The organism is Pedobacter sp. HDW13 (assembly GCF_011303555.1).
Lineage (GTDB): Bacteria > Bacteroidota > Bacteroidia > Sphingobacteriales > Sphingobacteriaceae > Pedobacter.
On the sequence record NZ_CP049868.1, the window covers coordinates 3,171,933 to 3,402,618 of the forward strand.

At 40.9% G+C, this 230,686-nt stretch carries 168 protein-coding genes and 2 tRNA genes (2 of these 170 only partly in view); 116 read left to right on the forward strand and 54 right to left on the reverse strand.

Annotation, left to right across the window (positions count from 1 at the left end):
• The 3 genes in view from G7074_RS13605 to G7074_RS13615 are tightly spaced (at most 9 nt apart) and all read left to right on the forward strand, a layout consistent with a single transcriptional unit that may run on beyond the window.
• Positions 1–1,653: the end of a family 16 glycoside hydrolase gene (locus tag G7074_RS13605; protein ID WP_166208836.1), read on the forward strand. The gene continues 1,761 nt to the left of window position 1, outside the view; 1,653 of the gene's 3,414 nt are visible here — the last part of the coding sequence; the start codon falls outside the window, past its left edge; the stop codon is at positions 1,651–1,653.
• 5 nt (positions 1,654–1,658) lie between these two features.
• Positions 1,659–3,113 (forward strand): Gfo/Idh/MocA family protein, encoded by a 1,455-nt coding sequence (locus G7074_RS13610; protein WP_124558275.1) that lies wholly within the window; start codon positions 1,659–1,661, stop codon positions 3,111–3,113.
• Positions 3,114–3,122: 9 nt separating this feature from the next.
• Positions 3,123–4,202 carry a Gfo/Idh/MocA family protein gene (locus G7074_RS13615; RefSeq protein WP_166208839.1) on the forward strand — a complete coding sequence of 360 codons (1,080 nt, stop codon included), beginning with the start codon at positions 3,123–3,125 and terminating at the stop codon, positions 4,200–4,202.
• Positions 4,203–4,318: 116 nt separating this feature from the next.
• On the opposite strand, the gene G7074_RS13620 is transcribed toward G7074_RS13615, so the two are convergent.
• From G7074_RS13620 to G7074_RS13660, 9 genes are all read right to left on the reverse strand, one after another.
• Positions 4,319–4,768 (reverse strand): SRPBCC family protein, encoded by a 450-nt coding sequence (locus G7074_RS13620; protein WP_166208842.1) that lies wholly within the window; start codon positions 4,766–4,768, stop codon positions 4,319–4,321.
• Between the two features lie 465 nt (positions 4,769–5,233).
• A complete protein-coding gene (locus G7074_RS13625) occupies positions 5,234–7,525 on the reverse strand; it encodes a GH92 family glycosyl hydrolase (RefSeq protein ID WP_240916536.1) in 2,292 nt (763 codons plus the stop codon).
• A 15-nt stretch (positions 7,526–7,540) separates the two neighbouring features.
• Entirely contained in the window at positions 7,541–9,058 is a 1,518-nt protein-coding gene (locus G7074_RS13630) for a glycoside hydrolase family 28 protein (RefSeq protein WP_166208845.1), read from the reverse strand.
• A 15-nt stretch (positions 9,059–9,073) separates the two neighbouring features.
• Complete coding sequence (locus G7074_RS13635; protein WP_166208848.1) at positions 9,074–11,281, reverse strand: alpha-N-acetylglucosaminidase; 2,208 nt, start codon at positions 11,279–11,281, stop codon at positions 9,074–9,076.
• Between the two features lies 1 nt (position 11,282).
• Positions 11,283–12,515: an acyltransferase family protein gene (locus G7074_RS13640; RefSeq protein ID WP_124558280.1), complete on the reverse strand. Its 1,233-nt coding sequence runs from the start codon at positions 12,513–12,515 to the stop codon at positions 11,283–11,285.
• A gap of 28 nt (positions 12,516–12,543) precedes the next feature.
• Positions 12,544–13,524 carry a tartrate-resistant acid phosphatase type 5 family protein gene (locus tag G7074_RS13645; RefSeq protein ID WP_166208851.1) on the reverse strand — a complete coding sequence of 327 codons (981 nt, stop codon included), beginning with the start codon at positions 13,522–13,524 and terminating at the stop codon, positions 12,544–12,546.
• Between the two features lie 117 nt (positions 13,525–13,641).
• Positions 13,642–15,315, reverse strand: coding sequence for a RagB/SusD family nutrient uptake outer membrane protein (locus G7074_RS13650; protein ID WP_124558282.1), 1,674 nt, complete (start codon positions 15,313–15,315; stop codon positions 13,642–13,644).
• 18 nt (positions 15,316–15,333) lie between these two features.
• On the reverse strand, positions 15,334–18,372 hold the full coding sequence (locus G7074_RS13655; protein WP_124558283.1) for a SusC/RagA family TonB-linked outer membrane protein: 3,039 nt from the start codon (positions 18,370–18,372) through the stop codon (positions 15,334–15,336).
• A 62-nt stretch (positions 18,373–18,434) separates the two neighbouring features.
• On the reverse strand, positions 18,435–19,322 hold the full coding sequence (locus G7074_RS13660) for an inositol oxygenase family protein (protein ID WP_124558284.1): 888 nt from the start codon (positions 19,320–19,322) through the stop codon (positions 18,435–18,437).
• 483 nt (positions 19,323–19,805) lie between these two features.
• On the opposite strand from G7074_RS13660, the gene G7074_RS13665 reads away from it, so the two are divergent.
• From G7074_RS13665 to G7074_RS13720, 13 genes are all read left to right on the forward strand, one after another.
• A complete protein-coding gene (locus tag G7074_RS13665) occupies positions 19,806–20,813 on the forward strand; it encodes a LacI family DNA-binding transcriptional regulator (protein ID WP_124558285.1) in 1,008 nt (335 codons plus the stop codon).
• 122 nt (positions 20,814–20,935) lie between these two features.
• On the forward strand, positions 20,936–22,564 hold the full coding sequence (locus tag G7074_RS13670) for a sodium/sugar symporter (protein ID WP_124558286.1): 1,629 nt from the start codon (positions 20,936–20,938) through the stop codon (positions 22,562–22,564).
• 56 nt (positions 22,565–22,620) lie between these two features.
• Positions 22,621–23,514: a glycoside hydrolase family 28 protein gene (locus G7074_RS26610; RefSeq protein WP_205944046.1), complete on the forward strand. Its 894-nt coding sequence runs from the start codon at positions 22,621–22,623 to the stop codon at positions 23,512–23,514.
• Complete coding sequence (locus G7074_RS26615; protein ID WP_205944047.1) at positions 23,511–24,035, forward strand: hypothetical protein; 525 nt, start codon at positions 23,511–23,513, stop codon at positions 24,033–24,035. The genes G7074_RS26610 and G7074_RS26615 overlap by 4 nt, the downstream gene beginning before the upstream one ends.
• Before the next feature lie 194 nt (positions 24,036–24,229).
• The gene (locus tag G7074_RS13680) at positions 24,230–24,568 is read left to right on the forward strand and encodes a hypothetical protein (RefSeq protein ID WP_124558288.1); all 339 of its coding nucleotides are present in this window, start codon (positions 24,230–24,232) and stop codon (positions 24,566–24,568) included.
• 40 nt (positions 24,569–24,608) lie between these two features.
• Positions 24,609–25,784 carry a mannonate dehydratase gene (uxuA, locus tag G7074_RS13685; RefSeq protein ID WP_124558289.1) on the forward strand — a complete coding sequence of 392 codons (1,176 nt, stop codon included), beginning with the start codon at positions 24,609–24,611 and terminating at the stop codon, positions 25,782–25,784.
• A 24-nt stretch (positions 25,785–25,808) separates the two neighbouring features.
• Positions 25,809–26,837 (forward strand): LacI family DNA-binding transcriptional regulator, encoded by a 1,029-nt coding sequence (locus tag G7074_RS13690; RefSeq protein ID WP_124558290.1) that lies wholly within the window; start codon positions 25,809–25,811, stop codon positions 26,835–26,837.
• 323 nt (positions 26,838–27,160) lie between these two features.
• Complete coding sequence (locus G7074_RS13695) at positions 27,161–29,884, forward strand: GH116 family glycosyl hydrolase (protein WP_166208854.1); 2,724 nt, start codon at positions 27,161–27,163, stop codon at positions 29,882–29,884.
• 8 nt (positions 29,885–29,892) lie between these two features.
• On the forward strand, positions 29,893–30,474 hold the full coding sequence (locus tag G7074_RS13700; protein ID WP_166208857.1) for a hypothetical protein: 582 nt from the start codon (positions 29,893–29,895) through the stop codon (positions 30,472–30,474).
• 253 nt (positions 30,475–30,727) lie between these two features.
• Positions 30,728–31,246: a contractile injection system tape measure protein gene (locus G7074_RS13705; protein WP_166208860.1), complete on the forward strand. Its 519-nt coding sequence runs from the start codon at positions 30,728–30,730 to the stop codon at positions 31,244–31,246.
• Positions 31,247–31,315: 69 nt separating this feature from the next.
• Positions 31,316–31,828, forward strand: a complete 513-nt coding sequence (locus G7074_RS13710) for a hypothetical protein (RefSeq protein ID WP_166208863.1) — start codon at positions 31,316–31,318, stop codon at positions 31,826–31,828.
• A 309-nt stretch (positions 31,829–32,137) separates the two neighbouring features.
• Positions 32,138–33,586 carry a sulfatase-like hydrolase/transferase gene (locus tag G7074_RS13715; RefSeq protein ID WP_124558295.1) on the forward strand — a complete coding sequence of 483 codons (1,449 nt, stop codon included), beginning with the start codon at positions 32,138–32,140 and terminating at the stop codon, positions 33,584–33,586.
• 9 nt (positions 33,587–33,595) lie between these two features.
• Entirely contained in the window at positions 33,596–35,869 is a 2,274-nt protein-coding gene (locus G7074_RS13720; RefSeq protein ID WP_166208866.1) for a glycoside hydrolase family 95-like protein, read from the forward strand.
• Here the strand turns inward: G7074_RS13720 and G7074_RS13725 are convergent.
• From G7074_RS13725 to G7074_RS13735, 3 genes are read right to left on the reverse strand one after another with little or no spacing between them, the layout of a single operon-like run.
• Positions 35,840–37,003: a chromate transporter gene (locus G7074_RS13725; protein WP_124558297.1), complete on the reverse strand. Its 1,164-nt coding sequence runs from the start codon at positions 37,001–37,003 to the stop codon at positions 35,840–35,842. The two genes, G7074_RS13720 and G7074_RS13725, sit on opposite strands and share 30 nt — an antisense overlap.
• A gap of 2 nt (positions 37,004–37,005) precedes the next feature.
• Positions 37,006–37,515, reverse strand: coding sequence for a hypothetical protein (locus G7074_RS13730; RefSeq protein ID WP_124558298.1), 510 nt, complete (start codon positions 37,513–37,515; stop codon positions 37,006–37,008).
• Positions 37,516–37,562: 47 nt separating this feature from the next.
• Entirely contained in the window at positions 37,563–38,420 is an 858-nt protein-coding gene (locus G7074_RS13735) for a chromate resistance protein ChrB domain-containing protein (RefSeq protein WP_166208868.1), read from the reverse strand.
• Between the two features lie 203 nt (positions 38,421–38,623).
• Between G7074_RS13735 and G7074_RS13740 the strand changes: the two genes are divergently transcribed.
• Complete coding sequence (locus G7074_RS13740; RefSeq protein ID WP_166208871.1) at positions 38,624–39,112, forward strand: hypothetical protein; 489 nt, start codon at positions 38,624–38,626, stop codon at positions 39,110–39,112.
• 357 nt (positions 39,113–39,469) lie between these two features.
• Positions 39,470–40,315, forward strand: coding sequence for an AraC family transcriptional regulator (locus tag G7074_RS13745; protein ID WP_166208874.1), 846 nt, complete (start codon positions 39,470–39,472; stop codon positions 40,313–40,315).
• 518 nt (positions 40,316–40,833) lie between these two features.
• Here G7074_RS13745 and G7074_RS13750 read toward each other — a convergent pair.
• Together G7074_RS13750 and G7074_RS13755 are read right to left on the reverse strand one after the other, a co-directional pair.
• Positions 40,834–41,211, reverse strand: a complete 378-nt coding sequence (locus G7074_RS13750; RefSeq protein WP_166208877.1) for a hypothetical protein — start codon at positions 41,209–41,211, stop codon at positions 40,834–40,836.
• Positions 41,212–41,485: 274 nt separating this feature from the next.
• A tRNA-Met gene (locus G7074_RS13755) sits at positions 41,486–41,559 on the reverse strand.
• 462 nt (positions 41,560–42,021) lie between these two features.
• Here G7074_RS13755 and G7074_RS13760 point away from each other — a divergent pair.
• The 3 genes from G7074_RS13760 (at position 42,022) to G7074_RS13770 (ending at position 45,207) form a co-directional block, all read left to right on the forward strand.
• The gene (locus G7074_RS13760; protein ID WP_124558313.1) at positions 42,022–42,402 is read left to right on the forward strand and encodes an START-like domain-containing protein; all 381 of its coding nucleotides are present in this window, start codon (positions 42,022–42,024) and stop codon (positions 42,400–42,402) included.
• 96 nt (positions 42,403–42,498) lie between these two features.
• The gene (locus G7074_RS13765) at positions 42,499–43,857 is read left to right on the forward strand and encodes an LptF/LptG family permease (RefSeq protein ID WP_370526492.1); all 1,359 of its coding nucleotides are present in this window, start codon (positions 42,499–42,501) and stop codon (positions 43,855–43,857) included.
• Between the two features lie 138 nt (positions 43,858–43,995).
• Positions 43,996–45,207 carry a bifunctional 3,4-dihydroxy-2-butanone-4-phosphate synthase/GTP cyclohydrolase II gene (locus tag G7074_RS13770; RefSeq protein ID WP_124558315.1) on the forward strand — a complete coding sequence of 404 codons (1,212 nt, stop codon included), beginning with the start codon at positions 43,996–43,998 and terminating at the stop codon, positions 45,205–45,207.
• 362 nt (positions 45,208–45,569) lie between these two features.
• On the opposite strand, the gene G7074_RS27215 is transcribed toward G7074_RS13770, so the two are convergent.
• Both G7074_RS27215 and G7074_RS13775 read right to left on the reverse strand, forming a co-directional pair.
• Positions 45,570–46,208 carry a translocation/assembly module TamB domain-containing protein gene (locus G7074_RS27215; protein WP_240916301.1) on the reverse strand — a complete coding sequence of 213 codons (639 nt, stop codon included), beginning with the start codon at positions 46,206–46,208 and terminating at the stop codon, positions 45,570–45,572.
• Positions 46,175–50,002, reverse strand: coding sequence for a translocation/assembly module TamB domain-containing protein (locus G7074_RS13775; protein WP_240916302.1), 3,828 nt, complete (start codon positions 50,000–50,002; stop codon positions 46,175–46,177). Before G7074_RS13775 ends, G7074_RS27215 begins: the two co-directional genes overlap by 34 nt.
• Positions 50,003–50,076: 74 nt before the next feature.
• On the opposite strand from G7074_RS13775, the gene tsaD reads away from it, so the two are divergent.
• Positions 50,077–51,078: a tRNA (adenosine(37)-N6)-threonylcarbamoyltransferase complex transferase subunit TsaD gene (tsaD, locus tag G7074_RS13780; protein ID WP_166208880.1), complete on the forward strand. Its 1,002-nt coding sequence runs from the start codon at positions 50,077–50,079 to the stop codon at positions 51,076–51,078.
• 239 nt (positions 51,079–51,317) lie between these two features.
• Positions 51,318–51,515 carry a hypothetical protein gene (locus tag G7074_RS13785; protein ID WP_124558318.1) on the forward strand — a complete coding sequence of 66 codons (198 nt, stop codon included), beginning with the start codon at positions 51,318–51,320 and terminating at the stop codon, positions 51,513–51,515.
• 97 nt (positions 51,516–51,612) lie between these two features.
• On the opposite strand, the gene recA is transcribed toward G7074_RS13785, so the two are convergent.
• From recA to G7074_RS13800, 3 genes are all read right to left on the reverse strand, one after another.
• Positions 51,613–52,626 (reverse strand): recombinase RecA, encoded by a 1,014-nt coding sequence (recA, locus tag G7074_RS13790; RefSeq protein WP_124558456.1) that lies wholly within the window; start codon positions 52,624–52,626, stop codon positions 51,613–51,615.
• Between the two features lie 133 nt (positions 52,627–52,759).
• The gene (gene nth / locus G7074_RS13795) at positions 52,760–53,425 is read right to left on the reverse strand and encodes an endonuclease III (RefSeq protein WP_124558319.1); all 666 of its coding nucleotides are present in this window, start codon (positions 53,423–53,425) and stop codon (positions 52,760–52,762) included.
• Between the two features lie 134 nt (positions 53,426–53,559).
• The gene (locus tag G7074_RS13800; protein ID WP_124558320.1) at positions 53,560–54,519 is read right to left on the reverse strand and encodes a hypothetical protein; all 960 of its coding nucleotides are present in this window, start codon (positions 54,517–54,519) and stop codon (positions 53,560–53,562) included.
• A 208-nt stretch (positions 54,520–54,727) separates the two neighbouring features.
• Here G7074_RS13800 and G7074_RS13805 point away from each other — a divergent pair, with 208 nt between their 5' ends.
• From G7074_RS13805 to G7074_RS13820, 4 genes are read left to right on the forward strand one after another with little or no spacing between them, the layout of a single operon-like run.
• A complete protein-coding gene (locus G7074_RS13805) occupies positions 54,728–55,366 on the forward strand; it encodes a hypothetical protein (RefSeq protein ID WP_124558321.1) in 639 nt (212 codons plus the stop codon).
• Positions 55,367–55,374: 8 nt separating this feature from the next.
• Complete coding sequence (locus G7074_RS13810) at positions 55,375–56,472, forward strand: acyl-CoA desaturase (protein ID WP_166208883.1); 1,098 nt, start codon at positions 55,375–55,377, stop codon at positions 56,470–56,472.
• Positions 56,462–57,520, forward strand: a complete 1,059-nt coding sequence (locus G7074_RS13815; protein WP_166208886.1) for a fatty acid desaturase — start codon at positions 56,462–56,464, stop codon at positions 57,518–57,520. Before G7074_RS13810 ends, G7074_RS13815 begins: the two co-directional genes overlap by 11 nt.
• Positions 57,521–57,548: 28 nt before the next feature.
• Positions 57,549–58,130 (forward strand): hypothetical protein, encoded by a 582-nt coding sequence (locus tag G7074_RS13820; RefSeq protein WP_166208889.1) that lies wholly within the window; start codon positions 57,549–57,551, stop codon positions 58,128–58,130.
• Here the strand turns inward: G7074_RS13820 and G7074_RS13825 are convergent.
• The 3 genes from G7074_RS13825 to G7074_RS13835 all read right to left on the reverse strand — a co-directional run bounded on the left by G7074_RS13825 (position 58,127) and on the right by G7074_RS13835 (position 60,432).
• Entirely contained in the window at positions 58,127–59,338 is a 1,212-nt protein-coding gene (locus tag G7074_RS13825) for an MFS transporter (RefSeq protein ID WP_124558325.1), read from the reverse strand. The genes G7074_RS13820 and G7074_RS13825 overlap by 4 nt on opposite strands.
• Positions 59,339–59,567: 229 nt before the next feature.
• The gene (locus G7074_RS13830; RefSeq protein ID WP_124558326.1) at positions 59,568–59,762 is read right to left on the reverse strand and encodes a hypothetical protein; all 195 of its coding nucleotides are present in this window, start codon (positions 59,760–59,762) and stop codon (positions 59,568–59,570) included.
• An 85-nt stretch (positions 59,763–59,847) separates the two neighbouring features.
• Positions 59,848–60,432 carry an RNA polymerase sigma factor gene (locus tag G7074_RS13835; protein ID WP_124558327.1) on the reverse strand — a complete coding sequence of 195 codons (585 nt, stop codon included), beginning with the start codon at positions 60,430–60,432 and terminating at the stop codon, positions 59,848–59,850.
• 261 nt (positions 60,433–60,693) lie between these two features.
• Here G7074_RS13835 and uvrA point away from each other — a divergent pair, with 261 nt between their 5' ends.
• From uvrA to G7074_RS13860, 5 genes are all read left to right on the forward strand, one after another.
• Positions 60,694–63,507, forward strand: coding sequence for an excinuclease ABC subunit UvrA (gene uvrA, locus G7074_RS13840; RefSeq protein ID WP_124558328.1), 2,814 nt, complete (start codon positions 60,694–60,696; stop codon positions 63,505–63,507).
• Between the two features lie 50 nt (positions 63,508–63,557).
• Entirely contained in the window at positions 63,558–64,169 is a 612-nt protein-coding gene (locus G7074_RS13845; protein ID WP_233603781.1) for a LysE family transporter, read from the forward strand.
• A 420-nt stretch (positions 64,170–64,589) separates the two neighbouring features.
• Positions 64,590–65,432: a metallophosphoesterase gene (locus G7074_RS13850; RefSeq protein ID WP_124558330.1), complete on the forward strand. Its 843-nt coding sequence runs from the start codon at positions 64,590–64,592 to the stop codon at positions 65,430–65,432.
• 17 nt (positions 65,433–65,449) lie between these two features.
• On the forward strand, positions 65,450–66,289 hold the full coding sequence (locus G7074_RS13855; RefSeq protein ID WP_166208892.1) for a hypothetical protein: 840 nt from the start codon (positions 65,450–65,452) through the stop codon (positions 66,287–66,289).
• An 18-nt stretch (positions 66,290–66,307) separates the two neighbouring features.
• Entirely contained in the window at positions 66,308–68,749 is a 2,442-nt protein-coding gene (locus G7074_RS13860) for a bifunctional YncE family protein/alkaline phosphatase family protein (RefSeq protein ID WP_166208895.1), read from the forward strand.
• Positions 68,750–68,830: 81 nt separating this feature from the next.
• Here G7074_RS13860 and msrA read toward each other — a convergent pair whose 3' ends face one another.
• The 3 genes from msrA to G7074_RS13875 form a co-directional block, all read right to left on the reverse strand.
• Complete coding sequence (gene msrA, locus G7074_RS13865) at positions 68,831–69,319, reverse strand: peptide-methionine (S)-S-oxide reductase MsrA (RefSeq protein ID WP_124558333.1); 489 nt, start codon at positions 69,317–69,319, stop codon at positions 68,831–68,833.
• 270 nt (positions 69,320–69,589) lie between these two features.
• Positions 69,590–70,465: a hypothetical protein gene (locus tag G7074_RS13870; protein WP_166208898.1), complete on the reverse strand. Its 876-nt coding sequence runs from the start codon at positions 70,463–70,465 to the stop codon at positions 69,590–69,592.
• 4 nt (positions 70,466–70,469) lie between these two features.
• On the reverse strand, positions 70,470–71,717 hold the full coding sequence (locus G7074_RS13875; protein ID WP_205944048.1) for a YdcF family protein: 1,248 nt from the start codon (positions 71,715–71,717) through the stop codon (positions 70,470–70,472).
• Positions 71,718–72,038: 321 nt separating this feature from the next.
• Between G7074_RS13875 and G7074_RS27220 the strand changes: the two genes are divergently transcribed.
• From G7074_RS27220 to G7074_RS13885, 3 genes are read left to right on the forward strand one after another with little or no spacing between them, the layout of a single operon-like run.
• Positions 72,039–73,163 carry a carboxypeptidase-like regulatory domain-containing protein gene (locus G7074_RS27220; protein ID WP_240916303.1) on the forward strand — a complete coding sequence of 375 codons (1,125 nt, stop codon included), beginning with the start codon at positions 72,039–72,041 and terminating at the stop codon, positions 73,161–73,163.
• A 38-nt stretch (positions 73,164–73,201) separates the two neighbouring features.
• The gene (locus G7074_RS27225; RefSeq protein ID WP_240916557.1) at positions 73,202–75,310 is read left to right on the forward strand and encodes a SusC/RagA family TonB-linked outer membrane protein; all 2,109 of its coding nucleotides are present in this window, start codon (positions 73,202–73,204) and stop codon (positions 75,308–75,310) included.
• Between the two features lie 10 nt (positions 75,311–75,320).
• Positions 75,321–76,850, forward strand: coding sequence for a RagB/SusD family nutrient uptake outer membrane protein (locus G7074_RS13885; RefSeq protein ID WP_124558336.1), 1,530 nt, complete (start codon positions 75,321–75,323; stop codon positions 76,848–76,850).
• A gap of 884 nt (positions 76,851–77,734) precedes the next feature.
• On the opposite strand, the gene G7074_RS13890 is transcribed toward G7074_RS13885, so the two are convergent.
• Positions 77,735–81,781 carry a two-component regulator propeller domain-containing protein gene (locus G7074_RS13890; RefSeq protein ID WP_166208901.1) on the reverse strand — a complete coding sequence of 1,349 codons (4,047 nt, stop codon included), beginning with the start codon at positions 81,779–81,781 and terminating at the stop codon, positions 77,735–77,737.
• Positions 81,782–82,140: 359 nt separating this feature from the next.
• Between G7074_RS13890 and G7074_RS13895 the strand changes: the two genes are divergently transcribed.
• The 8 genes from G7074_RS13895 to G7074_RS13930 all read left to right on the forward strand — a co-directional run bounded on the left by G7074_RS13895 (position 82,141) and on the right by G7074_RS13930 (position 93,898).
• Positions 82,141–82,308, forward strand: a complete 168-nt coding sequence (locus tag G7074_RS13895; protein ID WP_166208904.1) for a hypothetical protein — start codon at positions 82,141–82,143, stop codon at positions 82,306–82,308.
• Positions 82,308–85,457, forward strand: a complete 3,150-nt coding sequence (locus G7074_RS13900; RefSeq protein ID WP_166208907.1) for a TonB-dependent receptor — start codon at positions 82,308–82,310, stop codon at positions 85,455–85,457. The genes G7074_RS13895 and G7074_RS13900 overlap by 1 nt, the downstream gene beginning before the upstream one ends.
• A gap of 10 nt (positions 85,458–85,467) precedes the next feature.
• Positions 85,468–87,228 (forward strand): RagB/SusD family nutrient uptake outer membrane protein, encoded by a 1,761-nt coding sequence (locus G7074_RS13905; protein WP_124558339.1) that lies wholly within the window; start codon positions 85,468–85,470, stop codon positions 87,226–87,228.
• A 271-nt stretch (positions 87,229–87,499) separates the two neighbouring features.
• Positions 87,500–89,608, forward strand: a complete 2,109-nt coding sequence (locus G7074_RS13910) for a polysaccharide lyase family 8 super-sandwich domain-containing protein (RefSeq protein ID WP_166208910.1) — start codon at positions 87,500–87,502, stop codon at positions 89,606–89,608.
• 88 nt (positions 89,609–89,696) lie between these two features.
• Positions 89,697–90,881 (forward strand): glycoside hydrolase family 88 protein, encoded by a 1,185-nt coding sequence (locus tag G7074_RS13915; RefSeq protein WP_166208912.1) that lies wholly within the window; start codon positions 89,697–89,699, stop codon positions 90,879–90,881.
• A gap of 17 nt (positions 90,882–90,898) precedes the next feature.
• The gene (locus tag G7074_RS13920) at positions 90,899–92,128 is read left to right on the forward strand and encodes a DUF2264 domain-containing protein (RefSeq protein WP_166208915.1); all 1,230 of its coding nucleotides are present in this window, start codon (positions 90,899–90,901) and stop codon (positions 92,126–92,128) included.
• Between the two features lie 85 nt (positions 92,129–92,213).
• Complete coding sequence (gene kduI / locus G7074_RS13925; protein ID WP_124558343.1) at positions 92,214–93,053, forward strand: 5-dehydro-4-deoxy-D-glucuronate isomerase; 840 nt, start codon at positions 92,214–92,216, stop codon at positions 93,051–93,053.
• 80 nt (positions 93,054–93,133) lie between these two features.
• The gene (locus tag G7074_RS13930) at positions 93,134–93,898 is read left to right on the forward strand and encodes an SDR family NAD(P)-dependent oxidoreductase (protein ID WP_166208918.1); all 765 of its coding nucleotides are present in this window, start codon (positions 93,134–93,136) and stop codon (positions 93,896–93,898) included.
• Between the two features lie 100 nt (positions 93,899–93,998).
• Here G7074_RS13930 and G7074_RS13935 read toward each other — a convergent pair whose 3' ends face one another.
• The 3 genes from G7074_RS13935 to G7074_RS13945 form a co-directional block, all read right to left on the reverse strand.
• The gene (locus G7074_RS13935; RefSeq protein WP_124558345.1) at positions 93,999–94,625 is read right to left on the reverse strand and encodes a carbonic anhydrase; all 627 of its coding nucleotides are present in this window, start codon (positions 94,623–94,625) and stop codon (positions 93,999–94,001) included.
• Positions 94,626–94,911: 286 nt separating this feature from the next.
• Positions 94,912–95,523, reverse strand: a complete 612-nt coding sequence (locus tag G7074_RS13940) for a hypothetical protein (protein WP_124558346.1) — start codon at positions 95,521–95,523, stop codon at positions 94,912–94,914.
• Positions 95,524–95,788: 265 nt separating this feature from the next.
• On the reverse strand, positions 95,789–96,430 hold the full coding sequence (locus G7074_RS13945) for a Crp/Fnr family transcriptional regulator (RefSeq protein ID WP_166208921.1): 642 nt from the start codon (positions 96,428–96,430) through the stop codon (positions 95,789–95,791).
• 78 nt (positions 96,431–96,508) lie between these two features.
• Between G7074_RS13945 and G7074_RS13950 the strand changes: the two genes are divergently transcribed.
• The 5 genes from G7074_RS13950 to G7074_RS13970 all read left to right on the forward strand — a co-directional run bounded on the left by G7074_RS13950 (position 96,509) and on the right by G7074_RS13970 (position 99,609).
• Positions 96,509–97,204: an HAD family hydrolase gene (locus tag G7074_RS13950; protein ID WP_166208924.1), complete on the forward strand. Its 696-nt coding sequence runs from the start codon at positions 96,509–96,511 to the stop codon at positions 97,202–97,204.
• Positions 97,201–97,836, forward strand: coding sequence for a chloramphenicol acetyltransferase (locus G7074_RS13955; protein WP_166208926.1), 636 nt, complete (start codon positions 97,201–97,203; stop codon positions 97,834–97,836). Before G7074_RS13950 ends, G7074_RS13955 begins: the two co-directional genes overlap by 4 nt.
• A 175-nt stretch (positions 97,837–98,011) precedes the next feature.
• Positions 98,012–98,085: transfer RNA gene (locus G7074_RS13960), tRNA-Ala, on the forward strand.
• A gap of 41 nt (positions 98,086–98,126) precedes the next feature.
• Positions 98,127–98,462: a hypothetical protein gene (locus G7074_RS13965; RefSeq protein ID WP_166208929.1), complete on the forward strand. Its 336-nt coding sequence runs from the start codon at positions 98,127–98,129 to the stop codon at positions 98,460–98,462.
• 439 nt (positions 98,463–98,901) lie between these two features.
• The gene (locus tag G7074_RS13970) at positions 98,902–99,609 is read left to right on the forward strand and encodes a LytTR family DNA-binding domain-containing protein (RefSeq protein WP_166208932.1); all 708 of its coding nucleotides are present in this window, start codon (positions 98,902–98,904) and stop codon (positions 99,607–99,609) included.
• 79 nt (positions 99,610–99,688) lie between these two features.
• On the opposite strand, the gene G7074_RS13975 is transcribed toward G7074_RS13970, so the two are convergent.
• Positions 99,689–100,402: a LytTR family DNA-binding domain-containing protein gene (locus tag G7074_RS13975; RefSeq protein WP_166208935.1), complete on the reverse strand. Its 714-nt coding sequence runs from the start codon at positions 100,400–100,402 to the stop codon at positions 99,689–99,691.
• Positions 100,403–100,630: 228 nt separating this feature from the next.
• Here G7074_RS13975 and G7074_RS13980 point away from each other — a divergent pair, with 228 nt between their 5' ends.
• The 7 genes from G7074_RS13980 (at position 100,631) to G7074_RS14015 (ending at position 110,816) form a co-directional block, all read left to right on the forward strand.
• Entirely contained in the window at positions 100,631–102,226 is a 1,596-nt protein-coding gene (locus tag G7074_RS13980) for a cysteine peptidase family C39 domain-containing protein (RefSeq protein WP_166208938.1), read from the forward strand.
• Between the two features lie 224 nt (positions 102,227–102,450).
• A complete protein-coding gene (locus tag G7074_RS13985; RefSeq protein ID WP_166208941.1) occupies positions 102,451–102,693 on the forward strand; it encodes a hypothetical protein in 243 nt (80 codons plus the stop codon).
• 63 nt (positions 102,694–102,756) lie between these two features.
• Positions 102,757–104,199 (forward strand): TlpA disulfide reductase family protein, encoded by a 1,443-nt coding sequence (locus G7074_RS13990; RefSeq protein ID WP_166208944.1) that lies wholly within the window; start codon positions 102,757–102,759, stop codon positions 104,197–104,199.
• 54 nt (positions 104,200–104,253) lie between these two features.
• On the forward strand, positions 104,254–105,582 hold the full coding sequence (locus tag G7074_RS26620; protein ID WP_205944049.1) for a hypothetical protein: 1,329 nt from the start codon (positions 104,254–104,256) through the stop codon (positions 105,580–105,582).
• 264 nt (positions 105,583–105,846) lie between these two features.
• Positions 105,847–107,217 (forward strand): glycosyltransferase, encoded by a 1,371-nt coding sequence (locus G7074_RS14005; RefSeq protein ID WP_166208947.1) that lies wholly within the window; start codon positions 105,847–105,849, stop codon positions 107,215–107,217.
• 11 nt (positions 107,218–107,228) lie between these two features.
• A complete protein-coding gene (locus G7074_RS14010; protein WP_166208949.1) occupies positions 107,229–109,418 on the forward strand; it encodes a peptidase domain-containing ABC transporter in 2,190 nt (729 codons plus the stop codon).
• A gap of 60 nt (positions 109,419–109,478) precedes the next feature.
• Positions 109,479–110,816: an HlyD family secretion protein gene (locus G7074_RS14015; RefSeq protein ID WP_166208952.1), complete on the forward strand. Its 1,338-nt coding sequence runs from the start codon at positions 109,479–109,481 to the stop codon at positions 110,814–110,816.
• Positions 110,817–111,215: 399 nt separating this feature from the next.
• Here G7074_RS14015 and G7074_RS14020 read toward each other — a convergent pair whose 3' ends face one another.
• The 3 genes from G7074_RS14020 to G7074_RS14030 all read right to left on the reverse strand — a co-directional run bounded on the left by G7074_RS14020 (position 111,216) and on the right by G7074_RS14030 (position 112,983).
• On the reverse strand, positions 111,216–111,626 hold the full coding sequence (locus G7074_RS14020) for a hypothetical protein (RefSeq protein ID WP_166208955.1): 411 nt from the start codon (positions 111,624–111,626) through the stop codon (positions 111,216–111,218).
• Position 111,627: 1 nt separating this feature from the next.
• Positions 111,628–111,945, reverse strand: coding sequence for a peptidyl-tRNA hydrolase (locus G7074_RS14025; RefSeq protein ID WP_166208958.1), 318 nt, complete (start codon positions 111,943–111,945; stop codon positions 111,628–111,630).
• A gap of 138 nt (positions 111,946–112,083) precedes the next feature.
• Complete coding sequence (locus G7074_RS14030; protein ID WP_166208961.1) at positions 112,084–112,983, reverse strand: AraC family transcriptional regulator; 900 nt, start codon at positions 112,981–112,983, stop codon at positions 112,084–112,086.
• A 183-nt stretch (positions 112,984–113,166) separates the two neighbouring features.
• Here G7074_RS14030 and G7074_RS14035 point away from each other — a divergent pair, with 183 nt between their 5' ends.
• From G7074_RS14035 to G7074_RS14080, 10 genes are all read left to right on the forward strand, one after another.
• Positions 113,167–114,051: a sugar phosphate isomerase/epimerase gene (locus G7074_RS14035; RefSeq protein WP_124558353.1), complete on the forward strand. Its 885-nt coding sequence runs from the start codon at positions 113,167–113,169 to the stop codon at positions 114,049–114,051.
• A 118-nt stretch (positions 114,052–114,169) separates the two neighbouring features.
• Positions 114,170–115,336, forward strand: a complete 1,167-nt coding sequence (locus G7074_RS14040) for a mandelate racemase/muconate lactonizing enzyme family protein (RefSeq protein ID WP_124558354.1) — start codon at positions 114,170–114,172, stop codon at positions 115,334–115,336.
• A gap of 11 nt (positions 115,337–115,347) precedes the next feature.
• Positions 115,348–115,836, forward strand: a complete 489-nt coding sequence (locus G7074_RS14045) for a VOC family protein (protein ID WP_124558355.1) — start codon at positions 115,348–115,350, stop codon at positions 115,834–115,836.
• On the forward strand, positions 115,836–116,771 hold the full coding sequence (locus G7074_RS14050; protein WP_166208964.1) for a 2-hydroxyacid dehydrogenase: 936 nt from the start codon (positions 115,836–115,838) through the stop codon (positions 116,769–116,771). The genes G7074_RS14045 and G7074_RS14050 overlap by 1 nt, the downstream gene beginning before the upstream one ends.
• 21 nt (positions 116,772–116,792) lie before the next feature.
• Positions 116,793–117,650 (forward strand): ThuA domain-containing protein, encoded by an 858-nt coding sequence (locus G7074_RS14055; protein WP_124558357.1) that lies wholly within the window; start codon positions 116,793–116,795, stop codon positions 117,648–117,650.
• Positions 117,651–117,662: 12 nt separating this feature from the next.
• Positions 117,663–120,884, forward strand: coding sequence for a PVC-type heme-binding CxxCH protein (locus G7074_RS14060; RefSeq protein WP_166208967.1), 3,222 nt, complete (start codon positions 117,663–117,665; stop codon positions 120,882–120,884).
• 399 nt (positions 120,885–121,283) lie between these two features.
• Entirely contained in the window at positions 121,284–121,742 is a 459-nt protein-coding gene (locus G7074_RS14065) for a hypothetical protein (protein WP_166208970.1), read from the forward strand.
• Complete coding sequence (locus G7074_RS14070; protein ID WP_166208973.1) at positions 121,724–122,119, forward strand: hypothetical protein; 396 nt, start codon at positions 121,724–121,726, stop codon at positions 122,117–122,119. Before G7074_RS14065 ends, G7074_RS14070 begins: the two co-directional genes overlap by 19 nt.
• 84 nt (positions 122,120–122,203) lie before the next feature.
• Positions 122,204–125,074, forward strand: a complete 2,871-nt coding sequence (locus G7074_RS14075; RefSeq protein WP_240916304.1) for an outer membrane beta-barrel protein — start codon at positions 122,204–122,206, stop codon at positions 125,072–125,074.
• 267 nt (positions 125,075–125,341) lie between these two features.
• Positions 125,342–125,854, forward strand: coding sequence for a hypothetical protein (locus G7074_RS14080; RefSeq protein WP_166208976.1), 513 nt, complete (start codon positions 125,342–125,344; stop codon positions 125,852–125,854).
• A gap of 72 nt (positions 125,855–125,926) precedes the next feature.
• Here G7074_RS14080 and G7074_RS14085 read toward each other — a convergent pair whose 3' ends face one another.
• Together G7074_RS14085 and G7074_RS14090 are read right to left on the reverse strand one after the other, a co-directional pair.
• The gene (locus tag G7074_RS14085) at positions 125,927–126,130 is read right to left on the reverse strand and encodes a helix-turn-helix transcriptional regulator (RefSeq protein WP_166208979.1); all 204 of its coding nucleotides are present in this window, start codon (positions 126,128–126,130) and stop codon (positions 125,927–125,929) included.
• Positions 126,118–126,846 (reverse strand): AraC family ligand binding domain-containing protein, encoded by a 729-nt coding sequence (locus G7074_RS14090; RefSeq protein ID WP_166208982.1) that lies wholly within the window; start codon positions 126,844–126,846, stop codon positions 126,118–126,120. Before G7074_RS14090 ends, G7074_RS14085 begins: the two co-directional genes overlap by 13 nt.
• A 119-nt stretch (positions 126,847–126,965) precedes the next feature.
• Here G7074_RS14090 and G7074_RS14095 point away from each other — a divergent pair, with 119 nt between their 5' ends.
• From G7074_RS14095 to G7074_RS14130, 8 genes are all read left to right on the forward strand, one after another.
• Complete coding sequence (locus tag G7074_RS14095) at positions 126,966–128,306, forward strand: sugar porter family MFS transporter (RefSeq protein WP_124558362.1); 1,341 nt, start codon at positions 126,966–126,968, stop codon at positions 128,304–128,306.
• Positions 128,307–128,362: 56 nt separating this feature from the next.
• On the forward strand, positions 128,363–131,728 hold the full coding sequence (locus G7074_RS14100) for a DUF5107 domain-containing protein (RefSeq protein ID WP_240916305.1): 3,366 nt from the start codon (positions 128,363–128,365) through the stop codon (positions 131,726–131,728).
• Positions 131,729–131,741: 13 nt separating this feature from the next.
• Positions 131,742–134,990 (forward strand): sugar-binding domain-containing protein, encoded by a 3,249-nt coding sequence (locus G7074_RS14105; protein ID WP_166208984.1) that lies wholly within the window; start codon positions 131,742–131,744, stop codon positions 134,988–134,990.
• 41 nt (positions 134,991–135,031) lie between these two features.
• Entirely contained in the window at positions 135,032–137,818 is a 2,787-nt protein-coding gene (locus G7074_RS14110) for a glycoside hydrolase family 2 protein (RefSeq protein ID WP_166208987.1), read from the forward strand.
• Between the two features lie 352 nt (positions 137,819–138,170).
• Positions 138,171–138,725 carry a hypothetical protein gene (locus G7074_RS14115; RefSeq protein ID WP_124558365.1) on the forward strand — a complete coding sequence of 185 codons (555 nt, stop codon included), beginning with the start codon at positions 138,171–138,173 and terminating at the stop codon, positions 138,723–138,725.
• Between the two features lie 219 nt (positions 138,726–138,944).
• Positions 138,945–140,000 (forward strand): sensor histidine kinase, encoded by a 1,056-nt coding sequence (locus G7074_RS14120; RefSeq protein ID WP_124558366.1) that lies wholly within the window; start codon positions 138,945–138,947, stop codon positions 139,998–140,000.
• Positions 139,997–140,689 carry a LytTR family DNA-binding domain-containing protein gene (locus tag G7074_RS14125; protein ID WP_124558367.1) on the forward strand — a complete coding sequence of 231 codons (693 nt, stop codon included), beginning with the start codon at positions 139,997–139,999 and terminating at the stop codon, positions 140,687–140,689. Before G7074_RS14120 ends, G7074_RS14125 begins: the two co-directional genes overlap by 4 nt.
• A 23-nt stretch (positions 140,690–140,712) precedes the next feature.
• On the forward strand, positions 140,713–142,455 hold the full coding sequence (locus tag G7074_RS14130) for a CocE/NonD family hydrolase (RefSeq protein ID WP_205944050.1): 1,743 nt from the start codon (positions 140,713–140,715) through the stop codon (positions 142,453–142,455).
• A gap of 73 nt (positions 142,456–142,528) precedes the next feature.
• On the opposite strand, the gene G7074_RS14135 is transcribed toward G7074_RS14130, so the two are convergent.
• Positions 142,529–143,176, reverse strand: a complete 648-nt coding sequence (locus G7074_RS14135; RefSeq protein ID WP_166208989.1) for a hypothetical protein — start codon at positions 143,174–143,176, stop codon at positions 142,529–142,531.
• 349 nt (positions 143,177–143,525) lie between these two features.
• Positions 143,526–145,589, reverse strand: coding sequence for a BNR-repeat neuraminidase N-terminal domain-containing protein (locus tag G7074_RS14140; protein WP_166208992.1), 2,064 nt, complete (start codon positions 145,587–145,589; stop codon positions 143,526–143,528).
• Between the two features lie 254 nt (positions 145,590–145,843).
• Between G7074_RS14140 and G7074_RS14145 the strand changes: the two genes are divergently transcribed.
• The gene (locus G7074_RS14145; protein ID WP_124558370.1) at positions 145,844–146,680 is read left to right on the forward strand and encodes a GyrI-like domain-containing protein; all 837 of its coding nucleotides are present in this window, start codon (positions 145,844–145,846) and stop codon (positions 146,678–146,680) included.
• A gap of 95 nt (positions 146,681–146,775) precedes the next feature.
• Positions 146,776–147,873, forward strand: coding sequence for an agmatine/peptidylarginine deiminase (locus G7074_RS14150; protein WP_240916306.1), 1,098 nt, complete (start codon positions 146,776–146,778; stop codon positions 147,871–147,873).
• Positions 147,874–148,052: 179 nt separating this feature from the next.
• Here the strand turns inward: G7074_RS14150 and G7074_RS14155 are convergent, their stop codons facing one another.
• Together G7074_RS14155 and G7074_RS14160 are read right to left on the reverse strand one after the other, a co-directional pair.
• Positions 148,053–150,398, reverse strand: coding sequence for a right-handed parallel beta-helix repeat-containing protein (locus G7074_RS14155; RefSeq protein ID WP_166208995.1), 2,346 nt, complete (start codon positions 150,396–150,398; stop codon positions 148,053–148,055).
• Between the two features lie 274 nt (positions 150,399–150,672).
• Positions 150,673–151,413, reverse strand: coding sequence for an SDR family oxidoreductase (locus G7074_RS14160; RefSeq protein WP_124558373.1), 741 nt, complete (start codon positions 151,411–151,413; stop codon positions 150,673–150,675).
• A gap of 78 nt (positions 151,414–151,491) precedes the next feature.
• On the opposite strand from G7074_RS14160, the gene G7074_RS14165 reads away from it, so the two are divergent.
• Positions 151,492–151,872 (forward strand): helix-turn-helix domain-containing protein, encoded by a 381-nt coding sequence (locus tag G7074_RS14165; protein ID WP_124558374.1) that lies wholly within the window; start codon positions 151,492–151,494, stop codon positions 151,870–151,872.
• Between the two features lie 85 nt (positions 151,873–151,957).
• Here G7074_RS14165 and G7074_RS14170 read toward each other — a convergent pair whose 3' ends face one another.
• Positions 151,958–152,362, reverse strand: a complete 405-nt coding sequence (locus tag G7074_RS14170) for a DoxX family protein (protein ID WP_124558375.1) — start codon at positions 152,360–152,362, stop codon at positions 151,958–151,960.
• Between the two features lie 721 nt (positions 152,363–153,083).
• Here G7074_RS14170 and G7074_RS14175 point away from each other — a divergent pair.
• The 19 genes from G7074_RS14175 to G7074_RS14260 all read left to right on the forward strand — a co-directional run bounded on the left by G7074_RS14175 (position 153,084) and on the right by G7074_RS14260 (position 183,289).
• Entirely contained in the window at positions 153,084–156,284 is a 3,201-nt protein-coding gene (locus G7074_RS14175) for a TonB-dependent receptor (protein ID WP_124558376.1), read from the forward strand.
• Between the two features lie 26 nt (positions 156,285–156,310).
• Positions 156,311–156,811, forward strand: a complete 501-nt coding sequence (locus tag G7074_RS26625; protein ID WP_205944051.1) for a RagB/SusD family nutrient uptake outer membrane protein — start codon at positions 156,311–156,313, stop codon at positions 156,809–156,811.
• Positions 156,793–157,866 (forward strand): RagB/SusD family nutrient uptake outer membrane protein, encoded by a 1,074-nt coding sequence (locus G7074_RS14180; protein WP_205944052.1) that lies wholly within the window; start codon positions 156,793–156,795, stop codon positions 157,864–157,866. Before G7074_RS26625 ends, G7074_RS14180 begins: the two co-directional genes overlap by 19 nt.
• 365 nt (positions 157,867–158,231) lie before the next feature.
• Positions 158,232–161,369, forward strand: coding sequence for a SusC/RagA family TonB-linked outer membrane protein (locus tag G7074_RS14185; protein ID WP_166208998.1), 3,138 nt, complete (start codon positions 158,232–158,234; stop codon positions 161,367–161,369).
• Positions 161,370–161,380: 11 nt separating this feature from the next.
• Entirely contained in the window at positions 161,381–163,261 is a 1,881-nt protein-coding gene (locus G7074_RS14190) for a RagB/SusD family nutrient uptake outer membrane protein (RefSeq protein WP_124558379.1), read from the forward strand.
• Positions 163,262–163,460: 199 nt separating this feature from the next.
• Positions 163,461–164,483, forward strand: a complete 1,023-nt coding sequence (locus G7074_RS14195; RefSeq protein WP_124558380.1) for a LacI family DNA-binding transcriptional regulator — start codon at positions 163,461–163,463, stop codon at positions 164,481–164,483.
• A gap of 274 nt (positions 164,484–164,757) precedes the next feature.
• The gene (locus G7074_RS14200) at positions 164,758–165,618 is read left to right on the forward strand and encodes a polysaccharide lyase (protein ID WP_240916307.1); all 861 of its coding nucleotides are present in this window, start codon (positions 164,758–164,760) and stop codon (positions 165,616–165,618) included.
• 258 nt (positions 165,619–165,876) lie between these two features.
• The gene (locus G7074_RS14205; protein WP_039475589.1) at positions 165,877–166,374 is read left to right on the forward strand and encodes a phosphoheptose isomerase; all 498 of its coding nucleotides are present in this window, start codon (positions 165,877–165,879) and stop codon (positions 166,372–166,374) included.
• 128 nt (positions 166,375–166,502) lie between these two features.
• A complete protein-coding gene (locus tag G7074_RS14210) occupies positions 166,503–167,234 on the forward strand; it encodes an acyl-CoA desaturase (RefSeq protein WP_124558382.1) in 732 nt (243 codons plus the stop codon).
• A 167-nt stretch (positions 167,235–167,401) separates the two neighbouring features.
• The gene (locus G7074_RS14215) at positions 167,402–167,737 is read left to right on the forward strand and encodes a DUF1475 family protein (RefSeq protein WP_124558383.1); all 336 of its coding nucleotides are present in this window, start codon (positions 167,402–167,404) and stop codon (positions 167,735–167,737) included.
• A gap of 81 nt (positions 167,738–167,818) precedes the next feature.
• Positions 167,819–168,619 carry a DUF1295 domain-containing protein gene (locus tag G7074_RS14220; protein ID WP_124558384.1) on the forward strand — a complete coding sequence of 267 codons (801 nt, stop codon included), beginning with the start codon at positions 167,819–167,821 and terminating at the stop codon, positions 168,617–168,619.
• A 116-nt stretch (positions 168,620–168,735) separates the two neighbouring features.
• Complete coding sequence (locus G7074_RS14225) at positions 168,736–169,767, forward strand: cyclopropane-fatty-acyl-phospholipid synthase family protein (RefSeq protein ID WP_124558385.1); 1,032 nt, start codon at positions 168,736–168,738, stop codon at positions 169,765–169,767.
• Positions 169,768–169,890: 123 nt separating this feature from the next.
• Positions 169,891–171,138 (forward strand): NAD(P)/FAD-dependent oxidoreductase, encoded by a 1,248-nt coding sequence (locus G7074_RS14230; protein ID WP_124558386.1) that lies wholly within the window; start codon positions 169,891–169,893, stop codon positions 171,136–171,138.
• A 348-nt stretch (positions 171,139–171,486) separates the two neighbouring features.
• Positions 171,487–172,290, forward strand: coding sequence for a DUF1365 domain-containing protein (locus tag G7074_RS14235; RefSeq protein ID WP_124558387.1), 804 nt, complete (start codon positions 171,487–171,489; stop codon positions 172,288–172,290).
• A 25-nt stretch (positions 172,291–172,315) separates the two neighbouring features.
• Entirely contained in the window at positions 172,316–173,554 is a 1,239-nt protein-coding gene (locus G7074_RS14240; protein WP_124558388.1) for a cyclopropane-fatty-acyl-phospholipid synthase family protein, read from the forward strand.
• Between the two features lie 234 nt (positions 173,555–173,788).
• Positions 173,789–176,224: an outer membrane beta-barrel family protein gene (locus G7074_RS14245; RefSeq protein WP_124558389.1), complete on the forward strand. Its 2,436-nt coding sequence runs from the start codon at positions 173,789–173,791 to the stop codon at positions 176,222–176,224.
• A gap of 319 nt (positions 176,225–176,543) precedes the next feature.
• Entirely contained in the window at positions 176,544–179,678 is a 3,135-nt protein-coding gene (locus tag G7074_RS14250) for a SusC/RagA family TonB-linked outer membrane protein (protein WP_166209004.1), read from the forward strand.
• 11 nt (positions 179,679–179,689) lie between these two features.
• Positions 179,690–181,120, forward strand: coding sequence for a SusD/RagB family nutrient-binding outer membrane lipoprotein (locus tag G7074_RS14255; RefSeq protein WP_124558390.1), 1,431 nt, complete (start codon positions 179,690–179,692; stop codon positions 181,118–181,120).
• Between the two features lie 84 nt (positions 181,121–181,204).
• Positions 181,205–183,289 carry a prolyl oligopeptidase family serine peptidase gene (locus tag G7074_RS14260; RefSeq protein WP_166209007.1) on the forward strand — a complete coding sequence of 695 codons (2,085 nt, stop codon included), beginning with the start codon at positions 181,205–181,207 and terminating at the stop codon, positions 183,287–183,289.
• A 6-nt stretch (positions 183,290–183,295) separates the two neighbouring features.
• On the opposite strand, the gene G7074_RS14265 is transcribed toward G7074_RS14260, so the two are convergent.
• The gene (locus G7074_RS14265; protein WP_124558392.1) at positions 183,296–184,930 is read right to left on the reverse strand and encodes an ABC transporter substrate-binding protein; all 1,635 of its coding nucleotides are present in this window, start codon (positions 184,928–184,930) and stop codon (positions 183,296–183,298) included.
• Between the two features lie 45 nt (positions 184,931–184,975).
• Here G7074_RS14265 and G7074_RS14270 point away from each other — a divergent pair, with 45 nt between their 5' ends.
• Positions 184,976–185,428: a hypothetical protein gene (locus tag G7074_RS14270; protein ID WP_166209010.1), complete on the forward strand. Its 453-nt coding sequence runs from the start codon at positions 184,976–184,978 to the stop codon at positions 185,426–185,428.
• A gap of 214 nt (positions 185,429–185,642) precedes the next feature.
• On the opposite strand, the gene G7074_RS14275 is transcribed toward G7074_RS14270, so the two are convergent.
• Positions 185,643–186,980: a sigma-54 dependent transcriptional regulator gene (locus G7074_RS14275; protein ID WP_166209013.1), complete on the reverse strand. Its 1,338-nt coding sequence runs from the start codon at positions 186,978–186,980 to the stop codon at positions 185,643–185,645.
• Between the two features lie 285 nt (positions 186,981–187,265).
• Here G7074_RS14275 and G7074_RS14280 point away from each other — a divergent pair, with 285 nt between their 5' ends.
• The 9 genes from G7074_RS14280 (at position 187,266) to G7074_RS14315 (ending at position 197,641) form a co-directional block, all read left to right on the forward strand.
• Complete coding sequence (locus G7074_RS14280) at positions 187,266–187,877, forward strand: N-acetyltransferase (protein ID WP_124558395.1); 612 nt, start codon at positions 187,266–187,268, stop codon at positions 187,875–187,877.
• A 7-nt stretch (positions 187,878–187,884) separates the two neighbouring features.
• Positions 187,885–188,988, forward strand: a complete 1,104-nt coding sequence (locus tag G7074_RS14285; RefSeq protein WP_166209016.1) for a M20/M25/M40 family metallo-hydrolase — start codon at positions 187,885–187,887, stop codon at positions 188,986–188,988.
• A 93-nt stretch (positions 188,989–189,081) separates the two neighbouring features.
• A complete protein-coding gene (locus tag G7074_RS14290; RefSeq protein ID WP_124558397.1) occupies positions 189,082–191,550 on the forward strand; it encodes a PIG-L family deacetylase in 2,469 nt (822 codons plus the stop codon).
• A 100-nt stretch (positions 191,551–191,650) separates the two neighbouring features.
• Positions 191,651–192,169 (forward strand): hypothetical protein, encoded by a 519-nt coding sequence (locus G7074_RS27230; RefSeq protein WP_240916308.1) that lies wholly within the window; start codon positions 191,651–191,653, stop codon positions 192,167–192,169.
• A gap of 41 nt (positions 192,170–192,210) precedes the next feature.
• Positions 192,211–193,344, forward strand: a complete 1,134-nt coding sequence (locus G7074_RS14295; protein ID WP_240916309.1) for a hypothetical protein — start codon at positions 192,211–192,213, stop codon at positions 193,342–193,344.
• A 423-nt stretch (positions 193,345–193,767) separates the two neighbouring features.
• Positions 193,768–194,391 (forward strand): bifunctional 2-polyprenyl-6-hydroxyphenol methylase/3-demethylubiquinol 3-O-methyltransferase UbiG, encoded by a 624-nt coding sequence (locus tag G7074_RS14300; protein WP_124558399.1) that lies wholly within the window; start codon positions 193,768–193,770, stop codon positions 194,389–194,391.
• A gap of 208 nt (positions 194,392–194,599) precedes the next feature.
• Complete coding sequence (locus tag G7074_RS14305) at positions 194,600–195,118, forward strand: DUF2911 domain-containing protein (RefSeq protein ID WP_124558400.1); 519 nt, start codon at positions 194,600–194,602, stop codon at positions 195,116–195,118.
• Positions 195,119–195,294: 176 nt separating this feature from the next.
• Positions 195,295–197,379, forward strand: a complete 2,085-nt coding sequence (locus tag G7074_RS14310; RefSeq protein WP_166209019.1) for a glycoside hydrolase domain-containing protein — start codon at positions 195,295–195,297, stop codon at positions 197,377–197,379.
• A gap of 70 nt (positions 197,380–197,449) precedes the next feature.
• The gene (locus G7074_RS14315; RefSeq protein ID WP_124558402.1) at positions 197,450–197,641 is read left to right on the forward strand and encodes a hypothetical protein; all 192 of its coding nucleotides are present in this window, start codon (positions 197,450–197,452) and stop codon (positions 197,639–197,641) included.
• A gap of 115 nt (positions 197,642–197,756) precedes the next feature.
• Here G7074_RS14315 and G7074_RS14320 read toward each other — a convergent pair whose 3' ends face one another.
• Positions 197,757–198,860, reverse strand: a complete 1,104-nt coding sequence (locus tag G7074_RS14320; protein WP_166209022.1) for a DNA alkylation repair protein — start codon at positions 198,858–198,860, stop codon at positions 197,757–197,759.
• 132 nt (positions 198,861–198,992) lie between these two features.
• On the opposite strand from G7074_RS14320, the gene G7074_RS14325 reads away from it, so the two are divergent.
• Positions 198,993–199,850, forward strand: coding sequence for an NAD(P)-dependent oxidoreductase (locus G7074_RS14325; RefSeq protein WP_124558404.1), 858 nt, complete (start codon positions 198,993–198,995; stop codon positions 199,848–199,850).
• Between the two features lie 120 nt (positions 199,851–199,970).
• On the opposite strand, the gene G7074_RS14330 is transcribed toward G7074_RS14325, so the two are convergent.
• The 3 genes from G7074_RS14330 to G7074_RS14340 are packed head-to-tail and all read right to left on the reverse strand — an operon-like array spanning position 199,971 to position 201,893.
• On the reverse strand, positions 199,971–200,372 hold the full coding sequence (locus G7074_RS14330) for a DUF1634 domain-containing protein (protein WP_124558405.1): 402 nt from the start codon (positions 200,370–200,372) through the stop codon (positions 199,971–199,973).
• Positions 200,373–200,380: 8 nt separating this feature from the next.
• The gene (locus G7074_RS14335) at positions 200,381–201,214 is read right to left on the reverse strand and encodes a sulfite exporter TauE/SafE family protein (protein WP_124558406.1); all 834 of its coding nucleotides are present in this window, start codon (positions 201,212–201,214) and stop codon (positions 200,381–200,383) included.
• A gap of 4 nt (positions 201,215–201,218) precedes the next feature.
• On the reverse strand, positions 201,219–201,893 hold the full coding sequence (locus G7074_RS14340) for a FadR/GntR family transcriptional regulator (protein WP_233603790.1): 675 nt from the start codon (positions 201,891–201,893) through the stop codon (positions 201,219–201,221).
• A gap of 203 nt (positions 201,894–202,096) precedes the next feature.
• Here G7074_RS14340 and G7074_RS14345 point away from each other — a divergent pair, with 203 nt between their 5' ends.
• Genes G7074_RS14345 through G7074_RS14360 form a run of 4 tightly spaced genes read left to right on the forward strand, consistent with a single transcriptional unit; the run spans position 202,097 to position 206,882 of the window.
• A complete protein-coding gene (locus tag G7074_RS14345; RefSeq protein WP_124558407.1) occupies positions 202,097–202,486 on the forward strand; it encodes a BlaI/MecI/CopY family transcriptional regulator in 390 nt (129 codons plus the stop codon).
• A 25-nt stretch (positions 202,487–202,511) separates the two neighbouring features.
• Positions 202,512–204,413: a M56 family metallopeptidase gene (locus G7074_RS14350; protein ID WP_158673981.1), complete on the forward strand. Its 1,902-nt coding sequence runs from the start codon at positions 202,512–202,514 to the stop codon at positions 204,411–204,413.
• A 22-nt stretch (positions 204,414–204,435) separates the two neighbouring features.
• Positions 204,436–205,047 (forward strand): carboxypeptidase regulatory-like domain-containing protein, encoded by a 612-nt coding sequence (locus tag G7074_RS14355; RefSeq protein ID WP_166209025.1) that lies wholly within the window; start codon positions 204,436–204,438, stop codon positions 205,045–205,047.
• A complete protein-coding gene (locus tag G7074_RS14360; protein ID WP_166209028.1) occupies positions 205,029–206,882 on the forward strand; it encodes an outer membrane beta-barrel family protein in 1,854 nt (617 codons plus the stop codon). Before G7074_RS14355 ends, G7074_RS14360 begins: the two co-directional genes overlap by 19 nt.
• Positions 206,883–206,999: 117 nt before the next feature.
• Here G7074_RS14360 and G7074_RS14365 read toward each other — a convergent pair whose 3' ends face one another.
• The 4 genes from G7074_RS14365 to G7074_RS14380 all read right to left on the reverse strand — a co-directional run bounded on the left by G7074_RS14365 (position 207,000) and on the right by G7074_RS14380 (position 211,931).
• On the reverse strand, positions 207,000–208,289 hold the full coding sequence (locus G7074_RS14365) for a gluconate:H+ symporter (RefSeq protein ID WP_166209031.1): 1,290 nt from the start codon (positions 208,287–208,289) through the stop codon (positions 207,000–207,002).
• 81 nt (positions 208,290–208,370) lie between these two features.
• Positions 208,371–208,553, reverse strand: a complete 183-nt coding sequence (locus G7074_RS14370; protein ID WP_124558411.1) for a hypothetical protein — start codon at positions 208,551–208,553, stop codon at positions 208,371–208,373.
• A 161-nt stretch (positions 208,554–208,714) separates the two neighbouring features.
• The gene (locus G7074_RS14375; protein ID WP_240916310.1) at positions 208,715–211,264 is read right to left on the reverse strand and encodes an ABC transporter permease; all 2,550 of its coding nucleotides are present in this window, start codon (positions 211,262–211,264) and stop codon (positions 208,715–208,717) included.
• On the reverse strand, positions 211,242–211,931 hold the full coding sequence (locus tag G7074_RS14380; RefSeq protein WP_124558412.1) for an ABC transporter ATP-binding protein: 690 nt from the start codon (positions 211,929–211,931) through the stop codon (positions 211,242–211,244). The genes G7074_RS14375 and G7074_RS14380 overlap by 23 nt, the downstream gene beginning before the upstream one ends.
• 99 nt (positions 211,932–212,030) lie before the next feature.
• On the opposite strand from G7074_RS14380, the gene G7074_RS14385 reads away from it, so the two are divergent.
• A complete protein-coding gene (locus G7074_RS14385; RefSeq protein ID WP_124558413.1) occupies positions 212,031–212,714 on the forward strand; it encodes an arylesterase in 684 nt (227 codons plus the stop codon).
• Positions 212,715–212,834: 120 nt separating this feature from the next.
• Here the strand turns inward: G7074_RS14385 and G7074_RS14390 are convergent, their stop codons facing one another.
• Together G7074_RS14390 and G7074_RS14395 are read right to left on the reverse strand one after the other, a co-directional pair.
• Positions 212,835–214,628, reverse strand: a complete 1,794-nt coding sequence (locus tag G7074_RS14390; protein WP_166209034.1) for a cytochrome-c peroxidase — start codon at positions 214,626–214,628, stop codon at positions 212,835–212,837.
• Positions 214,629–214,703: 75 nt separating this feature from the next.
• Positions 214,704–216,191: a hypothetical protein gene (locus G7074_RS14395; RefSeq protein ID WP_205944053.1), complete on the reverse strand. Its 1,488-nt coding sequence runs from the start codon at positions 216,189–216,191 to the stop codon at positions 214,704–214,706.
• A 266-nt stretch (positions 216,192–216,457) separates the two neighbouring features.
• Between G7074_RS14395 and G7074_RS14400 the strand changes: the two genes are divergently transcribed.
• Positions 216,458–217,927, forward strand: a complete 1,470-nt coding sequence (locus G7074_RS14400; RefSeq protein ID WP_166209037.1) for a S41 family peptidase — start codon at positions 216,458–216,460, stop codon at positions 217,925–217,927.
• A 525-nt stretch (positions 217,928–218,452) separates the two neighbouring features.
• Here G7074_RS14400 and G7074_RS14405 read toward each other — a convergent pair.
• The gene (locus tag G7074_RS14405; RefSeq protein ID WP_166209040.1) at positions 218,453–220,051 is read right to left on the reverse strand and encodes a sulfatase; all 1,599 of its coding nucleotides are present in this window, start codon (positions 220,049–220,051) and stop codon (positions 218,453–218,455) included.
• Positions 220,052–220,446: 395 nt separating this feature from the next.
• On the opposite strand from G7074_RS14405, the gene G7074_RS14410 reads away from it, so the two are divergent.
• Positions 220,447–224,373, forward strand: coding sequence for a Dyp-type peroxidase (locus G7074_RS14410; protein WP_166209042.1), 3,927 nt, complete (start codon positions 220,447–220,449; stop codon positions 224,371–224,373).
• A 124-nt stretch (positions 224,374–224,497) separates the two neighbouring features.
• Here the strand turns inward: G7074_RS14410 and phnA are convergent, their stop codons facing one another.
• The gene (gene phnA, locus G7074_RS14415) at positions 224,498–225,739 is read right to left on the reverse strand and encodes a phosphonoacetate hydrolase (RefSeq protein ID WP_205944054.1); all 1,242 of its coding nucleotides are present in this window, start codon (positions 225,737–225,739) and stop codon (positions 224,498–224,500) included.
• A gap of 240 nt (positions 225,740–225,979) precedes the next feature.
• Here phnA and G7074_RS14420 point away from each other — a divergent pair, with 240 nt between their 5' ends.
• The 3 genes from G7074_RS14420 to G7074_RS14430 form a co-directional block, all read left to right on the forward strand.
• On the forward strand, positions 225,980–226,573 hold the full coding sequence (locus G7074_RS14420) for an RNA polymerase sigma factor (protein ID WP_166209045.1): 594 nt from the start codon (positions 225,980–225,982) through the stop codon (positions 226,571–226,573).
• 105 nt (positions 226,574–226,678) lie between these two features.
• The gene (locus G7074_RS14425) at positions 226,679–227,851 is read left to right on the forward strand and encodes a FecR family protein (RefSeq protein ID WP_166209047.1); all 1,173 of its coding nucleotides are present in this window, start codon (positions 226,679–226,681) and stop codon (positions 227,849–227,851) included.
• A 135-nt stretch (positions 227,852–227,986) separates the two neighbouring features.
• Positions 227,987–230,686, forward strand: partial view of a SusC/RagA family TonB-linked outer membrane protein gene (locus G7074_RS14430; RefSeq protein WP_166209050.1) — the 5' portion only. The gene runs 894 nt beyond the window's last position; only the first 2,700 of its 3,594 coding nucleotides appear in the window; its start codon is at positions 227,987–227,989; its stop codon lies beyond the right edge, outside the window.

Genomic DNA, 230,686 nt, shown 5'->3' on the forward strand with positions numbered 1-230,686 from the left:
ATTAAAATAGCACGTACCACTACCAATGCAGAATACCTTAACCAGGCTTTAAAAGGATATTTAAGATTGATTAATACTTCGGGCGCTGCTCCTGAGCAAAAACTGTTGATGTTGCGCAATGCGATGGCGGTAGCTAAAACCACAGCGCAGCAGCAGGAGATTTTAAAATCTGCTGATCAGGCCAAAGCCTTCAATACTTTAATTTTTGCGGGTAAATATCTTGACGATGCAGGGCTGCAACAAGCCGCTGCCACCACGGTGATGAATGTAGTAATGGCCGGAAAATACAATGGCATCATTGTAAAAGATTTGATCAATAAAACCATCCAGGTACTAAAAGGTGCCGATGCCGAATACCAGAAAGAAGGCTTACGCAAATACCTTGCAGAAATGAAAGAAGGCGAAGGTTTTGTTTCGATGTTTAACGGAACCGACTTAACAGGCTGGAAAGGTTTAGTAGCCGATCCGATAAAAAGGGCCAAAATGGATGCCGCTACCCTGGCTACTGAACAAGCTAAAGCCGATGCCGAGATGAAAGAAAGCTGGAAAGTGGTAAACGGCGAGCTGCAGTTTCAAAGCCACGGCAATAACCTGGCTACCTTAAAAAAGTACGGCGATTTTGAAATGCTGGTAGACTGGAAAATTATCGACGATAAAAAAGGAGAAGGCGATGCGGGTATTTACCTGCGCGGCACGCCACAGGTGCAGATCTGGGATAATGCCCGTGTAAAAGTAGGTGCCCAGGTCGGTTCGGGCGGTTTGTACAACAACCGTGTAAATCCGAGCAAGCCATTGGTAGTGGCCGATAACAAACTCGATGAGTGGAATACTTTCAGGATCTTAATGCATGGCGATAGGGTTACCGTGTACCTGAACGGACAATTGGTAACTGATAACGTAGTGCTCGAAAATTACTGGGATAAAAACCTGCCTATTTTTGCCGAAGAGCAAATCGAATTACAGGCACACGGATCGCCGGTAGCTTACCGCGATATTTTTATCAGGGAAATACCAAGACCAAAACCTTTTGAGTTAAGTGCCCAGGAGAAAAAAGAAGGTTATAAAGTATTGTTCGATGGTACCAATATGCACAGCTGGACCGGAAATACAACCGATTATATTATCGAAGACGGAAATATTGCCATCAGGCCGAAACCAGGTAAAGGATCGGGAGGTAATTTATTTACCAAAGATGAGTATAGCGATTTCGTATACCGTTTTGAGTTTAAATTAACTCCGGGTGCCAACAACGGTTTAGGAATCAGAGCTCCTTTTGAAGGCGATGCGGCTTATGAGGGGATGGAGTTACAGATTTTAGATAACGAGGCCCCTATTTATAAAGATTTGCATGTGTACCAGTACCATGGGTCTATTTATGGCACTATTCCGGCTAAAAGAGGATTTCTAAAACCGGTTGGCGAATGGAATTATGAAGAGGTAGTGGTAAATGGTCCGAAAATAAAAGTAGTTTTAAACGGAACTGTAATTCTGGATGCCGATATTACCGACGCGAGAAAGAATGGTGCTGCCGATCATAAACCACACCCTGGATTACTGCGCGATAGCGGGCACATTGGTTTCCTTGGCCACGGTTCACCGGTAGAATTCAGAAACATCAGGATTAAAGAGCTAAACAATAAAGTAACCAAATAAGATTTATGACTGAAGAAATAAAAGATTCAGCTGCCGATAATTCAAGAAGAAATTTTATTAAAACCACTGCCCTTGCGGCAGCTGGTTTTATGATTGTACCACGCCATGTATTGGGAAAAGGTTACCTGGCACCGAGCGATAGGCTGCAGGTTGCGGGTATTGGAGTAGGCGGTAAAGGTGAAAGCGATTTAACAGGCGTATTTAAAGGGGGCAGATCCGATATCGCTTTTTTATGCGATGTGGACGACAGACGTGCCGCCAATTCGGTAAAACGTTTCCCTAAAGCCAAATATTACAAAGATTATCGCCAGATGCTGGATAAAGAATCCAAAAATATTGATGGCGTAGTCATTTCAACACCCGATCATAACCATGCCATGCAAGCCATGGCGGCCATGCAGTTGGGTAAGCACGTATATGTACAAAAACCATTAACCCACGATATTTACGAAGCCAGAATGCTTACAGAAGCAGCTAAGAAATACCAGGTGGTAACACAAATGGGTAATCAGGGTGCCTCAGGAGAGGGTGTACGTAAACTCAAAGACTGGTTGGATGCCGGCTTGATTGGTAAAGTACATACGGTATATTGCTGGACCGACCGTCCGGTTTGGCCGCAGGGTATTTCGTGGCCAGCTACAGGAGGCAACATCCCTGCCGAACTGGATTGGGATTTGTGGTTGGGCAGTGCCCCATTTAAACCTTATGTAGAAAAACTGGTTCCATTTAACTGGCGTGGCTGGTGGGATTACGGTACAGGTGCCATAGGCGATATGGGCTGCCATTTGGTAGAACCACCTTTTAGGATACTCGAACTCGATACCCCAACCAGTGTAGAATGTAGCGTTGGCAGTGTATATGTAGATGAGTTTAAACGCGGGTATTTCCCCGAAAGCTGTCCGCCTTCGAGCCATGTGATTATGACTTTTGATAAGACCAAAAAAACAAAAGGTAATTTGCAGATGCACTGGATGGATGGCGGTATTAAACCCGAACGTCCGGAAGAGATGCTGCCGAACGAATCATTTGGCGATAATGGCACTTTATTTATTGGTACAAGGGGTAAAATGATTTGCGATACTTATGGCGCTAACCCAAGATTATTGCCATTAACGAAAAATGCAAGCGACCGTACCAAACCTAAAGCTACCCGTGTACCGGGTGATGTGGATGGGCACTATACACAGTGGGCCGAAGCTGCTATTGCCGGTTATGGTAAAATAGAGCTTAGCTCGCCTTTCGAAATAGCGGGCCCGCTTACCGAAACCCTTTTAATTGCCAATCTGGCCATTAGAGGCATAGATGTAAAGCGCCCTAAAGCCGATGGTAAGGGCTTTACCTTTCCCGGCAGGGATATTAAAATGCTTTGGGATAAACAGAACATGAAAGTAACCAACTTTGATGAAGTAAACCAGTTTGTAAAACGCGAATACCGAAAAGGCTGGAGCCTTGGGGTATAACCTGAACCAATGTTAAAAAAGAAAAATTTAAGCGTATTAGTGGTAGGCTGTGGCAATATGGGAGCATCCCATGCCATGGCTTATCACATTTTAGATGGCTTCGAAATCTGCGGATTAGTTTCTATAGGCAACAGTAAAAACGTATTGAATGAAAAACTGGGCGGAGGCTATCCGCTGTTCAGCGATTTTTACGAAGCTTTATCTGCTACCCGCCCTGATGCAGTATGCATTTCAACTTATCCTGATACACACGAAGCATATGCCGTAAAATCGTTTGAAAGCGGTTGCCATGTATTTATCGAAAAACCACTTGCCGATACGGTTGAAGGTGCGCAGCGCGTGGCCGAAGCCGCTAAAAAGGCAGGTAAGAAATTACTGGTGGGGTATATTTTACGCTACCATCCTTCCTGGGAGAAATTTATCGAACTATCGCAGGATATGGGTAAACCACTGGTAATGCGCATGAATTTAAACCAGCAAAGCCAGGGGCCAAAATGGACGGTGCACCGTAACCTGATGAAGAGCCTGAGCCCGATTGTAGACTGCGCCGTGCATTATATCGATGTAATGTGCCAGATGACGGGATCGAAGCCTGTGCAGGTGAGCGCCATTGGCGCAAGGTTAACCGATGAAATTCCGGAATGGAACTACAATTATGGCCAGCTACAAATCCGTTTCGAAGATGGCTCTATTGGTTGGTACGAAGCGGGTTGGGGACCAATGGTAAGTGATAATGCCTTTTTTATTAAAGATGTTTTTGGCCCGAAAGGTTCGGTATCTATTGTGGCAAAAGCTGCAGCTGCTGCGGGCAATTCTGATAACATTGATGCCCATACTAAAACCGAATCGATAAAGGTGCATCATGCCGACTTAAATGAGGCAGATGAATTTGCAAAAGCAGATGAATGGATCGATCTCAGCGATGAACCCAACCACCAGGAATTGTGCAACCGCGAACAGCGTTTCTTTTTAAAAGCCATACAGGAAAACATAGACCTGACCCGGCCAACCGAAGATGCTGTTAACAGTTTAAAAATCGCATTTGCCTGCGATGAATCGGTTAAAACTGGTGAGATGGTGCGGTTGTAAGCTAATCGTCATCTCGAGCGGAGTGCAACGTAGCCGAGAAATCTATTAAGATTTCTCCATTCCGCCACCGGTGAAAAACCGGCCGCCTCCAGTCGAAATGACGATCATCGCAAAGATTAAGCATCCGGAATATTAGGCTCTACCAGTTTAATTAATTTCTCAAGAGATTCCTGCCAGCCCAGGTAACACATTTCGGCAGGGATTACCTCCGGAATACCTTCCTGCAAAACCTTAAGGTCGGTACCTACCATTGTTTTTTCCAGCCAGATAGAAGTTGTCATTACACCCGGCAAATTCGGATCATCGAATTTATCGGTGTATTTTAAAAACTCGTTGGGTTTAACCTCCAGGTATTCGCCGCCAAAAGAGTGGCCATTACCAGTGGTGAAATTATGGAACGACATTTTAAAAGTACCGCCTACCTTTACATCCATGTTGTGTACTGTGCAAAGAAAACCGTAAGGTGGTAACCACGATGCAATGGCTAAGGCTTCGGTAAAGGCCCTGTAAATCTTTTCAGGTGATGCTTTGATTACCCTGTGCAATGAAACTTTATTGGTTGACATAACATTATTTTTTGTCTTCTCTACTCATATGGCTTTTCGGTTCGCCCGTTTTTTTATGGTTGCTGCTCCACTGCCCTTGTTGCTAAAGGACTTAACAAAGGTGGCACGAAAAACCGGTTTTAAGTGTGGTAGTATGCGACAATTTTATGGGTAATTTAAGACTGTTTTGTTCATTTTCCCAATTGCATAAGCCTGATCTAAATTTACTACTGCCGGGCGTTACAACCTTAAGCTTACAGCCTGTTACTACCAAGTTGCAGACGGCGTGGGGATAGTAAGGTTTAGCGCTTACCCAAAATGTGGCTTTACGCTACTTTTTAGGTAACCAAATGGTAAAGAAAAATCGGCATATTTTGGCCGATTTGCTGGAAAATTGCCCCTTTTATTGAAAAGGTAAATGTACTAAACAGCAAAAGCCTATCGGTTAACAGGCTTTTGCTATTTTTTTATTAAGGCGGGCTAACGTTACTCACTCATGTAAAAAATCAGCTGGCCACCTTTTGTTAGCTGCTGATGTGTAATCTGGTTCTTATTTAAAGTTTTTCCATTTAGGGTAATGCGGGCAATGTAGTTTGCCTTGCTGGTTTTTTTAATGGTTTTAATCAGCAGTGTTTTACCGGTTTTAAAAGTAATGCCCGTTTGCTTAAACGCCGGGCTGGTAATTTGATAAACACCTGAAACGGGATCGACCGGGTAAAAACCGAGGGAAGCAAATATATACCAGGCCGACATCTGCCCTGCATCATCATTGCCACTCAGGCCACCCGGTCCATCACCATATTCCTCTTCGAGTATGCGGGTAACCTGTTTTTGTGTTTTGCGTGGGGCTGCGGTATAATTGTATAAAAACGGGATCTGATGGCCGGGCTCGTTCCCATGCCAGTATTCCTTTTTATCAAAAAGCGAATCAAGTTCGTTTTCCAGTTGCTTTTCTCCACCCATTAGCTTAATAAGGCCGGGCATATCATGCGGTACATAAAAAGTGTATTGCCTTGGTGTGCCTTCGGTAATATAAGGTTCGCGATGATCGGCATGGAAGGGGCTGTACCAGCTGCCGTTTTCAAATCTTCCTCTTGCCATTCCTACCTGTGTATCGAACACATTTTTATAATTCGAAGCCCTTTCCATTAGTTTTTTATAATCATCTTTTTTCCCCAGGTCTTTTGCTATCGTTGCCAAAGCATAATCATCGTAAGCATACTCGAGGGTTCTGCTTACCTGTTCTTTTTTATGAAAAGCATTGGGGATACTATCTTCCATTGGGATATAGCCATATTTCAGGTAACTGTTAATGCCACGGCGGCCTTTGCCATTAAGGTAATCGGCCGAATCGGGCATTCGGAATGCGTTTTGCCGCATTAAGCGGTAGGCTTCATTTACATCATAGCCGCGAATGCCTTTGTTATAGGCCGAGGCTAAAAAAGCAGTGCTATGATCGCCAATCATGGCTGCGGTATAACTGTTCCAGCAGGGAAATATGGGTAACCAACCACCTTGCTGCCCTTTTAGAACTAAAGCATTTGCAAAATCGTTGGCCAGGTCTGGCTGTAAAAGTTCTGTTAGGGGCAATTGGGCGCGGTAAATATCCCACATCGAAAAGTCATCGTAATAGTTGCCTTTTGCGATTACTTTACGAACATAATTGCCTGCAAATTGAGGGTATCCTCCATCCACATCGTTAAACAACCGTGGGTGTTGCTGGGCATGGTAAAGTGCGGTGTAGAAAATCCTTTTCTTTTTTTCGTTGGTATCGTTAATTTTAATCTGGCCAAGCGATTGTTTCCATGCCCGGCTTGTTTTGGCCACAACGGTTTCAAAACTGGCGATATTAATTTCTGTTTCGAGGTTAAGCTTTGCGGCCTCAATGCTGGTAAAAGAGGTTCCTGAGTAAATGGTAATCGTTTCGCCTTTTTGCAGTTTAAAGCCCAGATAGGCACCCAGGTCTTTTTGGTTTTCGATAGATTGGTTTGCCGATCTGCTTTCAGCGCTAAATACGCCACTTGTTTTAAACGTTTTTTTAATGCGGATAAAAAAATAACCGTTAAAACCAGCAGGCTCGCCCCAGCCCTGATAAATGCGGTGAACCGGGTTATAGCCCGATATTTCGCCTTTTTGCTGGTCAATTTTGATGTAACCTTTTCCCTGATCGCTGTTTGGCGTAATTAACAGGTAAACGCTATCGGTTTTTTGTGCCGTAACTTTGATAACACCGCATCGCAATGTGGCAGTAAGCTCAGTTAACAAATTATAGCCAGGTAAAATGGCCTTATAATAAGCTGGTGTAGCTACTTCGCCTGCATGCGTATAATCGGTAGCGTAAGCATTGGGGTTGGTTTTAAGTTTGCCCGAAATGGGCATGATGGTAAAACTGCCATAATCTTGCGTACACGAACCGCTTATCCAATGACTAGCCCTGATACCGTAAAATTTCTTGTTGTTGTAATAATAGGGGGCAAGGCATTTTTTTTCCGAAAGCTGGGTTTGTGGGGTCCACTGTGTCATGCTAAAAGGTGGTGCAACAGCAGGTATGGTGTTGGCCAGTCTTTCGGTTTTATCTTCTATATGTTGGCTGGCCAGTGTTGTACTGGCCGATGTACCCGAAAATGGTTGTACATATTTAATTAAAGGCTGTTGCTGCGCAAAGGCATTGGTGCAAGCGAGTACGAGAAGCAATGAAATGCCGGTAAAAAAAGTAACCGGTTTTTTTCGGGTAGGGGTGTTGTGGCTCAACAGAATAAATGGCATTGCAATTTTCATATGGGTAAAGGTAAATCAGGGGAGTGTTTTTATCGCCTCTTTCTGGTCGGCAGGCAGTTTAATATTTTTAATCGATACCTGCCCCGTTTTTTTCAAAATGATAACGTTGGGGTTTTCTGTTTTTTCAATTTCCAGGTCAGCTAAATTGATGCTACTCACATCATCAAAAATAATGGATGGCCTAAAATCTGTATCCTTATAATTCAATTTGATGTTTTTAAAGGAAATGCCTTTTGCGTGGCGTACATAAAAACCCCAGGATGGCAATTCGCCAAACATACTAAATTCGGGATAACCAGTTTCATTTTCGGTTACCTGATCCAATTGATCAATAGGAATATAGGCAATGGCTTTGGCGGCACCGCCACCGTAGGTAATGTCAATATTTTCGAGACTTACATTTTCGATATGATGCCCTGGTATACCCACAATAACTGCGGGCAATAAATTATGAAGCGGTGTTTTAGGCAGTGGCCCTTCAATGGGGTATCCGGCATCTGGTTTGGCATTTGGAATATCAGCTTTCAAATCTGCAATACGGATATTTTTTACCGAGCTATACTGCGCATCTTTATTTCTGTGGCCAAGGCGGATAAAGATGGCATTTCCGGTGTATTTTGCTACCACGCCCGCTATGTCTACCCCATCTATAAATCCACCATCTACTGCTTCGAGCGCTATTGCAGAGCGATAGGTATTGTAAACGGTTATATTTCTAACTTTTATGTTTCTGAAACCTCCATAAGAGCCTGTACCAATCTTAAAACCACTTGCGCTTGAGCGGATGGTGCAATTGGCTACATAAATGTTCTCGCAGGTTCCGGGGCGGCCTTCCGATTTAAGGCAAATGCCATCATCGGCAGCATCAATATTGCAATTGGTAATGCTTACGTTTTTGCTGTTTACAATATCGATCCCATCATTGTTCCAGTATTCGGTACTTTCTACGATTACACTGTCTATCGTTACTTTATTGCAGCTGGCAAAGTCTTGCACCCAACCGGCGCTGTTTTTAATCTTAACGTTTTTTACGGTAATATCTTCACAATTGCTAAAGGCAATTAACCTGGGCCTGTTGTATTCAGAAGGTCGTTTAACTACCCAGGTTTCGTCGTTCAGGGTGCCATTGTGCAAGAGCTGCAATAAACTTTTAACCACTTCGCGGCCCCTGCCATTAATGGTGCCTTTTCCGTTTATGGTAATGGAGTGTTGGTTGCTGGATGAAATAAGTGCTTGTGCCGCTTCTTTGCCATAATCGAGCCGGTTGGTACTGCCCAGTAATTCGGCACCCTTGTTGAGGTAAAGTTCAACCGTCGATTTTAGCTGGATAGGACCGGTAACAAACTGCCCCTGTGGCACTATTACCCGGCCACCCGATTTGCCGGCAGCATCAATAGCACTTTGTATGGCTTTGGTATTTAGCTTTTCAAGCCCTGGTTTCGCGCCAAAATCAACAATGTTATAGGTTTTGGTTTGTGCATTAACCAGGGTGCTATACAGCAAACAAACGACGGAGAAAGTAAGGGCTCTCATAAAATCTAAATTAAATTACGGGTGTACTATGCCCATGGTTTTGCGGTATTTCTGATACATTTGGAGTGCTACAGTAACAGGATTGCCAATGGTTTGGGTTGGGTAGTCTTTTCTCTGGTTTACCCATTTCCATTCCCAGTTGCTTACTTCTTCTTTAAACAGGTTGGTATTAAAATCAGTTTGCTGGTTTAGCGACTGCGCTGCGCGAGTAAAGAAAAGCTGCCACCTGGGTTTATAAAAATCACTTAACAAGCCGCTCCATTGCCTGCAGGCATATTCGTTTAAGGGGTTTTTGGCATCGCCCCAAAGGGTAATCAGGTCTTTGGCGTTCATTTCATATAATGCTTTTTCAGCGGGTGTTTGCCCCCATTGCCTTGCAGTACTTACCCAGGGGCCAAGCATAAAATCTTTTCTGGTGGCCAAAAGCCGGTCCATATCATCAATAAGCGCTATAAAATGCTGGCTTTCTGTTTTAAATTTACCGAGGTCTTTTTGGCGATAGGCAGCAGCGATTTTTCTCTGTATAGGCAAAGCATAGTTGGCCATTACCTGTCTGGTAACATCAACCAGGTCGTATTGAAAGCCATCGCTGGTTTTGCAAAGTGGTGCGGCTTTTACAAACTCATCCCAGGCCAGAAGCAGATCGTGCTCCCGGTAGTTTAAGGTGGTTTTTGCCCAGCGGGTTAACGAATCGAAAGTAGGGCGGGCCTGAATAATCGATTCGGCACCATCTCTAATGTATTTATCGGCCGGAACGTTGTACACGGTTTTCCGTAATATTTCCCATCCTTTTAGCGCATTTACATTGCTTTTTCCATAGCGGTTACGTACAAATTTGGGTAACCAGCTGTTCAGTTCAATGGGCTTGGTTTGCCAAACATTATCCATCATTAGTTCGTAAAGCACGGGGTTTTGTTCTATGCCTTCCATACTCAGGCCAATGCCTTTCATTTTGCCACTTTGCGGGTTGTTAAGCGCTTCGGCCGGAGCAGTTGCCACTACATCCATCCTGCCAAACAAGTTGGTGTTTCCGCCAAAATTATGCAGCATGTTCCAGATCCAGGGTTTGCCATAAAAACCTTTGGTGCGTTTCCAAACTGGTTCTATTTCGGTAGCCAGATCGAGCAAAATCATCTTATCGTTCGGCACTGCATTTAAAAGCGCTTCGGTTTGTGCTTCTTTCCAAAACTTCCGGTCGCTGTAAAAAAGCCATCCCTGCATTACCCAAATGGCTTTTGGATCGGCAGCCGACATGCCGTCGTAAATTCGGGCACTGAGGTTACCTAAATATGCGGGGTCGGCAGATGGTGGCTCATTCTCATTAAATGTATCGGCCGAGTAAAGGTGATCGGTGCCCAGCAATTCAGTTTGTTTCTGAAGAAACTTTTTGCCAATCTGCGCAAACATAGGATCTTCTGAATCGAGAATATAGGTATCGGCAAATCCATTGGTCCAGTTGGTGGCCTTAAGCTTTGCCTGGGGGAATTTATTTTTGAAGGCAGCAGGTACGTGTCCTGTAAAGGCAGGCAATACAGGTTTCATCCCAAGCGACCGTTGCCTGGCCAGAATTTTCTTTTGCAGCTCGAAGTGGCTTTTCATCCATGCTACCGGGAGCGGGCCACCCCAGCCATCTATATTGCCCATCCAAAACCACGAAAAATAAGCCGGGCCTGTAAAAAATCCTTTGAGTTCTTCATTTGTAAAGCCCATCTCTTTATATAACAGGTACCAGGTGTACTCTTCGCCGGTTATGGCAAGCGGCATGTTAATTCCGTGTAGTGCCATCCAATCTATCTCTTTCTCCCAGCGTGGCCAGTCCCACCAGCTCATGCTGTAATTAAAGGTGCAATAGTTTAAATAATAACGGTAATCGTAGGGCGTTTCTTTCTTTATTTTTCCTCTTACAGTGGGTAGGGTAGCAGGTAATTTTAAATTGGTGCCATTCCATGTAATCTGGCAATGTGCATATTCGGTGAGGTAATGGTAAAACGCAGAGGCAAGGGCAACACCACTGCTTCCTCTTAAAACAATTTGATTGTTTTTGCTTTCAATTTCAAAAATATCCCTGCCATTTAGGCTAGGCATACTTTCAGTAACAAAAGACTGATACCGTTTGGGTAAAATCCGTTTAATAAGTTGATTAGACGAAGCAAGATAAGCCTGCGACCATAGATTGCCGGCAAACAGCACAAGCAGTGCCGAGAGTAATATTTTTAATTTCATATCAAATTTTCAGGAACCACTTTTTATCGAAGAGGAACTTTAAGCCAAACAATTGTACAACTAACACACCTGTCCAAACTCCTGCTTGCTGCCATGCGGTTGGTATGGTATTAATTATCCCGCCAAATAGGAAGCTTGAAGTAGATTCGAAATTGAATAAGCCGTGGGCGCAAACATAAATTAATATCGAGTTGGTACCCATCCAAACCATGGGCATGCTCCATTTTTGCCAGGCCAGCACGTCGATGAGGAAATAGAAAACTGCAAACAGCAAAATACTCCAGCCTCCTGCAAAGAGTACGAAAGTACTGGTCCACATGGTTTTGTTAATGGGGAAAAAGAAACTGCCGGCTAGTGCAATAACCAGGAGTGCAGTACCAGAAGCAATTAAATATAATACTTTTTTAGCTGGATTTGGAGCTACCGCCTTATGCTGCATAAATGTTCCTGTAAATATGCCCAGCATGGCCGAGCAAATAGCAGGAATGGTGCTGAGCAAACCTTCGGGATCGTAAACAATACGGTGAAGTTTGCCCGGTAGGAACAAGCGATCGAGGTAGGCCGCAAGGTTACCTTCGCGGCTGAGTACGCCACTGCCGAAACCAGGAACAGGTATAAATCGCATAATGAGGTAATAGCCAATAAGGATGGACACAAACCAGATTACCTGTTTTTTTAGTGAAGTGTTGAGGTAAATTAAGGCAGCAAAACAGGTAGCCAAACCAATGCGGCCAAGCACACTGGCGAAACGGATATTTTCGTAACCTTTCCACTGCAGCATGCCGTTAACCACTGCACCCAGTAAAATTAAAATCAGCGTTCTTTTAATCAGTGCAAAATAAATACTACCCGAAGCAGCACTTCCATTCTTTTTATCGTTAAAATATTTCTGGTACGAAAAGGGAATAGATACGCCAGAAATGAAGATGAATAGTGGGAAAATAAGATCGTAAAAGGTAAAGCCATTCCAGGGCGAATGGTGCAGCTGGTTACTGATGCCAACCAGTATACGCTCAAACACCGAAAGGTTTGGGTTGGTGGCTATGGTCCAGTCATCATGATTTTGTACCAGTGCATGGTTTTCTTTGATCCCGTTGGCCAGTCCATGGAAAATTCCTTCGCCACTCACTATCCAGAACATATCAAAACCCCTTAAGGCATCGAGCGAAAGGAGCCGTTTGGGTTTGGCTGCAGGTTGCGCTGTTACAGGTGTGGTACTGGTATTATGATCCATTGTGCAGCTGATTGATTGGTTGGTTTTTTTATTTTTTAATCAAGGTGTTATAAATAATCTCTCCCTGGTCGTTAATGGCCTGTACACGCAACTGGCTGCTGGTAACCGAAAACAACATGAATCCATAATCGGAGGCTACCATTTCGGCATCTGTAATGAGTTTTACAGGCGTTTTTTCGGAAGCGGCACCAGAAATGAAATAATGAGTTTTTCCAGCTGGTTTAATGTACTGCAGGCTGTGTTCGTGACCTGTAAGATACACATCTACACCATATTTTTCAAAGGTTGGTTTTAACGAATTCCTAACGGCTTTGGTATCGTAAGCATCGGTACGGCTGCCCCCGGTGTAAATGGGGTGGTGGCCCACTACAATTTTCCATTTAATTGCTGGGTCGCTATCGGCCAGTGTTTTGACCAGCCAGCGTTTTTGGGCTGTTGTATCCTGTCCCTTTACATTGGGGCCATATTCGGCATTGCTGTAAAATTCGGGTATGAGTGGGTTGGTATCAATAAAAGCAATGAGCACCTGGTTATTGAGGTCGCCATTGATGGGCAGTTTTTTAGCATAGTAACGTGCGGGCATTTTCCACCTGCGGCTAATTTTTGAATAGTCTACCTGTGCATCAGGGTTCGATTTATAATCGTGGTTACCCAGCACCGGATACCAGTCCCATTGTAACGAAAAATCGGTATAAATATCTTCAAAAGAATATTTGAAAGAGGGATCCTGAGCACTGATTACACCACTTGGATAAAAATTATCGCCTGTAGAAATGATGAAATTAGCTTTTACTTCGCTTGCGGTAATGCCCATTTGTTTGGCAACCTGTTTTTGATGGTCGGCCCCATTCCGGCCCCAATCACCCATGGCGATAAAGTTTAAGGCAGCGGTTTCTTTGGTTAAATTTTTGTTTAACAGAGCAGTTTCAGATGGCGATTTAACCAAAACCTGTGCCTGCAATATTCCACAGGTAAATAGGGAAAGGAATAGTAGTAAATTTTTAGCCATGAAAATAAGTTTAGGAAATGAAAAACGGTAGGCCATTGGCTTAAATGAAAAGAAGAAAAATGGGAATTTCTCAAGGCTAAAAGCCAGAGAAATTCCCAATCATGTTTAAACCGCCAGTTAGTTATATCCGGGATTTTGTACCAGGGTATTGTTGGTAGCAATAGCTGTACTTGGAATCGGGAATATACGGCGATAAGTATCGGTATTGGTTTTCGATAAACCGTAGGTGTTCTCGAATTTTCCAAATCTGATCATATCGTTGCGGTGCCAGGTTTCCCAGGTAAACTCTTTTGAACGCTCGTTATACAAGATATCTAAAGTTAAGGCGCCAAGCGGTGCAGATGTGGTACGGTTGCTCCTTACACTGTTTACCAAACCCAATGCCGTGGCACCTAATGTTGGCGTGCCGCCTCTGAAAATGGCTTCAGCTTTCATTAATATAATATCTGAGTAACGGAACAAAGGCATGTCGTTGTTTTGGTTACGGTTAGTTGGGTTGGTGTAATCGGGTAAAAATTTAATGTTCCTGTAACCGGTATTCCATGCAATTTCATCCTTGCCCAAATCGTAAGAACCTGCGCCTAAACGCGAACTACTTAACGGAGTTAAATTTAATGCATAAGTTAACGTTCCGGCTGGTGTACCTCCGGTGTAAAACTGATCGTAACCTAAATTCGTGGTGCTCACCATAATCGGGCTTCCATCTGGCCAGTATTGCGGACCGGTAAGCCATTGTTTATTTCTGATATCGTTCGCATCATTAAAATTGGCATAAAACTCGGTTGTGGTCATTCTTGGTCCACTTGGTTTGTTGTTAGCCAGCCCATTACCACTGCTTTGGTTCATAACCGGGTTGGTAAATGAGCCAGCTGTAGAGCCTGAGTACGCATAGCGGATGCCCAGGTTCCGGTTTAAATCGTAACGGGCCAAAAACATGTTACCCGAGCTGGTTGCCGCATCAAACGGAATGGCAAAAATAAACTCCTTTTGCGTTGGCCCGTTAGTGGGATAAAACATTTGCAAATAGGTAGACATGGGTTCTATAGCATATAAACCCGAGCTGATCATTTGGTCGCAGGCAGCTATACAGTCATCGTAACGCGCTGTGCCGGTATATACAGCTGCATTCAGGTACATTTTTGCCAATATAGAATAAGCCAGGTATTTGGTTGGTAAACCATATGTTGCCATACCAGAAGTGGATTTTAAATAAGGGATAGCCGCTTTAAGCTCACTTTCAATATAGCTGAAAACCTGTGCCCTGGGCGAATTTGTTTTCAATGCTGTAGCACCATATAGCGTATCTAAGGGAACATTACCATATAAATCCATCATCATAAAGTACGACAGGGCGCGCATGGTTTTTAATTCTGCAATGTTGGTGCTTTTTGCTGCACCCGCTGGCGCTGATTGGCTAATAATTGAAATGGTTTGATTGGCGGTACCAATAATGTTGGTTAGGTACGACCAGCCTGCTGCAACCCAGGCATTATCTTTTGTCCAGGTGTGGCGATGTAATTCGAGGTACTTATTCCCGTCAATCCAATCGGAAGCAAAGATGGGCAGCACCGATTCGTCTGTTGAGCAGCTTTGTAAAAAGAAATAGGTGGTGGCATAATCGCTCCTTAAATTGATATATACCGCCCCCGATGCCGATGTTAACTGTGCTGCTGTTTGGGGATAGGTTTCTGGTGTAAGTTCTGAAGTAACAGGTACCTCAATTTTTTGGCAGGAGGTGAATATTAATGCCCCGGTAAGTGCAAATAATATTCCAAATAATATCTTTTTCATGTCCTTAAAATTTGTATTTTAAAATGATGCGTTAAGACCGAGTAAAAACGTACGGGTTTTCGGGTAGAAGTTGTTATAATCTATACCCGGGGCAGCACCGCCTTGATTAATCTCAGGATCAATTCCCTTGTACCCTGTAATGGTAAATAAGTTATTGGTTGATAAATAAACCCTAACATTATTTACATACTTAACCGGGTTTTTAAAATTGTAGCCTAAAGTTGCATTATCCAAACGCACATAAGAACCATTTTCGATATAACGATCTGAGTAGAACGAGTTTCTGGTATCCGTTACTTTATCATCGGCAGCGCTGTTTAGTATGTTATTCACTGCTGCACCTGCGGTGTAAGATAAATCTGCTTTGGTGGCGTTAAATATTTTATTGCCAAAGGTTCCCCTTAAAAAGATGTTCAGCTCTAATTCTTTATACTTGAAGGTGTTGCTCCAGCCCATTAACACTTTTGGCTGTGCATTGCCCAGGTAAAAATAATCGGTTCCAATGCCCGGAGTGGTTGTTGTAGAACCATCGCGCTTATAAAACAATGAATTACCACTGGCATCTTTACCTGCATATTTTAGCGTGAAAAACTGGCCAAGCGGGTAACCCACTTTTAGGATTTGTAAAGTTGCATTGGTTTGTCCCGGTCCTTCAGGATCTGAGTAACGAATAGAATCGGCATTGGAGATTGGGCCTTGTAAGCTGGTAATTTTGTTTTTGTTGTAAGCCATGTTAATGGTGCTTAACCAAGAGAAACTTTTGGTAGTAACCGGCGATACATTTAAGCTTACTTCGATACCTTTATTGTTGATGCTACCACCGTTTGCATACAATTGGCCACCGGGAACAAGTGCAGGTGGTACACCGTATTTGAAAAGCATGCCATTTGTGTTTTTATCATACACATCTACACTACCTGTAATTTTGTTGTTTAAGAATCCAAAATCAACACCAAGGTTTTTGGTTGATGTTCTTTCCCACTTCAAATCGGGGTTTGAACCTTGTATTGGTGCATAGGCTGCTGCCTGAACGCCATTATTGTAGTAAGTACCACTAATGCCATAAATTAACTGTCCATAATAGGCACCTATACCCGATGAGTTCCCGGTAACGCCATAACTGGCACGGATTTTTAAATCACTAACGAAAGATTGTCCTTTCATAAAACCTTCTTCGCTTACTCTCCAGGCTAAACCAACGGATGGGAAATAGCCCCATTGGTTATTTTTACCAAAGGCTGAGCTTCCGTCACGTCTGATTGAACCTTGTAAAAGATATCTACCCTTGTAGTTATAGTTTAACCTGAAAAAATCGGAGATTGACAAAATTCTTGCATAGGTTAGGTCGTTTCCTAAATTAATGCGGTAAGACGGAATGGCATAGGGATTACCCAAAGTAAGGTTTTGGAAGCCAACAAAATCAGTTGGGAAATTTGTACTTGAAGTTTGAAAACCATCACCAACAATATTATCCTGATAGCTATAGCCCAGAACAGCATTTAAGGTGTGATCGCCAATTTTCTTATCCCAGGTTAAGAAGGTTTCTAATATTTTATTGGTGTTTTCGAAGGTGCTTCTTAAAGCCGATCCGTTGGTGCCAAATACACCACCAATAAGGGTGTGTGCAATGCCAATACCTGGATCGGGATTGTTATAAAAGTTCGATGTTGGGTATTTCCCAAAATAACTGCTGTAGAACTCGCCATGGTTAGCAGTTGTTTTTTGATAAGAAAGGTTAATGTTGTAGGTAAAACCGAAAGGCAGTTTAACTTCCGTATTAAAGCCGCCAATTAAAACGTTGTATTTTGTTTCGTCCTGTGCATTATCGGCAATAGCCAAAGGATTAAAGTAACCTGTGTTATTCAGGTTTTCGAAGTAAGTTCCATCTGCATTGAAAATTGGAGAAACAGGTAAGCGTTTTGCGGCCTGTAGCAATACAATGTTTTGTAATGGTTCGTTAATAGATTTGCTACTTGAGTTAGACAGGTTTAAACTGAATTTTACTTTATCGTTAAAGGCATACTGATCGATGTTTAACCGGCCAATAATACGGTTTAATGAACTTTTAGATAAAATACCCTCTTTATTAAAATAGTTTAAGCTGGCGCTGTAGTTGCTGTGATCGGTACCTCCGCTAAAGGAAAGGTTGTGGTTTTGCGAATAAGCAGTAGAACGCTCAATGGCTTTCATCCAGTTTACATTTTCGCCTTTATCATCATTTGGCGAAAATGCTACCTTGTTGGCAGTAAGGTAAGTTCTTAATTGATCGGCATCCATTAAATCGAGCTGATTACTTACTTTTTCAGCAGCTACATAGCCACTGTAGTTTAACTGTGGCTTGCCTGATTTACCACGTTTAGTGGTTACTATGATTACACCACTAGCCGCACGGTTACCATAAATAGCAGTTGCTGCAGCATCTTTTAACACATCGATTGATGCAATATCGGCAGGCGCTATCGCTGCAATATCGGCTCCGGGGATACCATCAATTACGTAAAAGGGTGCTCCCGGACTGTTAATGGTAGATGCACCACGTAAAATTACTGCCGCAGGTTTGTTTGGGTCGCCACTGGCGCTAATGTTCAGACCCGGAACTTTACCTTGTAGCAACTGGCCAACATCTGCAATTGCGCCTTTATTTAATTCTTCGGGTTTTACCGAAGTAATGGCACTCGATAGGCCCTTGCGCGAACCTTTTCCGTAGCCTACCACAACAACATCTGTAAGTGAGGTATTGGCTTCGCTAATGGTTACTTTGTAGTTAGAACCCGTACCTATGGTAAGTTCTTTTGGCTCGTAACCCATAAAGGTAAAAACAAGTTTGTCGCCCGTTTTTGCGGTAATACTAAATGCGCCATTGTCGCCGGTAACGGTAACCTTATTGGTTCCTTTAACCGAAACGGAGGCCCCTATTATAGGCATATTGGCATTATCCAATAAGTTTCCTGTAATTTTTCGTTCAGTTTGCGCAAAGGCAACGTTGAACGATTGGCTGATAAGCAGAAAGAGCAAAATAATGCAGCCATAATTTAAGCTTTTGAATTTTGATTTCATGATTCTTGTAGCATTAGGTTCATAATTTGGTTTGTTAGTTTGGTATATTAATATTTGGTTTTTTAAAACTTAATGCTGGTAGGAAGATATTTAGCCACAAGAGCTTCGTAATAAGGTTTTAGTTCTGCCCAGCTTTTTTGGTTGGGGTTTTTCGAGTAGAGGTCGTATGGATTAAAAAGTCTTACCCATTTAAACAGCTCGTGGTCTTTTTCGCTCATCAAATGATCGTAAGCGTTTTCGCGGTGCTGGGCATAAAAAGAGTGGTACCTGAGCATGTACAAACCCGCCTCTGGAATGTAGGGTTTCATCATGTGGTACACATATTCATCGTGCCCCCACGACATGTGTACGTTATCCAAACCGCAGTTTTGGGTATATACGCCCAATTTGGTTTGATATTCTGGATTATTAATATCAGGATTAAGCTTAAAGAATTCGGGATATACGATTTTATCTGAATAGGCACAGCCAACCGGAAAGGTATCGCCTACTACTGCCCATTGTGGTTCTCCGTAAAGGCAGAGCACTTTTCCCATGTCGTGTATCAGGCCAACCAGTACCATCCAATCGGGGTGGCCATCATTGCGGATCGCTTCCGATGTTTGTAAAAGATGTTGCATCTGGTCCAGATCGGTATCAGGGTCAGAATCATCAACCAGTTTATTCAGGAAATCAAAAGCACTCCAAACGGGCATTTCTTCTTTATCGAATTTCAAGTATTCAGCTTTTTTCTGCTGAACAAAATCGTAGGTTTGGTAGGTATGGTTTAATTTGTAAAATTCCTTTACGCCATCTTTCTCTGTTTCTTCGTAATTTCTGAACTGTTCTTCTTTTTTATCCGCATTAATACTTGTCGGATCCGGGTAGCGGATTAAGATATCCTCTTCCCATTGGTCAAGATTTTTCAATGGATTCTGATTGTCCTTCGAAAGTGTGTTTTCGTTGCTCATAAGACTAGAAATGATTTGGTTAAATAATATGCTTTGGTTGTATAAAGTTGAGTTTTTGAAAACTTAAACTTTTACGTTTGGCCAATTTTATTTACTTAAACGATTACGTAATTTTTTTTTTTTGGTTTGTTATTTGTTGATATACAGTTGTTTAATTTAATTTCGGGTAGCTGCTCGGTTATTGCAGCTTTTAGCGAAATAGATGTGTTAAATAACCGTTGTTGTTACGATTATTTTGTATTTTCGTATAAGCGGATTGGATTTGTTACATGTAACCTTTCATCCGTAATTGATAACCAGATAGTTTACCCTTTATAAGAAATGCATCAAGTTTAACCTGGTGCATTTAGGCTTTTCCTTTTTTATCCAGATCGCTAAACCTAACATCAGGAATGGAATGACGGATGGTATAAAAGACAGGAGGATTGGCTGTGTGGTTGTCGATAAATCAAACAAAAACTAACAATACTTAAGGATTTAAAGATGTCGGGAGAGGTTAATATCAAAAGGCTTGCGCAGGAGTTGAATATCTCTATTGCCACGGTTTCGAAGGCGCTGAATGATAGCTATGAGATTAGCTTAAAAACAAAGAACAGGGTGTGGACACTTGCAAAAGAACTGAACTATACACCAAACCCTGCGGCAAGTAACCTCAGGAGTAACAAAACCAAAACCATTGCAGTTATTATTCCCTGTGTAGCCAATAACTTTTTCTCTCTGGCCATTAAAGGGATTGAAGAAATAGCCAGGCAATATGGCTACCATGTGCTCATTTACCAAACCCACGAAGACACCGAAATGGAAATGTCGTTTACCAACAGCCTGCTTAACGGCAGGGTAGACGGGATTTTAACATCGGTATCGAGCAATGAATACAACAATGAGTATTATAAAAACCTGGTAAATAAGATACCAATGGTGTTTTTCGACCGCGTTTACGAAGAACTCGATACTTTTAAGGTAACTACCGATGATTACCAGATCTCGTACACGGCTACCGAACACCTGATTGAACGCGGCTGTTCGAAAATCGCTTACTTGTACGGGCTCGAAAAACTTCCGGCAGGCAGGGCCAGGTTTTCAGGCTATTGCGATGCCTTGCAGGCACATGGTTTAATGGTAAGTGAGGAATTGGTGGTGCATTATAGCGAAGATGAAGAAACCAACCTGCAAAACATCAGCACATTGTTTAAGCAACATGCACCGGATGGTCTTTTCTCTTCAATAGAAGAATTTATTATACCGGCCTATTCGGCTTGCGTGGACTTGCAGTTGCAAATTCCTCAGGATGTTAAAATACTGAGCTTTTGCAATATGAGCTCGGCTAAACTGCTTAATCCTTCGTTAACCACCATTACACAACCTGCATTCGAAATCGGAAATGAGGCTGCAAAATGCCTGTTTAAGGTTTTAAATAAAAGGGGTATTGGCGATGATAAAGATATTGTGCTTAAATCTGTACTGATTAAACGGGCATCAACAGAAGGTTAATGATTACCTGTTTTTGGGCGGTATATCCGAAAACGTTTACGTAATTAAATAAAAGCTTTAAGGCTTTAACCTTGGGGATTTTTTCTGAATTTTAAAAAAAACCAAATATAATCATCCCTTTTATGAACCACCTTTCTGTGCTCGATTGCATCGTATTTTTTATCTACTTTATTATCGTATCTGCTTATGGCTATTGGGTTTATCGTAGTAAAAAAAAGAAACAAACCGATACCAAAGATTACTTTTTGGCCGAAGGTTCGCTAACCTGGTGGGCCATTGGGGCATCCATTATCGCTTCTAATATTTCTGCAGAGCACTTTATTGGCATGTCGGGTTCGGGTTTTGCCATGGGGCTGGCCATTGCCAGTTACGAGTGGATGGCTGCTGCTACGCTGATTATTGTAGCGGTGTATTTTCTGCCCATTTATTTGAAGAACAAGATTTACACCATGCCGCAGTTTCTCTCCAGGCGTTATAACAATACCGTAAGTACTTTAATGGCTGTTTTTTGGTTGCTGGTGTATGTGTTTGTAAACTTAACTTCTATTTTCTTTCTGGGTGCTATTGCTATTGAAACCATTACCGGCATCTCGTTTAATACCTGTATTGTATTTCTGGCTATTTTTTCGGCCATTATTACCCTGGGCGGCATGAAAGTGATTGGTTATACCGATGTAATCCAGGTGTTTGTGCTGGTTATTGGCGGATTGATTACCTGTTACATGGCTTTGAAACTGGTTGCAGAGAAGCTCGATACGCATACCGTACTGGGCGCGCTTCCACTTTTAAAAAGCGAAGCATCAGACCATTTCCACATGATTTTTTCGAAAGGTGATAAGTTTTATAACGAGCTGCCTGGCATTGCCGTGCTGATTGGTGGTCTTTGGATCAATAACCTGAACTATTGGGGTTGTAACCAATACATTGTACAGCGTGCCTTGGGTGCCGATTTAAAAACAGGCAGGAACGGATTAATCTTTGCAGCCTTTCTAAAATTACTGATACCGGTAATTGTGGTTATTCCGGGTATTGCAGCCTTTGTACTGTATCAACGAGGCTATTTTCAAGCCGAAATGCTCGATGCTGCGGGGGTAGTGAAGCCCGATCATGCCTATCCGGTATTGATGAATTTGTTGCCTGCAGGCATAAAAGGTCTGGCCTTTGCGGCCTTAACGGCGGCTATTGTGGCTTCCCTGGCCGGAAAATCGAATAGTATTGCCACCATTTTTACACTCGATATTTATAAAAAATACATCAAACCCGAAGCGTCAGAACGCAGGTTGGTTGCCGTAGGTCGCTGGTCTGTGGTATTGGCCTCGCTTATTGCCATTGTGGTGGCGCCAGCTTTAAGAAGTTTCGATCAGGTTTATCAGTTTATACAAGAGTATGTTGGTTTTATTTCGCCGGGAATATTTGCCATTTTCCTATTGGGCTTTTTCTGGAAAAGAACAACCTCGCGCGCTGCGCTTGCCGCCGCTATGGTAACCATCCCCTTGTCTATTTTCTTTAAGTTTCTACCTACAATTAGCAATGGATTAATCGGTAACATACCTTTCCTTAACCGGATGTCGTGGGTTTTCGTTATCGTTATTTTACTGATGGTTGTGGTAACACTCACCGATCCAAAAAGCAAAGACAATGAACAAGGGCTGGAAATAGACCGCACTATGTTTAAGGTTAGCCCTGCATTTGCAGTATGCTCGGTAATTATCTGTGGTATTCTGGCCGCGCTGTACATTGTATTCTGGTAAACAGATACAATACCAATCGGCGGTAGTTTTATTAAGTAAGAATCAATTCAACAATAATGAAAATTAAAGTATTCATTGCGCTTGCCCTGCTGTTTTCGATTAGGGTAGTTGCACAACAAACCTATAACATTAAAAAGTTTGGAGCTGTTGGCGATGGAAAAACAAATGATGCCATTGCCATTCAAAAGGCAATTAATACCTGTAATGCTGCAGGTGGCGGGCAGGTAGTTGTACCCGCAGGCCATGTGTTTTTAAGTGGCCCGTTCGATTTAAAATCCTTTGTTGAGCTACGGGTAGAAGGCGGCGCGAAAATTTTAGCAAGCCCCGATGAAAGCCTGTACACCAAAAGTGCTTTCCGCGAAAATAAAGGCGAAGGAACCATTTGGATAGGTGGTGAAAAACTGGAGCAGGTAAGCATTACCGGCAGTGGTGTAATTGATGGCAACGGAATTTCTTTTATGGGCGAAGAGCTAAGCGATTCTTATGTATTGAAACCTTTTAACGTTGTAGATCCGCGCCCGCACCTGCTCACTTTAATCGACTGTAAAAAACTGAATATTGATGGGGTTACTTTTCAAAATTCGGCCTATTGGACAGTGCATCTGGTAGGTTGCAACGATGTTTCCATTTCGAATATTACCCTGCTAAACAGCATTAAAATAAGAAACAGTGATGGCATTGATTTAGACCACAGTAAAAATGTGAGGATCAACAACTGTTATATCGAATCGGGCGATGATTGCATTTGCCTTAAAAACCGCCGCGAATATGAAGAATATGGCGCCTGCGAAAATATTGTGATTAGCAATTGCACCATGACTTCGAGTTCTTGTGCCATTAAAATAGGCTCTGAAAATATGGACCGCATTAGCCATGTACTCATTAATAACTGCAATATCCGCAACAGCAACAGGGGCTGGGTATCCAAAACCGCGATGAAGGAACCGTGAGTGATGTGGTTTTCTCGAATATCCTGGTCGAATCGAGGCTTTTTACTGATGTTTGGTGGGGTAAAGCAGAGCCGATTTACATTACTGCCTACCCGCGTGCTACCGCCAATAACAAAGATGCCGGCTGGCGTTTACCAAAGGGGCAAACCAAAGGCAAGGTAGGGGCTGTTACCAATATTTATTTCAGCAATATCCGTTGTACTGGCGAAAGTGGCGTGTACATTAGCGGCGAAAGCAGGAATAAGATTTCGAATATTTATTTCGATCAGGTAAGTGTGCTCCTGAATAAAACCACTAAAGAAACTGGCGGGGTGTACGATCGCCGGCCGAGCAATGTAGAGGGGCTGGTAAAAAGTTCAATTGCTGGCTTTTACTTCGAAAACACCGGGTATGTAAGTTTAATGAACAGTGCGGTAATCTGGGGTGCAAATAAACCTGCTTATGCGGGTAAAGCTATCGAACAGAAAAATACAGCAGACATCCGGGTGGTGAATTTCCATGAAAATAAAAATGCACAGTAATTGCTTTCGTAAAGAAAAAGTGACAAATGAGGCGCAGATTTACTTAAACGCTTTAGTAAGTATTTAATCGAATAACTTAAACGTTTACGCAAATAAATAGGAGTATATTGGATTTAACAACCCGATTTTTTTAACAACTTAGCCTAACAGTAGTGCTGTTTTAACCGTTTCTATTGTGTATTTATTGGTTTGAGATGAAAAAAAGTATAAACGTGTTGGTCGATTTATTTGGGCAGTCGATTATTGAGTTGCCTGTTACCTACACCATTAGCACAGATGAAGCCAGACCCACCGAAGCGATGGTGAGCTGCAAAATTACGCTGGCTGATGATGATATTCCGGGCTGGCTTTATTCCAGGAATTTCAGTTTCTTTTTCTCCCAAACCAATAACGCCAATGCCGCTATACTCTCTATTTGCCGTGCTGCCGGAAAACAAAATGTTTATTACGAACAGATGCTCAACGTGGTTTCCGATTATATCTGGTTAAAGGAACTTTATCCCGAAAAGCAGAAGAGCAAGGTAACGTACTAAAGCAGACTGCAGAGTGGGGTAACCCAACATCGAAATTGATATGACAACCAAATATAAAAAATTAGAACAAACCTGGCGCTGGTATGGGCCCAACGATCCGGTAAGCTTACAAGATGTAAAACAGGCTGGCGCTACAGGTATAGTTACGGCATTGCACCATGTGCCGCATGGCGAAGTATGGACTGTTGCTGATATTATGGAACGCAAATCGATTATCGACGCTGCAGGCCTAACCTGGTCGGTGGTAGAGAGCGTTCCGGTACACGAAGCCATTAAAACCCGTAGGGAAGATGCTGGTAAGTATATCGAAAACTATAAAATTTCACTTCAGAACCTGGCAGCTTGTGGCTTAAAAACAATATGCTACAACTTTATGCCTGTGTTAGACTGGACCCGTACGCAACTCGACCTCGAAATGACCGATGGTTCGAAAGCGTTGTATTTTAACTGGATAGACCTGGCTATTTTTGACCTGTATATACTCAAAAGACCAAATGCTGAAGCCGATTACCCGGCATCGGTTTTAACACGGGCAGCAGAACGTTTCAGCACACTCGATCAGCAAGCCCTGGATGCGCTGCGGGTTAACGTGCTGATGGGGATCCCGAACGAAAAGGAGATCGAACTCGAAACCCTTCAAAATAGTATTCAGGAGTATCAGGCCATAGGCTTTGATGGCTTAAGAGCAAATCTGGTGTATTTCCTTTCGGCTATTGCCGGGGTTTGCGAAAAGGAAGGTATTAAAATGACTATCCATCCCGATGATCCTCCATATCCCATTTTGGGCCTGCCCCGAATTGCCAGCACAGCCAATGATTTCGAATTTATATTAAAAAGTGTAGACCAGCCTTTTAACGGCGTGTGCTTTTGTACTGGTTCGCTGGGAGCGGGCGTAGACAATAATGTGCTCGAAATTTTTAACGTGGTAAAATCGCGTACTTACTTTGCACATCTTCGTAATGTAACCAAAGATAGCGATGGAAGTTTTTACGAGGCCGATCATTTGGGTGGCGATGTAAATATGTACGAGATTATGAAAGCATTATCAGCAGAAAATGCTTTAAGAGATATTGCCATTCCTTTCAGGCCCGACCACGGTCACCAGATGCTCGATGATTTGGGCAAACAAAGTAATCCGGGTTATTCTGCCATTGGCAGATTAAGAGGGCTTGCTGAGCTTCGCGGCCTCGAGGTGGGTGTAACCGGAAACTATTAAGGAGCTAATTATTATTTATCATCCATGCAGCAAAAGATATCAATAAAAGACATTGCAAACCATGTTGGAACATCTATTACAGCGGTATCTTTTGTAATCAATGGCAAAGCCAAAGAAAAACACATCAGCGATAAATTAGCTGCAAAAATACAGAAGGCGATAGATGAGCTGGGTTACCAACCTAATTTACTCGCCCGGAGTTTAAGAACCGGAAAGTCGAACATTATCGGCTTTCTGGTTGATGATATTTCTAAACCCTTTTTCTCGGGCCTGGCCAGGGCCATAGATGAAAAGGCGGCCGTTCATGGCTATAAAATTATCTTCAGCAGTACAGGGAACGACAGGGAAAGAACAAACGAAATCCTGAATATTTACCAGGAAAGGCGTGTTGATGCTTATGTTGCAGCCCTTGCCGAAGGGTTGGAGACCGAAATTGGCAGGCTTATTGGCGGCGAAACGCCCATTGTCCTTTTCGATCGTTACCTGCCCGGACTTGATGCCGATTACGTATTAACCGATAATTTTTGGTCGACAGCTGCCGCAACGCAACACCTGCTCGATAATGGTTTCGAAAAAATTGGCTTTATTACCATCGATACCCAACAGCAACAAATGCTCGATCGCTTGCGCGGATACAGCGAAGTACTGGATCGTGCCGGGAAAGCCCAGGAGGTTTTAAAAATCAAATATCTGGATTCGGAGCGTACTACCCAGCTAATTAAAACCTTTTTACAAAACAATCCACATTTAGATGCCGTAATTTTTGCCGCTAACTACCTCACTATGGATGGACTCAAATTATCGCGCACCGGCGATGAAGCACTGCTTCAAACCAAAGGGGTAATCTCTTTTGATGATTTCGAATTGCTTGAGTTTATCAGGCCATCCATTACTGCGGTAGAACAACCCATTGAAGCTATTGCCGAAAATATTATCCAGCTCCTGCTTAAAAAACTAGCGGGTGGAGTCGGCAGTAAAGCAGCCAAACCTGTGGTGATTAACCTGCAGGCCAAACTAAATATACGGCAATCGAGTAAGCCCCTAAATGCTTAATTCTATTCTTCATTAATCAGCGATCCTGCTTCCTTAAAAAGTTAGCCCCCTTTCAGTTAATTGCCTGTTGCCTGTGCATTAAAGGATTTTGCTATACTATTAAGCTAATTTGTCAAAAAAAAGATTTCTCCGCAGAGATCATTACCTTTAATTGTGAGGTAATCAAATGTGCTGTTTATTACCATCATCCCGAATAAAATTTTAACCAAATAGAAAGATTTAGCATCCGCATTTAACCATAGCCTGTTTAGGTTTTAATGTTGAGTTGCCGGATATAGGGGAGCGTTTTGTGTGTCTCCGGCTTTGCAAAGCAAGATAATTAAATGAAAGAACAATCATCAGGACGCCGTGCGTTCATTAAAAAGGCTGGTATACTGGGAATAGGGGTCATGGCTGCCAGATTTCCGGTATGGGGCAATAGCATATTCGCCGCCGGCTATCCAAAGCATAATATTCCTGAAGAAAAAAATATTGATCCCAAATGGCTTGCTTCATTGTACAAAAGAGGCACAGCCACCACGTATAAAAAAAGCAGGAATGAGCTGCGCTATATTGGCATGCCAGTGGGCGGCCTGCACGCCGGAACGGTATATGTTGGCGGCGACGGACGTTTATGGCTGTGGCAGATATACAACGAAACTTTTGAAGGTGCACAAGAAGGGATAGAACCCAAAATTGTAAACTGGAACGATGGTACTACCGTACGTAAAATAAGGCCCAGAGATGGTTCAGCTTACATAGAACCAGCCATTGCCGATAATAAACGAATCCTCGATCAGGGTTTCGCACTGAAAACGGTTGTTGCGGGCAAAACTATTATTAAAGAATTGAATGCCGACCATTGGGATGAAGTGGTGTTTTCGGGTTCTTATCCGGTTGCCGATATTGTGTATACCAGCAAAGATTTTCCTTTAGAGGTGAGGTTGAAAGTTTATTCTCCTTTTATTCCGCTTGATGCGGAAAAATCTGCACTTCCCGCAACCATATTGCGTGTTGAAGTGCTGAATAAAGGAGCTAAAACATTTCCGGTTGATTTGATTGGCTGGATGGAAAATGGCGTAAATAAAGTTAGTGGCAAGCCAGGCTCGGGGAGTAAAACCAATACTGTAAATGTTGGGACTGAATCGGTTGATATTGTTTCGGCGTTTATAACTACCGATGCCAATCAAATCAATGCCAGTGATCACGGCAGCATGTGTTTTACCTATCATGGCGACTATGGCAAAGCCAATCCTGCACTGGAACCATGGCCTGTTGGTACCGCAGATTTTAATCCGTTGAAAGTAGTTACGGCAAAAGTTGATGGAGATGAAAAGCTCGTAGGAGGGATTAGCCTATCGCTGGAACTATTGCCTGGAAAAACCATGCAGGCAGATTATTCGATAAGCTGGCACTTTAACAATGTTAATCCGAAGCTTAAAAAATTGGTGAAGGATGCAGAACAAGGCTATTATTACGCCAGTCGCTTTAAGGATGCGAAAAGCGTTTCCGATTTTATCAAAACCAATTTTAACCAGCTTACTGCCGGTACTGAACTTTGGAGCAATACCTGGAAAACATCAACATTGCCACACTGGTTTTTGGAGCGAACTTTTCTAAATATCGGAACACTAGCAACAGCCAATACCTACCGTTTTGCCAGCGGCCGTTTCTGGAGTTGGGAAGGGGTGGGCGCCTGTGCCGGTACCTGTACACACGTGTGGCAATATGCGCAGGCTATGGCCAGAATTTTTCCGTCGCTCGAACGCGATTTGCGCGAAAGGGTAGATTTGGGGGTAGGGTTTGTAAAAGATACCGGTGCCATTATTTTTCGCGCAGAGAACGAATCGCGTCCTGCAATTGACGGGCAGGCTGGTACTATTTTGCGTTTCTACCGCGAGCACCAGATGAGCCAAAATGATGCCTTCTTAAAAGCTAACTGGACAAAAATAAAGCTGGCTGTACAGTTTATGCTGGCACAGGATAAAAACGGCGATGGCATGACCGATACCCCAATGGAAAATACACTGGATGCGGTATGGGAAGGAGAAATTGCCTGGATAGTTGGTTTATGTATTGCTGCGGCCAGTGCCGCACAGGCCATGGCTACTGAAGCTGGTGATACGGCCTTTGCTGCAATATGTAAGAACTATGTAGAAAAGGGTAAGCAGAACATGGAGCGTGAGCTGTTTAACGGCGAATATTTTATCCATAGGCCTGATGCCGTACAGGGAAGGAAAAAACTGGGTTCTTATAATACCTGCCATATCGATCAGGTATATGGGCAGAGCTGGGCCTTTCAGGTCGGGCTTCCGCGGGTGCTAGATGAAAAGAAAACCCTTAGCGCTCTTAGGTCGCTATGGAAGTACAATTTTACCATGGACGTTGGCCCCTACATTAAAACCCACGTTGGTGGCCGTCCGTATGCGCTGAGCGGAGAGGGTGGTATGGTTATGAATACCAATCCGCACAATGAAGAAGCGCCCTTCGGCGAAGATGTGAGCTGGCAGCTGGGCTACTTTCACGAGTGTATGAGCGGGTTCGAACATCAGGTGGCCGCCCATATGATGGCTGAAGGTATGCATGCAGAGAGCCTTATCCTTACCAACAGGATACATGACCGTCATCATGCCGCCAAACGTAACCCCTTTAACGAGATTGAGTGTAGCGACCATTATGCCCGTGCCATGGCCAGCTATGGTACCTATCTCAGCGCCTGCGGTTTTAGCTACCACGGCCCGAAAGGAATAATTGGTTTTGGACCCAAGTGGAATAAAGAAAATTTCGTTGCAGCATTTACGGCTGCCGAAGGCTGGGGAGTTTATAGTCAGAAATTGCAGGGGGTAACCCAGGTGCATCAGTTTCAGTTGAAATATGGTACGTTAAGGTTAAATGAAATCAGGCTGGAAAAGATTACGAAGCCGGAGGCAAAGCACGTTAAAGTTAGCCTCCTGGGTAAGAACATTAATGCCGTTATGGCTGGTACAGCGGGGCTGCTGAATATCAGGTTGACGCAGGAAGTGACCGTTCAAAAAGATCAAATACTCGAAATTTCAATATTTAGTTAGGGGATGATATGAATAAGCTTAAAAAAATAAAACAGTTGGGTTTAGTGGGCTTGATTGGCTGTGCCATCTGGCTGGCGGCATGCACTGGCAAATCGGAAACGAATAAAAACGAACTAGCTGCAGACTGGAGAACTGAGTTTAAAAAGAAACTCCCGCTGCTTGGGCACCGAAACTGGATCCTGGTTGTTGACAAGGCTTTTCCCCTGCAACAATCGGCTGGTATGGAATATATCTACGCTCCTGAAGGCATGGAGGTTGTATTGCGTGAGGTAATTTCAGGGATCAAAGCTTCCGATCATGTAGCGCCCATTGTTTACCGGGATAGTGAGCTCGAATATATTAAACCATTGGTAGGTGCAAAGGCCGATCAATTAATTAAAGCAACTCAGGTTATATTAAAGGGAACGGCTGTGAACACCATGCTGCACGACTCTGTTTTTAAGCAGCTCGATCGAGAGGCCGGACTTTTTAAGGTTCTGGTAATTAAAACCAACGAAACAGTACCTTATAGCTCTACCTTTATCAGATTAGATTGTGGCTACTGGGATGCAGCCAAAGAAGCAGAGTTGCGTAAGCAAATGGCTAAATAAAGACAGGTCTACTAACCTTGATTTTTCATCCTATTAACGCCATAACATTTACGGAATTCGAACGGAGTTTGATCGCTTAATTGCAACTGAAATTCGAATAAACTCCGAAGAAAGGATAAACAAAGCCAATTTTAGTGCGAGCTCTGGTATTAAAATAAACCTTCGCAAAAAGGAGCGTTCCAACTTGATAAATTAGTCAGATCTTTCCTTATTTTTAATGCAGATCAATCAGGTCTGTAATTTAGCTCCGCAGATGTCATTAACGCCCGAAACCCTAGCTGTAAAAAATGCAGGATTAGTCTTGTTGAACAATTATTTGCCCATGCTTTTTGAAAGGCTTGGCTTGCTAATCGAAAACAAGGTTTTTACCGGTCTTGCGAGCCAGTGTAAGGCAGTGCAATACGCTGAATTTGCTGTTACGGGCTTATCTGCTACTTCCGAAACCATACTTCAGCTCAATAAAGTGCTTTGTGGTTTGCCACTGGCACAACCCGTGCCCGAAGAAATTGATATCTCCGAAGATCAGATACTGTTGATTAACGGGCTGCTCCAGGCAATGATTGGTTATTGGCCGGCTACAGGTAGCAGTTCAGTTGAAGGTTTCAGGGGCAACTGGCTGGTGCGCGAGGGGTTATTAAGAGAGCTGGAAGCATATTGGGAACTGGTTGTTGAAAAGCGGGCATACGATTTATTACTGAATCAATCGCCATTTACATTTTCAGTGATTAAGTATCCATGGATGCCTAAGCCCCTTCACGTAACCTGGCTTTAGGACTATAGCAGAGCATTATGACAAAAGTATATACCATCATTTTTAAATAAAGTATTAATTTAGAAAGCGATGAGGAAGAAAAAAGCGGCAAAATTAAAGGAAGAAGAGTTTTGGACTAATTTCTTTTATTTCAATATTCCAAGCCATATTAACGAAGTACCGGCTCGCCTTGAGCGGGCCAATTTTAGGCGCTACCATGTAGATGATGAAGAAATAGGGTGGATGATTGAATATGTGCGTAGCATTTACCAGCTTGATTTGGATGGTACCGAAATTACCAACGCCGGAATTGCCTTGTTGAGCACCCTGGATGCGGTTAACGAACTCAGGCTGAAAAACTGCCTTAATATTGATGCAGGCTGTTTGGAAGATTTGCAGCAGATTAAAGACCTTGAGCTGTTGCACATCGGCGGAACCAGCATTGGTGTGGACGATTTGATTGCGGCTCCTCTTAAATTTAAAAGCTTAAAATTCCTATTACTGGATGACGATGAACTCAATGAAGACAAATTGCAGCTGCTTTATGTTTCATTACCTGGCGGCTGCGAACTTAATGTTAACCATCGGGTTTATCCGTTTTAAACTCCTTATTACCTATTTTTTGCCATATAAGACACATAAGGACATTTAAGGCGTGTTGGCTATATGTACTTAAATGACTTATATGGTTCATTATAATTTTTTTACCATTTAAGACACATAAGGACATTTATGAACTGTTACGCTTATATGTAACTTACATGCCTTATATGGTACATAAGTGCTTTTTTGTTATCATTTAAGGGCTGTTAAGCGTTAAAATGGCGCAATTGTTTGCTTAAATGATTGAATATTAAGAACGGAAACACCGGTATATTTACAATTGACCAAGTATAGTAAGCCTCCCTAAAAATGAAAGCTTTAATTGTTAAACTGTTTTTTGCCTGCCTGCTGCTCGCATCGCTGGCTGTTAGTGCACAGCAGCGAAAACCCCACAATGTTCTTTTCATTTTAACGGATGATCAGCGTTTTAATACCATTAAAGCACTTAATAATAGCGAAATACAAACTCCCAATATCGATAAGCTGGTAAAAAGCGGAATGGCCTTTACCCAGGCACATATTATGGGATCGCTCGGCGGTGCCGTTTGCGCACCCAGCAGGGCCATGTTACTTACCGGAAGATCGGTATTTAAAGTGCATCAGGATGGAAGTTACATCCCCAATAGCGAGAAAACATTTCCCGAAGTATTTAGGGAGAATGGTTACCGTACCTTTTCAACCGGTAAGTGGCACAGTGATTATTTATCTTTTAACCGTTCCTTTTCAACTGGTGACCATATATTTTTTGGTGGCATGCATACCGAAAAGGAAGGTGGGCACTGGAACCCTAAAATAAATCATTACGATCCGTCAGGGCAATATAAAAATAGCTTTCACGCCAATAAATTCTCTTCGGAATGTTATGCAGATGCTGCGGTTAATTTTCTGGAGCAACCGCAAAATACACCTTTCCTGATGTATGTTGCTTTTACAGCCCCGCACGATCCGAGAACCCCGCCTGCAGCATACCTCTCGTTGTATGATAAGAAAGAAATTGCCCTACCCGGTAATTTTATGCCCGAACACCCTTTTGATAATGGAGAGCTAAAAGTGCGTGATGAGCAGTTATTGGCAACTCCCCGAAATGCCGATAGTGTGAAAGCTGAAATAGCGAAGTATTATGCCATGATTACAGAAGTAGACCATGAAATTGGGAGAATTTTAGATGCGCTCCGTAAAAGCGGCCAATATGAAAATACCATTATTGTGCTTGCCGGAGATAATGGCCTGGCTGTAGGGCAGCATGGCCTATTGGGCAAACAAAATCTTTACGATCACTCTATGCGGGTACCGCTTATTTTTAGTGGTCCGGGTATTCCGGCCAATAAACAAACAGATGCTTACTGCTACTTAACCGATGTTTTTGCTACACTTTGTAAAATGAATAACCTGCCAGTTCCAGGTACCGTAAGTGGCCGTTCATTAAATGAAGCGTTTACCCAAAAGAAATTCAGGGGCCGCGACCATTTGTTTACTACCTACGCTAACCTTCAGCGTGCTGTAGTAAAAGATAATATGAAACTCATCCTGTATAACGTTAACGGAAATCACTCCATACAGCTTTTTGATCTGGCAAAAGATCCTTTGGAAAAAAATAACCTTGCCAATAAGCGGGATAAGCAGGCTATAGTAAAATCGTTAAGGAATTTGCTTTACGATGATATGCGGTTGTACGGCGATTTTTGCGACCTCACAAAAGAAAACTGGGGCTACGGTGGGCGTTTAGAATTTAAAGATGCGTTACGCATCAATCCTTAAAAATAATCAATGAAAACATTAAAGCATTCCGCTCTGTTCATATTCTTCGTGCTCCTGTTTCAGACTGGTTTTGCACAATCTGACACCGCTGTAAACTGGCAAAAATTTCTTTCCCGAAACGATATGGTTTACGATAAACTGAGCACCAAATGGGAAGAAGGCATTTTTACCGGCAATGGTTTGCTGGGCACCATGCTGTACCTGAAAGATAGCAATACTTTGCGCCTAGACCTTGGTCGTACCGATGTAAGGGATGATAGGGCAGGATCGCCGTTATTTGAAAAAGCACGCCTGCCTATCGGGTATTTTGAGCTAAAACCTGTTGGAAACATCGTAAAGAATACCGCACGGATCGATTTGTGGAACGCCGAAGCCAATGGTACCATTGTAACTGATAAAGGAACCATTCAGTGGCGTACCCTTACACTTTCGCAAACAAATGTAATTGTTTTTGAAACCAGGGTGAGTGCCGGAGAAGAGCAGTTTAAGTGGCAGTTCAACCCCGAAGTTTCCATTAGCAGCCGCACAAAATACAGGGGAATTCCAACAGGATATGGTGCTAATCCACCTGCTGTTTTTGCAAATGCAGGCGCTGTTGCATATAGTAAACAACCCATGCTTTCGGGTGGCGATTACACTACGGCGTGGGTGGCAAAAAATAAAGCCGGCAGCCGAACCTATTTCCTGTCGGTAGCCATTGACAGAAAACAATCTGCTGTTAACGAAGCGGTACAAACGGTTAGCAAGGCTGCAAAAGATAACTTGCAACAGTTGCTGAATGTACACCGCCAGTGGTGGCACCATTATTATCCACAGAGCTTTATATCGCTGCCTGATGCCAGAATGGAAAGCTTTTATTGGATACAACAATACAAACTGGCCAGTGGTACAAGGACAGGCAAGCCTGTGTTAGATTTAATGGGTCCCTGGTTTCGCGATACCCCATGGCCGGCCTACTGGTTTAACCTCAATATCCAGTTAACCTATTCGCCATTGTACGCCGCCAACCGAGTTGATTTGGCCAATGGGCTTGTAAAAATGATTGATGAAGGTAAAGCAAACCTAAGCAAAAATGTACCTGCTGCCTATCAATACAACGCAATGGCCCTGGGTAGGGTAGCTACAAGTGATTTATACAGTCCCATTAAAGTGATTAGCGCCAAAGATTCGACCTTATCAGATATAGACCTCGAAATGGGAAACCTTACCTGGTGCCTATACTATTATTGGTTGCAGTACCGCTATACTATGGATCAAAGCCTTAAAGCACGGCTTTTTCCATTGTTAAAAGGAAGCATCAATTACTATATGGATGTGATGGCTAAAGAAGACGACGGTAAATGGCATTTGCCACGAACATCTTCGCCCGAATACCCGGGAGGAATTACCCGCGATTGCAATTACGATTTGTCGTTGCTGCGTTGGGGCTGCCAAACTTTATTGACCATCAATCCAAAGGATGAGCTAGCCGTTAAATGGAAAGATGTTTTAACCAATCTAACCCCTTATCCTAGCGATGCAAATGGTTTGCGTATAGGTCGCGATGTACCTTTTAACCAGTCGCACCGTCATTATTCGCACTTGTTAATGATTTATCCACTGTATACGCTGAATTGGGACCAACCGGAAAGCCGGCCTTTAATAACACAATCGCTAAGCCATTGGCATAGTTTTAAAGGCGCCTTACAGGGCTATTCGTTTACAGGTGGCGCTTCTATGTACGCCATGATGGGGAACGGCGATAAGGCGTTAACTTACCTCAACCAGTTATTTGATCAGTTTATTAAGCCCAATACCTTGTATTTAGAGTCGGGGCCGGTAATAGAAACCCCGCTTGCTGCGGCCACCTCTATACAAGAATTGTTATTGCAAAGCTGGGGCGATAAGATCAGGGTATTTCCTGCTGTTCCAACTGCCTGGAAAGAGCTGTCGTTTAAAAACTTAAGAACAGAAGGTGCATTTTTAATTAGTGCGGTGCTAAAAAATGGCGAAACGAAATGGGTAAAGATAAAAAGTCTGGCGGGCGAACCCTGTGTTATACACCCGGGTATAAACGGAAAAGTACAGGTAAAAGGTAAGGTGGAGTTAAAAGATTTGGGCGAGGGCAATTATTCTTTTCAACTGAAGAAAAACGAAGAGATTGTTTTATATCAAAAAGAGAGTGACTTATTGTTAAAGGCCGAAGCTGTAAAGCAGGATGGAAAAAGCCATTATTGGGGAGTAAAAACTAAGCAGCCCTGGTGCAGCTTTAGTTTAAATGCTCTTAATTATAATGCCCAGTAAGGCCGCTGCAATAATGATATGTGGTTCCTGTAGTTTCTTTATATAAACGAGGGCAATACCGCTGGCTACAGCAATCAGTGCGGTAGGCAAATCGATAATAGAACGGGTGGCAATTACCACAACCGAACCCACCAATGCGCCTATTACTGCTGCGGTAATACCTTCAACAAAAGCCTTGATGCTGGTGTTTTTGGCAATCTTTTTAAAATAAGGAGCCAACACCACTGTAAAAAGGAAGCAAGGTAAAAATGTAGCCGCCGCCGCTACAGCTGCTCCCGGAAAGCCGTTTACCAGATAACCAATAAAACCAACAGTAATTACCACTGGCCCAGGGGTAATCATGGCCACTGCCACAGCATCTACAAACTGCGATTCGCTTAGCCATTTGTATTCGCTTACTACGCCACTATGTAGAAAAGGCACAATGGCCAGTCCGCTACCAAATACAAATGTGCCTGCTTTTAAAAAGAACAAGCCTATTTCTATAAGCGTAGCTTTAGAGTAGTTCCAAAAGCCCATACCGCTAAGTAATACTATAGGCAGGGCTTTGGGCCTTTTTATCCAGTGGGGAGGTGCTTTAACAGCCATGTAAAGTAGCCCGCAGCCAATAAACAATAAAATTTGTTCTTGTTGGGTAACAATGGTTGTAATAATGGCTATTAAATAAAATACCCACAGCAGCCAGTTCGTTTTTATAGCCGCAAAGTTTAGCTTACCTACCGATTTGACTGTAAGTTTATAGGCGCTCAAGGCAATGATACCAATTACGGCCGCGCCAACGCCATAAAATACCTCACTCATCCAGCTCAGACCGGCGTATGACTGATAAACCATGCCAAGCAAAACCACCATAATAAATGAGGGGAGTACAAATGCCAGGCCGGTAAGTGTGGCACCCAGCAGGCCATAATGTACAAAACCAATGTAAATGCCCAGTTGTGCAGCCAGCGGGCCTGGTGCCAGCTGAGCCAGAGCCAACCCTTCTTTATATTCTTCTTCCGTTAACCAGGCTTTTTGCTCTACCAAATCGCGGTGCATATAACCCACAAGTGCTACGGGGCCCCCAAAGCCCCAGGTACCCAATCGCAAAAAGTAAAGGGTAATATCTTTCCGTGTATATTTTTGGTTAGCCATATTTAAAATGCAATGCCAAATTGAAAGCCGAGGGTAAACGATGCCGGTTTATCGTTGCCAAAACGCAGCGGTAACGGAAGTGCTGCAAAGTAGTTACAGTTTTTACTTTTAATTACGGTTTTGTTTAAAACAGGCGTAACACCGTAACGGCCAGACGTTTCGAAAGCCAGGCGCCCGGCAAAGGTAAAGCCGCTGCCCAGGGCAAGCAATATACCGGGATGAAAGGTGAAATTGCTCATCTTGCTGCTGCCGTTTTCTGCCCGCAGTGTCGGAACAAACTCCGCAGAAAAACCAACTTTCTGGCTTTTCCAGATATTGATACCCACCGGCATACCCACTACGTAATGGCCGTCGAAATTGGTATCGGTGCCTGCACTGCTAAATGTAACAATGGGATGCATTATACCAACATAAGCGGCAATTTTAGGATAACTGACCACCGCGCTGTTTTGGCCAAAAGCAGGTGCCGACAAAAATGTTATCACGATAGTTAAATAGCGGAATAAGTTCATGCCACAATATTAGCCTGAACTTAAAACCCAAAATAGAACGTGTTTTACTATTTTGTATCCTTTTTACCTAAACGCAAACTTTTTTTATAATCGAGCGGGTTTTTGCCGGTGTGTTTTTTAAAAATGCGGTTAAAATGGCTCTGATCGGAAAAGCCAGTAAGGTAAGCAATCTCTGTAAGCGAGTAATTTTCGTGACTCATGAATTGAATGGCTTTCTCTACCCGGAGTTTGCGCATGTAATCGCCAAATGTAAGGTTGTCGAAATATTTAGAAAACTCGCGAGAGAGGTAGGCCGGGTTAATTTCCAGCTCTTCTGATGCCTGCTGCAAACTCAGGGTCATGTTGGTGTCGAGCTGGTCTTGTATCATTTCTTTGAGCGTTTGCGCCCAAACCGGTGCTTTCTTGTCTTTTTCCTGTTTAAGGTATTGGTTGTAAACCTGTAACAGCAGTTGTTCTACAGGGCCACTCTGCGTATGTTTCAATTGATATAAATGGGTGGCCCAGGCATAAAGACCATCGTAAATGGTTAGGCCAAGCTGCAAAAGCTCCTGGTCGTTTTTAATTTGGTAGGCCAGCCCCGAAAAAACAGCCTCCAGGCCTGCCGCCTGCGGTGCAAAATCGTGCCGGTCGGTATCCGCTCCGCGTACTATGGCTGCAACACGTGCCAGCGCATCATCCTTTAAGCTGTGTTTTTTAATAAAATAATCAAAAGTACACTGGTCGTCATAATGGCTGTATTCTACCCCCGGCATATCGAAAGGTATAGCACCTGTTTCTGCAGTTTTTTCGAGTACCTCGTTGTAAGGCACATACAAAATCTCAGCATCTGCATCAATAAAGCGGAGAATAAGCCAGGGACAGGCAATACGGTCAATCTTAGGGCGTTCTCGGGTAATCCATTTCATGCTACCAAAATACAGCAGAATTCTGTTTAATTTAAGTTATGGCTAAAAATTACTGGTAAAATTAGCAATAACAAGCTCAGGCAGCAACGATACACCTGCTGCGTTTGAACCAGATTGCCAATCAATTGAACCAATAAACAAAGCCCCTTATCCTTACTATAGCCACTTTTGTAACCAACAATTGCACATTAAACAAAAACACTATGGGACTAACAGGTTTAGGAATTTTTCATACCATTATTGGTATTGTTGCCATTGCAGCGGCAATCATTTCATTTGTACGCTTTGGCAAGATCGATTTAACGCAGCTGAGCGGTAAAATATACTTTTATACCACCACTGTTACGGCTTTAACCGCACTGGGCATCTCTAAGCATGGTGGCTTTAATGCCGGGCATGTTTTTTCGGTATTCATTTTTATTTTAGTGGTAGTGGCATTTTGGCTTTCGGTGAAACGAAGCGCCAGTAATAAGGCCCGCTATGCAGAGAATTTTTTACTCTCTTTCAGTTTCTTTCTGTCGCTTATCCCTACCGTGAACGAAACTTTTACCCGCGTGCCGCTGGGGCATCCGCTGGCCAAGGGCCCTACCGATCCGGTAATTGCCCAAACATTAGGGGGGCTCTTAATCGCTTTTATTGCCGGTGCTGTTTATCAGTATATTAAACAACGCAAGGCGGTTAAGATGCGCTAAGCCAAATAGAAGCCACAATATTACCAACTTTAATTTGCTTAACTATTTAATGGTTTAAGATTCGTTTGCAGGCTGTTTCTTTTATTTATCATTAAAGGATTAAGGACATAAAGAGGGAGAGGTTTAATCCTTGTTTATTATTGTGGTTTTTCCAAACATTGCTGGTACTCTTAATCGCTTTTACCAACCCTTAACTTACTTCACTGCTTAATGGTTTAAGAGTCATTTGCAGGCTGTTTATTGATTACATTCATCATTAAGTGATTAAGGACATTAAGAGGGGGAGGTTTAAGGCTTGGGTGAAAAGCCAAACCTTACATTAGTTTTTCTATTTTTATAGCTGAAGGTTTTTTAAACATGATTATCGATCATAAAAAGTATGACTTGTTTGGCAAATCCATGGTGCAGAGCATCAGGATAAAGGCACCCTTTACCTTCGATTTCCCAATTACCGATAATGCCTGCTTTTTGTACATGCTACAGGGTGAAATGCAATACCATCGTGATGAAGACCTGGTGAACATACCGCATAAGCATGCGTTGTTTTTAAATTGCATCCAGGCCAGCAAAACCATCAGCAACCTGAATACGGAGGGTGGCGTTAACGAAATTATGGTAGTTAATTTTCACCCCGATATTTTAAAACGGATTTACGACCGCGAAATGCCGGTGATACTGCAGGCACCGGAACGCGTGGTTTCGAACAAGAGTATTGAGGTTTTAAACAACAATTTTTTAATTGAAAAATATATAGAAGGCCTGCTGTTTTATTTTCAGCACCCGGCACTGGTTAACGAAGATATACTGGTTTTAAAACTGAAAGAAATTATCCTGCTACTGGCACAAACGCCTAATGCCCGGGCCATACAAACTATATTTGCCCAGCTGTTTTCGCCCACTACCTACACTTTTAAGCAAATTATTGAGGCCAACCTGTTTACCCAACTCAGTATCGATGCCCTTGCCCAGTTGAATAATTTGAGCATTTCTTCTTTTAAACGCGAATTTGCCAGGCATTATAACGATACGCCTGCCAATTATATTAAAACCAAAAAACTCGAAAAGGCTGCGGAGCTACTGCTTATTTCAACCGAAAGGATTAAAGACATTGCTTTTAATTGTGGCTTTAACGATCTGGCTAATTTTACCAAAAGCTTTCGGGAGAAGTATCAATGTACGCCGAGTGCGTTTCGTTTGGGGTAGGTTTTGTAGTTAATGAAATTTTGTTTGATAGCGCTGTTTTTACGCAAGGCTTTGCGCACGAAAGCGAGTCTGTTGCTGATCTGTTAACCGGATAGAAAAGCGCAGCTTCTTTACTATTGCGACGCTCACTAAAGTTGGATTTAAGATTACCTTCACCTGCACAAGCGCTGGCTTGTAGTATTATTTGCGAAATCACACTCAATAACCTCTTAAACAAAAAAAGCCCATCTTTCGATGAGCTTTTAATCAAGTAGCCTTGGGAAATAGATTCACGAATGAATTTATTGAAGATTTGCGCCGTTTAGCTAGATTAAACAAACTTAAAGATTAATTCGTATTTGTTTCGCACTTGGATTTGGGACATCGAACTGCCTGGATAAAAGTTCTTCAATAGCTTTTTTAGGTAGATTGAAAATACCTGTAAAAAGGCATCGAACGGTTTGCAAGGAGCATCGCCAAAAGTGTGTATCAGGCCCGATGCACACTTTTCAGTCGTTCAAAATCCTGATAAAACTATTCTACTGACCTGAGTCGCGATACCTTTTCCATATATCTGCATAATATTGTTCATACTCTGCATATGCAACTGACAACTTCTTGGGCATTATTTGGACTATTGGAACCATTTTTTTTGCATTTTTGCCTAATAGTAATGCTTCGCAGTACGAAACATTCAAGGCGTTATCTAAAGAGTCACTCATAAGATCAATCCTCGATTCAAGGAAGTTAAAACATTTAATTATTTCCGGGATATTATTTTCCACTATTAGATTATTAGTGTACCCCGCAAACACTTCCATACGCGTATGAACCATATAGATATCTTCCTCCTCAATATCTGTTTTTAGAATTGGAAATGATTTCACCAAATCCTCAAAAAAATCTTCGTCGCTCATTGCTGATTATTAAAGAGGCAAATTAATGATTAATATGAATATCTCGGCAAAATTTGTTCTCTTCCGGCGTCACTAGAATAGATTGCTAGGTATACGAAACCTATTAAAATACCTGTCGAAAATCCCAAAATGCTATACAAATCTTATTGCCCCTTGCATGCGCACCGCGTGTGCACGTTTTCGATAGTTTTATTTTGCAATAACAGAAAATTTAGGTTAATTAAAGGCTCTTGTAAACCAAAAAAAGCCCATCTTTCGATGAGCTTTTAATCAGTAGCGGGGAGCAGGATCGAACTGCCGACCTCAGGGTTATGAATCCTGCGCTCTAACCATCTGAGCTACCCCGCCGGACTTATATTTACTGAATAACGTAAATACAGATGTGGTTATTTTTAAGAGCTGCAAATATAGGATAAATATACATTCTAATAAAAATAAATGTGAAAAAACATTTAAAGTACTATAGCACAGTTAATTTAAATGAATTGGGCCAGTTTTAATCCGGCTTTGGTTGAATGATTTGGGCTTGTTTTTGTTTGCAGGGGTGAGTGAAACCGTGTTGCGCAGTTAACTATATGCAGTTTGCAATAGATAGTTTGCATTTACCAATGAATAGCTTGGGGCATGGAGTTTGGAGGCAGTTAACCGGTTTAAACAATTAACGGGTTGATCCAATAACCAACTATTAAATCCGTTGAATTGGGTAAGTAATCAAAAAAATGATAAGAGTTGCAGATGTAGAATAAAATACCTTTCTTTAGAAAAATAACATTTAAAATAATCCGGAAATTATTCTGGTAGTGTACTAACATGGCAGAAAAGAAAAAATTTACACTAGAGTACGAAGTTAGATCGTCACCAAGAATATTATACAGCTTTATAAGCGAGCCCAACGGTTTGTCGCAATGGTTTGCCGACGATGTGGTTTTCCGCGATCAGGTATATACTTTTACCTGGGACGATGAGCAGCTGAAAGCGAAAATGGTTTCGGTTAAAGAAAATAAGCTGGTAAAGTTTAAATGGCTTGATGATGAGCCTCAATGTTATTTTGAGATGGAAATTGTGCAGGATGAACTAACCAACGATGTTGCCCTCTCGATTACCGATTTTACTACCGACGAGCTTCTGGCCGAGAAGAAATTAATCTGGGATAACCAGATCGATTACCTGATTAGTGTTTTGGGTGCATAATATTATCTGCGCATTGTTTACCTTTGTAGGGTGAAAAAACTACATCTTCTATTAATAAAAGCATTCGTAAGACCATTCATTGCAACATTTTTTGTAATGATGTTCATCTTGCTAATGTTTTTTCTGTTTAAATGGATTGATGATCTCATTGGCAAAGGCTTCGAATGGTATACCATTCTGGAGCTGATGTATTATGCCTCGGCAGCAAACGTTTCGATGGCCTTGCCGTTATCAGTTCTGCTTTCTTCTATCATGACTTTCGGTTCGCTGGGCGAAAATTACGAGCTGGTGGCCATTAAATCGGCTGGTATTTCGTTGCAGAAAGCCATGCGCCCGCTTTTCGTGGTGATTTTAATCCTTACCGTATCGTCGTTTTTCTTTGCGAACTACATGTTGCCCAAAGCCAATTTAAAGTTTGGTTCGCTGTTGTACGATATCCGCAACAAAAAACTTTCCTTCCTGATAAAACCAGGTGTGTTTAATAATGCCATACCGGGTTATGCCATCCGTGTCGATTCGAAAGAGGACGACGGTACCCTGCATAACATTATGATTTACGATCATAAAGAAAATAATGGCATTCCGAAGGTAATTTTGGCCAAAGAAGGCAAGATGGAAAAAACTGCCGATGGTAAGTTTCTGGTGCTGAGCCTTAAAAACGGCGTACAGTATGAGGAGCAGGCCAGTAGCAACGGGATGTATAACCCCAGGCAGGTTTTCTCGCGCAGGAGATTTAAAGAAACTGCGCCACGTTTCGATATGTCGTCGTTTGATGGCAACACAACCGACCCTAACGCATTTGGCAATAGTACCCCGATGTTAAACCTGAAAGGGATTGTGCGCAAACGCGATTCGCTTACCAAACAGCTCGACACGATACATATGCGTACTATCGAGAATTTGACCAGTAACTTTAAGCAGTTTAACGTAACCAAAGGTTATACCAAAATAAAGGCTGCACCTGCTAAAATTGATGATGTGGTGCTGAAGAGTATTCCAAACGGATCGCGCAAGCAGGCCCTTGATAATGCCACCAATGTGGTAGCCAATATTATGCAGCATGTACCCAACTGGGCACCACGTCAAACCGATTTAACGGGCGAAATTATCTTCACTACGGTAGAGTACCAGCGTAAGTTTACCCTGGCGGCATCGTGTATCCTGCTGTTCTTTATCGGGGCACCATTAGGCGCCATTATCAGAAAAGGAGGGATGGGCTTACCCGTTGTAGTAGCCATTTCGTTCTTCCTGGTGTATCACATTATTACCACTGTTGCCGAGAAATCGGCAAGGGAGGGTAACCTAAACCCAATAGTGGGTATGTGGATGGCCATGATTGTGCTATCGCCACTGGCTGCTTTTTTAACTTATAAGGCTACAGTTGATTCGGCTCTTTTTGATGTAAATTATTACAAGCAGATGCTGCTTAAAGTGTTTAAAAAGAAGGAAAAGTAACCTCATTTCCTTTACTTACAAATGATATTTTAATCCAAAAATTGCTTAATAAGGTTGTACATTTGTACAAGTTAACGCTGCAGTATAAATACTTGTTAAAAGCTAATGAGCCGCGTTTTCTCCATAATGCTATATAAAATGCAAACGAAATTAAACACAATAGAAGAAGCTGTCGCAGATATAAAAGCTGGTAAAGTGATTATTGTTGTCGACGATGAGAATAGAGAGAATGAAGGTGATTTCTTAACGGCTGCCGAAAATGCAACACCAGAAGTAATCAATTTTATGGCTACTTATGGTCGTGGTTTAATCTGCGCCCCTTTAACCGAAGAGCGTTGTAAAGAGCTTAACCTCGATTTGATGGTGGGTAAAAATACAGCCGCTTACGAAACCAATTTTACTGTTTCGGTAGATTTGGTTGGTCATGGTTGTACTACAGGTATTTCGGCCAGCGACCGTTCTAAAACCATGCTGGCTTTGGTCGATCCTAAAACCGATCCGGCAGAATTGGGCAGACCAGGACATATTTTCCCTTTAATTGCCAAAGATGGGGGGGTAATCCGCAGGGCCGGTCATACCGAAGCTGCGGTAGATTTAGCCCGTTTGGCTGGTATGAAACCTGCTGGTTTATTGGTCGAAATTTTAAAAGAAGATGGCGAAATGGCCCGTCTTCCTGATTTATTTAAAATTGCAGAGCAACACCAGTTAAAAATTATATCAATCGAAGATCTGATTGCTTACCGTTTAAATTTAGATAGCCTGATTAAGCAGGAAGTGAGCATTGCTTTGCCTACTGCCTGGGGTGATTTTAAAATGACGGCTTATACACAATTGGACAATAATGCTACGCATTTAGCCATTTCAAAAGGCGAGTGGACTGCTGATGAGCCTATTTTAGCGCGTGTACACAGTTCTTGTGTAACCGGCGATATTTTTGGTTCGTGCCGTTGTGATTGCGGTCCGCAATTGCATAAGGCCTTAGAGATGATCGAAAAAGAAGGTAAAGGCATTGTAGTTTATATGAATCAGGAGGGTAGAGGTATTGGGCTGATTAATAAACTGCGTTCGTATAACTTACAGGATGCAGGTTTTGATACTGTTGAAGCCAACATTAAACTTGGTTTTAAAGGTGATGAACGTGATTATGGTGTAGGTGCACAGATATTAAGATCGGAAGGCGTAACCAAAATGCGCCTGATGAGTAACAACCCAACTAAAAGGGCTGGTTTAATTGGCTATGGTTTGGAGGTGATAGAAAACATTCCGATCGAAATTGCCAGTAACGTACACAATGAACGTTATTTAACTACTAAAAGAGATAAAATGGGCCATTCTATCATGAAAGGATAGTTTGGTTGGCTTTGACTATTTTCAGTTTTGATTATTGGAAAATGATTGAGGTTAATTATAAATTATTGAAAAGGCCGGCATCATATTGCCGGCCTTTTTTTTGAATATGTTCAGGCTTGTTTCTTAACGAGTGTGTGATTGGCTTAGCGTTTTTAACACTTCTTAGTACGATACAATCGTATTGCTATTTCTGCACGCGTTAGAAACGCGCGCAAGCTGAAACAGGTGGTCTAGAATTAAGAGATGCTTCACTGCGTTCAGCATTACAGTTTTGTTTTTATATGTGATGGATCGATAGCTTTGTTATTCGGTCTTATTTTAGCTGGTTATAAACCATCAGACTATAGGCCATTGACTAAAATCTACCTCCTTTGGTTTCCCTTCGTTTGATTAATAATCACATCTTTATTGAGCGATTTATTGGTTTTAACCGGCGCTTCGCTTTGTTTCCTTTTTAAGTTACGGCGATACGAGCCTGAAATTTTCTGGATAAACTCTTTAAACGTATCAAACTGCTGGGTGTACACCAAACCAAACGACGTTACATTGGCCGTTGGACTAATACCGCTGTTTAAGAAAATACTTTGTTGTGTAGGTGGTTTATTGGCTGCTTTAATGGTTAAACTTCCATCTTTCTTGATCAGGAATACAGCTTCAACTTCTCTACCTACATTGTCTTTACCAAAATCGATGATGGTAAAATCGTTTACGCTGTTACGATCTACAATACCCGCATTAATAATCAGACGGTCATTAAAGAATTTAAATGATGCATTGGCCTCGCTTAACGAGCGAACGTTCAGATCGACAAAGTTTAAGTTTAAAGAAGAAAGTACGTTGTTGAACTGGTTAAATACCAGTTCAGTTGCTGTACTCGTAGCGGTTGAGCTCAATTGGTTTCCGATTGACTGGCCACCGTTTCCAGGTGCAAAACTTCTTCTGATAATTAAACTGAAGGCCTGCAAATTCAGGTTGTTCTGATCACTGAAATAAGTTTGCAACTCCTCTTTAATAGAAGGCTGCGCGGGAAATTGATATCAAGTTTAATCTCCGGTTTTAATAAAAGACCAGTTAAACCCATTTCTACCTCGGTATTTACCCTTTGGTTGGCATTGCTGCTCGCATCGCGGTTGGCCGCTTTATACAAATCGTTTAAACTTGCCCTAAGCGCATAAACTGCTTTGAGGTTAATTTGCGCGGCAGTAGGGTTACCTGTCCAACGGATGGTACCGCCTTGTCTGATCTCAAATTTCTTATTAATTACTTCCTGGGCTGTAAAATCGAAACTTCCGGTTTCAATAATATAATCGCCCGACATTTCGAAATCTCCAAAACTGTTGATGTTCAGGTTCAGTTCTGCATTACCCTTTCCACTCAAATTACCTAGTGTGGTAAAAATATTGGCTGTGGTATTGGGGTCGATGGTTAATTTAAAAGTTAACGTTAAGCCATCAAAATTGGTTGTTTTCTTAACTGCAACTGTTGAATCGCGGCTTACAAAATTGATGAAATCTTTATCCGATATCGTTTCCGAGCTGTTTAAAGGTAAATTGAAAACTGTTCCTTTCTCTGTTTTCGCCTTAATATCGATTTTCATTTTATTGGTAGGCCCAGTAAACTTAAATACCCCTGTGCCGTACGCACGACCATAATAAACCGAGTTATCTTTTGCTGTAGTATTTAAGGCCATTAAGCTGTTGGCGGTTACCTTAACATCCAGGGTAGGGTAGTTAATGTTGTTCAGGTCTACAGTGCCTTCTGCGGTAGCTTCATGGCCTTCTAAATCGGCCAGTTTAAATTCTTCTCCCAAATCAATCACACTATTGCTTACCTGTACCTCATCGGTAATTACATAAGTGGTTTTGAGGTAATTTACCATCAATTGTCCTTTATCGAGGGCTACAGTACCGTTAATTTGCGGTTTATCAAATTTGCCCTTAACCGTTAAATCGGCAGAAATATTTCCTCTTAAATTAGATACCAGTTGTTTTACAAAAGGCTCTAAAATAGTGAGTTTACTTTCGTTCATTTTTATAGATAGGTCAATTTCTTTCTCTTTCAGGTTGAGGTTTCCGGTCAGTTTAAAAGTTTCAGAATCTTCGGCCACGATGCGTGTAAACACATCAATTTTATTGGTGGCGTTGTTGTACGATGAGGTATCGGTAAGGGTACCAATATAAATATCGTTAAAGTTCAGTGAATCTATTTTTAGGTCGTCGTTTACGCGTGGTGCTTTGAGGATGCCGTACAAATTGGTTTTTCCATTGGCATTACCGCCCAGTTTAATACCGGCGCCTTTGGTAAAAGGGTTCAGCGTTTTAAGGTTAAAATCTTTAAATCCTACGGTAATTAAATCTTTAGGATCTTCTGAAATCAATCCGTCGATAGTTAACTGCTGTTTTCCGTTGGTTAGGTCAAAATTGGTGATCTCGGTTTTGCCATTGTTGAGCACAATACGCACCTTCTCCTGTATGCGCCATTCTTCGTTGTTGATTTTTAAAATAGAAGGAAGCACGCTCAGGCGGGCTGTGGTGTCCTGATTTTTGGTGAATTCGACCAAACCGTTTAAATCGAGCTGGTTGTCTTCATCGGCGTTCGACATTTTAACGTTGAAAGCCAGGCTGTCGTTGCGCAGGATATTCGAAACGTTTACATCTTTAATAAACAAACTGTCGTTTAGCTGTACCCGATCGGAGGTAACAATAAGCTGGAGTTGCTGAGGAGTGGTATTTTCATCGAGGATAATGTTGTTTACCACAATGCCGTTATACTTCAGTTTTTTAACAAAACCATTGAGTGCAGCGGTATTGTTTCGCGAGTCGAAATCTCCGTTAAACGTTGCGCCTTCCTCCAGTTCTAGGCCCGGAATAAATATCTGCGCAATAGGCTCGAACTTTTTAATCAGCAGTTTAAATTTAAAAATCTGGTTTTTGTATTTAAAAATATCGGCCTTTAACGAGGGGATATAGGTTTTGGCAATCGCCTTATAATAAGAAACAATAGAGTTTAGGTCGTATTCGCCCTGAATGCCCGCATCCAGAATGTCTGAACGGATATCGAGTACACGGTTAGCGCCAGTGCCATTGGCGGTTAACTGCACCGAATCGACACTGTAAATACCCTTAGGGTTTTGGAGCCTAACCTCTTCAATTAATAATTTACCCGAAATGTTGTTTAGGTTGGTGCCCGAAAAATTGGTTTTAAATTTCGCATCTACCATCAGCGAATCTTTTAGCAGCTTTAAGGCTTTCAAACGAGCTTTAGAAATGGTAGCGTTGAAATTAAATACCGGTAACTTGGGGTTGAGGTTAACACCGCCATCAAAAACCAGTTTCACGTTTCGGTCGTTTATACTCAGCTTACCGTCGAAATATTTTTTATCAAAGGTTCCGTCGATTTTTACATTGTGGTAGCGATAATTGTTAAAATCGATATAATCTACATCGCCGTTTATTTTCTCAGTGAGGTTTTTGAGTTCAGTACCACGACCTTTTACGTATAACGAAGAGCTGATACGGCCCAGGCTTTTTTCTTCAACCAGGTTGCCGAGGTTAAAATCATAACTCTTTACGTTTCCGGTGTAGGTAGGAATATCATTTTTATCGATCTTCATGTTTACATCCGAAACAATACGGCCTAGTTTAGTTTTAAACTCGCCATAGGCAATAAAATCGTTCTGGAAACCAGTGAAACTTCCGTTAAAGTTAATGTTACCAAATTTATTTACAATTGCCGGAACAATTTGTTTCTTGCTGTTTGTAATGCCAGCCAATACTTCATCCAGATCGGTCCTATTGGTGGCGGCCATTTCAATGTTCAGGTCCATAAAGGTTTCTTTCCACTTGGGTAATCCCTTTAATATAAAATCGCCTTTAATGTAAGTGGCTTTTCCTGTTTTTATCGAAAGCTTTTTAGCCCGAAGGTTATTTACCAGACCTGTTATCTGCCCGTCAACATCTAGATCGAGTTTCATAGTGCTGAGCTCGGGTGCAAAAAAAGCAACGTCTCTAGAGGTAAGGTGGCTGTCTTTAAAGATAGCCTTCATGCGCACATTATCTACATAGTGGTTAAAATCCTTGTAGCTTTTAAACCGCATCTGGTAGTAATTGGTTAGGCGGCTCTGGCTAGTTTCGAGTAACAGGTTTTTCAACTCAATTGCATTACTATCGATGGTGGTTTGTGCGGTAAGGTTTTTAAGGTAAAAGCCGCTTCTTTCTTTCAGTGTTAAATTTTTGATATTCGTTTTAACCAGGTGGTTTTTAGTGTCGAGCCCCTCAAAAATACCACTAAGTTCTTTAACATCTACGTTTTCGAAATTTACACTTTTGCCCAGGGTGGTATCTTTGGCAGCGAAATTTTTATACCTGAAAGCAAACTTGTTTAAGATAATACGGCCCAGCTTAATATCGTAAGGCTTGCTTTTCTTTTTCTTTACAGTAGGTTTACCAGAATCGAAATAGTTTATAATGAAATCGAGGTTAGAAGACTTATCTTTGAAATCCTTTAGGAAAAAGCGGCCGTTGTTGATCTGAACCGTACTGATATCAATAATGCGTTTATCAATAGATAAGCGGTTAATATCGACCATAAATTGAGGTGTGCTCAGTAAAGTGTCTTTTTGAAGATCGAGTACTAATAAATCTTCGAGTACGATAGATTTAAAAGGCTTGATGTACAGACTCTTGATTGATATGGTGGTTTTAAGCTCTTTTGATAAGTATGCAGCAGTTTTCTGCGCAAAATAAGTTTGAACAGGCTTAAATTGTAGTGAAAAAATAAGAAGCGCGAGCAGCAAAATTATTGATGCAATTACCCAAAGGAGTATTTTAAATAGTTTTTTAATAATTTTGCAGCTTAAATATTAATAATTTGTCTGTTATACTTGCTATCGAGTCCTCTTGCGATGATACTTCAGTTGCTATCTGTAACAACGGCAAAATTACTGCCAATGTTATTGCAAACCAAACAATTCATCAAAATTATGGTGGTGTAATCCCTGAATTGGCTTCGAGGGTACATCAACAAAATATTGTGCCCGCTGTGCAGCAGGCTTTAATTAATGCCAAAGTTACAAAACAGGACATTAATGCCGTTGCTTTTACACAAGGGCCGGGTTTGCTGGGTTCACTTTTGGTTGGCGTTTCTTTTGCAAAATCATTTGCACTAGCCTTAAATATACCTTTAATTTCTGTGAATCACATGCATGCGCACATATTGGCGCATTTTATCGATGATCCTAAACCGAGTTTCCCTTTCTTATGTTTAACCGTTTCGGGTGGGCATACACAGATTGTACTGGTGAAAGATTACTTCGATATGGAAATTGTTGGCGAAACGCTTGATGATGCCGCCGGAGAAGCTTTTGATAAAACGGCTAAATTGCTGGCCTTACCTTATCCGGGTGGCCCCTTAATTGATAAACATGCTAAACTGGGAAATCCGCTGGCGTTTAAATTTGCTGAACCACAAATACCTGAGCTGAATTTTAGCTTCAGCGGTTTTAAAACTTCTATCTTGTATTTTATCAGGAAACAGGAAAAGGAAAACCCTAATTTTATCGCTGATCATTTAGATGATATCTGTGCATCGGTGCAGCATAGTATTGTGCAAATTTTATTAAATAAGTTAAAAAAAGCAGCAAAACAGTTTGGTATTAATGAAATTGCCATTGCTGGCGGTGTTTCGGCAAACTCAGGCCTACGCGATGGTTTACAGCAAACCGCTGATGAGCTGGGTTGGAAAGTTTATGTGCCGGCGTTTCAGTATTGTACAGATAATGCAGGTATGATTGGCATTGCAGGCTACCACAAGTTTTTGGCAAAAGATTTTGTAGGGCAGGAAGTATCGCCAATGGCAAGGATGGAATTTTAAAGGTTTATTGGTTGGTTAACTGGTTAATTGTATAAATCGGTTAACTGGCTCGTAACTCCAAACTGTTCATCGGTAATTGCAAACTATTCATTGATGATTTGTTTATTGTTAACTGTAAACTGCCAACTGAGTTTGTACCTTTGTTGTAAAAAAGAATAGAAATAATTAATAACTGGCAATTTAAACGGCCAATTAAATCTTCCGACTTCGGACCTCTGACTTCGGACTAATAAAATTATATGAGTGGAGCATCGTTAATATTTTGGATTGTTTGTGCGGTACCTTTAATTGGTCTGTTGTATTGGCTAATCAGGAAGGATAAAAACAAACTTAAAGGGAGCTGGGGTGTAATTATACTTGGTGTTTTGGTTGTAGCAGCATTGCTGGTTATTGTTTATGTAACCAAAGATTTCAATGCTATTTTTAGTCAGAACTAAGCAAAGCATTTCTTAATATCAATCTGTTTAAAAGAAAATGGCCTCCCGAATATGATTCAGGAGGCCATTTTTATGTTTTATTGAAGCGCCGGAAGGCTTATTCTTCTACCAGCTTATCGCCGGTTACTTCGGCTTTAATTTTAGCTTCCAGTTCTTCGGCTAACTCAGGGTTATCACTCAACAGTTGTTTTACTGCGTCCCTGCCTTGTCCTAATTTGGTATCGCCATAAGAGAACCATGAACCTGCTTTTTTGATGATGCCGAAGTCAACACCTAAATCGATGATCTCACCGTTTTTAGAGATGCCTTCACCAAACATCACATCAAATTCTGCAATACGGAAAGGAGGAGCTACTTTATTTTTAACAATCTTAACTTTAACGCGGTTACCTGAAACTTCGTCAGAATCTTTGATCTGAGAAATACGGCGGATATCTAAACGTACTGATGCGTAGAATTTTAAAGCGTTACCGCCGGTTGTAGTTTCGGGGTTGCCGAACATTACACCAATTTTATCGCGCAACTGGTTGATGAAGATACAGCAACATCCTGTTTTTGAAATTGTTCCGGTTAATTTACGTAAGGCCTGACTCATTAAACGGGCATGTAAACCCATTTTACTATCACCCATTTCACCTTCAATCTCGCTTTTAGGAACTAGAGCAGCTACAGAGTCAATTACAATTACATCAATAGCCCCTGAACGGATCAGGTTATCGGCAATTTCTAGTGCCTGCTCACCGTTATCTGGTTGAGAGATTAAAAGATTATCGGTATCTACACCTAATTTTTTTGCATAAAACTGATCGAAAGCATGCTCTGCATCAATAAAAGCAGCAATGCCACCTTTTTTCTGCGCTTCGGCAATAATGTGGGTTGCTAAAGTGGTTTTACCAGAAGATTCCGGGCCATAAATTTCTATTACACGCCCTTTTGGAATACCGCCAATACCTAAAGCGATATCTAAACTTATTGATCCTGTGGAAATATATTCTATGGCTTCAACAGCGGTATCGCCAAGTTTCATGATAGTGCCTTTACCATACGATTTTTCGAGCTTGTCTAAAGTAAGCTGAAGGGCTTTTAATTTATCTGGATTTGCGTTGCTCATTTCTTTTTTCATTACGGCGTAAATATAATCGATTATCGGCTAATATACTTGAATGTTGATATTTAAAATACTAATATATTTAGCTAAGGTAAATGTTTTTTAGCTAATGTCAATAGTAATGTGAAAATAATTTTTAAGCTTTTAACTTGTCTCTTTCATTTTGGGCGGTTAGTCGTTCAAAATACCTGCACATGTAGGTGATTTCGCAAACATCGCATTTGGGGCTCCTGGCCACACAAACGTAGCGCCCGTGCAAAATAAGCCAGTGGTGGGCAATGTGGATATCGTGCTCTGGCAGGTTTTTAACCAGGTCTTTTTCTACTGCTAAAGGCGTTTTGCCGTTGGTTAAACCTAAGCGGTTGGCCACGCGGAAAACGTGTGTATCTACTGCCATAGCTGGTGCATTATAAATTACCGATGCAATTACATTGGCTGTTTTACGACCAACACCTGGCATCTTTTGCAAGTCATCAATGCCCGAAGGTACAACATCGTTAAATTCGTTAAGCAGAATATTGGCCATACCCACCAGGTGTTTAGCCTTATTATTAGGATAACTGATACTTCTGATGTAATCGAAAACAATATCGGGTGTAACCTCTGCAAGTGCTTTGGCATTAGGGAAACGTTGAAAAAGGGCAGGGGTAACCATGTTTACCCTTTTATCGGTGCATTGTGCAGAGAGGATTACTGCAACTAAAAGCTGGTACGGATTGTTGTAATGCAATTCGGTTTCGGCATCTGGCTGCTTGGCCGAAAAATGTTCTACAAAAAGTTTATAACGTTCTTTTTTAAGCATGGGCAAATATAAGAGATAAACTTGTTCGATGGTTCATTAGTTGGTTAACTGGTTAATTGTTTAAATCGGTTAACTGCCTCCAAACTCTATGCCCCAAGCTCCAAACTGTTCATCGGTAACTGCAAACTGGCCAACTACCCTTGGCTTATCTCCCGCAGTAATTTATCGCACTCGGCAAAGGCATTGTACAAATATTTATTGCGGTGCTTTTCTCCCTGACCGCTAAAGGAAACTGATTTCATGATCAACCCCTGCATCCATTTTTTAGTCTGGAGGCAATATGACTGATCTTCGGTACGCAAATAATTAAAGGTATTGAAGCGGTTGTAGCAAGCCATGCGGTCTTTGAAATCGACCAGGTAAGCAATGCTGCCCAGCACATCGCAGTTGTACCAGTTAAAGGTATGGCTCGGGTCGATCGTTTTTTTACTGCCTATGGCATACATGTTCATGTCGGTTAGGCAATATTTTACCTGTTCTACAATCTTAACGGCCAGTTCGGGATCGCTCAAGTGGCCCGCTTCAAAGGCATATCTAATCTGTTCTAAGGTGCCGGTTATGGTATCTTTCGACCATATTTCGGTACTGGGTATTTCGAGATAAGTGGCATGCAGTGCTTTAGAAATTTCAATAATTTCATCAGAGAGAAAGTTTGAACTGAACGGTACTTCTACATTGTTGGCGCTGTTTGCCCAGAAAAATAGTTTAAAACTGGTTAACTCGGGGTATTTAAAAAAGTGGAATACGGGAATATCATCAGTAGTGATGGTAATGTGTTTTTGTTTGCTGTTTTTAATGGTTTTGAGATTGTCGAGTAAATCTTTAAGGTAGTTAACCATGTTCAGGTCTTCGTTTACGCTTAGATAGCTAAAAGTAACCGATAAAGATTGCCTGGGACTATATATAAAAGGTACGCTAAAACAATCAGACAGTTTAATAATCTGTTGTAATGTGAGGTTACTGTCGCCCCTTATTTTTTTATAAGCCTCATTGGTGCTGATGCCGAGTTCTTCGGCTATGCTTTGCGCCATATTCTGGTATTCGGGCAATGCCGATTTAATGGCTTCAAAAAAAAAATCCTGCTGATTATTCATGAAAGATTAATTTATAAGTTGAATATAAGGATTTTTCATAATTAGTTGAATGATTATCATGCTGTAAATTAATTTGTTTAATGCTTTATAACTTTTAATGAGATGTTTTGTGCTTGATAGATTGTTTTTGACTTATGATGTAATCTTTAAGGATTATTTGAGCGAGTGGAGTGTTTTAGCTTTGGTAGAACAATTTAAACGCATCAAAATGAATAGACAAATCTCAACCTCAACGAAGCCCAATGCTGATGGCAAAGGATTTAATCGAAAAACAACCATCGCTATTTTTACCGTCGTGCTATGTTTTTTGTTTTCTGGGTGTGCTTCCTTTTCTGATCAAATGATTAATCATCACAAAATTGATTTATTGCAGAAGAACTTATCGGAGCTTTCTGGTACCTACCAGCTGAAACCAGATTGGGAATATAATAAAGAAGGCGAAGCCAAAATGGCCCAAGGCGAATATTTAATTGAAAATGTTCACAGATACATTAGTGGAAGGAGAATCAACTTTGATACTTTGACCGGTTTACTGCTAACGGTTAAGGTTTTGGATAGTAGTAATATCACTTTTCTTTTTAAAAAAGACGAAGCGGTTCTTGATAGTGTAACGCTTTCAGTAGAACTAGGACCTGCCGGCCTGTTGTATTTAGGTAATCATTATGTAGAAACTACAGGTATCCCATATCTATGCGGAAGCACAATGAGTGAGAAGACCAGGATTGGATTGGCGAATGATGGCGGGCTCATTCTAAATCACATCTTTAATAGCTCAGGCGGATTTTTGTTGATCTTTTCTGGTAGTTATTCTTCCCAATCAGCCTATCATTTAAAAAGAATTAAATAAATATCGCCATGAACAAATTAAGATTTATAAAAGATGAAGGCTCGGCATTCTACAAGGAACTGAATGAGCAGATAGAACAGTATTTTACTGAAAATGGATTGCAGAAAACAGGGAATGCAAAGATGTTTTTCAAAATATTTCTCTACTTAGGATTGGATATCCTGTTCTATGTTTTAATGATTACCAGTCACTCGGTATTGGCATTTTATGTTTTTTATCTGCTGATGGGGCTTTCTTTTCTTTTAACGGCATTTAATGTTTCGCATGATGCTGTACATGGAGTAGCTGTAAAAAGTAAATTCTGGAACCGATTGCTGTTTTCGCTCAGTTTTAATCTGCTGGGCAACAATGCTTACGTTTGGGGCAAAAACCATAACGAATCGCATCATTTGTATACCAATGTAGAAGGTAGCGACATAGATGTACTAAATAATCCTTTGTTCAGGATGACTGAATCGCAACCCTTAAAGTGGTATCATCGGTATCAGTTTTTGTATGCTCCATTTCTATATCTTTTTTATTCGCTAAACTGGTTCTTTTTAAGGGAAACGCTGATGCTGTTTAATTTATCGAGCCGCACCATTAAAATTAAAATCCCAAAAAGTGAAGTCATAAAGTTGGTGCTGTATAAGCTCTTATATATCGGCTATATGATTGTTTTACCAGTTTCCCTGTTGCCTTTTGGCTGGCCGACAGTTTTGCTGGCCTTTCTGTTAAACCACTTTATTGTTTCGATATTATTGGTAGCTGTATTGGGTGTTGCGCATTTATCCGATTATGCATCACACCCTGTGCCTAATGCGCAAAACAAACTGAGTATGAGCTGGCCCAAGCTGCAATTGCTTACTTCTGTAGATTATCATGCGGAAAGTAAGTTCTTAAACTGGACACTGGGTGGTTTTAATGCACATGCAGTGCACCATTTGCTGCCGAATGTTTGTCATGTGTATTACCCTAAAATCATCCCGATTTTTAAGGCATTGGTCAAAAAACATAAGCTTACCTATATGGAAATGTCGTACGGCGAATCATTGGCCTCACACTTCAGGTTTTTAAAAGTAATGGGGAAAAACGAGCATTTAATCCCGACGCAATATGAAAGATAAATACATTCAGGTAGCAGCTGATAGTCAGTTGCTTAAAGCAATATATGAGCGTGTAGATGAAGAGTTAATCGTCGATAAAGAAGTTTTTATGTGGCACATTATATTTAAGTTCCTTGTGTACTTTTCACTCACCGCACTGCTTTACCTGGCCTTGTATAAAATTACCAGCCCGTTTGGCTTTATGGGCTGTTTTGTATGCTATGGATTTGTATCCTTGCTTTTTGCGTTCAACTTTTCGCACGATTTTTCGCACAATACCATTTTTAAAAGTAAACGCCTTAATCACATTTGTTTCGTAGCCATTTATACCGTAGTGGGTGCACATGCCGAAGCTTGGAAATTACGACATGTTAATTCGCACCATTATGCGCCCAATGTGGTAGATTATGATTCGGATTTAAAAATATCTAAACTAATCCGGGTGGTCCCTAATAGCAAATATTACTGGTTTCACCGTTTTCAACATCTGTACGCGCCGCTGGCCTATACCACGTATTCCTTGTTTTGGATTTTTGTAAAAGACTTTGTCATCTTATTCAGCAAAGATGATTACGCTGGTAAAAAGACTTTTAAATATTATTGCTCTTTTGTCGTGCAGAAAATGAGCTACATCACCTTGTTGCTGGTGTTGCCAATGTGTTTTTCCGCTCAATCCTGGCAAATAGTACTATTGGGTTTTCTGCTAATGCATTTAACGCAATCACTGTTTTTGCTCTTTACATTTTTTATGACACACCATGTGGAGGCGACGCAATATCCGGTAACCAATAAAGATGGATATATTAATACATCATGGCTGATGAACCAGATTAAAAGTTCTAACGACATGCATCCCTTTAGCAGAACAGCGAATTTTATTCTCGGCGGCTTTAACAACCATATTGCGCACCATTTATTTCCGCATTACCACCATGCTTTTTATCCGGAAATCAGCCAGATTTTATACCGGATACTGCAGGAACACGGTATTAAGCCAAACGCTACCAGCTATTGGGGTGGAATCCAATCGCACCTGAGGCTGCTGAAGAAAATGGGAACTGTTGCCTAAAGCTATCCATTCATCTAAATTTAATGTTATGAAATATTTAATGCTTTGTTGTTTAGTGTTTCTGTTCTCACCTGGTTTCGCCCAACAAGATACCCTGCATCAAAAGAAAAAATTTTATTATGGTTTGGGTATTGGTTTTGGACCAGGAAGCGAAAGCGGTGGTTATGCCGATGTGTATTTATATCTGCAGCGTAAAACCAATTATCTGGCGCTTAAGTCGTCTGTAATGTCTGAATTTCAAATATACAGCTATGAACCTGCACCAGGTGTTTCAGATTTGGCCTTGATTTTAGGTAAAAGCTACACCTTTAATCAATACGTCAACGTGCAATTTGGGCTTGGCCCGGCCTACACGGAGCGCATCTACCGTGGAGCGTTTTTATACAATACCTGCAACTCTTTCTTTTGTTTGTTCGGTCGCGATGTATATGAAATTGCGAAGCAGCGCGCCCTTGGCTTATCAGCAGAAACCAAGTTTAATTTTATGGTGAGCAGCAGATGGGCACTCACTTTAGGCCTTAATGCAAACCTTAATCAAGCTAAAAGCTTTTGTGGTGCCTGTGTAGGACTTCGATATGGGAGGCTTCGTGATCGTATTGCAAAAAATTAATGCATCACTACGTAGTTTTCTTCGGCTTCTTTCTCTTCAGCTTCTAAAGTTACGGTTGCTGGTTTACTACTGTTGCTTTTAATTAACCAGAAAGCGAAGAACGCACCTATCAGGGCCATGGCAGCGCCAACATATGCAGGAGAAGTATAATCGAAACCATATACCAACGGAAGGCCACCAAAAAAGGCGCCGAGTGCATTACCAATGTTAAAACTTGCCTGACTTGCGGATGCAGCTAGCATTTCGGAACCTTTGGCACTTTGGATCATGAGCATTTGGATAGGAGCAGCCAGTGAAAAAGCGACCGCGCCGGTAACAAAAGTCATGATTAAAGCCAGCGGTTGACTCGCTGATACGAAATGCACAATGGTTAAGGTGATTACCATAGTAAGCAATAAAGCAGCAGAAGCTTTTGCCGGCGAGAACTTATCGGCTAATCGACCGCCGATATAATTGCCGAACATCATACCCATACCGGCCAGCATTAATATATAAGTTACCGCATTTGAAGAAAAACCTGCAACTTCGGTCATTAAAGGAGCTATGTAGCTATACCAAGTGAATAGCCCGCCGGTACCGATCGAAATCATGAAAATAATGATCCAGGCATCTCTTTTTTTGAAGAAACTCAGTTCGGCTTTTAAATCGCGGTTTTTGGTGGCTTCTAAAGCAGGTAGCCAAAGTTTTAAGCTCAATAAAGTAACCAGGCCAACAAATACCACTACGGCAAAAGATATACGCCACGAGAAATTATGACCAATAAAAGTACCTAAAGGTACGCCAACGATATTGGCAATGGTTAAACCCATAAACATTAGTGAAACAGCTTGTGCGGCTTTTCCTTTTTCGGCAATCCTGCTGGCTACTACAGAACCAACGCCGAAAAATGCACCATGAGGTAGTCCCGAAAGCAGGCGGGCTATAAATAAAGTATCGAAAGTAGGTGCAAACGCCGAAAATGCATTAAAAACCGTGAACATCACCATTAGCGCAATTAATATCTTTTTTGGTGGATATTTACCTGCAATCATGATCAGTAAAGGCGCACCGATTACTACACCCAATGCATAGGCAGAAATTAAATGGCCAGCTTCCGGGATGCTCACCCGTAAATCGGTTGCAATATCGGGTAGTAAACCCATCATTACGAATTCTGTTATGCCGATGCCTAAACCGCCTAAAGTGAGTGGGAGTAAGTTCTTGTTCATATGCGCTTAGTGTTAAAATTACACTATGTAAAGGTAGCGCTTTTTATATTAAGGGATTGTAAAAATTAAGCCATTTGTGGGAGAGGTAAAATGGAAGAGGTAAGGGGGATAGCTGATGGTCAATGGTTGATGGCGGATTTGCTAATTACCCATCATCCATAAAAATCCATCTTCCATAAAAAAAGGTTGCCCCACCCTGTGGAACAACCTTTTCTGACTAGTGTAAATTTTATAATGACCTGCTATAAGCTAAAATCTTGTTGATGGTTTCATCTTGGGGATTTTTAGCCAGTCTATCTAACTTACTTTTGATCTGATCATAAAATAAGTCGATTTCTGCGTCAGATTCCATATCCATTTTAGGCTGAAACATGTTCGGGGTTGGTAAATTTACATTGTTTTTTGATGTAGAGGTTTTTGTCATAAGCGAATCGCGATAAGTTTTATAAACTTAACGATAGTTCAGATGCTTTATTTCGACCCCTAAAATATTTTATGTAACAATTACATTACCCTTTATAGCTCACCTCCTTTGTTTTAAGCATTTTGCGCAGATTGCTCAATGCATAACGCATACGGCCAAGGGCAGTATTGATGCTAACATCGGTTAAATCGGCAATTTCTTTAAAGCTTAAATCGGCGTAATGACGCATTAATAGCACTTCTTTCTGCTCATCAGGCAATAAATGGATCAGCGCCTTTAAATCTTTATGAGTTTGATCGCGGAGCATTCTGTCTTCTGCACTCTCATCATAAAAGTGTAGCATATTGAATACATCCATTCCATCAGAACTGGTGATGATTGGTGTTCTTTTTTCTTTCCTGAAATAATCGATAACCAGGTTGTGCGCAATACGCATTACCCATGGTAAAAACTTACCTTCCTCGTTATATCTCCCCGATCGCAGGGTGTTAATCACTTTTATAAAAGCATCCTGAAAAATATCTTCCGCCAGATATTGGTCTTTAACCAATAAGTAGATAGAAGTATAAATTTTACTTTTATGCCTTTTTAAAAGTTCCTGCAATCCATTCTCGTTCCCGGCAATATATACCTTTACCAGGTCCTGATCATTATATGATTGTAAATTCATAGGTTTACCTACACTAAATCCCGTACTGTTTGCTAAAAATTAATTTGTAGATGTATAATTTCTATAGCTTCTCTCCTATGTTTTTTGAAATGTGTTAGTTTGGTTCTGAGGTTGTTAATGTTCAAAGAAAGTTATTTTTTTATCAAAAAGCAAAAAATAAAATGTTAAAAAATAAATTAACCATCTCAGTACCCTATTTTTGTATCTTCTTAAAACCCAAATTACTTTGTTGGGTTTATACCTTTATATCCTTTACAATACATGAGCAAAAAAGAGGCCGAAAAAGATCCGCATAGAAATATTATTATAAAAGGTGCCCGTGTGCACAATCTTAAAAACATCGATGTGGCCATTCCAAAAAATAAACTGGTAGTGGTAACGGGTATGTCGGGCTCGGGTAAATCTTCGCTCGCATTCGATACTTTGTATGCTGAGGGGCAACGCCGGTATGTAGAGAGTTTATCGTCGTACGCACGCCAGTTTATGGGCAGGATGAATAAACCCGATGTAGATTATATTAAAGGTATAGCACCAGCCATTGCCATTGAACAGAAGGTAATTACTTCAAACCCGCGTTCAACAGTAGGTACCTCTACCGAGATTTACGATTACCTGAAGCTGCTTTTTTCGCGGATTGGTAAAACCATTTCTCCGGTTTCGGGCAAAGAGGTAAAAAAAGATTCGGTAAGTACCGTGGTAGATTATGTAAATGCCATGCCCGAAGATACTACCGTAACCATTTTCTGCCCGCTTTATCCGCATAATAACCGCACCATTAAAGAAGAACTGGCCATTTTATTGCAAAAAGGCTTTTTAAGGGTACGTATTAACGATAAAATTGAAAAGATAGAAGGTGTTTTAGATGATACCGGTTTTAAGGATGTTGAACTAACAGACGATAAAACGGTTCAGATTCTGATTGACCGGATTGTAACCAACCAGGAAGAAGAAACTTTAAGCCGCCTGGCCGATTCGGCGCAAACCGCTTTTTTTGAAGGTAAGGGCGATTGTTATGTAGAAGCAGAAGGCGAAACCAAACATTTTAGCGATCGTTTTGAGCTTGATGGTATCCGTTTTGAAGAACCTACACCAAATTTTTTCTCTTTCAACAATCCATATGGTGCCTGTAAACGTTGCGAAGGTTATGGAAATGTAATTGGGATTGATGAAGATCTGGTTATTCCGGATAAGAGCAAAAGTATTTATGATAATGCCATTGCTCCATGGCGCGGCGAAAAAATGGGTGTTTGGTTACAGAACTTTGTAAAAGCAGCTCCTAAATTCGATTTTCCGATACACAGATCTTACAGCGCTTTAACCGAAAAGGAGCAACAGGTATTGTGGACAGGGAATAAATATTTTGAAGGATTGGATGCTTTTTTCAAAGAACTGGAAGAGCAGACCTATAAAATACAGTATCGGGTAATGCTATCGCGCTACCGCGGAAAAACTACCTGCCCTGATTGTAAAGGCTCGCGCCTGCGCAAAGACGCATCGTATGTTAAGATTGCAGAAAAATCGATTATTGATGTGGTTTTAATGCCGCTTTCGAAAGCCCTGGTTTTCTTTAATGAATTAAAATTAAGTGTAAACGATGCCAAAATTGCCAAACGTTTGCTGGCCGAAATTGATAACCGTTTTCTATATCTAAACAATGTTGGTTTGGGTTACCTAACCTTAAACCGTTTGTCGAATACCTTATCGGGCGGAGAATCGCAAAGGATAAACCTGGCAACATCATTAGGCAGTAGCCTGGTAGGCTCTGTTTATGTTTTAGATGAGCCGAGTATTGGTTTGCACCCGCGCGATACCAATAAACTGATTGAGGTTTTACTTTCTTTGCGGAATGTTGGCAATACCGTTTTGGTAGTTGAGCACGAAGAAGAAATGATGCGTGCAGCCGATCATATTATCGATATTGGCCCGGAGGCAGGTACTCATGGTGGTAATCTGGTATTTAGCGGCGATTACGAGGCGATTTTAAAAGATAAAAATAGTTTAACAGGTCGCTATCTGGCCGGTTTGGAGAAAATAGCCATTCCTACACAGCGCCGCAAATGGAAAGACCACATCCTGATTAAGGGAGCAAGGGAAAACAACTTGCAAAATATCGACGTTAAATTCCCACTTGGGGTGTTTACCGCAGTGAGTGGTGTTTCTGGCTCTGGAAAAACCAGTTTGGTTAAAAAGATTTTGTATCCCGCATTGCAAAAAGCCATCGGGAATTATGCAGGCGAACAAACAGGTGCTTACGATGGTATTTTTGGTAACTATGATTTAGTAAGTGGCGTAGAACTGGTTGATCAGAATCCGATTGGGCGCTCGAGTCGTTCTAATCCGGTTACTTATGTGAAGGCCTGGGACGATATCCGCGCGTTGTTTTCGGGATTGGCTGCTGCAAAAGCTGCCGGACTGAAGCCTGCTGCTTTCTCGTTTAACGTAGAAGGTGGCCGTTGCGATGTTTGCCAGGGTGAGGGCGAGGTGAAGATTGAAATGCAGTTTATGGCCGATATTTATCTACCTTGCGAAGCTTGTAACGGCAAACGCTTTAAACAACAGGTGTTAGATGTAACTTACAAAGAAAAAAATGTTTCGGAAATTTTAGACATGACCATTGATGAAGCGGTCGATTTCTTTAAAGACGAACAAAAGATCCTGAATAAGTTAAATCCGCTGGTTGATGTTGGCTTGGGCTACGTGCATTTGGGGCAATCGTCAAACACTTTATCGGGTGGTGAGGCGCAGCGTATTAAACTGGCTTCGTTCCTGATTAAAGGGAATAATGCCAATAAAACGGTATTTATTTTTGACGAGCCAACCACTGGTTTGCATTTCCATGATATTAAAAAACTCTTAAAAGCATTAAATACACTTATTGAACAAGGTAACACCATTTTGGTTATTGAACACAATATGGATATGATTAAATGTGCCGATTGGGTGATCGATATTGGCCCCGAAGGTGGTGATGGCGGCGGAAGTGTGGTATTTGAAGGGGTACCCGAAGACCTGGTTAAAGTAGAAAATTCGTACACCGGAAAATATTTGGCTACGCATTTAAATTTAAATCCATAATTTCGGCAATGCTTTTTCTAACGTTTTTCATAGGCATTATCCTTAACGCTATGGGGTATATCCCTCCGGGCAACATCAATCTCACTGTTGCACAGCTGGCCATTAACAAGGGCATGCGACAGGTTTGGTATTTTATTTTGTCTTTCTCTTGTGTAGAGGTGTTTTTTACTTTTGGTATGATGCGCTTTGCCAGATGGGCCATGAGCGATATTAACCCGAATGAGGCAGTTAGCGAAGTACGCCTGAGTACTTTGGTAGATTGCTTTATGATTGTGATGTTTTTAGTAATGGGTACAATTACCTGGAAAAACCGGAAGAAAGTACCTAAAACCAGCAATAAAAAAGAAGATAAACGGAGTGGCAGTGTGCTTTACGGATTAATTTTAGGGATACTTAATCCTGTTCAGATTCCATTCTGGTTGTTTTTTGGCAACTACGTTATTCTACACCAATGGATTCAAACGGATTACCTTTCACTGGTAATTTTCAGTTTAGGCTCGGGTGTGGGCTCTACACTTGCACTTTATTTGTATGCACACTTTGCTACCTACATTCAGGAAAAATTTGCGCTAAGCAGCTTAATCATTAATAAATCTATCGCCATATTTTTATTTGCACTGGCGGGGTACTTAATGGTGAAGCAAGCGATTGTTATTTTTTAAGATAAATGGGTCTGCATTTCGCAGACTTTTTTTATGTTTTAGAACTTAGCCACGGTATACACGGATTATTATTCATAGCCTGCAAAACTCATCAGCGAAATTTGCGTAATCAGTGGGAAACCTGTGTAATTGTCCCGCAGATTTAAGGAGATAGACGCAGATTTTTATTTTCTTTAATTATATAACAAGCCACGGATGCACGGAAATACCCGGATTGTTTTCATAGCGATGGTGTGCATAGTTGGGAATATTCATCAGCGGAATCTATGTAATCAGTAAGAAACTGTCTTAGCCATAGCCTTTGTTATAAAATTGATACAGTAATACGCTGCGCTTAACCCAAACATAACATTAAATTTATGTTTAAGAAGTCCTGCCAAGCTAATATTGGACTTTATTACAAAACATATTTTCATCCTTATGTCTAACAGACGGTTTTTTCTAAAAAGTGGTCTGGCTGCTGCAGTAGTTGCCGGTTTATCGCCAGTTCTCCCTTCATTCGCTGAAGAAAACAATATTCCAGCCAGATCGGGTAAAGCACCAAAACTTCGTTTCGCAATCGCATCCGATGGTCACTACGGACAACCGGGAACTGAGTTTAAGCTGCATCACGAAAATATTGTAAAATGGCTTAACCAATCGCACGAGCAAAATCCGCTGGATTTAGTAATTATAAATGGCGATTTGGTACATGATAGACCCGAATTGTTGAAAGAAGTTAAAAAGGATTATTACGATCGTTTAAAAGTTCCTTTTTATGCGGTGCCGGGTAACCACGATCATGCCGATACTCAGCTCTGGAAATCGGTTTTTGGTTACGAGGATAACTTTTCTTTCGAAAAAAACGGCGTAGGTTTTGTTTTGGCCAATACCTCTGATACTAAGGGAGCCTATCTCTGCCCGAACAACGATTTTTTAAAGCAGGAATTAGAAAAGTTTAAGGATTTAAAAACGGTTTTTGTGGTATTGCACATTCCACCACATTTCTGGGTACCCGAAAGCCCCTTTGTAGAATGTCCGGATACCATTAAACTTTTGCACAGCTATGCTAATGTAAAAGCTGTATTTCATGGCCACGACCATAGTTTAGATGCTGTTTTTTATACCAATAAGCTACCACATTTTTTCGATGCGCACATAGGTGGCAATTGGGGTACCGCTTATAAAGGTTACCGGATTGTAGAGGTTGATGAAAATGATAAGATTAAAACTTTTCAGGTAAATGCAAGTGGAACGCCTTTATTAAATGAAACCAAATTATAAAGCTTCGGCATCTTAAAATGAAAAAAATATTCTTTGCAGCTATTCTTGCTGCATTTGCACTTCAGGGCTCTGCTCAGAACCAAACAACCGTTAACCCCGCATTAAAAACAGGTAACGAAGCTGCACAACCCTTTCTGTTTACCGTAAATACCCTTACCGCCGAAAACCCACGCTGGAATATTCATTATTCGGGTAGTTATGGCGAGCGTACAAACGGGCAATTCGGTTACGATGGTTTAGGGCAACAATTTGGTGTTAAGGGTTATTTAGGTAGCCGTTTAACGCTTTATGCTACGGCAGCACTGGGCTTTGCCAATGGTGGGGGCGTTGCTTCTGCAGAGCAGGCTGAGGTAATCAGAGATTTAATTGGTGGCAAGGGTATTTCGGGCTTTAGGCTGGGTGCAGGTTTGGGCTTAAGCCGCGACTGGTCTAATACCGGATCGGCCATAAGCCGGATTACAGCTGCATTCGATCGGACCAACTGGCGGATGGCTGGTAATTTGCGATTTGAAAAAGCTTTTGATAAAACCCGGGATAAGCTTGATTTTATTACCAGCATTGGTTTTCAGCACCGTGTTTCACATGCTTTATATTTAGGTTTCGAAGCCCTTGGGCAGGATTTGGAAGGTTTCTGGGAGAAAGATGAAGCAGAAGGAGGGGCAAAACTGTTAATCGGCCCATCCATTAATCTTGAGCCCAACCACAGTAAACTTTCGTTTTCTATTTCGGGAGGTCCGGTATTTTACGGTACTCGCAGCCAGGTTACCTCGCCTGCAGCTATACGCGAAATTGGGAACGTAGCATCAGGCAATGGCTATAGCATCAGGGCTTTGGTTAACTTTAATCTCCACCGGTAATTTTTTACAATCAAAACAATGAAAAAATCATATATCCTTATTCTTTTTAGTTTGTTGCTGGTACAACAAGGCTTTGCACAATGGCCCGGTAAAAACGAAACCACCCAACAAATTTTATTGCCTAATGGCTGGAAATTAAGTCCGGCCGGCCATTCTGTGCAACTGGGCGATTTACCTTTAAACATGCAGCTTAGTGCTTCGGGTAAATACCTGGCCATTACCAACAACGGTCAGAGTACACAATCGCTACAGCTTATAGATCCTAAAACCGAGCAAATTATAGATGAAAAGGTCCTGGCCAAATCGTGGTACGGAATTGCCTTTAGTAAAGATGAAAAACACCTGTATGCTTCAGGCGGTAACGACAACTGGATTCTGGATTTTAACATAGAAAACAATAAGCTTGGCAAGAGTGATACAATTGTTCTGGGCGAAGTTTGGCCAAAGGGAAAAATATGCCCTGCCGGAATTGTGGTAAACAAGAATAACAGCAAACTATTCACTGTTACCAAAGAAGACAGCGCACTATATATTATCGATCCGGCGGCAAAAAAGATACTAAAGCGGGTTCAGCTCCCGGCCATTGCCTACAGCTGCGCATTGGCTGCCGATGAACAGAAGTTGTATGTTTCACTTTGGGGCGGAAAAGCAGTAGCTATTGTCGATTTGTTAACTGAAAGCATTACCCAGAGCATCCCGGTTGGCGACCATCCTAATGAGCTTTTGCTCAACAAAAAGGGAAATATCCTGTATGTTGCCAATGCAAACGACAATACAGTCTCGGTAGTTAATACGCTTACCAATAAAGTAACCGAAACCATTTCTACTACACTTTATGCCACACAGTTAACTGGTTCAACCACTAACGGTCTGGCCCTGAGTAATAATGAAAAAACCTTATACATTGCCAATGCCGATAACAATTGTTTGGCAGTTTTTGATGTAAGTAAACCGGGGGTGAGCCAAAGCCAGGGTTTTATACCTGTAGGCTGGTACCCAACCAGTGTTAAAGTTTTAGGTACAAAAGTTTTGGTAACCAATGGTAAAGGTAATACATCTATGGCTAACCCGAAAGGGCCGCAACCGGTTTCGAAAGTAGATAACAGCGATTATCATATGGGTAGTACCGCCAATAGCCGGTTGCAGTACATTGCCGGACTGTTTAAAGGTACTTTATCTTTTATCGATGCACCAAAACCCGAGCAGTTAAAAATATATACCAAACAGGTTTATGCCAATACACCTTTCAGCGATAAAAGAACAATAACTGCCGATGGTGAAGCTGGAAACCCAATTCCCAGAAAACAAGGTGAAAAATCGCCCATAAAACACGTTTTCTACATTATAAAAGAAAACAGGACTTATGATCAGGTACTGGGCGACATTAAAAAAGGTAATGGCGATTCTACGTTAACGCTTTTCGGCCGAAAAGTAACCCCCAACCAGCATGCTTTAGCCGAGAATTACGTATTGCTCGATAATTTTTATGTAGATGCGGAGGTTAGTGCCGATGGACACAACTGGAGTATGGCAGCCTATGCAACCGATGTGGTAGAAAAAACCTGGCCCACCAGTTATGGTGCACGTGGAGGCAGTACCACTTTCGAGGGTGGCAGGCCTGTTACCTACCCAAAAGGAGGCTTTATCTGGGATTATTGCCAAAGAGCTGGAATAAGTTACCGCAGTTATGGCGAATTTGGTTCGTACGGTAAAGCCAATATTAAATCGTTGCAAGGGCACATGTGTCCTGCTTCTCCGGGCTTTGATATGGATATTAAAGATCAGGTACGGGTAGATGCCTGGGAGCACGATTTCGATTCGTTACTTGTTGCCGGAGCAGTACCACAATTTAGTACTTTACGCATTTCAAACGATCATACCAGCGGACAAAAGAAAGGTAAATATTCACCTCAGGCCGCGGTTGCCGATAACGATTTAGCTGTTGGCCGTATTTTGGAGCACCTTTCGCATAGTAAAGTGTGGAACGAATCGGTTGTATTTATTTTAGAAGATGATGCGCAAAACGGACCAGACCACGTAGATGCACACCGCTCGCCGGCTTATGTAATTGGACCATATGTAAAAAGAAATGCGGTAGTGCATACCATGTATTCTACCTCGGGCTTTTTGCGTACCATGGAGCTGATTTTAGGCTTGCCACCCATGAGCCAGTACGATGCAGGGGCAATGCCTTTGTACGAATGTTTTACTGCCAAGCCCGATTTTACTCCTTATAATGTATTGCAACCTTTTATTAATTTAGATACCCGGAATGTAGCTGTTAACGAAAGCAGCAGACGATCAGAATTCTTCAATTTTGCAAAAGAAGATGCTGCACCCGATTTAGATTTAAACGAAGTGGTGTGGAAATCGGTTAAGGGAGAGCAATCGGTAATGCCTGCACCAAAACGGAGTGCTTTTGTTATCCTCGAAAAGAAGAAAAAAGACGGCGATGATTAACATACACAAAAAGGCAATTTTCAGATCGAAAATTGCCTTTTTGTGTATGTTTTTGAATTCAACTCTACACTCCAAACTAATCTACAGCTTCCAATCAGGTCTTTCGAAATGGCAGGTATAACCATAAGGGTTTTTCTGTAAATAATCCTGATGATCTTCTTCTGCATTCCAGAAATCAGTTTCAGGCACTACTTCAGTTACTACTTTTCCAGGCCATATGCCCGAGGCATCCATTTCGGCAATTAGTGTTTTAGCAGTTTCTTCCTGTGCAGCATTGGCAAAAAATATGGCCGAGCGGTAAGAAGTACCCAAATCATTTCCTTGTCTGTTACGTGTTGTAGGATCGTGGATCTGGAAAAAATATTCTAGTAATTTACGGTATGATAAAATTGTTGGATCAAAAGTAATCTCAATGCCTTCAGCATGTGTTCCGTGGTTCCGGTAAGTAGCGTTTGGCACATCCCCTCCGGTATATCCAACTACAGTCGAAATTACACCTGGGTAATGGCGAAACAATTCTTCTACTCCCCAAAAACAACCGCCAGCAAGAATGGCTTTTTCAGTATTCATATATCTTTCCTTTTTGTGTAGAATAAAGATACGGTGAAGATGTGTAAAAGGAAAGTAAAGATGAAGTGAGCCGGGCTTATCGGTTCTTCGGCGGTTGGTGAGGGCACCGACCGCTGGCGTAAAGTTTTGCCCGTTTTTTTTGTGACATTTTTTTAGGCACAATAAATATTGTCACTAAAGTTCTGAGTGGTTAAAATAAAATATGGTAAGTATCCTATCGGTTGGTGTCTTCACCAACCGAAATAGAGGAGTATCGTTTTGCAGAGAGCGCTACTTGTCCCAGCTAAAATCCATAAAACTTACATTGTTTTTGCGCGAAGAACTTACCGCAATGCCCTTTTCGGCCCTATCAGTAAAAGTAAAACCTTCCAGTTCATCTGGCTTATCGGTATCTATTACACTTAAAACAGCCTCGTGCCCGGTGGCAATTGATTTTTCCAGATCGAGGAACGTTAACCGCCATTTCCGCCCCTCAACCTGGTTTTGAATCAATACCAATATGCCTTTACTTTCTATCCAGTGCAGGTTTTGCACCCAGGGCGAGCAGGTAAATTTTTGAACTACCACACCGCTTTCGCTGGTTTTAGTGGCTTTGGCCAATGCTTGCGGGTTTAACAAGCGAACCTCGTTGGCTTTGTTGCCGTAATCGGCTGTGGCAACAAACCATTTGCCCTTATATTTAACATATTCGGGCCGTGCTCCCTGTATGCAGGCATCATCGTCGATAGTTTTAAGCAAATTGCCGTCTAATGTTCCGGTTTTTAAAAACCCATCCCAGTTAATGCAATTAATTACGGCTTTCCACAACGTTCCTGCCTCATTTTGCCTTACCGAGTTACCCACAAAAGTGGGCAATCCCTTGTGGTGCGCTATCCCTGTAGGGTGTTTAATCATATTTTCGCCTTTTATGGTAAAGCGGTATTCTTTATGCTGATAGCTTAACGAATCTTTTTGAAGTTTAAACTCGCGCATTACGCCAACCTCACGGTCGCCGTACAGGAAATAGCTTCCGTTCTGGTAGGTAATACCCTGGCAGGCACCTAGCGAATCTACCGTGATGTTTTTGGCGATTTTGCCATCAGTTTTACCAGTTCTGGCTACAAAAAACATTACCAGCAGCAGCAATATCGGATTTAAAGTTTTCATTGGCTTAAGGATCTAAAGGTTCGTCAAAATCAATTTGCAGCGATGTTGTATTTGGGTAGAATTCCGATTCGGTATCACTTAAGCGTTTGCCGTTTTTGTATGGGTAGTAACCAAGTTCTTTTTTACACCTTTCTGGCAGTATAGTGGTAATGTAAAAGCTCTGCGATTTTACGGTACTAACCATGGCTGTTTTATCAACAGGTATGCCGTACCTAAACATTAGCCTTACGCAGTTGCGCATGTTGGTAGTGGTATGGCGGGCATGGGGTTCCATAATAATGGCACTTTCTGGTATAAGTAGGGTTTCCATCAAAAATTTTTTCATTTCAAAAGCCTCGCTGTATTTGGTTTTATAAGGGTGAACGCGCCCGCCCGATACCACAATAAATGGTGCCTGGCCTTTCTGGTATTGTATAGCAGCTAAACGGCAGCGAATCATCCCACCGGCACTTAAAGCAGTTTCTTTATCTTCGGGGCCGGCACCCGGCACCAGAATTACGCTGTAAGGATATTTCTTCCAATCGGTTTTTTTAATCTGGTTAATGGCTGGCTGGTTTACCCCGCTAACCATCGGTTCATAATCGGCCGCATCATTTCTTTCGTTCAACTCTAAAGCTACCATTGCAAAATTTAATGTAGGTTCAAAAAAGAGCTCGTTTTCGGGTTGTAAGGCCAACAAAGCATTTGCGACTGTAAGCTCTGCATACTCTTTATCTTTTAAGCTAAAACTAATCGAATCTATTTTGGGGTAATTGGGCTTGTTGCCCTCCACATATACCCCAATGGCATAATTTAACGCATTGGCATCTTGCTCCCATGCTTTAACCAATAAGTTTTTGGGTGTTTGTTCGGCATACAGCGCATAACAGCCCGAAGGGATGAGGTGATTGCTTACTACCTTGCCGAGTGCATTGTTTTCGTTGTAGCTGTTGCTTAACTCCTGGCCAATAGCTGTAATTTCTTCGGCACTAAACTTTAGCGCATTGGCGTAACAGCTAATATCGGTTTTGCAGGTTTGTAAAGCTTCGGTTGCCTGGGTTCTTTTGGTATCGGCAATTTTTTTAAGCAGGCTGTTTTCTTTCAACATTTTGTTAAGCCCGGGCAATTGTTTAAAAAGCGTAAGCAAATAGTAGTTTTTGTACTGTACTGCATTATTGCTCTTTATTAACTGGTAGGCTTGAACGGGTTTATCCTGCGCCTGTAAGCCCTGCCACAGCAGGCAGGCTATAAAAAAGGGATAGAAGACTTTCATTAAAAATTTTAATGCAAAATAAAGCCCTGGCTATTAAAAAAACATTAAGCAGATGTTACCCTTTACAAATTAATAAAACGGTTTAGGAGTGCGTATAGAAGATTTAATGTAAACTTAAAATAGCTGCAAAGATCTTTGCACAGAGTTAACATAGTGGATACATAGTGTTAAAAGCACACACCTACTTTTGTCGCCGTAGAACGCTCATAAAATTAGTTGTTAACCTTTAAGGATAAGCCTATGTAAATGCATTGATCTACATATCTGCCAAAAAATACAAACTCCAGTACTATTTAAAAATCTATTACTAAGCACAAAAAGATGACACCATTTTTTTTTACCGCAAGCATAAAAAGTGCCTGCAGGAAATTGCTTTTGCCTGTTGGTATGTTAGCTGCATGCAGCCCAGCCGCTATGGCAGTAAGCAATGCCAAATTAGTTCGGGCTACTGAGCTTAACAAACGTTTTGTTGCCATTAGCGGAACCGTAACCGACGAGAAGGGGCAACCGCTGCCGGGCGTTAGCGTTTACGATAAACAGACTAAAAAAACAACAACTACAGATACCAACGGAAAATATACTATTGAAGCCACCAATGGGGCTACGCTGGTTTTCTCGTACATTGGTTTCGATACACAGGAAGTTTCGGTATCGGGCAATAGCACAATCAATATCAGGCTTAAAGAAAGCAGCAACACTTTAAATGAAGTAGTGGCAATTGGTTACCAAAAGATCAGAAAATCGGATGTTACCGGTGCTATTAGCAGTGTTAAAGCCAGCGAATTAAACTTAACCTCGCCTACAGTGGGCCAGGCATTGGTAGGTAAAGTTGCAGGTGTACAGGTATCGCAAACCAGTGGTGCACCTTATTCGGGTACAAAAATAAGGGTAAGGGGTATTGGTTCTATTAATGCCAGTTCCGATCCTTTATACGTAATAGATGGTTATCCGGCTGGCAACAACGTAGCCATTAATCCTGAGGATATCGAAACCATCGACATTTTAAAAGATGCAGCTTCGGCAGCCATTTATGGTTCAAGGGCATCGGGTGGGGTAGTGTTAATTACCACCAAAAGAGGTAATGATGGTAAGGGCCGTTTCGAATACGATGTTCAGGGCGGTATTTCCCAACTGGCTAAAAAAGTGAAATTGCTCGATGCCAATCAGTTTATTCAGCTATTGATAGATGGCCGTAACAATGCCTATAAAGATTTATGGGTAAATGCCGGTAAAACCTGGAACGATGCCATGTATGGCGATAACAATGCTACGCGTATTGCCAATGTAGGTAACGGGAGCAGTGTAAGCATACCTGCCGATCTTTATAATTTTAGCACACAACAGGCCATCCCTGCTGCTTACAACACCGATTGGCAGGATGAGTTGTACCGCAATGCAGCCTTTCAGCGCCATAACCTTTCTTTCTCTGGGGCACTAAAGATGTAAAATACTTTTTAAGCGGCGGTTACCAGAACAATGATGGTATTGTAACCAACACCAACCAGAAGGTGACCAACTTTAGGGGTAATATTGATGGTAAGGTGAGCGAACGCTTGCATGTTGGTGCAAACATTGCTTATACTCAAAATAATAACAGAGAGGTACAGGAAGGTCGTTATAACCTAAGTCCGATGATGTCGGCCCTGATTTATTTACCTTTCCTGCCAGCCAAAGATGCCAATGGTAATCCAATCCAGTTCGGAATGGGTTCATTAGCCTCTCAATACGGTATTCAAAATCCTGAAAACCCTTTGGCTACTGTAGCGCAAATGAAAATAACGAGAAAGGGCACCAGGAGTAGCTACAATGCCAATGCCACCTATAATATTTTAGCAGGATTGGATTTTAAAGCAAACTTAGGTACACAAACTTACAACGAGAAATACGATTATTATTTGCCAACCAGTTTAAGTAGTGGCAATACCGCACCTTATTCTCCTGAATCGATTAGGGCTGCCAATGCTATTGCGCAAACGCTTAGCCAGGTAGATCAATTGGCCGAATTTACCTTAAACTATAATAAAACTTTTGGTAAGCACAACCTAAATGTTTTAGGTGGTTATTCTGCTCAAAAGGCATCAAGCGATTTAATTCGTGTGGCAGCTAACGGTTTCCAGAACGATTATATTGGCGAAATTACTGATAAAGGCGCTGATGCAGGTTTCTTTACCCTCGATAAAAGAACTGGCAAGGTAGTAACTACCCTGGTTTCTTATTTTGGTCGTTTCAGTTATAACTATGCTGGTAAATATTTTTTAACGGGTTCTTTCCGTCGCGATGCATCTTCGAGATTTGGCCCGCAAAATAAGTATGGTAATTTCCCTTCAGTAGCTGCTGGATGGAATTTATCTGACGAAAGTTTTTACAATAATTTTTTGGGCGAACAATCGCGTGTTAAACTAAGGGCAAGCTGGGGTTTGGTTGGTAATAACAGTATTCCTGATTACCGTACTTCTCAAGAGCTGAGTGCCCCGGGTGGCGTAGTTTTTGGAAATGCAATTTCGACTGCAATTTGGCCTGGTGCGATACAAGATTTGGGTTTGGGTTGGGAATCAACTTCTCAGTTTAACTTTGGTACAGACATTAGTTTGTTTAAAAACCGCGTATCTGTTATCGCAAATTATTATTTAAGTAATTCGTTCAATTTGCTGTTTAATCAACCACTATCGGCAATTTCAGGAACGTCATCTATTTTAACAAACCTTACTGATAGCAGGGTACGTAACCAGGGTTTTGATGTACAGGTAGATGGTAAAATTATTCAGAACGACGACTTTACATTTGGGTTAAGCGGTAATATTGCCGTTAACCGCAATAAAGTTTTAGATATGGGCGGTGCCAGCACAATATACACTGCAGGCGCAGAGCGTTCGTATATAACACATGTTACCCAGGAGGGCCAACCAATAGGTATGTTTTATGGGTTTAAAGTATTGGGTAGAATTACTGCCGATAACTTAGGTAAAGTTGCACCATCGGCTGCATCAACCAATCCGGCAAAAATTGGCGATTTGTATTTTCAGGATACCGATGGAAACGGCATTGTTAACGATGCAGATAAAACTGTAATTGGCACACCTTACGCTAAATTTACCTATGGTTTTGCCTTAAACACTTCTTACAAAACTTTCGATTTAAGGGCCTCTTTCAACGGTTCGTACGGTAACCAGGTGTTAGATGGGCAGGATTATTACCTATATAACTTTGAAGGTTCGGGTAACCAGTATGCAGATGTTGCTAATCGTTACCGCAATGAAGCTAATCCGGGCAGTGGCTTAAACTACCGTCCATCACGTGCAGGTACACAAAGTAACTCTACCCGTTTATCCTCATTTTACATTCAGGATGGTTCTTATTTCAGGTGTACAAACATTACGTTGGGTTATTCTTTTCCTAAATCGCTTGCCAACGCCATTAAAGTAAGTAATGTTCGTATTTATGGCAGTATTGATAATGCCTTTACCATAACCGATTATAAAGGATATAACCCGGAGGTAGATTATAGTGCCGGAAACAACCTCGCGCCTGGGGTAGATTATGGAAACTATCCATTGGCCCGCACATATAACCTTGGTATAAAATTGACTTTTTAGAATTTAAGAAATGAAAAAACATATTTATAAAGTATTGGCCCTAAGTGCTGTTTTAAGTTTGGGAGCCTGTAAAAAAGACTTTCTAAACCAAAAGAATCCCAATGCAATCGCTGTAGAAAATTATTTTAACACGGAAAACGACGTATTGTTAGCCGTTAATGGTGTATACCAATCGCTTCGGAGTAGTAATACGGTAGGCGAAAACAGTGGCTTGTTTACCGATGAGCGCTCGGATGATGCCGGAAGAAACGATAACCAAAGTAATGCCGGCGAGCCTTTTCAGTTTAACGATTTTTCGCTTTTGCCAAGCAACTCTTATTTAAAGAGCCATTGGTTAGCACTTTACGAAGCAATTGGAAGAACCAATACTGTGCTTGCCAACATTGATAAAGTTGCTTTTGCTAACCCGGCAACGAAAGAGAATTATAAAGCCGAGGCTAAGTTTATCAGAGCGTTAATGTATTTCGAACTGGTTCGGAAATGGGGAGCTGTACCGGTAGTAACCAAGCCGCTTACTACAAAAGAAGAGGTTAAAGAAAGTACTTTCCGTGTCGCCGAAGCAGATGTATATAACCAGATTGTAGCCGATTTAAAAGATGGTTTGGGTAGTACCTTGCCAAATTTCCAAACAGGTGCCAATATTGGCAGAACTTCTAAAGCCGCATTGAATGCATATTTGGGTAAGGTTTATTTAACCATGGCAGCAACGTTGCCAAATAATAAAGCCGAAAACCTAACTAATGCAAACACTTACCTGTTGGCTGCTTACAATATGAAAGCATTCGGTAATTTATCAGAAATACCATACACTGATGTTTTTGATGTAACGAAGAAAACAACCTGTAAAGAACTGATTTTTCAGATTTCTTATAAGCAAGGCGATATTAGCTTTAGCTCGAGTATCGCAGCAAATAACCAGGCAAAAGGCGAAACCATTAATTCGTTAAAACCATCTACCGGTATTGGTGGTAATGTAAAGTTAGATTTGGTTAATGAGTACGAAACAAGCGATTTGAGGAAAGATTTTTCGGTTAAGTTTGCCAACGATAATACCGTTAAAGATTGGTTTGTTACCAAATTTCGCGATGCAAGCCAATTGGCAACAAATGCTGGTTACGGCGGTAACGATTGCATTTTAATGCGCTATGCCGATGTAATTTTAATGCTGGCCGAGGTAAATATGTTGCAGGGTAACGATGCCGTTGCCATTCAATACCTGGATATGGTAAGGGCAAGGGCTGCAATGCCGCTTTATGCCGTAGCCAAAACCGATGCCACTTACGCCGCTAAATTTCCAACCTTAAAGCTGGCTATTTTGCACGAGCGTAGGGTAGAAATGGCTTTCGAGCACCAAAGATGGTTCGATTTAATTAGAAACTTTACCGCTGCTGAGTTAGTTACTTATTTAAAGGCCAAGCCGCAAGCATCATACGGTATTGCAAAGCTGGCCAACGTAACCACAAAAGATCGTTATTACCCAATACCTTTTGATGAGGTAAAACTCGATCCGGTTAAAATGTACCAAAACCCAGGTTATTAGAAAAGTTTAAGTTTCTGTAAAATATTAAATGGGCGGTGGAGACACCGCCCATTTGCGCTTGCATGAGTTGGGTGTTCTCACCCACCTGATAGACCGGTGAATTTTTTAGTCATTTTATACAGTTTCTTAAACTGGTTAAATAAATAGATAAGCGGGCCGATTATTTGGTGTGCCCCAAAAGTTGGACAGATTCAAAATTAAGTTTTGCGCACAAAGTTATACCTATGATGCTACAGTAATTACTTCAAGATTATCTTCCAATACATGGACTTTTACTGCCATTCACGACCCCTTGAACGGGACACATCCTGTCAGCGGACACAGAGACTTTGGATACATCAGCAATCCGGATGGATTGTATAATTTCTATACCAGTGGAGTCGACCGACTTAGAACTAATTTTACACAACAAGCAAAAACCAAATCATTATTCTTAAAATTTAGATCCTGAAAAGAACTGAGGCTCAGTCGAAATTATAATAAATTACCTGTAGAGTACCTCTACTAAGACTGCTACAGGGTTGTCTAATACCGAATAGGCCACTCCCGTGCGCCATACACGCTGCGATATATCCGCAAAATAGCTACCAAAGTTTCAGGAACTTCTACGGCAAGTGTTTTACTGATAATGGTTTTATCTTTATCCCATATGGAGAGCATTGCGTCATTTGCAATCTGATCAGAAGGTCATCACTAATGTATATTGCAGTCACAATCGTTCGAAGTATGGAGCGCTGCAATCAGTATGGTGGCGCTAAATTGGTTAAACGAGGTATGGTTTCTGATATTTTTTCCGTAACTATTAGGTGATTGCGTGTAGTTTCTGTATTGGGAAGTAACCAATCAACGGTAAATTTAACAACGCGGGCTTTGCGACTGGTTAATTAATTTTCGTTAATAAACTCGCTCGGTGTTTTGCCAAAATGTTTTTTAAACTCTGAGCTAAAGTATTTTCTATCATTAAAACCTACTGAATAAGCAATTTCTGAAATATTACCTGCACCTTGTTTAAGTAATTGTGCAGCCCGCTTAATGCGAATCGATTTAATAAAGTCGTTTACCGAAAGATCAGTGAGTGCCCTTATTTTTTTATACAATACCGGCTGGCTCATACCAATTTCTGATGATAGGGTAGGTACATCAAAATCCGGATCGGCAATTCTATCTTCTATAACCTGGATAATTTTACTTAAGAAATTTTGTTCAGTAGTATTAATAACCATGTTTTTAGGCTCGAGTGTAATTACCTGTGCAAATTTTTGCTTTATGGTTTCTCGTGCACTGAGCAGATTTTGGATATTTAATTCCAGTATTTTGAGGTTAAAGGGCTTCATGATATAGGCATCGGCACCATTTTCTAAACCATTTACCTGATGTACATATGCAGATCTGGCGGTTAATAAAACCACCGGAATATGGCTTGTACTCTCGTCGGTTTTAAGCTTACGGCAAAGCTCCAGGCCATCCATAACCGGCATCATTACATCACTTATAATTAAATCGGGGATGAGATCTAACGCGCATGCCAGACCAGTAGCTCCATTTTCACATTCGTAAATATTATAGCTTTGGTTTAAGGCCTGTTTAATAAATGTTCTTACATCTTCATTATCTTCTACCAGTAAAATGCTATATTTTTTTGGCGTTGCGGGCAGCGGTTGCTGCAGGTTTTGCCCGGCCAGGGTTTGCGTATCTGGTATTACTTCAATATTGTAGTTTAGTGCATTATCGTAATAAACATAATCGGGTATAAAATCATCCTGATTAAAATGTGCTTTGCCTTTCTTTAAACTTACTGTAAATGTAGTAGCTCCAAAAGCATTGTCATTTTTAGGACTGCTTTGGAAAGTAATCTGGCCATGGTGTAGTTCTACAATGCTTTTTGATAAGGATAAGCCTAAACCAGTGCCAATGGTGGTGGTGGCATTGGCCTGATAAAAATTGGTAAATAAACCGGCCTGATTTTCTAAAGGGATTCCTTTGCCATTATCGCTCACCTGAATTTGGATAAGCTGATTTTCCTGACTTATTTTTAAACCGATTTTTCCGTTTGTGGGGGTAAATTTAAAGGCGTTTGAAAGCAGGTTAAACAAAACCTTTTCCATTTGTACCTTATCAAAGTACAGCTCTATTTCTGTTTGACTGGTTTCGAAACCATACTCGATATTTTTAGAAATAGCCATGTTTTGAAAGGCCAAAAATATTTCCCTGCAAAATTTTACCACATTGCCCGGGCTTACATGTAAAGTCATTTTTCCGCTTTCTGCCTTTCTAAAATCTAGCAACTCGGTAACCAGGTTCATTAAGCGGTGTGCATTGTTTTTAATCGGTTGCAAATCCCTGTTCAGCGCAGGGTCGTCTTTTGCATTTTCGATTAGTTTATCTAAGGGGCCAACAATGAGTGTTAATGGCGTACGTATTTCGTGCGATATGTTGGTGAAAAATTCGAGTTTATGTTCGTTAACCTCTTTTTCTTTTTTAAGTACAGCTTTAATTAATAAATAACGTACAAATACAAAAGATATAGCTGCAAAAGCGCAGAAATAAAACAGGTAAGCCCACCAGGTGCGGTAAAAGGGGGGTAAAATTTTAATCTGTAAGGTACTGGCATCTTTTGTCCAAAGGCCGTCGTTATTACTCCCTTTAACGGTAAGTGTATAATTGCCTGGCGAAAGGTTGGTATAGCTTGCTGATGGAATATCTACATAATTCCAGTTTTTTTCGAAACCTTCAAGCTTATAGGCATAATGGTTTTTGTTCGATTTGATGAAGTTAAGCAGTGTAAAATCAATCGAAAATACATTTTGATCGGATTCGAAGGTGATCGATTTTAAGGTACTGATGTTTTGTTTAAGCAAGCCATCGCGGCCGTTTAACGAAACAGGTTTGTTAAAGAGCTTTAATCCGGTAAAAATAATGGGTGGCGTGGTTTTGTTTACTTTAATCTGGTCGGGGTAGAAACTAATCATTCCGCTCAATCCGCCAAAGAAAAACTGCCCTTTGCTATCTTTTAAAAACGATTTGTAATTAAACTCGTTTCCGGGTAATCCATCTTTAGTATTATAAACTTTAAAGGTATGAAGTGCTGGGTTATATTTACATAAGCCTTTGTCGGTAGTAATCCACAGGTTCTGAAAATCATCTTCCAAAATGCCTCTAATGGCATTGCTGGGTAGGCCATCCAGAGCGGTTATCCGCTTATACTGGTGCTTTTCGGGATGGAGTTTAAACAGCCCGTTTCTAATGGTGCCAATTAGCAGATAACCGGTCTTATTTTCGGTTATACAGCTAATTTCATTGTATTTTAAAATTTCAGGGCTGGCAGCCACACGGTGTGCAAATTTATTAGCGCCATTTTTTAATTGGTAAAGACCTGCGTTTGTTGCCACCCATAGGGTTCTTTTGCTGTCTTCGAAAATGTAAAACACCGCATCGGCACGGCCGTTAACCCTGTTGCGTATAAATTTACCTGTTTGCGTGTCGAAACTGTTTAGCCCTCCATTGGTACCTACCCAAAACCTGCCGAAACTATCTTCAAAAACAACGGTAATTTCATCGTTGCTTAAAGAGGAAGTATCGTTTGTACGACTGGTATAACGAACAAAACTTTTAGTTTCGGGCTTAAAAAGATTTAATCCGCCGTAATGCGTGCCGATCCAAACTTTATTGTTTTTATCGCGGATAACCGATTTAACCAAATTGGCGCTTAAACTTGCAGGGTTATTGGGGTTATTTTTATAACGGGTAAAAATATTTTTCTTACGGTCGTAGTAATTTATGCCTTCACCTTCGGTTGCAATCCACAGGTTTTGGTACTGATCTTCCATAATTGAACTCACTACATTGCTGCTCAGTCCGTTTGGTGTGGTGCTACTCTGGTAAACCTTAAATGGTGTGTAGTTGGGGTACACCATGTTAACGGCGCCATAATAAGTGCCCACCCAAATAATACCCTGGCGGTCCTGATAAATATCGTAAACCGAATTTTGGCTTAAGCTTGAAGGATTTTCAGGCTCGTTTTGTAAGGTGCTGAAACTTCTGCTTGCCGGATTGTATATATTAATGCCGTGAAGGGTTCCAATCCACAGTTTACCTTCCTGATCGAGCATAATTTTGCGCACGTTATTACTGCTTATACCCTGCGGGTTAAGGCTGGAATATGTATAGTTGGTAATTTCTTCGGTGTTGAGGTTAAGTTTGCTTACACCGGTTTGTTTGGTGCCGATCCAAAGGTTGTTTTCGCGGTCTTCTACAATAGTGGTTACATGGTTATCAACGGCTTTGTTAAGCTTATCGCTATAGGCCTTAAAGTATTTGAAGGTAACTTTACTTCCGTTAATACGCATGTTCATTAGGCCGCTACTGGTGCTTAACCACAAAGTACCAGTATGGTCTTCGGTAATGGTGTAAACTTTTTGGCTTTGTTTTTTATTATATAAAAAGTGTTTAAAGCGGTATTTTGCGGTGTCGGTTAATAAATTTAATCCGCTTGCTGTACCAACCCAAACCCTGTTTTTTTTATCCTGGTAAATACAATATATCCCAGAATTGCTTAAACTGGCGGGGTCTTTGTCATCGTGCTGGTAACGGTCAAAATTGTCATCTTTTTCGTTATACTTACTCAGGCCATCCTGTGTGCCAATTAGCAACGATCCGTTTTTGAGTGATAAAATAGAAGAAAGGTAAGATGACGCACTTAGGCTTTTTTTGTTGCCCTTTTCATTGTTATAGATTTTAAAAGTTTGAGAATCGTATTTGTTTAGCCCAAAGCGGGTTCCAAACCAGATAAATCCCCTGGCATCCTGGGCGATTGATAGCACCGAACTTTCCGAAAGCCCGTTCTCAACATTGAGGTGTTTAAAAGCATATTGGTTTTGCGCACTACCTGCTATAGTAAAAAATGCAAGTATTAAGGTGAACAAGGCTTTCATGTGAAAAGAAAAATAGAAGGGTTAGCTTAACGGGATTAAATGTACAATTCTATTTTTATTATTAAAATCAAATCAGACTACCACCAGCAATTTTAACACTTTATCTGCGTATGGCCTCTTTTTCATGCCAAATTTCGATGGTTTTTAGAATTTTGCACCTATTTGTTAAGGATTTTACCCCCTTCATTCGCTCCCAAAGCAACAATTTTGAATAACCAAATATTAGAGCAAAACCAAACCATTTAAGCCGATACCTTTTTTTCTTATAGCCGGAACTGATGTTCCAGCTGTTAGCAGCTGCAGGTTATGCCCATAATTTTTTGCGATTAGAAGAAAAATGTTAGTCAACTAAACAAACAATGGAAAAACTTTACAAACATCTCAAAATTGGAGAAGCAAAACGGAGCAGTTTTAACTTACCAATAAAACTATTCTCATTAATTATGCTTTTGAGTTTTACGGTATTTACTGCCTTTGCTCAAACCATAAAAATTACAGGAACAGTAAAAGATACTCAGGGGGAGTAATGCCTGGAGTAAGCGTTACTGTAAAAGGTACTTCAACAACAGTGGTAACTGGAAGTGATGGTAAATACACTATCGCGATGCCAGAAGCCCAAAACACATTAGTATTTAGCTACATTGGTTACGATACTAAAGAAGTATTGGCTGGTAAGGCTACAACATTAAATGTTACACTGCAAGAGCAAAACAATAGCTTAAATGATGTAGTTGTAGTAGCTTACGGTGTGCAGAAAAAAGTTAATGTAATTGGTTCTGTATCTAGCATTAGTGCTAAATCCATTGAAAACAGACCGGTTACCAACTTATCATCATCTCTTGGTGGTTTAAGCTCGGGTGTATTTGTTCGTCAATCGTCTGGCAAGCCAGGTTCAGATGGTGCCACCCTCAGAATTCGTGGTACCGGAACAATAAATAACAATAATCCATTAGTGGTAGTTGATGGGGTTATCGGAAGTATAGATGCCGTTAATCCCAACGACGTTGAAAGTGTTTCGGTTTTAAAAGATGCGGCCGCTTCATCAATCTATGGTTCACTTGCTGCAAATGGGGTTATCTTAATTACCACAAAAAGAGGAAATAGCGGGAAAACAGTAGTAAGTTATGCGGGATTGGCATCAATTGCAAAACCTGCAAATCTGCCAACTTTTATAACCGATTATATTACTCACATGAATTTGGTTAATGAAGGTTACCGTAATTTAGGGCAAAATCCTATTTATACAGATGCTACCATTGCACAGTGGGCGGCTGCAAACGCCAATCCTGACGGATTAACCCCACAAGGTGTACCCAATTATATTGCTTATCCAAATACAGATTGGGGCAGTGCTATATTTGAAAATAATGTTGTGCAACAACATAATATTTCCTTAAATGGTGGATCTGAAAATACAAAATTCTTATTATCTGCATTGTATCTTAATAATCCGGGTACAATGGCAAATACAGGTTCTGATAAATACAGTTTGCGTATAAACTTAGAATCGAAAGTGGCTAAATTTTTAACCGTAGGTACGCAAACCTTTGCTTCTTATCAAACCTATGGTTTAGCCAATACCGATAATGCATTTAACTTTTTGCGTCAAACCACACCGGGCGTATATCCGGTTTGGAATGGTAAATACGGTTTTCCGGCTGCTGCTGAAGAATCTTCAACTGCAAATAACATTGTTCAATATCTGTATGGTACTGGTGGTGCTGATAATGAGACCCGTATTAACACAACAGTTTTTGCACGATTTGATATTTTAAAAGGTTTAGATTTCGAAACTCGTTTTAACTATCAAACCCGACAAGAAGAATTTAATAACCATGCCGTTACTTTCGAAAAATGGAATTTTGCAACCAATACATTAAAATCTCCTAAAACTACAGCCGACCAGTTAACCACAAGTTATGGTTTTAATAAAAATTATGGGATAACAATAGATAATATTTTAAAATATAACACCACTATAGCCAAACACCATGATATTAGTTTGTTGGCTGGTTACAATCAATACTACTATAATTATTATAACATTGGTGCTACCGGAAAAGGCTTGTACGATGAAGCAGTTACAACACTTGGATCTGCTACCGCTATCACATCGGGAACAGGTGGCGAGTATGATTATGCCATGCGTTCGGCTTATGGTCGTTTAAATTATGCTTACAAAAGCAAATACCTTTTTGAAGGTGTGTTCAGGTATGATGGATCTTCAAAATTCGCGGAAGATTATCGCTGGGGATTTTTCCCTGCTTTCTCAGCAGGATGGCGTATTTCTCAGGAACCATTTATGAGTAAATTGAACGATTACATTGGGAATCTAAAACTTCGTGCCTCGTGGGGTAAAACAGGTAACAATGTAATGAATACGGTATCGGCTCTGGGTAACTACGATTATCAGGCACTTTACAGTGGTACGAACTATTCATTTAACGGTGCACAAGCCAGTGGGTTAATATCAACCAAATTTGCCAACCCATTTTTGGTTTGGGAAGCTACTACAACAACCAACCTTGGTTTAGATGGTAATTTATTCCATGGTAAAATGAATTTTGAAATTGACTTGTATAATAAATTCACATCTAAAATTTTATTTACACCAACTATTCCTATAACATCGGGAACAGCTACTGCAGCAACTCAAAATATTGCAGAAATGTCTAACAAAGGTTTAGAGCTTACTTTAGGTTATAATAGTAATATCGGCGATTTTAAATATGGTGTTTCAGGTAATTTTGCATATAATTTTAACCGCGTAACCAAGTACAAAGGTACTTATCAGGCTGGCTATACAACAGATGCATTAGGAAACAAGGTTTATACTTCAAACCTGGGTAGTGTTTCCAGCGGTGGCGCTAACCGTATTTTAGCTGATCACGAATTCAATGAATATTACATGCAAACCGTTTACAAAGGCGATGGAAATTATTTTACAAACGGGAATGTAAATGTTAATGGCGGGCCTAAAGATGGTATGATCCGTACACCAGCTGATATGGATTGGTTAAATGCAATGATTGCAGCAGGATATTCTTTCCAGCCAGCCGGAGGTGTTGGTAAAACCAAAATTTATTATGGTGATTTAATTTATGCAGATAACAATGGTGATGGACTTTATGGTAATAGCTTTGATGCACAGTTCTTAAATAAATCTTCTACACCAAGGTTTAACTACGGCTTTAGCATGAATTTATCGTATAAAAATATAGATCTTTCTATGCTATGGTCAGGCAGTGCAGGTATGTGGTATTACTGGAATGCTACAGGCTATAACAACTCTGTTGTATCTCTTGGTAATGCAGTAAGTACCTTAATAGCAAACGATCATTATTATTACAACGATGCAAATCCTAACGATCCGGCTAATAATATTAATGCAAAATATCCAAGACTTAAAAATACTACCGATGTTCAAAACGCAGCAGTAACAAGTGATTTTTACTTATATAATGCTTCATATCTAAAGTTGAAAAACTTACAGATTGGTTATACGCTGCCAGAAAAAATTTCTAAAAAAGCGGCCATGAGCAGAGCAAGAATTTTCCTTTCAGGAGAAAACCTGTTTACCATTACCAATTATCCGGGCTTAGATCCTGAAATAGGAGCAGGAGTATCTTATCCAACTATGCGCCAGTATTCTTTAGGCTTAAATGTTACTTTTTAACGGAAACAAAATGAAAAAGATTTTAACCATACTATTTACAATTGCAGTATTTACGGGTTGTAAAAAAGACTTATTAACAACTACACCTCCTTCACAAGTTGCATCAGAAATGATGTGGACTACAGATAACCTAACCGATCAGGGAATGACCGGTGTTTATGCCACTTTAAGATACGGCATGGCATCAGGTGGTGCCTCAGGTTTAGAATTGTACCAAATGGATTGTTTGGGTTTTACCGGCCAAACCTCGGGTGCAGAATCCTTACTTGCAGGAACAATAACGCCAAGTAATGGCTATTTCGGTGGGCATTGGCAAAACCTTTATGAAGGTATTCAGCGTGCAAATGATGCTTTAAAAAACATTGCGATAAAATCTCCTTCTTCACCTGAGAAAAAAGCCAGGTATATTGCTGAAGCAAAATTTTTAAGGGCTTATTTTTATTTAAGATTAAATCAGTTGTATAAAGGTGTACCGATTTATTTAGAGCCTTATCTTCCTGAAGAAGCAATTAAACCTCGTTCTACAGAAGCGGAAGTTTGGGCTCAGGTAATCAGTGATTTAACTGCCGTGGTTGCAGAACCAAACCTACCTGATAGATATACCAGTGGTAATGCAAATTATGGTCATGTTACTAAAGGTGCTGCTTATGCTTTACGTGGCAAAGCCTATATGTACACACAAAAGTGGGATTTAGCCGCTGCAGATTTTCAAAAAGTTAAAGATGCCGGTTATGGTTTGTTTGCAAATTATAGCGCATTGTTTAAAACCGCTAATGAACAATCTAATGAAATGATTTTCTCTATTCAAAATATTGGAGTTACTGGTTTTGGTTCCACTACACAATTTTATTGCGGTACCCGTTCTTCTTTCGGCTCATGCTGGAATACCTATCATGTTTCTCCAAACCTGGTAGATTTATACGAAAATGCTGATGGCTCTAAATTTAACTGGGATGCCGTTATTCCTGGATATTCAGCTCTTTCTGTAGCAGAGAGAGAGGTGTACTTTTTAAGAAACAACCTAACAGCGGCCGAAATTACAGCAGCCACTACAAGAGGCGCAAAAATGAGTTTGTATTTGCCAACAGGAAACGAAGCACGTATTATTCAGGCTTATGCTAACCGTGATCCTCGATTGGCTGCAAATGTAATTACACCCTACTCAACTTATTTGGGGGTATTTGGCGGTGCTAATGCTCTTGTAACTTCAAGATGGCCTTATCGCGCTGAAGCGGCTACGAATGGCGATTTGCGTACAGATACACAAAGCCTGTTCTATTATTTATACCGTAAATATGTTTACGAAGGCGCAACAGAAACACCAGCCAGAGATTACGGGCCTACAGATTTTGTTTTAATCAGATATGCTGATGTACTTTTAATGTGGGCAGAAGCTCTTAATGAACAAGGTTTAACTGCTGAAGCCATTGCTAAAGTAAACGAAGTAAGAACCAGAGCTGGTGTTGCACTACTTCAAAATACAAATGCTGCTTTACCAACATTTGTAACAAGCCAGACAGATTTGAGAGAAAGAATTCGCAACGAAAGAAGAGTAGAGTTCCCGAACGAGGGGATTAATTTCTTCGATGAAATGAGATGGAAAAGCTGGAAGGACAAAGTTTTTTATGCTGGTAATGGTGTAAAGCAAGCGTGGGGTAAAGTTGTATATGCTTACTCTTTTAAAGGTGATTATTTGTATAACTGGGCAATTCCGGCTGTAGAGATAGAGCGGAATCCAAACCTGACTCAGAATCCAGGTTGGATAAATTAGATTGTTAAGACATGCTTTTAGGCCGCCACCGTCATGGCGGCCTTTTTAACATAACACTATAACCTTTTTCGAAGCATACATACCTTGCTCAATTGAACACATGGGTGAAAATTGACAATATTATATATGAAAAATCATAATTGAAATAAAAAAAACGATAAGTGGAGAAATGATGCAACTGGTTTCTGCTAGTTTTGAAGAAAAACGGGCACCCGCTTTTCCTTACGGTAAATATCAAAACTGGTTTTGGGGCTTCAATAAAAAATAACAGATGTTGGCAGGCAAGAAAATAATAAATTTTAAAATATTGGCTTTTAAGGTACTCAGCGTCGGTGCTTTATGTGTATTGTTGTTCGTTAATCAGGCAAAAGCACAAAATGAGCCCTACAATACCATTTTGCAACGCATTAATACAGATTTGCAAACATTTGTTAAAGATAAAAACCTGGCTACTGAAATAGGGGTAAACCTGAAAAACCTAAACACAGATGGCAGCTGGGCTGATGTTAATTATACTGATGTGCAGTATGCTCCGCTAAAAAGAATTAAGGATATGGCCACAGCTTATATCCGGTCATCAAACAAATGGTATAGCGATGCGCAATTGCATACATCGATTGTAAAAGGATTACAGAATTGGCTCGATAAAAACCCAAAGAATAAAAACTGGTGGTACAACGATATTTTTTATCCGCAGGCCATTGGGCAAACACTCATTTTAATGCGAAGTGCTAAAGTGCAGCTTCCTGCAAGTCTCGAACAGGCATTGATTCAACGGATGGTGATTCGCCGTTTTAGAACTGGCGATGGAGCCAATACCTCAGATGAAGCGCTGCATTATCTCTACCGTGCCTGTTTAACCCGCAATAAAGCAACACTCGATTCAGCTGCAAAATATCTTTTCGAACCCATTGCCATCAGCGATGGGAAAGAAGGTGTTCAGGTTGATGGAAGCTATTACCAGCATGGTAAACAACAAGCTATTGCCAGTTATGGGCGCGTTTTTGCAGGTAACTCTGTAAATGCCGCTTTTTATTTAAGAGAAACCGATTATACCTTGCCTAAAGATCAGCTTGCTATTTTAGTTAACTATCTTAAAAACACTTTCCTTCAAACCATACGTGGCTCGTTTTACGATTTCAATGTACGCGGTCGTGGCATTAGCCGTAAAGATTCGCTAAGTAGCGGAATGGGCGGAATGATTGAAAAAATTAAATTTTTCGACTCCGAAAATACCAGCTATTGGAACGCTTCGGCATTAAGAACAGCAGGTAAGAAACCAGCTAATTACAACATTACCCCTTCGCATAGCCAATATTGGAAAAGCAATTACACCTTGCATGTAAGACCGGCTTATACTTTTAGTGTGCAGGCTTCATCTAACCGGACTTTAAGAACGGAGCGGGGAAATAATGAAAATATATTGGGTAAGTTTTTACCCGATGGGGCAACCAATATCCAGCGCAGCGGTTCTGAATATGCTAACTTGGTGCCGGTTTGGGAGTGGGATAAAATACCTGGCACTACCAGCAGGGATTATCCTGACGATGAGGGTGCAACCATCCGTAAAGACTGGGGGATACCCGGTACTACCAAATTTTCGGGCGGGGTAAGTGATGGCGTGTACGGCGTATCCTGCTACGATTTAAATTACGATAGCCTTCAGGCTAAAAAAGCCTGGTTCTTTTTCGATCGGGAAGTGGTTTGTTTAGGGGCCGGAATCAAAAGTGAAGCTCCCGAAAAGATTACTACAACAATTAATCAGGCCTGGAGCAGGGGAGCGGTAATTTCATCGTCAGGTGAAAAAAATGAGCAAGGCGTATGGGCAGTTCATGATAGCATCGGCTACATCTTTCCGGAGGGTGGTCAGGTAGAAATTAGCAATGTGGCCCAGGCAGGTAGCTGGTACCGCATCAATCAGTTTCAATCCAAAAACGAATTAAAACACAATGTCTTTAAAATCTGGATAAACCATGGTACAAAGCCGCAAAATGAGCGTTATCAGTACATCGTTATTCCGGGAACTACAGTGGCGGAGATTAAAAAGTATAACCGGTCTATGATTCAGATTTTAAAAAATACAGCAACGCTTCAGGCTGTAAAACATAGGGACTTAAATATGTTGCAGGCAGTATTTTATACCCCCGGAACGCTGGAGTATGATGGTGCTTCGCTCTCTGTTGACAAGCCTTGTACAGTATATATTAAAAATTTAAACACCAAAACTCCGGTACTATACATTGCCGATCCTGCTCAGGAAAACCAGTTAATTCAGGTTCAGTTTAAAGCCGCAGGATCATCAACAACCAAAAACATAACCTGTAATCTGCCAACCGGTGCTTTTGTGGGTGCTACCGCAAGTTTTAAAATAGTAGAATAAACACACCTAAAATTATGAAACCATCAGCGTTTGCACCTGCTACAGCCAGGCCCGACAAATACTGATTTTGAAAAACAAAAATGATAAGATGAAAAAAATCAATCTAGCCGCTACACTACTCCTGCTTATGGGATCGGTCTCATTTGCCCAAAGCCCAAAGAAACCCATGGCTCAATTAATTAATGATGAATTTAAATTTGCTGCCGATCAATATCAGGTGTTGGCTAAGAATATTCCTGCAGGAAAAACACCGCAGAGTTTTGATAAAGGTAAACCTGTTAATTTCGATATTAAATGGTGGTGCAGTGGTTTCTACTCAGGTAGTTTGTGGTACATTTACGAACAGACCAAAAATGACAAGGTAAAAAGTGAGGCAGAGGCTGCACTTAAAATATTAGAACCTAACCAAACCTTTACCGGTAACCACGATCTGGGTTTTATGATGTATTGTAGCTTTGGTAACGGGTATCGCATTACCAAAAATCCAGCATATAAAGAAATTATCCAACGTTCAGCGCAATCATTGGCTACACGTTTCCGTCCTAAAATTCAGGTTATCCAATCGTGGGACAAGAATAAATATTGGGAATGCCCGGTAATTGTAGATAATATGATGAACCTGGAAATGTTAAACTGGGCCAGCGATAACGGCGGCAATGCACGCTATAAAGAAATTGCTATTACACATGCCAATACTACAATAAAAAACCATTTCAGACCAGATTTTAGCTCTTACCACGTGGTAGATTATAATCCGGAAACTGGCGGGGTTATTAAAAAAGCTACTTGGCAGGGTGCTGCAAACTGTTCGGCATGGTCGCGCGGACAAGGCTGGGCTTTATACGGTTACACCATGATGTACCGCTTTACCAAAGACCAAAACTATTTAAAACAAGCTATCGGAATTGCGAATTATATCTTAAAAAATCCGAACTTACCTGCCGATAAGATTCCGTATTGGGATTTTGATGCGCCTTTAATTCCTTATGCCAAACGCGACGCTTCTGCAGGTGCAATCATTGCATCGGCACTGCTCGAACTGGGACAATACACCGAAGGCAAAGAAAAGGCTGAATTTAAATCGGCTGCCGAGACCATGATTTACTCCCTGGCGAGTGCGACTTATCGTGCCAAGGCAGGCGAAAACGGTGGTTTTTTATTGATGCACAGCACAGGTGCTTTTCCTTTAAACAGCGAAATAGATGTGCCGCTGGTTTATGCCGATTATTATTATTTAGAGGCGCTTGCACGATATAAAAAATGGTACCTATAAACAACAATTTAAACAAAATGAACCATAAATCACTTTTAACCATTATTGCTTGCTGCTTGTTTTTTACCGCAACAGCCCAAAATAAAAAAATAACTACAGGTGCCGAGGACCGCGCCATTTGGGTAAAACAATTGTATCGTATAGCCAATCCGGTAATTCATAACCTGGCTAACGAAACATTAAAAAAGAACATGCCTTTAGAAAAAGCACCTGGCTATGGTTTAAATGCTGCTAAGGTAACTTATCTGGAAGCATTAGGACGTACAATTGCTGGCATAGCGCCCTGGCTGGCCTTACCTGACGATGAAACTGCCGAAGGTAAACTGAGGAAAACTATGCGTACTGAGCTTTTAAAAGGATTGGCTAATTCAGTAAATCCCGAAAGCCCCGATTATATCAGCTACCGCTCAGAGAGCCAGCCTATAGTTGATGCAGCCTATGTGGCACATGCTTTTTTACGCGCTCCAAAAGCACTTTGGGAGCCACTTGATGAAACAACCAAGAAAAGATTTATCGAAGAGTTTAAGTCGCTCAGAACCCGTAGCGGTGCGTACAACAACTGGTTGTTGTTCTCGGGCTTAACCGAAGGTTTTTTATTAAGCATTGGCGAACAGTACGATCCTGCCCGTGTTCAGTTTGCTATCAATAAAATGAAAGAATGGTATGTAGGCGATAGCTGGTACAGTGATGGCGAAAAATTTAGTATGGATTATTATAATTCTTATGTAATCCACCCCATGTTGGTCGATCTTTTAAAAGTACTGGTAGAAAAGAAAAAAGCACAGCAGGCCGATTACGATCTGGCTTTAAAACGGATGGTGCGTTATTCGGAATATTTAGAGCGGATTATCTCGCCAGAAGGAACTTACCCTGCCTATGGCCGTTCTATTACCTACCGTACGGCAGCATTTCAGGCATTGGCGCAGGTGGCATTGATGGAAAAACTACCTGAATATGTTAAACCCGCACAGGTGCGTGGCGCTTTAACCAAAGTAATTTATAACCTGTATAACGGAAACCAAAATTTTGATGATAAAGGCTGGTTGGTATTAGGCTTTAACGGTCACCAGCCGGATGTTGCCGATACCTATACTTCTACAGGTAGTTTGTATATGGCTACATTGGGCTTTTTAACACTGGGTTTACCAGCTGACAATAAGTTTTGGACAGATGCACCTGCACCATGGACCAGTTTAAAAGCATGGGGCGGAGAAACGATAAAAAAGGATTATAAAGTTGAGTATTAATACCAATAATCGATATCGTATAAATATATTTGCGGGTAAGATTTGATATCGGTTCAAATCTTACCTCACAACTCAATTTTAACCAATGAACAAATTCGAAAGCCGTTACGCTCAAAGCCCAAAAGAAGTTAAACAAATGGATACCGCAGCGCTGCGGGATAATTTCTTAATTGAAAACGTGTTTGAAGCCAACCAGGTAAATCTAACATTATCTCATTTTGACAGATATATTGTTGGTGGTGCCATGCCAGTTGACCAGAAAATTGCACTTCCTAACCCCGATGATTTAAAAGCCAGCTACTTTTTAGAACGTAGAGAGCTTGGGATTATCAATGTAGGCGGAAAGGCAATTGTTACGGCCGATGGCGAAACCTACGAATTGGATTATAAAGAAGCTTTATATATTGGTAAAGGTACTAAAGAAGTATTTTTCGAATCGGCTGATAAAGGTGTAGCTACAAAATTGTACATCAATTCGGCACCTGCGCACCATACTTACCCAACTAAAAAGGTAAGCAAGGCCGAAGCTGAAATTGTTGAGCTGGGAACACCCGAAACAGCAAACCACCGCATCATTAATAAATTGCTGGTGAATAGTGTTTTGCCAACCTGTCAGTTACAGATGGGGATGACCGAATTAAAATCGGGTAGCGTTTGGAATACCATGCCTGCGCATACGCACGACAGAAGGATGGAAGCTTATTTTTATTTTGAAGTTCCACAGGGACAAAGTGTTTGCCATTTTATGGGCCAGCCGCAAGAAACACGCCACATCTGGATGCAGGGCGATCAGGCGGTAATTTCGCCAAACTGGTCAATCCATTCAGGTGCAGGTACCAGTAATTATACCTTTATTTGGGGTATGGCTGGCGAAAACCTTGATTATGGGGATATGGATCACTGCGCCATTACAGAATTGAAATAAACCGTCATCTCGACTAAAGTGTGCCAATTTTTATTGGTAGCGGAATGGAGAGATCTTATAAAAGTATCAATAGAAAACACATGTCAAACGTATTTAATTTAGCAGGTAAAACTGCTTTAGTTACCGGTTGCAAAAGAGGAATTGGAAAAGCCATGGCTTTAGCACTTGCAGAAGCCGGTGCTGATGTTATTGGTGTATCGGCCAGCCTTGAATTTCAAGGTAGCGCCATAGAAAAAGAAGTTTTGGCCCTGGGGCGCAAATTTTATGCTTATCAGTGCGATTTCAGTAAACGCGAAAACACACTGGCATTTGCTGCACAGGTAAAAGCCGATCATCCGGTAATCGATATTCTGGTAAACAACGCCGGCACCATTTTACGTAAACCCATTGCCGAGCACCCTGATGAATATTGGGATGAGGTAATTGCGGTAAACCAAACTGCTCCGTTTATCTTAACCCGCGAAGTGGGCAGGGATATGATAGCCAGAGGTAGTGGGAAAGTAATTTTTACAGCATCGCTATTGTCGTTTCAGGGCGGAATTACTGTGCCGGGTTATGCTGCAAGTAAAGGTGCAATTGCTTCTTTAACCAAAGCTTTTGCTAACGAGTGGGCATCAAAAGGCGTAAATGTAAATGCCATTGCACCAGGTTACATTGCTACTGATAATACTACCGCCTTACGCGAAGATCAGGATAGAAGCACTTCGATTTTGTCACGTATTCCGGCAGGAAGATGGGGTACGCCCGAAGATTTTAAAGGGCCAACATTATTCCTTGCCTCAGCTGCAAGTGATTACGTCCACGGAACAATTTTAACCGTAGATGGCGGTTGGATGGGACGATAGGTTAGTTTTGAGTCCAGAGTCTTGAGCTCTGAGTCGGGATTTATAAAAAAAACTCGTTGGTTTTGAAATCAACGAGTTTTTTTATGCTCCGGTCTTCCGACTAGTAGAGTTTATAAATCTCAGTAATGTCTTTCAATATTTTTTCGAAGTCGATTTTCAGGTCAATTAACCGGCCTGTTTTAATATCAAAAACCCAGCCCTGTACAGTTAGTTTACGGCCAACAATGGCTTCCTGTACGGCTGCTGTTTTAAGCAGGTTAACACATTGCTCCTGAACGTTAAGTTCAACAAGGCGGTTATAGCGTGCCTCCTCATCAGCAATGGCATTCAATTCATCTTTATGTAAACGGTAAACATCGCGGATGTTTCTTAACCAGGGATTTAAAATACCCAAATCTGCAGGTTGCATGGCTGCTTTAACGCCACCACAGTTGTAATGGCCACAAACTACAATATGGTTTACCTTTAAGTGCCTTACTGCGTAATTTAAAACCGTCATTACGCTTAAATCTACGTTATTTACCAGATTGGCAATATTGCGGTGCACAAATGCCTGTCCGGGCTGGATTCCCATTAAATCTTCGGCAGTAACACGGCTGTCAGAACAACCAATGTATAAAAATTCGGGGCTTTGGCCTTTAGCCAGATCCGTAAAATAATCCGGGTTAATGGATAGTTTTTCGGCAATCCATTTCTCGTTGTTTTTAAAAACTTCTTCTACATTCATAATTTAATTCAATAAGGATTGTATTGTTGTTGGGAAAAATGCAGTATTTATACTGGTATAAAACTAAAAAAGATTTCCCGGTTTTGATAACAAATTCAGCTAACAAAAGTTTAGCAGATTGTAAGATATTGCTGTTGCAAATTTGTGGGGAAATTTAGCGGGTAAGCAGTGTGGAAATATTTCTACAAAATGTAGAAATCACATTTTGAATAAGAGAAAGTAGAGCGATATTTTAAATACATCCGAAGTTTAATTACTGCTAAACTCCGGATGTAGCTATGCTGTTTTAGCTGGCAACTGCTACCGCATTTTTGTTGATGTGGTTAGGCAGTTCCTCGAGTGTGTATAAGTTAACCAACGATTCTCTTAAAACATTTTTTGAATCGTACCACACGTTATCATGCGTAAAGTGACAAACACCTTTGGTAAGTTCGGTAATAATGGCACCAATTAAAGTACCAAAGTGGTTTTCAAAAACATCTCCTGCATGGTATTTAATTGAGAATACCTTGTTGTGGTTTTGAAGTTGCGCTTCTATTTCAGCGCTTAGTTTAATGGTTCTAGCTACCTTCTTTTTCTTCTTCTTTTTAAAAAGAGTGGTTAACTTCTGAATAAAGCTTTGTTTAATGATTTTATCTTTAAAAAGCTTTTTCTTGTATTCTTTAAGGTCGAAAGGTTTAATTGAAGTGCCAAAATTTAACTTTAAGTTGTTTTCGTTAAATATTTCTAAGCTTGGCTTTTCCCATTTAAACACGATGGGTAAGTTTCCGTTCGAATTTCTGAATGAAAACGATGAATTAATGTCAAGAACGCTTTCATGCTCGTTCAAGCGTTTTAAAATAGTTGGGATTAAATCGTCTGTTAAGGCGTTGGTATAGATGTGTATATAAGCACTCATTTTGTTAATAAGATTACTGAAATCAATAAAATTCTATATTGATAATTAAGGATATCGACGTATAGGTGGCTATTGCGTAAACAGCCAGATATCGTTAACTCGGGAATCTTGAAAAGATAGGGTGGTTAGTTTTTTTCATATATAGGTTTTTTGTGTGTTTACTTGTATTGTTTGTTTTACTTGCTAAACGTATGCTGTGATGAAAACGTTACACTTGTAAAAACAAAATTTCTATAGCAATAATTATACCATAAAGTTGTAAGGATTATTTTAATCTCTCTACCAGTTTTTTTATGCTGGCTGCACCCATCATGCTTTTAAACTCAGGCATATCTTGGTGGTCTTTCTCTATCAATTGCTTTAAGCTTCTGTTAAAGCTTCTTACAGAAATGCCGAGATAGGCAGCCATATCATCTTTTGAGATAGAGATGTGCTCATCAGCCTGTAATTGGAGCAGTTTTAACAGTGCATATTCTACCGTGTACAATTGTTGAAAAGATGCACGTGTACTGGTTTGTATAATCCGGGTAGATAGCTCCTGGAGTAAGATTGTAGTAAATTCACTACTTTTTTGTATCAGCGATAGGAAAATGTGATCGGGGATAACATATGCAGTTACTTCACTTATGGCAGCTACATTACATAAACAATTGATCTTTTTTAAAGCTTCCAGTTCGCCAATAACCTCGCCCTTGCCTAAAAACTCAATAATAAAATCCTTGCCGTTTTCTTCCGAAATAAAACACTTGCTGATTCCCTCTTTAATGATGTAGATGTTGCTGATTTTGTCGCCCTGTTCAATTAAACGATAACCGGCTTTAAAGCTTTTGAGGGCAATGTTTCCGTCAGCATTTTCGGTACTAAAACGTTCAATAAAAGAGAGGAAGTTGAGATTGGTTCGTAGCATATTCTTTTTGCTGAGACAAATGTCCTTTTTTATCAGGATTGCCGGCGTTACTTTTGTGGCACTAAAGTAAGCATAACCATGAACAATCAGATTACCGTAATTGCTTTTGATGCTGATGACACCCTTTGGGTAAACGAACCTTACTTCCGCGAAACCGAAGATAAATTTGCTGCCCTGCTGGAAGATTTCATGCCACGCCACAGTATAATTGCTGAACTCTACAAAACTGAAATGGCTAATTTACAACTTTATGGTTATGGTATTAAGGGTTTTATGCTCAGTATGATCGAAACGGCATTGAAGATAACAGTGGGGAAAAATGACCCCAAAGTTGTGGAAATGATAATCGAATTGGGGCAGGAAATGTTGAACAAACCTATCGAACTGCTGGATGGGGTAGAGGAAGTACTTAAAGCCCTGCACGGAAAATATAAACTGGTTGTGGCTACCAAAGGCGATCTGCTCGATCAGCAAAGGAAACTAACCAAATCGGGTTTAGATCATTATTTCCATCACATCGAAATTATGAGCGATAAACAGGAAAGGGATTATCAAAAACTGATGAAACACCTGGATTGCCAACCCGAATCGTTCTTAATGCTGGGCAATTCCTTAAAATCGGATGTACTACCAGTGCTCAATATTGGCGGGCATGCCGTTCATATTCCGTACCATACCACCTGGGTGCACGAAAGTATTGATCACATCATTGAGCATCCTAATTTTTACGAGATGGAAAGCCTGTCGGAAATTTTACCAAAATTAATTGAATGAAAGAAAAAATAGATATAGACACCTGGATCAGAAAAGATCATTTTAAATTTTTTAGCACATTTGGCGAGCCATTTTTTGGCGTAACCGTTGATGTGGATTGTACGCCTACCTACAAGGAAGCAAAAGAGAAAGCCGTTTCGTTCTTTCTGCTTTATTTGCATAAATCGCTTGCTGCGGCAAATGCGATTGAACCTTTTAGCTACCGCATTATTGATGGCGAAGTGTGGAAATACGACCGTGTAAATGCTGCAGCAACCATTAACCGCCCAAACGGTACTTTTGGTTTTGGTTACCTCGATTTTTACCACGACTTTAACGATTTTAAACTGGCAGCTAATCAGGAGATCGAAAAAGTACAAGCTACAACAGGCTTAATTCCATCTGCTTCTGGCGAAAATGTAATTCATTACTCGGCACTTCCCTGGTTAAATTTCACTTCTTTATCTCATGCCCGCAATTTTGCTTTTCAGGATAGCTGCCCTAAAATCTCTTTTGGCAAGGTGAGAGATGAAAACGGAAGAAAAATAATGCCGGTTTCTATCCACGTAAACCATGCTTTAATGGATGGCTACCATGTGGCGCAGTTTGTAGATACCTACCAGGATTTGCTGAATAAAAATGAACCTGCTTAGCCAGGTGGGGTTGATGGCATTTCTTCGCTTTTAAGCTGAAAGATGTGCTGCAATAAAAAAAAACAATTATCATTTGCTTTCGATAAAGTATTTGCTATTTTTGCAGCACAGGCAGGAAGCTTGTTCCCATTATCTTATTTGTTTATTCGGGTTTGGTTATTGGAATTTAAAAATTGGGGGATTAGCTCATTTGGCTAGAGCGCTTCGCTGGCAGTGAAGAGGTGATCGGTTCGAATCCGATATTCTCCACAGGTCCCCATAATACTACCGATGGTCAGTGTTTTAGTGAGTTGAATGGCATCTACTCAGCCAAAACTCAGCCACAGAAAAAAGAGAAGTCAAATAATCTGGCATTCTCCACAAAAAACCATCAAACAACTAGAGATAAGTTGTTTGATGGTTTTAAAAATCCAATCTCCAATAAAATTCCACCGCGAAATAGAACTTTGAGTTCTATGGAAATTCCGGACTTGCCCTACACCATTCCAAGATTATTTAAAGGAAAAAAGATTGAATCTGTTCCTAAAGGTAGCACGTGGGCTAAAGAAGAGCCCCTCCAGAGCTGGTATGTTGAATTTTTTTCACAACCCACAGACTGGTCAGATGGAAAGGTTCAGGCCGACTAAGAACCTTAACCGGATAAAAGATCCACACGAAAAGCTTAAGCATTTTACACGGTTGTGCGAAGCTTACCGCTACCATTATACTGATCTCATAAAGAATCATCAAAGGCAGGAATACAATCAGCATATTCTGTATATCAGGGGTAGTTGTGACCACCGCTGCAATGATCAGCATGATCACAACCGAATATTGTTCAGTACTAAGGGTGGTTTATTAATATGATGGTGGAGCGAGTTTTCAATTTTGTCACATTGATTCATAAAGTTGTAGAGCTATCCGCATCCATTCGGAATAAATTAAGAATTTTACCCCTAAAAACTAAGAATTTTACCCTTACCGCTTTTTAATGATTGCCTAATTTTACTGCCAATAAGATAATTGAGCTTAAAAGTATTCATTTTGATGTTTCATTTTCTTAACGACATCTAACCTGTTATCTAAATGAAACTCTCTTGTATTATCTTAGACGGTGAGCTATTTGCCTCGCAGCAATTGGCAAAATATCTTGCCAAGATGCCAATTATTGGAAAGGTAAAAATCTATATTAACCCGCACTTAGCCATAGTGGATATTATAAAATCTGAAATTAAAATTGATATTCTATTTATTGATCTTGAAACACCCAATACGGCTGGGATAGACCTTATAAAAAAGATCCGTGATAGGGTAAATTTTATCGTACTGGTAAGCTCACATCTAAAGGTTGCCGTAGAAGGTTATAATCTCAAAGTGGATCACTTCTTACTCAAGCCATTTAACTTTGAGGCATCTCGAAGGATTATTGGCCTGCTCTCAGAAAAAATAATCTCTGAAACGCCATCAATTAATATTAAACAGGAAAAGGAATACACAAGAATACCTATAGATGATATTATTGCAGTCGAAGCAGCACTGAACTATGTGAAGATACATACTAAATATCGTGTATTTATAATTTATAACAGTATGAGGCGTACTGAGAACGAATTAAGCCCTTATGTCGACTTAATCAGAATCAGTAAGTCTTTTATTATTTCAAAGAGCCATATTCGGAAAATCGTGGGAAGACAGATTTTCTTAGAAAATGAAATCAAGGTAACCATAGGAAGTACCTATAAAATGAGTTTAACTAGGATACTTAAAGATTTACCCACTTTTCAGAAAGATTAAGATTATCTGCATCCATCAATTAATTCTGATTAAGTGCCAACCATTTACTCTTATTCACCTTACCTAGCTACCTATAGCACTAGATGGGTAAAGGGTTATTTTTGCGATCAGTTTCAATAAAATCAATTAAATAGACGAACTGATCTTTAAAGGTACTGCCTGGATTTAATTGAATTAAGTTTTTTAAAAAGATAGTTTTCCCTTCTATTCTTTCTATGTAATTTTTAGCGATAATAAAAGATCTGTTAATCCGAATGAAGTTATTGTTGTTTTTCAGCTCACTTTCGATTTCAGATAGTTTGTAGTAAGAGATGTAGATCTTTTTAATGGTATGAATCTTAACATAATTTGACGCTCCCTCAAAAGCAATAACATCTCCCAGATTTACTTTCTCGATTTTTTTTCCTTCCTTGACATTTAAATATGAATTCTCTCCAGTACAAATTTTATTGACCAAAGACTCGAAAGTTTTGAATGTGAAGGGTTTTTCAAGAAAACACTGTGCTTTAATATCATAGCCAGTAATGGCATATTGTAAATGACCACTAACCAATATTAGGTTTCTTATTTTGTGTCTTATAGATTTTGCCAATTCGATTCCGGATAAGTCAGGCATTTCAACGTCTGTAAACAAAAAATCTAATGGTGAATCTAAGGTGTTTATAGCTTGTAGAGCAACCGTAGCACAATTATATGAGTTTATGATAATCAGATCTGGCATTAAACTTATATACTCGACAATCTGCTCAATAGAGCACGGATCATCATCAACAATAATACAGGAGAGTTTCATTAATTCGAGAGGTTTAAATTTAGAAATACAAGTTAAATAAAATTGATTGAAATCAGATTAAGTGGGATGAATAAATTTGATTAGTTCGCATAAAAAATCTACACATTGGTATAAAAAACAAAAAAAAGGTAATATTTTTTTTCACTTTCATTTCTAGAATAGCGCATTGGAAATGACTAAATTTTCCAGCGCCCTGGAAAATAAGACAATCTTAACCAAATTACTATCATGATTTTTTTTGCTTCTAAAAAGCCTAATTTGGATGCCATTGCATGCAAGCTGCTCAAAAAACTAAAGGTAAATAGCAAAACTATTGAAGGTAAACTTCAAGAGCATCCAGAATATCCTAGTATACTGTCTCTAAATGATTGTCTAACCGAACTTAAGGTCGCAAATCAAACTCTGCGTATAAATAAAGAAAATTATAAGCCTGAAGATTTGATGTTCCCTTTTGTAACTCATTTTAATATCGGAGAGGGGAAATTTGTTCTAGTAAACGCAATTGAAAATGGAAAGGTAGATTTATCTGATGATCAGCAGGATAATATAGAGATAAGCGAAGAAGATTTTTTAAAATACTGGACGGGCATATCTTTATTCTCTGAAGTGGATGAAATGAGCGGGGAAAAAAACTATACTCAAAATCGATTTAAATATCTCTTGCTAGATACTATATTACCCCTAGGATTTTTTCTATCACTAACCATGTTTTCTTTGTTGGTGACAGCACATGCGTTCTCTTGGGGTTACTTCTGCCTAGCACTGATAAAACTTATTGGATTGGGTATAACTACGTTACTATTGATTCAGGGCATCAATGCCAATAATCCCCTTATCCAGAGTCTATGTAACTTTGCTGGTAAAAATAACTGTGTTACTATACTGAAGTCTGATGCTGCAAGGATTACTTCTTGGCTTAGCTGGAGTGAGGTTGGTTTTTTTTATTTTGCAGGCTCATTATTATCTCTATTACTTTTGTACTCATCTCTAGCCCTGTTAGTCTGGCTCAATCTTTTTTCTTTACCATATACCATCTATTCAGTTACTTATCAATACAAAGTCAAAAACTGGTGCATATTATGTTGTTCTGTTCAGGTTTTACTTTGGTTGGAGCTTCTAAGCAATATTATATTTGAATCTGGTCAGCCTAACTTTAATCTCTCATTATTTTCCTTGTCCTTTAGAGAGTATCTAATTCTAGGAATATCATTTCTTACGCCAGTATTCCTTTGGGCATTTCTAAAGCCATATTTTTTAAATACAGCTAAACTTAGGCTGGTACAGCAGCAGCTAAAGAAATTTAAATATAATGTAGATCTGTTTAAACAGGTGTTGACAAATCAGCGACATTATATTATCGGGGATGATGTAATGCCGATTATCCTAGGCAATCCAGAGGCTGAGACCGTTATCACAATGGTAAGTAATCCTTTTTGTGAACCATGCGGAAAAGCCCATCAAGTTATCGATGAATGGTTGGCAACCAGAGATGACATCCAGTTAAAGGTCGTATTTACCACATCAAATGACAACAATGATCGTGGAACAAGGGTAGCAAGACATGTGAGTGCTCTAAGTCTACTATTAGATAAAACAATCGCAGAAAAAGCACTAAAGGACTGGTATAAACACGACACTAAGAAATATGAAGATTGGGCAAAAAAATATCCTGTAAGTTTTAATGGCGAAATTTCCTCTATAGAGGAAAAACAAAGAGCATGGTGCGCAATGGCAGAAATAACCTTCACTCCAACCATTTTTATAAATGGGTATAAACTACCTGAGCCGTACCGATTAGAGGATGTAAGTTATTTAACCTCTTAAAATTAATGAATAACACTTAACCAATATTTTGTTAACGAAGAAATGAAAAGTCTAAATCTGAACATAAACATCTGCTTAGCAGACACATTGTTTTAAAAGAAAAAGGGGCAGCTTGATTGCAACCGAAACTGCCCCATAACGAGTACTGGCGTATACCAGCACCGCTTAAGTTACCCTTGCGTGAAAGGGCAACAAACTTAAAAAACAAATTTAAACTTAAAACAATGAAAAAGTTAAAATTGAATCAAACAAACTTTGCTGGCGCAGAAGTATTGAGCAGGGCACAATTGAAAAATGTAATGGGCGGTACAGGAAGCTGTGGGGTTAAAGTTAATGGAACCTGGTGTACGGTATCTGGTGGTGCTTCCACAGCTGAAGGTATGCTAGGAACAACCCAAACCTGCAATGGCGGAGAAATTTCAGGTACTGTAACAAACTGGTGCTGTGATAGTTGTTACTGGAATTAAATGATAACTTGTTTTCAAAGCGGGCATTCTGAATGTTTGCTTTGAAAACATTTATTTAAACATATGAAATACATAACGATAATTTTTGCATCATTACTTATTTTTTGTTCTAAAAGAGTTGCAGGTAGATCTTCCGATTTCATGATTCGGCAGGAAGGTATTACCTTAATTTTCCAGAAAGATCAGAATCGAGGGCGAAACGCTTCGAAGAAAAACATTATTAGCTATTATGACGAAAAGTTGATTAAAAAAGAAGTAATTGTCGAAAATGAACAAAAGAATGATACGATATTGATTGCAACCGGAAAAAAAATTCTTCCTGTGGATATATCCTTTAATAATGTTACGTTCAATTATTACCTAAAACAGAGTGATAAGATCACATTTCAAATCATAAATGGTATCCTCTTTGGGAAATCAGCATTAGCGCATAATAAGAGCTTAGATATAAATTATACAGTCGCCTACAGCCAATTCAACAACGAGTTACTTGAAAAAAAAGCGCCCCCCTCAGTTGAGTCAAATTCCCTATCTCCAAAACTGTTGTTTGAGAAAATTGTCAAAAAACATACTGCCGAAATCAAGTTTATAGACTCCCTGGTAAGCAACGGTCTTATCTCAGAAGAAATCTCAAAGCAATACCTTAAGCAATCTCAATATAAATACATAGGCACAATTTTTACCAATAAGACCTTAAGCCCTTATGTTGAACAGTCGGATTTTTCAAAGAGCATTGTTGCTATTCTCAATGACGATACTGCGCTTGGGACAAGCTATTTTGATACATTTTTAATCTGGAAATACCTATGGAGTGATGAGCTAGGTATTGAAAGAATAAGAAATGCGAGCAGTATTAGGTTAAACTACGTTCAGGCATATGAAAAAGTAAAAAAAAGTATGCCAAACGAGTTCGTGAGAGACTATCTTTTATTCCGTATATTGGAGTTGGTCCAGGACGAAGGAAAGTCAGCCGATTTCAACAAACTCCTAGCTCAGCTCAAGCTAGATGTCAAAAACATGACCTATTATAACCATCTTGTAGCAGAGCATGAAGAAAATGAAGATTTTCTAAAGGGAGTGTCAATTGTTTCGGACCTGTCAAAGAACCGGCAATTAGAATATGAAAAAATCATTAATGAACTCAAGGGAAATGTAGTCTATGTTGATCTTTGGGCAAGTTGGTGTGTGCCCTGTAGAAAGGCATTTCCAGCCTCTAATAAACTACGTATGGCCTTTAAGGACAAAAAAGTAAAATTCCTCTATATATCCATTGACAGTAAATACACAGACTGGAAAAAAGCGAACCAAGAGGAAAATCTTTCTTCTTACAAATACAGCCTGATACTGACCAATGCAAAGACTAGTTTACTAGTGAAACAGATCTCGTTAAAAATGATACCCCGGTATTTAATATATAACAAAAAAGGAGAACTTATCTACAAAAATGCTCCTGCTCCCGATGATAGAGAACTGTCCAATATTCTGAAAAAGTATGCTTCTGAATAGGATATCTGTGTCTATTGTAATCGACAAAATTATTAATCTAAATTAAGGCAACAAATGGAAAGTCATGAAAGAACTGTGTTCTGTGCAAACGTAATTAATCTTCCACATAGGGTTGATCGTTATTCACATGTTAAAAGAGAGTTTGAAAGCAGACCAGAATATACTGTTAATTTGGTTGCTGCTATCTCACATCAGATTGGAGCATCAGGTCTCTGGCAAACAATCAAACAGATTATCCGGTCCGGACAAGAGAGGTCAGCAGAATATGTAATTATCTGTGAGGATGACCACCAGTTCACACCAAAATATGACAAAAAACAGCTCGAAAGGTTGATTTCTGAGGCAAAGAAACTGCAAGCTGATATTCTGCTGGGTGGGATCAGCTGGTGCCGAAGTGCTTTGCAGGTTTCAAAGGATCTATTTTGGGTTGATAAATTTTCAGGCTTACAATTTACAGTGATCTTTCGTAAGTTTTATGACACCATATTAAATGCGGAGTTTAAAGATGGCGATGCTTCCGATTACAAAATCTCTGAATTGAGTGACAATAAATTGGTTATTTTCCCATTTATCTCTATCCAAAAAGAATTTGGCTATTCTGATGTAACCATCTCGAACGATACAATAGGTTTTGTAAGTGACCTGTTCAAAAATACTGCTTTAATACTAGATCAGTTAATAAGGGTTAGAGCATTTTATCAAGCGTTACCAAATATCAATTTTAGCCATACGGATTTGCAATTAAATGAAATTTTACTCCCTACCTATATTATTAATCTACCTGAGCGGGAAGAAAGGCTCAGTCATATCAAAACACAATTTTCTGAAAGAAATGAGTTCGAGACGACTATAGTAGAAGCTTGTCGACATACCACTGGCGCTATAGGGCTTTGGAAAAGCATTATCAAAGTGATTAAATTGGCGATAGAGAATGAGGATGATGTAATCGTAATTTGTGAAGATGATCATGAATTCACCAAAGAATATTCAAAAGAGTTCCTAATCAAAAACATTATCGAAGCAGGTGAACAAGGAGCAGACATCCTCTCAGGGGGAGCAGGCAGCTTTGGGCAGGCAATGCCCATAACAGCCGAAAGGTATTGGATAAACCCAATTTTCTCGACTCAGTTTATTGTAATCTACTCTAAGTTCTTTAAAAAGATATTAGATTATAAGTTTAAAAAGACTGATACTGCCGATGGTGTTTTCTCCTTATTGACTAGCCACAAAATGTTACTTTTCCCATATATTTCTATTCAAAGGGATTTTGGATATTCAGACATCACTCAGATACACAATGAGATACCAGGGCTTGTTAGCAATATGTTCAATGAAAGCCAAAACTTTCTGAGAAATATTAAGGCTGCTTATCTACGACAGTAAAAATATGGACTCTCATAATAGACCTCATTTCCTACTAGATCCCAACATGACATTTGAGCGGACTTTTTTCGATATCGACTGATGTGGGTTTGCAACTTAGGTCTATTTATCAGATTTCTTTGATAGGCATGCTGGGAGCAAATGATCACTTGTTAATTATTTACTTAGGAAAGTACTGTACAGCTTATAAGTAGGCACTGTTCCTATAAAAAAATCATCTATAGCAATACTGCTGGGTAATTACCCTTAGAAAGAACATTTATTATGAATTTAAGAATACTTATTTCTGTTGTTCTACCAGTGTATAATGGCCAGGATTATATTAAAAAAGCCATCGACAGTATACTCAACCAGACCTTTGATAATTTTGAACTGATCATCATTGATGATTGCTCGACTGACAATACTGTTTCTATTATTGAACAGTTTAAAGATAAAAGAATACGCTTGATCCGAAATCCGACAAACAAAGGCAATTACGCATGTCGAAATATAGGCAATAGCATATCAAAGGGGAAATATATTGCTGTAATGGATGCAGATGATATATCCTTGCCTAATAGATTACAAGTTCAGTATAATTACTTGGAACGATATCTCAAACTGGGACTTGTAGGAAGCTTCGGACAGTTTATAAATGAGATTGATCAAAAAGTAGGAATTCTAAGAAAGCCAGTTGAACATAACTATATTAAGCTTTTTTTATTCAGAGATAACTGTTTTATCCACTCATCAATGATGTATCGAGCCTCTTTTTTAAAAAGATTTCACATTTGCTACAATGAACGATTAAAATTCGCCGCAGATTATGATTTTGCAATTAGATGTTCAAAAAAATTCAAAGTGATGAATATACCCGAGGTACTGGTGGAATATCGTTCCCATGGCAATCAGATCTCTCAGGAAAAAAGAATAGAACAATTGCAGTTTGCCGATCAAATCCGGTTATGCCAACTTAGACAATTTAAGATAAAATATGTTCCGATAGAACTAAATGTTCACTTTAAAATGCTGCAGATCAAATTATGTGAAAAAGATCTAGAGTCGGCCGTAATTTGGTGTAATAGACTGATAGAAGCCAACGAACGCTTTAAAATCTATAACCATAAGCATTTCTATGAATTTTTAGATCTGACTTTATCCTTTTCATTTCAGAACAGCGAAGCAAATAGTTGGCCCATAGAACAAGAAATGATTGATTTTATTAAGGATAAAATAACCTCAGGTAAAAAAATACTTGAATTTGGTTCTGGTAATGGGACAAATGTTCTTTTGGAAAATTTCGAAGTCCACAGCATAGAGCATGACATAGATTTCGTTACAAATCGCGGAAAATCCCATTTCTGTATTCATTCGCCTATTAAAGCTGGCTGGTATGATCGTCAGGCGGTTCTAGAAGTACTTCAACAATCATTTGATTTTATGTTAGTTGACGGCCCTCCCGTAGAATTAAAGGCTGGAATCTTAGATCATTTGGATTTATTTACCGGAATAGAATGTCCAGTTATATTCGATGATGTAAATAGACCCTTAGATTTTAACGTTATGGAAACATTTTGCCTGAGGCTGAATTATTCGCCGGAAATTATCCAAGGAAGACATAAACAATTCGCCTACTGTACTAAACAATTATAAACAATTTTACATTGAAAAAATTCCCATTTTATAAGCAGCCAGATCAAATGGATTGTGGTCCAACCTGTATACGCATGATTGCAAGATATTATGGTCGAAATTATAGCTTACAACGTTTGAGAGAGATTTCAGGTATCAACCGTGCAGGTGTTTCTCTATTAGGTATTAGCGAGGCAGCAGAGAAAATTGGCTTCAGAACAACCGGGGTCAAACTGACTGTAAGTAAACTACAGGAAATGGAAATGCCATGTATACTTCATTGGCGACAGAATCATTTTGTAGTACTCTATAAGGTGGAAAAGAATAGCATCTTTTATATAGCGGATCCAGCCCGAGGTCTCATTAAGTACAATAAGGACGAGTTTGTAAAATTTTGGGAAAATACTCGAAATGAAAATGGTGGTCTTGGAATTGCTTTAGCCATTGAACCCAGTCCTGAATTTTATCAGCAAATAGGAGATCCTAATAAAAGGCTAGATATAACCTATATACTAGGTTATTTAGTAAAATACAAAAGCCTAATCATACAGCTCTTCATGGGACTTGGTGTAGGTAGTTTACTTCAATTGATCCTGCCCTTCTTAACTCAAGCTGTTGTAGATATTGGTATTAATACACGAAATTTAAATTTCATTTATATTGTCTTAATTGCCCAAACTATGCTTTTTTTAGGACGGATGAGTGTCGATTTTATTCGTGCCTGGATATTGTTGCATATCAGTACACGCATCAATATCTCCATTTTGACCGATTTCCTAATCAAATTGATGAAATTGCCTATGAGTTTTTTTGAGACCAAGATGACTGGCGATATCATGCAACGGATGAGCGATCAAGGACGTATACAGACTTTTTTGACAGGATCATCTCTCAGTACGGTCTTTTCTCTTTTTAATCTTATTGCATTTGCTTTTGTATTAGCCTATTACAATTTAGATGTATTTCTAATTTTTGTTGTTAGCAGTATATTGTACAGCATAGTTGTAATTATTTTTCTCAAAAAACGTAGGGAACTTGACTTTAAACGTTTCGACATTGCCTCTCAAAATCAGAGTACAGTTGTTCAGTTGATTTCAGGCATGCAGGAAATAAAACTCAATAACTGTGAACAGCAAAAGCGTTGGGAATGGGAACGCGTGCAAGCCAGTTTATTCAAATTTAGTATAAAGAGCCTTGCGCTAGGCCAGATTCAGCAATTTTTTGCATTTTTCATAAATGAGGGGAAGAATATTTTAATTACCTTTTTAGTGGCTAAATCTGTTGTAGACGGACAATTGACTCTTGGCGGTATGATGGCTGTGCAATATATAGTTGGCCAGTTGAATAGCCCGATTGAGCAATTTTTAGGTTTTTTACAGGGTTTTCAGGATGCCAAAATTAGCTTGGAGCGATTAAACGAGGTTCATGAACTAGAAAATGAGGAGCCATTAGGAAAACAGTTTCTATTCGATTTACCTAAACATACTACTATAAAACTCAATCAATTGAGTTTTACTTATCCCGGTGCAGGCAATGATCCTGTACTGTCTAATATCAATCTGGAAATCCCAGTTGGTAAAACCACAGCTATAGTTGGTATGAGCGGGAGCGGAAAGACAACAATCCTGAAACTCTTACTGCGTTTTTATGAACCACAAAAAGGTGAAATCAAAATAGGGAGTTCAAATATAAATCAGGTCAGTTTTAAATTTTGGAGGGGAAAATGTGGCATAGTCATGCAAGATGGTTATATCTTTTCAGACACAATAGCTAGAAATATAGCAGTTGCAGATGAATACCCAGACATTGAAAAATTGCAGCACGCCATCAAAGTAGCCAATATTGCTGACTTCGTAGATGAACTCCCGCTTGGCATTCATACCAAAATCGGCGCGGCAGGAAATGGAATAAGTCAAGGACAGAAACAGCGAATCCTTATTGCAAGGGCCGTGTATAAAAATCCTGAGTATATTTTCTTTGATGAGGCGACAAATGCATTGGACGCAAACAATGAAAAAATCATCATGGAAAATCTGGAAAGTTTTTTTGAAGGCCGTACTGTTGTTGTCGTTGCACACCGATTAAGTACTGTGAAAAACGCGGATAATATTGTTGTGCTAGACAAGGGGCTTATCATTGAACAAGGAACTCATTTGGAACTAACCCAGAGAAAAGGAGATTACTATCAGCTTGTAAAAAATCAATTAGAGCTAGGAAATTAAACAAAAAATATCAGATTTTCAGGCTATTACCCATCATATTGAAATATTAATTTAAAAAAGATGAACAATAAATTAGGCACCATAGATAGCAAAATACATCAGGCAGATAGTTTAAAACTGCCTGAACAAAGCTATGTAGATATCAATAGCGAAGAGGTTCAGGAAATAATCGCGTCAGTACCATCTTGGATATTGAGAAGTGGAAATACTGTAATCTTTATTGTTCTGCTCGGAATCCTATTAATGTCATCATTAATTGAATATCCTGATGTGGTAAAAACAGGATTAAAGATAAACTCTCTCAATTCACCAAAGCCTATATTGGCCAAGCAAAATGCAAAGCTTACCAAACTGCTAGCCAAAGATGGCGAAACCGTAGAAGAAAACCAGATATTGGCATATTTTGAAAGTACTGCAAACCCCGTAGACATCCTTGAGGTCAATGAAAAGCTACTCATCATTAAACATAACATTTTAAATAATATTGATAAAGAATTGATCTTACCGGCAGCGATGAACTTGGGAGAGCTACAGACAAGTTATCAGAATTTTTATCAGCAATATCTAGCCTTTCTTTCTACAAAAAAAAATGGTTATTATATAAATAAGGCCACCTTTCTTGAGCGTGATCTCCAAGATATCAGTAGTTTAAAAACACAGATATTCAAACAGCAAAAAATTCAAGAACAGGAGTATGCAAATAATGAAAAAGAATATAAAGCTTATAAACAGCTTTATGAAAAAAAGGTAATCTCTCGGAATGAATTTTCGGAACATGAAAATAAATATCTTGCCGCAAAATATCCTTTACAACAGACAGAGACGGCTATCCTAAATAATTCCACCGCAAATAATGCAAAACGAAAAGAATTGTTAGATATAAGGCACACCATTGCTGAGGAGCAAGCAAAGTTTATCCAATCGTTAAATCAATGTATAGGTGATAGTGATGCTTGGATTCAACTATATGTTCTGAGAGCGCCAGTAAAGGGACGATTGAGCTATGCGGGAATTATCCAGCAGAATCAGAACATATTGGCTGGTCAAGAGGTTTTTATCGTCAATCCTGGTAATACAGATTTTTTTGGAGAAATGCAAATTCCACAATATAATATGGGCAAAATCCATAGGGGAGAAAGAACTTTGATCAAACTAAAAAGTTACCCATTTGAACAATTTGGAACAATCAGAGGGAGACTTACCTATATTTCTGATGTAGCTTATCAAGATAGTGTCTTCATCGCTAAGGTAAGTTTTGAAAAATTTGAAAATAAAGATAAATACAATAAGATAGTTTTAAAGAATGGAATGTTAGCAGATGCAGAAATTATCACCGAGGAAAGTTCTTTGCTACTACGTTTTTTTAGAAACATAAAAAAAATGATGACTACTCAATAGTTAGCTCACAACTTAAGAACTCAAAAATCAGCTGTAATCGGGAAGTAATAAAAACGGCTTTATGATAAAAGGAATATGGTCTATGATTTTGGACAGAAAATTTCAAGCCAGAATGTTTTTGGTAATATTCTTTCATCATATATTAGATTACTTTTTTGATTTAACTATTAAAATTTGTACATGTAAATCATAGCAATTGCAGCTAAAACGTATTGAAAAAATGGTGAGCTATTCGGTGAGGTCACCAATCAGCTTGAATTTAGCACCACTTATTATACTAAGGGTGGTTTATTCTTAGGGTTTTATTCCCAATTTATTATCTCGTTGATCGGGATTTGTAATTCCGTCCCATATTGCGGGCATTCCATCATCTTTAATCACCACTGTGTGCCGATAGAGCTACACTCCAAATTGCTTACAAAAATGAGTCAAAATCTGAATAAGCTCCACAGCATAATTAACAGAAATTTTCAATACAGCATCACCACTATAATTTATGGCTATAGCCTGCTCGTTTACATTAAAACCCACATACAACGTGGGCTGGCCTAAATCCCAATAAACCAATTCATCGGCTGTTTTAAACAACTGTCCTTGATAAGGTTCTTTAATATAACCAGGGCTGTTCCAAATGGCTTCAGCTAAGGCGGTTATTATTGAAATTAAGCTTTCAGCATCTTCTTTGGTTAACAAACAACTTTCGCTGGTTTCTTTGTCTAGCTCAAGGTGTATTTTATCGCTATCCTTAAATAATAAAATACTGCCGCTTTTAACCAGCCATTTATAAACCTGGGGTTCCTGATTGTGCATATTACTCATTGTTATTGGGTACCCACATCTTAAAAAACTTAAACATTTTGGGATATTCTTCCCTGGGCGAAAAGGCTATGCAGGCTTCCTGATTGTTTAATGCCGATTCGGTGAGCACAATATGGTCTGCTTCCTTTTTAGCATTTGCGAACTCTGTTTCAGAAACCACACAAACCACCTTCTTAAATATGCCATTTATCCAGGTTTGCATGTTTGCCGTGTTTTCAAATTTCCTAAAACAGGCAAGAGATGCGTGTGCTGTAATTACGGGTACCATTTTATCAGGAACCTCTCTTTTAACTAAAATATACATCTTCATGATATAGTGAGCGCTTTGCGAAGTTGGCGTTGACGATAAACTTACAGAAAAATTGTGAAGTTGAAGGTTTTATGCTACCGGGTAGCACCAATGCAATATCCCCGATTACCTTTGGTATTAAACCGTTGCCCGAAGGTTTTAATCAGTATGCCGCAAAAAGGGCCGATCGGCATTGCTTTCCATAAATACCTTACGGTATTCCCTGGGCGATATACCTTGCCGGATCTTGAATTGCCTGTTAAAATAAGAAACATTATCAAAACCACAGGCATAACAGATGGCTGTGATATTGTTATCTTTCCCAATTAATAATTTTGTGGCATGACTTACCCTAATCTCATTTACAAACTGTGAGAATGTTTTGTGGGTGCTGTTTTTAAAATAGCGACAAAATGCAGCTTTGCTCATACAAGCGATGGAAGCCGCCGATTGGATGTCTATCTCCCGATGATAATTTTCGAATACATAATTGAATATGGAAGCCAGTTTTTTAGCATTACTTTCATTATGGCGTATTTTTCTGCTATCGTCTGTAATGAGTAATGCTCCTTGCTTACTGCTCAGCGAAAGCTCTTCCAATATCTGCAGCAACAGAATCAGGTTTTTCATTTGCTGGTTAGGCTGAAACTGGAAGAAGCGGGTGCTGGTTGAAGCCGCTGAAGTGTCGAATTTTATACCATATATCGATTGTTGCAACAGCTCCTTCACTGCCCTCAGTTCCAGGGTCTCAAAGAAATCCTTTCCCATAAAATCTGCAGAGAATTGCACTACAATGGCGTGCGCTACTTCTTCATCAGTTGTAGTTAGGATATCACTTGAAAAACAATGCACCAGCCCCGGCCCGAACATAAAGACATCTCCTTCCTTATAATTCATTACCTTATTGCCCACATACACCTGCCCTGAACTTTTTACAATCAAGATCAACTCATAGCTGTGGTGAAAATGAAAAGTACTGGTAAACTGTGGCTGACAGTATTCTTTAATTGCGAAACTGGCGTCCTCAGGAGTAGATATCGGTCGGTAAGAAACTTTCATAATTACTGTTTTTTGGTACAATAGTTATTTTTAGAAGCTAAATTTGACTATTAATGTAAATATAGTATCAAAAATGAGCAAATGAAGTATTTTTATTTCAATTGAAATCTGAATAAGTTTGTTTTACCCAGGCGCCGTTATACGCGGTGTCTGCATGATACTAACCAAAATATTATACCTGATATGGAACTTGCAATACACAATTGGATGCGTGCTGAAACGATAGAAACAACGATAAAAAGAGTTTCTGCGATTGGATATACCAGGCTCGAAGTTGCCGGGAACCCTGATCAGTACAATACAAAGGACGTAAGAAAACTAATGAAAGCGCATGGGCTGAGTTGCTGGGGTTCTGTAACATTAATGCTTGGCGAGCGTAACCTGCTGGCCAGTAATGAGGGGCAACGGGCAGCTTCCGTTCAGTACGTAAAAGATGTAGTGAAAATGGTGAAAGAACTTGATGGCCATATGGTTTCTGTTGTTCCTGCTACAGTAGGCAAGTTGGTGCCCGATGGCCGCAAGGAAGAGGAGTGGGGCTGGGCTGTTAACGCCATGAAAGAAATATACGAATACAGCGAAGCCGCAGGCGTACTGTTGGGCATTGAGCCTATTAACCGGTTTGAAACCTATTTTATTAACCGTGCCGAACAGGCATTGGCACTGGCTGCAGCAGTTGGCCCGAACTGTGGCGTATGTTTGGATACTTTCCACATGAATATCGAAGAAACAGATTTGTTTGAATCCATTAGGAAAGCGAAGGGGAAACTGGTAGGTTTTCATGTGGCAGATAATAACCGCATGGCACCGGGAATGGGAAATCTCAACTGGCAAAAGATCATCGATACCCTTCGGGAAATAAATTATAACGAGGTCCTTTCTGTAGAGTTTTGTGCCCCATTAGATCGTACTCCCGCCAATCCTTATCCTGGAGCTATAGACGAAAAGCCCGAAAACCTTAGTCCCGAGCAGGAGAAATTCCTGATAGACCATGGTAGCTCGTCGGTTACCGATGCATTTTATACCATGCTAACCCAACAATCATTTAATACCTTATCAAAACTTATTTAAGGTCTGAAAGGATCATAAGCATAGTGCTTAGCAACAGCAATGAGCCGTGACTGCATGCGATTAAACACTAGCGCCATACAAACACTTTCATAACCGATAAAAGACAAATTATATTTTAATGAAAATAACAAATGTAGAAGCATTTTGGTTACGTTGCCCCATACCTGAGGCGAAACAACACGTATCAGATTATGGGCTGCTTACCAATTTTGATATGACCCTTGTGGTAATCACAACAGATACAGGATTGCAGGGCTTTGGAGAAGCCAAGGCTGCAGTAGGCTCTTCAGGCGTATGTGCTTCCATTGTAAACTGTATAGAAAACGAACTCAAGCCCGTATTGTTGGGCAAGTCTGTAAAAGACATTACCCGGCTTTGGGAAGAAATGTATAATGGAACAAGAGACCATTATGCATTGTCGAGAGGAAGAAAATTCCCTATCCTTGGACGGCGGGGCCTTACGGTATCTGCCATGAGTGGGATCGATACCGCACTATGGGATTTGAAAGGCAAAATGCTGAACGTTCCAGTACTTGATTTGCTTGGCGGTGCCTGCAGAGATAAAATGCCTGCTTACGCAAGTGGGGGGTGGGCAGACCTGGAACATATAGGCGAGCAGTTGAATGGCTATGTGAGTAAAGGGTTTGGGGGAGTGAAAATGCGTGTAGGCGTAATGGATGGTACCGTACAGAAAAGTATAGATCGGGTAAAAGCAGCCAGAGCAGCACTGGCGCCTGAAATTAAGTTAATGGTTGATGCACACGGCACGTTCAGCGTACCCGAGGCAAAGCAATTTTGCCGGGGCGTAGAAGATTGTAACATCTATTGGTTTGAAGAGCCAGTTAGTCCCGACAATAGGAAAGGAACAGCAGAAGTAAGGGCTGCTACCCACATACCCATTGCCGCCGGCGAAAGTGAGTTTACCAGTTTTGATATACACGATCTTTTGCAAATCAGGGCTATAGATGTTGTTCAGCCCGATGCAGCCATTATTGGCGGCATTTCAGAAGCTATGCGGGCCGGGCATCTGGCCAGTGTGCACCAGGTAGAGCTGGCACCACATTGCTGGGGCTCAGCATTTTCTTTCATGGCAGGGTTAACTGTAGCATTCGCAAGCCCCTCGGCAACCATTATTGAGTTCTCTTTAGGAGGAAACCCCATGATGTACGACCTGGTGAACGAACAAATTAATGTAATCAACGGCGAAATTGCCGCACCTTCTGCTCCAGGACTGGGATTAACCCCTAACTGGGATTTTGTAAAACAGTTTAAACAGCCAGTATAAAATAATTAATTATGGCAAAGGCACTTAAAATTAATCATGTAACGCTCATTGTAGATAATCTGGAAAAAGCAGGAGATTTCTACAGGCAGGAACTTGGCCTTGAGCCACTCCCTGCTTTTAAGTTCGATTACCCTGTAATGTTTTTCAGGTTTAATGATGAACAACAATTGCATATTTCGGAATGGGAAGACCGCACGTCATTTCGCGGGCATATCTGTGTACAGGTAGACGATTTCAGCAGTATCTTTTTCCGCATGAAAGCGTTGAATGCCATTGATGTTAACCCCTGGGGGAAAGTGAGGGAATTGCCAGATGGAGCTATGCAGATGTTTGTACGCGATCCCGCTGGCAACCTGGTAGAAATTTCTTCAATACCTGGAGCTGAAGTAGACGAACGGATATTTAAAGATGAGCTTTATGAAGCAGGTTTATACGTTTCGAACAGGAACGATTTCAGAGGCTTAAAATCAGATGACGCTACTTTATACCATAAAAAGTAATGAAGAAAAACGTATTGTTACTCGAAACTATTGCCGAAGAAGCACTTTCGCTGCTAGCCGAAAATGCGCATGTATTCAAAGGATATGAAGCAGGTGGGCTAAATGAGGTTTTGGGAAAGGTAGAAATACATGCCGTTATTACCAGGGGGAAGGGGCAGATTGATAAGCCTTTAATGGATGCCTTTTCTAATTTGCAGGTGGTAGCCAGGTGCGGCGTGGGACTTGATAATGTGGATGTGGCTGAAGCGACAGCAAGAAAGATCAGGGTAGTTAATGCGCCGGGCAGTAATGCAGCCACTATTGCAGAACACACGCTCGCTTTAATGCTGATGGCAATGCGTAATTTATATCAGTCGGTAGAAAGGGTTAAACAGGGTGACTGGAACTGGCGTAACCAATATGCAGGAGATGAACTGAATGGCAAAACGCTTGGTATATTGGGCATGGGAAATATAGGGAAACGGGTGGCCAAACTAGCTGAGGCTTTTGGTATGAAGGTATTTTACTGGAGCAGAACAGCACGACAGCTGCCTATGGATGAAGTTTTAAAACAATCAGATATAGTAAGTTTACATCTTCCCTTAACTCCCGAAACGAATGAGATTATCGGGGCTAAGCAACTGACGTTAATGAAACCTGGATCATTCCTGATCAATACCGCAAGGGGCGCACTGATCAATCATGAGGCGCTTCTCGATGCGTTGAATGCAAATACCATTGCCGGATTTGCAGCAGATGTGCTGCCCGATGAACCACCCGTAGAGAGCCTTTCGGTTGTACAACATCCGCACGCAATTATTACCCCTCACGCAGCCAGTCTTACAGCCGCTACCTACCAGCGGATGTGCTTGCTTACCGTGAAGAATGTACTTGCCATACTTGGTGGCGGGCAGGCTGATTTAAATAGTGTATATAACCGCGATTCCTTTATTTGATAACCATTAATCCCTAATAAAATGAATAATTTTTGTGTTGGTTTATTATTAACCCTGAGTACAGTTCTTTGCTGTGCGCCATCTACGCAAAAGGCTAAAAAGCCACTCGTTGTTTTTGTGTGCGGCGATCATGAATATAGCGGAGAAGAAACGCTGCCCATTATTGCTGCCGAACTGGAAAAGAACTATGGCATGAGGGCCGTTGTACTCAAAGCATCTCCAGACCACAATAGCGAAGAAAATATTCCCGGACTGGAAATATTAAAAGAAGCAGATTTAGCTGTTTTCTACTTGCGGTGGCGAAGACTTCCCGCCGAACAACTTGCGCACATTGAAACCTACCTGAAGTCGGGAAAACCAGTAATGGGCTTTCGTACCACTACACATGCATTTAATTTCCCTAAGGGGCACCCCAGCGAAAAATGGAATGCTTTCGGTGAGTTCGCGTTAAATGCGCCTCCGGGCTGGGGCGGGAAAGCTAAACATACACACTATGGCCATAACAGCAGCACCGATGTGAGCATTGCTCCTGCGGCATCAAACAATCCTATTCTTACAGGCGTAGCAAAAGATTTTCACGTTCGCTCTTGGTTGTACCATGTAGTGCCCGATTATCCCACAAAAGGATCAACAACATTGCTTACAGGCAAAGCCGTAAATCCTGATAGAGCCGCCGTAGAAAATCCGGTAGCCTGGACAGGTACCAATACTTTCGGTGGAAAGGTTTTTATGACCACGATGGGGCATCCCGAAGATTTCAGAATTGAGGCTTTCCAACGCCTTGTAATTAATGCCATTCATGATGAACTGGGCTTAAAAGTGCCAAAGAAATGGAAAGGTAAAATGGATATCCAGGTACCATACCGTGTAGCTAAGTAAACCTGCTTAAAGATGACGAGAATAATAAAGATCAGCCTGTTGTGCCTCATCGTGGCAATACCCACAATGGTGATAATAAACGCCTTTAAATACAAAGCCTCGCCGCTTGTTATGGCTAAAGGCACACGTATTGCCCTGATTGGCAATAACCTGGGGTCGAGAATGATCAATTACGATAATTTTGAAACAGAATTGCAGCTTCGTTTCCCAACGCACCAATTATTTATTCGTAACATGTGTAACCCGGCAGAAACGCCCGGTTTCAGACCTCATGCAAGCAGAAATTCTCCCTGGGCTTTTCCCGGTGCAGAAAAGTTTCAGGTAGAGCGGGCTAACCTTGTTAAAAGAAAAGATGCAGGCGGTACATTAGAAATGGAAGATCCCGGAGAGGGCTTTTTTGAAACACCCGATCAATGGCTTACCAGGTTAAAAACAGATGTAATCATTTCCTTTTTTGGGTTTAACGAATCTTTTGAAGGGAAAGCGGGGCTTGATAACTATAAAGCCGAACTGGATGCCTTTATTAAATGGACGCTGAAACAAAAATATAACGGCACTTCAGGGCCACAGCTCGTCATCGTATCGCCCATTGCTTTTGAAAACCTTAAGGGTAAAACCAAATATGATTTGCCCGATGGTAAGCAGGAAAATGAAAACCTGCTACTGTACACCAATGCAATGAGAGAAGTGGCTGCTGCAAATAGGGTTCGCTTTGTTGATGTATTTAACCCGACACTAGAATGGTATAAAAATGCCTCAAGCCCATTAACCATTGATGGGTCTCAACTAAACGAAGAGGGTTATAAAAAACTCGGGGTCTTGCTTGCAGATCAGATTTTTGGAAAAAACGCAGCCGAAGCAGAAACGAACAGGAAGCTAGTGCATGATGCTGTAATGGAAAAAAACTGGATGTGGCTAAATGATTTTAAAATCCCTAACGGAGTGCACGTGTATGGTCGCAGGTATAAACCTTACGGGCCTGATAATTTCCCGGCAGAGATAAAGAAGATTCGCGAAATGACGCTGATCAGGGATACTGCCGTTTGGCTGGCAGCAGCTAAAGGACAGAAAATGGATATTGAGGCAGCTGATAAGCATACCACCGTTTTGCCAGAGGTAAAAACCAATTATACACCAAGTAAAAAAAATGGCAATCTTAAATACCTGATCGGGCAGGAAGCAGTAAACAGTTTAACTGTGCCGCCGGGGTTCAAAGTAGAATTATTTGCCTCAGAAACCGAATTCAGCTTTTTGGCCAAGCCCGTGCAGTTGTCATTTGATAACAAAGGGCGCTTGTGGGTGGCGGTAATGCCTACTTATCCACAATATAAGGTTGGAGACTCAAAGCCTAATGACAAGATCATTATTCTCGAAGATACCAATAACGACGGCAAGGCCGATAAACAAACCGTTTTTGCCGATGGCCTTCATTTACCGCTTGGCTTTGAAATTGCGGCAGAAGGGGTATATGTTGCCCAGGGAAATAATTTTATTCTGCTTACAGATACCGACGGGGATGATAAAGCTGATAAAAAGGAGATTTTGCTCAGTGGTTTTGATGATCACGATTCTCACCACAGCAGCCACGCGTATACAGCAGATCCCTCGGGAGCCATTTTTTCAGGAGAAGGCGTATTTCTGCGCACCAATATAGAAACTTCTTACGGACCTATTTATGCCACTAATGGCGGCTTTTACCGGTTTGACCCACGACGCAGGAAATTAGAGCGTACGGCGCAAATGGCTATTCCTAATCCATGGGGCATTACATTTGATGATTGGGGGCAACCTTTCTATGCCGAAACCTCCAGTCCTGATTTTCGTTGGATGCTTCCCGGAACAATCTTACCCCGATACGGACAGGCTAACCATAAGTCGAAACAACTGATAGAGGAAAAGCAGCTTGTAAGACCTACATCAGGCATTGAATTTGTATCCAGCCGCCATTTTCCCGATGAATTTCAGGGAGACTTCCTGATTAATAATACCATTGGTTTTCTGGGAACCAAACAACATACTTTGGAGGATGATGGTACTGGCTATAAAAGCCATTTTCGCATGGACCTGCTGGTGAGTAATGATCCTAATTTTCGACCGGTAGATCTGGAGTTTGCACCTGATGGTTCTTTGTATGTTATAGATTGGCATAATGTGCTCATTGGGCATATGCAACACAATGCCCGCGATCCCCTGCGTGATCATTCGCATGGCAGGATTTACCGCATTACTTATCCTTCAAGGCCCCTGGTAAAACCTGCTAAAATAGACGGAGCCAGCATTGAAGAGCTGCTTGATTATCTTAAACTACCAGAGTACAGAACCCGTTACCGCACCCGCAGAGAGCTGAGGGGGCGCGATGTTAATCAGGTGTTGGCTAAACTGAAAAGCTGGGCTGCAAAGCTGGATACCAACGATACCAGATATGAACATCATTTACTCGAAGCGCTTTGGGTAAGCTGGGGGATGAATAAAGTAGACCAACAGCTTTTAAAACAGCTATTGAAAGCCAAAGACTATCATGTAAGGGCTGCGGCTACAGAGGTGGTACGTTATACCGGGCATCAACTGCCCGACCAGGCAAACTTGCTGATGGAAGCCGCCAGGGATAAAAATAGCAGGGTAAGGTTAACAGCCATTGCCGCTGCCTCGTGGATAGGCAAAGAAAAAGGACTTCCGGTTTTAGCCGAAGCAAATAAATTGCCTTTGGATAGCTGGATGTTGCCGGCTTACCAGACAGCCGTAGCGCATTTGAACGGCAGAAATGTAGAAGAGGAAAAAGAAAAGAAAGAAAAAACGGCACTTACAGGCATTGCACTTGCCTTGTATAACGAAGGAAAAATTATTTATAATAAAGAGGGCTACTGCAAAACCTGTCATCAGGCAGACGGTAAAGGACTTGCTATTGCAGGCTTTCCGCCACTTACACCTAATAATTGGGTAAATGGAAACGATGACCGGCTGATTAAACTGGTGCTGAAAGGCGTAATGGGCCCAATAGAGGTGAATGGCAAAAAATATCCCGGCCAGGTTCCTATGACGCCTTTCGGCGGATTGCTGAAAGATCAGGAAGTAGCGGCAGTGCTCACCTATATTCGTAACTCGTTTGGGAATAAGGGTACTGCAATTTCGCCCGATAAAGTAAAAGCGATAAGGAAAGCCACTCAAAATAAAAAGGATTTTTACTCACCAGAGCAATTATTGAAAGAGCATCCTATGGAAAGTATTAAGAAATAGAAAATTCGTATACTAAAACAACGTTAAGCAATTAGAAGGTACAACTCATTCAGAATTTAAGCTTTGAGTTTTATCCCAATTTAAGGCAGGATTAATTGCTGTAATATTGCCGACAAATTAAGGGTAAGTTCGCAGTAAGTCCGCATATAAATCGCATTTCTTTGGTTAAATGCGGTTTATATGCTTTAAAGATGAACGGGAACAGCTGCTCTTAATTTGGCTATAATAGTTGTTCCGGTTCGTAATATTTTAGTGATGAAATAATGTTAAATGGTTCTTTTTAAGTTGTTTTTGATGTTTTGTGTTCCTTAAACCAGATTTTTTTAAACTAAACAATTAAGCCATCGGGTAAATTCTCAGTCTACTGCTTATAAATACCGAACTTAAACTATTTATGAGATGAGAAAAATGTACCTGGCTTTTTTTGCTTCCACTTTATTTATATCTGCATTTGCCCAAAAATCAAGCGATCGGAAAGGAAACCTCGCCCCGGGTGGAATTCGTATTGATGGCCATATTACAGAATGGAATGGATTGCCATTTACCGAGAATAAACGGACCAATTTAGATTATGTGCTGGCAAACGATGAGAAAAATTTATATCTCGTTATTAAATCGAAAGAACAGGCCAGTATATCTAAAATTATGCTCGGAGGGATCAGTTTTATCATCAATACCGATGGCAGGAAGAAAGATAAAGATGCTTATTCAATTACCTACCCATTGGTTAAAAGAGCAGGCAGGGGGCACAGGGCTTTGGTGCAAACCGGGGTGGTTTTGGTGGCGGCCAAAATCGTTCGGAACAAACTACTGCTCAGCGAGATTCAATTGCACTTGCTTTGCATAAAACCCAATTAGAAACAGTTAAAGAAATAAAGGTGCTGGGCTTTAAAGCTATTCAGGATACTTTAATTTCTATTTATAACGAATACAGCATTAAAACTGTTGCTGTTTTTGATGATGCTGGCGTATATACCTACGAATTATCTGTACCGCTTGCTCAGCTGGGTTTAAAAAGCAGCGATGCCAAAGAGATTGCCTTTCAAATTAAGCTGAATGGTTTAATTGCCGGTTCATTTGGCGGCAGAAATGGAGGAGGCAACGGCGGCGGCTTTGGTGGCGGTGGCAACCGGGGTGGTAGCGGAGCAAGAACCGGAGGGGGCTCAACCAATTTTCAGGATTTAATGCTACCTACCGATTTCTGGGATAAATACACATTGGCAAAAAATAAATAGCATCATTTTATACAAAAATGATCTGCACTTTTTGTATTAACCCCACTCCAACCAATTACTGCTAAGGCAACGCGCTAACCAAACATGAAAAAACTTTACAAGAACACCTTTTTTAATCTTTGCAAAACATTTGGAATTTTGATGCTGGTACTTTGTTTAAGCCAGAGTTTATATGCTCAAAACCAACCTAAAAAAGCAAAGGTACCTCCACCCATTGCCCGCAGGGAAGTAAGTGGTGTGGTTAAAGACGATACCAAACTGGGGATTCCGAGCTGTACTGTAAAGTTAACTTCTATCCATGATACTTTGGTAACCAGTACCAATGATGACGGGATATTTGTAATCAAAAACGTAAAAGAAGCTGTCTACACCTTAACGGTAAGTAGTTTGGGCTATAAAACGTTTGTGGGCAAATTTAAGCAGAATGATGTTACTCCCAGAATTGTAATGGACCCTATTTTCCTGAAGAACGAAGAGAATGCGCTAAAAGAAGTTACCATTAACGGAACGCCATCTATTACCTATAAAACCGATACCGTTGAGTATAAAGCCAGCGATTACATAGTACGCGAAAATGCGACTGTAGACGAACTTTTGAAGAAAATGGAAGGGATGGAAGTAGGAAGCGACGGTTCATTAACCCATCAGGGAAATACAATTACAAAAGCAAAGATAAATGGCAAAACCTATTTAGGAGGTGATGTAAGTTCGGCCATTCAGAATTTACCGGCAGAAATTGTAGATAAAATACAAATTGTTGATGATTATGGTGACCAGGCTGCAAGAACGGGAATTAAAGACGGCGATCCGGAAAAGATTTTAAACATTGTAACCCGTACAGATAAATCGGTAGGGAATTCGCTGCGCCTTGGGGCAGGTGCGGGTAATAATAAACGTTATGAGGGTTCACTATTTGCAACCCGTTTAAACCAAAACCAGGTTATAGGCATTAATGGCCGGATAAATAATACGGTTACCGGTGTGGCCAATAGCGGGGGCGATTCAAATGGCGGCGGCGGTGGTGGTAACCGTGGCGGTAATGGTGGTGGTGGAAACAATGGTGGAGGCAATTCATCAAGTGGCAGTGGTGGTACGGCAACTTCTGCAAGTCCGTCTTTTTCGTACCGCGATCAGCTGGGCAAGAAAATCAAGATCAATACCAATTACAGTTTCCGCTATAACGACAATAACTCGTCAAATATAAGCGAATCATTTAGCCCAACCATACCTTACAATACCCATACTTCAAGCGAAAGTTTGCGTAATTCTTCCTCAAAAACGCATAATTTTAGTTTTGAACTTGAAGATGATATTGACAGCGCAAACTTTATCCGTTTTTCGCCAAATATAAGCCTGAGCACAACCAATAACAGTACAATTTCATCAACTATTCAAACAATCAGAACGCGCCAGGATAGAAAGGGACTAAGCAGCAGCATTTCAACGCGTCCAAATATTAATGCAACAGCATTTTATCAGCATGTTTTTAAGAAACCACGAAGAAATTTATCGGTTCAGTTAACATTTGGCAATTCAGATGCCGATGCAACATCAGAGCAAAACAACAATATTTTGTATTATGATACCACCAATATAGTAACCAAAGATTCGTTGGTGCACCGTTTAATAGAGCGCAAAAACTTAACACGTAATTACAGGGCCAGTTTTACCTACGTAGAGCCGCTAACAAGTTCCACTCAAATTGAATTTAACAGCCAGGTTAATTACAACGGTTACGACAATAAGGCGATTACCAGTAACATTAATGCTTCAGGAAACAGCCAGATTGTAGATTCTTTGAGCAATATTTATGAATATTCGTTTACCCAATCGCGTGTAGCATTAAATTTCAGGTATGGATTGGGGAACGAAGCTAAAGTTCGTTTTTCTGCAGGTTTAACGGCTATTCCGGCGGTTTTAGCGGGTAGTAAAGCAAGCCTGGGCACCACTACCAGGCGTACCAGTTTTAATTTAATCCCCATTGCCCGTTTTCAGTATTTATGGTCAAAACAACACAGTATTCAGTTAAACTATTCGGGTAATGCAAATGAGCCAAGTTTCGATCAGATTCAACCGGTGCGCGATGAGTCGAACCCTCAAAATCCGGTAGTGGGTAACCCCGCTTTAAAAGTTACCTTTAGTCACTCAATTAATACTGCTTACAATAATTACATTGCAAACTCGAAATTAAACTACTCTATAAACGGTAATGCAACTTTTTCACAAAATAAAGTGGTTACCAACAGGGTGGTTATCGCGGGGCCTTATGGTAGCCAGTTAAACGAAACACATTACGTTAACTTAAATGGTAATTACAATTTAAATGGTAATTATTCAATTAACAAGCAGTTAAACGACCGGAAATATAACTTGGCATTTCGTGGTAATTTCTCTTACAACCACGGCGTTTCAATGAACAATAATGTGGCTTATGAAACCAATTCGTGGGTGTTTTACGAAAAATTTGGTCCGCGCATTACGCCTAACGACTGGGTGGAAGTAAACCCATCGGCTTCGTTTAACTTTACCAAATCGGCCAGTACCTTATCTACATCTTCATCAACCGATTTTAAAACCAAAACAACGGCCTTAAATATTGATGGCAAATTCTACTTCTTAAAAGGGTTTGAACTAGGCTATAGTGCAAGCAAAAATTTTGTAACCGGTATTAATGCAAACATTACCAGTAATCCGCTGGTGATAAACAGTTACCTGCAACGCGATTTCTGGCACCGAAGGATTTCGGCTACGGTGCAGGTTTTTGATATTTTAAATCAGAACAATTTTGTTAACCGTGATGTAAATGTGGATGGTAGTTATACCGATACAAAATCAAATGCCTTAAGCCGTTACTTTATGTTTAGGTTGAGTGCCAATTTGCAAAAATGGACCGGTGCCAGGGGGAGAAATGGCAACGGGATTATGCGCCGCGGTGATGGAAGTTTTATGAATTAAAGGAGGAAATAAGCTATTTAAATGCTATCATCTTGCTACCAACAAAGGGATAAGTTCGTAGTGAGTCCGCATATAGTCCGCGTTTTTGCACTCAAATGCGGATTTACTATAGATCTACAGTACACCATGGTGCCAGATGGTAAGCATCAGCCTGCTGTAAGGATGGACTGACCTAACTGTTTTGATATTATAAGCTTATGCCATTAAAGAGCGGTCCGTATAATTAAAGTAGCATTAAACTGCTATATTGCGCCAGCTTTTTCTGATATGATTAAATCTAAATTCCCTGGCCATCAGGTTATCGGTCAGTTTGTAATGACCGGGTTGTTAATACTGTATGGTTTCCTTTTTTATGCAGGTTTTTACGGTAAGAAACCGGTACCATTATTTTCGGGCTTAGGTGTACTTGTTGTTTTCGTAACAGTAGCGCAGTCGGTTTACATTATTGCCCAAATGAAATTAAATTACAAAAGGGTTATTATCGACACCAATTTAAAAACCATTTCTTTTAAAATGTTTCTGTTACCCATAACCAGAACTTATCATATGGATTATTTTGATGGCTATATCAATACACTTGTAAAAGATAAGTACGGTAAATACCCATGTTTTTATCTGGTAAAAGAAGGTAAGCTGATGTATAAAATGTCTGGACGATTTTATAGTAACCTCGATGAACTTCGCGAAGGCTTATCTTGTCTGAAAGATTTAGGTTTCATGAAATATTCTTTTTCACAATCGCTAAAAATAGCTTTTGGCTGTAGAATAGGAATTGCATAAACCATTTTGGGTAATGGTTATATCCTTTTCATTATAATACAAATTGCAATGATCCTTAATGTAGCCATTTGGTTAAATTTTTGGCTCTGCCTCCTCATGCTCCTTTCTTTTGGCCCTATAAGTTTTGGGCGACATGCCCATTTGCTTTTTAAAAAGACGTGAAAAATAGAAGGGGTCATTCATGCCAATTTCAATGGTTATTTCTTTTATGCGCATTGGTGTAAACATCAAAAACTGACAAGCTTTTTGCAACTTAAGGTGGTTTACATATTCCATTGGGGGTAGCCTGTTTTTTGCTTAAACAAAAAGGATAAATGAGAAGGAGATACATTTAAATCTTTGGCCATCTGCTGTAAAGATAAGGTTAGCTGGATATTTTTGGTCATGTAATCGATCGCTCTGTTTACAATTCCCGTATCCTGGTTCGTTTTATCTATATCAAACTTGCTATGGTGAGCAAAACTTCCTAAAAAGTGGTAGAAACAAAGACTGGAATATTCCATGTTTTCAACACTATACCCACGTTCGAGCTGATGGTATATCGTTTCGAAAAGTTCTATTCTCTTACCCGAATAATGAATGAATTCTTTGTTGTTATTTAGCTTTAGTGTGGTATCATGTACTATCGAATCAGCGTTTCGTCCGGTAAAATGCGCCCAATAAATTGTCCATGGATTATTTTCCAAACTTCCGTAAACATGTTCAGTACCTTTTGGGATAATAAAGAAATCATTGGGCTCTACTTTATGTATTTTCTTTCCTATTTTAACCGTTCCCTGCCCTTCTGTACAATAGATGAGGATGTGTTCATTTGTTCCCTGTGCCCGTTTTCTATAGTGAAAGCGCGCTTTTGGGTAATATCCTATACTGCTTACACACATGCTTTTGATTATATCATTGCTTGCACATGTTTTTGATAGTATTCTTTTGGGGATGATTACGGCCCTTTGTCCTTCAAAACCATCATTTTTTTTAATTGTACTTTTTATCATACTCCTTTTTCTATGATCGTAAGAAAATCCATTATTATCCTCAATCCGTGCATTTGAAAATCATGGTGCTTTGCTGATGTTTGTGTATCACTGTTTAGTATTTATCAACAACCAAATATATGCACTTAATAGCTCAAAGCAAATTTAACACCGGCTACATTACTTTCATCTCCCTGCTTGCAGCGGGTGGTGGCTATCTTTTTGGGTTCGACTTTGCTGTCATTTCAGGCAGCTTGCCGTTTTTAGAAAAACAGTTTCAACTTACGCCTTACTGGGAAGGCTTTGCAACAGGTAGTTTGGCTCTAGGGGCCATGTTGGGTTGCATTATAGCAGGTTACGTATCAGATGCTTATGGCCGCAAGCCAGGTTTAATGATTGCAGCATTTACGTTTTTAGCCTCCTCTTTTGCTATGGCTATGTCACCAAACCGCGATTTCTTTATCGCATCGAGGTTTTTTTCGGGCATAGGAGTAGGCATGGCCTCCATGCTGTCGCCTATGTACATTGCCGAGCTTGCCCCACCCAAATTTAGGGGAAGGTTGGTTGCCATTAATCAGCTAACCATTGTACTGGGTATTTTAATTACCAACCTGATCAATTACACTCTCCGAGATACCGGTGATGATGCCTGGCGATGGATGTTCGGGCTTGGTGCCGTACCCTCGGGCTTATTTTTTATTGGTGTGTGGCTACTTCCCGAAAGTCCGAGGTGGTTGGTGCAAAAGGGAAAAGATGAACAGGCACTAAAAGTTTTAAATAAGATTGGCAATAGCGAATTTGCTACCGATGCTTTAAAAAGTATAGCGCAAACACTAAATAGTAAATCCAATACTGTACAAGCCAGCATTTTTAACAAAATGTATTTTCCGGCGGTAATAATTGGGATTGGCCTGGCCATTTTTCAGCAGTTTTGCGGCATTAATACTGTTTTTAACTATGCACCTAAATTATTCGAAAGCATAGGTACTTCTCAGGATGATCAGCTACTGCAAACCGTATTTATTGGAGCCGTAAACGTGGTGTTTACTGTTTCTGCCATGTTTTTGGTTGATAAAATTGGCAGAAAACCCTTAATGCTTATCGGCGCTGGTGGTTTAGCCATTTTGTATGTTATTATCTCTCAATTACTGGCATCGGGTTCTACATCAGTTTCCTGGTTTTTATTAAGTGCCATAGGTGTTTATGCTGTTTCGCTGGCACCGGTTACCTGGGTATTAATTTCTGAGATATTCCCCAATAAAGTTAGGGTAAAAGCAACTACCTGGGCAATACTGTGCCTGTGGGGTGCCTATTTCGTACTGGTATTTACTTTCCCCATTTTATTCGATTGGCTTAAAGAAGATACTTTTTACATCTACGCCGTAATATGCACCATTGGCTGTTTAGCCATTTGGAAATTTGTAAAAGAAACCAAAGGAAAAACCTTAGAAGAAATTGAAGGCATACAAATAGTGCATTAAAGCATAGCGGCGAGAATGCCGGCATCCGAAACTGAGTTTAATATGAACAGCACATATTGAAAAATCAAGATCAATATTATTTAAGCAATAACCATTTACGTATAAATATGCAAGTAAAAGCCTGGGAAGAAATAGTGATTATCCCGACCTATAAAACCAGTGAGCCAGATAAGAACCCGATGTTTCTCGAAAAGAGAATTTATCAGGGCAGTAGCGGAGTTGTTTACCCCCATGCTGTAATAGATCAGGTGTACGATGAAAAAACAGAGCAGGAGTATCAGGCCGTTTTTTTAGAGAACGAATTTATTAAAATTATGATTTTGCCAGAGCTGGGTGGCCGCATTCAGATGGCATACGATAAAACAAACGATTATCATTTTGTTTATTACAATCAGGTTATTAAACCCGCGTTGGTGGGCTTAACAGGCCCATGGATATCGGGTGGAATAGAATTTAATTGGCCGCAACATCATCGGCCAAGTACCTTCGAACCGGTCGATTTTATGATTGAAACACATGCCGATGGCAGTAAAACCGTATGGGTTAGTGAAATAGAAAAAATGTTTCATACCAAAGGAATGGCTGGTTTTAAGCTTTATCCTGATAGTGCTTATCTTGAAATTACAGGCAAATTATACAACCGTACAGCATTACCGCAAACATTTTTATGGTGGGCCAATCCGGCTGTTGCCGTAGATGAGCACTATCAATCGGTTTTTCCGCCCGATGTTACGGCAGTTTACGATCACGGTAAAAGAGATGTATCGCTTTTTCCGATAGCCAAAGGAACCTATTATAAAAAAGACTACTCTCCCGGAACTGATATTTCATGGTATAAGAATATACCTGTGCCAACTTCTTTTATGGCTGTAGGATCTGATTTTGATTTTGTAGGTGGTTATCACCATCAAAAAAAGGCGGGGCTCTTACATATTGCCAATCATCACATTTCGCCCGGTAAAAAACAATGGACCTGGGGCGATGGGAATTTTGGACAAACCTGGGATAGGCATTTAACCGATGAAGATGGACCTTATGTAGAAATTATGACAGGCGTTTACACAGATAATCAGCCTGATTTTTCGTGGATAATGCCTAATCAGGAAATTACGTTTACCCAATATTTTCTGCCTTATAAAGAAATTGGTTATGTTAAAAACGCTACAAAACATGCCCTCGTTAATTTAGAATTTAGTGGAGAAACGGCCTTTGTTAAAGTATATGCTACATCGAAACAGGAGCTTGCACATATCCAATTGAAGTTAAAAGGGGAGGTTGTTTTTTCTTGTCAGGAAAACCTGTCTCCACTTAAAGCTTTCGAAGCAGAAATTACTTTGCCTATTGGATACATCGCGCAGGATGTAACGCTAATGGTAAGCAATAGCGCAGGAGAAAAATTGGTCGACTATTCGCCAATAGCGGTAAAAGATGTTGATGTTTCGCCAGAACCCGCCAAGCCATTGGCGGAACCGGCTGCAATGAAAACCAACGAGGCACTTTACATGGCTGGCCTTCATTTAGAACAATACAGGCATGCCACTTATGCAGCAAAAGATTATTATGAAGAAGCATTGAAACGCGATGATACAGACGTTAGGAACAACAATGCTTTAGGCCTTTATTATTTTAGGAGGGGGCAATTTGAAATTTCTGAAAGGTATTTTGAAAAGGCGGTTACTACCTTGTTAAAGTACAATCCAAATCCGTACGATGGCGAACCACTGTATAATTTAGGTTTAAGCTTATTGTATCAGGGCAAAATTAATGCAGCTTATGATAAATTTTACAAGGCCGCATGGAACGTTGCCCAACAGGATAACGCTTATCTGCAACTTGCCAAAATAGAAGCCATTAAAAATAATTGGCCCGAAGCATTAGCATTGGCAGATCGTGCACTGATACGGAATGCCCATGGTTTTAAGGCAAGGCACTTAAAAACGCTATTGCTGCGGAAATTAAACAAATTAGACGATGCTGCAAAGTTAGCTTTAGAAACACTTTCGATTGATAATTTCGATTTTGGTTCTATATATGAATTATGCCTCATTCATCAGCAAAGCCCTGCCCAGGTTGATGTATGGGAGAGGATTTTAAATGAACGGTTAAGAGATAATGTACATAGTTACATTGAAATAGCGATCGATTACGCGGCTTGTGGCAGATATGAAGAAGCAATAGGCTTATTGTTACGCTGCGAAAACAAAGAACAGCAACCCTTATATTTTTATTATCTGGCCAACTATTATGCCCGGTTGGGAAAGCTGGAAAAGGTTGAACAGTATTTAACCAAAGGTTTCGAACTGAGCCCCGATAAAGTGTTCCCTAATCGTTTAGAAGACATTGACGTTTTAACGTTTGTTAATAAAGAAAACCCCAATGATTATAAAGCGTTTTATTATCTGGGCAATTTATGGTACGATAAAAGGCAATATGCAGCAGCCATAAACTGCTGGAATACTTCGGCTACTATTAATCCCGATTTTGCATCGGTAAACCGTAACCTGAGTATTGCTTACTATAATAAAGATAAAAATGAAGAGAAAGCTTTGGCCTTTATGGAAAAAGCCTTTTTTAACGATGTTACCGATGCCCGTGTGTTATTGGAGCTGGATCAATTGCATAAAAGATTAAATTATTCAATTACCTATCGGTTAACTTTTCTGGAGAAATATAAAGAACTGATCCAAAAAAGAGATGATTTATATCTGGAGTACCTTACCTTAAAAAACCTTAATGGAAATCTCGATGAGGCCTTAGCATTGTTAATGGGGCGTAAATTTCATCCCTGGGAAGGTGGCGAAGGCAAGGTGAGTATGCAATACGTGTTTTCGAAGATTGGTTTGGCTAAAGCAGCTATCAGCAACGGCGAATATGAAGCAGGGATACAATTGTTTAATGATGCTACTGTTTATCCCGAAAACTTAGGCGAAGGTAAGTTGTACGGCACGCGTGAAAACGATGTTGACTACTGGCTTGGGGTGGCTTACCGTAATTTAGGCGATGAGAAAAAAGCCGAAACATATTTTACAAGGGCAAGCCTGGGCGATATGGAGCCTGCAGCAGCCATTTTTTACAATGATCCACAACCTGATGCCATATTTTACCAGGGATTAGCCTACCGGGAACTGCAAAATAATGATGCCGCAAACCAAAAATTTAACAGCTTAATCAGCTATGGTAAAAGCCATGTAAACGATCATATTAAACTGGATTATTTTGCTGTGTCGTTGCCCGATCTGATGATTTTTGATGATGATCTGAACAAACGGAATAAAGTTCACTGCCTGTATATGACTGCATTGGGATATGCAGGATTACAGGATAATGACCTGGCAGAACAAAGTATAATTGAATTGCAGCTTATGGATAATAGCCATTTAGGGATAAGAACAATTGTGAAAAATACTTCGAATGTTAAATAGTGAACTAATTATAATGAAAAGAACAAAAAGATACCAGGCCGTTATTGGGGCTTTGGTTTTTATTGCCCTGCTCTCTTTCCAAGTAAACAGTAAGGCGCAGAATATAATATCATTGGCCGGAAAGTGGTCTTTTGAATTAGATCCTGATAGCCTGGGATATAAAGAAAACTGGTCTGAAAAGCACCTAAGCAGTGATATACAATTACCTGGTACCACTGATGAGGCAGGATATGGAACTGTAACCAAAGGCTCTGATTACGGCATACTTACCCGTGCCCATAAATATGTTGGTGCGGCATGGTATCAAAAAAAAATAACCATCCCTGCTGGTTGGAACAATAAAAACGTTAATCTTTTTTTAGAGCGGGTATTGTGGGAAAGCAAAGTATATGTGGACGGGAAAGAGGTTTCAACCCTTTCGCCATTGTATGTTGCGCATAAGCACCCCTTAGGCAGATTAACAAAAGGAACGCATATTATTACGCTTTGCATAAACAATGAACTGGTGCATAACATTGGCGATAAAGGCCATGGTTATTCAGAGTACACTCAAAGTATATGGAATGGTGTTATTGGGCGTATCGAGTTGCAAAAACAAGAAGATTTAGCAATTAATGCTGTAAAAACTTATCCCGATGTATCGGCAAAAAGCTTACGTTTAGAGGCATTTGTAATGAACTGGCAGCAAAAGAAATCGCCATTGGTGCTTACGGCCACGCTAACCGATAAGCAATCGGGAAAGGTTATCCGCACTCAAAAACAGAATTTTATTGCCAAAGCTGGCGAAGCTAAGTACGATATTATACTCAATCAGTTAAGCGGAATTAAAACCTGGGATGAGTTCGATCCGGCGTTATACCAGGTTACCCTGCAATTAAAAAGTGGTTTGGTGCAAAGCCAATGGACTGATGTAATTGGTTTCAGGAAATTAGGCACCACAGCACATAAAATTTTAGTAAACGATAAAGTTTCGTACATCAGGGGAAACTTAGATTGTGTGCATTTTCCAATAACCGGTTATCCATCAACGCTTGATAAAGATTGGGAAAAGATTTTTCAAAAGTATAAAGATTATGGGTTAAATACCGTTCGTTTCCACTCCTGGTGCCCGCCAGAGGTTGCCTTTAGGGTAGCCGATAGGATGGGGATTTACATACAGGCAGAAGTTTTATGGATTGATTGGTGGATGTCTCAGCCTAATCCAGATCGACCGGAGATGGATACCAGGGGGTTCCCGCAGGGTTTAGGTAAAAATCCCGATGGCGATAAGTTTGTTCAGGAAGAGATGAAGCGTATAGTAGATACTTATGGCAATCATCCATCCTTCCTTTTCTTCTGCATAGGTAACGAATTGGGCAATTCTGATTTTACCGTAATGCAAGAGTGGATAAGGAAAGTTAAAAAAGAAGATCCGAGACGTTTATATGCTGTTTCTACCGCCAGAAAAATTACTGAGGTTGATGATTATATGGTTACCCATAACATTCCAGGTGTGGGTGGAACTTATGGCAACAGTATAAATAAAACAGATGCAGGCCTGGAAAAGAATTACAGTAAAGCAACCATTCCCATTATTGCGCACGAGGTTGGTCAATACCCTGTATATCCCGAATGGAAAGAGATTGATAAGTATAAAGGCGTATTAAAAGCCCGTAATCTGGAAGGTTTTAAAGAAATGGCGAAAAAGAATGGTATAGTAAGCCAGGATGTAGATTTTCATAAAGCCAGTGGAGCTTTGCAGCAGTTGTTGTATAAAAATTTAATAGAAAATGTACTTCTGGCACCATCAAGCGCTGGCTTTCAGCTGCTGAGCATGCAAGATTATCAGGGGCAAGGTGAAGCATTAATAGGTTGGTTAGATGCTTTTTGGGATGACAAAGGCATAACCGACCCAAAAGTTTTCAGGCAGCACTCCAATGCCGTTGTACCATTAATCCGCATTAACAGCTTTACCTTTACGCAAAGCGATACCATTAAACTATCAATGGAGGTAGCCAATTATTTTAAAAACGATGTTAATGCTAAACTAAACTGGCAGTTAACTGATGAGCTGGGTAATGTGATAAGGGACGGTACTGCTGCTGCAAGTAGCTTTCCTCAGGGTACTTTAACCGCTGCCGGGCAGTTAAATATCGAATGCCTTAACCTACCTGCGGAGGCTAAAAAATATACCTTTAGTTTGCATCTGGCTGGTACAACATATAGCAATTCGTGGCCATTATATGTGTTTCCCAAAGAGCAAAAAAATACGGCTAATGATATTTATGTAGCTACAGAATGGAATGCTAAGGTAGATAGCGTTTTAAATGGCGGCGGGAAAGTATTGCTTATTGCCAATAAACTGGGGACAAAAAATACCTCAAAGGCCGTTTCATTTACACCACTTTTTTGGTCGAGTAGCTTTTTCCCCGGGCAGGGTAACGAAACGCTGGGCTCGCTAATTAACGTGCAGAGTGGTGCTTTTAAAAATTTTCCGACAGATAATTATGCAAGCTGGCAATGGTATAAAGCAGGTAGTGGTGCTAAATATTTTGACCTCTCGGCAATGCCCGAAGCGTTTAAGCCCTTAGTGCAGCCAATTTCTGATTTTCATTACAACAAAAAACTAGGCAGTATTTTCGAAACCCAGGCTGGTGCTGGTAAATTGTTGGTTTGTGGCTATGATTTAACAAAATCAGATAATGCTTATCTACAACAATTAAGGTATAGTTTAATCCATTATATGCAGGGTAATGAATTTAATCCTGTTATGGCGCTACCTAAAGAAAAGCTTAAAGAAATCGTAGCAAAAGTTCCAACAGCAGAGAACCAGAGTCCATTACCCGATCAATTTAATAATGCCATACTTTATATTAATGCCGGTAAAAAAAGCAATAGCACCAGGAGCGACTGGAGTAATGTTTTGGATGAAGTTGTGGTAAATAAAGGGTTTACTTATGAGGTGGCGGGGGCAAAGGTTTACAAGGAAAAAGAAACAGGTAGCTGGATTGCCAAACGGATGAATATTAATATTGCACCACCCAACGGAATAAAAGGTTATGTGTATCTGCATTTCAACAATCCTGCTCAGTCAAAAACATCGGGTATTGTTTCTTTAGAGGGTAGAGAACTGGCCATTGGCAAGATACCTGTTTCTGGTAAATGGGTGAAAATATTTATGATGCGTGAAGATACCAATGATGGGAAATTGAATATAAATATTACTTCGGATGGTGCTGCAAATATTGAAATAGATAAATTAGTTGTCGTACCGGAAGACTAAATTATTGGCGACTATTCTACTGTAGAAAATAAAGTTTTACTATGAAAAAAATATTGTTTACCTGTCTTTTTCAGCTTATCCTTATCTCGGGTATGCTGGGGCAGGAAAAAAATACAACCGCAACAGGCGAAGAAGTGATAAATCTGGCCGGAGCATGGTCTTTCCGTATCGATTCTCTTAAAACAGGGGAACAGGAAAAATGGTATAATAAGCCTGCACTGTTTTTTAACCAGAAAATAAAATTGCCTGGCACTACAGACGATGCTGGTTTTGGTAATCCATTACAGTTAAAACCGGTACTTAAGCGGGAAGTTATGCTGCATTTATGGCGTAAATTTTCTTATGTGGGCGCGGCCTGGTATCAAAAAGAGGTGATTATTCCGGCTTCATGGAATAACAGGCAGGTATCGCTTTTATTGGAAAGGGTTATTTGGCAAACCGATGTATGGGTTGATGGAAAAAAAGTGAATACGCAGGGAGAGAGCCTTAGTGCCCCTCATGATTTTGATCTTTCTCCTTTTTTTAAGCCAGGGAAACACACCCTTACCGTAAAGATTGATAACAGTAAAAAGTTCGATATTGGCGATGGACATGCCTATTCTGCAGAAACACAGATTATCTGGAATGGGGTAATCGGTAAAATACAATTGGTTTCAAAACCAGGTGTTTACCTTAAAAATACCCAGGTTTTTACCGAAGAAAAGTTAAACCGGATTAAAGTTGTTAGCGAAATAGATAATAAATTGGGTAAAAACCTTCGCTCAGCGCTTAGCCTGACTGCGGTAAATGGTGAAACAAAATCCGAAAAATCAAATATTCCCCTATCATTAAAGGCGGGCGAAAACATCATAGTAAGCTATATTGATATTAAAGGCCCAATTAAAAAATGGGATGAGTTTAATCCGGCACTGTATAACCTCCATGCATCAATAAAATCTGCAAATTCAACACATAGCACAACTACCCGTTTTGCTTTCAGAACCCTGAGCAGTAAAGGGCCGCAATTGCTAATCAATAACCGGCCATTATTTTTAAGAGGAACCTTAGAATGCAATATTTTTCCATTAACAGGATACCCGCCAATGGAAAAAGAAGGATGGAGAAAAGTTTTTGAAAGTGCAAAAAATTATGGCTTAAACCATCTTCGGTTCCATAGCTGGTGCCCGCCCGAAGCTGCTTTTGAGATGGCAGACGAAATGGGCTTCTATTTGCAGGTAGAGTTACCTGCCTGGTCGCTTAAAATTGGTACTGATAAACTGGCCGACGATTTTTTTGACCGTGAGGCGGGCCGAATGATCAGGTACTATGGTAATCACCCATCATTCTGCTTTTGGAGTATGGGTAACGAAATGCAGGGTAATATGAAGTGGTTAAGTGATGAGGTGATTAAACTAAAATCAGTAGATAATAGACGAATGTATACCACCACTTCTTATACTTTTGAGAAGGGTTTTGGCGACTGGCCATTAGCTGCTGACGATTATTTTATTACACAGCGCACCAAAAAAGGCTGGGTGCGGGGGCAGGGTATTTTCGATGTTGAAGCCCCTTCTTTTAATAAAGACTATACAAAATCAGTTGATAGTTTGCCCGTACCACTCATTACCCATGAAATAGGGCAGTATGCTGTTTATCCTAATATTAATGAAATTGCGAAGTATACCGGCGTATTGGCCCCGCTAAACTTTACGGCAATAAAAGACGACCTTGCCCGGAAAAACATGACTGCTTTTGCCAGCGATTTTACAAACGCCAGTGGCAAACTAGCTGTATTACTTTATAAAGAAGAAATAGAAAGAGCTTTAAAAACCAAAAATGTTAGTGGGTTTCAGTTATTAGATTTACACGATTTTCCAGGACAGGGAACTGCTCTGGTTGGTGTACTCGATGCATTTTGGGATAGCAAAGGTTTAATTAAACCAGTTGATTTCAGGAAATTCTGTGCTCCTGTGGTACCGCTTATCCGGTTTGAAAAAGCAACTTATACCAACAATGAAGTATTTAAAGCGCAAATAGAAGTAGCTAATTACGGGGCTATTCCATTAAAAAATGCCACCGTAGTTTGGCAGATTACAGGAGATGAAGGCGTGGTATTGGCCTCAGGTAAAATATCTGGTGTAAATATCCATTTAGGTAATAGTGCCCTGGCTGAAAATATTAGTACAACTTTAACAAAAGTAACCAGCGCTCAAAAATTAAACGTAAGCGTTAGTATCGAAAATACAACGTATCAAAATAATTGGAGCATTTGGGTTTATCCCGAAAAGGTAAACCCAATACCTGAAGATGTTGTATTTACTACAGATTACAACGAAGCCCTGTTGGCTTTGGAACAGGGTAAAAAGGTGTTGCTAAATCCTGCAAAAGAAAAGATTAATGGCGTTGAAGGGAAATTTGTGCAGGTTTTCTGGAGTCCGGTTCATTTTCCAAACCAACCCGGAACAATGGGCCTATTGGTCGATCCGAAACATCCTGCTTTTGAAAATTTCCCTACCGATAACCATACCGACTGGCAGTGGTGGGACCTCTGTAAAAAATCAACTACTTTGGTGTTAGATAGCATTGGCCTGTCGCCATCAGCCATTGTAGTTAGAAACATTGATAATTTTTTCAAAAACAGAAATATGTCCAGTGTTGTAGAGGCTAAGCTAGGTAATGGTAAGCTATTGCTTTGTACCATGGATTTGCATACCGATATTAACAACAGGCCAGTAGCCAGGCAATTAAAATACAGCTTATTGGGGTATATACACAGTAGCAAATTTAATCCTGTTACGGTTTTAGATATGCGTAATTTCCAAAAGATAGAAAAGAAGGCTAAACAATAAAGGCTGTTGCCCGTATGGCCGTGATTTCTGCATTAGCTTTAAAGGCAAATCCAAATACCACCATTATTGGTCAGCAGTAGTTTGGGGCGTTTGGAATAATCGGCAGATAAGAAATATAAGGATCAGCAGCAATTTATGAAGGTAAAAAAAGTATATTGACGGTTATTTACGCGCTTACTTTGTTTGCATGTAAGAAACAAGAAACACTTCCACCTCAAACTGCACAGGGTAGTAATAACTTTGGATGCTATGTTTACAGCAGAAGATAGTGAGGGGAATTAGGTAAGTATTAGCGAGGGGCGCTTTGATGTTATTTTTAAGAATCAATAACAAAGAAATAAATAACAAGTTAATGATACACAGACAGATTATCTACATTTTTTTATTCGTGCTATGTACAGGGAAATTATATGCACAGGAGCAGCTTAGAACCAAGCAAGAGAAGGGTTATTTTAATGTTACTGAGTTTGGTATATATCCGGGTAGTGCCAAAATTAATTTAATGGGCGGTAAATTAAGTTCTTCTGCCAATATACGCAGCATCCGAACAACTAATGGTTTGTTCATCAATCCAAATTTAAGCCTGGGTATAGGGATTGGGCTTGATGGTGTTGATACTGATTTATTTGGATTCTACAATACTTTTAATATAACTGCCGATGCAAGATATTATCTTAAAAACTCCAGAAGCGGTTTCTTTTTTTATGGAATAGTTGGTCCATCTGTTAAAATTGATGATAATTTCAGTGATGGCTTTCTTTTTAATGTTGGAGCAGGTCATAAATTTACCCTGGGCAAGAGTTTTGTTTTAGTACCAGGTCTGGGTTTCGACCATCAATATTTAAAAAATGGATTAGCTAAATACAATGTGGAGTCATTGGCAATCAAGATTGGGGTTCTGTTCTAAAAAATAATTTCTACATAATACAGTTAATGAGGGTACACCAGAGTAACTCACCATTTTATTGATTTTACTAAAAGCCGGCTTATTCATTTAGACCGGCTTTTTTTATAGTAAATTTCTGCAGGGTACCTATCCCCGCATTCATCCTCTGGTTTCTTGCATCCATGTACTTTATCTTTTATATTGCTTTTAGTTTGTGTTCCTTTGGCAAGAAGAAAAAAAATGAATCAGACTCATATTTCACTTTATTGGAGATGCCAGCTCATCGGGTGGACAACTGCTTCTCTCTATTGGGCATTTGTAGCCATTACCAGCGGCGAGTTTCACTGGGGCTTAGGTTTTGCTCAGCTGGTAACCGATGTGATGCTTTACATAGGTATTACCCATCTTTATAAACTATTCGCCGAAAGCAATAAATGGCAGCTCCTGCCTTTAAATAGTTTGATTGTAAGGATGTTTATTGCAGTTCCGGTAATGGGCATTATTTATACCTGCACTACAATCCCAAAAGTATATTTTTTGCGAACTATGTTTGTGAATAACAGGCGGCTAGATTGGGATCAGTTTGCACTGATCAATATTTCGGGCATATTTATGGCCGGTATCAGGTTAATGGCCATCTGGTTACTGGCTTATCATCTTTACCATTATGCTAAAAGGGAGATATTTCTGGCTGCAGAAAACGCCCGGCTCCAATTGGGTTTTAAGCAGGCACAACTCGATAATCTTTCCAGTCAGCTTAATCCACATTTTCTTTTCAATGCACTCAATACCGTTAAATCACTTATTTATACCAAACCAGATGGTGCTGCGAGAGGAATAGACCTGCTGAGTGAAATTTTGCGCAATAGTTTATACAGCGGAAACGCGATGATGGTGCGCCTGGATGAAGAAATTGAATTGGTAAAAGATTACCTCGAGCTCGAAAGCATGCGCATGGAAGAAAGGCTAAGTTTTGAATTCCAGATTAAGGTTCCGGCTTTATCGGTAATGATTCCGCGTCTGAGTTTACAATTACTGGTTGAAAATGCGGTGAAACATGGAATAGCGAAAAAGGTAGCAGGGGGTAAATTGAGCATTACGGTTTATGAGCAGGATGGTTTTTTAAGGATTGAGGTATTAAATCCCGGCAGGTTGGAACAGGATAATGAAAATGCTGGCATTGGACTGGAAAATTTAAGAGACAGGCTGGATATTGGGTACAAAGGAGCGGCTACATTCAACATCAGTCAGCAAAAAGAAAATGTTTTGGCAACCTTAACCATTCCGATCAAATGAAAACAATAAGAACATTGGTTATTGATGATGAGCGCCAGGCCAGGGCCGAAATGATCAGGATGCTAAAAGCTTACCCGCAAATTGTGGTATTGGGCGAAGCTGCAGATGGCTTTGAAGGCAGGAAAATGATTGAGCTTTTGCAGCCCGATTTAATTTTTTTAGATATTCAAATGCCCGGTCAAACCGGTTTTGAAATGCTCGAATCGTTGAGCCACATCCCCCAGGTAATTTTTGTAACTGCTTACGATAGCTATGCGCTCCAGGCTTTTGAAGTAAGTGCGCTCGATTACCTGATGAAACCCGTGCGCAGTGAACGACTGGATAAAGCCGTAAATATAATTACCAAACGTTGCCAGGGACAGTTTGAACCAACTTTTTTTGTCAAAGACAGAAATAAACTCCACCTGATTAAATGGAGTACGATAGAGTTGATTGCCTCTGAAGAGAATTATGTGAGGCTCTATTATGGAAAGGAGCAGGTATTGATGAAAAACTCGTTAAATAATATAGAGAAAAACCCTGATTGTGCCATGTTTTTTAGGGCATCGAGAGAGCGGATGTTTAATATTAATAATGTAGCCTCAGTAGAAAGTAATGAAGGTAGGATTTCGGTAACGCTCTCATCCGGAACTCGCGTACAACTATCCGAACGTCAGTCTGTACGGTTCAGGAACCTTAAAAAAAGATAAATTAAAATTTAGTTAAGATGAAAATGAACAGAAAATTTTTCGGTATGGCTGTGCTATGCCTTTTAATTGCCCGGTTTGGTATGGCTCAGCAGAAACTAAGCTTGCCCGATACTGCCAATTACATTATTCGGGATAGTGTTTTGATTAAAACCAATTATGGTATTACACTTTCTGCTGTTGTGGTGCAGAAAAAGGGCATCACAGCGAAGTTGCCCTGTGCGCTGATGTACCTGATTTATTCGGATACAAACAGAAGCCTTGCCGAAGCCAAATTTGCTGCTGATAAAGGTTATGTTGGCATTGTGGCTGATGCAAGAGGAAAGCGGCTCAGTCCCGATAATCCGGAACCTTATGAACACGAGGCGCGTGATGTGAATGCCGTAATTGATTGGATTGTAACCCAGCCATGGAGCGATGGCCGTGTGGGTATGTATGGCGGCAGTTTTTCGGGCTTTGCACAGTGGGCGGCTACCAAATATTTGCACCCTGCTTTAAAAACAATTGTGCCCTATGTGGCTTCCATCCCAGGTTTAGGCTTGCCAATGGAGAACAATATTTTTTTAAACGCCAATTACCAATGGGCTTTCCATGTTACCAACAATAAATATACCGACGATGTGGTGAATAACGACAATGCAAGGTGGGCACGTATGCGGAATAACTGGTGGCAAAGCGGAGCAGCCTATAACCGTATTGATAGTATAGATGGAACGCCTAATCCCTGGCTCCAAAAATGGATTTCGCATCCCGCTTACGATGCTTACTGGCAATCGATGGTGCCTTACGGCGAGGATTTTGCAAAGATTAATATTCCTGTGCTCAGCATTACGGGCTATTACGATGATGGGCAGGTTTCGGCGCTCGAATACCTCAGGGAGCATTACAAATACAGGCCTTCTGCAGAACACTATCTGGTTATCGGTCCTTACGATCATTTTGGCGCACAAAAGGGAGGAGCAGCAACACTAAAGGGATATAAAGTCGATCCTGTGGCATTAATTAATACCAGGGAGCTCACTTTTGAATGGCTGGATCATATTTTAAAAGGAAAAGAAAGACCGGCACTGCTAAGGGATAAGATTAATTTCGAAGTGATGGGTGCCAATGTATGGAAACACGTACCTGCTATGGACAAGGTAGAGGCTCATCAGGTTAGGTTTTATCTCGATCGTGCTCCAAATGGTAACACTGTTTTATCCAGGATTAAACAGCGAAAAGAAACCTTTATTGTGCAAAGGGTTGATATGGTAGACAGGAACAGTTATTACAATGATTATTATCCAAGCCAGATTATTAAGAAAGAAATTGATAAAACAAACGGCATTTTCTTTACCAGCAAAGCTTTTGATCGGGATGTATCGGTTAGTGGTTATTTAACAGGAACACTAAAGGCCATTATCAATAAAAAAGATATGGATGTTGGTTTGGTGCTTTATGAAATTACACCAGAAGGCGAATATTTTCAGCTATCCTATTTCCTGGGCCGGGCCAGTTACGCTAAAGATATGTCTCAGCGCAGGCTACTTACTCCGGGTAAAGCAGAAACCATACCTTTTTACAGGTCTAGATTTTTTAGCCGGCAATTAAGAAAAGGAAGCAGGCTGTTGGTGGTGCTCAACATTGATAAAAATCCTTTTGCCCAGGTAAATTATGGTAGCGGAAAAGATGTTAGCAAGGAAACGGTAAAAGACGCCGGAAAGCCGTTGCAAATCCGCTGGTCGAATACAGGTTTCGTTGATCTCCAGGTTTCGGATACTAACTTTTGATCTGATTTTTAGTTAAAAAGAAAACCCCGTTTAGTTTAAACGGGGTCTCTTACTGTTTGTTTGGTTTGTTGGTTTATTTTTCCAGTTGTACCAGAGCCTGGTCAATCTGCTTTTCTTTCCAGGCATCGATATTTGGATGGGTCATTTTGCTGATATTGGCGGCTACTGATAAAGAAGGGGTTGCATTTTTGGTAAACGATGCAATATCATTTACGGTTGTGTTAAATATTTTAAGTGTGGTAAAAAACCACCTGTCCATATTTCTGATGTTTTGGAAATTGGTATTCGCACTTAAATATTCGTTGTTCGCTTTTTCACAGTAATCGTACTGAACTTTATCCAGTAGCATTAACTTATCGGTTATTTGTGCCAAAACTTCATTCGATAGTGCTAATCCTTTAATACCGATTACCCGGTTATTTAATATGAAATAGTCTAAACCTTCAAAAGTAATGGTAGTAAGGCTGGCCCTGTCGAAAATATGCTCTGCGGCTGGCAGGTTGGCCAGCTGCGATGCTGATTTGTTGCGGCTATTATTGAAAGCGCGTCTTTGTGTTACCAAACGGTCAATCAGTGCATCGCCGTTTAATTTATTTGAAACTTCGAACATGCTTTCACCGTTTTTTGCCATTTGCTTTGCTGGTGTCAGGGTTTTAAGCTGCGCGTTGGTTAACAAAGTAATAAAACAAAGAATTGGCGTAAGGGAAAGGGTAATTTTCATTGTTCGGTTAATTTCCACAAAAATATACCTTTTTTGCTTAAACCGAAATATTTGTATGTTTAGTATTACAGTTTTAAAGCTTTTTTGCTATTTAGATATTGACAAATGTCATCAACATGATTTTTATGCATTTGATTCTGAACGCGATGTTGTTAAGTGCCTTGCCGGGCAGGAATTTTTTTAATCTAAAACTAATCATCCAGCCATGTACGCATAGCTGGATCATTGTATTACAAAAAGATAGTTTAAGGCGTACAAATAAGTAATGGCCGGCAATACGCTGGTGATGATTGGATATTCGGCCTTAGAATATCCAATCGGGCTCGTATTGCAACGCTTGTGGAATGACTTATTTAGAAAGATCGAATACGGTGAGTACGGCAGCATGATCTGAAGGCCATACATCGTCAATTTCGGGAGCAGTTCGGATAATTTTAGAAGCGATTGGTTTAATGCCCTGTCCCTTGTAATAAATATAATCAATCCGTGAGGTTTGCAAATGACCAAATATAGCAGCAAATGTTCCAGCCGGGTGGCTTAACTCATTGGGGTTAATGAATCTGTAAGTATCGGTATAACCACGCTCTAACATTAATTTAGAGATTGGAAAAGCTACAGGGCCATAACCATTATGCAGGGGAGCAGCCCTTGCAGTCCAGTCGAGGTGGCTGCCTGAATTGAAATCGCCCGAAACAATAACCGCCATATCGGTACCTTTAACAACAGGATCAATATCAGTATCCATATTTACTGCGGCATCGGCAGCACCAAGCATGGCATCTTCTTTTATCCAATCGTTTACATCCAAACCTTTGTTCAGGTAATAATCGGTGTATTCGGGGCGGTAAGCATACCTTAACCACCAGTCTGCTACCAAAATCTGCCTTGCATTGGGTAAGGTAATGATGCCTGGTGTAGATTTAAAAGGTTCTTTAGCGGTTAATTTGGTAATGGGGTAGCGGCTAAAAAGGGCAAGGTTTGCATTGGCCGATGCGGTAATCATCTTGAAGTTTAGCGAGTCGGCAAGCATTTGTTGTGTGCCATAAGCTTCCTGCATGCAAATTACATCAGCCGAAGTGCTTCTGATGAGTTCCTTAACGCGGTTTTTGCCATTGTTGCCCATGTGTACGCCACCGTGCCAGATGTTCCACTGCAAAAGTTTTAATGTATTTTCTTTGCCCTGCATCGGAACAACGGTTTTTGTGATATTGGTATTTTCTGCCTCAGGCTGGTATTTTTTTCCGTTTAAGGTAAAGTCCGAAATTGCGCCTTTTATGGTATTGCTAACTACTGCATGCTTTTGGATATCGAGCGTAACTAAAAAGTAATTGATACCACTTTTTAAAACAAATGGTTTGCCTGCGGTAAAGGTTAGTTTTTTTGCAGCCATGCTTCCATTTCCAAATAATTCAGTTCTTACGGCATCCCTGGCACTTTTACCTGTATAATAAACATGTACCCGCTCTATATCGGTTAAATGGGTTGTTCCTTCGAAGTTTAGTGTAAGTTCAGTTAGTTTTAATGGCTGCTCTGTTCCATTTATGGCTATGCGGAGCTTTAACAACTGGTCGTTTTTGGCTCCCTGCCCAGCATCCCATTCACTTGCTATGGTAACCGCATTAAATACCTCCTGGTTTTTAGCTGCGAGAGCAAACAGTCTGTTGTCATTCGCTACCAGGTAAGCTAGTGGGAGATTGCCTTTGTAATTTAAACGTGTATTTCTGAGGTGATAGGCCTGATGTCCCTTCCCAACCAGATTCAGACATACATCATCTTTCAAATCATCAAAATTATAATAAGCCTTAAGGTTTTTAAAATTAGGGTGCCTTGCCGTTAGTGGTTTCGAAGCCCAAAGTTGAAGCACCTGCTGGGGAATTGCGGTATTCCAGATTCTTACTTCATCAATTAGTCCGCCAAAAGTATTTTCAGCTTTATCGTATACGCCAATGGTTCCGGGCAAAATGGCCATTTTACCTTTTGAGGTACCAATGAGTTTGCCGTCCTGGTATAGTTTGGTTTCAGCGCCGTTATTACTTAAGGCAACATAATGCCATTTATCGTCAAGTACATTTGTTGAGGTGAGCTTAGCTGCGGGGCAGTGTAATTTTCCCTCGTGAATTTGCAGGGGTATTTCATCCAGTCCATCCAGGTTGCCGTACTCTCCAACACCAATTATGGTTTCAATTTTTTTCCAGCTTAAATCATTCCCTTTTATCCAGGCCTCTATGGTCCATGCTTTTTCCATAATGGGCATCCCGATACAGGGATTATTATCGGCCCCGTCTAAATGCAATGCAAAATTGCTTGTTGCTCGCGGTTTCTGCGCTTTGGCAGCCAATAGGGTTAAGCAGGATAAAGTGTATAGTAAAAATAATTTCCGAAAAGGGAAAAGCTTGCGGTTTAGCGCTTTCATAAAATTGGTTTACTCTAGATGAATTATTGGTTAGCTGGCAGCTGTTAAAATGGTTTAACATAGCTAATGGCTGCTTACGGGTAAAACTAGATTAATTTTGTGTGATTTTTTATTTCTTCAATGCACAAACGTTTGTTTAGCCGCGTGGCTGCGCGGGTATAATTGAACAAGCTTAACAATTTGGCTTACAATATGCCGTTTTACTTTTTTTACGAATTGTTTTTATTAAATTTCATTAATCAATTATTCAAGTAATGATAAGTACTGATGCTGCCAACCTGTATTGTGTCTACAATACCATCAACCTGATTGAGCAGCGGTACGACCAGTCGATTTCGATCAAAGAGATCGAAGATGTTTCCAATTACTCTTACCGCAATATTCAGCGGATTTTTAAATACAGCTGTGGCGAAACCATTGGCGCTTACCAGCAGAGGCTGCGCGTAGAAAATGCCTATAAATTAATTCTTTATACTAAGGAAAGCCTTACTACCATTGCACTAAAGGTTGGCTTTGCTAATCTGGCTTCGTTTTCAAAGGCTTTTAAACAGCATTTTGGCATTTCGCCCAAACTGGCCAAATCGGGTAAAACACAGTTGTTTAATACTACCCATTTGGTGCCGGTAAAAGCAGCAGGTGTGCTAAAGCCCGAAATTGTATATCTGCCAGCCGTAAAAGTTTATTATAAAAGTACTTTTATCCAGTACACCAACCCAGAGATTGAACAGTTGTGGGGTAATTTTGTAAAGCATGTATTTCCACTGCACGATACCGAATATTTCGGCATTATTGCCGATGAACCCCTGATTAGAAATGAGCTGGCCTGTAAGTACGATGCCTGTGCTTCGCAACCGGCACAAGACGAAAAATTGCCGTCTAAAATGATAATGGGTGGCAGGTATGCCCAGTTTCTTCACAAAGGGAAATACGAAACTTTAGACGATACCTACCAGAAAATTTATGCTGGCTGGATTTTAGATTGCGGACTTGAATTTTCGCATAGCCCCATTATCGAGCGTTACATCAGGCATGCCGATAATACCGAAAGTGAAGAAGAGCTGTTAACAGCGATACTGTTGCCATTAAAATAAAGGTTGTCAATTTCAGACAACTTTATAGTTTTTTATACGGCTAGTTTTGCCCTATAAAAAAAAGAATATTAATCATGAAAAAAATGGGAATCATAATGATGTTATTACCAGCAGTTTTATTATCATGTACCGAAGGCGAATTAGATACAATTTCAAAGCCTTCTGATAGCGCTATTGTTTATACTATGCCCGATGAATCAGCTCCGCACGAAGGCACCTGGCTGCAATGGCCGCATCAATACCAGTATGGGGCAACTTACCGCAACAGGTTAGATGCTACCTGGGTTTCGATGGCAAAAGAACTGGCTTTAAGCGAAAAGGTACATGTTGTTGCTTACGATGAAACCGAGAAAAACCGGATTATTGCCTTACTTAAAACAGCTGATGCTCAGCTAAGCAATATCGATTTTAAAGTTTACCAAACTGATGATGTGTGGGTAAGGGATAACGGCCCTATCTATGTAAAGGATAAAAATGGTCAGCTTTTTATTCAGGATTGGGGCTTTAATGGTTGGGGAGGCAAAGCCGAGTTTAGTAAGTGTGATGCTATACCTTCAAAAATAGCGGCCGATCAACAAATTAAGCGAATAGACCTGAATGCAGTGATGATAAATGAGGGTGGTAGTGTTGAAGTTGATGGCCAGGGTGTACTTATGGCTTGTAAAAGTTCTATTCTGAATAAAAACAGAAACAGAGGAATGACTTTGCAGGAAGCCGAAGCTATATTTACCAAATATTTAGGCATCAGCAAATTTATCTGGCTTGAGGGTAAAGCAGGCCTCGATATTACCGATATGCATATTGATGGATTTGCACGTTTCGCCAACGCTTCGACTATTATTACCATGAATGCAAACGATTTGGATTATTGGCAGGTTCCGGCGGCTGATGCAGACAAACTATATGCTGCAACCGATAAAAAAGGAGCTGCCTATAACTTTGTAAAAGTTCCGCTTACTAAAAATGATGTGGTTACCACCTATGGTAAAAATTTAGGTAAGGCTTCCTATATCAATTACTATATCGCCAATAACCGCGTTTTAGTACCTAACTATAACGACCCAAATGATGCGGTAGCAAACGAAATCATCCAGAAGCTGTACCCTGGTAAAAAGGTGGTAGGGATTGATTGCCGTAACCTATTTGCCAATGGTGGTATGGTGCATTGTGTTACGCAACAGCAACCGAGGTAAAATTAGAGAGACTGTAGCTTGTTTCAACATAGCAACAGTCTCTTCTCAAACCAAACAATAATTTTCACAAAGAGAATCGTCATTTCGAGCGGAGTGTAACGGAGTCGAGAAATCTATTAGAGATTTCTCCATTCGCTGCGCTTCAGTCGAAATGACGATCATTCTCCGGGTCTACCATCCTAATCCTTTAACGATATTTCTATTTTCTTCTCTTGCTGGTCTCTCATAATCAGTACTGTAGCATGCCCTTTCCATTTTACCGCATTGTGGAGTTTCAGTAAATCGGCAACACTATTTATGGGGTTTTGATCGAGATTGACAATTACATCACCTTTTTTGAACAAATTCTTTTCGGCAATTGAGCCTTTTTTAATTTCAACCAACAAAGCCCCATTGTCATTATGTATACCAGCAGCAGACCGTTCGCCTAAGTTTTCTATGTTTTTAACCGTTGCGCCCAGCCATTCGCCCTGTACGGATCTGTTGGCAGAAACAGTGGTAATTAGCGGCATAATTTTAGGGCTTTTCGACAATTTTTTTAGTCTTGGGTCGGTTACGCCAAAATTCATAGCGAAATTCTTAAATCCTATTGCAAGGGCAGGAGAGCCGCTTCTTAGCCTAAAGTCGCCGGTTTTCTCATTTTCGAACAAGGCATTTCCGGCTGTACTGTTGGCATCTATTTTTGCTTGTTGTGTTTTAGCCAGCGCATCGGCCGATAAGAAAAAGTTATGGTTTACCTCTTTGCCCCAATAATCGATTTGAATTGGTGCGTAGGCAGTGGTAACGATATTATTTTTAAAAACATCGCCGCTGTTTTTTAGCCATACATGCGGATGGAAAGTGTTGTTGATGATGATGTTGTTGTAAACGGTACGGTGGTAACCTTCGCGGAGTTTAAGTCCGCCACTTAAACAAATATTGTTGTAAATCTGGTAGTTACTGCTTCCGTCATCAAGGTCAATATCCCAGCCGTGATCGCATTGGAACCTGTTGTTGCGGAGCACAATTGGTGCTGTAATATCCAATAGTTCAATACCTGGCCTTGCAGCAACAATACTATCCATCAGTTTTCTTTCGGGTCGCCAGAACCGGTCCCTGCCCCAGGAGTTAAATGCTCCATGATCGCCGGTTTCTAAAACGGTGTCAAATACATCGTTAAATTCGATAATGTGACCGCCCCATGTACCTTCGCTAACATTTATGCCCGCCCGTGGAACTTCGTAAATGGTGTTGTGCGAAACAAGGATATTTTGCGACATGGATATTTCTACCCCTGCCGATTGTTTTTCGATGGTGCCAATATTGTTAATCAGGTTATTGATGGCTTCGCAGTGTTGCGGAAAGTTGTCTGATTTTGGTCCGGCTTCGAAATCCATTTTGTCCCAGGGAATAAATTGCTCATACCTGAAAGCAGGTGAGCGTACCGCATCGGGATCGCCAACAAAGGCCAATGCACTGGCACCAATGTTATAGATGTGGTTGTTCGAAATCTTATCGTTTTTATTGTATTTGCTTAAAAAAACAGCATTACCACCTAAGTTGTAAAAATTGCAGTTCCTGATGCTAATGTTTTCGGTCCCTTCCAGCAAAATAGCACCACCACGGTAAATGGTCCAATCGCTGCGTAGTAATGGTTCTTTTCCCAGCATAAAGCTCCGGGCAGTTTCTGTAAAGTCAATCCCATTTATGCTAATATTCTTTACCGGCGATTTCAGATCGCCTTTAATGTGGATCAGATCCGTTAGCCTGCTGAAAGTGAAATTAGCCTGGTTAATATCGGTTCCTGTTGGTGGAATAAGAAAGAGTGTTTTGCTTTTGCGGTTGTAAAACCATTCTCCTGGTGCATCCAGTTCTTCAAAAATATTTTCTACAAAACGGTATTTGGCGTGCATTTTAGCAGGTCGGTTATTTTGCCAGCCACCTTCGTAATTGAGTTCGCCAGTTTTACTTTTGCCGGTTATCTGGTAGTGGAAACCTCCCCACTCGCCGGCATGTAGGGCATGGATATAACCATTTTCGGGGTTTGCCCAGGTTTTTACGCGTGCAGGGGCAATTGCATCGGCTGCCGTACCCTTAAATACGCGGGCCTGAGGATCGTAATTGGGATAGCGCGCCATTGGTAAATTCTCGCCGTTCATAAACAGTTGATCGGGGGCTGTTTCAAAATCGATCTGCGCCGAATAAATATTGTCTTTATAGCTTTTCCAGATTAGTTTGTTTTTTGCCGATGCCGAGATGGTTACTTTTGCTCCTTTGGCTGCTGTAATATTCAGCGATTTTAAATGGTAGCTGGCGCCCGAAATGGTAATTGTTTTTTGAGGGCTGTACACACCTGATGCCAGTTCAATCACTACATCTTTTCCTTTTTGTTTTAGGGCACTTTCAATGGCGTATTCTAAAGTTTTGATAGGTTGCCTGGCTGTTCCCAGATTTTTATTGTTTCCTGCAGGCGAAACAAAGAGGGTTTGCCCCTGACAAAAACTAAACACAAACAATGCAAGGAGGCAGGTAGTTAATCTTTTCATGCTAAAAATATCTGGTTAACACTCAGAATCAGCTAACTAAATAATGAAGCATTGCTTAGGGCTTGATCTTAAATGTTTTACAAAGAAAGAATAAGTAGGGGAGATAAATTTAACCTGATAAGCAACTTATTCTCTTATATTGGCATTGGCAGGCTGCAGCTGCGTTTTACTTTAGAGATGTATAGCCTAGGGAGGATTATTTTGCAATCGGGCATGAAATAGAGCCGCCAACCTTTAAAGCCTTTGCCTGTAAGCTGGCAACTCATTGTTACCGTTACAGGCTCATGCCGCCATCCATAACAATTTCGGCACCGGTAATAAAGCTAGCTGCTTCGCCACAAAAATAGGCTACCATTTTTCCTACATCCTCGGCTTTTCCAAACTGTTTTAAGGGTACCCGTTCTAATATCCATTCGTTTACCTGGCTCAACTGTTCGGGCGTATAGCCGGCTTTGTTCATAATTTCGGTTGCGGTTGGGCCGGGGCTTACACTGTTTACCCGTATTTTACGTGGTGCCAGTTCGATAGCAGCAATGCGCATTACCGCATTAAGTGCCGATTTGCCTGAAGAATAAATAGAGCTATTGGCAGCGTTCATGCTGGCTGTGTTGGAAGATAGGAAAACAACCGATGCCCCATCGTTCAGCAAGGGGATAAACCTGCTCAGTGTAAAGTAAGCTCCTTTAAAATTTACCCCGATTACATTGTCGAAAGCCGTTTCGGTGGCATTTTCGATTGTTGTATTTTCGAGCACACCTGCATTGATGAATAAGATATCAATTTTGCCAAACTGCTGCTGTACTGCTAAGGCCAGTTGTTGTATTTCGTTTACATTACCTTGGTCGGCTATCATGCCTGTTACACCCAATGCAGCGGCTGCTTCGTCTACAGCAGCTTTTCTGCGACCGGTAATAATTACTTCGGCACCTTGTACCTTTAACTCTTTTGCGGTGGCGTAACCTATGCCGCTATTGCCGCCGGTTACCAGCGCCGTTTTTCCTTTTAAATGTTCCATGACAATTATTTTTTTGTTTGAGCAAAACTAAAGCTATATTGGTATACTTTTGTAAGTAGTATAACGAAGTATACCAGTATGAACGAGAAAGAACTGCTCGAAAAATCGAACCAAATCTTAGCTAATCCACGTAACCAGGAGGAAGAAATACAGGCGCTGCAGGATACCCTGTACGTTTTAAGCGGTAAATGGAAAATCCCGATCATCAATTCCATCTGCAATGGAAATCGACGTTTTCGTGACATTGAGCGGAGCATTCCGGGTATTACCACCCGCATGCTTTCTAAAGAATTAAAGGAAATGAGCGCCAACCAACTTATTAAACGAACGGTAGTTGATGATACACCAGTGATCATCGAATATTCGCCAACCGATTACTGTCACTCGTTTGGCAGCATTATTTTAGAAATGATTAAATGGGGCAAAGCGCATAGGCAACACTTAAAAGAACAACCATAAGTTTATCTTCTAAGTAGCCACAAAACGCAATAAAACCTGCACTGGTTAAAATCCAATGCAGGTTAAGTGAATTTGCTGAAGACAGTTAGTTTGCTGGCTCGGCAATAACTGGCGAATAGGTTGCGGCGTAAATTTTACTGAACATGATATAGGTTACCGACACCATGATAAAAGCAACAATAGCATCAACAGTGGCTGCCGCACCAATAACACTCAGTTTAGAGCAAAATGCGAAGATGATATCGAAAAATATCCCGGCAAATACCCATTCTTTTAAGCGTAGAAAACGGTTAGGGGTTAAAAGAACTGCAATGCCTGATAGTTTGGCTACTCCAAGCACATAAATAAAATAGGCCGGATAGCCGAGTTGCAAGGTAATATCCCACACAATAGGGTTTTTGGTAAGTTCAAATATACCACTTGCACCAAACCATAAAGCTGTTAATGCTGCACCAATCCAGTAAATTCTTTTTGCAATTTTAAGTTTCATAATATTTTCTTTTTTTAGTTTCTGAAACAAATTTGCTGCAAAATACCCCCCTAAACCAGCTTGTTATAGCCGAAATAGACAATTTAGCAGTTGGGATGGGCGGTAGGTGAGGTGAAAGTAAATCACGTACAATTTTAACCACATAAGAAATATAAGCTTAAATGTGCTGACCTGACTTATATGTTTGAAATGATAATGACGAAGTGTAATGCCCGGTCTTTGAGATTTGCCTAACAATAACTGCCTTTGAGTAAATTTTTCCTTTTTATTTTCTGAAAATTTACCTGTTCTCGCTAAAACTTGCCTGACATTAACACGGGCTTCGATTTTGAACCGGATATGATTTTTGTCTTGATCAAAATTCACTGACATTGTAAAACTAATCAGTCTGTATTTGAATACTTACTTTTAGGTAACATTTATGTTGCGTTTTGTAATTTTTGAATTTGTATCAGAATGGTTAATATTGATTTGATAAATCGTTTTATCAACAACCAGATATGATAATGAGCCCGGGTAAACTGCCTTTATTTAGCAGTATGCATTTGTGTAACCGGATTTTATTTGTGCACATTTTGTATGCACAACTGTAAATCTGTATTCCGCAATCACTGTGTTAGCCCATCCCCTTAATTAATTTGAATATGGCCCTACTCAAATCGTTTCTGGATAGTAACTAAAACGTTTTATTTTATTAAAACATTTACTAAACTAAAACCTAATGAAAATTAATCTACTAAAGATTTCAGGGCTTTCTGTGCTTTTTTTGCTCAACAGCCCTGCTTTTTCGAAGAACCCGGGCATTGAAAAACCCAGGGAGCTTTCTGGCGGTAAAATGCCTTACTTACAAGTGCAAAACCGGAAAGTAATTACCGGAACTGTATTGGATGAAAAGAGCCTGCCTATACCTGGTGCAGGAGTTAAAAACATCACATCGGGCAAAGCCTCAGTTACCAATGAATCGGGTAAGTTCAGCATTGAAGCTAATGCAGGCGATGTATTGCGTTTCTCGTACGTGGGCTACGAAAACAAGGATGTAACGGTAGGTGCCGATAACAACATTACCGTTAAACTGGGCGCCGCCGCAGATAACAAATTGGATGAGGTAGTGGTAATTGGATACGGTACGGTTAAAAAAACAGATTTGACCGGCTCGGTAGGGGTGGTCAAAGCTACAGAACTACAGGAGCGTCCGGCATCGTCGTTAAACCAGGCATTGGCCGGGCGGATTTCCGGTGTGCAGGTAAATACCAACTCGGGTCGTCCGGGTGGGCAAACCAGCATTAAAATCAGGGGATTTAGCTCCATCAATACCAGTAACAACCCTTTGTATGTGGTGGATGGAGTAGCGCTGCCGGTAGGTTCGCAAACACAGAACAGTAACGCCATCGATTACATTAACCCGAGCGATATTGCTTCGGTAGAGGTGCTTAAAGATGCTTCTTCAACCGCAATATATGGTGCGCGTGGTGCCAATGGGGTAATTTTAATTACCACTAAAAAAGGAACTGCCAATGCACAACGTGTTACTTACGATGCAGAGTTTGGCATTAACACCCTTTCTGCGCACCATGTAGAAATGCTCGATGCCTTCGAATATGTTAAAGTGCAGGATCTGGCCTACGAAAATATCAAAGTGTACGATCCGGTCGGTTGGGCAGCAGGAAACTATGCCTCTACACCTGTACCAAAGGCAGCACGCATAGCCTTGCCACAGTTTTTCGATAGCAACGGAAATCCGCTTTACAATACCGACTGGCTAAAAGAGTCGACCCAAAACAAACTTTCGCAAAACCACCAGCTTGGTTTTACCGGAGGCAACGAAAACAGTACTTATGGTGTTTTTGCAGGCTATCGTGATGATCAGGGACTTTTACTGAATTCTTATTTAAAACGCTATTCGGGTAGGTTTAATTTCGATAGTAAAATAAAACCCTGGTTAAAAGTTGGCGGTAATTTAAGCTACAATAACCAGGATGAAAATATTGTAGATCAGGGTACCGGTGGGTTAAACTCGGTACGGATGATTACCGAAGCTTTTCCTTTTCTTCCGATTAAACTGGCCGATGGGAAATGGGGCGATAACAAGTTAATTCCATGGGCAGAAGGAGGTTCTAATCCAGTACACATCTTAACCGATCGGAAATATGGTTTAATTACGCAAACAGCCCTCGGAAGTATTTATTCGTCAATCAGTTTTAGCAAAGACCTGGAGTTTCGTACCCAGTTAGGGGCCAATATTGTAACCAGGAATACCAACGAGTACAACGCCAAACAACTGTACGGCATATCCGACGGGCAAAACGGTACCGCCAATATTACCGATGACCGCGAAACCTTCTGGTCGTTAGAGAATTATTTAACCTACAACAAGCGCTTTGCCGAATCGCATGCCATTAATGCCTTATTGGGTATTTCGTGGCAGGCAACCAGTTTTTTCAGCAATACCAGTCATGCCGAAAATTTCGTAACCGACTTTTATGGCGATAATAACCTGGGCTCGGGCAGTAAATCTATTTCAGTTGGTTCGAGCAGAAACCGTTCGGCCTTTAATTCTTATTTTGGAAGGATTAATTATGCCTTTAAAGATAAATACCTGTTAACCGTTACAGGCAGGGTAGATGGTTCATCTAAATTTGGAGAGAACCACAAATTCGCCTTTTTCCCTTCTGCAGCGCTGGCCTGGAAAATTTCGGATGAAGAATTTTTGAAAGGCAACAAAACCATCTCTAATTTAAAATTTAGAACCAGTTATGGTTTAAGTGGTAACTCTGAGCTACCTGCATACCAATCGTTAGCTACTTTGGTTAATAACTTTGGCATTATTAACGATACCAGGGTAACCGGTATCGGGATTGGCCGCCTGGCAAACCCCGATTTGGTTTGGGAAAAAACAGCACAGTACGATGCAGGTTTAGAACTGGGCTTATTTAACAACCGCATTAATTTAGAAGCCGATATATATTACCGTAAAACAACCGATATGCTACTCGATGCCCCGGTTCCGCGTACTACAGGTTATTCTGTAATTAGGAAAAACGTAGGCTCGATGCAGAACAAAGGTTTAGATTTAGGTATTAACACGGTAAATATCCAGACCGATAACTTTACCTGGAAAACAAGTTTCAACATCTCATTAAACCGTAATAAAGTACTTTCACTGGCTACGCCCGATGATATTTTTGGCGTAGGTAATCCTAACTTTACCAACCAAACTGGTATTATCAGGGTTGGCGAGCCCGTTGGTTCGTTCTGGGGGCTGGTACGTTTAGGTACCTGGAGCGAAGCCGAAAGGGCCGAAGCGGCTAAATATGTGAGCTACCGTGGTGGTAAAACGTTGCTTCCGGGCGATATTAAATACCTGGATGTAAACGGCGACCATGCCATTACCGATGCCGACCGTCAGATTATCGGAAATGGAGCACCTAAAGGTTGGGGTTCATTTTCGAACTCATTCCGTTATAAAAACTTAGACCTGATTGTTGAGCTGCAATACTCGTATGGTAACGATGTGTTGAATATGACGCATCACTCGGGCGAAGACAGGCAGGTACAGGCCAATAGTTTTGCCAGTGTATTAAACGCCTGGACTCCTCAAAATCAGAATACCCCTATCGCGGCCATTAGAGATCAGGCTGCAGGTTATGTAACCAATGTAGATACGCATTGGGTAGAAGATGGTTCATTTATTCGTGGTAAAAACCTGTTGCTGGGCTACACCTTCAACAAATCGCTGGTAGAAAAACTGCGTTTAAGCAAATTGCGTGTGTACACTTCCGTTCAGAATTTCTTCATCGCTACCAAATACACTGGCAACGATCCGGAAGTAACCACTTATGGTAATGCTTTTGCACAGGGGCAAACATTTTTCGATTATCCAAAGCCAACCACCTTTACCGTGGGCTTAAACATTGGATTATAAACATTAATTAAAGAAAGGATATCAAAATGAAATTAAATATAAAAAACATCGCTGCCCTTTTGTTGCTGAGCGGAGCGTTGGTGGGTACTGTTGGGTGTAAGAAATTTTTAGATGAAACCGATCCGACCAATCTTTCGCCAAGTAGCTTTTATACGCTGCCCGAGCATGCTGAGGCAGGCATTGCAGCTGTTTATTCAGAAATCAGGTTTATTGGAGGTGGTGCAGGCATTTTCTCTAACAACTGGCAGATGCTCGATGCGCCAACCGGCATACAATCGACCGAAACTGCACAGAATTCAGATTTAAACAATCTTTACTCGTTGATTTATGACGGTACAAACCTGCACATTAACCAGAACTGGAACGGTTTTTACAAAGTAATTGCACAGGCTAATCTGGTATTGGATAAGGTACCAGGTATTAATCCGATGGATAATGCACAGAAAAAAAGGATTTTAGGCGAAGCGGCCTTTGTTAGGGCCTGGGCTTATTTTTACTTGGTACGCTTGTGGGCGATGTTCCGTTAATCCTTAAGCCGATTTCCAGTCCTAATGATCCTAATTTTGCTCCTTCAAGAACGCCTCAGGAACAGGTTTACAAGCAAATTGTTGATGACCTTGTTTTGGCCGAGGCCGCAGGCCTGCCCTTTACAGATGCTAGCGGAAGGGTATCAACCGCTGCCATTAAAACCGAACTGGCAAAAGTGTACCTCACTATGGCAGGGCAACCGCTTAACAAAGGAACTGCCTATTATAAACTGGCTGCCGATAAGGCTAAAGAAGTAATCGATTATTCGACTGCTAACCCAACCATACTAGGTTTGTTTCCTACTTATGCTGCGTTGCACGATGCTAAAAACGATAATAAACTAGAACATTTATTTGGTATTCAGTATAACGATGCCGCAGGTGCAGGTAATCCGCTGCAGTCTTCATACCTCCCATTGCACCAGCCACTGGTTTCTAAAATCGACGGGATTGGGACTTCTATTCCAACGGGTGATTTTTATGCATCCTATGAGGCAGGCGATTTGAGGGCGAAAAACAGGGAAGGTTATTTCTTTACCGATTACTATACCGATGGTTTTAAAATGCCATTAATTAACCGCGGCAAGCCTTATATTTTTAAACACTTCGATATTATTGCAAATGGTACGTTGGGTACAGAAGGTACCAGTCGTAGTGATTTGAACATTCCGCAGATTCGTTATGCCGAAACGCTGTTAATTTATGCCGAAGCACAAAACAGGGCCGATGGTACAGCCAATACTGCTGCCTATACAGCATTAAATGCCATCAGAAAAAGAGCCCAGCTGGGCGATCTTGCCGGCCTTAGCCAGGTACAGTTTGAAGAAGCCGTTTGGAGAGAACGCTGGCACGAACTGTGTTATGAAGGCATTCTCTGGTTTGATATGCTTCGCCTGCGCAAAGTTTATAACGAAAGCACCAATGGCTTCGATAACTTTGTTGGTCACGTTAATAAAAGTGTAAACCAGGCTTTGCAGACTAAAAACCTGCTTTTTCCAATACCTACTTCCGAAATCAGAAATAACCCGAACCTTACACAGAATACGGGCTATTAACAAAATACTTTGGTTTGTTAGATGAGGGTGTCCCAAATTTTTTGGGCGCCCTTTTTTGTTGAAATGTAGTGGGGGCTGATAAGCCATTTAACCTGATGATTATCCTGCCCTTTTCAAAAAGGTGAAATTTATTACATCGTTGGAAATTGAAATTAAGGGCTATTTTATGCTTATTCCGGTTTTCGCTTTTTATTTCAGCTCTTTCAGCCTTTTATATTAGTGATTAAATAAGTCTAACCAGATGATCTACGCTAAATCGCTAAGTTTTGTGCCTGTATTCAGGAATCAGTCGTTTTTTTACGGCTAAGCGGGCCTGTTCCCAACCAATCTAATCGTCCTTAATATCAATTAACTAAAATAAACTTATGAGTAAAATTTACAACAAAAGCGCAGTGCTGCTGTATCTCAAGCGCCTGTGTACCGCAAAAATTTTAGCCATTTCGCTCCTTTTGCTATGCGGAAGCTTTAGTGCTTTTGCACAAACAACGATAACAGGGATTGTTAAAGATAATAAAGGCCTAACCTTACCGGGAGTTAGCGTGCGGATAAAAAATACGCAGGTAGGCACACTTACCGATGGAGCAGGTAAATACAGCATAAAAGCCCCCGAGGGCAATCAAACCCTGGTATTTACTTTTGTGGGTTTTACCTCGCAGGAAATTCCGCTTAATGGGCGTACCAACATCAATATTACCCTCGAAGATGCCTCACAAGGCCTTACCGATGTGGTGGTAATTGGTTATGGTACTGCACAGAAAAAAGATGTAACGGGTGCCGTTTCGAGCATCAAGGCAACCCAGCTCGAAAATGAAAATCCCAACAGTGTTACCGATATTCTCAGGGGTAACATACCCGGTTTAACTGTTGGGTTTAATAACAGTGCAAAGGGCGGTGGCGATTTATTGGTACGTGGAAAAACCACCCTTACCGGTACCACTACACCTTTAATTGTTTTGGATGGGGTTATTTTTATTGGTCAGCTTTCTGATATTAACCCGAACGATATCGAATCAGTAGATGTACTTAAAGATGCCAGCTCGCTGGCGGTTTATGGTGCAAAAGCGGCTACAGGTGTTGTGGCCATTACCACCAAAAAGGGGAAAAATAGCTCGCCAACCATTACGGTAAATACCAATTTTGGCATGGCTACGCTGGCAAAAGATCAGCCTGTGTACGATGGACCTGGTTTTTTGAACTGGCGTGCCGATGTACAACGAAGTGGAAGCGTAAATCCGGCCTATATTTACAGCGACCCCAATAATTTGCCGGAGGGCGTAACCCTTACCCAGTGGCTAAACGGGCAAACCACTACCAACCCCACTGATTTGTGGTTAAGCCGTCTCGGCCTTCTGGCCAACGAGAAAGCTAATTATCTGGCCGCAAAAACTATTGATTGGTATGATATGCTTTTGGTTACCGGCCAGCGCCAGGACCACACTTTAAGCCTTAGCGGCAGAAAAGAAGAAATAAATTATTACATGTCGTTAGGCTACCTCAAAAATGAAAGCATTATTGCTGGTGGAGGTTTCAGTACTTTCCGTACCAGGCTTAATTTAGAAGGGAAAGCAGCTAAATTCTTAACCCTGGGTATGAACATGCAATTTGCCGACCGCGATGAAGGGGCAATCGAAGCGCAGTTTTCGCAACTGCCGGATTTATCTCCCTATGGCGATTTTTACAATGCAGATGGTTCTTTGCGTAGAATCCCGACCGATGATAACGGGTTGAATGCCCGGAATCCTTTTCTCGATCAGACTTACAATTCGAGATTGCAGAAACAGAGCACTTTATTCGGAAGCCTTTATGCCAAAGTACAATTGCCTTTCGGTATCAGCTATCAGGTTAATTTTAGTCCGGGCTTAGATCAGTACCGTACTTTTAACCACCAGTCTTCTAAAAACCCAAATGTTACCATTCCGGGTGGTTCGGCACAACGTGCACAGGAAACCCGCTACAACTGGCAGCTGGATAACCTGATTAAGTGGAATAAAACCTTTGCAAAAGATCACAATGTAGATGTGACTTTACTGGTAAACGGCGAGAAATATTCGACCTGGTATACCATAGCCGGTAACGAGGGCTTTGCACCAACAGATGTGCTGGGTTTCCACAACCTGCAAAGCGGTAATAAACCAACTGTAAGCAGCGATGATAAAGTATACACCGGCGATGCTTTGCTGGCCAGGTTAAATTATTCGTATAAGGGTCGTTATGCTTTTACCGGATCGGTTCGCCGCGATGGTTACTCGGCTTTCGGTGCTTCGAAAAAACGGGCTAATTTTCCGGCTGCTGCCCTGGCTTGGACACTGAGTGAGGAGAGCTTTTTGAAAGAGGTAAAGTGGCTCGACTTTTTAAAACTTCGTTTATCATACGGTATTAATGGAAACCGCGAAATCAGGGATGCGAACAACGTAATCGATCCTTATGTTTCTATTCAGACGCTAAGTGGAGGTAAGTATCAATCGGTTAACAGTAGTGGTACACCTGGCGAGGTAAATACAGTGGTAAACAGCTCGCGGCTGGGTAACCCGAATCTGGAATGGGAGAAAACAAAATCGCTGAACCTTGGTCTGGATTTTGGCTTCTTGAATAACCGCATTAACGGCTCGTTGGAGCTTTACGATAAAAAAACTTCAGATCTGTTGATTGGTCAGTCGCTGTCATCTGTTTCGGGCTACGCCAATGTAATTGCCAATTTGGGTAGGGTAAACAATAGAGGGATCGAACTGAGTTTAAATAGCCGTAACATTACCGAGGGCAACATTACCTGGAATACTTCGGTAAATTTCTCGCTTAACCGCAATAAAATTGTGGCTTTGGCCACCCCGAACGATGATCCTGGAAACGGATGGTTTATTGGTAAAGATATCGACGTGATTTGGGAGTATAAAATTTTAGGCGTGTGGCAGGAGAACGAAGTAGCCGAAGCAAACAAATTTAATAAGGGCATTAAACCAGGCGATTTTAAACTGGAGGATGTGGATGGCAATTACGTGTACAACGATCTGGATAAACAGTTTATTGGCTACCGCAGTCCGCGTTTTAACTGGTCGATGCGCAACGATTTTAATATCTTCAAAAACTTCGATTTCTCATTTCAGCTCGTATCAAGCTGGGGGCAACAAAGGAGCGATATATACGCCAAGAACCAGCCGGGTAGTGTAGGTTTTGGCCGTTCGAGCTCTTACATCATCCCTTACTGGACACCATCTAACCCCATAAACGATTATGCGCGCTTAAACTCTGGCCTAAGTGGGGTAACCTTTAATGCTTACCGTAAAAGTTCTTACATCAGGTTAAACACCATCGCACTAGCCTATGGTGTACCCAAAGATTTGCTGAGCAAATTTAAAGTGCAGAGCGCTAAAATTTATGCCAACGTAAGCAATGCCGGAGTGTATGCACCAAACTGGAACCAGTGGGATCCGCAAACGGCTGATAATAACGGAAACCCTGTTCCAACACCAAGAGTCTACACCTTCGGATTGAATGTTACCTTTTAAAAATGAAGCACATGAATAGCATATATAAAAAAATAGTTCCATTTGTAGCTTTCGCGATGCTGCTAACCGTAAATGGTTGTAAAAAATCGGATTTAGATTCCGAATTACTATCGCAGCTCGAACCGCAAACCGCTTTAACCAGTGTAGCCGCCATGAAAGCCGCACTTGCCGGTATTGGGGCTAATGTAAGAAGAGAGTTTACAGGCGATATGGCGCCTATTGTTACCGAATCTATATTTTCGGAAGTTGCGGTAGACGGTACAACCGATAAAACCACACAGGCACAGGATATGGACACACGGGTAACGCCCGATGCCAATCTGGATAATCCGGATTTTAACCGGATAGGGTTTTACTGGACTGAAGGTTTCAGGGGAGTACGCATGGCCAATACCGTTATTACCTATATAGATAACGTAACCTTTAAAGATGAGGCCGAGAGAAATGCCATTTTAGGAGCGGCCTATTTTTATCGTGCTTATTATTACTACCGTTTGGTACACCAATTTGGCGATGTGCCTTTGAATTTAAAAGATATTACCACGCCCAAATTAGATTATTATTCGACAAAACGCGAGGTGATCTTGAAAAAGATGCAGGAAGATTTATTGTTTGCCGAGAAATGGGTGAAAGACAATGTAGACCGTGGCGAGGTAACCAAAGGTGCCTGCAGCCATTTGCTTACCAAGGTTAATTTGGCATTGGGCGATTTTGATGCGGCCATTACCTCAGCAAACAACTTAATTAATGGTGGTACCTACAGCTTAATGCGCAACCGTTTTGGCAGCACTGCCGGCGATGCGAGCAAAAATGTAGTTTGGGATTTGCACAGGATGGACAATAAAGCCATTGCTGCAAACCGCGAGGCCCTTTTCTTAACCATCGATCGTGAAACACTGGCCGGCGCTACCGATTTAGGTTCGCAGGTAATGCGTAACTGTGTACCGGCATGGCATTTTGCAAACTTAAGAACCCCATCGGGTACTACGCAGGCCATTGTTGATGGTATAAATGTAGAAATTCCTTTAACCTTAATGTATGGCAGGGGGATTGGGCGTTACCGTGGTACGGCTTACAGTACTAAAAATATCTGGACAGATAATACCGACTACCGCCATGCCCCGGGTATGTGGATGAACATGACTGATCTGGTATATAACAACCCGGCCATTAAAACCGCAAGCAACGTTGCCGAAAGGGCGTTGTACGGCAAACCTCTGGTTGATGTATCGTCTGCTAACGTAAATAATATGTTTTTAAATAAAGGTTTAGATACCATTCGCCATTTCTTTGGCTGGCCACATTATAAAACCTTTATCAATTCTACCAATGCATTGGCAGCTGATAAATACTGGTCGCCGCCGAGAGGAACCAATACCGATTGGTACATCTTTCGCCTGGCCGAAACCTATTTGCTGCGTGCCGAAGCCTATTACTGGAAAGGAAATTTAGCTTTGGCTATGGCCGATTTAAATCAGGTACGCTCCAGGGCCAATGCAGCATTGCTTACCGATGCCTCGGCCATTACGATCGGCACCATACTGGATGAAAGGGCGCGTGAGCTATTTTACGAAGAGCCCCGCAAAACCGAACTTACCCGTATTGCCTATATTTTTGCCACTACCGGTAAGCCGGCCTATAACGGCAAAACCTACAACATGGCATCTTTCTCCGATAATAATTTCTTTTACGACAGGATTATCGAAAAGAATGATTTTTACCGCAACAAAGTACCAACGGTATTGGGCGTAAACTTTAAAATATCGCCTTACCATGTGCTTTGGCCCGTTCCGGCAGCGGCGCAGCGTTTCAATACCGAAGGCCGGATTAATCAGAACAAAGGATATAGCGGCTACGAAAACAATGTGCCTGCTCTTGATAAAATTCAATAAAAAGCGCTTCTGACGTAAATTTAAGCACGGGGAATTTTAAAACCCCGTGCCCATTGAAAGAATAAATTGTCCCGGTATAAAAAGTTGTTGATTTAATGATGTGCCAGGGTGGTAGCTCACTGCTCTGGCCATTTTTCACTTTAAAATACCCATCATTTCCCACTCAACAAAATACAGGGTTAGTAAACATCCGCCACCTATGGAAAATAAACCGGTTACCTTAAAACTGATTGCCAAAGAATTAAAATTGTCTATATCAACCGTTTCAAAATCTTTAAAAGATTATCCGCGGATTAAGGAAAGTACCAAGCAAAGGGTAAAAGAACTGGCTGCCAGGCTAAATTTTACGCCCGATGTTTCGGCTTTAAGGCTAAGGGACCGCAAATCGCGGATTATCGGGATTATTTTGCCTAACCTTTCCGATCATTTTTTTACGCGGAGTATTTACGGAATGGAGCAGCTGGCTACCACACATGGCTATAACATTATCATCAGCCAATCGCACGATAATTACGAAATGGAAGTAATGGCCGCTGCGGCTCTTTTAGGCTCGCGAGTAGATGGATTAATTGTGGCCATTTCGAAACAAACATCAGATTTTACACACCTCGATCAGTTCGAAAAAATTGGCATTCCTGTAGTTTATTATACCCGCAACCCAAGCTTTAACCTCAATTGCCACAAAGTGTTGAGCAATACCCATCAGGGTTGCTATATGGCTACCGAATACCTCATTAACCGGGGGCATCAAAAAGTAGCTTATCTGGGCGGACCCAAAATGGTTAATTTTAGTCACGATCGCTTTTCGGGTTACATCAATGCGCTTAAAGACAATAATATTTCGTTTAATGCAGCACACGTAGCCTATACCGATTTTGATGAGGAAAACAATTTACTGGCCATTAAAAAACTGTTTAGCGATTATGATAGCAGTCCTACAGCCCTGGTAGCTTTTAAAGAAAAGCTGCTTTTCGATACGCTTAGGTTCTTAAAATCAGTTGATCACCCGGCTTATCAATCGCTCGAATGTATTGGCTTCGGGAACGATCCTATTATTGCCTATCTCAGTTCATCGCCAATTGCTTCTATTGAAGAAAACCCAGAGTTACTGGGAGAGCAGGCAGTAAGTTTGGTGGTTAAACTTATTAGTGGTGAGATTGAAACGAATGCCTACAAAAAGGTAATTGTAAACTGCAACCTTAAGGTGCATGCAATAAGCTAAGGTTGTGTTAGATAATTGGTTACTTAGGTTTAACTGTTGTGGTGTGATAATTTCAATCGTTGTAACAATAAATCAATTGCGTTTTTGTGTTTTTGCTGCGGGCATCGTCTGTTTGGGTTTACTTTTATGGTTAAGTTAGTGTAATAGATAATTACTAACCAAAAACAGAAACCAGTTTCCTCCCAATCGATAACAAGCTATCTAGGATAGCGGGTTATGATCAAAAAAAACTAACCAAATTTAAATCTTAACTAAAACTAACATGAGTCAGAAAATGAATTCAAAACATTTTATTGCCTGTCTGTTGCTTATATTTTCGGCAATATTCGGGTGTAAAAAAAATGCAGCCACATCTAACGAAGAAAATAAGGCACTTGCCGATCCAGCTCCGAAATCAGGTGCTGTAACCGAAGCCTACCCAAGTAACATCAATACCAGTTTTACCCATGCCGATGGGGCTTATTCTTACAGCGAAGCAAGCGCCGATTTTGGCAGCGCAAATTTAACCGGCTGGAACGAAGACAGGGCCTATATTTCGGGTAACTGGGCACGTGCAACATTGGCACCAAATTCGGTTTCTAACGGATTAATTGCCGGAGCCGATATTTCGGATGGTTCGGCTTACGAGGCTACTTTTAAAGTACGTTTCCACAGCCAGTTCGATTGGAGTAGAGGCGGTAAAGTAGGTTTTGGCTTTCTGATTGGTGAAGGCAATACCGGTTGCGACATTGCCAGCGATGGTAACGGCGGAAGTTTACGTTTAATGTGGTACAATACCGGTAGTCGTGTGTTCTTTCAGCCTTACGTGTATCATAGGGATATGGCTGGCCCTTGTGGCGATACTTTTGGTAAATCTTACCCGGCTACAGGTAGCTTGGTTAAAGGCGATACTTACACTGTTCATTTATATGCAAAAAGCAATACCGGATCAACTAAAAATGGCTGGGTACAGGTAATTATTAACGGTACCACCGTACTCGATCAATCTATCCGCTGGACCACCAACGACGCACAACGTTTAATCAACAGACTATCTTTTCACAATTTCAGGGGAGGTAAAGATGTTGCAGTTTGGGGCTCGAGCCAAACCAGTTACATCTATTTTGACGATCTTGTAGTGAATAAAATCCAATAGTACTGCCCAGTTTTTATATTGAAGCCTCATGGAATTTTTACCTTATTCCATGAGGCTTTTTCTTTTGTTTGAAGGTTATCAGCTATGTTTTAATTACCATAGAAGTGTATGATTTTTGTGCTTTCTAAAAAATAAAAAGCGCGATAGTCCTTTTTTAATTTATTAGGCTTATTTTTGCGCAAATTATAAAAAAACAACATTGGCAAGTTATCCATGCTGGTGAATCTCGATAATCATTAGAAAACAAATATTTTACCGATGACAAACGATAAAAAAGAAATATTCGAAAGTGTAGCACAACGTTTAAAAATTGAAGGTTTTAATGTAGTAAACCGCGATGAAACCCGCCCTTGGGGTGGTTTCTTTGTAATAGACGAAGCGCAGGCACAACAATTTGCCGATACCTATTTTGATGGATTAAATGTAGAAGACCTTAAAATTGGTGGTAAATTAAGCCCGAAAATTTTAATTGTTGCACCAAACACACGTCTTTCGTGGCAATACCACCACCGCAGAGCCGAAATTTGGCAAGTAGTAACCGGTACTGTTGGTATTAAAACCAGCCAGACTGACGAGGAAGGTGAAGTAAAACAATACGGACCAAAAGATCAGATTAAATTACAGCAAGGCGAACGCCACCGTTTAATCGGTTTAGAAGATTGGGGTGTAGTTGCAGAAATCTGGCAACATACCGATGCTGCAAACCCATCAGATGAAAGCGATATTGTTCGCGTTCAGGACGATTTCGGTAGATAAAATTTGCTAAGCCGTATCAATCAGGTAATGGTTGATACGGCTTATTTATTCGAGCGTACCAGTTGTCTATCTTTCTGCTCCAAAACTAAACGCCCTCAAACTTCGTTTATAAAGTATACACACCTTACATGATTATCCTTATATTTTTTCTTTGCCACTGGTTTTTATCACTATTCAGCCAAACCTTTTTCCTGCACCGTTATTCATCACATAAAATGTTTAAAATGGAGCTTTTTTGGGAAAGGTTTTTCTATTTGGTGCTATTAATCTCGCAAGGCTCATCATTTTTAAATCCACGGGCTTATGCCATTCTTCACCGGATGCACCATGCCTATAGCGATACCGAGAAAGATCCGCATTCGCCACATTTTTTTAAGGATGTTTTCGGGATGATGATTGCCACAAAGAATATGTACATGAATTACCTGCATTTTAAAATACAGCCAGAACCTGCTTTTCAGGGTAATTACCCGGAGTGGCCGTTGGTTGACCGCATTGGTGATTCGTGGTTTTGGAGAATTGGTTGCGGTTTATTTTATATTGGCTTTTACGTGGCTTTTGCCAACCACTGGTGGATGTTCCTGTTATTGCCAATTCACTTTCTAATGGGGCCACTACACGGTGCTATTGTAAACTGGTGCGGGCATAAATACGGTTACTCAAACCACGATAACGAAGATCACAGTAAAAACTCGTTGCCATGGGATTTCCTTTTAATGGGCGAGCTTTTTCAGAACAATCACCACAAGAAACCGAATAGCCCAAACTTTGCTACTAAATGGTGGGAATTTGATCCAACTTATCCGGTAATGAAGGTTTTGCACTGGATGCGTATTATTAAAATCCGGAAAATACATTAAGTCTAAAAGACTAAAGTTAAAAGACCAAAGCTGAAAGCAGATTTTCCTATAAGTAGATCGTCATTTCGACCGTAGCGGAGAAATCTGTCCGGGCTAAAGTTTAAGATCAAATCTTTATTGTGGGCATTACCGTATATTGTTGTAAGGTAAAAACAAACCCGCAATTTATGATCAGCTTCCTCAAAATAGTCTTTTCCATTCTATTGGCCTTCATGTGCTATAAAGTTATAACCACTTCGCTGGAAAGTAACCTGTTTGAGCAGTGGGATTTTTTAGGCAGTATCCCCTGGATGCGCGCCACCCTATGGGATTTTTATGCTAACATTTTCATTATCACCCTGTGGATGTTTTACAAAGAAAAAAGCATTATTCTTAAAATCTCTATTGCCATTTTGTTCGTATGTTTAGGTAGTATAGCAACTTTAGCCTATGTTTTAGTGTATTTGTTTAAACTAAAACCCGGCGAAGGTGTTAAAGAATTACTTTTAAGGCGTGAGGCGTAGGATTTAAGGTGTAGAGCTTGCCTTAAAAGTAGTTTATTTTTAAAGCAAGCTGATTTAGCCTTAAATTTTTATCGAAACCTTATGCCGTTCCAAACAGGACATCTATTATTTATTGCCTTCATATCGCTTATTTCGTGTTGCCTGATTATGGCTTTGGTTTGGCTATGGGCAAAAAAGATCAGAAATGCAGGTGTTGTTGATGTGTTTTGGGCATTAAATTTCCCGGTAATTACCATTATTACTTTCTTTTTATCCGATGGTTTTGAACCGCGCAAAATTTTAATCTGTGGTATGTTCCTTTTGGCTGAGCTGCGGCTGGGTGTTCACCTGTGGCAACGTGTTATTGGTCATTTAAACGAAGAAGAAGGGCGGTACCAGCAGCTGCGTAAGGAATGGGGTGATAAAGCCGACCGCAATTTTTTTGTGTTTTTTCAGTTTCAGGCTATTTCCAATGTTATTTTAGCCATACCATTCTTTATTGTTACTGCAAACCCCTCACAAACCATTTCTATTTTAGAATACCTTGGCGCAGGGATATGGGTTATTGCTTTTTTTGGAGAAATGATTGCCGATAGGCAGCTGGCCGAATTTAAAAAGGATCCCAAAAACAAAGGGCAGGTATGCAATACTGGCTTATGGCATTATAGCCGCCATCCCAATTATTTTTTCGAATGGGTAATCTGGCTCGCTTATTTTGTTTTTGCCCTCGCATCGCCCTGGGGCGTACTGGCCATTATTAGTCCGGCCATTATTTTATATTTATTAACCCGGGTTACAGGTGTGCCAAATAATGAAGAACAAAACCTGCGCAGCAAACCAGCAGCTTATAAAAAGTATCAGGAAACAACGAGTGCCTTTTTTCCGTGGAGAAAAAAGAGGTGAGATGGAAAACGTAAAATGGATGATGGACCTTACGGTCTGCAAATCCATCATCCACTTTAAATCGTACATCTACCATTTTCCATATTACATCAACCATCTTACATTATTCCATTTATATGTGGTACGATAAACTTTTAGAAAACGATAAACTTCCGGATGCAGCCTTGCGTATCGGTATCAGAAAATTATGCAAACAACGCCTGGATGATGAAACCCTGGGTGATGAAGAATTACAGCAGGAAAAATTTATGGACCTGGTTGCCGAATTAAAGCAATCGCCAATTGCTGTAAATACCGCCGATGCGAACGAGCAGCATTACGAATTGCCTACTGAGTTTTTTCAGTATTGTTTGGGCAAAAACCTAAAATACAGCAGCGGTTACTGGAAACCTGGGGTGAAAGATATTGATACCTCTGAAGATGATATGCTGGCTTTAACCTGTAAAAGAGCCGGTTTGCAAGATGGCCAGAATGTGCTGGAGCTGGGCTGCGGCTGGGGCTCACTTTCGCTTTATATGGCGGCTAAGTTTCCTAGAAGCACTTTTACGGTAGTATCTAATTCTGCTACACAAAAGGTTTTTATCGATAAAACTGCAAAAGAACGGGGTATTGATAACCTGACTGTTTTAACGGCTGACATGAATACCTTTACCATTGCCGATACATTTGACCGTGTTGTTTCTGTAGAAATGTTTGAGCACATGCGTAACTACAAATTTTTGCTCAACAAAGTGGCTTCTCTTCTAAAACCTGATGGAAAGCTCTTTGTACACATATTTACTCACAAAACACTGGCTTACAAATTTGAAGTAATTGATGAAACCGACTGGATGAGCAAATACTTTTTTACCGGTGGCATTATGCCGTCGAACCACCTGTTTTTTTATTTCAACGATGATTTAAAGATTGATAAACATTGGGTGGTAAACGGAACCAATTACGGTAAAACATCCGAAGCCTGGTTAAGCAATATGGACAAGCACAAAAAAGAAATTATGCCCATCTTCGAAAATACGTATGGTAAAGACCAGGCTGTAAAGTGGTGGGTGTACTGGCGCTTGTTTTACATGTCGTGCGCCGAACTTTTTAATTACAATAAAGGAAACGAATGGATGGTGTGCCATTATTTGTTCGAAAAAAACGGGTGAAGTAAGCGGTAAAATGTGAGGTGGATAATAGAGACAGCGATACGCCATGATCCATCTTACATTGTCCATCATCCATGATTCACCTTACATCATCCATTTTCCATCTTACATATTTACTGCCTCATGAAAACACTCGCCATTATAGGCTCCGGAATAGCAGGAATGGGTTGCGCCCATAAACTGCAACATCAATATAATATCACCCTGTTTGAGGAACTGGATTATATTGGTGGCCATACCAATACGATTACACTCGAAGAAGATGGCCGGCCCATTTATCTCGACAGTGGTTTTATGGTTTTTAATTACCAAACCTACCCAAACCTCACTGAGCTATTCGGCGAAATTGACGCACCTGTTATCAAAACAGATATGTCTTTCAGCGTTCAGTTTCTGCCAAAAAAGTTAGAATATAGTGGTTCAAGTTTAAACCACTTGTTTGCGCAGCGTAAAAACCTGTTCAATATTCCTTATTTAAAAATGTTGATGCAGATTAACCGTTTCAACAAAGAAAGTGTAGAAATTCTGGATAAACCCGAATATCAGGATTATTCGATCGGTAAATTCTTTAAGGAGTTTGGTTATAGCGATGAGATGCTCTGGCAATACCTTATCCCCATGAGTGCGGCTGTTTGGAGTGCCCCGATGGAACAGATTTTGGATTTTCCGGCCGTAACGCTTATCCGTTTCTTTAAAAACCATGGGTTTTTAGGCTTAAATACCCAGCATCAGTGGTATACCTTGCAAAACGGGAGTCAGGCTTATCGCGAAAAACTCATAGCGCCTTTTCGTGAGCGGATTAAAACCAACACCAAAATTGTTGCGGTAAAACGGCAGGAAAATGGCAGGGTTGAAGTAGAAACAGCTAAGGGAGAAAAATTTGAATACGATAAGGTGATTATGGCTAGCCATGCCGATCAGACTTTCGAAATTGTAAAGGATAAAACCGACTTAGAAACAGCATTAATTTCGAAATTCAAATACCAGTTAAATAAGGCCGTTGTACATACTGATGAAGCACAGATGCCTAAAGCAAAACTAGCCTGGAGCAGCTGGAATTACCGGGTAGAAAAACAGGGCGATAAATTATTGCCAAGCACCATTTACTGGATGAACAGTTTGCAGGGCGTTTCTAAAAAGCAGGATTACTTTGTTTCCATTAATCCAACCGAAACATTAAACCCGGAAAAGGTTATCAAAGAGATTGATTATCACCACCCGCTGTTCGATGTACCGGCTATGCAGGCGCAAGAATCGCTTCACAAACTAAATGAAAGCGGACCTGTTTATTACTGTGGCAGCTATTTTAAATATGGTTTCCACGAAGATGCTTATAAGAGTGCGGTGGATTTGTGCAGGAATCTTCTCTAAAACGATTGTTGTTTCGATCCGGTAGCTATCGGATCGAAACGTAGTGAAAGGCCTGCCCGTTGCAGTCGGCGAGAGTCGGCTATTTAGATTTCTGGGCTGCGTTGCACTCCGGTACCATTGACAAACGCGCTAGAAGAATCGTCATTTCGACTGGAGCCGGCCGGTTTTTCACCGGTGGCGGAATGGAGAAATCTATAGAGACAGATTTCTCGACTCCGTTGCACTGCGCTCGAAATGACGACCCGAAGGGCTGTCACTAATATTGATTTTTATCCAATAAATTAATCCTCGAAATGACGGGTGAGTAGAATGGTTAACAACGATAAAATTTTGTAAATTGTAGTAACAATGGGATTTACCTCCAGTATATTCACTGCCAAAGTGATGCATCATCGCTTGGCACCCAAAAAACATTCTTTTTGGTACAACATTTATATGTTTTACATCGATCTGGATGAGCTGGATTTGCTTGCTCAGAAATTACGCTGGTTTAGCTACAACAAGTTTAATCTCTTTTCCTTTCGCGATAGTGAGCACCTGCAGCTGCCTAAGGAAAATCCTGATAAAACGAAAAATACCCGCCAGCATTTAGTAGATTATTTATTGGAAAATGGGGTAGATGGTAGCGGACTTAAAATAAAGCTGCTCACCAACCTCAATGTTTTGGGCTATAATTTCAACCCGGTTTCATTTTATTATTGTTTTGATCAATTGGATAATCCGGTGTGTTGTGTGGCAGAAATCAGCAATACTTACCGCGAAATGAAGCTGTTTTTCTTCGGGAAAGACGAATTGCATGGCGATACCTTTAAAAAAATAACAACAAAATATTTTTATGTATCGCCATTTATCGATCATGACAATGTTTTCGATTTTAAACTGAAGGTACCTGCTGATAAACTCGATATTGAAATTGATGATCTGGATAAGGCAGGTAACCGTTTTTTTATCAGCACTTTAAAAGGCGAAAGGAAGTTGTTAACAAACCGGAGTATGTTAAAGTATTTCTTTGCGATACCATTAATTCCGCTGCAGGTTATGGGCATGATTCATTGGCAGGCACTGAAGCTTTGGTTAAAAAAGATACCTTTTCATCCTAAAGCCAAAAACCCTCAGCTGCAACGTAACGTATATAAGCCATATAAACCTTAAACAAACAGATTTAAAGATATAGATTATGAATACGCTTGTCGCTACCAGAACATCAACCGGGTTTTTCGAAAAAGTGGTGCTAAATGCACTTTCTAAAATGACTTTAGGGAAACTGGAACTTTCGATGCCAAATGGAGAAATTTTGGTTTTTGGCAATGGAGAACATAAAATTGAGGCCAATATCCAGGTTAACCATCCCGATTTTTTTAAATCGATAGCACTTTATGGCGATATTGGTTTTGGTGAGGCCTACACCGATGGACTTTGGGATACCACAAACATTACCAATGTTATTAAATGGGTTATCCTCAATATCGAAAATGCACCTTCGATTACTGGAAGTAAGGTTAAATCGTTTGCTTTGGGTCTGCTGAAATGGGTAAACAAAATTTACCACGTAAAGCGGGCAAACACATTGGCCGGATCCCGGAAAAATATTTCGGAACATTACGATTTGAACAACGATTTCTTTGCTACATTTTTAGATAAGACCATGACTTACTCGAGCGGTTATTTTCTTAATGAAAATACCACTTTAGAAGAATCGCAATATGCCAAGTACGATAGGTTGGCCAAACAACTGAAAATTAAAGCTACTGATCATGTTTTGGAAATTGGCAGCGGCTGGGGTGGGAACGCCATCTTTCTGGCCAAAAAATATGGCTGCAAAGTTACCTCGGTTACCATTTCTAAAGAACAGCAGAAATTGGCCCAGGAGCGGGTTTATGCCGAAAAACTCGAAGATAGAGTGTCGGTTATTATTCAAGATTACCGCAAAATTACCGGAACTTTTGATAAGATTGTATCGATTGAAATGCTCGAAGCTGTTGGACACCAATACCTGGAAGCCTATTTTGAAAAATGCCAGGAACTTTTAAAACCCGATGGTATTTTCGCTTTTCAGGTAATTACCTCGCCCGATAGCCGCTATGATAAATTGCGCACCGGGGTAGACTGGATACAGAAACATATATTTCCGGGTTCTCTTTTGCCATCGGTTGCAGCTATGAATAAAGCAATAAACGAAACCGGTGATTTGACACTTGTTGATTTAAAAGACATGGGGTTGGATTACGCGCGTACACTTCACTTATGGTTTATAGAATTTAATAAAAACCTCGATAAGGTTAAGACCCTTGGTTTCGGCGAAACTTTTATCCGCAAATGGAATTATTATTTAAACTATTGCGAAGCTGCCTTTGCCATGCGCAATATCAATGTAATGCAGATGGTGTACTCAAGACCAAATAATACTGGAAGATAAGTAAAGCCTTTACTTAAAATAAAATGGATGATGGGAAATGATTTCTATCATCCATTTTTTGCATTATATACAGTCTCTTCCTACTTAGGTGTTTATCTTAATCAGTAGTTTTATTTTTACCGATAAAAGAACGATCTTTGCCGACCAAATTAAACTACTCACGTAAAAAGTATGGCGTAAAATTGTAACAATATGCAATTTGCACAGACTAATTACAAAAGACTAACTCCTAACATGAAAAAACTGCTACTATTAACCCTCACCCTTGGACTATTTTTTAAAGTGCATGCCCAGTTTCCTGCTGGTGGCTTTGGTGGGGGAGCAAAAAAAACAACTGTTACCGGTCGTATCACCGCCGTTATATTAGACTCATTAACTAAAAAACCTATTGATTACGCAACTGTATCGTTAATTAACGCAAAAGACAATAAATCGGTTAACGGTGGTGTTACCGATGAGAAAGGGAAATTAACCCTGCAAAACGTATCACCCGATGCTTATAAATTGATGATTGGTTTTATGGGCTACAAAACCAAAACGATATTGGTTACTACTACGCCTGCCAAACCCGATAACAATATCGGTACCATTTATATTTCTTCTACAGAGAATGCTTTGGCTGATGTTCAGGTACAAGGTACCAAAGCGGTTATCGAAAATAAAATAGATAGGATGGTGTACAATGCAGAAGCAGATGGTACTAACGCCGGTGGCGATGCAACAGATGTAATGCGTAAAGTACCCATGCTTTCGGTAGATATTAATGGCAATGTGCAGCTTCGTGGTGGAGCCGTTCGTGTATTAATTAATGGTAAACCATCTGGTACCATGGCCAGCAGCGTTGCTGATGCGTTAAAGATGATCCCTGCCGAGCAGATTAAAAGCGTGGAGGTAATTACCAGTCCATCGGCTAAATACGATGCGGAAGGATCAGGTGGTATCATCAACATCATTACCAAAAAATCAAATGCACAAGGTGTGAGTGGAACCGTTAATGCTTCGGCAGGTACCCGCCAAAATAATGGTGCATTTAACTTAACTGCTAAAACTGGTCGATTGAGTGTAAATACCGCCCTGGGTGGAAACTTTGCCTATGCTCAAAATTCTCGTGTTGTTATATCCAATATTACACGGGTTGATAATGTTATTGTAAACAATGTTATGCAAGATGGTTATTCGAAATGGAGCAGGGAAGGTTTAAACGGAAGTTTAGGGGTAGATTATGATTTTAATGCCTACAATAACATCAGCTCAAATGTAAAATTTAATAGCTTTTCTAATGGTGGCCCTGGCAAATCATCGTTCATTACAAACGGTGTTGAGCTAACAAATATCAGTGATATGGACATGACTTTCAGAAACATGGATTGGAATGTCGATTACAAAAAAACAACTAAAAAAGAAGGAGAGGAATTTTCAATTTCAGGCCAGTTATCTACAGGAAGAACCCCACAAAACTTTAGCAACACTTTTATCCCTGCAGGCGCCACAACAGGAAACCTTGTTGAAAGAAGCAATACCAGTAAAAACAATGAGTATACTATTCAAAGCGATTATACCTATCCGTTTACCAAATCTTCAATTTTAGAAGTTGGTGCCAAAGGGATTTTCCGAACCATTAAGAGTCAGTTCGATGTATCGGCCCAGGATTTTGATTACAGTCAGGATGTTGCCGCAGCTTACGGTGTAATGAGTTTCAATCTGACTAAAAAGTTGAAATTTAAAGGCGGATTAAGGGCGGAATATACATCAATTAGCTTCAACACCCAGGCTAACGGTATTCAAAAAAACGATTATCTGAACTTGTTCCCAAGTGCAATTTTATCTGAAACCTTAAAGGGAAATGCAACCTTAAAATTAAGTTACAATCGCCGTTTGCAAAGACCAGGTCAGAATTACTTAAATCCTTTCCTTAACGATAGTAATCCAATTAATCTGCAACAGGGAAATCCTTACCTAAGCCCCGAGTTGAGCGATAACTTAGAGCTAGGTTACAGTACTTATATTAAGGGATCAGTGATTAATGCATCTGTATTTTACCGCCGAACAGGTGGCGTAATTGAGAGCTCCTTAGCTACAAATAGTGCTGGTACGCCATTAACAACCTTTATTAATGTTGGTAACAGCCAGACTTACGGCTTCAATTTATTCGGTTCCTACAATCCTAAACCTAAATGGACCTTAATGAGTAATATTGGATTAAACACCTACGAGGTAAATAATACCACTAATAACTTTAGCACCGGAACATTTTTAAACTATAATCTGTTTGCCCGCTCTGCTTACGGATTTGGTAAGGGTTACAATTTCGAATTATTTGGTGTTGTAAATTCACCAAGAAGAACCTATCAGGGTAAAACCGATGCGATGATTTTTTATGGTGCTTCATTTAAAAAAGATATCCTGAATAAAAAGGGATCAATTGGTGTAAATACTTTAAATCCATTTACAAAAGATCTTCACATTCAAACGGTAAATAATTCTATCATGAATGCGGTAACCATTAACCAAAGCCAAAATATTTACTACCCGTTGCGTTCGTTTGGCGTAAACTTTAGCTATTCATTCGGTAAGCTTAAATTTACTGAAAAGAAAAAGATCAAAAACGATGATATTAAGCAAGACCAACAACAAGGTGGCGGCGGAATGGGTGGTGGCGTTCAGCAATAAAATACCCAATCTACATATATTCAAATCCTTTCTGAATCACTTCAGAAAGGATTTTTTTGTTTAGGTAGGGTTTTCAGGTAAATAAATCCTTATAAATCATCCATTTTAAGTGCAATAAACAGTGCTTTCATTGGATCATCCATTGTTAAGCTAGTTTTTGCGGTTTTACTATTTTTTTCTGCGTGCTTTTGCGGGATGCGCTGCGATTGTGTAAAAATTTGCTTGAAATGCAGGCTGTTACGTCGTGTTTTATGCGTGTTCTTTTATGCTAAAAGCTTATATTGCATATGCTAACATTATTAACCTAAATAACTGAGATATGAGAAAAACCTTTACCTTAATTTTTTTTCTTTGTATTTTACTGGTGGGCCTATCCTCAATGGCACAGGTAAAGACAATTACGGGAAAAATAACCTCGTCTGATGATGGTGGGCCATTACCTGGCGTAAGTATAAAAATTAAAGGAACAAATGCAGGAACATCGAGCGATAGCGATGGTAGTTTTACCATTAAAGCGCCTTCTTCCAGTTCTATACTCGTTATAAGTTTAATCGGGTATAAAACACAGGAAATTACGGTTGGCAATAAAACCACTGTAAATGCTAACCTGGTGCCCGATGCACAAGAACTACAGGAAGTAACCATTTCTACCGCACTAGGTATTACTCGTCAGGCCAAATCTTTAGGTTATGCGGCGCAATCAGTTGGCGGAAGTGACCTGAACTATAACCATCAGCCCAACCTGCTTAATGCTTTGCAGGGTAAAATTGCCGGCGCAACTATTTCCAGTACAGGAGGTGGTCCTGGCCAGGGTGCAAATATCAGAATCAGGGGGGTAAACTCTATCGATCCAAATATTTCTGGCGATCCCTTATATGTGATTGATGGTGTGCAGATTGATAATTCGACCTCAACCGTTGGTGCTAATCCCGATGGAACTGCCTTTGGCGCAAGGGGAGTAACCAACAGGGCTTCGGATATTAACCCCGAAGATATTGAAACCATTAATATTTTAAAAGGTGGTGCAGCTACTGCCCTTTATGGCTTAAGAGGTGCAAATGGCGTAGTGGTAATTACAACTAAAAGAGGTAAACAAAACGGGGTTAGTGTTAACCTGAACAGTAGTTATGGGTTTGATGAAGTTTTGAAAAGTCCTGATGTTCAAACTGAATACACCCAGGGAGTTTTAGGGGTTTATACCAACCCTCCTGGAGGTATTGGGCCAGCCTGGGGACCAACCATTGCCGAAGCAAAACTGATCGATCCAACACATCCTGATCAGTTATTTAACAACTATGATCGTGCATTTGGAACCGGCCAGCAGATAAAAAACTCGGTTTCGGTTGCCGGCGGTGGTGATGTAGTAAAGTTTTTCTCGTCAGTTTCGCAATTGTACCAAAAAGGGATGATGCCCAATACCGATAACAAGAATTTTTCAGGAAGGTTAAATACTGATTTTATCATCAGTCCTAAATTTAAAGCATCGGTAAATATGAATTTTACCAATTCGGGTGGCTATACTTACAGTGCTGACCGTTTTGGAGAAAGTTTGGCCTACTGGTCGCCACGTTACGATGTTTCAGATTTCCAGAATGCGGATGGTTCGCAAAAATACATTGGTACAAATAATCCGATATGGGGTACTGCCAACAACAGGTTTAAAGGCGATGTAAACCGCTTTATCGGCGGGGCAAGCTTAAGTTACGATCCCGTAAAATGGCTTAATTTTTCTTACCGTTTAGGTTTTGATACATATACCGATAACCGCGTGCGCACGGCCCGTGGCCCTATGTATGCTACAGAGGCAATGTACGATAATGCACAGGGCTTTTATGGAGAGTTCAATACCAAGTTCAGGACCATTAACAGTACGTTTGTAGCTACCTTTACTTCTAAATTAACTGATGACATTACCGGAACTTTAAGGCTGGGACAAGAGCTTTACGATCGTAAATCAAAAGAAATCGGTACTTTAGGAAGTATCCTTGGGGTTTACGATTTCTTTAACCTGGCCAATGCAGGTGTGCTTACCCCAACACAAACCTTGAAACAAAAACGATTGGTTGGTTATTTTGGTGAAGCTACTTTTGATTATAAAAATTACCTTTTCTTAACCCTAACCGGACGAAACGATATTACCTCTACCTTGCCTAAAGCAAGCAGGTCGTTTTTCTATCCTTCTGCGAGTTTAAGTTATGTATTTTCAGATCAATTTAAACTGCCTGCAGTTATAAGCCAGGCTAAGTTGCGCTTATCTTATGCCCGGATTGGTAAAGATGCATCCGAATATTCTACTTTTACCGGATACACACCTTATATATCGTTGCCAACCGGTACAGGTGGGTTAACCATTGCCTCTAACCTGGGTAATGCCAACCTTCGCCCCGAATTTACCAATACTTACGAGGCTGGTTTAGAGATGTCGTTCTTTAAAAACCGTTTAGGTTTCGATTTTACCTATTATTATTCTTTGAGTCAGGATCAGATTATCCAAACACAGATTTCTTCTGCTGTAGGTTATGTAACCAAATCTATTAATGCAGGCGATATCAGAAACAGAGGGGTAGAGCTGGTTATAAACGGTAAACCTATTGTATCAAAAGATTTTAGATGGGATGTGAACCTGAACCTATCAGCAAATAGAAATAAGGTGCTGACTATGCCAAACGGAATAACCGAAATTGTATATGGTGCCGCAAGGGGCTATGGAAATGCCGGAGTAACCATGAAACTTATCCAAGGGCAACCTTATGGTAATATTTATGGCAGTTATTTTAACCGTTATTACGGAGGTCAAGCCGAAGATCCGATTGTACTTGATAAAAACCTTCCGCTGCTGATCAGTGCCAATGGATTTCCAAGTATTTCTGGTGGCAAACAAAAGCTATTGGGTAACTCGCAGCCTAACTATATTGTTGGACTGGGCAATACATTCAGGTATAAAGATTTTAGTTTAAATGTATTGTTCGATGCCCGTTTAGGATTCGAAAAATACAACTGGCTGGAAGATTTTTATTCGGCTTTTGGCTTGCCGGATTATACTGCCGACAGAAGGACTACAAAGGTGTTTGACGGCGTATTGGCCAATGGCCAGCCCAATACCAAACCAGTGTACATGGGACAACGGTTTGGCCCTGATGGGGTAGATTATGGCGAGGGTTACTACCGTATTTATTACCGCAACGTTTCTGAACCATTTGTAAGTGATGCATCATGGGTACGTTTGCGTTCGGCGAGTTTAACCTACAACGTACCGCAAAACTGGTTGCCGGCAAAATCAATCAAAAATGCTTCACTTTCGGTTACCGGAAATAATTTATGGTTATGGACCAAATATTACGGTGTAGATCCCGAGTCGAGCTCTTTTGATGCCGGTAGCAACAACGATGGTTCTGCAGGGTTTACCTATCCATCTGCCCGCACTATAATGTTTACCCTTAATGTTGGTTTTTAAATAGTATTACGATGCAAAAGATTATAAAATATACATTGTGCTCAGTTTTAATTGCAACACTAGGCTTGCAAAGCTGTAAAGACAGCTATTTTGATAAACTGTCAGACAATCCGAACCAGGTTCCTGTGCCAACGCTCAATGCGTTGTTGGCTACATCGACCTATAAAATTGGAAACAACAATTACTTTATTGGAAGTATTGTTGCCCCTTACGTGCAATATACAGCCAACCCCACGGCTAACGGTGCTGGCGATACCTATCAGGCAATTGATTTTAGTGCCACCTGGGATGCCCTTTACTTCGCCATGGCCGATGCTAATGAAATGAAAAAGCTGGCCATTAGCCAGGGTTCCAGCGAGTATAAAGGTGTAGCCGATGTGATTATTGCCTACAACTTAACTTTGGTAAATGACCTTTGGGGAGATGCACCGTTTTCGCAGGCTTTTAACATCGATAACCTTACGCCCAAATATGATAAACAGCAGGATGTTTACAATCAGGCTATGGCACTTTTAGATGAAGCCATTGTAGAGCTTGCCAAAACCAATTCGACTATTAAACTGGCGCCAAACAGCGATTTGATTTATGGAAAAACAACTGCAGAAAGGGCAAACTGGTTAAAAATGGCTTATGCTTTAAAAGCCAGATTATTAAATAAGGTGAGTAAAACCAGTGCTTACAACCCTACAGCAGTGTTGGCCGCACTTAGCAATTCTTTTGCCGCCAATGCTGATGATGCAAGTATGGCTACTTTTAAAGAACGTAACCCATGGGCAAATGTGGCACTATCCAATTCACAGCAATCGTTAGGAGGCTGGTTATCCGAACAATTTATCGATGCATTGAATGGCAAAACTTTCACTGTTTTCGATCCCCGAATCGAAAAAATTACCGACAAAACGATCAATAATATCTACATTGGAACGGTAAATGGTGCCGGTAACCGCTTGCCTGGTGCCAACACCACTAAAGATGAATGTTATATTTCGAGAAATTCTCCCTGGACCAGTGATACAGCCCCTTTATTTATTGTAACCTATGCTGAGTTGAAATTTATTGAGGCCGAAGCTTATTTCGATAGCGACAAGATAAAATCTTACGCAGCTTACCTGGCAGGTATTAGTGCCAATATGGATAAACTTACGGTTTCAACAACCAACAGAGATACTTATCTGGCAGATCCGCTTGTGGCGGTTGGTGCTGCGGCTTTAACCAAAGACCTTATTTTTAAAGAAAAGTACATTGTTACCTATTTAAATCCGGAAGCTTGGAACGATGCACGCCGTTTCGATTATAAGTATAAAGATTTTGGTCTGCCGGCCAATAATGCACTTCCTACATTTATCCGCCGGCTGGATTATACCCAGGGTGAAAGAAGTAAAAATGGTGCCAATGTGCCTACTGATGTACCACGCACTACCAAATTGTGGTGGGATCAGTAACATTCTTATAAAAAATTAAGCTTTAGGCCTTAATCATCTGATGGTTAAGGCCTTTTTTCATAATTTATCTCAAAATCCCAAGGAATGAAAAAATCGCTGCTTATCCTGTTTATGCTCCTTTCTACCTCAAAAATATTTGCACAGTCGTTTAGCCTGAAATCTGTTTTGTCTTATCCTTTTCCAAGCCAGTTGGTAGCCGCGCCCACAGGGACAAAAATAGCATGGGCGGCAAATGAACAGGGGAAAAGAAATATCTATACTGCGGCAGCTCCCGATTACAAAGCGGTAAAAATTACCAGTTACAATGAAGACGATGGGCAGGAGTTAACCAGTTTGTCTATTTCGCCAGATGGCACCTGGATTGTTTTTGTGCGTGGTGGCGATCATGGTGGAAGGGATGGTGGTCCGGTTAATGCAGCCTCATCTGCAATTGCGTCAAAAATACAGGTTTTAGCTATCTCTTTTACGGGTGGAAAGATCATCACCATTGGCGAAGGCGATAATCCACTTATTTCACCAAACAGCAAACAGGTGCTTTTTAGCAAAGCCGGTCAGGTTCTAATTGCGCCAATTGACGGACTAATGCCTGCCAAAAACCTGTTTTATGCAAAAGGGATTAACGGAGGATATAAGTGGTCGCCCGATGGGGAGAAAGTTGCCTTTGTTTCTAACCGTACCGATCATGCTTTTATTGGAATTTACACCAATGATGAAACACCTGTGCAGTGGTTATCGCCATCATTTGCTAAAGATAACATGCCGGTTTGGTCGCCCGATGGTAAAGAAATTGCCTTTATTCGTACACCTGGTTCAGGTAGTGAAACAGATTCTATTTTATCCCGTAAACATCAGGCCTGGGCCATCTGCACCGTTAATGTTTCAACAGGGCAAGGTAAGCAGATTTGGAAAGCTCCTGAAACGATCAGGGCATCATACCCATCAATTGATGGAGGTGCCAATCTGCAATGGGCACGGGATAAAATTGTATTTACTTCATACGAGGACGGCTGGCCACATTTGTATTCCATTAATCCCGATGGCTCGGGTAGGTTGTTACTCACGCCGGGCAATTATGGTGTAGAAAATATAAAACTGGGTAGCGATAAAAAAACATTGGTTTTTGCTGCCAATACAGGTAAGGATGGTGATGATCTGGAAAGAAGGCATGTTTACAAAGTTTCAGTAAATCAGGCAAATATGCAACCTTTAAGTAGTGGGAAAGGGATTGAGGCCTACCCGGTAATATCGGGCGATAATCTTACTTTTTTCTGCTTAAGTGCTACCGCAGAGCGGCCACTTTTACCAGCTGTTATTGCTGGAGGAAAAGTGATTAAGCTCATTGGTGAGTCGCTTATTCCCACCGATTTTCCGATTAAGGAAATGGTTGTGCCCAAACATGTACGTTTTAAGGCAGCCGACGGTAACACGGTTTACGGGCAGTTGTTTTCGCCGAAGAAAATGATCAAAAACCAGCCTGCAATTGTTTATGTGCATGGTGGGCCGCAAAGACAAATGTTTTTAGGATGGAACCCCATGGATTATTATTCCATAGATTATGCTTTAAATCAATACCTGGTTAATTTGGGTTTTACTGTGTTAGCTGTAAATTACCGTTTAGGCACTGGTTATGGTTTCGATTTTCATAAACCAATGGGTGCGGGGGCACAAGGAGCATCAGAATACCAGGATATTAAAGCAGCTGGCGAATGGCTGGCAGCGCAACCCGGTATTAATAAAGATCAAATAGGAATCTATGGAGGTTCTTATGGTGGTTATCTAACTGCACTAGCACTTGGAAAAGATTCGAAGCTGTTTGCTGCAGGTGTAGATATTCATGGGGTAAATAACCGATTTAGCAGTCAGGCTACCGAAGGTAAAGAGCCGGCACCTGATGCTACACTTGCGGCTAAAATTGCTTTGTCATCCTCGCCTGTCAGTTACATTAACACCTGGACCTCGCCAACACTTATTATTCATGCCGATGATGACCGCAATGTGGCCTTTAATCAGAGTGTAGATTTAGCCAGGCGTTTTGAGGATAAGCACTTTGAATTTGAATTTTTAGTTATCCCGGATGATACCCATCACTGGATGAAATTTTCGAACGGATTGAAAGTAAGCGAGGCTACCGCAAAGTTTTTGAAACGGAAATTGATGGACAAAAAGTAATCCCTTTTACTTTTTTTGAACCCGTTTTAAAATCATGAGGCTTTGCGGATTAAAAGAATATCCGGAAATATTGTTCTGCAACATTACCACCGATTGATCGTAAAAAAGTGGTACCACTGGTGCATAATCCATCACAATCTGATCCATTTTGCGGTATAGTGCAAACCGCTTTTCGTTATCAGGTTCGTAATAGCTCTGCTCAAATAATTGGTCGAAAGCTTTGTTGTAAAAGGCAGTATAGTTGGGGCCGTAAGGAACTTTGTTTTTTGAATAAAACATGGAAAGAAAATTTTCGCCATCTCCATAATCGGCCAGCCAGGAGCCGCGGAAAAAGTTTACATGGTTTTTCGACATCAGGTCTCTTAAGCTGGCACTTGGACTCACATCAATTTTGGTTTTAATGCCAACAGCAGTTAATTCTCCCTGTATAAACTCAATAAGGTCTTTATAGGTTGTAGTGGTATTCAGGGTAATTTCTGTCAGGCCTTTACCTTCAGGGAACCCCGCTTCTGTTAAAAGTTTTGCGGCAAGTTTAGGGTTATACGCATAACCGCTAACGGCAAGGCTATCAAAACCGGGCATCCCTTTGGGAATAAAACCAGAGGTTGCCGATACGCCTACACCATTGCGAAGGTATTTAATGAGCTTATCTTTATCAATGGCATAATTAATGGCCTGCCTGATTTTCTTTAAACGCAGGGGCGATTTTTTAACAATGGCCAGGCTGGTATCTACAAGTATACCCACATATTCGGTACACAGATAGGGGCTTTTAGTCAGATTAAACTTTCCCTTGTATTTGGACGTCATTTTACCGCTTTTGGTCAGGATATCATCCCGGTAACTTCCATCTACATTGTAATAAAAATCGAGGTCTTTTTTTATGAAGCTCATAAAGCCGCTCTGCTTGTCGGTTATGAAAGTAGCTTTTACCGCATCGAGGTAAGGCAATTTAATGCCTTTTTCATCTTTTTCGAAATAGTGCTCATTTTTTAATAACACCAGGATTTCGCCTTCTTTCCAGTATTTAAATTTAAAGGGCCCTGTACCAATGGGATGGCTCCTGAAATCCTTGCCATAATGGCTTACAATTTCTTTGGGTACTACCGAGCAATATTGCGTGGTAAGCAAACTCATAAACGGCGGGAAGGGGCGTACCAGCTTAATCTGGAAAGTAGAATCGTTTAAGGCAATAAAATTATGTTCATCCTTTACTTTATCGCTAAAAATCCAGCCGCCCGATGAAGCTACTTTCGGATCAATTAAACGGTAAAAACTATAGGCAAAATCACTGGCTACAACTTTTCGGCCCTTTCCGTTTTTAAAGATAGGATCGTCGTGAAAGTAAACATCGTTGCGCAGGTTGAAGGTATAAGTTAAAGCATCGGCAGAAATTTGCCAGCTTTTAGCAATGCATGGAATAGTTTGCAGCGATGAATCGACCTGCACCAAACCATTAAAAATCTGGTTGGTCATCCAGATGGCATTCTGGTTGCGGGCAAAGGCTGGATCTATTGAGGTTAAGCCCTGATCGAGGTTAATATTGAAGACTTTTTTAGCCTGGTGACTGGCGTTTTCCTTACAGCTAAAGATCAGGGTGGCACAAAAAATCCAAAATATATAATTAAATGAGCCTCGCATCGGGTAGGAATGTTATTTTTGCACAAATTAATAAATTTAATGCAGATGTCTTTTTTAAACGATTTATTTATTGGCCTCGATGCTGCTAAACAGGAAGAATTACAGGAACGTTTAGATTTAGTAGAACACAAGATTAAATTTATGGATAAAATGCCGGTAGCTTGCCTGGATACCAGCAATAATCCAAACTACCTGCTAACCGAAGAAATTGCATTAGCCGGCGGAATGGTGGAAGCCGATGTTTTAAATGCGGTATTTATTATTTATTACCAACCAGGCAAAACACTTACCGATTTAATGCGCGAAGTACCGGCTGCACTGAATACCAGTTGGCAGGCAGTACAAAACAACCGCATTATTTTATTAAATGATGATGTAAACCGTGAAAGAACTGCCGAAAATGCAGTTTCTTTAATCGAAGATATTGCTGAAATGCTGCATCCGGGCTCTTTTATATTTGGGCACGAAGGGGATAAGTGGATCAGGTTTGGGGCTTAGTTTTGCTATTTCACCATATAAGGCAGTTAAGGCCATTTAATATTTTTACCCCCCGATCTGTCACCCTGAATTTATTTCAGGGTCTCTAATTTACCACCTAAAACACCTTAGTGCATTTAAGAGGATATTTGCATCCAATCTTCTGACTTTCAGATCTCCGACTCCGGACTTTTACCTGACTTTGGTCTTTTAGCTTTAGTCTTTGGACTTTCCTTTAAATCTCTTTAATCCGATACTCTTCTATTTTACGGTAAAGCGTAGTTAATCCGATACCGAGTAATCTCGAAGTTTCTGTTTTGTTGCCTTTGGTGTGGAGGAGGACTTTTTGGATATGCTGTTTTTCGATCTGCTGTAAATTGTATTCGTTTTCTATTGGCATGAACTCAAAAAATTCGGGAGGCAGAGCAGATGCACTTAAAGTATCGCCATCGGATAGAATCACCAGACGTTCAATTACGTTTTTAAGTTCGCGTATATTTCCTTTCCAGCCGTGGTCGGTTAGTATGGACAGAATTTTATCGTCCATTTTAGGCACGGTCCGGTTTACCTTATCGGCAAATGCCTTGAGGTAGTGTTTAGCCAAAGCAGGGATATCCGTCTTACGTTCGCGCAAGGGCGGTAGTGTAAGCGTAAAAACTGACAAACGGTAATAAAGGTCTGAACGGAACTTGCCTGTAGCGGCATCACCTTTTAAATCTTTATTGGTTGCAGCTAGAATCCTCACATTTACCTGTTGGGTATGGGTATCGCCCACTTTAATGAAGGTTTGGCTCTCCAATACCCGCAATAGCTTGGCTTGCAGGTCGAGGTTCATTTCGCCGATTTCGTCTAATAGCAAAGTGCCGCCATTGGCCTCTTCCAATAAGCCCTTTTTATCTTTATTGGCACCTGTAAATGCGCCAGCTTTGTAGCCAAAAAGCTCGCTTTCCAGTAAATCGGGACTAAAACCGCTGCAATTCAGTGCTACAAAAGGTTTTTCTGCCCTAGGACTCGCATAGTGGATCGATTGCGCAAAAACCTCTTTTCCTGTACCTGTTTCACCTAAAAGTAAAACCGTAGTATCGGTTACGCTTACTTTTCTGGCCAGATCAATGGCCTCTTTTAAAGCTTTAGATTGGCCGATAATGGTTTCGAAACTATGCTTTTGTGCAATTTTATTTTCAAGCTCTGCCACACGACGTTGAAGATTGGATTTATCCATTGCACGGTATAAAAGCGGAATAATTTTATCGTTGTCGTCGCCTTTAACCAGGTAATCGAAGGCCCCGTTTTTAATGGCCAGTACGCCATCGGCAATGGTGCCATAAGCGGTCAAGTTAATAATTTCGACAAAAGGTTTAATGGCTTTGATATCTTTAACCAGGGCAACTCCGTTTACATCGGACAGCTTTACGTCACTGATGACAATGCTTACGTCGTTATTTTTTAAAAGTTTAAGTCCTTCTTTTCCGGTATTGGCTTGAAGGGTTTTAAAGCCCTCCAACTCTATAATCCTGGAAAGTAAACTGCAGATTTTCTTTTCATCATCGATGATGAGGACCATCCCATTCATAGGTTAAATTTATGCTGCAATATTAACAATAAATATACCGAATTATTAACGATTGTGATAATTGTGGCCTTTGGATTTAGTTGGCGACTGCATCAATTAATTATGGCTAGTCTAAAAGGTTTTCAATATGGTAAAAAGCCTTTCAAAATGGCAGGGTTTTGCTGGTGCTCGCCGGGATAGTTGTTTATTTTTTTTGAATTTTTATGTTGATAATCAGTGTTTTATTGTCTTGTTTCTGTCCTAGGTATTGCTTTTGATGACTGGCAAGTATGAAATTTTATTAAAATGAACAATTCAATAATTTTTGTCAGGGTTGCAACCAAAGCGGATGCAAAATATGCAGATGAAATTGTAGCTGAAACACAAAGCTCAGCATTGTTAAGAGGTTCGGGCATTTCGAAAAGAACACCAGCCTCAATTGTCGAAAAGATGATTGCCGGCAAAGCGGTAATTGCAGTAACTGCCGGTGGCGAATGGGCTGGTTTTTCCTATTTCGAAAGCTGGCAAAATAATGCTTTTATCTCCAATTCAGGATTAATTGTTGCGCCAAAATTTAGAAAATCTGGTGTTGCCAAAAGTATTAAGAACCGGATTTTCAGCCTATCACGCCGTTTGTATCCCAATGCGAAAATATTCAGCATAACCTCTGGTGCAGCCATTATGAAAATGAACACTCAACTGGGCTTCGAGCCTGTAACCTTTGCACAAATTACCCAGGATACGGCATTTTGGGAAAGCTGTAAAAGCTGTGTAAACTACTCCATCCTGGAAAGTAAAAATAAAAGTAATTGCTTGTGCACGGCCATGTTGTTCAGTCCCGAACATATCGATCAAATTATCGCCAGCGCCGAAAATACACTCCAATTGCAACAAAACCTAAACCTTAAAAGCATTTAATTACATCATGAATATCGCAGAAAAACCACTGACCAGTCATCCCGATTTAAACCAATTATACAATGAAGCCTTAGCTCTTTTATCCGCTTTAGTTGCCATACCATCTTTTAGCGGTTCAGAGCAAGGAACGGCCAGCGAAATAGAATCGCATCTGGCCAAACATGGTATCAACACCATTCGTAAAAACAATAATGTATGGTGCTACAACAAATATTTCGACAGTGCAAAACCGACCATTCTGCTCAACTCGCACCACGATACGGTAAAGCCCAACGAGCAATATAGCTTAGATCCTTTCAGTGCACTGATATACGATGAAAAAATTCACGGTTTGGGCAGTAACGATGCGGGGGCTTCGCTGGTATCGCTCATTTCGACCTTTATCTACTTTTACGAATCGAAAGACCTGCCTTTCAATTTATGCCTGGCAGCCACCGGAGAAGAAGAAACTTCAGGTTTGAATGGTATCAGGAGCATTTTAGACGATCTTAAACCCATTTCTTTTGCCATAGTTGGCGAGCCAACCGGTATGCACATGGCCATTGCCGAAAAAGGTTCGATGGTGATTGATTGTGTAGCCAAAGGACGCTCGGGCCACGCCGCGCGCGAGGAAGGGGATAATGCCATCTACAAGGCCATTAAGGATATCGAATGGTTTTCGCATTTTCAGTTTCCGATTGAGGATCATTTGCCTGCCCCGGTAAAAATGACTGTTACACAAATCAATGCGGGTTTGCAGCATAATATTGTGCCTGGCGAATGCCATTTTACGGTCGATATCCGTTTCGATCACAATTATACCCCGCGTGAGATCCTGAATGTAATTATCAACCACACGCTATGCAGTTTCAACGTGCGTCCAAATGTGCTCAATCCATCCAACATCGATGTGCTGCATCCTCTTGTTGTTGCCGGATTGGCTCTGGGCAGAAAAACCTATGTTTCGCCTACCAGTTCCGATCAGGGCTGGTTGAGTATGCCATCGGTAAAAATGGGGCCGGGCGAATCGGCCAGATCGCATACGGCCGATGAGTTTGTGCTGATTGAAGAAATTGAAGAAGGGATAACCCTCTATATCCATTTGCTCGAATCTGTTTTTAAAAGGGCATAAATCGGAGAAGCGCCATTTTTTGTACCTTTTTCGTTTCCGAAGCACTAAAGTAAAAGCTTTTTGAGCATATTTGAGTTTCGCAAAACAAATAATATGTTCAAAAGACTAACTGCCATATTCACCCTATGCTTACCGGTAATGTTCTGTGCCGCCCAACAAGTGCGCCCGGCAAAATCGGCCGAGATTTACCGTGAACTGAAAACCTTAAAGCATTTACCAAAGGTTTTATACTTAGCTGCCCACCCCGATGATGAAAATACAGGCTTACTATCATGGTTAATTAACGAACAAAATGTAGAAACAGCTTATTTATCGCTTACCCGCGGTGATGGTGGACAAAATCTTTTGGGTACTGAGCAAGGCGCTGCTTTGGGCTTGATTAGAACACACGAGCTTTTAGAAGCACGGAAATTGGATGGTGCCCAGCAGTTTTTTACCCGCGCCATTGATTTTGGTTTCTCTAAAAATACAAACGATACTTTTAAACAATGGGATGCCGATAGCATTACTGCCGATGTGGTTTGGGTAATCCGGAAATTCAGGCCGGATGTGATTATCTGCCGTTTTCCGCCTACTGCTGCGGCAGGGCATGGACAACATGCAGCTTCGGCTGTAGTGGCCGAAAAGGCATTTAAGGCCGCTGCCGATAAAAATATGTTCCCAAATCAACTGAAATACGTTTCGGTTTGGCAGCCCAAAAGGTTACTTTGGAATACTTTTAGGTTTGGTTCGGTAAATACCACAGCCGAAAATCAGTTGAAGCTAACTGTTGGTCAGTACGATGCGCAACTGGGTATGGGCTACGGAGAACTGGCCGGATTGAGCAGAAGTTTGCACAAAAGTCAGGGTGCCGGTACGCAGTCGGTTGCCGGTGTACGTTCTGAATATTTTACGCATGTAGCAGGTGAGCCCGTTAAAAGAACACTTTTTGATGGTTTAAGCATGAACTGGTCGGACAAAGGTGTGGGCGATATTGATGAATTGATTGATATTATCCTATTATCTTTCAACTATAACCAGCCCGATAAAAGTTTGCACGGACTGCTGATGCTACGCAAAAAAGTAGCCGAATTGTCTGATGCAGATTTGCGCAAAGATAAACTTGCGGCCATTGATCATATTATTTTAAGCTGTGTAGGTTTTATGGGCGAAGTGGTGACCAATCAGCCCGAAGCCATTGCGGGTAACAGCTATAATTTCCGTTTAAACTTAATTTCGAGATCTGCAACTCCGGTAACTTTAGAAAGTGTGAACTGGTTAAATCAAACCGATAACCTCAATAGAAAACTATCAGGTGATTCGTTGATTACCATCGAACGTAAAATCCAGATTCCTGCTGATGCCTTGCCTACAGAACCCTACTGGCTGGCCAAACCTGCAAAAGATGCCGCAACTTTTAGCGTAGCAAACGATACCTTAATTGGTTTGCCTGAAGTGCAGTCGCCTGTTAATGTATTGCTTTCGCTAAAAATTGAATCCGAGAAATTTGATGTGCAGCTTCCCTTATCTTTCAAAAAACTAGATCCGGTTAAAGGCGATGTAGTTGAGGGGCTTCGCATTATCCCGGCGCTAGATTTGAATTTTACCGAACCGGTTTACTTTGCCAAAGAGAAAGAAGGTTTAAATGTTACCTTACGTTTAAGGGCCAATAAGAATATCAATTACGGTAAAATCAGTTTCAAAATTGGCAACCAGATTGTTAAAACTTTTGGGGGCGTTAATCTGGCCGAAAACACCATCAATACCCGAAATTTTTTAATCCCCGCTGAAGATTTGGCAAAAATTAAGTCAAGTCAGAACAAGCTTGAAGCTGTTTTTTCTTCAGAGAGTGCCGAATATACCAAAGGACAGGTCATGATTCAATATCCTCACCTTCCAACTTTACAGTATTTTGTACCTGCCACAACCTGGTTAATAAAAGGTGATGTAAAAGTATTGGCTAAAAAAATAGGCTATATTGAAGGAGCTGGAGATTTAATCCCCGAGTTTTTAAGACAGGCAGGCTTGCAGGTTGATGTATTAACGGAAGCAGATATCCTGAATGCGACAAAACTGGCTACATACGATGCAGTGGTAACCGGTGTGCGTGTAATTAATACGGAGAAGCGGATTAAAAACTGGCAAACGGCATTGCGGAGTTACGTAGAAAACGGTGGTACCATCGTAATGCAGTACAATACTACACAGGATATGGCACTGCAGGATTTCGGCATTTATCCTTTGAGCATTAGTGGTAAGCGGGTAACTGAAGAAAATGCTGAAGTGAAAATCTTAAAGCCAGACCATAAGTTGTTGAATTATCCCAATAAAATAACTGCTGAAGATTTTAAAGGCTGGGTGCAGGAACGCGGAGCTTATTTTCCTGATAAGTGGGATGATAAGTACGAAACGCTTTTCGAAATGCACGATACTGATGAAGAACCATTGCAGGGATCTACCCTGTATGCCAAATATGGTAAAGGAAATTTTATTTATAGTCCGCTGGCGTTCTTCAGACAATTGCCAGCCGGAAATGTGGGAGCTGCCAGGTTATTTTTTAACTTTTTATCAGCTGGTAAATAATGAAAAACCAATTAAAAAACTGGAACACCTGGTATATCCTTTTAGCGCTTGCGCTGGTGTTTCAGATTGTATTTTATTACCTGTTTACTAAATTCTGGGCATGAGCAATATCGATTGGGCAGTATTGATATTTACGCTTTTTGCTGTAGTGGCCTATGGTGTTTTTATTGGCCGTGGACAAAAAAGTAATGCTTCTTATTTAAAAGCCGATAATAAAATACCCTGGTACATTGTGCTATTGGGGATTATGGCTACGCAAGCCAGCGCCATTACCTTTTTGTCGGCTCCCGGGCAGGCCTATACTGATGGGATGCGCTTTGTTCAATATTATTTTGGTTTGCCTTTGGCCATGATTGTAATCTGCATTACTTTCATTCCCATTTTTCAAAAACTGAATGTTTATACGGCGTACGAATATTTAGAAAACCGTTTCGATAAGAAGACACGCGTGCTCACTTCGCTTCTGTTTTTGTTTTCAAGGGGGCTATCAACTGGGATCAGTATTTATGCGCCCAGTATTATTTTATCGAGTGTTTTAAACTGGAATATTTATTTAACCAACATTCTTACCGGTGGTATTTTGTTGATTTATACTTATGTAGGGGGGCTAAAGCCATAGCGCATACGCAGAAACTGCAGTTTTTAATTATTTTGGGTACTATGGCTTTTGCCGGCTATCTGTTAATTCAGCACATGCCCGATGGAATCGGTTTTAAAGATGCACTTTACCTGGCCGGTAAATCGGGTAAATTGAATGTAATCACTACAGAATTCGATTGGAAAGATAAATACAATATCTGGAGCGGACTGATTGGGGGATTTTTTCTGGCACTTTCTTATTTTGGCACCGATCAAAGTCAGGTGGGGAGGTACATTACGGCAAAAGATAATACCAATGCCAAAATGGGATTGCTGTTAAACGGACTGGTTAAAATACCTATGCAGTTTGCTATCCTGCTAATTGGGGCTTTATTGTTTGCTTTCTTTTCTTTAAAACCAGCGCCCATTTATTTTAACGAACGTTCGTATCAATATTTAAAGGAAAAAGAACCACAGCAAGCTGCTGCTTTTGAAAAAGAACACAACGCATTACAAAAACAATTTACGCAACAATCGCACCAAATACTGGCAGAAAAAGAAAAGCAATCGCCATTATTAAGTGCTTCGATAGCCGATTTTAAATCTACGCAGAACAAAGTGAAAGACCTGCATGCAAGGGTAGAAGAGGCCATTAACCAATCGAACTATAATGCCGAGAAAACAGATACCAACTATATCTTTTTATATTTCGTGAAAAACACGCTGCCAGTAGGTATGGTGGGATTACTTTTTGCTGTAATATTTCTGGCCAGTTGGGGTTCGATCTCTGCCGCACTCAATTCGCTTGCGGCATGTTCGTTAAAGGATGTGCATCTTATTTTTGGGGCAAAAGCACCGGATGATGAAACAGAACTCAAATACAGCCGGCTACACACGCTTGCCTGGGGAATTTTTTCGATCGCCGTAGCTATGTTTGCCACGCAGATGGGGTCGCTTATTGAAGCGGTAAATGTTTTAGGCTCGCTTTTTTACGGACCAATATTGGGTATCTTTCTTGTCGCTTTTTACTTCAAAAAAATTGATGGCCCTATAGTTTTTATTTCAGCGATACTCGCCGAAATTGTGGTGATTGCAGTATATAAATTTGATATTATTTCCTTTTTATGGCTTAACGTAATCGGTGCTGCTGCAGTAATTGTGTTTTCGCTGCTGGGCTTGTTGTTTCACAAGCCGAGGGCGGTGGTGAGTGAATAGGAGAGGTTTCTACCTTGGTGATTGTCATCCTAAGCTTGTCGAAGGACTTGGCTAATTTTTGCTTAATCGAACTAACTTTCCGTAGAGTTCCGAAGGGTTCTACGAATTATGAATGGAAAAGAGTCTTCGACTCGTTCTTTGCCATTGAGTTTACAAACTCAATCTTATTTGCCAATCCGTAGAGACGCTACGTTTAACTCTACGAACAGGATATTATTTTAGCCGGTTATAGAACACCAGACGATATTAACATAGTTTGTTAGGCTGCGCGGAGTCGAAGACGATACAATTCAACTACGGTCATCAACTTATCAATTTTTAACCAATTGGCCTATCTTCACAAGCAATTTAGCGTTCACTCACTCAAAATTCAATATCTTTATTTTGTTGGCTAATCAGCCATTTTAAACAAAATCATTACCTATGAACGAAGCCTGGATAAACAGATGGGACGATAGATACCGTACCGAAGAGTTCGCTTATGGCGAACAGCCCAATAATTACCTTAAAGAACAATTAGAAAAACTAAATAGTGGCACTATACTTTTTCCGGCTGAAGGCGAGGGCCGCAATGCCGTTTTTGCTGCAAAGCTCGGTTGGAAGGTTTCGTCCTTTGATATTAGTGCCGAAGGTAAAAACAAAGCCATTCAGCTTGCTGAAAGTAACCATGTGAGCATCGATTATCAGGTGGGTGAGTTGCAGCATCTGGATTACAAAGCAGAACAATTTGATGCCATCGCATTAATTTATGCACATTTTCCGGCGGAGATTAAATCAGCTTATCACAAAACGTTAGATCGTTATTTACGTAAAGGTGGATTGATTATTTTTGAAGCCTTTAGTAAAAATCACCTTGACTATCTTGCCCGTAACGAAAAAGTTGGTGGGCCAAAAGAACTCGATATGTTATTCTCTATCGAAGAAATAAAATCAGATTTCACCAATTACGAAATTGTAGCGCTGGAAGAAAAAGAAATCGAGCTGAACGAAGGTGTGTTTCATAACGGGCTGGGATCAGTAATCAGGTTTGTGGGCCGGAAGAAATAGAACAGTAGCTTTAATCGGAATGGTAGATTGGTGTTGTTTCGGTCGGGTGAGGACACCAACCGATAGGAAAACTATACAGACAGGATTTGTTCCTTAGGATACCTGTATCGTCATTCCGGTATCAATTTATTTAGTATTATTGTTTTATCGCGCTAAAGCCATAAATTCGTAAAATCAAAAGAACAGCAAAACAAATAAAAATAATACTATGAAAACGATGATCAAATCAATCGCTATGTTATTTACAGCAATTACAATTTCTGTAAGTGCAATGGCACAAGATGCGCAGCCTAAACCAAGTCCTGCAGCAACTGCAACAGGTAAAATTAAAAGTGCAACCATTACCATTAATTACAGCAGCCCTGCGGTTAAAGGCCGTAAAATTTGGGGTGGCTTGGAAGCATGGGATAAAGTTTGGCGTGCCGGAGCAAACGAAGCTACTACGTTCGAAACTGATAAAGACATTACCGTTGAAGGTAAAGCATTACCAGCTGGTAAATACAGTTTCTTCTTAATCCCGAAGGAAAGCGGAACCTGGACAGCTATTTTTAACAAAGAGCCTAAACAATGGGGTGCTTACAAATATGAAGAAGCTAAAGATGCTTTACGTGTTGATGTAAAAACAAAAGCTTTAAAAGCAACTCAAGAGCGTTTGGTTTATAAAATTGGCAAAAGCGGTTTCTCTTTAGATTGGGATAAGATTTCTGTTCCGGTTGCTGTGAAATAAATTTTAAAACACACACGATATTAAAGCCATTCCGATACCCGGAATGGCTTTTTGTTTTTAAGCGTTTACCGGGCTTACCAAACCGTAACCAGATACATTTTTGTAAAGAAGCTAAAACATAACCGCCACTTCATCTTAAAATGTTATTTTGGCGCAATTTATAAACCAAACCTCAAATGAAGTTTTCTGTTCAAATAGTAGGGGCTCTATTGTTCTTCTCGTTAAACGTTTTATCACAACAAAAAACGAATATATTTTCCGTTAGTTCGGCAAAACCTGTTGATCAGGTAAATGTTTTTTTAGGCTCATCTGCAGACCATGGGCAGATGTCGCCGGCCGCGTCTTACCCTTTTAGCATGTTAAGCATTGGTCCTCAAACTTACCCTAAAACGCATACCGGTTACGAATATCTTGCCAAGAAATTTGAAGGCTTTACCCATAACCGTTTCGAAGGGGTAGGATGCCAGGGATCAGGCGGAAATATTTTTATCAAACCTTTCTTAGGCGCTGACCCGGCACAATCAGAATTAATCAAAGCATCAGAAAAAGCCTCTCCTGGCTATTACGAAGTTGGCTTTGAAAATAAAATTAAAGCCAGTTTTACTGTTTTAGGCAAAGCCGGCAAACATGCCTATCAGTTTCCGGTTGGGGCTAAAGGCTTTTACCTTGATTTAGGTTACGCTTTTAACGGTGCTTTTGTGGCCGAAGAACATGAAGTGAACGGCAATACTGTTAGCGGTTGGATTACCTCACGCACAACCTGCGGTGCCGGTAAATACAAATTGTTTTACTATCTGGAAATAGGTGAAGATGTATCCTGGAAAGTGCTTGATGAACATAAGTTAATCGCAACACTACAGTCCGGTATAACCACAGCAGGTATTAACATTGCCCTTTCATCGGTAAGTGTAGCTGCCGCAAAGGCTTCTATCAATAAAAATGCATTTGCTGCAGTAAAAGCGCAGAGCCATGAAGACTGGAATACCAATTTGTCTAAAATTGCAGTAAATGGCGATTTGGAAAGTGCAAAATTATTCTACTCGCTATTGTACCGCACCATGCAATCGCCATACGTTATTTCAGAAACTGACGGTGCCTACCGCAACACCAAAGGCGAGGAGCAAAAAGATAAGGAAATTCGTTACAATGGCTGGGCCATCTGGGATAATTACCGTACGCAGCTGCCTTTACTTTCGCTAGTTGCGCAAGACCGTTACGCAGGTATGGTTACCTCAATTGCCGATCTTTATCAATCAGGCAAAAAAGATTATGCCGGCCAAAATGAGCCTTCCAATACCGTGCGTTCAGAGCATGCCATTGTGGTGTTGCTTGACGCCTACCGTAAAGGTTACCCAGTCGATTTTAATAAAATTGCCGATTCTCTGGTAAAAGAAGTAAATGGTTTGGATTATAAATCGCCTGATAAAGCTTTAGAATCGAGCTACGATAACTGGGCATTAGCCGAAATATTCAAGATATTAAAGAACAAGGAAAAATCTGATTTTTATCTGGCAAAAGCCCTGGAGTATAAAAAATACTGGAACAAAGATTTTAAAGACATGAGCAAGAACGATGTAGACCGCATGCAGGCCAGAGGTTTATATCAAGGTACCATTTGGCAGTACAGGTGGTTTGTGCCTTACGATTTTAAAGGACTTGTTGAGCTTGATGGGGGAGAAGAATCATACCTGGCGAAGCTTGACGAATTTTTTGCCCACGATTTGTACAACCACGCCAACGAACCCGATTTACAGGTGCCGTTGATGTACAATGTAACCAAATCGGGATATAAATCGCAATACTGGATGCATCAATTGGCTGCGGATACGGTAATCCAGAATTACTTTAACGACAATAGTCGCGGTATTGGCAGTTATATCGGTAAAATTTACCGCAACCAGCCACATGCCTACCTGCGTACCATGGATGACGATGCAGGTGCGATGAGTGCCTGGTATGTCTTTGCAGCCAGTGGTTTTTCTCCCGCTTGCGTAGGCTGGCCTGTTTATTATTTAAATGTGCCTTTGTTCCCAACGGTTACTTATAGCCTGCCAAAAGGAAAAACCTTCAAAATTGAAACCGTTAATTTTAGCTTAAAAAACAAATACATTAAGGAAGTTTTCCTGAATGGAAAGCTCTTTAAGAAAAATTATATTACACAAGATGATATCAATGCCGGAGGTATTTTAAAGATTGTTTCAAGTGCAACACCGGTTAAAGTTTCTGATACCGAAAACTGGATTTCCAGTCTCGAAAATTAACTTGAAAAATTAAGCTTAACCGACAAACATATTTAAAGTTGTCCTGTTATTGTAGTATAAATTCGAGATCATGGCACCTTTAAAATTAAGCGAAGAACAACATGCTACATTAAGCAACAGAAACACGACAGCAGAAACCGATGAGCAACCTTTAGCCCTTCATCCCGAGGCCTACAAAGTTAAAGGACCATCGCCCGATAAGATGAAAACTGTATCGGCCTCTTTGAGGAATTATGCCCACGGTTTGTACGGATTGCTGTAAAACACCATTTAGAAAAAACTCAACATACAAACAAAAGAAGCCGGTTTTATAAAAGCCGGCTTCTTTTGTTTTTTATAATCGTAAACCGAAATTGAATTAGTTGAATAAAGGTTGTTTATGCTTTAAGGTCAAAATTTTCCAGTTCCTTTTCTGCGCCATTGATAATTATCGAAACCTGGTGGTCGCCCAAATGGAATTTTCTTGTGGTAATTAATACGAATTTTTGTTTGCGGATAATGGCTACCTCGGCACCCGCCGTATAAACCCTTTCAGAAATTTTATATACTTTTTTGGTGTTCTGCCCATTTTGCTTTTTGTAATATACGGCATACTCTAGCCTTACCTTTTGTTCTGTAGGGTTTTCGTTGCGGATAGAAAATGAGAAAGCCAGACTTTCGCCAATTTTTACCACCGGGGTCAAAAGCTTAAAATCTTTCAATACAATGCCGGTATCATCCAAACCGTAATGCTTCAAAATTTCGGTGTGGCCCTGTTTTAAAAGGGTGCGGCTACCGTGTTTAATCAGGGCATCGGTTTCGGTACTTAAACCCGACCATCTTTTAGCTACCGCCAAAACCACTTGCGGGTGATCTTTCGCAATATCGTTCAAACTGTTGGCTACACTTCTCCTTACATATTCGGAAGGGTCGCTTTTAAGGTTTTCTAAAATCGGTAAAATGGAGGCAGGGTCTTTTTTCAGAAAAGGAATAGCCATCGCCCATGGCAGGCGGGGTCTGCTGCCCTCGCTGGCAAGCCTGCGCACCTTATGGCTTTCGTGCACCGACCATTGCTGCATGCGTAAAATCATTTCGTTTCCGTACTTCAAAATAAAGGGACGTACGGCAAATTCGCAGCTTACAAACTGGGTAACAAATTCCAGTGCCTCTACCGAATTTTCGAAATCATCAATTCCATAAGTTTCAATATAATCGGGCAAAAACATATAGGCTAGGCCATCTTCGCCAATACCCTGAACCCTTAGCTGTTCTATTGTTTTTTTGAGGAGTGTAATTCTCTGTGGATAAGCTTCAGGTAAAAAATGATGCAATACTTTTGAAGTGTGTTTCATTCTTTCTTTCAGTTCCATCGAATCAAATTCGGGCACAAAAATATTTTGAACGAATTTTTGCTCATCAAAAGTGGGAATGGTGGCGGTTAAGGCACCGCTTAACCTGTTGTAAAATGCGGGTGAATATAAATCTTTTAGCGGGCTGGCCATAGGTAGTTAAATAGGAAATCAAAGTTAGCGCAATAAAGTTTTATTTTGTTTGGCCAACATCATTTTTACCAGGCTGGTAAACGATTTCAGCTTTTTCTTTGCCACATTTGTTTATCAACAAATAACAGCAAAATGAACACAACAAAAATAGGCTGGATCGGATTGGGCAACATGGGCATCCCAATGGCTACACAACTGATTGAAGCAGGATACGAAGTTAGGGTATATAACAGGAGCAAGGCCAAAGAAGGCACTTTAAAAGAAATGGGCGCTTTACTGGCACAAACGCCAAAAGATTTAATTGCACAAACTGATGTAGTATTTGTAATGGTGAGTGATGATGCGGCAATTGAAGCCATTTTTAATGATACAGATGGTGTTTTGAGTGCAGAAGTAGCTGGAAAAATCATCATCAATATGAGTACGGTTTCTCCATCGATCTCCCGGCAAATGGCTGAGGCATGCACAGCGAAAGGTCTCCATTATTTAGATGCACCTGTTTCAGGCAGTGTAAAGCAGGCTGAAACAGGTCAGCTGGTGATTATGGTGGGGGGTGATGAGCTTGCTTTTAACGAAGTTAAACCTATTTTAGAAAAGCTTGGAAAACTGGCCATGCGCGTGGGCGAAACAGGAGCAGGCAATAGTGCAAAGCTGGCGATCAATTCACTATTGGCTTTATACGCCCAGGGACTGGCCGAAACGGTAGTATTTGCTAACGCGCAGGGAATTAAAACCGAAGATCTGCTCAACCTGATTAATAACGCGGCTATTGGCAATATTTTTACCAAAATTAAGGGTGACGCTATTGTAGCTGATCAATATCAGGCTGCCTTTGCACTGAAACACATTGTGAAAGATCTAAATCTGGCCAAAGCAGAGGGAATTTCATCACCTTTGGCTAAAACGGCATTACAAACTTTCGAATCGGCTTCGATAAGATACGGTGAGGAAGATATAATTGCGGTGATTAAAGAAGTTAAGGCTGATTAAGGCAACCTATCGGATGGTGTTTGCACCAGCCGATAAACTAATATTGGTCGGTGGGAACACCGACCAATACGATAAATCCGTAGAGACGTACTTAACTCTACGAATAGGATACCGAAAATATTAAACTTTCAATCCACTAAAAGTGCTGAGAAGAATAACACCCAATACAATTAGTGTAATGATAACATATAGTTTGTCTTTTTCCAGCATAAATGCAAAAAGTGAAAATACGATCCGCATAATGGGTGTAATAATTAATAGCAGCACTCCAAACTGGATAATAGCCATGGGTTTAAAGGTAAAAAGCCCCAGAAAGATCCCTTCAAAAGTGATGTAACTGTCTTGTTCTCCTTTAAAGATATGGTAATCGGGTCGTGGTCCGTTTCCGTTTTGGACTAAAAAAAGTACTCCGCCCAATAAAACAATCAGGCTTGCGGTAATTACCCCAAAGCGTAATAACTGACCAACAATTTTTTCTACATCCCGATCGCCGATAAGCTGTTTTGATATTGAATTTTTCATAATTGTATTTAAAATTGATGGTGATAACCGTTATAAATCATTTCGAAGGCCACAAAGGTGATCGCAATACAAAAGATAATCCGCAGGGTAGAAGGATTGATATGCGTTAACAATTTTGCACCTGTAAATGCGCCACCCAATACCCCAAGTACTACGGGGAAAGCGATGCCCGGATCCATGTAACCCCGTTGCAGATAAACCACAGCGCTGGCCGCCGCCGTTACCCCAATCATAAAGTTACTGGTTGTGGTACTCACCTTAAAGGGGATTTTCATGGCAGTATCCATTGCCAGTACCTTTAATGCACCTGAGCCGATACCTAGTAAGCCCGACATTACGCCCGCTACTGTCATGATCGAAAAACCTGCGCCCACATTTTTGAGTTTGTAGGCTACGTTGCCTGATGGGGTAGGGTAGCTGCTGTTCAGTTTTAAAACCGCCGATAAGTGACTGCCTTCCGTTAAAGCCTCTTGGTTCTTTTTTCTAAGCGTCATGGCGGCAGAGAAAAGCAGTACACAGCCAAAAAGTATAGCAATGGTATTGGTAGGGGTATAAATGGCAATTAAAGCGCCTAAAACTGCACCAAGTGTAGTGGCAATTTCGAGGAACATGCCCAGCCGGATGTTGGTAATACCTTCTTTGATATAAGCACTGGCAGCTCCCGATGAGTTGGCGATAGAAGCCAATAACGCTGCACCAATGGCATAGCGGATATCGACATGGAAAACAAGGGTAAGCAGTGGTATAACGACTACGCCGCCACCCAAACCGGTTAACGACCCAACTAAACCCGCAAGGTATGCTCCAAGGATTAAAATCAGGGTAAAAGTTAAAATTGACATGATATTAATGGTTATTGTTCAATATGGTAATGGTTGTTTCGCGAGCCGCATCGGCGTTTCCATCTTTTATCGCGTTAAATAAAGCCTGATGTAGGTGATGGCTCATGGCAAAATGTGCAATGCCCGATGGAGCTCTTTTGGCAAAGAAATCACGAATAATAACGGTAAAGCTTTCGTAAAGATCGGCTAAAACATGGTTGCCTGATGAACGGGCAATGGCCAGGTGAAATTCAATATCAGCATTGGCGCAATCCAGCCGCGATTCTTTTTCAATAGCCAACTTTCTGTTTTCCAGTGCTGCAGCCATAGCTTCCAGATCGGTTGCTGTACGGTTTTGGGTAGCCAGCAATACAATTTCCTGCTCCAGGATCGATCTTACGTGATTAATTTCTTCAAAATCCGATCGGCGTAACCTTTGTTCAATCGGTTCGGTTGGTACTGCATTTACCAAAGTGCCGAAACCCTGCTTAACAGTAAGTATACCTGATAAAGTGAGCGATTTTACCGCTTCGCGAATGGTAGATCGACCTACTCCGTAAAGCTCCATCAGGGCTGGTTCGGGTGGTATTTTTTCACCCGTCTTAAATTTGCCTGCTTTAATGTCGTCCCGAATTTTAACCGAAACCTGCTCGAAAAGTTTACTTTCCTGTTCCATAGCTTTGAATTTATATGCAAACATACGATGTTTATTTTAAACATCAGATGTTTGTTGTCTTTTTAATCTCATTTCTCGCTATGAATTAAAAGGGGAGCTGAAATATTTTTATTGTCGTAAATTTTTTATTGCTGATAATGAGGTGTTTATGTTGTTTACGGCATGGGTTTTATAAAAATAATTAAGCTAATATTTGTATCGTACGAAAAGTATCGTACCTTTAGGATATGAAAGTGAATCAAACTGAAAATAATCTACCCGAACCTACCAAAGCTGAATTAGAAATATTGCAGGTTTTGTGGGAATTTGGTCCTTCTACAGTTCGGTTCGTGAACGATCAGTTAAATACGCAACGGGAAGTGAATTATACTTCAACCCTTAAACAGATGCAGATTTTAACAGAGAAAGGAATTTTAAAGCGTGACGAAAGCCAAATGAAGCACATTTATATTCCGGTTGAGGCAGAAGAAAAAACCAAAGTACAATTGTTAGATCGTTTTGTAAATACCCTGTACAAAGGATCGGCATCGCAACTGATGATGCAGCTTTTAGGGAATGAAAAGACATCTAAAAAAGAAATCGAAGAGATTAAGCGGCTATTGGATAGCATGGAATAATTAATAAATGCTAAAAAACACCATTATGGAATTTAAACTGGTTAACCTTTTACCCGAGAACTGGCTGCATGCTTTAGGCGCAACACTGTTTCACTCGCTTTGGCTGGGTGTAATTTTGGCCTTGCTGGCAGGTTTGGTAATGTTTACCACCCGTAAGGCAAGTGCTGCTTTACGCTACAACCTGCTAACCGTTTGTTTAAGCCTGTTTGTTGTTGCCATTGCTTTTACTTTTTATACAGAACTTCAAAAACCGGTTATTGCTGCACAATTGTTTAGCAATAACCAAAAGGTAGTTAATCTTTCTCCTGCTGATGGGCAAGCTATTACCAGTGTGCAGGAGAAAATGAGTGCTGGTATGAACCAGGCCCTTTCGTTATGGAATGCCTATACCGTACAGATTGTTTTGATCTGGTTTTTGATCATCTGTGGTAAAAGTATCCAGCTTATTGTGGGTTTAAATAATGTTTACCACTTGCGTAACCATGCAATTTATGCTGCGGGCAAAAAATGGGATGTAAAACTGGCCGAACTCGGTGAGAAGCTGGGGGTAAGCCAACCAATTAGCCTGATGCAATCGGGTATTGCGCAAATGCCTATGGTTGTGGGGCATTTTAAACCTTTGGTATTAATTCCGCTGGGCTTGCTTAATGGTTTGTCAACTGCCGAAGTAGAGGCCATTCTCGCACACGAGCTTGCACACATTAAACGCAAAGATTATCTGGTAAACCTGCTGCAGAGCTTTATCGAAATCGTTTTCTTCTTCAACCCGGCGGTACTTTGGGTATCGCAATTAATAAAAACAGAACGCGAGCACTGTTGCGATGATTTGGCCATCGCTTGTGTAAACGATCGTAAAAACTACGTTCAGGCCCTTGTAGTCTGTCAGGAGTTTAAGCAGCGTGCACCTGCTTATGCCATGGCGGTTACGGGTAAGCAAGGTAGTCTGCTGCAAAGGGCAAGCAGGATGTTATTTAACACCAATTCAACTTTAAACAAAATGGAAAAGACAATATTAACCATCGCACTGGTTTCGGTAGTGGTTTGCACTGCTGCATTTAAAAGTGTTGGCTATGCAAAAACAGTTACCGGAAATAAAATATCAAGCGCTATTCAGGTAGTACAGGATTCGACCAAAAAGCGTGTAGCTGCTAAGGGAACGAAACGCAGCGGTGAAGAAGCAAAACAAGGCAAATCTGCTGAGCAAATGGAGCGCGAAATTGCGGCTAAAATGGATCGTACCGAAAAGTCGTTACAAGAAAAAAACAGGGCCTCAATTGAAAAGGAACAGGATATTAAAGCCCGGATAGAAGATCAGAAACGTGCAAGAGAAGATAGAAGAATGGCAGCAGAGGATATAAAACGCGCTAAAGCCGATAAAGAACTGGCTAAGCATGATGCTGAATGGGCAAAAGAAGATGCAAAATGGGCTAAGGAAGACGCTAAATGGGCAAAAGAGCATGCTGACGGAAGAGGTTATGATATGCCACGCCCGCCGCGCCCGCCACGACCAGCCAGAGTACCACGACCAGCCAGAGCGCCAAGACCTGTAAGCTCATATACCATACCACCTATGCCACCAACTCCTCCTACGCCTGCAACGCCGGCTACACCTCCAACTCCGCCAACTCCACCGGCTTATGGCAGTACTACAACCAGAACAGGTGTTGAACGGACGGTTACTTCTAAAACGGTAACCAATGGCGATGGCCACGATTATACCAGCGAAATTAATCAGCAGATGATCAAAGATGGTATTATCAGCAGCACAAACAAACTCTCGTATAAGCTTAATAAAGATGAGCTGATTGTAAACGGTGTTAAGCAAAGTGCCGATGTACAGAAAAAATACAAGCAAAAGTTCTTAAAAAATGAAGGACACTCGCTGATGTATAATTTCATGGTAGAGAACCACAAAACCAATTTCTAAAAAGCGCTAATCTAACCCCTTCATGAAAACAATAATTGTGGCCCTGTTGGCCATGTGGATGAATATTGCCTTTACTTTTGCTCAAGCTCAAACGCCATCATCCAAAATTTATGGCCGGGTATTGGATGCCGAAGGCAAAAACATCGAATTTGCTACCGTGGCCCTGCTAAAAGATGCGGTTTTGTTGAAAACCAGCTTTACCGAAGCTGACGGACGTTTTGGTTTCGATAAGCTCGCTTACGGCAGGTATCTGCTTAAAGTATCAGTGGTAGGAGCATCCATTTACCAAAGCGACACTTTGCTGGTGGATGCAGCACATACCAGTATCGCATTAGCCGATATTAAAATGGCTACCGGTATCAATAACCTTAAAGAGGTAACGGTTGCTGGTCAAAAAGCTTTTGTTGAGCGGAAAATAGACCGTATGGTAGTGAATGTTGATGCACTGATTTCGAATGCAGGCACCACAGCACTGGATGTGTTAAGCAAATCACCTGGTGTAAGTGTCGATCAGAATGGAGCCATCTCGCTTAAGGGAAAAAATGGGGTGGCCATTTTTATCGATGATAAACCTACCTACCTTTCGGGGGCGACCTGGAAAACTACCTGCGCTCTTTGCCCTCTTCATCACTAGATCAGATTGAACTGATGACCAATCCGCCGGCCAAATATGATGCGGCCGGAAACGGAGGGGTAATTAACATCAAAACCAAGAAAACCAAAACGGCAGGTTTTAATGGTGGGATTAACCTGAGTCTGAACCAGGGGCAAATGAGCCGTTCGAACGATAGCTTTAATTTTAATTACCGTAAGGATAAGCTGAACGTTTTCGGAACACTGAGTTACAACCTCAACAACAGTTTTACCGATCTGGATTTGAACCGAAAATATAAAAATGACGATGGTAGTGCCAAATCCTACTTTAACCAGAATTCATATTTCCGCAGGCAGGGCCACACCTTTAACCTGAAAACAGGCCTTGATTTTTATGCTACTGAAAAAACAACCTGGGGCGTGGTGTTTACAGGGATGAACCGGATTTCGAAACAGGTAAACAACAATACAAGTAACCTATCCAATGCAGCTATGCAACTTGATTCGGTCATCCGTGCTGAAAATATCGATCAGATTAAGTACCAGAATGCCGGGGTTAATTTAAATTACAGGCATAAATTTAACAAGACAGGCAGGGAACTAACTTTCGATGCAGATTACCTCCTTTATCACAACCAAACTGATCAAACTTATTACAATTTCAGTTATCTGCCCAATATGGCTTTGAAGTATCAGGATGTTTTAACGGGCGATTTACCTTCGAATATCGATATTTATACCGCTAAAATAGATTATAGCCACCCGCTGGCCAATAAATGGAAGCTGGATGCAGGAGCCAAGTCGGCCTATACCAAAACAGATAATACCGCAGGTTATTTCAATACCTCGAACGGAAAAACTGCTCCCGATTACGAAAAGAGCAATCACTTTTTATACCGCGAAAATATCAACGCAGCTTACCTGAACATGAGCAGGGAAGGGAAAAGATTTTCGTTACAGATAGGGCTACGCTACGAAAATACAGTTTCGAACGGGCACCAGCTTGGTAACCTAATTAAGCCCGATTCGAGTTTTAAACGTACTTACAATAGCCTGTTCCCAACATTTTATCTTTCGTACAAGCTCGATACAGCAGGTAATAACCAGCTGGGCTTAAACTACGGTCGCCGCATTGACCGTCCTTATTATCAGGATCTGAACCCTTTCTTTTCACCGCTGGATAAGTTTACCTATTATGTGGGTAATCCTTTTCTAAAACCTTCGTTTACACAGAGCTTAGAACTATCGCATACCTTTAAAAGCAAAATAACCACCACCTTAAGTTACAGCTGGGTGCGCGATGAGGTAAATGAAACCATTGAAATTTTAAATGGTACCTACTATAGCCGTCCGGCCAATGTGGGTAAAACCAGGGTCGCTAATCTTTCTGTTAATGCAGAAATTGATTTAACCAAATGGCTTAAACTGAATGCTTATACGGAGGTGGGCAGAATGATTTCGAAGACAGATTTCTATACTGGTTATTTGGTAACCAACGGTACTTTTTTCAGGGCTTATCCAAATCTACAGTTTAAAATCAGCCCAAGCTGGAGCGCCGAGTTAAACGGACAATACCAGAGCAAGTTTTCTAACGTACAGTTTTTATTGGGATCAGTACACGAGTTTGGCGCAGCAGTACAGAAAAAATTGAGTCCAAAAAGTACATTGAAATTAACAGCTGGTGATATTTTTAGAAACCGCATATTTAATGGGATAATTAACAACCTGGCCGCTACCGAGGCTAACTGGGTAAATCGACAGGATTCGAGAAGAATGGTTTTAAGTTATAGCTACCGCTTTGGTAAGGCTTTTAGCACACCATCTAATCACGAATCATCGGGGGCAGATGCAGAGAAGAACCGGGTAAAGAATTAGTAGGGCAATCCTAACCGGAGTGCAACGGAATACCTGCAAGTAGCTATCTGGAAAATTTATAGTGCTGGTAGATTGCTCAGTTACGTTGCACTCCATTCGAAGTGAGGATCAAATAGCTTACACAATCTGGTTCAATACAAGCACGCCAACCAAACCCAATACAGATACCAAACTTTCCATCACCGTCCAGGTGCTGAAGGTTTCTTTTAGCGTGAGGTTAAAATATTCTTTAAACATCCAGAAACCCGTATCGTTAACGTGCGAGAACATCAGACTTCCGGCACCAACTGATAAGACCATCAGCTCGGGTGGGGTACCCGGGCCAATTAAGGGTAAAACCATGCCTGATGCAGTTAATGCTGCAACTGTGGCCGAACCCAAAGTTACCCTGAGCGATGCCGTAATGAGCCAGGCTAACAGCAAAGGAGATAGGTTTAAACCACCGGTAAGCTGTTTTACCGTTTCGCCCATGCCGCTATCAATCAAAATCTGTTTGAAGGCGCCACCTGCCGCAATAATTAGCACAATCATGGCAATGCTTTTTACCCCTTCGGTACAAGATTCCATCGCTTTAGCAATCGACGCTTTTTGCAGCATTAAGGTAAGCACTACCGATAGGAGCAGTGCGGCAGTCGGATCGGCGAGAAATACAAAGATGGCTTTACCGGGGTAATCCATCTTAAGGCTACTACCCAGTGTACCCGCAACAATTAAAAATACTGGTAACAGTGCCGTAATAAAACTTTTAGAAGCCGAAGGCAGGTTGTCGTCCTCATTAATTACAAAGCCATCTTGTATAACGTTTGTGCTTCGTTTTAAGAGCAGCCTTGGTAAATATACCCCTGCAATAACTGCAATGGGCAAACTTAAAATTAATCCATAAATCAGTGTTTTTCCAATGTCGGCATGAAATATACCAGCCAAAGCTACCGGGCCCGGGTGCGGTGGTAAAAAGCCGTGTGTTACCGAAAGCGCTGTAGCCATAGGTAGCCCAATGTATAGTTTGGACAGACCTGTTGCCGAAGAGATAGCAAAAACCAGGGGGATTAAAACCACAAATCCGGCATTATAAAAAAGCGGAATGCCAACCAATAAACCAGTTAAAAGCACTGCCCATTGGATGTTTTTTTGACCAAAAGCCTTAATGAGAATGAATACAATCTTTTTGGCAGAACCACTATCTTCAATCAGTTTACCCATCATGGCACCAAGTGCCAAAACCATTACCATGCTGCCCAGTGTACTGCCAATGCCGTTGCTTATGGCGCTCATTACTTTGGCTGCCGGCATACCCAAAAGCAAACCAGTAATAATGGCTACAGCCAGCAGGGCAATCATCGGGTTGATCTTTTTCAAAATCAAAACAAACAACAGGAGGATACCAAGAAGTAAGATGAATAATGACATTTGGTTAGGAGTTTAAGGAGGATGATTAGTTTTATTGACAGCTCTACCTAGATTAATAGGTGTCTGTGAAAAGCATGACCGCTATTTTTTAACCGTAATGGTTCTACCGGTAACCAGTGTAAATTCGTAAATGCGGTACAAACCATCATCTTTAATTTCTATGCTTTCTACCAGGCCTGTTTTGCTGAAAGTATCGGTTACCATGCTGCCAATCTTTACATCCTGAAGCACATCAGTTGGGGTATCGCTGTTTAATCTGATCATAAAGGTAAAAGTATCAAAATTCTATGGTTTTAGCCACGGATGCACGGAATCCACGGAAAATGTTCTGTTATTTGTCTCTATGTTCTTCGTGCCTTCCTTTGTGGGCTCTGTGGTTGAATATTGCGACTAAACCAGCGCCACCCGCTTAGCGCTTTCCCCCATTAGCCCTCCGTTCTTAAAATTTTTAAAGGTGGTTGCTTGAGGATACTTCTTGTACTTAAAACTCCAGTAATCACCACCAGCAATACAATTGAACCAAACAATAGCAGGGTAGAAAAAAATGGTGGTGTAAAGGTCGCATCAAAACTAAATTTAGCCAGCGCCCAGCTTCCGCCAAGTGCCAGAATTAATCCTGCGCCTGCTGCAAAGGTGCCTAAAAAGAAATATTCAATTGCATTAATCCGGATGATCTGCTTACTGCTGGCCCCCATGGTACGAAGTAAAATACTCTCTTTTATCCTTTGGTTTTTACTCGTTAACACCGAAGAAATTAACACAATCCATCCGGTTACCATGCTAAAACCTGCCATAAACTGAATTACGAAACCGATTTTGCCCAAAAGCTCATCCAGTAATTTTAACACCAGGTCTAAATCGATTACCGAAACATTTGGGAATTGCCGCACTACCTCTCCCTGGAAACGTGCCGAAACCTCGCTCGAGGGAACCCTGGTCATCAATACATGAAACTGCGGCGCCTCTTCTAAAACCCCTGCCGGAAAAACAACCCTGAAATTGGTTTGCATCCTACTCCAGTTTACCTCCCTTAAGCTGCCCACTACTGTAGGGATCATCATGCCCTGTACGTTAAAAAGTATTTTATCGTTTAAACCCACCTTAATCTGCTGGGCATAACGCTGATCGAGTGAAATGTAAACCATTTCGCTGGCTTTTACATGGCCAGTCCATTTACCGGCAGTAATCTTTTCAGCTGCGGTAAGGGTATCCTGGTAAGTGGCTCTGATTTCGTTACGGTATGCCCTGCGGTTGTTGGTATCAGCAGTCGATTTTTTGCCGTTAATCTCCTCAATACGCATGGTAATTACGGGTACCTGATTCATTAAAGGCAGTTTAAAAGCTTTGGTTAGGCTGTCTAATCCTTCCTTTTGCGTATTCTGGATATCAAACATTACCATGTTGGGCTGATTGTTACCTGATGAGAGGCTAACCCGGTTCATTAAAATACCTTGCACAAAAAAGAGGGTACAGATAAAGGTGGTTGAGAGGCCAATAGATACCGTTAACATTAACGTTTGGTTGTTAGGCCTGTACAGATTGGCAAATCCCTGCCGCCACAGATAACCAGCAGTGCCAGGCAAAAGTTTCCTAACCATAAACATAAGCAGTTTAGACAGGATAAGGAGTAAAATAAAGGCGATGGCAATGCTGAGGGTAAAAAACAGCGTTTGTACCCCGGTTTTCATCTGTAAATGTGTAAAACCCGCAATAAAAGCGGCCATAAGCAGATATACCAGCCACAACAAGGGATCTTTCCTACCCCGGCCTCTTTCGAAAGAAACCCGTATGGCATTTAGTGGCGAAATTTTGCGCACCGCTAAAAGCGATGGCAGGGCAAAGAGAACGGATATGATGAGCCCGAGTAAAATCCCCTGACCAACTGCGGGCCACGAAACCTGCATGGTGATTTCGATGGGTAGAAAATCTTTCAACACCCAGGGAAGCAAAAACTGTATAGCTGTGCCTAACAGCGCACCAATAACAGCTGCAATTAAGCCGATAAAAAAGACCTGGATCAGGTAAATTAAAAATGCATGTCGCGCTTTTAAACCCAAACAGCGTAAGGTGGCAATGGTGGCCAGTTTTTCCTGAATATATACCTGTATGGCACTACCTACACCTATGCAACCCAGTAATAAGGCTATAAAGCCCGATAAAGCCAGAAAACGGCTAACATCTTTGAACGATCTGCCGGTCTGTTCTTTTCTGGATTCGACAGTTTCGGCATCGAAACCTTCTTTCTCGAGTTTACTATCTGTTTTTTTTACCCATTCATCAATTTTCGACGGGTCGTTAAATTTAAAGTAAAACTTATGGTTAATCCGGCTTCCTGTTTTAATCAGATTGGTTTTTTCGAGGTATTGTAGCGGAATGTAAACGGTTGGGGCAATGCTTGCCGAAATTCCGGTTTGGCCGGGTGCCTTGGTTAGTGTGCCCAATATCTTAAAGCTTAGGTCACCAACTTTTACCGAGTCGCCAACCTTTGCATCGAACTGCAGCATAAGGGTTTTATCAACCAGCGCATTTCTGTCTAATTGAAAGCTTTTTGCTGCTGCCACAGGAATGGTTTCAATAGCGCCATAGTAAGGATACTTTCCTTTCAGTGCTTTCATTTGCACCAAACGGCTGCCGCCACCTTTCTGGAAATAAATCATCGAGGCGAAGGTTTTTTCCTGCGCTCGCTCGTCGCCTAATGTATCGAGCATGTTGTTCATCACATTGCTTACACCTTTCCGGCTATCCAATACAAGATCTGCTCCTGTTAGTTCTTTTGCCTGTGCATCGATATCTTTTTGCAGGTTATCTTTAAAAGAATAAACGGCTACCAGTGCAGCGATGCCCAAAACGATAGCCGAAATAAAAAGCAACAAGCGCGAACGGTTTTTCCGGCTGTCGCGCCAGGCCATTTTAAGTAACCACGAAAGTTTAATGCGTTGTTTCGGAATGGTGCTATGCATAAGTCGGGTTTTCATCTGAAAGGATTAAACCACCTTTAATTTTGATAGTTCTAGAGGTGCGGGCTGCAAGTTCAAGATCGTGGGTTACAATAATTAGGGTAGTTCCGGCATCTTTATTTAAATCGAAAAGCAGCTTAATTACTTTCTCGCTGGTTTCGGCATCGAGGTTTCCGGTAGGCTCATCGGCAAAAAGAATGGCAGGTTGATTGGAGAAGGCCCTGGCGAGCGAAACCCGCTGCTGTTCTCCACCCGATAATTGAACGGGATAATGGTGCGCACGATCGGCGAGTCCAACTTTATCCAGCAGTTCTAAAGCATGTGCTTTAATGTTTTTTGCTCCCCTTAATTCCAGCGGAACCATTACATTTTCTAAAGCAGTTAGGGTTGGCAATAACTGAAAATTCTGAAAAATAAAGCCTACATATTGATTCCTTACAGCAGCGCGCTCATCTTCGTTTAATTTTTCGAGGGCTACGCCGTTAAGTTCTACGGTGCCACCACTAGCCCTGTCGAGGCCTGCGCACAAACCCAGCAAGGTAGTTTTACCGCTTCCTGATGGACCGGTTATGGCTACTGTTGAGCCTGCAGAGATCGAAAAATTAATCTGATCGAGAACGGTTAATTCGCGTCCGGCACTTTGATAAATTTTGCTTACATTTCGGATGTTCAATATGCTTTCCAATAGCTGATTTTTTAAGGTTTGCGGATAGATTGTTGCCAAAGATAACAGGATGTTGCCTGTTAAGATAATATTTTATAATTAGATATACACTGGTTAAATATGTTACGAAAACGCATTATAGGCTTATTTGTTTTAGGAATTGCGCTGCTGGGCTGTGGTAACGGGCAAAGCAAAAGCGATAAGGTTAAAACTTTAGATTCGGCTGACCAAAAAACGGCAGCGGTAGTACAGAAGGAACAGAATATACTCTTTTTCGGAACGAGTTTAACAGCTGGTATGGGACTCGATCCTTCGGAAGCTTTTCCTGCCTTGATTCAGAATAAAATCGACTTGTTAAAATTGCCTTACAAGGTTATTAATGGCGGCTTAAGTGGCGAAACATCTGCCGGCGGTAAGGGAAGGATAGATTGGTTGCTGAAACAGCCTGTGCGTATCTTTGTACTCGAGTTGGGTGCTAACGATGGTTTAAGAGGCTTGCCTGTTGCGCAAACCATCAAAAACCTGCAGGATATTATAGACCGGGTAAAGGCTAAATATCCGGATGCCAAACTGGTGCTGGCAGGTATGCAGGTTCCACCTAATATGGGGGCTAAATATGCAGCCGACTTTAAAAACATATTTCCGGAGCTGGCACGAAAAAATGATATGAAACTGATCCCGTTTTTGCTGGATAAGGTAGGGGGCATACCGAAATTAAACCAGGCTGATGGTATTCATCCAACTGCAGAAGGAGATAAGATTTTAGCCGAAAATGTTTGGGTGGTGTTGAAGGATTTATTGTAGGTTAATTGCTGACTTTTAACCGCAGAGGACGCAAAGGGTTAAGCGCAAAGCACGCTGAATTAGGGTAAAAGTTCAAATCATTAATCCTGAGTGGCTTCTGTGCATCCGTGGCAAGAAAAATTAAGGCAAATCCTCCAACGTACCTAAAAAGGCAATAATCTGTTTAATCTCTGTTTTATTTAAATTCAGTTTATCAGCAGATAAAGTTTGGTTGCTCACCTCAATTCCCATTCCCGCTCCTCCACCACGATTATAGAAATCCATAACCTGCTCCAGTGTTTTGTACACCCCATTGTGCATGTAAGGTGCCGTTTTGGTAATATTCCTTAAAGTAGAAGTTTTAAAAGCATGCTTATATTGTGGGTAAGCGTATAGGGCGTAACGCCCCAGATCCTGATCTAATTTTGGTTTTATGGTATCGGTGCTTGCAGGTACACCTAAAACCTCTGCTTCACTTTTAATAAACAGGGGAGCTGGAGTACCATTAAAAAGTGGCACAAAATGGCAACTGCCACACTTAGCTTTTCCCATAAAAAGGTTAAATCCCTTCTTTTCTTTCTCGTTAAGTTGTTTTTTATCGCCCCGCATATAACGATCAAACTTTGAGTTAAAAGGCGATAAGGACCGGATATAGGAAGCTAGGGCTTGCTGGATTTTCCAGGGATCGGCCTTACGGGTTTTATCCTGGTAGGCCTTTTCAAATAAGGTTAAGTAATTTTTCGAAGCATTAATCCGTGCTGATGCCTGTGCAAGCGATCCATTCATTTCCTGTTTGTGGTGAACCACATCAAGTGCCTGATCTTCGAGCGTGCCTGCTTTTAAATCGTAAAAGAACCCGCGTTGCAAACCGGCATAGGTTAATGTTGGGGTATTCCTCAATAAGATTTCACCTTTCGATATTGCAGCCGCTTTGGTTAAACCATCTGTAAAAGCGAGCGATTGGTGGTGACAGCTGGCACAGCTGCGGTTGCCTCCATTAGAAAGTACCGGGTCGTTAAACAGGGTTTTGCCCAATGCAATTTTAGCGTCACTAATAAATAGCGTGCTGTTGCCTACAAATTTATTTACGTTAAACGCATTTGGCTCAAACATGCTCACCGATTCATCGCGCAATGCAGAGCCACTTGCAGCAGTTGGTATGTTTTTTTTCCGGCGAAGCAGGTTGATGTGTTTACTGATTGGATCAAGATAAACGGTTATAAACGTTAGCCGGTCAAAAGCGTTAAAGTCCGGGTTCCTGGCCAGATAAGCAAGGGCTGATGCGATTGTTTTATTTGCTGATGTTCCGTCGTATTTCGATAGTACATCTTCAATTCCTGTTAATGCAGAGGCCGTTTCGGGGATTGCCTGTAAAGCAGCTGGTGTATCAAAGCCGGTAATGCCCAAACTGGTAATCCTGAAAATTTCCAAACGGATAGCATCAAATAGTTGGGCATCGGTAAGCTGGTATTGCTCATTAAAACGGCTAACACGCTGCAGGTTGAGCTGCATTTTTTTTACCTCGTTTAATAACTCCAGACGGTTTTCCTTCGTTGGCTCTTCATAAATTATTTCTTCCATTACCTGAAAGCCTGTTGGGTTCTCGATCAGGTTTTCGCCCAATTCAATTTCATCAATTGGTGCGCCATTAAGCATAACAGCCGTTGAAGGGAAAAAATATTCGATATAATATTCCAGTTGCTTGTATTTTGCTCTTGCCAGTAAAAAGGATTCTTTAATTGCCTTTTCGTTACGGTTTTGAACGGCCTTAAATAATTTTTGATCAACAATGCTTTGAAATTCAATAAGCTGCTGATCAAAGTCTGCTTTAACCTGTTCTGCAGCTGATTTGGTTTCTGTTTTGCAGAAAATAGATAGCAGCGTAGTGAGGGTTATTAATGAAGCGAAAAAGACAATTTTTTTAAGGCCTGACATATTTGGGTAGAGTTGAAATAAAATAGAAAAATCCCTTTCAGCTACTGCCGAAAGGGATATGAAAGCATTTTTGGATTATTTAGAAACGCCGCGAACAATTACAACTTGTCCACCTTCGTTATTGTTAACCAATCTAGTTGTACCACCATCAGCATTTTTGTACTTATCATTTGTCCAGGTGTGTGGGTGTAAATTAACCACAAACGTATCCGGAATGCCGGTTAAAGCAGATACATCGTACATGGCACCATATTCCCAGCTACTTAATAGTGTACTGTTTCCCGGGTTGTATTTCGCATTAAAAGTAGCATCTGTTCTGCGGTGATTCATCTGTAACATCGGTTTTAACGATTTTGAAGCCATTGCAAACTGCCATATGGTTCCATCATGATCGTTGTTTTTGTAAAATGAATCGCCATCTTCCTGAATGTATACGTAGTTTTCAGTAACGCAAAGGTTATCAGGATTTACAATGCTTTTTCCAGGATTATCGTTGCCATCAACAGCTACTTCCAATTTACCTTTTAATGGGTTGCTTGCATCTAATACCAGCTTGTACACACGGCCCCACATGGTTTTACCGCTTACAGGAGTAATTTTATCGCCCTGGCTAACACCGGTTGCAGTAAAATATACTTCACGGCCGTTGGCAGCACTGCCTTTTCTGTAATCGATATCTTCAACACGCGCTAACATTAAAGCTTTTTTATCGATGGTTTGTTGCTGCAACTGGGCACCAGTACTGCTTTTCACATTATCGAGTTCTACAAATTCTACGTCGTAGGTTTGTCCTTTATCCATGTTGGTTTCAACTGGGTCGTTATTGCTGCGTTTCATCACATATAACTTGCCGTTTTCCAAATCACCCTGTGTATTTGAAACGTACATGGCCAACTGTCCGTCTGTTTCATCTTCGCCAATCATGATTACCGTTTTACCTGCAAATGCTCCTTTAGGTAGCGGTACGGCATTTTCTGCACTCCATCTGCCCAATGCGCTAACAGTTCTTTGTTTGTTCTTTTTATCGGCCGCCGCAAGTGGGTCAATGGCATGAATCATTGATTCTGCGCCACTTTCACCTGCAGTTAAAAAAACTGGTTTAGCAAAACCATGTTCTTCAGGGGTTACCATTGTAGCAGAGCAAAGGCGGGTCATACCGCCATCAGAGTCTACAATGTATTCTCCTTTTACCGGTTTGAAATTTTTATCTAAGTACACGCGCGATACCGATTGAAGGATTTCATGGTTGTTAATCATAATGAAGCCTTCACCAGCAGGGTTTTTAATAATTCCGGCTCCATCTGGCTGTGCACCAAAAATGAAGTTTGGCGATTCAGGCAATACATCGTCCGAGCTGATTAGTGTAGTAATGTTCAGGCTTTCGAAACCAGGCATTGCTTTTACCAATGATGGGTTAACCGAATAATCTTTTAAGGTAACCGCAGTGGTTTCTGGTGTTTCTGGTTCATTGTTCTTTTTACAGGCACTGATTACCACTGCTGAAGTAACGAATGCGGCAACAGCAAGGGCCAAAGCCTTTTGCTTTAATAGCGTTTTGTTCATAAGTTTTGTTTTCCGTTTGCGGCAAAATTACATTGGCTATGTTGCGAAAAATTAAAGTATATGTTAAGCTAAACTGCATTGCGCTATTTAGAATGGTTCTGCCATACCGGTTTAATATTCAGCCGTATCCAATCCGCTTTTTGGGGGCTTGATCCGCATTCCAACTCAGATAAAAATTTGGGGTAAGGCCTAATATCCAGTATATTGCATCTCCATAATCTCCCTTCATGAAAATGCCCCTAATCAGAATATTTATTCTCTTCCTAATGACAGTTGCGCTGGGTTGCGGAGGTAATGCATCACATAAGCAAAACAACAGGCCAACTGCCGAAGCAGATACCACAGCTAAAAATTTACTTACTGTAAACCACATGCATGGCGATTTAGCTGTTTTGTGGGGAGCCATTAAAGAACTGCATCCGGGCTATGGTTTTTATACGCCAGCAACCCAATTAAAGCAGGCTTATCAAAATGTTTACAACAGCCTAAAAAGACCGCTTTCTGAAAGTGAGTTTATAGATGCAGTGTATCCCTTTTTATGCCAGTTAAGGTGTGGGCATACCCAGTTAAAACATGCCGCATCATTTAAACCATCGGGCGATAAGAAAGTACCGCACTTGCCTTTTCATGTATTGGTACAACAGCACAGGGTGTGGATTACCGGGCATCAGGTTCAGGAACTACATGCAGGGGATGAAATTATTACAATGAATGGTATTCCGGTTTCCGAAATGATTGATCATGGTTTTAACCTGTATTGTGGTGATGGTTATAATGAAACATTTAAAGAATTGTTTTTAAGCGAATACGATGGTTTTGAAGATGTTTGTAACAAATACTTCCACTGGCAGCCCCCATACACACTTAACTTACGTACTGCCAAAGGTGGGTTGAAAACAGTAAAGCTGATAGCAAATGACGCAAAAATACCTGCTGAAACACAAAAAACGGTCGATAATTTTGCCGGATGGACAGTAGCCGGTGAAATTGAAAATTCGCGTTTACGCTTTCAAAAAAATAAATCGACAGCCTGGTTTCAGGTAAGTCCCTTTGCGTATACCGATACTGTGGTATATGAAAAAGCTTTTGCCCTGATTAAACGGAAAGATATCAGGAATTTGGTGCTCGATTTAAGGCACAACACCGGTGGAGATATCAGGGTGGCTATCCGTTTATTGTCTTACCTGGCTGATGCTGATTATAATATTGTTGCCGATGTAAAATCGAGGTTCGCTGATCCTGCTTCCAGTCAGTTTGCCCGGTATTTTGATGCCGGAATTACCAGTGGTTTTAAGCTCGGTTTTAAAGCCGGGGCTAAGGCAGGTAACTGGCACCACATTACTGTTACACCAGAATTTGGACAACTATACGGGCCATTTAAACTTGCTAAAACGAATCACTTTGATGGCAATCTGATTGTGTTGATTGATGGAGCCACTTTTTCGTCAGGCGCACTTTTTACAGCAGCGTTAAAGGCGCAAAATAAAAATGTTAAGTTTATTGGGCGGGAAACAGCAGGTTCGGAAGAGGGCTGTAACGGTATGACAGTGCAACGGCTAACCTTACCCAACAGCAAGATCGTAGTCGATTTTCCGTGGATGCGTGTGGTATCTGTAGCTAAAAATGCAAGTCGTGGCCGTGGCATTATGCCCAATTATACTGTTAATTACAGCCCCGCCGATGTACTAAGCAATAAGGACCTTGATTTAAATAAAGCCCTGGCGCTGCTGAGGTAATGATCATCGCTCAGGCAGGTATCTTAATGGGCAAAATATTTAAGCTTATTCCTTGCACCGGCTATAACCAATATCCAGATACTATCCATATGTTATTCCATTAGGTTACATTAATACCGTGCCATTTCTGTTTCAAAACTATTATAAAACAGGGCTTCAATCTGTTTTTTACTTGCCCATTTAGTTGCCCAAAATTATGGACAGGCCTTTTGGCATATCGTAACGGCTGTTTTTTTTGTGAAATGACCCCAAACTGAGGTATTTAAAGTCGGAACACTTAATGGTAGTTTCTGTTGTGAATTGACTCAAAAAAATAATAATGATTAATGTTTTGGATAACAATTCTTTGAAACTGTGGAACAAGGTTTAATTCGTTTTGGGGAAAAGTGTGGAATTATTTCTACACCTTTTTATCACGGTTAATCTTTCCTTAGTTGGAAGACGGAAAAATGAAGCGCAAAGGCTTTGTTTTGCCTGTTCTTAGCCCATTAATCAGATACTGGGATAAAATACCTCAAAAACTGTTCAGTGTAATTTTTGAGGTATTTGGATCTGTTTATTTGATGTAAGTTCATCAGGAAAAGAAACAGGCTTTGAGGTACTGCTTACAACAGGCATTTGTGCACCACGCTCTTTTAGGGTTTTCCCTAAAATGTTGGCCAGCTTTTTAGTTTCTGTCGGATTTGAGGCTGCCAGATCGTTTTTCTCCGAAATGTCCTTACTTAAATCGTACAGCTCTAAGGCCTGGTTGCGCATGCGGTAAATCAGTTTCCATTTACCGTATCTTAAGGCACTATAATAATTGATGCCTAAAAGCTGCTCCTCTTTTTCATTGGTCCATTTATTGGGGTAATGAAAAACCAGTGGGCGATCATTGAGTTTAATAGCGGGATTTTTTAAGGTGGGTACTAAGCTTAAACCATCCAGCTTTTGAATCGTTTTTTTATCAGTTATACCTGCCCAATCGAGCATTGTGGGGAAAAAATCATCAATAATTACGGGATTGGCGTTAATGCTCTGTGCTTTAGCTACGCCCGGCCATTTTACAAGCATTGGCTCGCGGATACCACCTTCGTATACCGAACCTTTACCCGAGCGGTAAGGGAAATTGTGGGTGTTAACCGCGCCACCACGACCATGCGCATCTAAGCCTCCATTATCGCTCATAAACACAATAATGGTATTTTCTGCTACACCTTTCTCTGTAAGGAAGTCCATAATATCTCCCAAACTTTTGTCCATGCCCTCAACCATACTGGCATACTTTGCTTCGGCACTATCCAAACCTGCATCGTAATAGCTTTGCACAAAGCGTTTATCGGCCATAAGGGGTACATGTACCGCATAGTGTGCCAGGTTTAAATAAAAAGGTTCTTTTCTGGCAATGGGTGTTTCCATTGCTTTTTTAGCTTCTAAAGTCAAAGCCTCTGTTAAAAAAGTACCGCTGTTGTAATATTCCTGTAAATCGGGCACGGCTTGTGCCTGTGCTTTGCCAGGTAAGTTGCCGTAGCGCTGTTCGGAAAGATAACTTTGCGGATGCCCTGCCGAGTGACCTGCAATATTAACCATAAAGCCCAGGTTATATGGATTTGAGCCTGGCGTGCCCATCGAGCCCCAATGCGCCTTACCTACGTGAATGGTATAATAACCGGCTTTTTTGAGCAATTGTGGGAAAGTAGTGGCATAAACCGTATTTTCTGTATTGGTGGTATTGCTTAATCCGTTAATGTTCCAGTTTAAAGGGGCAAATTGCTCGTCTTTGGCATCGGTAGGTTCGTTTTTATTGGGCGATGTCCAATTGGTAATGTGGGTACGCGCAGTGTTCATACCGGTTAGCAGGCTTGTTCTGGTAGGTGTACAAACAGGTTGTGCGTAGGCGTTGGTAAATTTCATGCCTTGCCTGGCCAACCGCTCCATATTGGGTGTATGGTACCGCTTATTCAAGGGCATCACTTCAGCGCAAAACGGAACCGAAGTATCCATTATGCCCATATCGTCTACTAAAAATAATATAATATTTGGCCGGGTTTTCTTTTGTTGCGCAAAAGCATTTAGGCTAATTAAAAGTAATAGCACACCAAATGAATGCTGAATTAACTTGTATGTTTTTAATGTTGTTTTCAATTTGGTTAGTCAATTAGTTAATAGCTGTTTTACTCTAAGATAGGTTAAATATTTAAGGCCGGATAACGCAAACGTTTGACCGATTTTAATAAAAGGATTCAGAAAAAAGAAGTTGGATAACGATAAAAGACCGGTATTTTTTATTCATTTTTATTGCTTAATGCTATGAGGTGCCAGAGATGATGTTTCCGGTGTTAAATCACAATTCGCGCTTAATTATTGGAGGAGAACATGTGTAAGTCGATGTAGGTGTTGTGTTAGTAGATGTGTAGTTAAAAATAGGGTGTTTATACGGTGTGTAAATACATAAAAATATGGTTACTTAGCAGTAGGCTTAACTTCCGATCGCAGATAAGGCCAGACTTAACCATCTATAAACATAAACATCTCGAACAATGAACACCTTAAAACTAGAAGAAAGGCTTGACGAAGTGTGGAAACACTGTCAGCGCGGATTAGTGTATCCATCACCCTTCGCCATTTTTACCACATTCTGGGTAAATGCACCGGTAAACCGGCCACAGTTAACCGAACTGATGGCTGCGGTACGGAAAGAAATTAATACCAATGAAGTACTGGCAAACAGAAATACCTCGGTAGTACTGGGTATTTCTTTTAAAAACTGGGCTGCTATCTGTAAAAAAGAAGGGCTAAGCTTACCGCAGGGCATGCGCCTTAATTTTCCAACCAAAGACGATCCTTTTACCTCAGATGTTTTTGATGCCTCGAAAGGGGTTTTCGATGATACCGATGGCGATCTGTGGTTTCACATTAAAAGTGATAGCAAGCAGGCCTGTGAGGTGGTACTCGATTTTCTGGTAAAAGGATTAAAGGGAATAACCAAACATTATTTTGCACAGGATGCGGCTTCTAAATCCAATCAGAAAGATGGTAATAAAGGTAAAGTATTGGGTTGCCGCTTTTCTGAAAACCTGAATAACCCTTCCGATCCGATTACCATTGCCAAACATACTCTAATAGGGGGTGAAGATATTAGCCATTTAGGCGGATCGTTTGTGCTTGCACAGCGTTTTATCATCAACTGGAACCAGATCAATATGATGACCGAAGATCAGATCGAAGACCTGATTGGACGTAAAACCGACGATACCATTATTCCCGACCGCGATTCGCGCAGTCACATTAAATCGGCCAGAATACAAGATGAACATGGCAATACTACGCCAATCCTGCGCTTAGGTTTACCATTCGGCAGGGCCAAACAATCATCAGTTGGGTTCAGGGCGCCAAAATCGGTTACCGTTTCTGACGAGGAAGGCATTTACTTTGCAGGTTTTGCCAAAGCAGCCGGAATACTCGAAAATATTATGAGCAACCAGGTTGGGGGCGATAAGGGTTTTATGAACGACCGTTTATTTAATCACCTCAAATCAGATTTGGGTGGTATCTTTTATATTCCAAGTATGGATGACCTGGCCCTGGATCAGCACCCCGACTACAGCAATAATTTCTCGTTTATGGAGAAAGGCGACTGGTCTAAATTTCCGGGGGTAGACTGGACACGCTTAGACCGCCATTATCAGGATGCATCTAAAAACGGGTTGATGTACTACAGCCATCAGAATTACCTGTTCGCCATGTCGACCGGTATTAACCGCCACAACCACTATTTTAAAACACCGAGTAACCGCATACTGAGCCTGATGGAGAATATTTTTTCTTTATGGCAGGATAACTGGTATTTTAACCGCAAGCAGGAGGAAATTAAAGACGACCTTCAGCATTACATCAAAGCCTACGAGGGGAGTGATAAACCTGCCGATATCATGAAAGAATCGATCATGATTAGAAAAGGCTGGGCTGTGCGTTTAAGCCTGCAGTTGTTTAGCTCTGCTGATTACGGCTTTAGGGGGCGTAAAGTCAGGTTTCCAGATGGTACGCTTCATCCTTATTCAGCCTTTATCGAAGCAAAAGGCGAATGTGTCTATGGATCAGATACCTACCGGATTTCGCCCGAAGAGATTATTGTAGGCGCCATGCCAAACCTATCGTTAGGCGAGGGCCGTTATGTGATGAAATACCTTTCGGAAACCGAACGCATGGACGGCTTTTTAAGCAACCTGAGCGAAGCATCGGGGGTAGGGCACGTAATACCTCATTACGAAAAAGCTTTGCAAAAAGGTTTACAGCAAATGAAAACAGAAGTACTGGCTTACGAGCATAAGGCAAGCACTCCAGAATTGAAAGACTTTTATCGCTCTTCGTATTTATCGCTGCAAGGCATTACAGAATACATTCAGAACTACGAAAAGCTGGCCCGCGAAACTGCCGGAAAAATGGCCGAAGGGCAGGCCTGGGAAAAAGCCAATTTGCTGGCTATCGCTGCTCGGATGAAAAAACTGGCTAACGATAAGCCCGATACTTTTGTAGAAGCAGTACAGTTTATTTTTACCCTGCACTCCTGTTTGCACTTAAACGGCGAGCCTACTGCAATTGGCCGGATGGACCAGCTGTTGCAGCCTTTTTATAAAAAAGATGGTATTTCGGAAGATGAGGCACAGGAAATTATCGATGCTTTTTACATCAAATTAGATGAGAAAGTACAACAAAACCGCATTTTTATGGAAGATCATCAGCCTTTTGGCAACCTGGCCATGGGTGGTGCTTCCGGTCCGTACCCACAGGGTGCTTCTTTAGGCCAGTGGATTCAGCAAATTACCGTAGGTGGAACAATAGCCGATGGTACTGCCGATTTTGCAGCCAGTAAACCAGCTTATAACGATGTAACGAAACTCTTTATCCGTGCCTCGGGCAGGTTGCCTTTAAATGCGCCTTGCCTTTCGCTGCGTACACGTAAAGATATTCCCAAAGAAATACTTGAAGAAGCTGCTCATGCAATCCTTTCGGGTGGGGCACATCCGATCTTGCTCAACGACGAAAAAATTATCGAAGGGCTTTACCGCAGTGGAGATCATGTGGGTGGCGATCTTGGCCACAGCAACAAAAACTGGAATTCGGCCGTTTCCATGCAATCGGCACAGAACTATGCCTGCGATGGCTGTTACGAACCGCAGTTTCCGGGCGAGAACTGGTTTTCGCTGGGTGGCTTTTCTACCTTACAGCCATTGGAGTGTGCTTTAAACCAAGGGCGTACCTATTCATCGGCGGGCCAGGCTTACCTGTTCGGGCAAAATGTATCGCTCAATTCAAAACCTGCAGATCAGATTAAAAGTTTTGATGAACTGGTAAAGATTTATTTCCAGCATTTCGAATTGTTAAATCGCAAGGCCTTTAACGGGCAGCTAATGGGTTTTGGGGCCAATACCAAATTCTGTCCTTCGCCCATATTAAACGTGCTGATGGATGATTGTTTGGCCCGTGGACTTGATTTTTACAGCGGAGGTACCAAATACAACATTTACGGGCCTTGCTATATCTCCTTAAGTTCGACCATTAACTCGTTATACGCCATTAAGGTAATGGTGTTTGATGATAAAAACGCCGTAACCACCCTGCCCGAATTGCTGGAATGTTTGTGCTGTGATTGGGGATATAAAATGACCGAGCCCTTCATCAGTACGCTGGCCGGCGAATCGCGCATTACCAGTCGTTCCGATCGTTTTAAGCGTCTGCGTGAAATCGCGTTAAGCTTGCCGCGTTATGGCCGCGGGCACCACGAAATTGATGCTTTTGGCGATACCATTTTAGGTGGGGTTGCTAAAATATCAGTAGAAACCTTTACCAAGCCTTTACCGCAAATGTACAGTGCCTTGCAAAACCTGGCCGCGCGTTATGGTACCGAAGAACATCCTTTTGGTATTCAGATCCAGCCGGGAGTAGGTACTTTCGAAAACCATGTAGAAATGGGTGCATGGAACGGAGCCAGTGCCGATGGTCGCAGACTGGGCACCGCTGTAGCTTCTGACCTGAGCGCGGCACCAAGCCCGATGGATTTACCGGTTGATCACCAGTATGCAGGTTTCGAGGCCTCATTGGCTGGTTTCGAAGGCGAAGGTGCTGATCTGATGACTGATGGTGCACCAACGGATTATAATGTGGATGAAGATTTTCCGGCAGAGAGAATAGTGCGTGTAATGCAGCAATTTGCCGAAGGTCATTCATCCAATATCCTTACCATCACGGTAGCCAGTCCAGATACTTATAGTCAGGCCGTGGGTTCGCCAGAACAGTTTAATCTGTTGCGCGTAAGAACTGGTGGCTGGTCTAACTTCTTTACCTCGGTGTTCCCGCTTACGCAGGATCAGCACCGCAGGAGACCGGTTTCAACACCAGAAGTGATGGAAAAGAAAGAGGGTGACATTAGCAAATGCCCTTTCCACCATAAAATGGCTGAGGGATAAAATTTAATAAAAGTAGGTGGGAGCGCGTAGCAACCACCTGCTTATTTTAGTTTCTCTCATTTACACAGATCTTTTTATCATTTAAGACATTTAAGAACAATTAAGCTTTTAGCTTGGTTTTTAATCACCTTGTCCCATTAATAGCAAAATCAAAAATATCGAAGTTACGGGGATCGCGCTGTGCCTTCATTTTATAAACTGAATTGAGTGGATGAGAAATAACCATGGGTACCATTTCCTCGTACCGGCCGCCATGCGAGCGTAAGGTTCCATCAAGTGCACTTAAATCATGATCGTTTGGAGTTTTACCCAGCACCACATCACGGGCCGAAAGTATCAAAAGGTCGCCTGTACGGTCGGCAGGTTGTTCGAGTAGGCGGCAACCTGTTTCTTTGTTGTACACCTCGGTAATCCCATCCTGCAACTCAAGCCAGTTTTTAACTTCGTTAATCTGGGTGCTATCGTTTAGATAAACTACCGCATAAGAACCCAGGGCGCCATGGTGTTTCACATAAGGATCGGTAATGGGGCATATTACCCTAAAGCCAGAACCAAATCTTTCGGTTAGCATGGTTTCAATAAACAAAATATTCGGAGAGCCGTCTGCTTTAATTTTTGCATTCATACCATGATCGGCAGTTGCTGCCACTATTGCTCCTAAAGCAAGCATTTTACCCAATTCAACATCCTGCGTCTCATAAAAGGCGAGTGATTGTTCCGTATCTGGTGCGTAAGTATGCTGCATATAATCGGTTAACGAGAGGTATAAAACATCAGCCATCCCCCGGGCTATCAGAGCAACTCCCGCGCGCAATACGAATAAACTGGCCTCAGCGCTGTAAATTGGTGGGGTTTGCTGGCCAACAAATTGTTCTACCTGTTCAATACCATGCGTATCCAGGGCAGCATGTGCAGCTTTTTCAGCCGAAAAGGCAATGCCTTTTAGCCGGTGCGAAAGTATATCCCTCAGTTTTTCTTTGGCAGTAACTACGGCCACTTTGCGTCTGGCATTTGCAGCTGCAGCCAGTATGGTTTCGGCTTTAAGGTAAGTTGCTGCATTCATCATTACTTCCTGTTGTATGGCATTATCAAAAAAATAGTTGCCGCATATGCCATGCGCTGCCGGACTAAGCCCCGTAACAATAGATGCATTATTCACATTGGTAAACGAGGGCAGGGCGCCCCTAACCATTCCTCTGTAGCCTTGTACAATCATTTTTTTTAGATGGGGCATCCGGTTGCGGGCCATAGCTGCATCAAGGTATTCATTGGCCGAGCCATCCATACAAATCACCACAATTGGTTTTGCTTCAGGTGAATAGGTTTTGCCATCGATGATAAAGGGTTGGGTGGAGATACTGTTCATCTGAATGCGATTTAATTATTTTTTATTGCTTTATTCATTAGGCTTTTGATCAGGTTGAAAATCTGATAGCCTGTTTTAATAACTAAAAATTAACATGATGTTATTTGCTTATTAATAAACAAAGTTTAATTTTACTAAACAAATATATGCTTTAGCCTTTAATGCTACACAACCCAAAACAAAATAGCAGTAAGAATTATGGTAAAATAATTTTTGGAAGGTCAGACATTTAATTTTCTAATGGAACAGCATAACAAACTTACCGATGCAGATTTACTTGCCCTGTTAAAACTGGGTAAGGAAGATGCATTTGTAGTAATTTATCACCGATACTGGGAGTGTTTAATAAATGCTGCTTATCAACGTTTACGTTCAAGGAGCGATGCTGAAGAGGTGGTGCAGGAAGTATTTGTTAATCTGTATTTACGGCGAAATGAAATTGAACCTAAATCTACATTGGAGGCTTATCTTAAAACTGCGCTCAAATACAAAGTAATTGATATGTATCGTTTGCAACAGCTGCATTATAAGCATATCGATAACCTAATTGCCGAAACACAGGTTAACCCTCAAGCTGCAGATGATGAACTGGCGATTAGGGAGTTTAAACTCAGTGTGCTTTCGGCATGCCAGAAATTACCCCAAAAGTGCCGCGAAGTATTCATCATGTTCCGCTTCGAAGAATTGTCACATAAAGAAATTGCCCTGCGTACATCTATTTCAGTGAGTACGGTAAAAAAACACCTCCACAAGGCAATGTTTTTCCTACGGGAAGAATTTAAGGGGAGCAAAACATTCCTAACGCTGGTATTCTGGTACTTGTTTTATAAATAATTATTTTTTGTAGCTGATAAAAAATATTTAACTGTAAATCAGTTTGTTGTGTTTTTGTTGCAAGCGGTAGTAGAACCTTTTCGGCTTTGCTTCGAGTACGTTTATATGAGCGATAGCCAAAAAGAGTTCGACAAGTACTTACTGGAAATTATCACCAGGTTCAAAAACGGAGAGGCCACATCTGCTGAAATCCGGGAAATAGATCAGTGGTACGAAAGCCAGTCGACTAACACTAGGTATACTGATCAGCTCCCGGCCGATGAGCAAATCGAAACCAGGCAGAAAATGTTGCGAAATGTTAAGGCAAGTATCCGGCAGGAAACGGAACCTGTTGTAAAACTCAATGCTTATAAAAAAATAAAAGGCCTTGCCATTGCAGCAACTGTACTATTAGCCATCGGAACCAGCATCTATTTTGGTTTAGACAAGCAGAAAACCGAACACAGACAATTGGTTGTAGTAAACGATATTGCACCGGGCAGTAATACAGCAACATTAACACTGGCTAACGGTAAAAAAATAAACCTTGCAGCTTTAAACAATGGCCAGATTGCCAGCCAGTCTGGAATCAGGATTTCTAAAACGGCTGATGGACAACTGGTATATGAAAGTATCGCAAATGAAACTGATCCAGGTAGTCAACCCGAATTTAATACCATAGAAGTACCTGTTGGCGGGCAATGGCAGGTTATTTTACCCGATCGGTCTAAAGTTTGGCTGAACGCATTATCCAGCATTACCTACCCTTTGCATTTTACTGGCAAAGAGAGAAATGTGAAAATCTCAGGTGAAGCCTATTTTGAGGTGGCACATAATCCCAAAATGCCATTTAAAGTGCATAGCAATGGTCAAACAGTAGAAGTACTGGGCACACATTTCAATATTATGGCCTATGCAGACGAAAAATTGATGAAAACCACTTTACTTGAAGGTGCGGTGAAAGTTTCGGAAGGAAAGCAAACCAGGTTGCTTGTACCAGGTGAGCAGGCACAGGTTGGAGGTGGGAGCATTGCAGTAACTAGGGCTATTGATGTTGAAGATGTAGTGGCCTGGAAAAACGGGTATTTTAAATTCGACGAAAACCTGGAAGCCATTATGGCAAAAGTGGCCAAGTGGTACAATGTAGAAATTGTTTATCAGTTTAAACCCGATCCGGATATTGTTTATGCGGGTAAAGTTTCACGTGCTAAAAATATATCTTCCTTATTGAAACTTATAGAATTTGATGGCGATGTGCATTTTAAAATTGAAGGAAGGAGGGTAATTGTAATGAAGTAATAAATGCAAGCCCGTAAGCCAAAAGGATGGTCAAAGGTGCGCTAACACCTTTGACCGGACGTTGAGTTTACCCATTCCGGTATGCCGGAATAAAATTTAAATCTCGTATTAAATCAAAACCCAACATTCAAATTTATGAATTTAAACTTACATAAGAAGTATGGAGGTAACAGCCATGCATTTTATAAAATTCTGCTGGTGATGAAGATAGCCACATTTTTATTGATAATAACCATCATGCAGGTAAGTGCGTCTTCTTTCGCACAAAAAATTACTATGCGTAAAGTTAATGCTCCGTTAACTTCCATTATCGATGAAATCCGAAACCAAAGTAACTACGATTTTTTTTACAACAAGAAGGTGTTAAGAACAGCCAAATCAGTTACCATCAACGTAAAAGATGCTTCGCTGGAAGAAGTGCTCGAAATTTGCTTTAAAGACCAGGCGATTGATTATCAGGTAACTGATAAGACAGTATTGCTTAAAGAAAAGGTTATTAAACCTGGTTTTTTTATCCCTTTTAGTCAACCTGCCGAAAAAATTACAGGTAAAGTGATCGACGAAAAAGGCCAGCCCATACCTGGGGCAAGTGTTAGTGAAAAGGGTACTAAAAATGTAACACAAACCAATAGTGGTGGCATTTTTACCATTGATATTGCTAATAAAGAAGCCATTTTGGTTATTTCGTTTATTGGATACCAGAGTAAAGAAGTTTTGGCCGGCAGCATAAATGGTCCAATTTTACTCAATCCAAGCCAGGAAACGCTAAACGATGTGGTGGTAACAGCTTACGGTAAAGTAAAAAGAAACAGCCTTACCGATGCCATTTCTACAATCGATGCTAAAAAAATAGAAAACAGACCATTAAGAACACTTGCGGATGGTTTAGTAGGGTTGGCGCCCGGGTTAAATATTAAAATGCCAAGTGGGGCACCAGAAAGTGTTCCCAGTATTAATATCAGAGGTTTTACAGGCTTCGGCACATCGGGTGGGCCCCTGGTATTGATTGATGGTGTTGAAAGGCCGATGCAGGATGTTAATCCGAATGATGTAGAATCAGTTTCGCTCCTTAAAGACGGTGCATCGTCTGCAATTTATGGTTCGAGGGCGCCATATGGAGTATTGCTAATTACCACCAAAAGCGGTAAATCAGGGAAAGCTACTGTAACTTATTCCAATAACATTAGGATTGGGAAAATAGCCTTGTTCCCAACTCAACCCGAATCGCCTGAATGGGCCCGCTACATTAACATGGCACAAAAAAACGGTCAGCCTGCCGGAACCGGCACAGAAGGGGTAGATGCAATAACGATTGCCAGAATGGAGGCCTGGCTACAACAAGACTGGAATAACCCTGCTTTCGATGAACTGCGCACCCGGTTTGGGGATAAAGCACAATCGTACATAGAAAATGGCCAGTTTCCTACTTCCGATGCCAGTTTTAAATACTGGACCAGGGAACAATCTTTTGCTACTACTAAACTATATGATACGTATTTAAACAAATCAGACATTAGCCAGCAGCATAACTTAAGCCTTAGCGGTGGAACAGACCGGCTACAGTATTTTACCAGTGTTGGCTATAATGGAGGAAAAGGTTTGTTTAAGGGTGATTTTAACTACAACAGCCGCCAGAATTTTCAAACCAAGCTAAATTATAAAGCTGCTGAATGGCTGGATTTAAGAACAGACGTTAGTTTGGTAAGACAGGAAAACCAGGGTGCAAATTACCGGAACGGGGCAGCAACAGATGGACCAAGTGGTAATTTAATTGCGAACTATGGTGACATATTTGGAAGCATGACCCAGTATTTTGCTACACCTTTAAGGGTACCATCAGGTAATGCCTACTCGTGGATTTTAGGCGCAGCCGGTATTCTGGGCGAAGGTGGCCTGATTAAAAACAGAAGAAACGATGTGGTGCTTACCGGAGGAGCTACTGTACGGCCATTTAAATATTTTGAGCTGAATGGCGATTACAGTCTGCGTTTGAGCAATTCTTTTTATTCAAAAGTTGATAAGATTGCTTTTACCGAACTGCCGGATGGTACAATGGCTCAAAATAACCGTTCGGCCAATTCCAGTGCCATTACAAAATCGAATAGCTTGCTCAATTATCAGTTTGCAAAGTTTAGCGGCCAGTATAAAAGAAGTTTCGAAGGGGGGCACAATCTCCTGGCTCAGGTTGGGATGCAGATAGAAAAAAATGCCTTCGAATCACTTACAGGTAGTAAAACAGATTTATATGCACCGAATGAGGTTGAAGCATTAAGGTTTGCAGCTAACAATCCGCTTGCAGATGATAATTTGTATGAATGGGCTACTTTGGGTTATTATGGGGTGTTTACTTATGATTTTCGTGAGAAATACCTGATCAAGTTTGCAGGCAGAAGGGATGCCAGTTCGCGTTTTGCTGCCGATGCCCGCTGGGGATTTTTTCCTTCGGTTTCCGGAGCCTGGAATACAGCTAAAGAAACATTTTGGCCCTTAAAAAACTGGATTAGCGAATTTAAACCACGGGTGTCGTGGTCTAGCTCAGGCGACCTTACTTCTGTGGGTGCAAGCAATTATTATCCTACTGCAGTACTTGGTGCATCTGTAAGCAAAACCACACTCCTAGGCGGAAATTATTCAAATGTATTTACCCCGCCCGGATTATTAAGTGCTACACAAACCTGGGCTAAGCCAACCGTGCTCGATTTTGGTATCGATATTACGGCTTTAAAACAAAGGCTTAACATCACTTATGATTGGTACCAGCGGAGGATAAAAGATCAGATCGGCCCGCCAGATCCGGTATCAGCAGTATTGGGAACGGGTGCTCCGGCTCAAAAC

Bases quoted from the DNA above. Each gene is read 5' to 3' on its own strand.
- G7074_RS13610 (WP_124558275.1), top strand. From the start codon at position 1,659: ATGACTGAAGAAATAAAAGATTCAGCTGCCGATAATTCAAGAAGAAAT.
- G7074_RS13615 (WP_166208839.1), top strand. From the start codon at position 3,123: ATGTTAAAAAAGAAAAATTTAAGCGTATTAGTGGTAGGCTGTGGCAAT.
- G7074_RS13620 (WP_166208842.1), bottom strand. From the start codon at position 4,768: ATGTCAACCAATAAAGTTTCATTGCACAGGGTAATCAAAGCATCACCT.
- G7074_RS13625 (WP_240916536.1), bottom strand. From the start codon at position 7,525: ATGAAAATTGCAATGCCATTTATTCTGTTGAGCCACAACACCCCTACC.
- G7074_RS13630 (WP_166208845.1), bottom strand. From the start codon at position 9,058: ATGAGAGCCCTTACTTTCTCCGTCGTTTGTTTGCTGTATAGCACCCTG.
- G7074_RS13635 (WP_166208848.1), bottom strand. From the start codon at position 11,281: ATGAAATTAAAAATATTACTCTCGGCACTGCTTGTGCTGTTTGCCGGC.
- G7074_RS13640 (WP_124558280.1), bottom strand. From the start codon at position 12,515: ATGGATCATAATACCAGTACCACACCTGTAACAGCGCAACCTGCAGCC.
- G7074_RS13645 (WP_166208851.1), bottom strand. From the start codon at position 13,524: ATGGCTAAAAATTTACTACTATTCCTTTCCCTATTTACCTGTGGAATA.
- G7074_RS13650 (WP_124558282.1), bottom strand. From the start codon at position 15,315: ATGAAAAAGATATTATTTGGAATATTATTTGCACTTACCGGGGCATTA.
- G7074_RS13655 (WP_124558283.1), bottom strand. From the start codon at position 18,372: ATGAAATCAAAATTCAAAAGCTTAAATTATGGCTGCATTATTTTGCTC.
- G7074_RS13660 (WP_124558284.1), bottom strand. From the start codon at position 19,322: ATGAGCAACGAAAACACACTTTCGAAGGACAATCAGAATCCATTGAAA.
- G7074_RS13665 (WP_124558285.1), top strand. From the start codon at position 19,806: ATGTCGGGAGAGGTTAATATCAAAAGGCTTGCGCAGGAGTTGAATATC.
- G7074_RS13670 (WP_124558286.1), top strand. From the start codon at position 20,936: ATGAACCACCTTTCTGTGCTCGATTGCATCGTATTTTTTATCTACTTT.
- G7074_RS26610 (WP_205944046.1), top strand. From the start codon at position 22,621: ATGAAAATTAAAGTATTCATTGCGCTTGCCCTGCTGTTTTCGATTAGG.
- G7074_RS13680 (WP_124558288.1), top strand. From the start codon at position 24,230: ATGAAAAAAAGTATAAACGTGTTGGTCGATTTATTTGGGCAGTCGATT.
- uxuA (WP_124558289.1), top strand. From the start codon at position 24,609: ATGACAACCAAATATAAAAAATTAGAACAAACCTGGCGCTGGTATGGG.
- G7074_RS13690 (WP_124558290.1), top strand. From the start codon at position 25,809: ATGCAGCAAAAGATATCAATAAAAGACATTGCAAACCATGTTGGAACA.
- G7074_RS13695 (WP_166208854.1), top strand. From the start codon at position 27,161: ATGAAAGAACAATCATCAGGACGCCGTGCGTTCATTAAAAAGGCTGGT.
- G7074_RS13700 (WP_166208857.1), top strand. From the start codon at position 29,893: ATGAATAAGCTTAAAAAAATAAAACAGTTGGGTTTAGTGGGCTTGATT.
- G7074_RS13705 (WP_166208860.1), top strand. From the start codon at position 30,728: ATGTCATTAACGCCCGAAACCCTAGCTGTAAAAAATGCAGGATTAGTC.
- G7074_RS13710 (WP_166208863.1), top strand. From the start codon at position 31,316: ATGAGGAAGAAAAAAGCGGCAAAATTAAAGGAAGAAGAGTTTTGGACT.
- G7074_RS13715 (WP_124558295.1), top strand. From the start codon at position 32,138: ATGAAAGCTTTAATTGTTAAACTGTTTTTTGCCTGCCTGCTGCTCGCA.
- G7074_RS13720 (WP_166208866.1), top strand. From the start codon at position 33,596: ATGAAAACATTAAAGCATTCCGCTCTGTTCATATTCTTCGTGCTCCTG.
- G7074_RS13725 (WP_124558297.1), bottom strand. From the start codon at position 37,003: ATGGCTAACCAAAAATATACACGGAAAGATATTACCCTTTACTTTTTG.
- G7074_RS13730 (WP_124558298.1), bottom strand. From the start codon at position 37,515: ATGAACTTATTCCGCTATTTAACTATCGTGATAACATTTTTGTCGGCA.
- G7074_RS13735 (WP_166208868.1), bottom strand. From the start codon at position 38,420: ATGAAATGGATTACCCGAGAACGCCCTAAGATTGACCGTATTGCCTGT.
- G7074_RS13740 (WP_166208871.1), top strand. From the start codon at position 38,624: ATGGGACTAACAGGTTTAGGAATTTTTCATACCATTATTGGTATTGTT.
- G7074_RS13745 (WP_166208874.1), top strand. From the start codon at position 39,470: ATGATTATCGATCATAAAAAGTATGACTTGTTTGGCAAATCCATGGTG.
- G7074_RS13750 (WP_166208877.1), bottom strand. From the start codon at position 41,211: ATGAGCGACGAAGATTTTTTTGAGGATTTGGTGAAATCATTTCCAATT.
- G7074_RS13760 (WP_124558313.1), top strand. From the start codon at position 42,022: ATGGCAGAAAAGAAAAAATTTACACTAGAGTACGAAGTTAGATCGTCA.
- G7074_RS13765 (WP_370526492.1), top strand. From the start codon at position 42,499: ATGATGTTCATCTTGCTAATGTTTTTTCTGTTTAAATGGATTGATGAT.
- G7074_RS13770 (WP_124558315.1), top strand. From the start codon at position 43,996: ATGCAAACGAAATTAAACACAATAGAAGAAGCTGTCGCAGATATAAAA.
- G7074_RS13785 (WP_124558318.1), top strand. From the start codon at position 51,318: ATGAGTGGAGCATCGTTAATATTTTGGATTGTTTGTGCGGTACCTTTA.
- recA (WP_124558456.1), bottom strand. From the start codon at position 52,626: ATGAGCAACGCAAATCCAGATAAATTAAAAGCCCTTCAGCTTACTTTA.
- nth (WP_124558319.1), bottom strand. From the start codon at position 53,425: ATGCTTAAAAAAGAACGTTATAAACTTTTTGTAGAACATTTTTCGGCC.
- G7074_RS13800 (WP_124558320.1), bottom strand. From the start codon at position 54,519: ATGAATAATCAGCAGGATTTTTTTTTTGAAGCCATTAAATCGGCATTG.
- G7074_RS13805 (WP_124558321.1), top strand. From the start codon at position 54,728: ATGAATAGACAAATCTCAACCTCAACGAAGCCCAATGCTGATGGCAAA.
- G7074_RS13810 (WP_166208883.1), top strand. From the start codon at position 55,375: ATGAACAAATTAAGATTTATAAAAGATGAAGGCTCGGCATTCTACAAG.
- G7074_RS13815 (WP_166208886.1), top strand. From the start codon at position 56,462: ATGAAAGATAAATACATTCAGGTAGCAGCTGATAGTCAGTTGCTTAAA.
- G7074_RS13820 (WP_166208889.1), top strand. From the start codon at position 57,549: ATGAAATATTTAATGCTTTGTTGTTTAGTGTTTCTGTTCTCACCTGGT.
- G7074_RS13825 (WP_124558325.1), bottom strand. From the start codon at position 59,338: ATGAACAAGAACTTACTCCCACTCACTTTAGGCGGTTTAGGCATCGGC.
- G7074_RS13830 (WP_124558326.1), bottom strand. From the start codon at position 59,762: ATGACAAAAACCTCTACATCAAAAAACAATGTAAATTTACCAACCCCG.
- G7074_RS13835 (WP_124558327.1), bottom strand. From the start codon at position 60,432: ATGAATTTACAATCATATAATGATCAGGACCTGGTAAAGGTATATATT.
- uvrA (WP_124558328.1), top strand. From the start codon at position 60,694: ATGAGCAAAAAAGAGGCCGAAAAAGATCCGCATAGAAATATTATTATA.
- G7074_RS13845 (WP_233603781.1), top strand. From the start codon at position 63,558: ATGGGGTATATCCCTCCGGGCAACATCAATCTCACTGTTGCACAGCTG.
- G7074_RS13850 (WP_124558330.1), top strand. From the start codon at position 64,590: ATGTCTAACAGACGGTTTTTTCTAAAAAGTGGTCTGGCTGCTGCAGTA.
- G7074_RS13855 (WP_166208892.1), top strand. From the start codon at position 65,450: ATGAAAAAAATATTCTTTGCAGCTATTCTTGCTGCATTTGCACTTCAG.
- G7074_RS13860 (WP_166208895.1), top strand. From the start codon at position 66,308: ATGAAAAAATCATATATCCTTATTCTTTTTAGTTTGTTGCTGGTACAA.
- msrA (WP_124558333.1), bottom strand. From the start codon at position 69,319: ATGAATACTGAAAAAGCCATTCTTGCTGGCGGTTGTTTTTGGGGAGTA.
- G7074_RS13870 (WP_166208898.1), bottom strand. From the start codon at position 70,465: ATGAAAACTTTAAATCCGATATTGCTGCTGCTGGTAATGTTTTTTGTA.
- G7074_RS13875 (WP_205944048.1), bottom strand. From the start codon at position 71,717: ATGAAAGTCTTCTATCCCTTTTTTATAGCCTGCCTGCTGTGGCAGGGC.
- G7074_RS27220 (WP_240916303.1), top strand. From the start codon at position 72,039: ATGACACCATTTTTTTTTACCGCAAGCATAAAAAGTGCCTGCAGGAAA.
- G7074_RS13885 (WP_124558336.1), top strand. From the start codon at position 75,321: ATGAAAAAACATATTTATAAAGTATTGGCCCTAAGTGCTGTTTTAAGT.
- G7074_RS13890 (WP_166208901.1), bottom strand. From the start codon at position 81,781: ATGAAAGCCTTGTTCACCTTAATACTTGCATTTTTTACTATAGCAGGT.
- G7074_RS13895 (WP_166208904.1), top strand. From the start codon at position 82,141: ATGGAAAAACTTTACAAACATCTCAAAATTGGAGAAGCAAAACGGAGC.
- G7074_RS13900 (WP_166208907.1), top strand. From the start codon at position 82,308: ATGCCTGGAGTAAGCGTTACTGTAAAAGGTACTTCAACAACAGTGGTA.
- G7074_RS13905 (WP_124558339.1), top strand. From the start codon at position 85,468: ATGAAAAAGATTTTAACCATACTATTTACAATTGCAGTATTTACGGGT.
- G7074_RS13910 (WP_166208910.1), top strand. From the start codon at position 87,500: ATGTTGGCAGGCAAGAAAATAATAAATTTTAAAATATTGGCTTTTAAG.
- G7074_RS13915 (WP_166208912.1), top strand. From the start codon at position 89,697: ATGAAAAAAATCAATCTAGCCGCTACACTACTCCTGCTTATGGGATCG.
- G7074_RS13920 (WP_166208915.1), top strand. From the start codon at position 90,899: ATGAACCATAAATCACTTTTAACCATTATTGCTTGCTGCTTGTTTTTT.
- kduI (WP_124558343.1), top strand. From the start codon at position 92,214: ATGAACAAATTCGAAAGCCGTTACGCTCAAAGCCCAAAAGAAGTTAAA.
- G7074_RS13930 (WP_166208918.1), top strand. From the start codon at position 93,134: ATGTCAAACGTATTTAATTTAGCAGGTAAAACTGCTTTAGTTACCGGT.
- G7074_RS13935 (WP_124558345.1), bottom strand. From the start codon at position 94,625: ATGAATGTAGAAGAAGTTTTTAAAAACAACGAGAAATGGATTGCCGAA.
- G7074_RS13940 (WP_124558346.1), bottom strand. From the start codon at position 95,523: ATGAGTGCTTATATACACATCTATACCAACGCCTTAACAGACGATTTA.
- G7074_RS13945 (WP_166208921.1), bottom strand. From the start codon at position 96,430: ATGCTACGAACCAATCTCAACTTCCTCTCTTTTATTGAACGTTTTAGT.
- G7074_RS13950 (WP_166208924.1), top strand. From the start codon at position 96,509: ATGAACAATCAGATTACCGTAATTGCTTTTGATGCTGATGACACCCTT.
- G7074_RS13955 (WP_166208926.1), top strand. From the start codon at position 97,201: ATGAAAGAAAAAATAGATATAGACACCTGGATCAGAAAAGATCATTTT.
- G7074_RS13970 (WP_166208932.1), top strand. From the start codon at position 98,902: ATGAAACTCTCTTGTATTATCTTAGACGGTGAGCTATTTGCCTCGCAG.
- G7074_RS13975 (WP_166208935.1), bottom strand. From the start codon at position 100,402: ATGAAACTCTCCTGTATTATTGTTGATGATGATCCGTGCTCTATTGAG.
- G7074_RS13980 (WP_166208938.1), top strand. From the start codon at position 100,631: ATGATTTTTTTTGCTTCTAAAAAGCCTAATTTGGATGCCATTGCATGC.
- G7074_RS13985 (WP_166208941.1), top strand. From the start codon at position 102,451: ATGAAAAAGTTAAAATTGAATCAAACAAACTTTGCTGGCGCAGAAGTA.
- G7074_RS13990 (WP_166208944.1), top strand. From the start codon at position 102,757: ATGAAATACATAACGATAATTTTTGCATCATTACTTATTTTTTGTTCT.
- G7074_RS26620 (WP_205944049.1), top strand. From the start codon at position 104,254: ATGGAAAGTCATGAAAGAACTGTGTTCTGTGCAAACGTAATTAATCTT.
- G7074_RS14005 (WP_166208947.1), top strand. From the start codon at position 105,847: ATGAATTTAAGAATACTTATTTCTGTTGTTCTACCAGTGTATAATGGC.
- G7074_RS14015 (WP_166208952.1), top strand. From the start codon at position 109,479: ATGAACAATAAATTAGGCACCATAGATAGCAAAATACATCAGGCAGAT.
- G7074_RS14020 (WP_166208955.1), bottom strand. From the start codon at position 111,626: ATGCACAATCAGGAACCCCAGGTTTATAAATGGCTGGTTAAAAGCGGC.
- G7074_RS14025 (WP_166208958.1), bottom strand. From the start codon at position 111,945: ATGAAGATGTATATTTTAGTTAAAAGAGAGGTTCCTGATAAAATGGTA.
- G7074_RS14030 (WP_166208961.1), bottom strand. From the start codon at position 112,983: ATGAAAGTTTCTTACCGACCGATATCTACTCCTGAGGACGCCAGTTTC.
- G7074_RS14035 (WP_124558353.1), top strand. From the start codon at position 113,167: ATGGAACTTGCAATACACAATTGGATGCGTGCTGAAACGATAGAAACA.
- G7074_RS14040 (WP_124558354.1), top strand. From the start codon at position 114,170: ATGAAAATAACAAATGTAGAAGCATTTTGGTTACGTTGCCCCATACCT.
- G7074_RS14045 (WP_124558355.1), top strand. From the start codon at position 115,348: ATGGCAAAGGCACTTAAAATTAATCATGTAACGCTCATTGTAGATAAT.
- G7074_RS14050 (WP_166208964.1), top strand. From the start codon at position 115,836: ATGAAGAAAAACGTATTGTTACTCGAAACTATTGCCGAAGAAGCACTT.
- G7074_RS14055 (WP_124558357.1), top strand. From the start codon at position 116,793: ATGAATAATTTTTGTGTTGGTTTATTATTAACCCTGAGTACAGTTCTT.
- G7074_RS14060 (WP_166208967.1), top strand. From the start codon at position 117,663: ATGACGAGAATAATAAAGATCAGCCTGTTGTGCCTCATCGTGGCAATA.
- G7074_RS14065 (WP_166208970.1), top strand. From the start codon at position 121,284: ATGAGAAAAATGTACCTGGCTTTTTTTGCTTCCACTTTATTTATATCT.
- G7074_RS14075 (WP_240916304.1), top strand. From the start codon at position 122,204: ATGAAAAAACTTTACAAGAACACCTTTTTTAATCTTTGCAAAACATTT.
- G7074_RS14080 (WP_166208976.1), top strand. From the start codon at position 125,342: ATGATTAAATCTAAATTCCCTGGCCATCAGGTTATCGGTCAGTTTGTA.
- G7074_RS14085 (WP_166208979.1), bottom strand. From the start codon at position 126,130: ATGGAATATGTAAACCACCTTAAGTTGCAAAAAGCTTGTCAGTTTTTG.
- G7074_RS14090 (WP_166208982.1), bottom strand. From the start codon at position 126,846: ATGATAAAAAGTACAATTAAAAAAAATGATGGTTTTGAAGGACAAAGG.
- G7074_RS14095 (WP_124558362.1), top strand. From the start codon at position 126,966: ATGCACTTAATAGCTCAAAGCAAATTTAACACCGGCTACATTACTTTC.
- G7074_RS14105 (WP_166208984.1), top strand. From the start codon at position 131,742: ATGAAAAGAACAAAAAGATACCAGGCCGTTATTGGGGCTTTGGTTTTT.
- G7074_RS14110 (WP_166208987.1), top strand. From the start codon at position 135,032: ATGAAAAAAATATTGTTTACCTGTCTTTTTCAGCTTATCCTTATCTCG.
- G7074_RS14115 (WP_124558365.1), top strand. From the start codon at position 138,171: ATGATACACAGACAGATTATCTACATTTTTTTATTCGTGCTATGTACA.
- G7074_RS14120 (WP_124558366.1), top strand. From the start codon at position 138,945: ATGAATCAGACTCATATTTCACTTTATTGGAGATGCCAGCTCATCGGG.
- G7074_RS14125 (WP_124558367.1), top strand. From the start codon at position 139,997: ATGAAAACAATAAGAACATTGGTTATTGATGATGAGCGCCAGGCCAGG.
- G7074_RS14130 (WP_205944050.1), top strand. From the start codon at position 140,713: ATGAACAGAAAATTTTTCGGTATGGCTGTGCTATGCCTTTTAATTGCC.
- G7074_RS14135 (WP_166208989.1), bottom strand. From the start codon at position 143,176: ATGAAAATTACCCTTTCCCTTACGCCAATTCTTTGTTTTATTACTTTG.
- G7074_RS14140 (WP_166208992.1), bottom strand. From the start codon at position 145,589: ATGAAAGCGCTAAACCGCAAGCTTTTCCCTTTTCGGAAATTATTTTTA.
- G7074_RS14145 (WP_124558370.1), top strand. From the start codon at position 145,844: ATGATAAGTACTGATGCTGCCAACCTGTATTGTGTCTACAATACCATC.
- G7074_RS14150 (WP_240916306.1), top strand. From the start codon at position 146,776: ATGATGTTATTACCAGCAGTTTTATTATCATGTACCGAAGGCGAATTA.
- G7074_RS14155 (WP_166208995.1), bottom strand. From the start codon at position 150,398: ATGAAAAGATTAACTACCTGCCTCCTTGCATTGTTTGTGTTTAGTTTT.
- G7074_RS14160 (WP_124558373.1), bottom strand. From the start codon at position 151,413: ATGGAACATTTAAAAGGAAAAACGGCGCTGGTAACCGGCGGCAATAGC.
- G7074_RS14165 (WP_124558374.1), top strand. From the start codon at position 151,492: ATGAACGAGAAAGAACTGCTCGAAAAATCGAACCAAATCTTAGCTAAT.
- G7074_RS14170 (WP_124558375.1), bottom strand. From the start codon at position 152,362: ATGAAACTTAAAATTGCAAAAAGAATTTACTGGATTGGTGCAGCATTA.
- G7074_RS14175 (WP_124558376.1), top strand. From the start codon at position 153,084: ATGAAAATTAATCTACTAAAGATTTCAGGGCTTTCTGTGCTTTTTTTG.
- G7074_RS26625 (WP_205944051.1), top strand. From the start codon at position 156,311: ATGAAATTAAATATAAAAAACATCGCTGCCCTTTTGTTGCTGAGCGGA.
- G7074_RS14185 (WP_166208998.1), top strand. From the start codon at position 158,232: ATGAGTAAAATTTACAACAAAAGCGCAGTGCTGCTGTATCTCAAGCGC.
- G7074_RS14190 (WP_124558379.1), top strand. From the start codon at position 161,381: ATGAATAGCATATATAAAAAAATAGTTCCATTTGTAGCTTTCGCGATG.
- G7074_RS14195 (WP_124558380.1), top strand. From the start codon at position 163,461: ATGGAAAATAAACCGGTTACCTTAAAACTGATTGCCAAAGAATTAAAA.
- G7074_RS14200 (WP_240916307.1), top strand. From the start codon at position 164,758: ATGAATTCAAAACATTTTATTGCCTGTCTGTTGCTTATATTTTCGGCA.
- G7074_RS14205 (WP_039475589.1), top strand. From the start codon at position 165,877: ATGACAAACGATAAAAAAGAAATATTCGAAAGTGTAGCACAACGTTTA.
- G7074_RS14210 (WP_124558382.1), top strand. From the start codon at position 166,503: ATGATTATCCTTATATTTTTTCTTTGCCACTGGTTTTTATCACTATTC.
- G7074_RS14215 (WP_124558383.1), top strand. From the start codon at position 167,402: ATGATCAGCTTCCTCAAAATAGTCTTTTCCATTCTATTGGCCTTCATG.
- G7074_RS14220 (WP_124558384.1), top strand. From the start codon at position 167,819: ATGCCGTTCCAAACAGGACATCTATTATTTATTGCCTTCATATCGCTT.
- G7074_RS14225 (WP_124558385.1), top strand. From the start codon at position 168,736: ATGTGGTACGATAAACTTTTAGAAAACGATAAACTTCCGGATGCAGCC.
- G7074_RS14230 (WP_124558386.1), top strand. From the start codon at position 169,891: ATGAAAACACTCGCCATTATAGGCTCCGGAATAGCAGGAATGGGTTGC.
- G7074_RS14235 (WP_124558387.1), top strand. From the start codon at position 171,487: ATGGGATTTACCTCCAGTATATTCACTGCCAAAGTGATGCATCATCGC.
- G7074_RS14240 (WP_124558388.1), top strand. From the start codon at position 172,316: ATGAATACGCTTGTCGCTACCAGAACATCAACCGGGTTTTTCGAAAAA.
- G7074_RS14245 (WP_124558389.1), top strand. From the start codon at position 173,789: ATGAAAAAACTGCTACTATTAACCCTCACCCTTGGACTATTTTTTAAA.
- G7074_RS14250 (WP_166209004.1), top strand. From the start codon at position 176,544: ATGAGAAAAACCTTTACCTTAATTTTTTTTCTTTGTATTTTACTGGTG.
- G7074_RS14255 (WP_124558390.1), top strand. From the start codon at position 179,690: ATGCAAAAGATTATAAAATATACATTGTGCTCAGTTTTAATTGCAACA.
- G7074_RS14260 (WP_166209007.1), top strand. From the start codon at position 181,205: ATGAAAAAATCGCTGCTTATCCTGTTTATGCTCCTTTCTACCTCAAAA.
- G7074_RS14265 (WP_124558392.1), bottom strand. From the start codon at position 184,930: ATGCGAGGCTCATTTAATTATATATTTTGGATTTTTTGTGCCACCCTG.
- G7074_RS14270 (WP_166209010.1), top strand. From the start codon at position 184,976: ATGTCTTTTTTAAACGATTTATTTATTGGCCTCGATGCTGCTAAACAG.
- G7074_RS14275 (WP_166209013.1), bottom strand. From the start codon at position 186,980: ATGAATGGGATGGTCCTCATCATCGATGATGAAAAGAAAATCTGCAGT.
- G7074_RS14280 (WP_124558395.1), top strand. From the start codon at position 187,266: ATGAACAATTCAATAATTTTTGTCAGGGTTGCAACCAAAGCGGATGCA.
- G7074_RS14285 (WP_166209016.1), top strand. From the start codon at position 187,885: ATGAATATCGCAGAAAAACCACTGACCAGTCATCCCGATTTAAACCAA.
- G7074_RS14290 (WP_124558397.1), top strand. From the start codon at position 189,082: ATGTTCAAAAGACTAACTGCCATATTCACCCTATGCTTACCGGTAATG.
- G7074_RS27230 (WP_240916308.1), top strand. From the start codon at position 191,651: ATGAGCAATATCGATTGGGCAGTATTGATATTTACGCTTTTTGCTGTA.
- G7074_RS14295 (WP_240916309.1), top strand. From the start codon at position 192,211: ATGGCTTTTGCCGGCTATCTGTTAATTCAGCACATGCCCGATGGAATC.
- G7074_RS14300 (WP_124558399.1), top strand. From the start codon at position 193,768: ATGAACGAAGCCTGGATAAACAGATGGGACGATAGATACCGTACCGAA.
- G7074_RS14305 (WP_124558400.1), top strand. From the start codon at position 194,600: ATGAAAACGATGATCAAATCAATCGCTATGTTATTTACAGCAATTACA.
- G7074_RS14310 (WP_166209019.1), top strand. From the start codon at position 195,295: ATGAAGTTTTCTGTTCAAATAGTAGGGGCTCTATTGTTCTTCTCGTTA.
- G7074_RS14315 (WP_124558402.1), top strand. From the start codon at position 197,450: ATGGCACCTTTAAAATTAAGCGAAGAACAACATGCTACATTAAGCAAC.
- G7074_RS14320 (WP_166209022.1), bottom strand. From the start codon at position 198,860: ATGGCCAGCCCGCTAAAAGATTTATATTCACCCGCATTTTACAACAGG.
- G7074_RS14325 (WP_124558404.1), top strand. From the start codon at position 198,993: ATGAACACAACAAAAATAGGCTGGATCGGATTGGGCAACATGGGCATC.
- G7074_RS14330 (WP_124558405.1), bottom strand. From the start codon at position 200,372: ATGAAAAATTCAATATCAAAACAGCTTATCGGCGATCGGGATGTAGAA.
- G7074_RS14335 (WP_124558406.1), bottom strand. From the start codon at position 201,214: ATGTCAATTTTAACTTTTACCCTGATTTTAATCCTTGGAGCATACCTT.
- G7074_RS14340 (WP_233603790.1), bottom strand. From the start codon at position 201,893: ATGTTTGCATATAAATTCAAAGCTATGGAACAGGAAAGTAAACTTTTC.
- G7074_RS14345 (WP_124558407.1), top strand. From the start codon at position 202,097: ATGAAAGTGAATCAAACTGAAAATAATCTACCCGAACCTACCAAAGCT.
- G7074_RS14350 (WP_158673981.1), top strand. From the start codon at position 202,512: ATGGAATTTAAACTGGTTAACCTTTTACCCGAGAACTGGCTGCATGCT.
- G7074_RS14355 (WP_166209025.1), top strand. From the start codon at position 204,436: ATGAAAACAATAATTGTGGCCCTGTTGGCCATGTGGATGAATATTGCC.
- G7074_RS14365 (WP_166209031.1), bottom strand. From the start codon at position 208,289: ATGTCATTATTCATCTTACTTCTTGGTATCCTCCTGTTGTTTGTTTTG.
- G7074_RS14370 (WP_124558411.1), bottom strand. From the start codon at position 208,553: ATGATCAGATTAAACAGCGATACCCCAACTGATGTGCTTCAGGATGTA.
- G7074_RS14375 (WP_240916310.1), bottom strand. From the start codon at position 211,264: ATGAAAACCCGACTTATGCATAGCACCATTCCGAAACAACGCATTAAA.
- G7074_RS14385 (WP_124558413.1), top strand. From the start codon at position 212,031: ATGTTACGAAAACGCATTATAGGCTTATTTGTTTTAGGAATTGCGCTG.
- G7074_RS14390 (WP_166209034.1), bottom strand. From the start codon at position 214,628: ATGTCAGGCCTTAAAAAAATTGTCTTTTTCGCTTCATTAATAACCCTC.
- G7074_RS14395 (WP_205944053.1), bottom strand. From the start codon at position 216,191: ATGAACAAAACGCTATTAAAGCAAAAGGCTTTGGCCCTTGCTGTTGCC.
- G7074_RS14400 (WP_166209037.1), top strand. From the start codon at position 216,458: ATGACAGTTGCGCTGGGTTGCGGAGGTAATGCATCACATAAGCAAAAC.
- G7074_RS14410 (WP_166209042.1), top strand. From the start codon at position 220,447: ATGAACACCTTAAAACTAGAAGAAAGGCTTGACGAAGTGTGGAAACAC.
- phnA (WP_205944054.1), bottom strand. From the start codon at position 225,739: ATGAACAGTATCTCCACCCAACCCTTTATCATCGATGGCAAAACCTAT.
- G7074_RS14420 (WP_166209045.1), top strand. From the start codon at position 225,980: ATGGAACAGCATAACAAACTTACCGATGCAGATTTACTTGCCCTGTTA.
- G7074_RS14425 (WP_166209047.1), top strand. From the start codon at position 226,679: ATGAGCGATAGCCAAAAAGAGTTCGACAAGTACTTACTGGAAATTATC.